223 protein-coding genes and 2 pseudogenes (2 of these 225 running past the window's edge) are annotated in these 230,686 nt (G+C 39.6%); 158 read left to right on the top strand and 67 right to left on the bottom strand.

The window, feature by feature from the left end:
• From E0E32_RS19665 to E0E32_RS19640, 6 genes are all read left to right on the top strand, one after another.
• Positions 1-72: the final stretch of an ABC transporter ATP-binding protein gene (locus E0E32_RS19665; RefSeq protein ID WP_130860585.1), read on the top strand. 840 nt of this gene lie to the left of the window's left edge; 72 of the gene's 912 nt are visible here — the last part of the coding sequence; its start codon lies off the left edge, out of view; it ends in the stop codon at positions 70-72.
• Entirely contained in the window at positions 69-779 is a 711-nt protein-coding gene (locus E0E32_RS19660; RefSeq protein ID WP_130860584.1) for an ABC transporter permease, read from the top strand. The genes E0E32_RS19665 and E0E32_RS19660 overlap by 4 nt, the downstream gene beginning before the upstream one ends.
• Positions 780-1,508 (top strand): ABC transporter permease, encoded by a 729-nt coding sequence (locus tag E0E32_RS19655; RefSeq protein WP_130860583.1) that lies wholly within the window; start codon positions 780-782, stop codon positions 1,506-1,508.
• A gap of 334 nt (positions 1,509-1,842) precedes the next feature.
• Positions 1,843-2,718, top strand: a complete 876-nt coding sequence (gene erm / locus E0E32_RS19650) for a 23S ribosomal RNA methyltransferase Erm (RefSeq protein ID WP_434059222.1) — start codon at positions 1,843-1,845, stop codon at positions 2,716-2,718.
• A 64-nt stretch (positions 2,719-2,782) separates the two neighbouring features.
• Positions 2,783-3,709, top strand: coding sequence for a zinc-dependent alcohol dehydrogenase family protein (locus E0E32_RS19645; RefSeq protein ID WP_286172007.1), 927 nt, complete (start codon positions 2,783-2,785; stop codon positions 3,707-3,709).
• An 87-nt stretch (positions 3,710-3,796) separates the two neighbouring features.
• Positions 3,797-4,675, top strand: a complete 879-nt coding sequence (locus E0E32_RS19640; protein WP_066190155.1) for an AraC family transcriptional regulator — start codon at positions 3,797-3,799, stop codon at positions 4,673-4,675.
• A 110-nt stretch (positions 4,676-4,785) separates the two neighbouring features.
• Here E0E32_RS19640 and E0E32_RS22740 read toward each other — a convergent pair whose 3' ends face one another.
• Positions 4,786-4,953 (bottom strand): zinc-binding dehydrogenase, encoded by a 168-nt coding sequence (locus E0E32_RS22740; protein ID WP_262361301.1) that lies wholly within the window; start codon positions 4,951-4,953, stop codon positions 4,786-4,788.
• Between the two features lie 146 nt (positions 4,954-5,099).
• Here E0E32_RS22740 and E0E32_RS19630 point away from each other — a divergent pair, with 146 nt between their 5' ends.
• Positions 5,100-5,678, top strand: coding sequence for a sugar O-acetyltransferase (locus E0E32_RS19630; RefSeq protein ID WP_130860581.1), 579 nt, complete (start codon positions 5,100-5,102; stop codon positions 5,676-5,678).
• Positions 5,679-5,762: 84 nt separating this feature from the next.
• Here E0E32_RS19630 and E0E32_RS19625 read toward each other — a convergent pair whose 3' ends face one another.
• Positions 5,763-6,446, bottom strand: coding sequence for a FadR/GntR family transcriptional regulator (locus E0E32_RS19625; protein WP_066190159.1), 684 nt, complete (start codon positions 6,444-6,446; stop codon positions 5,763-5,765).
• A gap of 537 nt (positions 6,447-6,983) precedes the next feature.
• Here E0E32_RS19625 and E0E32_RS19620 point away from each other — a divergent pair.
• Together E0E32_RS19620 and nhaC are read left to right on the top strand one after the other, a co-directional pair.
• Entirely contained in the window at positions 6,984-8,144 is a 1,161-nt protein-coding gene (locus E0E32_RS19620) for a trans-sulfuration enzyme family protein (RefSeq protein ID WP_130860580.1), read from the top strand.
• A gap of 29 nt (positions 8,145-8,173) precedes the next feature.
• Positions 8,174-9,619, top strand: a complete 1,446-nt coding sequence (gene nhaC / locus E0E32_RS19615; protein WP_066190165.1) for a Na+/H+ antiporter NhaC — start codon at positions 8,174-8,176, stop codon at positions 9,617-9,619.
• Positions 9,620-9,750: 131 nt separating this feature from the next.
• Here the strand turns inward: nhaC and E0E32_RS19610 are convergent, their stop codons facing one another.
• From E0E32_RS19610 to E0E32_RS19600, 3 genes are all read right to left on the bottom strand, one after another.
• Positions 9,751-10,635 (bottom strand): RpnC/YadD family protein, encoded by an 885-nt coding sequence (locus E0E32_RS19610; RefSeq protein WP_130860579.1) that lies wholly within the window; start codon positions 10,633-10,635, stop codon positions 9,751-9,753.
• 71 nt (positions 10,636-10,706) lie between these two features.
• The gene (locus E0E32_RS19605; RefSeq protein WP_130860578.1) at positions 10,707-11,126 is read right to left on the bottom strand and encodes a type II toxin-antitoxin system VapC family toxin; all 420 of its coding nucleotides are present in this window, start codon (positions 11,124-11,126) and stop codon (positions 10,707-10,709) included.
• Positions 11,113-11,382 carry a ribbon-helix-helix domain-containing protein gene (locus E0E32_RS19600; RefSeq protein WP_066190180.1) on the bottom strand — a complete coding sequence of 90 codons (270 nt, stop codon included), beginning with the start codon at positions 11,380-11,382 and terminating at the stop codon, positions 11,113-11,115. The genes E0E32_RS19605 and E0E32_RS19600 overlap by 14 nt, the downstream gene beginning before the upstream one ends.
• A gap of 109 nt (positions 11,383-11,491) precedes the next feature.
• Here E0E32_RS19600 and E0E32_RS19595 point away from each other — a divergent pair, with 109 nt between their 5' ends.
• The 10 genes from E0E32_RS19595 (at position 11,492) to E0E32_RS19550 (ending at position 20,951) form a co-directional block, all read left to right on the top strand.
• Positions 11,492-12,190 carry a LiaF transmembrane domain-containing protein gene (locus tag E0E32_RS19595; protein ID WP_130860577.1) on the top strand — a complete coding sequence of 233 codons (699 nt, stop codon included), beginning with the start codon at positions 11,492-11,494 and terminating at the stop codon, positions 12,188-12,190.
• Positions 12,191-12,554: 364 nt separating this feature from the next.
• On the top strand, positions 12,555-13,580 hold the full coding sequence (locus tag E0E32_RS19590; RefSeq protein ID WP_066191276.1) for a FecCD family ABC transporter permease: 1,026 nt from the start codon (positions 12,555-12,557) through the stop codon (positions 13,578-13,580).
• 3 nt (positions 13,581-13,583) lie between these two features.
• A complete protein-coding gene (locus E0E32_RS19585) occupies positions 13,584-14,345 on the top strand; it encodes an ABC transporter ATP-binding protein (protein ID WP_066190185.1) in 762 nt (253 codons plus the stop codon).
• A gap of 13 nt (positions 14,346-14,358) precedes the next feature.
• Positions 14,359-15,381 (top strand): ABC transporter substrate-binding protein, encoded by a 1,023-nt coding sequence (locus tag E0E32_RS19580; protein WP_066190187.1) that lies wholly within the window; start codon positions 14,359-14,361, stop codon positions 15,379-15,381.
• Between the two features lie 78 nt (positions 15,382-15,459).
• Positions 15,460-16,509, top strand: coding sequence for an NAD(P)/FAD-dependent oxidoreductase (locus tag E0E32_RS19575; protein WP_066190188.1), 1,050 nt, complete (start codon positions 15,460-15,462; stop codon positions 16,507-16,509).
• Between the two features lie 32 nt (positions 16,510-16,541).
• On the top strand, positions 16,542-18,257 hold the full coding sequence (locus E0E32_RS19570; protein ID WP_066190190.1) for an ABC transporter ATP-binding protein: 1,716 nt from the start codon (positions 16,542-16,544) through the stop codon (positions 18,255-18,257).
• Between the two features lie 175 nt (positions 18,258-18,432).
• Positions 18,433-18,852, top strand: coding sequence for a NusG domain II-containing protein (locus E0E32_RS19565; protein WP_066191279.1), 420 nt, complete (start codon positions 18,433-18,435; stop codon positions 18,850-18,852).
• Positions 18,853-19,055: 203 nt separating this feature from the next.
• A complete protein-coding gene (cypC, locus tag E0E32_RS19560; RefSeq protein ID WP_130860576.1) occupies positions 19,056-20,300 on the top strand; it encodes a CYP152 family fatty-acid peroxygenase CypC in 1,245 nt (414 codons plus the stop codon).
• A gap of 24 nt (positions 20,301-20,324) precedes the next feature.
• Positions 20,325-20,534: a YczO family protein gene (locus E0E32_RS19555; protein WP_066190195.1), complete on the top strand. Its 210-nt coding sequence runs from the start codon at positions 20,325-20,327 to the stop codon at positions 20,532-20,534.
• Positions 20,535-20,729: 195 nt separating this feature from the next.
• Complete coding sequence (locus tag E0E32_RS19550) at positions 20,730-20,951, top strand: hypothetical protein (protein ID WP_066190197.1); 222 nt, start codon at positions 20,730-20,732, stop codon at positions 20,949-20,951.
• A gap of 52 nt (positions 20,952-21,003) precedes the next feature.
• Here the strand turns inward: E0E32_RS19550 and E0E32_RS19545 are convergent, their stop codons facing one another.
• Positions 21,004-22,176 (bottom strand): MFS transporter, encoded by a 1,173-nt coding sequence (locus tag E0E32_RS19545; protein WP_066190199.1) that lies wholly within the window; start codon positions 22,174-22,176, stop codon positions 21,004-21,006.
• A 297-nt stretch (positions 22,177-22,473) separates the two neighbouring features.
• On the opposite strand from E0E32_RS19545, the gene rfbA reads away from it, so the two are divergent.
• The 9 genes from rfbA (at position 22,474) to E0E32_RS19500 (ending at position 30,062) form a co-directional block, all read left to right on the top strand.
• Positions 22,474-23,406 carry a glucose-1-phosphate thymidylyltransferase RfbA gene (rfbA, locus tag E0E32_RS19540; RefSeq protein WP_066190203.1) on the top strand — a complete coding sequence of 311 codons (933 nt, stop codon included), beginning with the start codon at positions 22,474-22,476 and terminating at the stop codon, positions 23,404-23,406.
• Positions 23,399-24,427, top strand: a complete 1,029-nt coding sequence (gene rfbB, locus E0E32_RS19535; protein WP_066190207.1) for a dTDP-glucose 4,6-dehydratase — start codon at positions 23,399-23,401, stop codon at positions 24,425-24,427. Before rfbA ends, rfbB begins: the two co-directional genes overlap by 8 nt.
• Positions 24,403-25,368 (top strand): glycosyltransferase family 2 protein, encoded by a 966-nt coding sequence (locus E0E32_RS19530; protein ID WP_130860574.1) that lies wholly within the window; start codon positions 24,403-24,405, stop codon positions 25,366-25,368. The genes rfbB and E0E32_RS19530 overlap by 25 nt, the downstream gene beginning before the upstream one ends.
• Positions 25,365-26,057: a GNAT family N-acetyltransferase gene (locus E0E32_RS19525; RefSeq protein ID WP_130860573.1), complete on the top strand. Its 693-nt coding sequence runs from the start codon at positions 25,365-25,367 to the stop codon at positions 26,055-26,057. Before E0E32_RS19530 ends, E0E32_RS19525 begins: the two co-directional genes overlap by 4 nt.
• A 1-nt stretch (position 26,058) precedes the next feature.
• Positions 26,059-26,415 (top strand): EamA family transporter, encoded by a 357-nt coding sequence (locus E0E32_RS19520; RefSeq protein WP_066190216.1) that lies wholly within the window; start codon positions 26,059-26,061, stop codon positions 26,413-26,415.
• A gap of 4 nt (positions 26,416-26,419) precedes the next feature.
• Complete coding sequence (gene rffA / locus E0E32_RS19515; RefSeq protein ID WP_066190219.1) at positions 26,420-27,550, top strand: dTDP-4-amino-4,6-dideoxygalactose transaminase; 1,131 nt, start codon at positions 26,420-26,422, stop codon at positions 27,548-27,550.
• Complete coding sequence (locus E0E32_RS19510) at positions 27,513-29,207, top strand: DUF6044 family protein (RefSeq protein WP_066190222.1); 1,695 nt, start codon at positions 27,513-27,515, stop codon at positions 29,205-29,207. The genes rffA and E0E32_RS19510 overlap by 38 nt, the downstream gene beginning before the upstream one ends.
• 131 nt (positions 29,208-29,338) lie before the next feature.
• Entirely contained in the window at positions 29,339-29,638 is a 300-nt protein-coding gene (locus E0E32_RS19505; protein WP_130860572.1) for a hypothetical protein, read from the top strand.
• 1 nt (position 29,639) lies between these two features.
• Positions 29,640-30,062: a hypothetical protein gene (locus E0E32_RS19500; RefSeq protein ID WP_165445094.1), complete on the top strand. Its 423-nt coding sequence runs from the start codon at positions 29,640-29,642 to the stop codon at positions 30,060-30,062.
• Positions 30,063-30,148: 86 nt separating this feature from the next.
• On the opposite strand, the pseudogene E0E32_RS22735 reads toward E0E32_RS19500, so the two are convergent.
• Together E0E32_RS22735 and dps are read right to left on the bottom strand one after the other, a co-directional pair.
• A pseudogene (locus tag E0E32_RS22735) lies at positions 30,149-30,279 on the bottom strand (NAD-dependent formate dehydrogenase); the annotation flags it as partial.
• A 189-nt stretch (positions 30,280-30,468) separates the two neighbouring features.
• Complete coding sequence (gene dps, locus E0E32_RS19490) at positions 30,469-30,954, bottom strand: DNA starvation/stationary phase protection protein Dps (RefSeq protein ID WP_066190257.1); 486 nt, start codon at positions 30,952-30,954, stop codon at positions 30,469-30,471.
• Positions 30,955-31,170: 216 nt separating this feature from the next.
• Between dps and E0E32_RS19485 the strand changes: the two genes are divergently transcribed.
• The 8 genes from E0E32_RS19485 (at position 31,171) to E0E32_RS19450 (ending at position 39,960) form a co-directional block, all read left to right on the top strand.
• Complete coding sequence (locus tag E0E32_RS19485; RefSeq protein ID WP_165445093.1) at positions 31,171-32,307, top strand: ROK family transcriptional regulator; 1,137 nt, start codon at positions 31,171-31,173, stop codon at positions 32,305-32,307.
• Between the two features lie 132 nt (positions 32,308-32,439).
• Positions 32,440-33,696, top strand: a complete 1,257-nt coding sequence (locus tag E0E32_RS19480; protein WP_165445092.1) for an ABC transporter substrate-binding protein — start codon at positions 32,440-32,442, stop codon at positions 33,694-33,696.
• A gap of 87 nt (positions 33,697-33,783) precedes the next feature.
• On the top strand, positions 33,784-34,644 hold the full coding sequence (locus E0E32_RS19475; protein WP_130860567.1) for a carbohydrate ABC transporter permease: 861 nt from the start codon (positions 33,784-33,786) through the stop codon (positions 34,642-34,644).
• A 1-nt stretch (position 34,645) separates the two neighbouring features.
• Entirely contained in the window at positions 34,646-35,470 is an 825-nt protein-coding gene (locus E0E32_RS19470) for a carbohydrate ABC transporter permease (RefSeq protein ID WP_066190270.1), read from the top strand.
• Between the two features lie 16 nt (positions 35,471-35,486).
• Positions 35,487-37,994, top strand: a complete 2,508-nt coding sequence (locus E0E32_RS19465) for a hypothetical protein (protein ID WP_130860566.1) — start codon at positions 35,487-35,489, stop codon at positions 37,992-37,994.
• Complete coding sequence (locus E0E32_RS19460; protein ID WP_161485682.1) at positions 37,991-38,740, top strand: glucosamine-6-phosphate deaminase; 750 nt, start codon at positions 37,991-37,993, stop codon at positions 38,738-38,740. Before E0E32_RS19465 ends, E0E32_RS19460 begins: the two co-directional genes overlap by 4 nt.
• Positions 38,741-39,026: 286 nt before the next feature.
• A complete protein-coding gene (locus E0E32_RS19455; protein ID WP_130860565.1) occupies positions 39,027-39,452 on the top strand; it encodes a DUF1801 domain-containing protein in 426 nt (141 codons plus the stop codon).
• 13 nt (positions 39,453-39,465) lie between these two features.
• Positions 39,466-39,960 carry a GNAT family N-acetyltransferase gene (locus E0E32_RS19450; RefSeq protein ID WP_078060018.1) on the top strand — a complete coding sequence of 165 codons (495 nt, stop codon included), beginning with the start codon at positions 39,466-39,468 and terminating at the stop codon, positions 39,958-39,960.
• A 233-nt stretch (positions 39,961-40,193) separates the two neighbouring features.
• Here E0E32_RS19450 and speB read toward each other — a convergent pair whose 3' ends face one another.
• Together speB and E0E32_RS19440 are read right to left on the bottom strand one after the other, a co-directional pair.
• The gene (gene speB, locus E0E32_RS19445) at positions 40,194-41,162 is read right to left on the bottom strand and encodes an agmatinase (RefSeq protein WP_066190280.1); all 969 of its coding nucleotides are present in this window, start codon (positions 41,160-41,162) and stop codon (positions 40,194-40,196) included.
• Between the two features lie 2 nt (positions 41,163-41,164).
• Positions 41,165-42,238, bottom strand: coding sequence for a YkvI family membrane protein (locus E0E32_RS19440; protein WP_130860564.1), 1,074 nt, complete (start codon positions 42,236-42,238; stop codon positions 41,165-41,167).
• A 239-nt stretch (positions 42,239-42,477) separates the two neighbouring features.
• Between E0E32_RS19440 and E0E32_RS19435 the strand changes: the two genes are divergently transcribed.
• The 3 genes from E0E32_RS19435 to E0E32_RS19425 all read left to right on the top strand — a co-directional run bounded on the left by E0E32_RS19435 (position 42,478) and on the right by E0E32_RS19425 (position 44,293).
• Positions 42,478-42,912 carry an Lrp/AsnC family transcriptional regulator gene (locus E0E32_RS19435; RefSeq protein WP_066190287.1) on the top strand — a complete coding sequence of 145 codons (435 nt, stop codon included), beginning with the start codon at positions 42,478-42,480 and terminating at the stop codon, positions 42,910-42,912.
• 166 nt (positions 42,913-43,078) lie between these two features.
• The gene (locus tag E0E32_RS19430; protein WP_066190290.1) at positions 43,079-43,672 is read left to right on the top strand and encodes a histidine phosphatase family protein; all 594 of its coding nucleotides are present in this window, start codon (positions 43,079-43,081) and stop codon (positions 43,670-43,672) included.
• Positions 43,673-44,293, top strand: coding sequence for a histidine phosphatase family protein (locus E0E32_RS19425; RefSeq protein WP_130860563.1), 621 nt, complete (start codon positions 43,673-43,675; stop codon positions 44,291-44,293). It abuts the gene before it with no gap.
• Between the two features lie 322 nt (positions 44,294-44,615).
• On the opposite strand, the gene E0E32_RS19420 is transcribed toward E0E32_RS19425, so the two are convergent.
• The 6 genes from E0E32_RS19420 to E0E32_RS19395 all read right to left on the bottom strand — a co-directional run bounded on the left by E0E32_RS19420 (position 44,616) and on the right by E0E32_RS19395 (position 50,540).
• Positions 44,616-45,665 (bottom strand): ABC transporter ATP-binding protein, encoded by a 1,050-nt coding sequence (locus tag E0E32_RS19420; protein WP_130860562.1) that lies wholly within the window; start codon positions 45,663-45,665, stop codon positions 44,616-44,618.
• Positions 45,666-45,679: 14 nt separating this feature from the next.
• Positions 45,680-46,501 carry a carbohydrate ABC transporter permease gene (locus E0E32_RS19415; protein WP_066190299.1) on the bottom strand — a complete coding sequence of 274 codons (822 nt, stop codon included), beginning with the start codon at positions 46,499-46,501 and terminating at the stop codon, positions 45,680-45,682.
• 15 nt (positions 46,502-46,516) lie between these two features.
• Positions 46,517-47,476 (bottom strand): carbohydrate ABC transporter permease, encoded by a 960-nt coding sequence (locus E0E32_RS19410; RefSeq protein WP_066190302.1) that lies wholly within the window; start codon positions 47,474-47,476, stop codon positions 46,517-46,519.
• Positions 47,477-47,541: 65 nt separating this feature from the next.
• Positions 47,542-48,867: an ABC transporter substrate-binding protein gene (locus tag E0E32_RS19405; RefSeq protein WP_130860561.1), complete on the bottom strand. Its 1,326-nt coding sequence runs from the start codon at positions 48,865-48,867 to the stop codon at positions 47,542-47,544.
• A 46-nt stretch (positions 48,868-48,913) separates the two neighbouring features.
• The gene (locus tag E0E32_RS19400) at positions 48,914-49,723 is read right to left on the bottom strand and encodes a metallophosphoesterase family protein (protein WP_066190306.1); all 810 of its coding nucleotides are present in this window, start codon (positions 49,721-49,723) and stop codon (positions 48,914-48,916) included.
• Positions 49,724-49,754: 31 nt separating this feature from the next.
• A complete protein-coding gene (locus E0E32_RS19395) occupies positions 49,755-50,540 on the bottom strand; it encodes a tyrosine-protein phosphatase (RefSeq protein ID WP_286172033.1) in 786 nt (261 codons plus the stop codon).
• 249 nt (positions 50,541-50,789) lie between these two features.
• On the opposite strand from E0E32_RS19395, the gene E0E32_RS19390 reads away from it, so the two are divergent.
• The 4 genes from E0E32_RS19390 (at position 50,790) to E0E32_RS22405 (ending at position 53,087) form a co-directional block, all read left to right on the top strand.
• Positions 50,790-51,536 (top strand): Fic family protein, encoded by a 747-nt coding sequence (locus tag E0E32_RS19390; RefSeq protein WP_130860559.1) that lies wholly within the window; start codon positions 50,790-50,792, stop codon positions 51,534-51,536.
• A gap of 71 nt (positions 51,537-51,607) precedes the next feature.
• Positions 51,608-52,342, top strand: a complete 735-nt coding sequence (locus tag E0E32_RS19385) for a class I SAM-dependent methyltransferase (RefSeq protein ID WP_130860558.1) — start codon at positions 51,608-51,610, stop codon at positions 52,340-52,342.
• A 120-nt stretch (positions 52,343-52,462) separates the two neighbouring features.
• On the top strand, positions 52,463-52,888 hold the full coding sequence (locus E0E32_RS19380; RefSeq protein WP_130860557.1) for a hypothetical protein: 426 nt from the start codon (positions 52,463-52,465) through the stop codon (positions 52,886-52,888).
• 58 nt (positions 52,889-52,946) lie between these two features.
• Positions 52,947-53,087, top strand: a complete 141-nt coding sequence (locus E0E32_RS22405; protein ID WP_161485683.1) for a hypothetical protein — start codon at positions 52,947-52,949, stop codon at positions 53,085-53,087.
• 16 nt (positions 53,088-53,103) lie between these two features.
• Here E0E32_RS22405 and E0E32_RS19375 read toward each other — a convergent pair whose 3' ends face one another.
• The 4 genes from E0E32_RS19375 to E0E32_RS19360 are packed head-to-tail and all read right to left on the bottom strand — an operon-like array spanning position 53,104 to position 55,511.
• Positions 53,104-53,307 (bottom strand): DUF3951 domain-containing protein, encoded by a 204-nt coding sequence (locus E0E32_RS19375; protein ID WP_066190314.1) that lies wholly within the window; start codon positions 53,305-53,307, stop codon positions 53,104-53,106.
• A gap of 43 nt (positions 53,308-53,350) precedes the next feature.
• Positions 53,351-54,070, bottom strand: a complete 720-nt coding sequence (locus E0E32_RS19370) for an AAA family ATPase (protein WP_130860912.1) — start codon at positions 54,068-54,070, stop codon at positions 53,351-53,353.
• Positions 54,071-54,121: 51 nt separating this feature from the next.
• The gene (locus tag E0E32_RS19365) at positions 54,122-54,451 is read right to left on the bottom strand and encodes a magnetosome magnetite crystal formation protein family (protein ID WP_066190317.1); all 330 of its coding nucleotides are present in this window, start codon (positions 54,449-54,451) and stop codon (positions 54,122-54,124) included.
• 19 nt (positions 54,452-54,470) lie between these two features.
• The gene (locus E0E32_RS19360) at positions 54,471-55,511 is read right to left on the bottom strand and encodes a YdcF family protein (protein ID WP_207302305.1); all 1,041 of its coding nucleotides are present in this window, start codon (positions 55,509-55,511) and stop codon (positions 54,471-54,473) included.
• Between the two features lie 471 nt (positions 55,512-55,982).
• On the opposite strand from E0E32_RS19360, the gene E0E32_RS19355 reads away from it, so the two are divergent.
• Positions 55,983-57,458, top strand: coding sequence for an Msr family ABC-F type ribosomal protection protein (locus E0E32_RS19355; RefSeq protein ID WP_130860555.1), 1,476 nt, complete (start codon positions 55,983-55,985; stop codon positions 57,456-57,458).
• Between the two features lie 203 nt (positions 57,459-57,661).
• Here E0E32_RS19355 and E0E32_RS22900 read toward each other — a convergent pair whose 3' ends face one another.
• Positions 57,662-57,808 (bottom strand): putative holin-like toxin, encoded by a 147-nt coding sequence (locus E0E32_RS22900; RefSeq protein ID WP_392388590.1) that lies wholly within the window; start codon positions 57,806-57,808, stop codon positions 57,662-57,664.
• On the opposite strand from E0E32_RS22900, the gene E0E32_RS19350 reads away from it, so the two are divergent.
• The 5 genes from E0E32_RS19350 to E0E32_RS19325 all read left to right on the top strand — a co-directional run bounded on the left by E0E32_RS19350 (position 57,790) and on the right by E0E32_RS19325 (position 63,698).
• Positions 57,790-57,978 (top strand): hypothetical protein, encoded by a 189-nt coding sequence (locus E0E32_RS19350; protein ID WP_130860554.1) that lies wholly within the window; start codon positions 57,790-57,792, stop codon positions 57,976-57,978. The genes E0E32_RS22900 and E0E32_RS19350 overlap by 19 nt on opposite strands.
• Before the next feature lie 1,892 nt (positions 57,979-59,870).
• A complete protein-coding gene (locus E0E32_RS19340; protein WP_286172006.1) occupies positions 59,871-61,130 on the top strand; it encodes an anaerobic sulfatase maturase in 1,260 nt (419 codons plus the stop codon).
• Between the two features lie 182 nt (positions 61,131-61,312).
• On the top strand, positions 61,313-62,017 hold the full coding sequence (locus tag E0E32_RS19335; RefSeq protein WP_130860552.1) for a hypothetical protein: 705 nt from the start codon (positions 61,313-61,315) through the stop codon (positions 62,015-62,017).
• 253 nt (positions 62,018-62,270) lie between these two features.
• Positions 62,271-63,128, top strand: coding sequence for a hypothetical protein (locus tag E0E32_RS19330; RefSeq protein ID WP_130860551.1), 858 nt, complete (start codon positions 62,271-62,273; stop codon positions 63,126-63,128).
• A gap of 360 nt (positions 63,129-63,488) precedes the next feature.
• A complete protein-coding gene (locus E0E32_RS19325; RefSeq protein WP_130860550.1) occupies positions 63,489-63,698 on the top strand; it encodes a hypothetical protein in 210 nt (69 codons plus the stop codon).
• Between the two features lie 76 nt (positions 63,699-63,774).
• Here the strand turns inward: E0E32_RS19325 and E0E32_RS19320 are convergent, their stop codons facing one another.
• Positions 63,775-65,130, bottom strand: coding sequence for an acetamidase/formamidase family protein (locus E0E32_RS19320; RefSeq protein WP_165445091.1), 1,356 nt, complete (start codon positions 65,128-65,130; stop codon positions 63,775-63,777).
• Between the two features lie 686 nt (positions 65,131-65,816).
• Between E0E32_RS19320 and E0E32_RS19315 the strand changes: the two genes are divergently transcribed.
• From E0E32_RS19315 to E0E32_RS22855, 4 genes are all read left to right on the top strand, one after another.
• Positions 65,817-66,152: a nucleotidyltransferase family protein gene (locus tag E0E32_RS19315; RefSeq protein ID WP_165445090.1), complete on the top strand. Its 336-nt coding sequence runs from the start codon at positions 65,817-65,819 to the stop codon at positions 66,150-66,152.
• The gene (locus E0E32_RS19310) at positions 66,140-66,448 is read left to right on the top strand and encodes a nucleotidyltransferase substrate binding protein (protein ID WP_130860548.1); all 309 of its coding nucleotides are present in this window, start codon (positions 66,140-66,142) and stop codon (positions 66,446-66,448) included. Before E0E32_RS19315 ends, E0E32_RS19310 begins: the two co-directional genes overlap by 13 nt.
• A gap of 156 nt (positions 66,449-66,604) precedes the next feature.
• Positions 66,605-68,089, top strand: coding sequence for a hypothetical protein (locus E0E32_RS19305; RefSeq protein ID WP_066188840.1), 1,485 nt, complete (start codon positions 66,605-66,607; stop codon positions 68,087-68,089).
• Between the two features lie 224 nt (positions 68,090-68,313).
• Entirely contained in the window at positions 68,314-68,493 is a 180-nt protein-coding gene (locus tag E0E32_RS22855; protein ID WP_207302304.1) for a nucleotidyltransferase substrate binding protein, read from the top strand.
• A 368-nt stretch (positions 68,494-68,861) separates the two neighbouring features.
• Here the strand turns inward: E0E32_RS22855 and E0E32_RS19295 are convergent, their stop codons facing one another.
• Positions 68,862-69,569: a MerR family transcriptional regulator gene (locus tag E0E32_RS19295; protein ID WP_130860547.1), complete on the bottom strand. Its 708-nt coding sequence runs from the start codon at positions 69,567-69,569 to the stop codon at positions 68,862-68,864.
• Positions 69,570-69,722: 153 nt separating this feature from the next.
• Between E0E32_RS19295 and uvrA the strand changes: the two genes are divergently transcribed.
• Positions 69,723-72,179: an excinuclease ABC subunit UvrA gene (gene uvrA, locus E0E32_RS19290; RefSeq protein ID WP_130860546.1), complete on the top strand. Its 2,457-nt coding sequence runs from the start codon at positions 69,723-69,725 to the stop codon at positions 72,177-72,179.
• Between the two features lie 49 nt (positions 72,180-72,228).
• On the opposite strand, the gene E0E32_RS19285 is transcribed toward uvrA, so the two are convergent.
• The 7 genes from E0E32_RS19285 to E0E32_RS22730 form a co-directional block, all read right to left on the bottom strand.
• Positions 72,229-73,956, bottom strand: coding sequence for a hydantoinase B/oxoprolinase family protein (locus tag E0E32_RS19285; protein WP_286172005.1), 1,728 nt, complete (start codon positions 73,954-73,956; stop codon positions 72,229-72,231).
• The gene (locus E0E32_RS19280) at positions 73,956-75,422 is read right to left on the bottom strand and encodes a hydantoinase B/oxoprolinase family protein (protein WP_130860544.1); all 1,467 of its coding nucleotides are present in this window, start codon (positions 75,420-75,422) and stop codon (positions 73,956-73,958) included. Before E0E32_RS19280 ends, E0E32_RS19285 begins: the two co-directional genes overlap by 1 nt.
• Positions 75,419-77,518: a hydantoinase/oxoprolinase family protein gene (locus E0E32_RS19275; RefSeq protein ID WP_066190377.1), complete on the bottom strand. Its 2,100-nt coding sequence runs from the start codon at positions 77,516-77,518 to the stop codon at positions 75,419-75,421. Before E0E32_RS19275 ends, E0E32_RS19280 begins: the two co-directional genes overlap by 4 nt.
• A gap of 32 nt (positions 77,519-77,550) precedes the next feature.
• Positions 77,551-78,885, bottom strand: coding sequence for a purine-cytosine permease family protein (locus E0E32_RS19270; protein WP_066190380.1), 1,335 nt, complete (start codon positions 78,883-78,885; stop codon positions 77,551-77,553).
• Positions 78,882-79,283 (bottom strand): OsmC family protein, encoded by a 402-nt coding sequence (locus tag E0E32_RS19265; protein ID WP_066190383.1) that lies wholly within the window; start codon positions 79,281-79,283, stop codon positions 78,882-78,884. Before E0E32_RS19265 ends, E0E32_RS19270 begins: the two co-directional genes overlap by 4 nt.
• A complete protein-coding gene (locus E0E32_RS19260) occupies positions 79,280-79,903 on the bottom strand; it encodes a TetR/AcrR family transcriptional regulator (RefSeq protein ID WP_286172004.1) in 624 nt (207 codons plus the stop codon). Before E0E32_RS19260 ends, E0E32_RS19265 begins: the two co-directional genes overlap by 4 nt.
• A 688-nt stretch (positions 79,904-80,591) precedes the next feature.
• Positions 80,592-80,723, bottom strand: a complete 132-nt coding sequence (locus tag E0E32_RS22730; RefSeq protein ID WP_286172003.1) for a hypothetical protein — start codon at positions 80,721-80,723, stop codon at positions 80,592-80,594.
• A gap of 25 nt (positions 80,724-80,748) precedes the next feature.
• Between E0E32_RS22730 and E0E32_RS19255 the strand changes: the two genes are divergently transcribed.
• From E0E32_RS19255 to E0E32_RS19175, 17 genes are all read left to right on the top strand, one after another.
• Positions 80,749-83,277, top strand: a complete 2,529-nt coding sequence (locus E0E32_RS19255) for a class I SAM-dependent methyltransferase (protein ID WP_066190396.1) — start codon at positions 80,749-80,751, stop codon at positions 83,275-83,277.
• Complete coding sequence (locus E0E32_RS19250) at positions 83,278-83,841, top strand: GNAT family N-acetyltransferase (protein ID WP_066190399.1); 564 nt, start codon at positions 83,278-83,280, stop codon at positions 83,839-83,841.
• On the top strand, positions 83,834-85,291 hold the full coding sequence (locus E0E32_RS19245; RefSeq protein WP_066190405.1) for a hypothetical protein: 1,458 nt from the start codon (positions 83,834-83,836) through the stop codon (positions 85,289-85,291). Before E0E32_RS19250 ends, E0E32_RS19245 begins: the two co-directional genes overlap by 8 nt.
• 89 nt (positions 85,292-85,380) lie before the next feature.
• On the top strand, positions 85,381-86,106 hold the full coding sequence (locus E0E32_RS19240) for a hypothetical protein (RefSeq protein ID WP_130860543.1): 726 nt from the start codon (positions 85,381-85,383) through the stop codon (positions 86,104-86,106).
• Between the two features lie 282 nt (positions 86,107-86,388).
• A complete protein-coding gene (locus tag E0E32_RS19235; RefSeq protein WP_165445089.1) occupies positions 86,389-87,039 on the top strand; it encodes a GntR family transcriptional regulator in 651 nt (216 codons plus the stop codon).
• A gap of 12 nt (positions 87,040-87,051) precedes the next feature.
• The gene (locus E0E32_RS19230) at positions 87,052-88,338 is read left to right on the top strand and encodes a cytosine permease (protein WP_130860541.1); all 1,287 of its coding nucleotides are present in this window, start codon (positions 87,052-87,054) and stop codon (positions 88,336-88,338) included.
• Between the two features lie 29 nt (positions 88,339-88,367).
• On the top strand, positions 88,368-89,066 hold the full coding sequence (gene biuH, locus E0E32_RS19225) for a biuret amidohydrolase (protein WP_130860540.1): 699 nt from the start codon (positions 88,368-88,370) through the stop codon (positions 89,064-89,066).
• A gap of 15 nt (positions 89,067-89,081) precedes the next feature.
• On the top strand, positions 89,082-90,797 hold the full coding sequence (atzF, locus tag E0E32_RS19220) for an allophanate hydrolase (RefSeq protein WP_130860539.1): 1,716 nt from the start codon (positions 89,082-89,084) through the stop codon (positions 90,795-90,797).
• Between the two features lie 179 nt (positions 90,798-90,976).
• Positions 90,977-91,645, top strand: a complete 669-nt coding sequence (locus E0E32_RS19215; RefSeq protein WP_130860538.1) for a YesL family protein — start codon at positions 90,977-90,979, stop codon at positions 91,643-91,645.
• A 36-nt stretch (positions 91,646-91,681) separates the two neighbouring features.
• Entirely contained in the window at positions 91,682-92,692 is a 1,011-nt protein-coding gene (locus tag E0E32_RS19210; RefSeq protein ID WP_130860537.1) for a LacI family DNA-binding transcriptional regulator, read from the top strand.
• A gap of 244 nt (positions 92,693-92,936) precedes the next feature.
• On the top strand, positions 92,937-94,244 hold the full coding sequence (locus E0E32_RS19205) for an ABC transporter substrate-binding protein (protein WP_066190426.1): 1,308 nt from the start codon (positions 92,937-92,939) through the stop codon (positions 94,242-94,244).
• 68 nt (positions 94,245-94,312) lie between these two features.
• Positions 94,313-95,206, top strand: a complete 894-nt coding sequence (locus E0E32_RS19200) for a carbohydrate ABC transporter permease (protein WP_066190428.1) — start codon at positions 94,313-94,315, stop codon at positions 95,204-95,206.
• Between the two features lie 14 nt (positions 95,207-95,220).
• Complete coding sequence (locus E0E32_RS19195) at positions 95,221-96,048, top strand: carbohydrate ABC transporter permease (protein WP_066190432.1); 828 nt, start codon at positions 95,221-95,223, stop codon at positions 96,046-96,048.
• Positions 96,049-96,068: 20 nt separating this feature from the next.
• The gene (locus E0E32_RS19190) at positions 96,069-97,403 is read left to right on the top strand and encodes a GH1 family beta-glucosidase (RefSeq protein WP_066190435.1); all 1,335 of its coding nucleotides are present in this window, start codon (positions 96,069-96,071) and stop codon (positions 97,401-97,403) included.
• Positions 97,404-97,961: 558 nt separating this feature from the next.
• The gene (locus E0E32_RS19185) at positions 97,962-98,291 is read left to right on the top strand and encodes a PadR family transcriptional regulator (protein ID WP_066191294.1); all 330 of its coding nucleotides are present in this window, start codon (positions 97,962-97,964) and stop codon (positions 98,289-98,291) included.
• A complete protein-coding gene (locus tag E0E32_RS19180; RefSeq protein ID WP_066190438.1) occupies positions 98,288-98,698 on the top strand; it encodes a permease prefix domain 1-containing protein in 411 nt (136 codons plus the stop codon). Before E0E32_RS19185 ends, E0E32_RS19180 begins: the two co-directional genes overlap by 4 nt.
• Before the next feature lie 12 nt (positions 98,699-98,710).
• Positions 98,711-99,358 carry a hypothetical protein gene (locus tag E0E32_RS19175; RefSeq protein WP_130860536.1) on the top strand — a complete coding sequence of 216 codons (648 nt, stop codon included), beginning with the start codon at positions 98,711-98,713 and terminating at the stop codon, positions 99,356-99,358.
• An 88-nt stretch (positions 99,359-99,446) separates the two neighbouring features.
• Here E0E32_RS19175 and E0E32_RS19170 read toward each other — a convergent pair whose 3' ends face one another.
• Positions 99,447-99,983, bottom strand: a complete 537-nt coding sequence (locus tag E0E32_RS19170) for a TetR/AcrR family transcriptional regulator (protein ID WP_165445088.1) — start codon at positions 99,981-99,983, stop codon at positions 99,447-99,449.
• A gap of 57 nt (positions 99,984-100,040) precedes the next feature.
• On the opposite strand from E0E32_RS19170, the gene E0E32_RS22725 reads away from it, so the two are divergent.
• The 6 genes from E0E32_RS22725 (at position 100,041) to E0E32_RS19145 (ending at position 102,509) form a co-directional block, all read left to right on the top strand.
• Complete coding sequence (locus E0E32_RS22725) at positions 100,041-100,175, top strand: hypothetical protein (protein WP_286172002.1); 135 nt, start codon at positions 100,041-100,043, stop codon at positions 100,173-100,175.
• Positions 100,145-100,309 (top strand): hypothetical protein, encoded by a 165-nt coding sequence (locus E0E32_RS22850; RefSeq protein WP_350308638.1) that lies wholly within the window; start codon positions 100,145-100,147, stop codon positions 100,307-100,309. The genes E0E32_RS22725 and E0E32_RS22850 overlap by 31 nt, the downstream gene beginning before the upstream one ends.
• A gap of 12 nt (positions 100,310-100,321) precedes the next feature.
• Entirely contained in the window at positions 100,322-100,936 is a 615-nt protein-coding gene (locus E0E32_RS19160) for a GNAT family N-acetyltransferase (RefSeq protein WP_130860534.1), read from the top strand.
• 189 nt (positions 100,937-101,125) lie between these two features.
• Positions 101,126-101,317: a hypothetical protein gene (locus E0E32_RS19155; protein ID WP_130860533.1), complete on the top strand. Its 192-nt coding sequence runs from the start codon at positions 101,126-101,128 to the stop codon at positions 101,315-101,317.
• 451 nt (positions 101,318-101,768) lie between these two features.
• Positions 101,769-101,999, top strand: a complete 231-nt coding sequence (locus E0E32_RS22720) for a GNAT family N-acetyltransferase (RefSeq protein ID WP_350308636.1) — start codon at positions 101,769-101,771, stop codon at positions 101,997-101,999.
• A gap of 69 nt (positions 102,000-102,068) precedes the next feature.
• Positions 102,069-102,509, top strand: a complete 441-nt coding sequence (locus E0E32_RS19145; RefSeq protein ID WP_066190451.1) for an NUDIX hydrolase — start codon at positions 102,069-102,071, stop codon at positions 102,507-102,509.
• Between the two features lie 288 nt (positions 102,510-102,797).
• Here E0E32_RS19145 and E0E32_RS19140 read toward each other — a convergent pair whose 3' ends face one another.
• Positions 102,798-103,436 (bottom strand): RpnC/YadD family protein, encoded by a 639-nt coding sequence (locus E0E32_RS19140; RefSeq protein ID WP_130860532.1) that lies wholly within the window; start codon positions 103,434-103,436, stop codon positions 102,798-102,800.
• A gap of 227 nt (positions 103,437-103,663) precedes the next feature.
• Positions 103,664-103,843: a hypothetical protein gene (locus E0E32_RS19135; protein ID WP_066190461.1), complete on the bottom strand. Its 180-nt coding sequence runs from the start codon at positions 103,841-103,843 to the stop codon at positions 103,664-103,666.
• Positions 103,844-104,159: 316 nt separating this feature from the next.
• On the opposite strand from E0E32_RS19135, the pseudogene asnB reads away from it, so the two are divergent.
• Positions 104,160-106,009: pseudogene (gene asnB / locus E0E32_RS19130) on the top strand (asparagine synthase (glutamine-hydrolyzing)).
• An 85-nt stretch (positions 106,010-106,094) separates the two neighbouring features.
• Here the strand turns inward: asnB and E0E32_RS19125 are convergent.
• The 4 genes from E0E32_RS19125 to E0E32_RS19110 form a co-directional block, all read right to left on the bottom strand.
• Positions 106,095-106,682, bottom strand: a complete 588-nt coding sequence (locus E0E32_RS19125) for an AAA family ATPase (protein ID WP_066190463.1) — start codon at positions 106,680-106,682, stop codon at positions 106,095-106,097.
• Positions 106,683-106,708: 26 nt separating this feature from the next.
• A complete protein-coding gene (locus E0E32_RS19120) occupies positions 106,709-107,383 on the bottom strand; it encodes a YdeJ family lipoprotein (RefSeq protein WP_130860531.1) in 675 nt (224 codons plus the stop codon).
• Positions 107,384-107,443: 60 nt separating this feature from the next.
• A complete protein-coding gene (locus E0E32_RS19115) occupies positions 107,444-108,097 on the bottom strand; it encodes a YdeJ family lipoprotein (RefSeq protein WP_130860530.1) in 654 nt (217 codons plus the stop codon).
• Between the two features lie 315 nt (positions 108,098-108,412).
• Positions 108,413-108,778, bottom strand: coding sequence for a DUF1093 domain-containing protein (locus E0E32_RS19110; protein WP_130860529.1), 366 nt, complete (start codon positions 108,776-108,778; stop codon positions 108,413-108,415).
• A 237-nt stretch (positions 108,779-109,015) separates the two neighbouring features.
• Here E0E32_RS19110 and E0E32_RS19105 point away from each other — a divergent pair, with 237 nt between their 5' ends.
• The 9 genes from E0E32_RS19105 (at position 109,016) to E0E32_RS19070 (ending at position 116,858) form a co-directional block, all read left to right on the top strand.
• The gene (locus tag E0E32_RS19105; RefSeq protein WP_130860528.1) at positions 109,016-109,258 is read left to right on the top strand and encodes a helix-turn-helix transcriptional regulator; all 243 of its coding nucleotides are present in this window, start codon (positions 109,016-109,018) and stop codon (positions 109,256-109,258) included.
• Positions 109,245-109,589, top strand: a complete 345-nt coding sequence (locus E0E32_RS19100) for a DUF2178 domain-containing protein (RefSeq protein WP_207302303.1) — start codon at positions 109,245-109,247, stop codon at positions 109,587-109,589. Before E0E32_RS19105 ends, E0E32_RS19100 begins: the two co-directional genes overlap by 14 nt.
• 17 nt (positions 109,590-109,606) lie before the next feature.
• On the top strand, positions 109,607-110,470 hold the full coding sequence (locus tag E0E32_RS19095) for an ABC transporter ATP-binding protein (protein ID WP_130860527.1): 864 nt from the start codon (positions 109,607-109,609) through the stop codon (positions 110,468-110,470).
• Positions 110,460-111,185: an ABC transporter permease gene (locus E0E32_RS19090; protein ID WP_130860526.1), complete on the top strand. Its 726-nt coding sequence runs from the start codon at positions 110,460-110,462 to the stop codon at positions 111,183-111,185. The genes E0E32_RS19095 and E0E32_RS19090 overlap by 11 nt, the downstream gene beginning before the upstream one ends.
• A 388-nt stretch (positions 111,186-111,573) precedes the next feature.
• The gene (locus tag E0E32_RS19085) at positions 111,574-112,281 is read left to right on the top strand and encodes a response regulator transcription factor (protein WP_066190477.1); all 708 of its coding nucleotides are present in this window, start codon (positions 111,574-111,576) and stop codon (positions 112,279-112,281) included.
• Positions 112,278-113,273: a sensor histidine kinase gene (locus tag E0E32_RS19080; RefSeq protein ID WP_066190480.1), complete on the top strand. Its 996-nt coding sequence runs from the start codon at positions 112,278-112,280 to the stop codon at positions 113,271-113,273. The genes E0E32_RS19085 and E0E32_RS19080 overlap by 4 nt, the downstream gene beginning before the upstream one ends.
• A gap of 240 nt (positions 113,274-113,513) precedes the next feature.
• Positions 113,514-113,663: a hypothetical protein gene (locus tag E0E32_RS22395; RefSeq protein WP_165445087.1), complete on the top strand. Its 150-nt coding sequence runs from the start codon at positions 113,514-113,516 to the stop codon at positions 113,661-113,663.
• 563 nt (positions 113,664-114,226) lie between these two features.
• Positions 114,227-114,991: an ABC transporter ATP-binding protein gene (locus E0E32_RS19075; RefSeq protein ID WP_130860525.1), complete on the top strand. Its 765-nt coding sequence runs from the start codon at positions 114,227-114,229 to the stop codon at positions 114,989-114,991.
• Positions 114,966-116,858 (top strand): ABC transporter permease, encoded by a 1,893-nt coding sequence (locus tag E0E32_RS19070; RefSeq protein ID WP_130860524.1) that lies wholly within the window; start codon positions 114,966-114,968, stop codon positions 116,856-116,858. Before E0E32_RS19075 ends, E0E32_RS19070 begins: the two co-directional genes overlap by 26 nt.
• Here E0E32_RS19070 and E0E32_RS19065 read toward each other — a convergent pair.
• Positions 116,825-117,034 (bottom strand): hypothetical protein, encoded by a 210-nt coding sequence (locus E0E32_RS19065; protein WP_130860523.1) that lies wholly within the window; start codon positions 117,032-117,034, stop codon positions 116,825-116,827. The genes E0E32_RS19070 and E0E32_RS19065 overlap by 34 nt on opposite strands.
• A gap of 174 nt (positions 117,035-117,208) precedes the next feature.
• Between E0E32_RS19065 and E0E32_RS19060 the strand changes: the two genes are divergently transcribed.
• Positions 117,209-119,269 (top strand): copper-translocating P-type ATPase, encoded by a 2,061-nt coding sequence (locus E0E32_RS19060; RefSeq protein ID WP_130860522.1) that lies wholly within the window; start codon positions 117,209-117,211, stop codon positions 119,267-119,269.
• Between the two features lie 30 nt (positions 119,270-119,299).
• Here E0E32_RS19060 and E0E32_RS19055 read toward each other — a convergent pair whose 3' ends face one another.
• From E0E32_RS19055 to E0E32_RS19045, 3 genes are read right to left on the bottom strand one after another with little or no spacing between them, the layout of a single operon-like run.
• Positions 119,300-119,947, bottom strand: coding sequence for a TetR/AcrR family transcriptional regulator (locus E0E32_RS19055; protein ID WP_066190499.1), 648 nt, complete (start codon positions 119,945-119,947; stop codon positions 119,300-119,302).
• Between the two features lie 9 nt (positions 119,948-119,956).
• Positions 119,957-121,120 carry an ABC transporter permease gene (locus E0E32_RS19050; RefSeq protein WP_066190503.1) on the bottom strand — a complete coding sequence of 388 codons (1,164 nt, stop codon included), beginning with the start codon at positions 121,118-121,120 and terminating at the stop codon, positions 119,957-119,959.
• Positions 121,117-121,818, bottom strand: coding sequence for an ABC transporter ATP-binding protein (locus tag E0E32_RS19045; RefSeq protein ID WP_130860521.1), 702 nt, complete (start codon positions 121,816-121,818; stop codon positions 121,117-121,119). The genes E0E32_RS19050 and E0E32_RS19045 overlap by 4 nt, the downstream gene beginning before the upstream one ends.
• A gap of 172 nt (positions 121,819-121,990) precedes the next feature.
• Between E0E32_RS19045 and E0E32_RS19040 the strand changes: the two genes are divergently transcribed.
• The 3 genes from E0E32_RS19040 to E0E32_RS19030 are packed head-to-tail and all read left to right on the top strand — an operon-like array spanning position 121,991 to position 124,324.
• Positions 121,991-123,511, top strand: a complete 1,521-nt coding sequence (locus tag E0E32_RS19040; protein ID WP_066190509.1) for a Na+/H+ antiporter NhaC family protein — start codon at positions 121,991-121,993, stop codon at positions 123,509-123,511.
• Between the two features lie 47 nt (positions 123,512-123,558).
• Positions 123,559-123,915 carry a hypothetical protein gene (locus E0E32_RS19035; RefSeq protein ID WP_130860520.1) on the top strand — a complete coding sequence of 119 codons (357 nt, stop codon included), beginning with the start codon at positions 123,559-123,561 and terminating at the stop codon, positions 123,913-123,915.
• A gap of 16 nt (positions 123,916-123,931) precedes the next feature.
• On the top strand, positions 123,932-124,324 hold the full coding sequence (locus tag E0E32_RS19030) for a hypothetical protein (protein ID WP_165445086.1): 393 nt from the start codon (positions 123,932-123,934) through the stop codon (positions 124,322-124,324).
• On the opposite strand, the gene E0E32_RS19025 is transcribed toward E0E32_RS19030, so the two are convergent.
• The 3 genes from E0E32_RS19025 to E0E32_RS19015 all read right to left on the bottom strand — a co-directional run bounded on the left by E0E32_RS19025 (position 124,321) and on the right by E0E32_RS19015 (position 126,345).
• The gene (locus E0E32_RS19025) at positions 124,321-124,944 is read right to left on the bottom strand and encodes an NUDIX hydrolase (RefSeq protein WP_130860518.1); all 624 of its coding nucleotides are present in this window, start codon (positions 124,942-124,944) and stop codon (positions 124,321-124,323) included. The two genes, E0E32_RS19030 and E0E32_RS19025, sit on opposite strands and share 4 nt — an antisense overlap.
• A gap of 98 nt (positions 124,945-125,042) precedes the next feature.
• Positions 125,043-125,852, bottom strand: a complete 810-nt coding sequence (locus E0E32_RS19020) for a hypothetical protein (RefSeq protein WP_130860517.1) — start codon at positions 125,850-125,852, stop codon at positions 125,043-125,045.
• A complete protein-coding gene (locus E0E32_RS19015) occupies positions 125,839-126,345 on the bottom strand; it encodes an RNA polymerase sigma factor (RefSeq protein WP_130860516.1) in 507 nt (168 codons plus the stop codon). Before E0E32_RS19015 ends, E0E32_RS19020 begins: the two co-directional genes overlap by 14 nt.
• A gap of 166 nt (positions 126,346-126,511) precedes the next feature.
• Here E0E32_RS19015 and E0E32_RS19010 point away from each other — a divergent pair, with 166 nt between their 5' ends.
• The 11 genes from E0E32_RS19010 (at position 126,512) to E0E32_RS18960 (ending at position 137,380) form a co-directional block, all read left to right on the top strand.
• Positions 126,512-127,207 carry a response regulator transcription factor gene (locus tag E0E32_RS19010; protein WP_066190528.1) on the top strand — a complete coding sequence of 232 codons (696 nt, stop codon included), beginning with the start codon at positions 126,512-126,514 and terminating at the stop codon, positions 127,205-127,207.
• Positions 127,200-128,201, top strand: coding sequence for a sensor histidine kinase (locus tag E0E32_RS19005; protein ID WP_130860515.1), 1,002 nt, complete (start codon positions 127,200-127,202; stop codon positions 128,199-128,201). The genes E0E32_RS19010 and E0E32_RS19005 overlap by 8 nt, the downstream gene beginning before the upstream one ends.
• Positions 128,202-128,295: 94 nt before the next feature.
• On the top strand, positions 128,296-128,979 hold the full coding sequence (locus E0E32_RS19000; protein ID WP_130860514.1) for an ABC transporter ATP-binding protein: 684 nt from the start codon (positions 128,296-128,298) through the stop codon (positions 128,977-128,979).
• The gene (locus E0E32_RS18995; RefSeq protein ID WP_130860513.1) at positions 128,976-131,552 is read left to right on the top strand and encodes an ABC transporter permease; all 2,577 of its coding nucleotides are present in this window, start codon (positions 128,976-128,978) and stop codon (positions 131,550-131,552) included. The genes E0E32_RS19000 and E0E32_RS18995 overlap by 4 nt, the downstream gene beginning before the upstream one ends.
• 95 nt (positions 131,553-131,647) lie before the next feature.
• A complete protein-coding gene (locus E0E32_RS18990; RefSeq protein ID WP_066190537.1) occupies positions 131,648-132,124 on the top strand; it encodes a GNAT family N-acetyltransferase in 477 nt (158 codons plus the stop codon).
• Positions 132,121-132,762 (top strand): endonuclease III domain-containing protein, encoded by a 642-nt coding sequence (locus E0E32_RS18985; protein WP_130860512.1) that lies wholly within the window; start codon positions 132,121-132,123, stop codon positions 132,760-132,762. Before E0E32_RS18990 ends, E0E32_RS18985 begins: the two co-directional genes overlap by 4 nt.
• A 70-nt stretch (positions 132,763-132,832) precedes the next feature.
• Positions 132,833-133,282 (top strand): hypothetical protein, encoded by a 450-nt coding sequence (locus tag E0E32_RS18980; RefSeq protein ID WP_130860511.1) that lies wholly within the window; start codon positions 132,833-132,835, stop codon positions 133,280-133,282.
• Positions 133,283-133,322: 40 nt separating this feature from the next.
• Complete coding sequence (locus E0E32_RS18975) at positions 133,323-133,754, top strand: MarR family winged helix-turn-helix transcriptional regulator (protein ID WP_130860510.1); 432 nt, start codon at positions 133,323-133,325, stop codon at positions 133,752-133,754.
• On the top strand, positions 133,747-134,943 hold the full coding sequence (locus E0E32_RS18970; RefSeq protein WP_130860509.1) for an MFS transporter: 1,197 nt from the start codon (positions 133,747-133,749) through the stop codon (positions 134,941-134,943). The genes E0E32_RS18975 and E0E32_RS18970 overlap by 8 nt, the downstream gene beginning before the upstream one ends.
• 509 nt (positions 134,944-135,452) lie before the next feature.
• Positions 135,453-136,451 carry an NAD-dependent epimerase/dehydratase family protein gene (locus E0E32_RS18965; RefSeq protein ID WP_130860508.1) on the top strand — a complete coding sequence of 333 codons (999 nt, stop codon included), beginning with the start codon at positions 135,453-135,455 and terminating at the stop codon, positions 136,449-136,451.
• Between the two features lie 80 nt (positions 136,452-136,531).
• Complete coding sequence (locus E0E32_RS18960; protein ID WP_130860507.1) at positions 136,532-137,380, top strand: SDR family oxidoreductase; 849 nt, start codon at positions 136,532-136,534, stop codon at positions 137,378-137,380.
• Between the two features lie 380 nt (positions 137,381-137,760).
• On the opposite strand, the gene E0E32_RS18955 is transcribed toward E0E32_RS18960, so the two are convergent.
• Positions 137,761-138,411, bottom strand: coding sequence for a YehR family lipoprotein (locus tag E0E32_RS18955; RefSeq protein ID WP_130860506.1), 651 nt, complete (start codon positions 138,409-138,411; stop codon positions 137,761-137,763).
• A 556-nt stretch (positions 138,412-138,967) separates the two neighbouring features.
• On the opposite strand from E0E32_RS18955, the gene E0E32_RS18950 reads away from it, so the two are divergent.
• The 3 genes from E0E32_RS18950 (at position 138,968) to E0E32_RS18940 (ending at position 142,831) form a co-directional block, all read left to right on the top strand.
• Positions 138,968-140,281: an NCS2 family permease gene (locus E0E32_RS18950; protein ID WP_130860505.1), complete on the top strand. Its 1,314-nt coding sequence runs from the start codon at positions 138,968-138,970 to the stop codon at positions 140,279-140,281.
• Positions 140,282-140,302: 21 nt separating this feature from the next.
• On the top strand, positions 140,303-142,069 hold the full coding sequence (ade, locus tag E0E32_RS18945) for an adenine deaminase (protein ID WP_130860504.1): 1,767 nt from the start codon (positions 140,303-140,305) through the stop codon (positions 142,067-142,069).
• A gap of 105 nt (positions 142,070-142,174) precedes the next feature.
• The gene (locus E0E32_RS18940; RefSeq protein ID WP_130860503.1) at positions 142,175-142,831 is read left to right on the top strand and encodes a hypothetical protein; all 657 of its coding nucleotides are present in this window, start codon (positions 142,175-142,177) and stop codon (positions 142,829-142,831) included.
• On the opposite strand, the gene E0E32_RS18935 is transcribed toward E0E32_RS18940, so the two are convergent.
• Entirely contained in the window at positions 142,775-143,683 is a 909-nt protein-coding gene (locus tag E0E32_RS18935) for a nuclease-related domain-containing protein (RefSeq protein ID WP_130860502.1), read from the bottom strand. The two genes, E0E32_RS18940 and E0E32_RS18935, sit on opposite strands and share 57 nt — an antisense overlap.
• A gap of 220 nt (positions 143,684-143,903) precedes the next feature.
• On the opposite strand from E0E32_RS18935, the gene murJ reads away from it, so the two are divergent.
• The 7 genes from murJ to E0E32_RS18900 all read left to right on the top strand — a co-directional run bounded on the left by murJ (position 143,904) and on the right by E0E32_RS18900 (position 150,852).
• Positions 143,904-145,409 (top strand): murein biosynthesis integral membrane protein MurJ, encoded by a 1,506-nt coding sequence (murJ, locus tag E0E32_RS18930; RefSeq protein WP_130860501.1) that lies wholly within the window; start codon positions 143,904-143,906, stop codon positions 145,407-145,409.
• A gap of 12 nt (positions 145,410-145,421) precedes the next feature.
• Positions 145,422-146,660, top strand: coding sequence for an O-antigen ligase family protein (locus tag E0E32_RS18925; RefSeq protein ID WP_130860500.1), 1,239 nt, complete (start codon positions 145,422-145,424; stop codon positions 146,658-146,660).
• Positions 146,657-147,739, top strand: a complete 1,083-nt coding sequence (locus E0E32_RS18920) for a glycosyltransferase (protein WP_130860499.1) — start codon at positions 146,657-146,659, stop codon at positions 147,737-147,739. Before E0E32_RS18925 ends, E0E32_RS18920 begins: the two co-directional genes overlap by 4 nt.
• Before the next feature lie 11 nt (positions 147,740-147,750).
• Positions 147,751-148,221 (top strand): PssD/Cps14F family polysaccharide biosynthesis glycosyltransferase, encoded by a 471-nt coding sequence (gene pssD, locus E0E32_RS18915; protein WP_066190578.1) that lies wholly within the window; start codon positions 147,751-147,753, stop codon positions 148,219-148,221.
• Positions 148,218-148,697 carry a PssE/Cps14G family polysaccharide biosynthesis glycosyltransferase gene (gene pssE / locus E0E32_RS18910; protein ID WP_130860498.1) on the top strand — a complete coding sequence of 160 codons (480 nt, stop codon included), beginning with the start codon at positions 148,218-148,220 and terminating at the stop codon, positions 148,695-148,697. Before pssD ends, pssE begins: the two co-directional genes overlap by 4 nt.
• An 11-nt stretch (positions 148,698-148,708) precedes the next feature.
• Complete coding sequence (locus E0E32_RS18905) at positions 148,709-149,677, top strand: GNAT family N-acetyltransferase (RefSeq protein WP_130860497.1); 969 nt, start codon at positions 148,709-148,711, stop codon at positions 149,675-149,677.
• A gap of 122 nt (positions 149,678-149,799) precedes the next feature.
• On the top strand, positions 149,800-150,852 hold the full coding sequence (locus tag E0E32_RS18900) for a glycosyltransferase family 4 protein (protein WP_066190588.1): 1,053 nt from the start codon (positions 149,800-149,802) through the stop codon (positions 150,850-150,852).
• Positions 150,853-150,864: 12 nt separating this feature from the next.
• Here E0E32_RS18900 and E0E32_RS18895 read toward each other — a convergent pair whose 3' ends face one another.
• Both E0E32_RS18895 and tagD read right to left on the bottom strand, forming a co-directional pair.
• Complete coding sequence (locus tag E0E32_RS18895; RefSeq protein ID WP_286172001.1) at positions 150,865-151,920, bottom strand: CDP-glycerol glycerophosphotransferase family protein; 1,056 nt, start codon at positions 151,918-151,920, stop codon at positions 150,865-150,867.
• 91 nt (positions 151,921-152,011) lie between these two features.
• Positions 152,012-152,410, bottom strand: coding sequence for a glycerol-3-phosphate cytidylyltransferase (gene tagD / locus E0E32_RS18890; RefSeq protein ID WP_066190592.1), 399 nt, complete (start codon positions 152,408-152,410; stop codon positions 152,012-152,014).
• 178 nt (positions 152,411-152,588) lie between these two features.
• On the opposite strand from tagD, the gene E0E32_RS18885 reads away from it, so the two are divergent.
• From E0E32_RS18885 to E0E32_RS18845, 9 genes are all read left to right on the top strand, one after another.
• On the top strand, positions 152,589-154,160 hold the full coding sequence (locus tag E0E32_RS18885; protein ID WP_130860495.1) for a glycosyltransferase: 1,572 nt from the start codon (positions 152,589-152,591) through the stop codon (positions 154,158-154,160).
• Positions 154,161-154,395: 235 nt separating this feature from the next.
• Entirely contained in the window at positions 154,396-155,439 is a 1,044-nt protein-coding gene (locus E0E32_RS18880) for an acyltransferase (protein WP_130860494.1), read from the top strand.
• A 270-nt stretch (positions 155,440-155,709) separates the two neighbouring features.
• A complete protein-coding gene (locus tag E0E32_RS18875) occupies positions 155,710-158,400 on the top strand; it encodes a CDP-glycerol glycerophosphotransferase family protein (protein ID WP_165445085.1) in 2,691 nt (896 codons plus the stop codon).
• Positions 158,357-159,556 (top strand): CDP-glycerol glycerophosphotransferase family protein, encoded by a 1,200-nt coding sequence (locus tag E0E32_RS18870; protein ID WP_130860492.1) that lies wholly within the window; start codon positions 158,357-158,359, stop codon positions 159,554-159,556. The genes E0E32_RS18875 and E0E32_RS18870 overlap by 44 nt, the downstream gene beginning before the upstream one ends.
• 84 nt (positions 159,557-159,640) lie before the next feature.
• On the top strand, positions 159,641-160,462 hold the full coding sequence (locus E0E32_RS18865) for an ABC transporter permease (protein WP_130860491.1): 822 nt from the start codon (positions 159,641-159,643) through the stop codon (positions 160,460-160,462).
• Between the two features lie 15 nt (positions 160,463-160,477).
• Complete coding sequence (gene tagH / locus E0E32_RS18860; protein ID WP_130860490.1) at positions 160,478-161,272, top strand: teichoic acids export ABC transporter ATP-binding subunit TagH; 795 nt, start codon at positions 160,478-160,480, stop codon at positions 161,270-161,272.
• A 19-nt stretch (positions 161,273-161,291) separates the two neighbouring features.
• Positions 161,292-162,167 (top strand): UTP--glucose-1-phosphate uridylyltransferase GalU, encoded by an 876-nt coding sequence (gene galU / locus E0E32_RS18855; protein ID WP_130860489.1) that lies wholly within the window; start codon positions 161,292-161,294, stop codon positions 162,165-162,167.
• A gap of 45 nt (positions 162,168-162,212) precedes the next feature.
• On the top strand, positions 162,213-162,935 hold the full coding sequence (locus E0E32_RS18850; RefSeq protein WP_286172000.1) for a WecB/TagA/CpsF family glycosyltransferase: 723 nt from the start codon (positions 162,213-162,215) through the stop codon (positions 162,933-162,935).
• Between the two features lie 338 nt (positions 162,936-163,273).
• Positions 163,274-165,568, top strand: a complete 2,295-nt coding sequence (locus E0E32_RS18845) for a CDP-glycerol:glycerophosphate glycerophosphotransferase (RefSeq protein ID WP_130860488.1) — start codon at positions 163,274-163,276, stop codon at positions 165,566-165,568.
• Positions 165,569-165,884: 316 nt separating this feature from the next.
• Here the strand turns inward: E0E32_RS18845 and E0E32_RS18840 are convergent, their stop codons facing one another.
• The 7 genes from E0E32_RS18840 to E0E32_RS18810 all read right to left on the bottom strand — a co-directional run bounded on the left by E0E32_RS18840 (position 165,885) and on the right by E0E32_RS18810 (position 173,588).
• Positions 165,885-166,697 (bottom strand): carbohydrate ABC transporter permease, encoded by an 813-nt coding sequence (locus tag E0E32_RS18840; protein WP_066190709.1) that lies wholly within the window; start codon positions 166,695-166,697, stop codon positions 165,885-165,887.
• The gene (locus tag E0E32_RS18835) at positions 166,697-167,581 is read right to left on the bottom strand and encodes a carbohydrate ABC transporter permease (protein ID WP_286172032.1); all 885 of its coding nucleotides are present in this window, start codon (positions 167,579-167,581) and stop codon (positions 166,697-166,699) included. Before E0E32_RS18835 ends, E0E32_RS18840 begins: the two co-directional genes overlap by 1 nt.
• A gap of 103 nt (positions 167,582-167,684) precedes the next feature.
• Positions 167,685-168,980: an ABC transporter substrate-binding protein gene (locus E0E32_RS18830; protein ID WP_130860486.1), complete on the bottom strand. Its 1,296-nt coding sequence runs from the start codon at positions 168,978-168,980 to the stop codon at positions 167,685-167,687.
• Positions 168,981-169,088: 108 nt separating this feature from the next.
• Positions 169,089-170,411 (bottom strand): response regulator, encoded by a 1,323-nt coding sequence (locus tag E0E32_RS18825; RefSeq protein ID WP_130860485.1) that lies wholly within the window; start codon positions 170,409-170,411, stop codon positions 169,089-169,091.
• Entirely contained in the window at positions 170,408-171,862 is a 1,455-nt protein-coding gene (locus tag E0E32_RS18820) for a sensor histidine kinase (RefSeq protein ID WP_130860484.1), read from the bottom strand. The genes E0E32_RS18825 and E0E32_RS18820 overlap by 4 nt, the downstream gene beginning before the upstream one ends.
• Positions 171,863-172,840, bottom strand: coding sequence for a substrate-binding domain-containing protein (locus tag E0E32_RS18815; protein WP_130860904.1), 978 nt, complete (start codon positions 172,838-172,840; stop codon positions 171,863-171,865).
• A 175-nt stretch (positions 172,841-173,015) separates the two neighbouring features.
• Positions 173,016-173,588, bottom strand: coding sequence for a nitroreductase family protein (locus E0E32_RS18810; RefSeq protein WP_066190696.1), 573 nt, complete (start codon positions 173,586-173,588; stop codon positions 173,016-173,018).
• Positions 173,589-174,023: 435 nt separating this feature from the next.
• Between E0E32_RS18810 and E0E32_RS18805 the strand changes: the two genes are divergently transcribed.
• Positions 174,024-175,268 (top strand): helix-turn-helix domain-containing protein, encoded by a 1,245-nt coding sequence (locus E0E32_RS18805; RefSeq protein ID WP_130860483.1) that lies wholly within the window; start codon positions 174,024-174,026, stop codon positions 175,266-175,268.
• Between the two features lie 123 nt (positions 175,269-175,391).
• On the opposite strand, the gene E0E32_RS22390 is transcribed toward E0E32_RS18805, so the two are convergent.
• On the bottom strand, positions 175,392-175,664 hold the full coding sequence (locus E0E32_RS22390) for a hypothetical protein (protein WP_165445084.1): 273 nt from the start codon (positions 175,662-175,664) through the stop codon (positions 175,392-175,394).
• Positions 175,665-175,822: 158 nt separating this feature from the next.
• Here E0E32_RS22390 and E0E32_RS18800 point away from each other — a divergent pair, with 158 nt between their 5' ends.
• Entirely contained in the window at positions 175,823-175,978 is a 156-nt protein-coding gene (locus E0E32_RS18800) for a DUF1540 domain-containing protein (protein WP_066190690.1), read from the top strand.
• Between the two features lie 84 nt (positions 175,979-176,062).
• Here the strand turns inward: E0E32_RS18800 and E0E32_RS18795 are convergent, their stop codons facing one another.
• From E0E32_RS18795 to E0E32_RS18780, 4 genes are all read right to left on the bottom strand, one after another.
• Complete coding sequence (locus tag E0E32_RS18795) at positions 176,063-176,197, bottom strand: YvrJ family protein (protein ID WP_066190688.1); 135 nt, start codon at positions 176,195-176,197, stop codon at positions 176,063-176,065.
• A 70-nt stretch (positions 176,198-176,267) separates the two neighbouring features.
• Positions 176,268-176,486 (bottom strand): DUF2922 domain-containing protein, encoded by a 219-nt coding sequence (locus E0E32_RS18790; RefSeq protein WP_130860482.1) that lies wholly within the window; start codon positions 176,484-176,486, stop codon positions 176,268-176,270.
• Between the two features lie 36 nt (positions 176,487-176,522).
• Entirely contained in the window at positions 176,523-176,747 is a 225-nt protein-coding gene (locus E0E32_RS18785) for a DUF1659 domain-containing protein (protein ID WP_066190683.1), read from the bottom strand.
• Positions 176,748-176,927: 180 nt separating this feature from the next.
• Positions 176,928-178,001, bottom strand: a complete 1,074-nt coding sequence (locus E0E32_RS18780; RefSeq protein ID WP_066190680.1) for a glycosyltransferase family 4 protein — start codon at positions 177,999-178,001, stop codon at positions 176,928-176,930.
• Between the two features lie 604 nt (positions 178,002-178,605).
• Between E0E32_RS18780 and E0E32_RS18775 the strand changes: the two genes are divergently transcribed.
• The 9 genes from E0E32_RS18775 (at position 178,606) to E0E32_RS18735 (ending at position 191,921) form a co-directional block, all read left to right on the top strand.
• Entirely contained in the window at positions 178,606-179,766 is a 1,161-nt protein-coding gene (locus E0E32_RS18775) for an LCP family protein (protein WP_066190676.1), read from the top strand.
• 121 nt (positions 179,767-179,887) lie between these two features.
• Positions 179,888-180,889 (top strand): LCP family protein, encoded by a 1,002-nt coding sequence (locus E0E32_RS18770; RefSeq protein WP_130860481.1) that lies wholly within the window; start codon positions 179,888-179,890, stop codon positions 180,887-180,889.
• A 799-nt stretch (positions 180,890-181,688) separates the two neighbouring features.
• Entirely contained in the window at positions 181,689-182,870 is a 1,182-nt protein-coding gene (locus E0E32_RS18765) for a glycosyltransferase family 4 protein (protein ID WP_130860480.1), read from the top strand.
• A 28-nt stretch (positions 182,871-182,898) separates the two neighbouring features.
• Entirely contained in the window at positions 182,899-184,185 is a 1,287-nt protein-coding gene (locus tag E0E32_RS18760) for a glycosyltransferase (protein ID WP_130860479.1), read from the top strand.
• Positions 184,186-184,209: 24 nt separating this feature from the next.
• Positions 184,210-185,478: a class I SAM-dependent methyltransferase gene (locus E0E32_RS18755; RefSeq protein ID WP_165445082.1), complete on the top strand. Its 1,269-nt coding sequence runs from the start codon at positions 184,210-184,212 to the stop codon at positions 185,476-185,478.
• Positions 185,459-188,164 (top strand): glycosyltransferase, encoded by a 2,706-nt coding sequence (locus E0E32_RS18750; protein ID WP_130860477.1) that lies wholly within the window; start codon positions 185,459-185,461, stop codon positions 188,162-188,164. The genes E0E32_RS18755 and E0E32_RS18750 overlap by 20 nt, the downstream gene beginning before the upstream one ends.
• 23 nt (positions 188,165-188,187) lie before the next feature.
• On the top strand, positions 188,188-189,465 hold the full coding sequence (locus tag E0E32_RS18745) for a nucleotide sugar dehydrogenase (protein ID WP_130860476.1): 1,278 nt from the start codon (positions 188,188-188,190) through the stop codon (positions 189,463-189,465).
• Positions 189,462-190,265: an ABC transporter permease gene (locus tag E0E32_RS18740; RefSeq protein ID WP_130860475.1), complete on the top strand. Its 804-nt coding sequence runs from the start codon at positions 189,462-189,464 to the stop codon at positions 190,263-190,265. The genes E0E32_RS18745 and E0E32_RS18740 overlap by 4 nt, the downstream gene beginning before the upstream one ends.
• Before the next feature lie 63 nt (positions 190,266-190,328).
• Positions 190,329-191,921 (top strand): ABC transporter ATP-binding protein, encoded by a 1,593-nt coding sequence (locus E0E32_RS18735; protein WP_286171999.1) that lies wholly within the window; start codon positions 190,329-190,331, stop codon positions 191,919-191,921.
• 93 nt (positions 191,922-192,014) lie between these two features.
• Here E0E32_RS18735 and E0E32_RS18730 read toward each other — a convergent pair whose 3' ends face one another.
• Positions 192,015-193,811 carry a hypothetical protein gene (locus tag E0E32_RS18730; RefSeq protein ID WP_130860473.1) on the bottom strand — a complete coding sequence of 599 codons (1,797 nt, stop codon included), beginning with the start codon at positions 193,809-193,811 and terminating at the stop codon, positions 192,015-192,017.
• Between the two features lie 100 nt (positions 193,812-193,911).
• On the opposite strand from E0E32_RS18730, the gene E0E32_RS18725 reads away from it, so the two are divergent.
• The 19 genes from E0E32_RS18725 to E0E32_RS18635 all read left to right on the top strand — a co-directional run bounded on the left by E0E32_RS18725 (position 193,912) and on the right by E0E32_RS18635 (position 217,667).
• Positions 193,912-195,624: a heparinase II/III domain-containing protein gene (locus E0E32_RS18725; RefSeq protein WP_130860472.1), complete on the top strand. Its 1,713-nt coding sequence runs from the start codon at positions 193,912-193,914 to the stop codon at positions 195,622-195,624.
• Positions 195,625-195,888: 264 nt separating this feature from the next.
• Positions 195,889-199,092 (top strand): SH3 domain-containing protein, encoded by a 3,204-nt coding sequence (locus tag E0E32_RS22715; protein ID WP_286171998.1) that lies wholly within the window; start codon positions 195,889-195,891, stop codon positions 199,090-199,092.
• A gap of 209 nt (positions 199,093-199,301) precedes the next feature.
• Positions 199,302-200,420: a non-hydrolyzing UDP-N-acetylglucosamine 2-epimerase gene (wecB, locus tag E0E32_RS18715; protein ID WP_130860471.1), complete on the top strand. Its 1,119-nt coding sequence runs from the start codon at positions 199,302-199,304 to the stop codon at positions 200,418-200,420.
• Between the two features lie 191 nt (positions 200,421-200,611).
• Positions 200,612-201,379: a YveK family protein gene (locus tag E0E32_RS18710; protein ID WP_130860470.1), complete on the top strand. Its 768-nt coding sequence runs from the start codon at positions 200,612-200,614 to the stop codon at positions 201,377-201,379.
• Positions 201,351-202,043, top strand: a complete 693-nt coding sequence (locus E0E32_RS18705) for a CpsD/CapB family tyrosine-protein kinase (RefSeq protein WP_130860469.1) — start codon at positions 201,351-201,353, stop codon at positions 202,041-202,043. The genes E0E32_RS18710 and E0E32_RS18705 overlap by 29 nt, the downstream gene beginning before the upstream one ends.
• A gap of 233 nt (positions 202,044-202,276) precedes the next feature.
• Positions 202,277-203,044 (top strand): tyrosine-protein phosphatase, encoded by a 768-nt coding sequence (locus tag E0E32_RS18700; RefSeq protein ID WP_130860468.1) that lies wholly within the window; start codon positions 202,277-202,279, stop codon positions 203,042-203,044.
• Between the two features lie 151 nt (positions 203,045-203,195).
• Complete coding sequence (galU, locus tag E0E32_RS18695; RefSeq protein ID WP_130860467.1) at positions 203,196-204,080, top strand: UTP--glucose-1-phosphate uridylyltransferase GalU; 885 nt, start codon at positions 203,196-203,198, stop codon at positions 204,078-204,080.
• A gap of 16 nt (positions 204,081-204,096) precedes the next feature.
• Positions 204,097-205,914: a polysaccharide biosynthesis protein gene (locus E0E32_RS18690; RefSeq protein ID WP_130860466.1), complete on the top strand. Its 1,818-nt coding sequence runs from the start codon at positions 204,097-204,099 to the stop codon at positions 205,912-205,914.
• Between the two features lie 29 nt (positions 205,915-205,943).
• Complete coding sequence (locus E0E32_RS18685; protein ID WP_130860465.1) at positions 205,944-206,576, top strand: sugar transferase; 633 nt, start codon at positions 205,944-205,946, stop codon at positions 206,574-206,576.
• Complete coding sequence (locus E0E32_RS18680; RefSeq protein ID WP_130860464.1) at positions 206,573-207,427, top strand: NAD-dependent epimerase/dehydratase family protein; 855 nt, start codon at positions 206,573-206,575, stop codon at positions 207,425-207,427. The genes E0E32_RS18685 and E0E32_RS18680 overlap by 4 nt, the downstream gene beginning before the upstream one ends.
• Positions 207,428-207,481: 54 nt before the next feature.
• Positions 207,482-208,381 (top strand): ATP-grasp fold amidoligase family protein, encoded by a 900-nt coding sequence (locus tag E0E32_RS18675; RefSeq protein WP_130860463.1) that lies wholly within the window; start codon positions 207,482-207,484, stop codon positions 208,379-208,381.
• Between the two features lie 91 nt (positions 208,382-208,472).
• Positions 208,473-209,288, top strand: coding sequence for a glycosyltransferase (locus E0E32_RS18670; protein ID WP_130860462.1), 816 nt, complete (start codon positions 208,473-208,475; stop codon positions 209,286-209,288).
• 96 nt (positions 209,289-209,384) lie between these two features.
• Complete coding sequence (locus E0E32_RS18665) at positions 209,385-210,320, top strand: glycosyltransferase family 2 protein (RefSeq protein ID WP_130860461.1); 936 nt, start codon at positions 209,385-209,387, stop codon at positions 210,318-210,320.
• A gap of 33 nt (positions 210,321-210,353) precedes the next feature.
• Positions 210,354-211,505 carry a glycosyltransferase family 4 protein gene (locus E0E32_RS18660; protein ID WP_130860460.1) on the top strand — a complete coding sequence of 384 codons (1,152 nt, stop codon included), beginning with the start codon at positions 210,354-210,356 and terminating at the stop codon, positions 211,503-211,505.
• A 16-nt stretch (positions 211,506-211,521) separates the two neighbouring features.
• On the top strand, positions 211,522-212,727 hold the full coding sequence (locus tag E0E32_RS18655) for an O-antigen ligase family protein (protein WP_165445081.1): 1,206 nt from the start codon (positions 211,522-211,524) through the stop codon (positions 212,725-212,727).
• Between the two features lie 47 nt (positions 212,728-212,774).
• Positions 212,775-214,187 carry a lipid II flippase MurJ gene (locus tag E0E32_RS18650; RefSeq protein ID WP_130860458.1) on the top strand — a complete coding sequence of 471 codons (1,413 nt, stop codon included), beginning with the start codon at positions 212,775-212,777 and terminating at the stop codon, positions 214,185-214,187.
• A complete protein-coding gene (locus tag E0E32_RS18645) occupies positions 214,156-215,247 on the top strand; it encodes a polysaccharide pyruvyl transferase family protein (protein ID WP_130860457.1) in 1,092 nt (363 codons plus the stop codon). The genes E0E32_RS18650 and E0E32_RS18645 overlap by 32 nt, the downstream gene beginning before the upstream one ends.
• Before the next feature lie 54 nt (positions 215,248-215,301).
• On the top strand, positions 215,302-216,654 hold the full coding sequence (locus E0E32_RS18640) for a UDP-glucose dehydrogenase family protein (protein WP_130860456.1): 1,353 nt from the start codon (positions 215,302-215,304) through the stop codon (positions 216,652-216,654).
• Positions 216,651-217,667, top strand: a complete 1,017-nt coding sequence (locus E0E32_RS18635) for a GDP-mannose 4,6-dehydratase (RefSeq protein WP_130860455.1) — start codon at positions 216,651-216,653, stop codon at positions 217,665-217,667. Before E0E32_RS18640 ends, E0E32_RS18635 begins: the two co-directional genes overlap by 4 nt.
• A gap of 1,018 nt (positions 217,668-218,685) precedes the next feature.
• Here E0E32_RS18635 and E0E32_RS18630 read toward each other — a convergent pair.
• The 3 genes from E0E32_RS18630 to E0E32_RS18620 form a co-directional block, all read right to left on the bottom strand.
• Positions 218,686-220,995: an ATP-binding protein gene (locus E0E32_RS18630; RefSeq protein ID WP_207302302.1), complete on the bottom strand. Its 2,310-nt coding sequence runs from the start codon at positions 220,993-220,995 to the stop codon at positions 218,686-218,688.
• A gap of 1 nt (position 220,996) precedes the next feature.
• Positions 220,997-222,259: a TRM11 family methyltransferase gene (locus E0E32_RS18625; protein ID WP_130860454.1), complete on the bottom strand. Its 1,263-nt coding sequence runs from the start codon at positions 222,257-222,259 to the stop codon at positions 220,997-220,999.
• Positions 222,260-222,519: 260 nt separating this feature from the next.
• On the bottom strand, positions 222,520-222,963 hold the full coding sequence (locus E0E32_RS18620; protein WP_165445080.1) for a competence protein ComK: 444 nt from the start codon (positions 222,961-222,963) through the stop codon (positions 222,520-222,522).
• A gap of 218 nt (positions 222,964-223,181) precedes the next feature.
• On the opposite strand from E0E32_RS18620, the gene E0E32_RS18615 reads away from it, so the two are divergent.
• Complete coding sequence (locus E0E32_RS18615; protein ID WP_130860452.1) at positions 223,182-223,682, top strand: sigma-70 family RNA polymerase sigma factor; 501 nt, start codon at positions 223,182-223,184, stop codon at positions 223,680-223,682.
• Between the two features lies 1 nt (position 223,683).
• Positions 223,684-224,547, top strand: a complete 864-nt coding sequence (locus E0E32_RS18610) for a peptidoglycan-binding protein (protein ID WP_130860451.1) — start codon at positions 223,684-223,686, stop codon at positions 224,545-224,547.
• Between the two features lie 112 nt (positions 224,548-224,659).
• Here the strand turns inward: E0E32_RS18610 and E0E32_RS18605 are convergent, their stop codons facing one another.
• The 3 genes from E0E32_RS18605 to E0E32_RS18595 all read right to left on the bottom strand — a co-directional run bounded on the left by E0E32_RS18605 (position 224,660) and on the right by E0E32_RS18595 (position 226,292).
• Positions 224,660-225,040, bottom strand: a complete 381-nt coding sequence (locus E0E32_RS18605; RefSeq protein WP_130860450.1) for a helix-turn-helix domain-containing protein — start codon at positions 225,038-225,040, stop codon at positions 224,660-224,662.
• 52 nt (positions 225,041-225,092) lie between these two features.
• Positions 225,093-225,488, bottom strand: a complete 396-nt coding sequence (locus tag E0E32_RS18600; RefSeq protein WP_130860449.1) for a helix-turn-helix domain-containing protein — start codon at positions 225,486-225,488, stop codon at positions 225,093-225,095.
• Between the two features lie 585 nt (positions 225,489-226,073).
• A complete protein-coding gene (locus tag E0E32_RS18595; protein ID WP_066190816.1) occupies positions 226,074-226,292 on the bottom strand; it encodes a helix-turn-helix domain-containing protein in 219 nt (72 codons plus the stop codon).
• A 303-nt stretch (positions 226,293-226,595) separates the two neighbouring features.
• Between E0E32_RS18595 and E0E32_RS18590 the strand changes: the two genes are divergently transcribed.
• The 5 genes in view from E0E32_RS18590 to E0E32_RS18570 are tightly spaced (at most 25 nt apart) and all read left to right on the top strand, a layout consistent with a single transcriptional unit that may run on beyond the window.
• Positions 226,596-227,864 carry a metal-dependent hydrolase family protein gene (locus E0E32_RS18590; protein WP_130860448.1) on the top strand — a complete coding sequence of 423 codons (1,269 nt, stop codon included), beginning with the start codon at positions 226,596-226,598 and terminating at the stop codon, positions 227,862-227,864.
• Positions 227,827-228,633, top strand: coding sequence for an ABC transporter ATP-binding protein (locus tag E0E32_RS18585; protein WP_207302301.1), 807 nt, complete (start codon positions 227,827-227,829; stop codon positions 228,631-228,633). Before E0E32_RS18590 ends, E0E32_RS18585 begins: the two co-directional genes overlap by 38 nt.
• Before the next feature lie 16 nt (positions 228,634-228,649).
• Positions 228,650-229,435: an ABC transporter permease gene (locus E0E32_RS18580; RefSeq protein ID WP_130860447.1), complete on the top strand. Its 786-nt coding sequence runs from the start codon at positions 228,650-228,652 to the stop codon at positions 229,433-229,435.
• Positions 229,436-229,453: 18 nt separating this feature from the next.
• Positions 229,454-230,575 carry an ABC transporter substrate-binding protein gene (locus E0E32_RS18575; RefSeq protein ID WP_130860446.1) on the top strand — a complete coding sequence of 374 codons (1,122 nt, stop codon included), beginning with the start codon at positions 229,454-229,456 and terminating at the stop codon, positions 230,573-230,575.
• Positions 230,576-230,600: 25 nt separating this feature from the next.
• Positions 230,601-230,686, top strand: partial view of a M24 family metallopeptidase gene (locus E0E32_RS18570; RefSeq protein ID WP_130860445.1) — the start only. Its footprint extends 1,267 nt past the window's final position; 86 of the gene's 1,353 nt are visible here — the first part of the coding sequence; its start codon is at positions 230,601-230,603; the stop codon falls past the right edge of the window.

The following is a 230,686-nucleotide window of genomic DNA, read 5'->3' as shown; positions in this document are numbered from 1 at the left end:
CGCGTGGAAGAAGAGAAACGATCGCTAGAGCATATTTTCCTTGAGATGACAAAGGAGGAGCAGGCAGGATGATCCTTCGATTACTAAAAACGGATTTTCTGAAAATTAAATATAAAGGACTTTGGTTTCTGAGTATACTTGGACCGATTGGTGTGGTTGCCCTGCAAATGGTCAATTATGGATTCCGTAAAGATTATCTATTTCAGCAAACCGATGATCACTGGCAGCAGTATATATCACTTGTCAGTTCTTTTACACCACTTGCCATCATATTAGGGATTGTTATTTTGACCTCTTTTATGGCGAGTATTGAAGATGAAACCAATGCATGGAAACAATTAATCGCCTTACCGATATCTAAGCGAGAAGTATATTTATCAAAGTTCACGGTGATAAGTTGTTTACTGCTTATTTCCTCACTGGTATTGCTGTTTTTGACGTATCTATATGGATTAACCTTAGGCTTAGGCGAGGATATTCCCTATTTGCAAATCATTCAGCATAGCCTATTGCCATTCTTTGCGTCTTTACCTGTGCTTGGCTTGCAGCTGTGGCTTGCCCTCGTTTGTAAAAATCAGGCGATTCCGACAACGATTGGTGTGATTAGTGTGATTCTTGCCTATGCTTCGATGAGTTTACCGGATTGGGTGATTTGGAAATGGCCAACCTTGGATAATGAGTGGGGTGAGCCCTATATCAATGGTTTATTAGGTATTGCGGTAGGGATTGCTATCTATGTGGTTGGCATGACAGATTTCAAAAGAAGGGACGTTAAATAGATGTTGGCTACGATGAGTTCGGAATGGTATAAATTACGCAAATCAAAGATTATGTTGCTGGTACTAACTGCCCCATTGATTGTATTAATGATCGGTATGTCCGTCACCTATGATCTGGGAGGAGCTAACCAATGGCAAAGTAAACTGGTTACCATCAATGTTAACTATGGCAGTTTGTTTCTTCCATTGATTACAGCAGTATTTGCCGGCATCATTTGTCGTTATGAACATCAAGCAGGAGGTTGGAAACAATTATTGGCCTTGCCTGTCACAAGAGGGCGCGTTTTTCTGGTGAAATATCTGCTGTTAGTATGGATTGTATTGCTGCTGCAGCTCTTATATCTGGGGGCCGTTTATCTGGTAGGCATGATCGATGGGATTACCGACCCTTTTCCTAGTGAGATTGTTTGGAAAGCAGTCTTAGGCGGCTGGGTCGCTGCTTTTCCCTTGCTCGCCTTACAACTATGGATGTCCTTGTTATTTAAAAGCTTCGCTGCTCCATTTGCAGTCAATGTGATCTTCACCCTGCCAACACTTTTAATTGTTAATTCGGAACGATTTGGTCCCTTTTACCCTTGGGCACAACCGTTTTTAATGATGAATATTGGTGGAGAGGCAGAAAACGTCTTTTTCATACCATGGGGTCAATTATTCATCGTGGTTGGCGGCAGCTTTGTCTTATTTTTTATTGGCGGTTATCTGTATTTTCAACGTAAAGCTGTATCATGAGAATAAAAAAGGCTTGCAATCAATCCCGATATTTGCCATAATACAGGTATTAACTTAAGGAGGGATTTTACCGAATGATCTTAATATTCCGTGTTTTGAACTGGTAAATGAATAGTTCATTAGCTCTGTAGTGATCAGAGCAATACGGGATACGTTTGTCCATTTTTATAATCTCTCTTCGGTATATGTAAAAGGGAAAGGTGGATGTACTGCCTTTCTCTTTTTGTATGTCCTTTTTTTGAAAAGGTTTATTAATGTAGGTGTAGACCCCTTTTTTCTGATCATATATGGGCTAGAACTGTGTCTTGATTTAGAAAAAAGGAGATGAAAAAATATGAGGAAACAAAAGAAGCATAAGAGGATCAATAGAAATATGAGTAAGGGAGGTAAAGATGGCAATATACAAAGAGGCGAGCCACCCAATTTTCCAGGGCAGCACTTATTGCACAACAAAGGAATTATCAAAGATATCGTGAAGCAAGCTTCGATACAGCGAGAGGAAACCGTGATTGATTTTGGTGCAGGTAAAGGTGTGATGATAGAAGCGATTGCCCAGAAATCTAATCAAGTGCTGGCAGTGGAGAAGGATGTAAATTTCTTGACCGTTTTAGAACGGAAATTTGCTGAAAATCATTGTGTCAAAGTGATCGATCAGGATATTTTAAGGTTTGCCTTACCGAAAAAAGCGTTTGTGGTGGTATCTAATATTCCTTATGCTATTACGACACCGATTATGAAGACATTGCTAGGTAATCCGTATAATCATCTGTCCCGAGCCTTGATCGTGATGGAAAAGGGTGCAGCCAAACGCTTCACATCTCAGCGGATAAAGGATGACTATGTATTGCAATGGAGAATGTATTTTGATATAAGAATAGCAAGGTATATATCCAAATCCAACTTCGCCCCGCCACCTAAGGTTGATTCTGCATTGGTAATCATTACGAGGAAAAAACAACCATGTATTGCTTGCCAGCATGCAAATGCATTTAGAAAAGTAGTAAAGCCGTTGTTAAAAAAGCCGGATATGCCTATTGGAATCGCCCTTGCTCAGCTATTTACACACAAACAATTAAAAATAGTCAGGAAAAAATTAGGAGTTGATAATCAGTTCCCGATAGGTTATCTTTCAGAGAGACAGTGGGGAATGATTTTTGAGACTATTGTTCATCATGTTCCTAGGTATATAAAGAACAACAGCAGAAGGTAAGAAAGGACATCTCCATCATGCGCGAACCATTTGTTGCTATGAATTTGGCAAGGCTGATGAGGTCTTGCAGCTAGAATATCAGGATATTGAGCCGCCAAAGGCTTCGGAGGTGCTGGTCCGTATGATCGCACGGCCCATCAATCCATCCGACATTCTTCCCGTAAATGGTAGCTATGCCAATCGGATTTCATTGCCTTACACCCCTGGCTATGAAGGAGTTGGCATAGTGGAGGATGTTGGATCATCAGTGAGACAATCGATACTAGGAAAACGAGTACTGTCATTACGCGGGGAAGGTACGTGGCAGGATTTTGTCAAAGTCCCGGCACCCTTTGCGATACCTGTTCCTAATTCGATTTCGGATGCTACTGCCGCTCAGCTCTATATCAATCCGGTGACGGCTTTGGTAACGATCATGGAAAAATTGCAGTTAAATGCAGGTCAGACACTGCTGGTGAATGCCTGTGGCTCAATGATTGGTCATCTGTACGCCCAACTAGCGAATGTTGTGGGTTTTCGCCTCATTGCTGTGACGAGAAATCTGAAACATTCACAAGACTTGTTGGAACTTGGTGCAACAGCGGTAATCGACACCTCTAGATATCCGCTGTATGAAACGGTAATGGATCTCACCAATGGTTTGAGAGCAGACGCCGCTATCGATTCGATTGGTGGACAGGAGGCAGTGGACTTAGCAGGCTGCTTACAATCGAATGGTTCTTTTATTAGTATCGGTTTATTATCGGGCATACCAATTGATTGGCAAGCATTACGGCGAGACATACGGGCTGACCTTTTCCATCTGAGACATTGGAATCAGCAGGTAACGGATCATAGGTGGCACGATACACTGCAGCAAATCGTACAATTAACAGCGAAAAAACGGCTGCAATTATTGCCAGTGAAGGCTTCCTTTCCTTTGAAATCTATCGATAAAGCCCTTCTCGCTGCCTTGGATGGTCGAAAAGGAAAAGTCTTACTAACAAGTTAAAAATCCGATAAAAGTCGTTACATTTTTGTCGGGTGACGATTGTCTCTTTTCGCTATACTAGAAAGCAATGGAAGGGAGGGAAAAGGTATGTTGAAAAGCATGAATCAGGCTATGCAATATATCGAAGAGCACTTGGATCAGACCATAGACGAACAGGAAATCGAGAGGATCGCGGGCACATCGATTTATCATTTCCGTCGAATGTTCGCTTATTTAGCTGGAATGTCATTAACAGCTTATATCCGTCAACGTAGGCTATCCGATGCAACATTTGATTTATTAAGAAAAGACGTCCGGGTGACTGATCTGGCGTTTAAATATGGCTATGATTCGGTGGATGGCTTTTCGCGAGCCTTTCGTGAGTGGGCAGGTTTTAGTCCTTCTGAGATAAGCAAGCAACACAGGCAATCATTAAAAACATTCCCGAAGCTCTCCTTCCAATTAACCATTCAAGGAGGAGTAAATATGGATTATAAAATCGTTGAGAAAGAGGCATTTAACGTGATTGGTGTTCAACGCCGTGTTCCGATGCAGTTTGAAGGTGTGAACCGCGAAATCGAGCAATTGGCTAGCAGTATTACCGATAAACAGCGAAAAACGATGCACCAATATGCAAATATGGAGCCAAAAAAGGTGATGAATGCTTCCTATCATTTTGATGAAGGTAGGATGAAGGAGGAAGGGTTTCTGGATCATATGATAGGAATGCTTACAACAGAGACTGGTCATTTTGAAGGCTTGGACGTATTAGAGGTCCCAAGTCTTACATGGGCCATCTTCTCTTCTAAGGGTGCATTTCCTAAAGTAATGCAGGATACCTGGGCTAAAATCGTCTCCGAATGGTTGCCATCTTCCGATTATGAGCTGGTCGAGGCGCCAGAGCTTTCATTTGTAGAAGATTATACCAATCTGGATGATGTATATAGTGAGATCTGGATAGCGGTGAAGAGAAAAGAACAGAACTAGGAGGAGTATACAAACAATAGAAGAGAGGCCTGCTAATGGAGTGAAATGCAGGTTTCTTTCTAATTTAGTGACTGTTTGTTACTACAGCGTTAAGTACCCCAATGACAATTTCACTTTATTTTGATAATAATTTTCCCTTTGGCCCTGCCAGATTCAGAATATTCCATTGCTTGTTGGGTGTCTTCAAACGGAATGCCCGGGGTTACCAATAGTGTGCTCTTTTTCGTCTCCATTAGTTTTCCGTTTTTTCTACAAACTAGGAAGCCATCTAGTAATATTTAACAGCTTAGCAGTAGCAATAACAAGTGTAGAAATGTTAGTATATGATTAGTGGGCAATTGCCATGGGATAGGGGAAAGTCATGTTTCAAAAGATGATCCAAATGGTAAATGATAAGCACAATCGATAGAAGGGAAACGATAACATGGATATGCAGGAGTTTATTGACTATTGTAAGGCAGGAAATCCAATTAGCGGAGAAGATAAAGAACTGCACTCTATGCTTACCCAGTGTAGTTATGAGGCGCAAAGAATAACGATGGAATTGAATACATCCTATCACTCGAAGGCAGAAATTGTTGAGATTTTTCGAAGATTAACGGATAGTGATGTCGATGATTCGTTTATGTGTTTTCCTCCATTTTATACGGATTTTGGGAAGAACATTGATATTGGTAAGAATGTATTTTTTAATACGGGTTGTTCTTTTCAAGATCGAGGAGGCATTTATATTGGGGATGGAGCCTTAATTGGTATGAATGTCAATATCGCAACGTTAAATCATGGCTTTACTCCGGAAACAAGAAGTACGACCTATGCTGCCCCAGTGCATATTGGGCAACATGCTTGGATTGGAACGGCAGCAACTATTCTGCCGGGTGTGACGATTGGTGATCACGCAGTAGTTGGAGCTGGTGCGGTGGTTACGAAGGATGTCCCTGAAAACACCGTAGTTGCAGGTGTACCGGCAAAAGTCGTTAAAGAAATCAATGAAGATTCGTAAAATAGAAGTCGACAGCATAGCGAAACGCTCATCAATGGAACACTCCAGGATGGGTATTTCGCTATTTTTTGACCGAAACTAGATTTAATAATCCTCGATCGAATGTCTAACGGATGCCATCATTTTTTCAAATGCCTCTACCGCTTTTTGAGGTTGATGGGCTTTAATCGCTTCCAGCATGTCTTCATGATAAGGATAGCTTTGATCAAAAATGTCCTTTACTCCAAAAGGCTCGTTCCAAAACTGGTGAAAGGTATCCCAAACTGAGTCGATAATACTGTTTAATAGGTCATTGTCCGCCACTTCATAAATGGCTTGATGAAATAAAAAGTCAGACTGATTGGCCTTGTCTCGTTCCTGTTCATGGATACAGCGGACATATTCCTTTAAATGGGATGTCATTTTATCTGTATCTGCTGATGTTGCTTTTTGGGCAGCTAATTCAACCGCTTTTCCTTCCAGAGCAAGTCGCACCTCCAACGCTTCTAGCAAAAAATCCCGTTCATTTTCTACTTCAAAAGCGGTTTGGATGTGAAAAGGCTTTGTATTTTTTACGAACGTGCCTTTCCCGTTTAAGACTTCTAGATATCCTTGTGATTCTAGTAATTGCAGTCCTTCTCGCAATGTTGATCTACCAATGTCCAAGGATTCCATTAGTGTGACAAGCGAGGGGAGTCGATCCCCTTCCTGCAGCATTTCCGATTTTATGTAGCTTTTTATCTCTTCTGCAACTAATTCAGATAGCCGTTGTTTCTTTAATATCTTCATTTGATTCACCTCAAAAAGCATGATGTTCTGCGTGTAGTATATCTTTTATTATAACCTAACTATTGGTTACAGATAAACAGACAGGTGCAAGGATCATCAAAAGGTTTAATAAACTGGTTATGAAGGTTGTCATATTCCATCAAGTAAAATAGTTAATCGGAGGGTTTACCACTTAACAGGTAGCCTGTTAGACAAATGATAAATAAGATAAACAAGATGAGAATATCAACATGGTGGAGGTTAAACAGCGCTTCCTTATTAGTAATAGTACCAATAACTCGAATGACTATCCCCACAGTACAACTAATAAATATTATTAAGAAATAGTTTCTCCTCACTTTTAGATTTTGGATATCATCACTCCTCTATTGGCAGTATAACAGAGGAGTAAGAGAATGAATAGAGCGGGTAGTTTTTACTCGGGATGTCCATACATCAAATAGTCTGAATAATCAAACCTTTCATACAGGTTGAAAGTATGATAGAATAATAAACAAATTTTCAAGTTTCATCATAAAAGAAAGAAGGATAGCTCGTATGACATATACAGATGAAGAAATATGCACACAGTTTGGGGAAAATCCATCCCAATATGAAGGGGCAGTTTCCCCTCCGATTTATCAAACCAGTTTGTTTACGTTTAACAGCTTTAGGGAATTTACGGAAGCACAGAAGCTGGAAAGGGAAAATTATGTATACTCAAGAGGGGTAAACCCAACCGTCAACATACTGGAAAGAAAACTGGCAGCCCTGGAAAGAGGAGAAACATGTAAATGCTTTAGCTCAGGCATGGGGGCAATAAGTGCCACACTACACACCTTATTACAGAACGGTGATCATGTGCTGTTGATTAATAACATTTATGGGCCAACCATTCAATTGGCTGAGTATTTAACGAAATTTGGTATTTCCTATAGCTTTGCAGAGGAGTCGTTCGCGAATTGGGAGGATCAGATACAAGATAATACCAAGCTGATTTATGCCGAAAGCCCGGGAACGATGTTAATGAAAACGATCGATCTTCAGGCTATCGCAGAAACAGCAAAGGCAAAAGGTATTACTACGGTAATCGATAATACGTGGTCCACACCGATTTTTCAAAAACCATTGACGCTGGGATTTGACCTGTCTATTCACTCCCTTACCAAATATATTGGTGGTCATAGCGATGTAGTTGGGGGAGCGGTAATAGGTGATCATGCCCTAGTTGATGCAATTTTCCAATATGGTTATCAGCTGAATGGTGCTGTTTTAGGGGCACATGACGCCTACTTAATTAATCGCGGCTTGCGTACCTTGCCCATTCGGCTCCGACAACATCAAGAGAATGCATTGCAGGTGATCGAGTATTTACAAACAAAAGAGGAAGTTGTTGCCATCCACCATCCGAGTTTAGAAACAGCCGATAAGCCATATATTAAAAAACAAATGAGTGGATTTTCGGGATTATTGAGCTTTGAGATCAAGCATGACGATTTTGCTATTATTTCTCGATTTATCGATGCCCTTTCTTTATTTAAAATTGGAGTAAGCTGGGGTGGTTATGAAAGTCTGGTCAGCTCGCCGTTAAAAGATGATAATAAGCAGCAACTACTTGAACAGGGTATTTCTCCTGGCTTGATCCGTCTATCGATCGGTTTAGAAGGTGCCACGTTGCAGATTAATGACTTGGAAAAGGCATTTCAACAGTTATCATGATACTTTTTAGAGAAAGGAAGAACTAATTTATGAGCGAGAAAAATGTTCGACGTCCTTCATTTGTGATGAGTTTGATTCCCATTGCACTTGCCTTAATTGTTTTTATTGGTGGAATTGGAATCCTCCAATACCCAGCTGAATTGATGTTGTTGTTTGCTGGGGTGATCTTTGCCATTTTTGCTGTTTTGTATGGGAATAAGTGGGACACGATTATTGAGACGATGGGGTCCAAAATCAAAAAGGCGTTACCAGCCATTCTCATCTTGTTTTGTATCGGGTTATTGATTGGAACGTGGATGATTTCTGGTACGATTCCATTGTTTGTATACTATGGGCTTGAATTGATAAACCCTAACTACTTGTACGTATTGGCCTTCCTAGTAACCGCGATTATTTCGACCTGTGTGGGTACCTCATGGGGAGCTGCCGGTACGATTGGGGTAGCCATCATGAGTATTGCGCAGACCATGGATTTATCGTTAGCTATTACAGCGGGTGCCGTTGTATCCGGTGCTTATTTTGGGGATAAGCTATCTCCATTGTCGGATACAACGAATATGAGTGCCATTGCTGCTGGGTCTAATTTATATGATCATATTAAGCATATGCTCTATACCGCCGTGCCATCTTCTATCTTGGCTATTATTGTCTTCTATTTTGCAGGTACTGGTACGGAGACGGATGAAGCAAGACTTTCCAGTATTCAAGAAATGGTAACGGGATTAGATGAGTTATTTCATTTGAATCTGTTACTTTTAATTCCAGCGCTTATTGTTATTACGGGATCATTAATGAAAAAGCCGCCGATTATTGTATTATTTTCTTCATCTGTGATTGCGATGATCTTAGCCTTATTTTTCCAAGGTGCTTCTTTTGCGAATATATTCAGTTCTGCGGTTTCGGGGTTTAACGCCGATATGCTGGAAGCTGGTGCAGCAGGAATCAGCGAGGACTTACAGGAGCTACTAAACCGCGGTGGACTCTATTCGATGTATAATGCGACGTTTTTTATTTTTGTTGCCTTTTTCTTTGCGTCGGCATTGGAAGTTTCACAAGCCTTAAACACGATTTTAGAAGGCATTATCAAGCATTTACGAACCATCGGAAGTTTAACGTTTTCTGCCCTTGTTACAGGGTTTGCGGTGATCAATTGTACATCCAATGCGCTTGTGTCTTATTTCTTGATTCAAGATATCTATGGCAAGGCATACAGGGAAAAGAACATGCACCCTGTCAATTTGTCCCGTAATATGGAGGATTCCATTACGATTACAGAGGTGTTAATGCCTTGGACCGTTTCCGGGGTGTTTATGGCGACAACCTTAGGGGTAGACAATTTCGAGTTTTTACCTTGGGCAATTTTTAATCTGGGTGGCTTTGTATTCTCTGCCCTTTATGGCTTTTTAGCACCGATTACCGGAGGATTTGGTATTCGGAAATTGGATGTTGATCAGACAAGTAGCACGGATAAATAAGGGTCATAAAGTTTCAAAGACCTGGTGAAAATGGTGCGACGAGGGTCTGGTGTTTATGGCATAAGAAATCCCCATCTGTTATCAGGTGGGGAGGCTATGCTGGCATTTTATCTACCAAAAAATACGTATCTTTAAGCATTTTTTCGTTGTTGTTTTTCTTCTTGCTCTTGTTTCAATTCTTTTACTTCGTCCAGGGTTAATCCTGTTTTTTTAGCGATCAGTTCTAACGATAGAACATCAAGTAGAGACTGGGCAATTTCGATTTTTAGTTCCTTGCTAGCCTTTTCAACAGCTTCCTGTTTCTCTTCTTCAAAAGCTCTGCCAACCTTTGTCATTCTCAACCACTCCTTTACTTGTTTGGCATACGTATCGTCGATAAATTTGTCTGTCGCCGTAAGGATTCCCGCAATAACTTGCACTTGATTCTGCTCATTGTCCATTCTCTTAGCTAGTTCTACGGACGCCTGGATTAATTCATTGCGTTTTCTGACACTGTGCATCAAAGGAACGAGGCTAAACTGGAATAATTCTTCGTGCGTTAACGGTTTTCCTGCTTCCATTTTTTCTCCGATCTGTTCCATAATAGTGTCTCCATTATAGTCGGATAAGAGGATCGGTGTGGAGGAAATGGAGACATCGCCAATATCTAAGCCATCGCTAACTTTTTCCACATCGCTCGTATAAACAACGACAACATGTAAATGCCGGATCTGTTTTTCTTTTTGTAGAAATCTTTGCGACATCCTGTGTGCATATCGCATGTACTTCAAATGATTCTCTACAAAACGAGTGTTGCTTTCGTATTCCAACATGAGGATAGAACTGTCGTCTAGCTCAAAAAAAGTATCCGATCGTGCATCGTCTGCTGTAATCTCTGGGAAGTCATTGGGCAGCAGCCCCTTAATTTTTGGCATATCTTCTAGACCGAAAACATCAAGCGTCACATCTTTATAAAAATCACTTAAGAACCTCAGTAGAATATCTTTATTCTGATAAGCTATTCCCTCTCCCATTATTGCACTCTCCCTGTATATATTTAGTATACCACATTCCTACCTTTTGATAAATTTGCACTTTCTAGCCTCAGCTACGGAACGATCTCCATTTCCGTATGGTAAAAAGATTGATCAAAACCAAAAACTTGGTGAATTTGCTCCTTTTTCATTATGGCTAAGTTAACAGCATCTGTATAAGACAAACGCTGGTCCGCCAAATCCAACAAAATCTGTTCAGCTAATTCACGCGTGTCTGTATCTACATCTATGACATCCAAGGCTCTGTTTGCTTTAGAGTGGTTAATGATGTCAAGAAAGCGCTGGGCATAGATAGCCCCTTCTCGATACCGAAGCCATGTATAAGTCTCTGCAATGACGCAACTTGAAGTGATGCGAGTAATGGAAAAATCAAGCTGCTCAAAAAAATGACGTGCTTTTTTGTGATGTTGGTCAGACGTTGACATTAAAGCAATCCATGCCCCTGTATCAATGAATAATTTACTCCTTTTCATTGGTTTCACGCTCCTCGCTTAGATAAACAGTAGAATCATGGTGAGTGGAGCCTTTGCTGTCACCATCTTTTACCATGCCAATAAGCTGGGCTAAGGGATCTTTACTTGTCTCCCTCTTCACCAGATAATCATCCACAGCCTCTCTAATTATCTCGGCTTCCGTTTTTCGTTCGCGTGCAGAGAGTTGTTTAATTTGTTTGTTTTGACTAGGTTCTAGGTAAACTTGTTTTCTGACTTTATGTGTATCATCGTTCATTGTTTATCACCTCATATACATTATATAATGTATAGATGATGTATACAATTGAAAAGGCTTACCTAATTACGGCGGGTTTGCATTGACAACATATATTATTAAGTAAATAATGAAGGCAGTAAGACAAATTGCAACGTTAGGGGAGATGTTAATGGCTGGAAGAGTATGGATTGGTCTATGCTTTCTTTTGTTTGGTATTGGTTTTCTTTTACATCAAGTGGATATCATTAACTTCGGACAATTACTATCTACCTGGTGGCCGCTTATTTTAATCATGATTGGTATTATTCAGTTATTCTATCGTCATCAGGCTTCTAAAGTATCTGGTTTCATGTTTTTATTTGTTGGGGTCTTCTTTTTGGTAAATCAAGTGTTTAACTTAAATGTGGGTCCTTATTTGGTGCCTTTTCTTCTGATCATTATCGGTATTATCATTATCTTCCATCGATTTAATCGTGGAAAAAGAGCGCATACGGACACAGATTTAAACACATTTGCACTATTTTCGGGTGCAGAGATCCAGAGTCAATCGCAGAATTTTCGTGGTGGTAGTGTCACAACGATCGTGGGAGGAGCGGAAATTGATCTTCGCGACGCACATATTGTTGATGGAGCTATGCTTTATGTAACGTCTGTATTAGGTGGGGCTAGCGTTATGGTTCCAGAAAACGTTCAAGTCGAAGTGACGGGTATTCCCATATTAGGAGGATGGGAAGATAGCACAAGACGGTCTAATGGAGAGGGAGAAGTTATTCGACTAAAGCTTCACTGTCTGACCATTCTTGGCGGGGCAGAGATTAAGAATTAATCATCATTTGTAATCCTCGCTGTTAAACATCTTAGTGATATAAAATCATCAACCCACACACATCGAGTAGTGTGGGTTTTTGAGTTGCATGAATAAAGGATATTGTGAGCACGCTCTTGTCTAATGGCCTTTTTTCGGTAACCAATTCTCTACTTTTATCAAAAAATCCTCAGCATACATTGGTTCATTTCCATAAAAAATCACAACTCCTCCAATTTAATTCAAAAACAGATTGCAAAAATAACGACCTTCCTCTATAATGAAAATGATTCTCATTATCATTTAAGAAAAGTGAGGAGGTGAATATTTGCGTAGTGAACAAGTAAGCAATGCAGGACTCAAGCAAACCTATTATCTGTTTGCCATGGTCTTCCTTATTTGCGCAATTGCAATTACTGCTGTTTATTCCGTCTCTATCGGTCAGGTCCCTATCCCGTTTCAACAGTCGATGCAAGTGGTGCTACATACCATCACCAGTGGTCACCTTGGATCCTTAGATCAGATAGAGAGTGATTCATATACCAATATTATCATGCAAGTTCGTATGCCGCGTGTCCTATTTGCTTTATTGATAGGTATGGGCCTTGCGCTATGTGGTGTAGTGATGCAGGCCATCGTACAAAATCCACTAGCCGACCCATACATACTTGGTATTTCGTCAGGTGGTTCATTAGGGGCTACCTTTGCTATTCTTGTGGGATTTGGCAGTGGAACGGTATTGGCCCAGTTTGGAGTCGCATTTGGTGCATTCATGGGTGCAATGATTACCTCCGTTCTCGTTCTTGGTATATCAAGCATTGGGGGAAAGGTAACGTCGATTAAATTGGTGTTGTCTGGTGTCGTGATCGGCGCCTTATGCAGTTCATTATCTAGTCTGGTCATTTTCTTTGCGAATGATGCGGAGGGAATCAAGAGTGTCACTTTTTGGACCATGGGAAGTTTGGCGTCAGCGAGTTGGAGCAAATTACCTATTATGACTATTATTGTACTGGCAGGATGTTTTCTCTTTCTTTTTCAGCATCGCGTGTTAAATACCATGTTATTAGGCGATGAATCGGCCATCACCTTAGGCATTAATCTCAGTGTGTTCCGAAAACTATACATGATCATCGCGGCATTGATTACCGGCACCATGGTTGCTTATTCAGGAATGATTGGCTTTGTTGGTCTGATTATCCCACACATATGCAGGGGGTTAGTTGGTTCCGATCATAAACGATTAATGCCAACATCCTTGCTCTTAGGAGGCCTCTTCTTGATGTGGGCAGACGTGTTGTCGCGGATACTGGTAGAGAACGTGGAGCTTCCGATCGGTATTCTTACTTCTGTGATCGGCTCTCCATTGTTCATCTATATGATTGTGAAAAAAGGCTATAATTTTGGAGGGTAAGCGATGCAGCTAGTAGTGGATCAATTGAAGACAAAATTGGGAAAAAAGGAAATTGTGAAGAATATTTCATTGCAAGTCAACAATCAAAAGTTTGTCGGCGTGATCGGACCGAATGGCTGTGGAAAATCCACGTTATTAAAGAGTATTTATAAAAGCATTCCTCCACATAACGGTAAGGTTGTTTTGGGGGATATCGATGTCCTAAACACATCACAAAAGAAGATTTCACAGCAATTAGGCGTCGTCGGGCAGTTTAATGAAATGCATTTTGATTTAACGGTGGAACAAATGGTGCTGTTAGGCAGAACGCCGCATAAGAAGTTGTTAGAAGTAGATAATCAAGAGGATATTGATATCGTGGAAGAGGCATTAAGACAAACGAATTTATTAGATTACAAGAACAGAAGTTATTTATCCCTATCAGGTGGTGAGAAACAACGGACCATTTTGGCACGAACCATTGCGCAACAGCCGCAATTTATGATTTTAGATGAGCCAACCAATCATTTAGACATTCGTTATCAACTGGAAATTTTACAATGTGTCAGAGATTTAAAGATTGGTGTCTTGGCGGCACTACATGATTTAGAGATGGCTGCTCATTATTGTGACTATCTTTATGCAATGCAGAATGGGAAGGTATATGCGTCCGGGACACCGGAAGAGGTGTTAACCCCGGATATTATTGGTGAATTATATCAAATCAAATGTGAAACATACACAAATCCAGTAACGAATCAACTAGGATTTGTTTACAACATATAACAGGAGGATGAATATGAAAAAATATTTATATATATGTATGGTTGTTACGATGATAAGCCTACTAGCAGCTTGTGGAAATGAAACAGAGAGTAATGCAACAGCAGAAGAGGGGACAGCCGAAGAATATCCCGTAACGATTACCAACTATACCAAAGCAGAGGGTGGCGCGGAATGGGAAGAAAAGGATCAAGAGTTTGATCAAGCTCCTGAACGAATCATGGCTAATACAAGACCAGCTGCCGAATTATTATTGCATTTAGACTTGAAAGATAAGATTGCGGGTGTTGGAGCTAGTTTCGGTGCTCCAGATTCAACCGTTGAAACGGACTATAATGATTTAAACATCCTAAGTGATTCTTATGTAGGCAAAGAAGTAGCTTTAGGCACTGATCCCGATTTAATCTTTGGCAGAGGCGGCTTATTTACGAATGATGAGTGGGGTGTCGGGACAGTAGACTCCTTAAATGAGATGGATGTGAATACTTACGTGCTGGAATCCTCGATACCTGGTGCAACCTATGAATCGATCTACAAAGATATCGAACAGGTTGGTGCTATTTTTAACGTGCAAGATAAAGCAGAAGCGTTTATTTCACAATTAAAAGAGCAAGAACAAGCCATTATCGATAATTTATCAAGTATTGAGGAGAATAAGACATTTGTCTATTTACACATGACCGATCCGAATGAGGTATCAGTGTACGCTTCTGGAGAGGAAAGCTTTTTTAATGATGTATTTAGTAAAGTGAAACTCACCAATGCTTTTGAAGGGGAAACAGGCGAGGTAAGCTTAGAAACGTTAATCGAAACAGACCCGGATGTACTAATTATTCCGACTTGGATAGATAATGATCCTGAGAATGCAGAAAAGGTAAAAGAAGGCTTATACAGTAATCCAAAGTTATCTAGTATGAAGGCGATTCAGAACGAGCAAGTGTATGCGGTGGATTACAATTACATGTTTGGCTACAGCTACAATGCCTTAGATGGTATGGAAATCTTGGCGAAAGAAATGTATCCAGAATTATTCGAGTAAACTAGAAGGAGGAGTTCCTTCTCCTTCTCTTGTTTGCTGATCACAGAAGTTGTTATAAAAAACCGAGGAGGTTATCAAATGAGAAATCCAGAGATTTACGATGTGACCATTATTGGAGCAGGGCCGGCGGGTCTTTTCTCTGCCTTTTATAGTGGATTGCGTGAAATGAAAACAAAGGTGATTGAGTACCAAGACCGCTTGGGTGGTAAGGTACATGTCTATCCGGAAAAAATGATTTGGGATATTGGCGCTTTAACACCGGTGTCTGGTGAACAGTTGATTGAACAAATGATAGAACAGGCAAAAACCTTCGACCCAACAATTGTCTGTAAGGAAAAGGTAACCACGATTGCTCAGGATGAACAAGGGATATTTATTCTTCATACAGCCTCAGGTGAAAAGCATTATTCTAGGACAATTATTCTGGCAATCGGCGGTGGTATTCTCAACCCGCAAAAGCTGGAAATAGACGGGGCAGAAAAATATGAGGTTGCTAACCTTAGCTATACGATTAAGTCACTCCAACGATTTAAAGATAAAACCGTGCTTATTTCTGGTGGTGGTCATACCGCAGTCGATTGGGCGAATGAATTAGAGCCGATCGCGCGAAAAGTCTATTTGGTTTATCGTAAAGATGCACTTAATGCTCATGAAGCGCAGGTAACCCAGTTGATGAATAGTTCCGTCGAATGTCACTTTGATACCGATATAAAACGTTTGATTGCTAACGATTCAGGAGAATATATCGAGCAAGTTGAGCTAAGTCATTGCCAAACAAACCAAAAATCCCATATAATGATTGATGAATTAGTGGTAAACCATGGTTTTGTTCGCGAGAAGAAATTATTGGAAGAAAGTGACCTGCCCATTGAGATGGCAAACGAGTATTTTATTGCAAGCAGCCCATTTAGTGAGACATCGGTGGCGGGCTTATATGGAGCTGGAGATGTGATTAAATACGATGGCAAGGTTCATTTAATTGCTGGTGCTTTTCAAGATGCAGTGAATGCTGTCAATAAAGCGAAGCAGTTTATTGAGCCCGACGCATTGGCCTCTGGAATGGTATCTTCCCACAATGACCTCTTCAAAAAACGCAATAAAAAATTGGTTGCCCAGCTCGTGAATTAAGTAAAAAAAGGTCATAAATAGGGGGGTATCTCATGGATTACTTGAAGCGTTTCTTTTCTTATTATAGTCCTTACAAGGGGCTTTTTCTTTTAGATTTCATCTGTGCTATTTTTGTAGGAATCTTAGAATTAGCCTTTCCGCTTGCGGTTAATCAGGTGATTGATCGTCTCTTGCCACAAGGAAATTGGACACTGATCATTTGGGCGTGTGTCGCCTTATTGTTGATCTATGCTTTGAATACCTTACTGCAATATATCGTCACTTACTGGGGGCATAGATTAGGTATCAATATCGAGACAGATATGCGTCAAAAGTTGTTTACTCATATGCAGAAGCTATCGTTTGGCCATTATGATAATAACAAAACCGGTCACTCCATCTCGAGGTTAACCAAAGATTTGGAAGAGATCGGGGAAATGGCACATCATGGCCCAGAAGACGCCTTTGTTGCCTTGATGACGCTAGCTGGTGCCTTTGCGATTATGCTTGGCATCAATTGGCCACTTGCCGTGATTTCTTTTATCGTCATTCCTTTGCTAATGGTCTTTGCCATTTACTTTAACAAGCTGATGACTAGAACCTTTCGCAGGATGTTCCATGATATTGCCGATATCAATTCTAGAGTTGAGGACAGTATTGGTGGTATTCGTGTTGTACAGGCATTTGCTAATGAAAAATATGAACAGGATAAATTTGCTGAGAATAATGAACGGTATCGTCAAACCAAACTGGCCTCGTACAAGATCATGGCAAAAAATATTATGTCCAATTATTTTTTGATGCGCATTGTTACTTTGTTCACCCTATTTTTCGGAACTTGGTTTGTGATCAACGGTTCCATGACTTATGGTGAATTTGTTGCCTTTTTGCTTTTGTCGAATATTTTGCTGGCACCTATTCAGAAAATCAATGCGATTATCGAGAGTTATCCAAAAGGAATTGCTGGGTTTAAGCGGTATACAGAGGTGCTGGATACTAATCCTGATATTGCTGACAGTCCGCAAGCACGGGATATTCCGATTCACGGAGAAATACGTTATCAGGATGTCTCCTTTGGTTACAGCCCAACAGAGAGTATTCTTGAACAGCTTAGTTTCGAGGTTAATGCAGGAGAAACTGTCGCATTCGTTGGTCCTTCCGGTGCTGGGAAAACAACTGTATGTAGTCTGCTGCCTCGTTTTTACGAGACGATGTCAGGTGATATTTATATCGATGGTCATTCCATTCAGGATTTCACGCTTCGTTCATTGCGGAATCAGATTGGCATCGTGCAGCAGGATGTGTTTTTATTCTCAGGTACAATTCGAGAAAATGTAGCCTACGGTAAATTGGAGGCCTCCGATGAAGAGATTATGGAAGCTGCTGAAAAAGCCCAACTGAAGACATTTATTGAGGCGCAACCAGATGGTCTGGATACCGTAATTGGCGAACGTGGCGTTAAGCTTTCTGGTGGTCAAAAACAACGCTTGTCAATCGCTCGTATGTTTTTGAAAAACCCGCCTATTTTAATCTTAGACGAGGCCACTTCAGCTTTAGATACAGAAACTGAGTTGGCCATACAACAGTCACTTGCTGAGCTATCAAAAGGTCGAACGACATTAGTGATTGCTCACCGCTTGGCGACGATTAAGAATGCGGATCGAATTATTGTATTAACCAAGGATGGCATCGCCGAACAAGGATCTCATCAAGAATTGCTGCAACGGACGGGAACTTATAGTCGTCTGCATCAGGCACAATTTGGCTAAATCAAATAACTGGACGGAAGAGATGGAATCGATGGCAGATTCCGTCTTTTCTTATGATGATAACCATACAAATCAAGCTGGAAGGAACAAGCCTTTATATGATAAAATAGACTTATAAGGTTTACTGACGAGAATCCTTATTATGGACTCCTTTAATCAGAAAGGAACGATTCCCATGCGAAACTTTATGAAAATGTTAAAACCCTTTGATATTGTCATTATTGTTGTACTTATATTTATATCCCTTATTCCGCTTACTTATTTTTCTATTATGCAGGCACAACAAAAGGGAGATACCGTTGTGGCTGAGATTTCCCGAGATGGTGAAGTGTTACGCGAGATTACCTTGACAGGAAATGAAGGAAATGAAGAATTTACGATTGAAGGAGAAGGCGACCAATATAACCGCATCGAAGTAGATGGAGAGAGAATTAGGATCAAAGAAGACAACAGTCCAGATCAAGTGGGAGTACGAATGGGCTGGAAAGATAAACCTGGCGAGACCATTGTCTGCCTGCCGCATAAGTTACTGATTGAATTATCCTCGGAAAACGAAGATAACGGCGGGGAAGAAGATGTAATTATTTCTCACTAGGAACTAGAGGCGATACCAATTAGTGCTAATCGTCTCATAACAAGTAAAAGAGCTTATTAATAAAATGTATACAGACTGAATCCACAACGGGTTCAGTCTTATTTTGCGTCGAAGGAAAGTAACCTTTTTTCTTGTTGTTTTAATAGATCACAAAAAAGGGAATAATTCGTTCAAGAAGCTTTTTTATCAAGGAGGTATGGAAGATGACGGATACACATATGCCGAGGGATAAAGGATTGGACCACACATTACAGCTGTTGCATGAGGGATATCATTACGTAATGAATCGTTCAGATAAATTCGATTCCCGGCTATTTGAAACGAAGCTGTTAGGGGAAAAGGTCATCTGTATGGTCGGTCAAGAAGAGGCAGCACTCTTTTACGATAATGCGAAATTTTCTCGGAAGGACGCCTCTCCGAGCAGAATTCAGAAAACGTTATTTGGCGAAGGTGGCGTGCAAGGTTTAGATGGGCAGGAGCATCACCATCGCAAGGAGATGTTTATGTCGTTAATGTCGCAGGATGGCTTGGCAAGAATGGCGTCTTTCATTCAAGAAGAGTGGGAGCAAGAAATGGATCAATACCAAGACGAAAAGGTGATTATCTATTCATTAGCCAAGCGGGTTTTAACCAGAGCTGCTTTAAGATGGACAGGGGTTCCTTATCAAGAGGATCAGATAGAAACGTGGAGCGATCACTTAGGTGATATGTTTGAAGACGCTGGAGCAGTTGGACTGAAACATTGGCAGGCAAGAAGGTCCAGAAACAAGGCAGAGGATTGGATCAAGGAATTAGTCGGTAAAGTACGTGAAAAAGAGATTGAAGTCGGCGAAGACAGCCCACTTTACCATTTTGTCTGGCATCGCGATTGGAATGGAGAATTGCTGGACAAGTCGATTGTGGCCGTCGAATTATTGAATTTATTACGTCCGATTGTGGCGATTGCTGTCTATATTGATTTTCTTGCCTTAGCGATCCATGATTATCCAGAAGCGGTTCGTCAATTGGAAACGGAACAGGAAAGGGAGCATTTCATTCAAGAAGTAAGACGGTTTTATCCGTTCTTTCCCGTAGCTCCTGCACGTGTAAAAATGGATTTTGAATGGGAAGGATATCGTTTTAAAGAAGGAACATTAGTCCTGTTAGATTTATATGGCACCAACCATGACCCAGCTATTTGGGATCACCCGGATACTTTTCAGCCAGAGAGGTTTAAGGAATGGAGCGGTTCTCCATTTGATTTTATTCCTCAAGGAGGAGGCGAATTTGATATTGGTCATCGCTGCGCCGGTGAATGGCTTACGCTCGAAGTGTTGAAAGTGACGTTAGATTTTTTCGTTAACCAAATCACGTATACCTTTCCAGAGCAGGACCTGACGTATAAAATGAATGATATTCCACCATTGCCGAAAAGTCGTGTGGTTATGGAGCAGGTACACATGAAGTAAACAAGGAGAAGGGAGGGGCAAATGATGAACGATGAAATAAACAGGAAAGAAAGGGAAAAGAACAAGCGGAAAACCATTCATGAGGAAAAACGTAGCAAATTGGATCAATTCAAAGAACAACAGTTTGTCGATGAAACGCCATTAGAAGATCAGAAAATTGACAGACAGAATGAGAAGGATAAGAAAAACAGTCAAAGCACTTCTCAATCAGAGAAAAAGTATAAAGAGAATTAAGAACCATAAAGGCTGTGCATTTTATGACTGCACAGTCTTTATTTGTAGGATAGGGGATCTAGTCAACAACTAACGATTCTGGTAAAATGATGGGGATTACTCAAGAAAACGATCGACATTGGAAATGTTCGTGTCCCCCATTATCCATGTCAAGTTTTCGCCATCGTTATGGAAATGAGCTTGAGGAGAGAAAATATGGCTTTTATTCTCAGTTTAGTCTTATATCTGCTTATTCTGTTAGTATTATCGCTCGGCTTGTTTGTGCTAATGGTGTCCATTTTTTGGACAAATGAACCAGCTATTCTTTTCTTAGTATCCGTGATCACCGTGCACTTGCTTTTACAAACGGCGGGAAGTATCCGAAAGCGCAAACGTTGGACAGATATTTATAAGCAAAAAGGTAGTGCGGAAGAATGACTCTCTGCACTACCTTTTTTAAACATGGATAAGGACTCACTGTTATCCAAACTCATATCTGTGCCGGTCGCTGACGACGCAAGAAAAATAAATAAATATATAACAAGATCGATAAGCTAACAGAGATGGCGGCAGTTAGATAAATATAGCTGTAGCCAAAACTATTCGCTATTTGACCAAATACCATTGCGCCCGTGCCGACTCCTAAGTCAAAAAAGGAGAAGAAGGTAGCATTGGCCATTCCTTTCCGGTGATTGGCTGCACTATTGACTGCCCATGCCTGTAATGCCGGCTGTACAGAGCCAAAACCAAGCCCGTATAAAGAGGCCGCGATAAATAAGACAACGGCGTTAGGCATCCAAACCAGTAAACACATGGCAATGATAATCGAAGCGGCGCCGGGTAGAAAGACAGCGACATGCCCGTATCTATCATATAAACGACCAGAGAATGTTCGAGAAACCATCAAAAATAAGGCATAAAGCAAGAAATAGATTTCAATGCCTGCAATATTCTCTTCTGCTGTATACAATGGCAAGAAGGAGGCAATCCCTCCAAAAGTCGTTGTAATAAAGAACAGTAATATCGCTGGTGTAAGTGCCGATTTTTCCACCACATCAAATCTCGATGTTTTTTCCTCAGAAAGAGGGGGTTCTACCTTTTTATAAGTGATCTGAGTAGCCAGAATAAAGGCCATCAAACCAAGGCTGGCGGCGATAATAAATAACCACGTAAATGACAGATAACCATATAGAGTCAAGCCCAATGTTGGTCCAAAAGCCAGCGCTAAGTTACCTGACAGGCCGAAGTAGCCCATTCCTTCACCACGTCTGCTTTGTGGAATCAAGTCCGTGGCGATGGTACCGGTAGCGGTTGTAGAGTAGCCCCAGCCAAGCCCCTGCACGACACGCATAAGCAAGAGGAAGACAATACTCGTTATAAAAGCAAATGACCCAACTGAAATAACAAAAATAGACAATCCGATTAAATAAACAAATTGTCTACCCTTTGATTCTAAGGCGTGTCCGGCATTAGGCCGAATAAGTAAAGCCGAAAAGGTGAAAATACCAGTAATAATTCCGATCATTTGATTACTGCCACCTAATTCCTGCACTAGTAAAGGAACGGTAGGCAGTGTCATTTGAAAGCCAAGAAAAATAAAGAAGTTGGCGACACAAATAGAAATAAAATCCTTCGTCCAAATCCTTTCTTTTGTTTGTTGCATATATACTAACTCCTTTAATTATTTCGGTAATCGAAATTTAATTATACCGCAGTTTCCTATGACAAAAAAGAAAAGTGTCTTGATTAAGTAAAAAGTAAGAAAAAAATATTTCAATTTGAAACATATTTGACATCATAATGTAAGTTTATAATGGTCAAGAAAAAGGAATAATGAGTTAACAACTATAAGTATGCGTTTAAAAAGAACCAAGCGTCATTTTTATTGGGCTTTTTGAACAACCTCTATAATAAGTACTAAAAAATGTGAAATTATAATATGGGAAGGTGTGTGAAAAGGATGAAGGGTGTTATTCTTGCCGGAGGAAGCGGCACACGGTTATCACCAAGTACGGATAGCTTAAATAAGCACCTATTACCTGTTTTTGATAAACCGATGATCTATTACCCGCTGTCTGTCTTAATGTTAGGTGGACTGAAAGAGATCATGATTATCAGTACACCAGAAGATACTGAACGATTTGAACGATTATTAGGAGATGGTTCCTCGCTGGGCCTTAGCCTAACGTATCGTGTACAAGAAGAGCCAAAAGGAATCCCAGAGGCCCTCGTGATTGCAGAAGGCTTTATTGGAAAAGATGATGTGACCTTAATTCTTGCTGACAATATCTTCTTTGGGCAGGGCTTTACTACACTATTAAGGAAAGCGATCAAAGAGCATAAGCATGCAACGATCTTTGGTTATCGTGTCAAGGATCCTGAACGATTTGGAGTAGTTGAATTTGATCATCAACAACGCGCTATTTCACTCGAAGAAAAACCAGAAGATCCCAAATCTGATTTTGCGGTTACCGGCCTATATATGTATGACCATCGCGCTGTCCAACTAGCAAAAAAATTAAAGCCATCCGATCGTGGTGAATTGGAGATTACCGACTTGAATAAGGAGTATTTAAAATTTGGGCAGTTACATGTGGAACTGTTAGGCCGCGGCTTTGCCTGGATGGATGCCGGCACACAGGAATCATTATTTGAAGCAGGTGAGTTTATCAAGACCACCCAGCAGCGTCAAGGCTTCAAGATTGCTTGTTTAGAAGAGATCGCCTTCTATATGGGCTATATTTCTAAAGACGCATTATACGAAAAAGGAAAGGCGATGGAGAAAAACGACTATGGACAATATTTAATGGAAATAGCAGGTCGCAAACACCATCAACAATATTGGGATTCCATTGATCATCATCCCATGTTAGGACTGGTGGAAAATGAATAAAACCATACTAATTACAGGTGGGGCCGGTTTTATCGGCTCCAATTTCATCCATTATTATCGGCAGCAACACCCAGAAGACAGAATTATCAATATGGATAAGTTGACGTATGCTGGCTCTCTTCAAAATCTCAGCAGTATCACAGAGGATTCCTATTATACTTTTGTGGAAGGAGATATCGCTGATCTGAAGCTTATCGAGGACATTTTTAATCAAGAGGATATTGATGGGGTGATTCATTTTGCTGCAGAATCCCATGTGGATCGTTCAATTGCCGACTCCATTCCTTTTATTCATACCAATGTGGTAGGGACCATGAATATCCTGCAAACGGCGTATAAGAATTGGGAAGAAAAAGGGGAACTAAAATCCCGTCGTTTTCACCAGATATCCACGGACGAAATCTATGGCTCATTAGGTGAAGAAGGTCAATTTACCGAAGACACCCCGTATGACCCGCGAAATCCTTATAGTGCCTCCAAGGCTAGTGCCAATCTGTTGGTAAAGAGCTTTGGCTATACCTATGGGATGAATATTGTGATTTCCTCTTGTTCGAATAATTATGGTCCGAGACAACATGAAGAAAAGCTGCTTCCTACTATTATTCGGCATGCGCTTGCCAATGAGTCCATTCCTATTTACGGAGATGGTCAAAATATTCGAGATTGGCTCTATGTTCATGATCATTGTGAGGCGATTGATTTGATCTATCATCAAGGTAGACCAATGGAAACTTATAATGTTGGCGGGGAAAATGAGCAGACCAATATCACGATAACCAAACAAGTTTGTCAGCTTTTAGATCAAGTGTGTCCCGAACTTCTGCGGCAATATCGCTTAGAACGTTTTGAACAGCTGATGACCTTTGTGGAAGATCGAAAGGGGCATGATCGCCGTTATGCCGTAAATGCAAGTAAAACAAAGAGAGAGTTAGGCTGGCAACCAGTGACATCATTGACGAATGGACTGAAACAAACGGTAGATTGGTACGTGGAGAAATGGAAAAGAACAACCAACCGCTGATCTCTGTCGTTGTCCCGGTTTATGGCTGTAAGACTTGCTTAGCAGAATTATGTGATCGCGTCAAACAAACGATTCAGTCCATTCCAGCTCGCTACGAAATTCTGCTTGTTAATGATGCAAGTCCTGATCATGCTTGGGAAGTAATTACAAATCTGCATACCCAAGATCCACAGGTGAAGGGGATTGATTTAACGCGTAATTTTGGTCAGCATCATGCCATTACTGCTGGACTTGATTTTACTGCCGGAGATTGGGTGGTGGTGATGGACTGTGACTTGCAGGATCGACCAGAGGAAATCATATCCTTATACTACAAGGCGTTGGAAGGTTACGATGTTGTATTTGCTCAGCGCATGGTACGACAGGATCGATCGATGAAAAAACTATCCTCGAAATTATTTTACAGAATATATGACTACTTCAGTGGTCAAAAAAGTGATGCAACGATTGCCAATTACAGTATTGTATCCCGCAAAGTTGTTGAAAGTTATCGCGAATTACGAGAACAGAATCGCTATTTTCCGCTTTTTATCAAGTGGATTGGTTATAAGCAAACCAAGCTTCCCGTTCAGCATGATGCAAGGAAAGAAGGTAAATCCTCGTACCATTTTCGCAAACTAGTGGTACTTGCTACGGACGCTATCGTATCACAGTCTAATAAGCCACTACGGCTTTCGATTACCGTCGGCTTCTTGATGGCTACACTTTCGTTTATCTATGCACTATATTTATTTACTCGCTACTTTTTTTTGGCAGAACCTGTGCAAGGATGGACCAGTGTGATGGTCTCGCTTTTCTTTATTGGCGGGCTGATTTTTTTTCAGTTTGGCATTATTGGCTTGTATTTGGGGAAAATTTTCAACGAAACGAAAAATCGGCCCATCTACTTAATTAGGGATGTGACCGATGCTAATGCGGAAAAGAAAGGAGATAGGCAATGAGCAACAATACCTTTTTAGAAGCAACACCATGGGACCGGCGTAATTTTGCTATCGCTACTTATCAACTAACGGAATATAGGGAGGAAGCCTTGCAAGAAACCAACAAAGTCGAAGGTCATTTTACAATAAAGGTGGATCCGTTTGCTGATAAGTCCATATTGCAGCAATATGGCTTCTACTATGTGGATACCTTATCAGAACCCTTTTGCAAGCGAGAGCACTTCTTGGCTGATCGTGCTGGTGATATCACCTTTACCAAAGATTATGACAACGATCAGGTGCTGACTATTGCAGAAGGAGCGTTTCAAGGCGGACGCTATCATCGTGATTTTAATGTCCCTAATGATTTAGCCGATTTACGTTATCGTAATTGGGTGAAAGATTTAATCGATCAAGATTTGATTCTTGCTTATGTACAGCAAGGAAATGTGGATGGTTTTTTTGCCTATCAAGAGGAACATGTTCTCCTGATGGCGATGCACAAAAGGGTTCGGGGCAAGGGCTTTGCCACACCGTTTGCAGCGGCTTGTTTACAGGAACAATGGGAACGAACCGATGCTGACAAACTGATTACATCGATTTCTCCCAGTAACCCTGCCTCGTTGAATGTGTTCCTTGGCGTAGGCTTTCGGATGGGTCCTTGTAAGGATATTTATCATAAAGTAAATGGCTCGGTTGGGGGAGATTAAATTGGGATATTTATATATTGCAGCAACGATTATCTTTACCGTATATGGACAGTTAATTATTAAATGGACGATGGATCGCCAAGGGGAATTACCGGAAGGGCTTTTCGATAAATTTATTTTCTTAGTGCAAATGATTGGGAATCCATGGATATTGTCTGGTTTTTTTGCTGCCTTTCTAGCGGCTTTAAGCTGGATGGCTGCCATGACGAAATTCGATATTAGCTATGCCTATCCATTTATGAGTCTTTCCTTTGTCTTAGTATTTATCCTGTCAGCGATTCTATTTGCCGAGCCAGTCAATCCACAAAAAATGATTGGCTTTGCCTTAATTATCATTGGGATTATCGTAATGAGGTGAGCAGATGATACCTTTTAACAAACCATGTTATATCGGAGAAGAAGAGCAAGCAATCGCTCAAGCTATTGCCAATCGGAAAATGTCCGGCAATGGTGTTTTCGGTAAGCAGTGTGCGGCATGGTTAGAGCAACAATTACATACCAAAAAAGCACTGCTGACCCCTTCTTGTACAGCGGCATTGGAGATGTGTGCCTTGCTGATTGATATTCAGTCGGGAGACGAGGTGATTATGCCTTCTTACACCTTTGTCTCAACTGCCAATGCATTTGCCTTAAGGGGAGCGCAAATCGTGTTTGTCGATGTAGATCCAGCCACGATGAATATCGATCCGGAACAAGTGAGAGCAGCAGTAACCGAACGAACAAAGGCCATTATGGTAGTACATTACGCAGGTGTGGCCTGTGATATGGACCGTATAATGGCGATTGCAAATCAGCATAAGTTATGGGTGATGGAAGACGCTGCACAAGCATTGATGAGCCAGTACAATGGACAGCCGCTTGGTACGATTGGTCACTTAGGAACCATTAGTTTTCATGAAACGAAGAATTATGGTTGTGGAGAGGGTGGTGCCTTGCTGGTCAACGACAAAACCCTGATCACCCGTGCAGAAATCATCCAGGAAAAAGGAACAGACCGCTCCCAGTTTATTAGAGGAGAGGTTGATAAATACAGCTGGCGTGATATTGGCTCTTCTTATCTATTGAGCGAGCTGAATGCTGCCTATTTATCGGTTCAGCTGGACCATGCTGAAGCCATTAATCAGGATCGATTGTCAAGCTGGTATGCTTATGAAGAAGGATTACGTGCTTTGGCGACAAGCGGTATGCTAGAGGTTCCATATATCCCCGCGTATGCCAAGCATAATGCCCATCTCTTTTTCATCAAAACGGTCCATCCAACGAGTAGACCACGATTGATGGAATGGCTAACAGCGCAAGATATTATGACCGTTACCCATTATGTGCCATTGCACACTTCAACCGCTGGTAAGAAATATGGCAGATTTCACGGGATTGATCGTTATACGACCAATGAAAGCAATAAATTACTGCGTTTACCACTTTATTATGGAATGAGTAAAAGGGATGTAGCTTATGTGGTGGAAAAGATTCAACAATTTTATGAAGGCTAAATGGATTTGGATAGGGTGTCTGGTTATCCTGGCTTACCTATCCCCTTATCTAATATTCGGTGAAGCTACTCATATTCGTGTCCATGACAATATGGATTCCAATATTGTCTGGTATAAGGTGTTAGCTGAAAGTGGTCATATTTTCACCTTGCAAGATATTCAGCTTCCATATGCCGTGAATGGGTTACCACGAAGTGCTCTACCGTCAGCTTTCGATGCCGTGGTTTGGTTATATGTCCTTTTTGAACCGATGGCCGCCTATACGATTAGTGAAACAGTGATGCGCTTTGCCGCTTTCTTTGGGATGTATTTATTATTAACGAGGTTTATATTAAAAGAAGAAACCAGTCCGTGGATAAAAGTAGGCGTACCGTTGGCGTTTGCCTTGCTTCCCTACTGGCCTTCGGGTGCTTTATCGATTGCAGGGATACCGCTGGCTTTGTATGGCTTTTTAATGATACGTAAATACCGTAAACAGGCGCCAAGGCACGTATGGCTGCTCTTATTTTTGATCCCGTTTTTCTCGAATTTTATCTTGAGCTTTGTATTCTTTTTGGCAATTATGGGGATATGGTGGTTCGTTGATCGTATCCGTTTTGGTAATTGGAACTGGGCGTTTTTTACTGCTATAGCAGGAATGACGAGTATCTATCTGCTGAAAAATTATTTGCTGATTACCTCGATGTTTTTTAGTTCTGATTTCACTTCCCATCGAGCAGAACTGGAGTTAGGAGAAAATACCTTTCAACGAAGTTATGAATTGGGATGGGAGAATTTTCTGTATGGACATACCCATGACGAGGCCCATCAAGCCTATATTATTGTTCCTTTTATGCTTCTTGCTCTTTTGACAGCCATTCTGAAAAATCGTCAGCCTAAATTATTAATGATCTTATTCTTAGCCAATCTGGTATTGTCGTTCTGGTATGCCTTCTGGTATTGGGAAGGCTGGCGTCTGATTAAGGATCATATCTCGATTGTTAATGAGTTTAATTTTGCTCGGATCCACTTTTTAGACCCGCCAATTTGGTATATTATTTTTGCGCTTGCCCTGCTGATTATGTGGAAACACCTTAAATTCGGAAAGTATTTAGCGATGTTGGCTGTCGTTGGGCAGTGCATGTTTTTATTTGTTTTAACAGAGGATATAAAATATAGGGAAGTTGGTACGCCAAGCTTTGAAGAATTTTATTCGGAAGATCTATTTGCAGATATTCAGGAGTATATTGGCGAAGATCCCAGCAGTTACCGCGTAGTTAGTATTGGAATGCACCCGACAATTGCCCAATTCAATGGTTTTTACACCCTGGATACGTATAATAATAGTTTTTCTTTAGCGTATAAGCATGCGTTTCGTGAGATTATTTCCGGAGAATTGGAAAAAAATCCTCACTTGAAAAATTATTTCGATAACTGGGGGGGCAGATTGTATATGTATGTAGCCGAACATGGGGAAAATTATATGTATACCAAGGATAAAAACGAGCCGATCGAACAATTGGATATTAACACAGACGCCCTTCAAGCGCTTGGGGGCGAGTATATCTTGTCTGCAATGGAGATTGGCAATGCCGAATCGTTAAGTTTAGATTTGGAGGAAGTTTTTACGGATAAAGAATCTCCATGGGAAATTTATTTGTATAGGGCGAATGGATAGTCTGGCATTCATTCCATAGATGAAAGTAAAGACAGAACCTGTACCCGTGAGAAGGTGCAGGCTTGTTTTATCACAATGCGAGGAACCTGTTAGCTAACCTCATTCATCCATGTTAAAATGAGAAGATAAAGATGTTCGGTTATCTAAGGAGAGATATTATTTTTCATAAAATCAATGGCTTTAAGGATACGCCTCTACCCATTCTGAGTGTAAAGCTGATGTTGATGGCAGGAGTGGTTGTATTTGCTTTTCTTTCTATTGGCTTGGAGGAAGTTTGGCTAGGGTATGGAATGATTGGCATGGGCTTATTGATGATGACGCTGGGAGTGGAAAAGAAGCTCGTGGATCAGGAACATATCACGTTAACCTTCAGTATCGTGGTAGCGATTGTCTTTTTTGCTATTTCTAGTTATATTTTTAGCAATCATTAGTGTGGAGCACGTGGTGCATGACCAAATCGAATCGGATGAAAGGGAAAGGGGCGTGGACATTATTGGGCTTTCTTTGCTATTTATGCTGCTGATGGGCTTTATCTTGATGGTGACTTGTCTCGTTTCTATTTTTCTGGTGGTGGAGATATACAAACAAAAGAAAGCTCCCCGAAAGATTTCCTATGGTGTCTTAGGGTTGCTGCTTACTCATTGGGTCTTTTTCCTTGTTGGTGGTTATGCCCTATTTCCAGTAAATATTGCTGATGCTATTTTTCTGCCTGTCTGGCTGATAATATCTCTAGCAGGTGCATGTATTACGATTTATGAAATGAAAAATTTTCGACTTTTTGCCATCACAATGGCTGGTTTAACGGTGATAAGCTTATTATTTAGTCTTTTTATTAATGGGATTGGGAAAATGTAGATGGAGCTTACCAGCGAATCAAAAACTGTAAAAAGGTAGTTAATGCAAACAAAAACGCAAAAGTTCATCCCTTGCGTTTTCCTATATTACTCAGCTGTATAGCTGCTGTTTTCAATGCCCCTATCATCGACAATCACGTCTTTTTCCTGGAGAAGTGGTTTAAAATATCTTTGACACCGTCCTCAATACGTGCCTGTGCTTCCAAGGTCATCCCAGAGCTACAATCTTCATTTGCATTCTCTCCCTTATTGAGGCTTGAGAATATCCTCTATTTTAGAAAAAAGTGTACAAAAAAACCCGTTGCTATCACATATATCACTCTTTTTAATTATTCCTAAAAAGTGATTTGTAACAGCAACGGGTATACTACAACATTCATCCAACGATTAATTTAATCAATAATTAATTAATCGGAACTACCATCAGACAAGTGTGACTCTAAGAACCAGAGATCTTTATCAAGCTGACGGGATACTTCGGTAAATAAATCTGCTGTATTCGCGTCAATTCCTTCAGCAACATCAATTGCTTCGCGGAGACTGTTAGCAACAATAGCCCAGCGTTCAGTTAATGCCTCTATCACCACGATGTCTTTACTGTCTTCTAATCGCCATGCTGGAACGGATGTCTCCTGTGCCATGAATTGAATTGGTTTACCAGCTGTTCCTCCCAAGGTACCGACTTGTTCTGCGAGCATGTCAATGGCTTCTGGCAGGCGTCCTGCTAAGTCATCAAAGAACTCGTGATAAGCAATAAACCGAGGACCGCGTACATTCCAATGTGCTAGTTTTGTCTGAATAAAGAGATCCGTTAAATTAGTTACATGTTTATTCAGTAACTCCATTAATTCTTTTCTGCCTTGTTCGGATTTTGTTTCTCTAAATTGCATCATATTGATTACCTCCTGAAGAAAAATCATTAATTATCTCATCATTATTGTTATTCCCATGCCTTGTCCAAATGAAACGCAATTTATTGAAAAAAAGCCAGTTTATATCGTTTTCTAAAAATAAAGGTTGCATTTTTAGAAAATGGTGTTATTATTTAGTTAGTTAGATTTTAAAACAAACTAACATTGCCATAAAAATTTATGTTAGGAGTTTATCCCATGCATCAGACAGAGGCGAGCAAATTCGATATTATCAAACGAATCAATCGATCCATGGTACTGGATAAGATCAAGTCAAGTGAAGAAATAAGCAGGACAGAGATTGCCAAAGATTTAAAGTTAAGTAAGGCAACGGTTTCTTCCATTATTGAAGAATTAGTAAGCAGAAAGTTAGTGGAGGAAATGGGGAAGGGTAAGTCCACCGAACGAGGTGGTCGAAAAAGATCGATGCTACGATTTAATCCTAGTTCTAAAATAGGAATTGGCGTGGATATTGGTGGAACCAAGATTCAAATGATTATGACAGATTTAATTGGGAACAAGGTGTATGAACGACGTATTGCATCGACCAATAAAATGAGCGAATTGATTGATTTTATTGAGGAGGCAATCAATGACTCCCAAGTAGCAAGAGACAGTATTGTTTCATTAGGAGTAGGAGTTCCTGGTTTTACCAATCCAGAAACAGGGATGGTATTTGAATCACCAGCGCTGCAATGGAGAGATGTTCCTTTAAGAGAACAGTTGCAAGAAGCCTTTTCATTCCCTGTGTTTATTAATAACGATGTGAACTGTGCAGCTCTTGGGGAGAGGTGGCTTGGTTCTGGGGATAATCGTGATCATATTTTCTTTATTGCGATTGGGACGGGAATTGGTAGCGCTATTATTTCAGAAGGTAAACTTATCTATGGTGCAGATTTTATGAGTGGAGAAATTGGCTATCAGATTTCGCGTGAAGATATTAGAAATAAGCGATTTAATCAATTAAAGAAATTTGGTGTATTTGAAAGTAAAGCCTCCGGTGAAGGGATCAGAACCGAACAGTATTCTGCCGAAGAAGTATTCGAACAATATCGTCAAGGCAAGGAAGAAGCTGTCCTGATTATTAATGAATTTATGGAAGAGTTAGCGGTGGTTATTGTAAATAGTATTAATTTGCTTAATCCGGAAAAAGTCGTAATAGGTGGAGGGGTTTCAGAATCTATGGCTGTTGTACTTCCAAAGCTTCAAGCCAGAGTGGATGAATTAACACCGATCAAAACAGAGATTGAATTAGCGACTTTAAGCAGTATGGCTGGAGCGATTGGAGCGGTCAATTATTCCTTTCAAGAAGTAGAAGAAAACAATTTGTTGTGAAAGATGAAATCATCTCCTGTCAGTAAACAGGAGTATGTTTTGCAGGGTAATGAAAGCGATTCATTATAAAACGAAGCAAACGTTATGTTTGTTTTGACATATAAAACATTCCTAAAAGGGGAGGAAGTTATAATGAAAAAGTTATTTGCTATAAGTGTCTTGTTGTTGTCTTTTAGTTTATTACTCGCCGGCTGTTCCGATAATGGGGAGGAATCTTCTGGAGAGGAAAATGCAGATCAGATAACACTTGATGTCATTTGGTTTAGTGATGGTAATGAAGGAGACGTGTTTAAAGAAATAACCGATCAATATACAGAAGAGAATCCAGACGTTACTTTTAATATTATTGATACACCCTATGATGATTTACTAACTCGAATTAGAACGCGGGTGTCTGGCGGAGATGCGCCAGACTTGGCCAGAATATCAGGGATTAATCACGTTCAGGATGCCCTTTTAGATTTAACCCCGTATCTAGATGACAAAGATGCGTTTCTCGATCAATTTTCAGATGTTGCCATTCCAACTGTTGTAAGGGACGATGCCGTTTATGGCATACCGACTGACTTAACAGCACATGGATTATTTTATAATAAAGAATATTTTGAGCAAGCCGGTGTGGAGGTGCCTGCCTCACCAGATGATGTCTGGGATTGGGCCGAATTTGAAGCTGCCCTGCAACAAGTAAGTGATAATAGTGATGCCAGATTTGGCTTGGCGTATGATCTATCACCATCCAGATATTCTACTTTGATTTATCAAAATGGAGGAAGCATATTTAGTGAAGATCAAACATCATTAACCGTAAATGAACCAGCATCCGTTGAGGCCTTAGAATACTTTCAAGAATTACATGAGAAAGAGTTAATTCCTAGCTCGATTTGGTTAGGTGGAGAAAATCCGAACTCGTTATTCAGGTCTGGCCAAGCCGCTATGCATCTATCAGGTAATTGGAATGTGCAAAATTATGAAGAAAATGCGGACTTTGATTGGGGTGTCACGTATATGCCAGAAGGAACACAGCGATCCTCAGTGGCAGGTGGCAAGCAAATGGTAGGCTTTGAAGATTCTGAGCATAAAGAGGCGGTAGCGGACTTCTTACTTTATTTTGCTTCTCAAGAGGTGAATGAGCAATTTGTTTCCGAATCATCCTTTTTAAGTACACGAAAAGATAACGCAGAGATTGAATATGATGTAAGAAGCGAAGAAATGCAGGTATTTGCCGACGAACTTAGTGTAACATCACAGATTCCGACATTGGATTGGGAGAATCCAAATATGCCAGCTGTGGAAACGCTTTTAACAGAAAATGTTCAAAAGACGTTATCAGGTGAATTAAATGCGCAAGAGGCAATGGATCAAATTGTCGAAAACGCAGAGATCGAATAATCTAAGAAAATTTGTACCTGTCCTTCGGCAAAAGGGAGGGCAGGTATTACAAAACAGTAAAAGTAGGTAACAGGGAGGACAACATAGATGAGAACTCGTTCATGGGTGCCGTATGCATTTTTATTGCCAAACATGATTATTTTTGGTGTGTTTGTGGGACTGCCGGCGATTTTTGGTGTATATTACGCCTTTACAGAGTGGAATGGAATTTCTGATCCGATATTTGTAGGACTAGATAATTTTATCAAGATATTCTCAGATGAAGGTTTTTGGGATATGCTGACAAGGACGTTTATCTATGTCATCGTCGTTGTACCTTGTACGGTGATTAGCGCCTTGGGGCTAGCTTGGTTGTTAACGAGAAAATTAAGGTTTGCCAACATGTTTCGCACTATCTTTTATTTACCGGTAATGATTTCGTTTATTGTCGCGGGTTTAATGTGGAATTGGATTCTGCAAAAAGATACAGGGCTGCTTAACTATATACTGACTTCCCTATCACTGGATGCAGTGGATTGGCTGCTTGATCCAATTATGGCCAATATATCGGTGATTATGGTAACGATCTGGGCCAGAGTTGGCTTTTTTATGGTGATCTTTATCGCCGGATTACAGGGTATTTCACCATCATTATATGAGGCTGCTGATATAGATGGGGCAACAGGGTGGACGAAATTTACAAAAATTACCCTTCCGATGTTAAAGCCGATTACTCTATTGGTAGTTATTCTAAGTTTTATTGAGTTTTTCAAGACATTCGCCTTAGTCGTTTCGTTAACAGGCGGTGGACCTATTGATGCAACGAAATATTATGTTCAATATACCTATGAAACAGGTTTTGATCAAGGTAACTTAGGAATGGGAAGTGCCCTTTCTCTTGTCTTATTCATCATCATGGCGATTATCACCTTTGTTCAATGGAAAGTAAGCGATGGGGGGCGTGTGTAATATGGAGACAGCAAAAAAATATCAATGGGTGTACTATGTAATTCTGATTTTATTGTCCGTGATCATGTTGTTTCCAATCTTATGGGTAGTCAGTTCTTCTTTGAAGACAGGTTCTGAATTATTTGCCTGGCCGCCGACGATTTTTCCTGCGGAGGTGACGTTTGAAAATTATTTTAGTGCATTTCGTGAAGCCAATTTTGGTCGGTATTTCTTTAATACTGTGTTTGTTACGGTCATTGCCACATTGATCACCCTGCTAATCAATACGATGGCAGGTTATGCACTGGCGAAGTTCAAGTTCCGTGGCAGTACGATTATTTTAATTCTATTCTTATCGACGTTAATGATTCCACTAGAGGCATTAATGATTCCTATGTTTCTGGTATTGAAGACATTAGGTTTATATAATTCCATTTGGGGCATTATTATTCCGCCAGCTGCTACACCAACAGGGGTGTTTTTAATCAGGCAGTATATTTTGTCTCTACCAGATGAAATGATTGAAGCGGCAAAAATAGATGGAGCAAATGAATGGCAGATTTTCACACGAATTATTATACCTTTGGCCAAGCCAGTTATAGCCACATTGACGATTTTCTCTGTGATGTGGCGGTGGCAGGATTATATCTGGCCATTGATTGCTATTTCAGATACCAGGCTGTATACCTTGGAACTAGCGTTAGCCAATTTTGTCGGAGAATATTCGGTTGACTGGGGACCACTTTTGGCGATGGCGGTAGTTACGATGGTACCAATGATTATCATATTCCTATTTTTCCAACGATTCTTTGTACAAGGAATTATGGTCGCAGGGCTAAAGGATTAAGAAAGGGTGAATAAGGGTGCAAAAACTCCATTACACAATTCAACAGGGAGAAGCCGTTAATAGATGGCTGACTTTAGGCGTATTTCAGACACCCAAAATATTTGAGGAATTTGTCCAAGAGGGCGGGATCAATGATTGGCTGTTGGAAGGCTTCGCTATCCATGAGTACCCTGGCAGAAAACAATTTTTAAAAGAAAGAAAACCAGCTAGTCCGTTGATCCTGTTTCCACAGGACGAAGTATATGCGGGTTTATCTCAACTGGAGCAATCATGGCAACTGCACACTCCCTTTGGCAATCCATTAGTAGAAAAGGAAGGATTTTGGGATACCCCTACGCACATAGAAGCCAGGGCCTATGCAGAATGGTATGCAGAAAAGGAAAAGGATTATTCTTTCCAAGTGTATACGTGTGGCGGGATCCAGATATGGGTGAATGGTGAGCTATCGACTAGTTTTGCACCGTTTACTAGAAATGAACTTTCTTCCACGACCATGACGTGCCGACTTCAGAAAGGGCGGAACAGAGTGGAGATCTATTATGATGATTTGGCAGAGAGAGATACAAAATTTTCTTTTCGTTTGGACTATCAAGACAAAACACCGCTTCAAGTGGTACTGCCTATAGGGGAACATCATGCAGATGAAATGAAACACATCGAAGCGTTACTGACGCAGGCTTATTTCCCAAGAGATACTTTTACAAGTGAAGATATCTATCTGCAATGGGATTCGGAAGCAGAGACGTCTTTTACTATGTCTATAGCAATGCAAGTAGAAAGATGTCAGCAGCAATATCGAAGTTATTTGATTAACCAAGGAGATACGGAGGTCAGGCTTGGTAAAGTAGAAGACTTCCAGATGGGATATACAGCCATTGAAGTAAGGGCAGTCAAGGGAGCTATTGCAATTAGCAAGCCGTTTGGTATAGAAATATTCCCTATTCATCTTTCCCCATCTCCGGCTGATTCGGTGCAGGAGCGGAAAAAGCAAGCCTTGGCATTCACATCCAAGTATGGTGAACCTAATATTCACAAACTCGCTGCTATGCTAAGTCAAACGCCAGAGGAACAGCAGCAGGATCTATTGGAATCGATCATGCAATTAGAAATGGACCTCATTAATAATAGAGGAGATTGCAGTGATTTTAGCTTGGTGATGTTCTTAAAGATGTTATACCATTATCCAGATCACCCAATGATGACGGAAGAACGGAAGGCAAACATAAAACAAATGGTACTTAACTTTCGATACTGGATGGATGAACCTGGGAATGATGTGATGTGGTTTTATAGTGAAAATCATGCCCTGATGTTTCACACCTGCGAGCTATTGGCGGGACAGTTATGGGGAAATGAGTGGTTCGTTAATGCTGGTATTCAAGGGGAGGAACATTATAACAGAGCGGAAGAACGTTTGAATAAGTGGTTTGATCGTTTTTTCAGTGAAGGGTTATTAGAATGGAATTCTGCACCGTATATGCCGATTAATGTCATCGGTTTGATCACGTTGTATGATTTGGCTGCAGCTAGTCATATACGAGTAAAGGCCAAAACGGCTTTGGATAGAATCTTTAGATGGCTGGCATTGAATAGCTATCATGGTTTTCTTACCTGTTCACAAGGAAGGGTATATGAAAAAGAGCTTAAAGGCAATTACAATACCCAAACCACCAATCTATCATGGATTGCCTGGGGACAAGGAGTGTTGAATTACGCAACATTTGGCTCGGTATCTCTATCTTTATCCTCTTACAGACCACCTGAAACTTTTGCTGCATATATGAGACTGCCGGCTGGTCAGTCCCTCTTGTACAGGAATAGCCAAGGACAGGATGGTTATGTGAATTTATATACGTATAAAGAGGCGACTGGTATGCTGTCTTCAGCTCTCCAGTTTAAAGAGGGAGAGGCAGGATATCAAGAGCATGTAATACAAGCAAGCATGGGGCCGGAGGCGAATGTATGGATCAATCATCCCGGCGAAATAAGTGTACAAGGTAACGGCAGGCCGAGCTATTGGGCAGGTAACGGGGTGCTGCCCAAAGTAGCACAGCATGAATCCTTGGCGATTGTTCTTTTTAACATCGACCATCATGAGGTGGATTTCACCCATGCTTATGTCCCGACATTTGCTTTTGATGAAGTGGTGCAAGAGAATAGCTGGTTTTTCTTGAGAAAAGAGAATCATTTTCTGGCTGTATATGCTAATAACGGCTTCACGTTAACGAAGGAAGGTATTAATAGACAACGAGAGCTTATTTCCCCAGGGCGTAAGAATGTCTGGATTTTAAGAATGGGATCCGCGGCAACATTTGCAAGCTTTGCAGAATTTCAGACATATATACAGTCGGCAAGGGTACAGGTCAATCAACATAACTTGGAAATAAGCTATCAAGAAGATCATATCGGGAATTGCCGCTTTGGCTGGTCCGACCCGTTAACGATTCAATGTATCCAGTCCGACCAAGAATTAATGACAATAGATGGAGAAATAACGATAAAAAATAGAGGAGAATGCATGTGATATCCAAACAAACACTGCTGAATGTAGTGGCAGATTATGAGGCATTATCCAGTCTTGCTGCAGCTGAAGTGATTCGTCAAGTGAAACAAAAACCAAATGCTTGTTTTTGTCTGGCAGCTGGTGACACGCCAAAAGGAATGATGCGTTATTTGGTGGAGGCACAAAGGAGAAACGAAGCCGATTTTAGTCAGTCCCATTTTGTCCTGTTAGATGAATGGGTGGGGCTGGATAAGCAGGATGAAGGAAGTTGTCAACATTTTTTATATACCAATTTGTTTGAACCATTACAGATCGCTGAAAGTCAGATTCATGGGTTTGATGCAAAAGCGGATGATGTAGAGGAGGAATGCCGTCAAATTAATACAACGATTAAAGAACTGGGAGGGATTGATCTGACGGTTTTGGGCATTGGTGTTAATGGACATATTGGTTTTAATGAACCAGGAGTAGATTTCACCAAAGAGGCCCATGTAGTGCACTTAGAGGAAACCACCACGTCGGTTGGCGCTAAGTACTTTGCAGATCAACAGCAAGCGCCTGAACAGGGATTGACTTTGGGAGTGTCTCAGATCATGGAGGCAGACAAGGCGGTCATTATTGCATCAGGAGCGAATAAACGCCCCGCTGTCTACGCTTTGCTTTATGAACAAGTTTCTTCTCAATGTCCAGCTAGCATCTTGCGTACGCATCACCATTTTCAGCTATTATGTACAGAAGATAGCTATCCTAACTATGAAGCAATGTAGTCAACCTTTCGCATTCAGCATTTATCCCGAGGTGAATTTCTGGATTTGAAGAGAAGCATCCGGGATAAATGTGGATGGCGGGGATATTACGATATATTATTTGTTTTCTCCTCAACTATTTCCTTCCTTTATTTTTCACCTATTATATAACATAATGTTAATCAACACTGCTTCTTTGACAATACCACAAACTACTGTTTTCCGTTATAATAGGAAGCATGAAACAATATAACGGTTTAGCATGGTAGTTGTCCAAATGAGTATGTACAAAAAGGAGCTGAATCAAATGGCATATGAACTAAAAACAAAAGAAACCGACAACAGTGTGATTGAATTTATTGAAAAAGTAGAGAGCGAGCGCAAACGTGAGGATGCCTATCGTTTATTAGATATTTTTACAGAGACAACCGGAAAGGAAGCAAAAATGTGGGGGACTAGTATTATCGGATTTGGTCGTTATCATTATAAATATGATACTGGTCATGAAGGAGACGCTCCACTTGTTGGCTTTTCGCCTCGTAAGGCAAAGTTCAGCCTTTATATTGCAACTGGAGATGACAGTCGCGCGCCATTACTGGAGAAGTTCGGTAAGCATAAGGCGGGTAAAGGCTGTGTTTATGTGAATAAGCTGGCTGATATAGATGAAGATGTATTGCGGGAATTAATCATGCAATCCGTTCAGTTTCTGCAAGCTCACTATCCCGACGAATAAGGAGGTATACAGCATGTTTGAAATCAGAGCCTATACCGGAACGAAGGCGGATTATGACTTTTTAACCGATATGTTATACGAATCGATCTACATCTCGGAGAATAAGCCTGCAAAACATGTACTGCTTCAATCAGAGCATCTGCGCAAATATCATCAAGATTGGGGAAGGCAGGGGGATACGGCATTTATTGCGTACCAGCAAGAGGATAAGGCCATCGGTGCCGCATGGTATCGTTTGTTTGATGAGCGGAATCCGGGCTATGGCTTTGTTCGTCATGATATTCCAGAGCTAGGCATTGCGATTACTTCTGGTGCAAGAGGGAGAGGACTGGGACGAGAGCTGATGAACAAATTGTTGCAGGTGGCTAAGACATCCCCTTATCCGGGTTTGTCGTTAAGTGTAGATCCTGAGAATACCAGTGCGGTAAAGCTTTATCAATCATTAGGTTTTGTCAAAGTGGGGGAAGAAGGAACGTCGATTACGATGCTTATTTTGTTTGCGGAGTGAAAAGGAACATGAAGCTGCTACACGATTTATTCCCTGTGCAGCAAGCTTTATGTATTGTTTATCACAGCGTTAAGAGTCCGTAAGTTTTCCTGCAATAAAAAGAGCTAACCTAACCCATGACAGGAATGGAAAACAACGGTCTCTAAACCTCCTGATAAGTCTCACTATCGTTCAGGGGTAATAATGCTGCCCACTGAACGAATTCTCGCTTTATCACTGTCTGCAGTATCATATTATTGGTTTAGTTGCTTTTCTTTAATAATATAATTAATAAAATCAATGATTAGTCTAGCCGAGATTTGCGATGTCACATGTGTTGGGTCATATAGCGGATTGACTTCTACTAAGTCAAAACCAATCACATTCCCTTTTTTTGCAATAGCTTCTAATATATCGCTGACTTCTTCATAAAATAAACCGCCAGGAGAAGGAGAGCCTGCACCTGGAGCGATGGAGGCATCTAAACCATCAATATCAATCGTTACATAATATTTTTCACCTTCAGGCATATGTTCTAGCGCTTGAGCAATCCCTTGTTTTCTTAACTGTCTAGGTGAGATGATCTTACTTCCGTAGTTTCTTGCATCATCAAAATCTTCCTTTTGACTGCTGCCAACACCTCTAATACCAATCTGAGCCATTTTATGGATATGATTCATTTCAGACATCCTGCGCATCGGGTTGCTTAAGGTAAAGCGCTGCCCTGAGGCTTCTTTTAACCAGTCCAAATGAGCATCAATTTGTACCACATTCACTTTTTCATGACTTTCTAAAGCGAAAGCAACAGGATTGGTGACGGAATGATCTCCACCTAACACAATGGGAATGGCTCCTTTTGCAATAATCTTTCTGACTGCTTCTTCTGTATTTTCATGGCTTTGTTCCACATCACCATTAATGATCGATACATCTCCACAATCAAAGATCTTCACATCTTTCTCATCATAGATAATATCTTTTTCGTGGTCATAGCTTGCTCCAAATGCATAAAGGGAAGATTGCTCGCGAATGGATCGTGGTCCCATCCGAGCTCCTGAACGCCAAGCAGTGGTCATATCGTTTGGTACACCAATAATGGCAAAATCAGCATCTAGGTCGTCTAGATTTGTACAAATAGGATATTTCTTAAAAGAAGTAATCCCTGTAAAAGGCATATCTAATTTCTCTCTGATATAATTTTCTTTTTTTTCATATTTACTCATGATTAAATTCCCTCTTTTCCTAATGAACCTTTGTTAATAAATTGGCGATAAAGCATGCAAGCCATTAAAATTAAGCCAATGTATCCTACAATGGGATAGACAAGATCAATAATTGTAGCAAATGGTAAGGCTCCACCGAAGAATCCAATGATAGTTAAGGCAATGGTAATGATTTTATAAATAGTAGGATTCCCTCCTGAAAATTGAAGTGATACGGTCCAAAGCATTCCCACAGCAGTTGTATAAATAGCAATTAAAAGAATAATAGAGAAACACAAGGCTAATATAGAACTGATTTGATCGGCTAGAAAAAGCGTAGGAATCCCTTTGTCTTGTACATCGTCAATATGGGAAAGAATGCCTGTATAAATAGCAAAAACACCTAACAGCATAATAAAACCGCCTACTATTCCAGCAAATATAACGGTGCGTCTATTTGTTTCATTTTTCCCTAGGTTAGCAAGAAAAGGTACAGCAATTAAAAGAACAAATGATGAATAGATAAACCCTGATTGCCACCAACTGTTGGTAGCCTGCAGTAGTTGTAGTTCGCTAATTAGTTCATTAGAATGGCGAATGCCTTCACTATCGAAGTTCCCAATCCCAACAATGACAGCAAATAGTATAATAATAGGGCCGGCAATACCTAATATCTTTATAATAGTGTTTAATCGAGCTAAGGCAGTGATTAAAACTGCAGCAGCCATAATGATTCGTCCTAGGATGTCTCCTGTACCAAAATGTTCGCTGACTGTGGCGCCAGCTCCTGAAATCATGACAACAAAAACGACTAACATAAATAATTGGGCAAACCAATAAAAAAAGAACCCTAGATATTTTCCGCAAAAATAGTTAAAAACATCTTTGGCATCCGTTGCTTGCAAACGTGAGCCTACATCCATCGTATAAGCACCAAACCACATATGCAAAATAGCTGCTATCACAATAGCTCCGGTCCCAATATAACCAAATGGAACAAAGAATTGCATAATCTCTTGCCCTGTTGCAGTTCCAGCACCTAGTATAAAAGATACAAACGCACCTGCCAAAATAATGATCTTGGATAAATGGCTCATGATGGTTCCCTCCTTTTTAAAATGACGAAGAAGCGCTGCGATGTACAGTATGCACTAACCTCATTCCTTCATTTTTTATTTTGTGAATTTTCAAATAATTGAAGATTGGTTATAATGTTAGTACAAATAAATTGCAATGTATATACGAAAACGAAGCAGTTTGTGGCTTTTTCTTGGCAATCTGCAGTTATTTAAGCGAAATAGTTAACATTATGAAAATATAACCTGGAGTGAGTGACATGGATCAATTGGATATTGAAATAATTAAGTTGTTACAGCAGGATGGTCGAATGTCAATCAGTGAATTATCAAAACATTTGGCATTGAGCAGACCGAGTGTGACGGAACGATTGAAAAGGTTGCAAGAAAATGGTGTAATTGGACGATTCTCTGCGATCGTTTCTCCTCTTTCAGTAGGGAAAAAGTTATTGATTATGATCGAATTAAGTGAATTGTCTATTTCTCACAATGAGTTTGAAAAGGTAATCCAGAAGGAGAAAAGTATTATCGAATGTTACCGAGCCACTGGACATGTCCACTACTATATGAAAGCAGCATTAAAGGAAATGGATGAGTTAACACAATTGATTGAGAAATTAATTCCATATGGCAATACAAAAACATCGATTTTATGGGATAAACCGGTTGTCAACCGTATCATTTTACCTGATTAGATTTGTGGTTTTGACACAATGACTAGTCAGCAGTATTTTTTTCAATTCATCTTATTGCTCTGCTTTGGATATTCCAATCAGTTGGATGATATATTCTGATAGCAGTTCCCCCCTTTTTTCTAGTATAATAAACAACAAGTACATAAGCTGATGAGGGGGAAGGGATATGACACGCATTTGTATTGTCAGACATGGAGAAACCGATTGGAATAAGACAGGTCAAATACAAGGAAAAACGGATATTGAACTCAATCAAACCGGTATACAGCAAGCCCGGGAATGCAGGGATTATTTAAGTCAATACGATTGGGATGTCATGGTCACTAGTCCGTTGTCCCGCGCGGCCCGCACGGCAGAGATAATGAATGAGAGGCTGGATATTCCATTGATAAAAATGGAAGAATTTGTAGAAAGAGATTTTGGTATGGCGGAAGGTTTATCCAAAGAGGAGCGCATGTCCCGATATCCCGATAAAATTTATCCAGATCAGGAAACAAGGGAAAGTGTTGTACATAGGGTTTCTCATGGGTTGGAGCGGATTTTAACTGATTATCCCCAACAGCGTGTCCTTTTGGTGGCCCATGGAGCGGTGATTAATGTCATTCTGTCGCTCTTCTCTAATCATGAATTAGGAACGGGAAAAACAAGATTAGTCAATGCCGGTTTGTCGGAGCTGGAACATATCGATGGCAAATGGCAGATTAATTATGCCAATGAATCGAGTCACCTATCCCAATTTAGTGAGAAAGGGAAGATGTAGATGGCTGTTTATCTGGTGCGTCATGGTCGAGATGAGGAAGGGTATCGCGGTGGATGGAGTCAGAAAGGATTGATAGAAGAGGGCAGACAGCAGGCTAAGCAATTGGCTGCTTATTTGGTACAGCATCAAGATCAATTTTCTATTGTGAAGATTATCTCCAGTGATTTGAACAGGGCCTCGCAAACTGCGTCTTACATAAGTGAGGCGCTTGATCTACCAATGATAACATCCACGGATTGGCGGGAAACGAATAACGGTGTATTAGCAGGGATGCCTAATGAAGAAGCAAACAGGCGATATCCTGGTCTATACTTCAATCGCTTGAAGATGGAAGAAAGATATCCGGGCGGAGAAAGCCCTCAGGAATTTTTTACAAGGATTAAAAAAGCATTTCAAAAGATCTGTCAAACGCCGTTAGCGAAGAGCAATCAGGAGAATGTGCTGATTGTCACCCATGGCGGGGTGATTAATATCATTTATCATTTGTTAAAGGGAAAAGAATGGAGTAATCACCAAGCTGTTTTCCCGGTTGGTTATACAAGCTTGCATGGTATGACCTATCAGAACGGGAACTGGGCATTGACGCAGGAGAATGGGATGGAGTATTGGACAAAAGAGTAGTAGAACGAAAAGCGCAGGAGCGCCCTCTTAAAAACGTAGAGACTTGCGCGTTGCAGCTGAGATAAAGGAAACACGGCGACGTGAGGAGTCGATGTTGACTTTCACCCGCAGGGCATAAGTGCGACTTTAGCTCTGTCTGCGCCTGTTGGCTTGCCAGTCGCTAAGTCTTCTTTATCGTAGGGCGTGTCGTGAAATCTCTAAAGTTTGGCGCTTGGAGCTGGACACGGCTGTTCCTGAATAAGAATTTATTCATGCAAAATGATATACGCTTATCTTACAAAAAAAGGATTCCACCCCACACAAGCAGGAATCCTTTTTTAAATTATGCAAAATGAAGCTGTGGTTCCTCTCGCAAGTCTTTTAATAAGGTATAATCCGGTGCGGTACGTTCACCGTCATTGTCGAAAAAGAAGACATCCTCTTTTTTGAAAGAAAGCTTTATCTTATTATCCACAGCCTCCCATTGACTTGGCGTTTTAACATGGAGTTTACCGTATGCCGTCTTGACACGGTAGATCGTTTCCCCGCCAAGTTGTTCGGTCGAAAGAAGTTCACCTTCAAGCCGGTAATCACCTGCTGCTGTATCAAAAGGTGTGATAAGCTGCATTTTTTCAGGTCGTATCCCGATCGAATAATCGCCTTGCTCGATAATATTAACGGCCGGAGAACCAATGAATTGGGCCACAAACAGGTTCTCGGGATTTGTATAAATCTCCTTAGGTGTACCTTGCTGCATGACCTTTCCTTGATTCAGGATAATGATATGGGTTCCCATCGACATCGCCTCGACCTGATCGTGGGTGACATACAAAAACGTGGTTTGGAGTTGCTGCTGCAGTTCGATTAATTCCTGGCGCATATGATTTCGTAATTTGGCGTCCAGATTGGATAATGGTTCATCCATAAAGAAAGCACCAGGTCGTTTGACAATGGCACGAGCCAAGGCCACGCGTTGACGCTGCCCGCCTGACAGTTTATTCGGTCTTTTTTGGGCATGATCGGTTAATTCGACCATTTCCAGTACATCCGCTACCATTCGTTTCCGTTCATCTTTTGGAATTTTCTTGATTTTTAGACCATACTCGATATTTTGATAGACGGTCATATGCGGGTATAAGGCATAATTCTGGAACACCATCGCGACATCGCGATCTTTTGGTTCGTTATAGGTAATCTCTTTTGTGTCCATATAGATATGACCTGCACTTTCCTCCTCTAAACCTGCTAGAATCCTTAGTAAGGTTGATTTACCACAACCAGAAGGACCAAGCAATATGGTGAAAGATCCATCTTGAATCTCTAGGTTAATATCCTTTAAGACATCCGCTTTACCGAACGATTTTTTGACATGTTGTAAGGTGATTTGTGCCATTTGATACTCCTCCTTTATTTAATTCCATAACGTACAAAGGATTCGATAATGTGTTTTCGCAGTAGTAAATAAATAATCAAGATAGGCAGACAAGATATTGTTGTTGCCGCCATCAGCGATCCCCACATGTTCACATCCGAATTCACAAAGGAACGCAAGCCGATTTGAATCGGGGCATTCTCCATTTCTGTCGTAATCAACATGGGCCAAAGGTATTCATTCCAGCCATTGATAAATAATAGAATACCAAGCGAAGCAATCGTTGACTTCAAATTGGGTAAGATGATCTTGACGAGGATAAAGAAATCCTTTTCGCCGTCTAGTCTGGCTGAATCGATCAAAGCCTTAGGGAAGGAACGAAAGCCTTGATAGAGCGATAAAATCGCAAAGGTAGAAACAGATAAGGGAACGACAATCCCCAAGATCGTCTCATTTAACCCGATTTGATTGACTAATACATAGTTAGGGATCATGATCACTTGCATCGGAATTAGCCAAGATAGGCTGATAATCGTATAAATAAAAAGACTTCCCCTCACTTGCCAGCGCACCAGAGCATAGCTTGTGAGAATGCTCGTAATCAGTTGAATAGCCGTTAATAGGATTGCCATCACAAATGAGTTGAGCATCATGCGTAAAATCGGCATTTCTTGAAAGGCATAGACATAATTAGAAAATGTTGCGTTCCATGGTATAAAACTGGAACTAAAAATATCAGCTTCATTTTTTAACGATGAGATCACCATCCAATATAAAGGGAATATAGCGATCAGGCTTAGTAAAATCAATAGTGTATGCTGTATAATGGTGCTTGCGGAAAGTTTTCGTTGTCTCATAGCTGCACTCCCTCCCTAATTATCATAAAAGGCATATTTTTTGGTGATCGTATTTAACACAAAGGCAATGATGCCAAAGACAATAAAGAACAACATGGCGGCGGCTGCACTTAATCCGACATCCATATTCGAGAAGCCGTATTTATACATTTCATAATAAATATTCGTCGATGTACCAAACGGACCACCCTGGGTTAGGATATCGATATAGGCAAACGTCCATTGACTAGAGAATAACAAGCTCATCATTAAGACAAGGAAAATCATTGGTGACAACAAAGGAAGTGTTAAATCACGAAACTGCTGAAAACGGTTGGCTCCTTCCAAGGAAATTGCCTCATAATAATCTTTGCTAATCCCGGTTAAGGCGGCCGAGAACAAAATCGTTCCAAACCCGATCATTTTCCAGCCGGTAATCAAAAGAATCAGCCATTTGGCAAAGACAGGGTCTGAGAAAAAAGCAATCGGTGCATCGATCAAGCTAAATCGCAGTAACAGATCATTCACCAATCCATTGGTAGGGTGAAACAACCAGCGCCAAATGGCCCCCACCGATACTGGCGCCAAAATCAGTGGTATAAAGAACATGGCGCGATAGACATTTTTCATTTTCCCTTCCATTTTGTGAGTGGCTACAGCCAGAAATAAGGGAATCACAATCGAGAATGGAAGCAGGCCCACGGTATAGAAGATCGTATTAATAATGGAAATACCAAAGTCTTTACTGGCCAATAAACGTACAAAGTTATCCAGGCCTGCGGGAGAAGGTGACGTTCCCGGCACCATTCCCCAGTTCTGAAAGGCAAGTATGAACGTGGATAACATCGGATAATACATCCAAATCCATAATAAAACGAGAGCTGGAGCCAGGTACATATATGGTTTTGTAAGTAAGCGCCACTTTCTGGCACGCTTTGACTTTGCTGATACAGGCTCCAGTGTGGAAATATCAATCGAATGGCTCTGGTTAGACATATACCTCATCCTTTACTCCAAATGGTATGGTTGCTTTCACGCTCAAAAGCAATCATACCAAGTGATCATTCTAGCGCGTTATTAATCGCTTTTTCGGCGTTTTTTAACGATTCTGCTACGTCTGCATCGGTGGAAATAGATTCCACAATGGTATCACTAAAGATGGCGCTGGTTTCGGTGGCACTGTCTCCAGGCCAGATGGTTGCCGGCCGAATATGTTCCAGTTGTTTCAAGTTAATCTTATATAGAGGATTCTCAGCCACAAAATCTTTTAAATAATCTGGGTCCTCCGCTAAGCCGGTACGAAGAGGTAAATAGCCGATTTGTTCGGTGATCGTTGTGTACCCCTCAGGTCCTGTTACATATTTGATGAATTCCCATGTCGCTGCTTTCTTTTCAGGCGATTCCGGGCGTACAGCAAGGACACTACCGGAGTTAACCGGTATGCTAGGTTTGTCACCAAACTGTGGCAGGGCAGCGCCATATAAATCCCAACCGCCAGCCTCAGAAGCTGCTTTAAATCCGCTGTGCATAGCAGTTGAGGTGATATACATTCCTAAGTTACCTGCCATGAATTGCTCGGGCACATCGGAGGTAGAGCCGATGGCATGAGCACCACTATTGTAGATATCCTTCCATGTTTCCATCGCTTCCATGCCTTCTTCGCTAGCAAAAACGGCTTCAGAACGATCTTCTGTTAAGATGTCCGCCCCATTACTGAAAAAGACGCTATCGGTAACCCAGCCATTGTCTGGTTCCAATCCAAATCCGTCCTTCCCGGTTGCTTCTTTGATTTGCAGGGCATAGTCTTTGATATCTGCCCAGGTTTCCGGCGGATCATTGGGATCTAATCCGGCTTCTTCAAACAGTCCGCCATTTATAAAGACAATCGGTGTACTAAAGGTAAAGGCCAACCCGTACATTTTTTCATCGATTACCCCTAGTTGTAAGGCATTTTCCGAGATACCTTCTAAGTGAGCGTTTAACTCTTCTTCTGGAAATACATCTTCATAAGCCTCGAAGCCCAAATTCATTCTGGAGGCGTCTAAGGTGCCAAACACGTGCTGGACAACATCCACCTCTTTCCCAGCCGTGATATCCGCTTGGTATTGTTGAAAATTAGGGTCGGCTACTGCTTCGACAATGACGCCTTTCTCTTTACCAACCGTATCATTAAAGTCTTGAATTAATTGCTCCATCCCATCCTTCATGCTGGGGATTGCCAAACTATAGGTATAAAAGTTGATTGGTGTAGGATTGTCTGGATCAAGTTCGACCAAATCGGTTGACGTGCTTTCGCTAGCAGTTGATGTCTGCTGTCCCCAAATGCCGCAGCCAGCCAGAAATAACAACAGTAAACCAAATGTTAGAAATATACTTATTTTTTTCATCGTTTTGATAGCTCCTCTTTTAAAAAATAGCTAAACTACGGTCTCTTTAAGCAAGATTTAATTCATAGCTAAAGAGTACTTGATTGTTTTCTGGTACACGAGTCACTTCAATCTGCAGCTGGCCATTTTCAATGGTGCAAATATTAAACGCACTGTTATCAGTGAAATCCGCCTTTTCGCCATCAAATTCTACACCGAAGCAGGTCCCTTCTGCCGCTGATAACAGAAAATGAGGGTAGCTTTTAATCCAGTTTTTATGGATATGTCCGCTTAAAACGGCAATGATTTCTTCATTATCTAGTACTTTCAACAATTCTTCAGAATTAACCAGGCTATGATCACCAAAAGACATATCTTCATCAATCGGATGGTGAACCGTAACCAGGCTTCCAAATTGGGAAGGAACAGCTAGGACATCTTTCAACCATGCTAGCTGTTCTTCGCTGACCCGCCCAGTTCCGCTCTTATCATAACTGGAGTCTAAAACGATGAGACGGAAACCATCGATATCAACGGTATAAAATAATTCGTCTTCACAATTTAACTTCTGATGGAAGGCTTCCCAATAAGCAGGGGTGACATCGTGATTGCCAAGGTTTAGATGGATAGGAAGGCTGGTATGTTCCTCTAGCAGGGATTTTAAGTGCTGATAGTCCTCCACATCCCCTTCATGCACTAAATCACCGGTAACAAGCAAGAAGTCAAGCTTATTCTTGCGGGCTTCGGCAAACTGAAGGATTTTGATTAATTGATCACTAGGATTAGAACTGTTCTTGTCCAGTCCTTCTAGGAAACTTCCTTGATAGTCTTTCAACACATGTGTATCGGTTAAATGGATAAATGATAGTTTGTTCATTGGAACACTCCTCTTTAATAAAATGAATGATTTATTCTAGACAATAGTCTTGTAAGGTCATGCGAATGTCTGCTGTGATACCATATTCTTGGGTTAAAAATTCTTCTATGGTGGCATAATGTGCGAGAATGGCTTGATAAGATAAGGTTAAGTATTGTTCTTGCAACAGGAATCCCTTTTTGAATGGCTCCAACTGTGACGGCGGTATCTTGTCTTCTAGTTGTGTAAAGATTTGCTGGTGATAGTCTTCTAACAAAACATTAGAGTAGAGAAAGTCTTCGACAATATCCTCCCAAGCAACCCCTAAAGCTAATAAAATAATCATCGTACCAATCCCCGTACGATCTCGACCTCCTGCACAGTGTTGAATCAAAGGCAGGTTGTCCGCTGGCTGTTTGACATGTGCCATTAGCTGCTGGAAGGAATAGTTTCCAATTGGTAAGTTGTGATATAATGCCACTAAGAGGTCCGTACCGAAGCTATCTGGCTGTTCTTTAGCAAATAAATCTTCAAGCGATTGACAGCTTGCTTCACCCGTTTCCTTATTGACCGCAACGCGATGATAGTTCACGTTAGGGAGTTGTGGGTCTGGACGATCATTTGCCTCTTGCGCTGTACGATAATCAAAAATGGTGCGAATGCCAAGATCTTGGAATAATTGCTTATCTTCCGTCGTAGCGTCTGTCAGGTCAGCCGAACGAAAGAGTAATCCATGCTTGATCGTGCGACCATTTGTTGTCTTCATACCGCCAAGATCACGGAAGTTGTGCACACCGGCAAGGTTCAAAGCTTGACTTGTTTGCATTACGTTGCTCACGCTCAATTCACATTCTCCTTTACTTTTTGAATAAGGTCAGAGGGGAGGTCCCTACAGTTATCAATCATAGCAGTCGATTGTTAAAGATAGATAAAGCTACTGTAAAATAAACATCAAGATATGGTTAAGTTGTATAAATAGAAGATAGCGTTCATAATGAAATTATATGCATGCCGTTAGATGAGGAGCTATATGAAAGTTTAGGCAAAGCAAAAGCCGAGAAAACAAAGCCAAGAATGGAGGGAAATGATGGGGCCATTTGAAAAATTGGAAGTATATCAGCATTGTATTAATGAACTAAGGCCATTTGAAGGGGAAATGTTAAAGCAGATAAGAGATTTTTATCGGGTCGGATTAACCTGGACATCTAATGCGCTAGAGGGTAATTCCTTAACGGAGAGCGAAACAAAAGTCATCATAGAAGATGGACTAACTGTTGGAGGAAGACCTCTGAGAGATATGTATGAAGCCGTCGACCATGCGAAGGCATATAACCAGATGTTTACACTACTTGATCATAAAGAGATCGTAGAAAACGATATCCTCTATCTGCATCAATTATTTTATCAAAATATTGATATGGATTTTGCAGGTAAATATCGAAATATTCCCGTGTTTATATCGGGTTCTGATTATCCAGTTAGTAAGGTTGAGGAGATACCTTATGAAATAGAAGCTCTATGTAAATGGATCAAAACAGAACGAAATAAGTATCATCCAGTAGAATTCGCAGCCATTCTTCACAAGAAGTTTGTGTTTATACATCCTTTCAAAGATGGCAATGGCAGGGTTGCCAGACTATTAATGAATACCGCCCTTATTCAGGATGGCTATCTTCCTGCACTGATCCCTCCCATTTTGCGAGCGGAATATATTGCTTTACTTGAAAAGGCACATCGAGATGATGAAGCGTTTATTGACTTTATTGCGTCTAGAGAATTGGAATCGCAAAAGGATTTTTTAAGACTGTTACAAGTTCCTTTGCCAAAGGTATAGTGCATGGACTGGCGTAGTATGAATATATCATGATAGAAAGAAAAATCAGTAATATACGAGGAGAATCGACAATGAAACAAAATAAATATGATAACCAAGCATTTTTTGAAGCATACAAAGAGATGCCTAGATCGGTCAAAGGGTTAGAGGCTGCTGGGGAGTGGCATATTGTCAAAGAAATGCTTCCAGATTTGCAAGGAAAGGCCGTATTGGATTTAGGCTGTGGATTTGGCTGGCACTGCCGTTATGTCAAAGAACAGGGAGCTCAATCTGTGATTGGCGTTGACATATCAGAAAATATGATCATCCAGGCCCAAGCAATGACCGATGATCCGGAAATCTTTTATATCAAGGCACCGTTGGAAGAGGTGAGTTTTGATGACGAGCAATTTGACGTGGTATTCAGCTCCTTAGCTTTTCACTATGTCGAAGATTTTTCTGCTATATGTCGGCAAGTATATCCGTATCTAAAGCCAGGTGGTATGTTTGTCTTTTCCGTAGAACATCCCATTTTTACAGCAAGGGCGGAACAGGATTGGCATAATGATAAGGAAGGCAATCACCTGCATTGGCCGGTTGACCATTATCACACAGAGGGATTACGGGAAACGAGCTTTTTAGCGGATAATGTGCAGAAGTATCATCGTACCGTAGCAAGTTATATGAACGATGTCATCCAAGCCGGGTTCAGGATTCAAGAAGTAGAAGAATCCACACCATCGGCAGAAGCACTCGAGGAAATCCCTGAAATGAAAGATGAATTACGAAGACCGATGTTTTTAATGATCGCAGCGGATAAGAGATAAGTGCTGATATCTATACACACGTGTGAGCGCTGTGCTGCAGATAATGCATGAACCCTGGGAGATCCGCCGGTAAAAGGAATAGAAGGATGAGAGATTTAGTACCAACTCGTCATTCCGAAAATGACGTCCAAAATCTCGGTAGAAGCAGTAAAAATGGCCGTCATTCCAAAAATGACGTCCAAAATCTCGGTAGAAGCGTCAAAAATGGCCGTCATTCCGAAAATGACGTCCAAAATCTTGGTAGAAGCAGTAAAAATGGGCGTCATTCCGAAAATGACGTCCAAAATCTTAGTAGAAGCAGTAAAAATGGCCGTCATTCCAAAAATGACGTCCAAAATCTCGGTAGAAGCGTCAAAAATGGCCGTCATTCCGAAAATGACGTCCAAAATCTTAGTAGAAGCAGCAAAAATAGGCGTCATTCCGAAAATGACGTCCAAAATCTCGGTAGAAGCAGCAAAAATGGGCGTCATTCTAAAAATGACGTCCAAAATCTCGGTAGAAGCAATAAAAACGGCCGTCATCATTGGCCAACGAAGACTTGAATAAAAGCTACAATCTCAGATCGTGACGGAGCTCAAATACCGGTGATATGGTTCTAATGAGTATGGCGACTGATGAAAAAACTTTAGCAAAATTGGAGTTATACGAGAAATTAGCCCAAGCAGAAAAACAAAGGAAAGAAGGAGAAAGTTTTTTAGAAGCTGAACAGGTATTTGAAAAGTTGAAAGAGAAGTATGGAGAATAATTTATAAGCACCATTACTATTTATCCTTATCATCATCCTGCCGCTCATCTTCCTTTTGTACGTACTCTTCACGTTCTTCATGGAATTCGCTATGTTCCTGACCTGTAATAGCATCAAATGGAGTATAAGAGTTAGTGGGTCTTTTTTTCTTTACCAATACCTTAATGATCACTACTATTATAAGAATAAAAATAATTCCTGCTATGATAAAAGCAATCAAGATATACAATCCTCCTTATTATACTCATGACTAACACACCACTTCATCGAAACAAATGATAAAACAACCGCCCCCTATCCTCAAAAAACTGTTTCATCACTGTATAGTGACTCGTCTCTTCCAGCGCTTTCTCCTGTAGCCCGTCCTCTGATAGTTCAAGAATCCTGGCATGAGGATAGGCCATTAACATGGGAGAATGGGTAGCAATCACAAATTGAGAGCCCTGGTGCACCAGCTCATCCAGCCGGCTTAACAGTGATAATTGGCGCAGTGGGGACAGAGCAGCTTCGGGCTCATCAAGGACATACAAGCCATTACCGCGAAATCGTTCATTAAAGGCGGCGAAGAACGATTCACCGTGCGATTGTTGGTGCAAGGAAGTACCTCCAAACGAGTCGACTACTCTGCCCCCGCCTGATGGATCTTGATCAATATCTTCCACATACGTGGCTACATTATAGAAGCTTTCCGCCCGTAAAAAGAAATGGTCTTTCGGACGATAGGGTCCCTTGGCGATGCGCAAGTACGCATCCAAATTGGTGTGGGAATCATAGCTGGAGAAGTTAAAATTTTTCGACCCGCCTTCTGGATTGAAGCCTAGTGACACAGCAATTCCCTCTAACAATGTCGATTTTCCCATACCGTTTTCTCCGATAATCATCGTGACATTCGGATGGAAAACGATATCCTGAAAATGTTGTATGACAGGCAGGGTGAAAGGGAACACTTCGAAAGACTCGATAAGCTCCCTTTTCAACTGCATAAATTTGAGGTACTGTGTATCTGTGTTTAATTTCTTCAATTTGATTTCTCCTTACTTAGCACTAAGGATTTTAACGCCTTGTACGATATTCCAGATAAAATAGAAAACACTGACTAAGAAGCAGACAAATCCTGCAACCATCATTGTAATAATGAAAGCAGTTCCCTGATCATATTGAATAAATTGAGTGAATCCAACGGCACTCACCACAAAAAAAGCGAGAATGACAGTCAGTACGGGGATAATATGCGACCAAAACGCTTTTTGGGCATGTCGTTTGCTTTCTTCATCACCAACAATCCAGACCACAATCGGTAAGATGATCGGCGCAAAGAAGATGCTGAAATAACAAAGCGCTGACAATATTTTATTCGTTTCCACTCCAAACACCTCCTTCAGGTTAATAAACAAAGAACCAGTTAATAATCGATAAGCAAATCGAAATAAAAAGAATACTGCCTACCACAGCAAGATGTCGCTTGCGTTGCAGAACAACGATTGCGATATATTCTCTTACCATGGCATTAGGCCAATAGTAAAAGGCTGTTTTGGCACCAATGCCTTGACTGTTCAGTCCTGCCTTACGGGCATAAATACCAGCACGAAACAGATGAAAATTATTGGTGGTAAAAATGCTGTGATAATCTCCGTCTGGTTTGCGATCATCCAGGATTTTTTTAGAGAAAACCATGTTCTCATAAGTATTAACGGATTGATTTTCTTGGATCGTATCCTCGGCAGGAATCCCTTGCTGAATGGCGTACTCCTGCATCGCCTCTGCTTCCGGCCGTTCCTCGTCCGGTCCCTGTCCACCAGAAAGGATAATTTTAGGCGGGGCAGTGACCTTTTTCTGTTTCTGATAAAAGGCGACTGCCTTATTGATCCGATTGGCTAGGAGCGGAGGGACCTTGTTATTAATCAATCCGCTACCTAGTACGATCACAAAATTTTGATCTCTTTTGGGCCGGTTAAATTGATACAATGTATATGCAGTTAAGAAGTTGAACATGTGCAAAAAGAAATACATCGTGATCAGCCCCGCCCCTCCAAATAATGGCTGCAGGTTGTTGGATACCAATTGGGACAGATCCAACATTCTTACCACCAAGAGAAACAACATGCCAAGCCCCAGTAACAGCGTGAGCGAATTGGCTAGTTTTCTTCCTTCCCTGCGCATTAAGGTTCTTGCATTGAGAAACAACCCAACAATCAGGACAACGAAGGCAAATGGAATAAGAATAAGTATGGCTACAATAGGGAATATAATCCAAGCACTCCATTGTGTCGTATCTGTTTGAAAGGTATACATCAGACAAGTAACCAAAAAAGCGAGAATAAAGCTATTAAATAAAAATCCATTAATAATTTTTCGCGGGTCTCGTAGATAAGAAATCAAAAAGATTACAAATAAGCTCAAGGTTAAAAGGGCGATCCAAAGCAATAGATAGTCACCTCTAAACAAATAGGATATGTACAACCTGCATTGTATCATATTTCTCTAAGAGCGCATAGGAAAGGCTTGCCGCTGTTGACAAGAATCAAAGAAATTTATATAATGAAGTGGAAACATACGAGAAGGAGGATTATTAAAAAATGACACACGCGATGCGACTTCGTTTCCCCACTTTGAACTAAGTAATTGAATAGGTCCAAAGGCTCTGTTTGGATAACAGAGTGAACGGGATAAGTCTGTCCTTTTTTAATAATCTTCTTGAACAAGATATGGTACTGGAGAAGAAAGGTGGATACGTCTATCTTTCTTTATTTGTGTAGTCATCGAATGCTGCAGCATAGCTGTATGCTTATTTCGGTATGTTTGATGGATCGGATAGGCACAAAACTCCCTTCACTTGTTATCACAGACAGACCGTCTGTGATTTTTTGTATTTTAAAAAAAGTGGAGGTATGCAATATGGAATTATTATCCTATGAATTAAATAACGTACGAATGACGTATTTAGATAAAGATATTTTGACGATAGAAAGACTGGCAGTGCACCAGTTTGATCGGATTGGGATTGTCGGTAAGAATGGGGAAGGCAAGTCTACCTTATTAAAAATACTGGCAGGTCAAATCGAGCCAACTTATGGTAAAGTTCATCGTCATGTGACAAGTGGTTACTTTGAACAAATAGAGGCTCCAAGCAATGATCCAGCAGATCCAGCCTTATTAGGGAAACTGGCCGTTCCGGAGTCGGACGATCGACTTAGTGGCGGTGAGCAAACGAGGAAAAAGCTGGCGCAATTGTTTAGTGATTATTATGAGGCATTATTGATCGATGAGCCAACCACTCATTTAGATCAAGATGGAATTACCTTTTTATTAGATCAATTGCGCTATTATTATGGAGCGCTTGTCCTGATTAGTCATGATCGAGCCGTTTTGGATGAATTGGTGACTACGATCTGGGAAGTGGACCAAGGTCAGATACGCGTATATGCCGGGAATTACAGTCAATATATCGAACAGAAGCAACAGGAAATCGAACAGCAACAGCAGGCCCATGAACAATTTGTAAAGGAAAAACAACGATTAGAACAAGCGGCGGCAGAAAAAATGAAGAAGGCACAAAAGGTGGCTCAAGCAGGTCGTATGTCGAAAAAAGAGGCCAATGCCAAACCGGATAAATCGTTTATGACGAAATCAAAAGGGTCGAGTCAGAAGGCGATGCAAAAGGCATCCAAGGCGATCGAACAACGAATGAATCAATTGGAAGAAGTCCAGGCAGTGACCGACAAACGACCGATTGTGTTCCATCAGGCGAAGTCCTTAGAACTGCACAATAAATTTCCAATAATGGCCGAGCGCTACACCCTTGATGGCCCGGATCATGTATTGCTTGATCAAACTAGTTTTCAATTGCCACTGGGTGAGGTAATTGCTCTTACAGGGGCAAATGGCAGTGGTAAAAGTACCTTGCTGCAGCAAATAGCGGCACACAACCCGGAGCTAACCATCTCTCCCAAAGCTGAGATTGGTTACTTTCGGCAAATGAGCTATCAGTTTACTAGTGAATCTAGCCTGTTAGATTATGTAAAGGCTCGTTCCGATTTTAAAGAATCGTTCTTACGAAGTGTTTTGCACGCGATGCGGTTTGAGGGCACGGATCTGGCCAAGAATGTTCAATTTTTAAGCGGTGGGGAAGCCGTTCGTCTCCAGTTAAGCTTACTGTTTTTAGGAAGGTACAATATCTTGCTTTTAGATGAACCAACCAATTTCTTGGATATCGATGCCATAGAAGCGCTGGAACGTTTTATTGTTGGTTATCAAGGCACGATCGTGCTGGTTTCTCATGATCAACGTTTTATCGAGCAAACCGCCGATTCTGTTTACCGAATCGAGGATCAGCAGTTAATTAGGCAGGAGGGCAAAAACAGCGTGTATTGAATATTAATACTCCATACAAGCATTAGATGTTTTCTTTTTTACGCAAAAAGGGTATACTAATGTTAGAAACTGAATAAATTAAAAAAGACTAAAGGTGCGCTAACACCTTCAGTCCTACACAATAGCCTAGTTCCCTACAAGGGGGCTGGCACTGTTAAGAGTATTTCCACCCTATTAATGAGCCACTAACTCAAGGGTGGATTTTATTTATGGTTTTTATCTGACATAATCGCAACTATTAACGCTCCGAAACTAATCATTAGCTGCAATATGTGGTAGTGCTGGAGTAATAGGTTGTTTCGCTTCAGTATAAGGAGAGGGAGGTGATGGAATGAATAACGTTTTAGCATTTTGTATTTTAGGGATGGGATTAACTGGTGCCGTTCTAATCTTTTCGGTTGCTCTGTTATTCAACCCTCCGATAGGAAATGTATTGATAATGGTTACTTCTGGTGCATTAACAGCCTTCGTTATATTCGCTATTTCGGCTCTAAAGCTTCGTCGGCGATTAGACGTGTAAGCAAAGAAGAGTATTTAATGAAATGCATAAAGCTAGCATGAAGGGGGTGTTGCATATCAATTATTTAGTTGTGCAACAGTCCCATTTTATTACTCTACCGTTAACAAATGCAATTGCTGGCAGTATGGTTACAGGAAGGTGTGTAGCGATATCAATAAAAAAACAATCAGCTCCACATTATTAATAATAGGTTATATTATCTTAATACTAGTTTATTGGACCATTTATACCGATATACAAGAACCAAATGAAGAGGGGGTTGATCCAGTCGGATTTTTGTTTCGATTTGGTATAGAACTCAAAGAAGCTGTTTTTGCAGGCACTTTCCTGTATGCCGTCGTAATTTTTTTGAGTCGAAAAAATTTCTTAGTGTTAACATAATTTTTGCTATAGTGGGCTTAATCATTTTATTATTTCCCGTCTTATTACATGAATATCTAGAATTTCTCCGTCTTTTTAGAAGAATGAGAGGAGAATATGCCTAAATAGAGAACCGATTTCATTTTAGTTGGTTCTCTATTTTTGTAATTAATTATTCATTATCTACTGATTCTAAGACAATATCTCTAAATGCTGCAGCTATCTGTTCTCCTTGCTCTTGTGTCCGTCCAGGTACATCTTATGTAGTTACAAGAGATCTTCTCAATGCTACAATTGCCGTGTTATTTCCGTTGATATATTCTACAGCCTGTGGATATAGAAAATCTTCATCAGAACCGAATCTATTACCATAAAACTTGGTCTTACACATTTATCGTAACGTGGTTAAGCCATCTAAAAATGAAGGAAATATCCACAAAAATCCTTAAATTCTTCTTTATAACTTGATCTTAAAAAATTCCAGCAAAGGTTGTTTTTTAGTTATCTTTTTATTCTTTATCAAACTCCGACAGAAGACTCCCACCTCAAGGAATGTGAAGGGCATAGCCCAATGAGTAGGTGGGAGATGAATGTCGGTAGTATCCTAAATAGTTGAAAACAGCGAACATTTGTGCTATAATATAATTGTAAGTTGCTCTTTGAAAACTGAAGATAGGAGGTTGTTGCAGGAAAATCGTCTGCAACGTAAAATCTTCAACGTTCAGTCGCCCCACACGACCCGAAGTTGCGAAAATCAAGCTAAAGTAGGACGTGTGGCGAGTCGGGCGTACAAGATATAAAGCACGAACCGTTGGGATGACGGGGTTAGCCTGCTAAAAAACTGGTGGATGCACCGGTGTTCGCAGGAATCTCCCACTTCAAATTTTCATTAGAAAATGAAGTGGGGGTAGTTCAATGCATGGAATCTCAAGATATTATTTGTTCGAATATAGCAAGGTTGTTAGAATTGATTTCACTGGCTTAGAATATGCAGTGGTGTATGCCCACAATAAAGTGAGGGAGATATCATGACCTTTTTCATTTTATTAGCAGGATTGTTTATATTGATTCATATGAAGAAACCTGTAATGTTCAGTAAAACAATATATGAGCCTATTTTTTTACTTGCTTATCTGACAATTCTAACTGTTTATATTATTAATGATACATTTTATTATATGGTACCCGAGAAGGTATTATTATTTGTGACAGTCATTGTTATGCTACCAACTTTCATTAGATTTGTGAGTTATAAAAAAGATGGTAATAAGAAAGTAAATTAAAATATTAAGCGAGCATTTTTATTCATATTTTACCAGAAAATATTTTAGAGTATAGAAACTAAGTCATTTACAGTAGATGAGAACTACAGGAGTGCTATTTAACCTCTAAATGTAGTTTCGCATCGTATACTTCTTCATTGTTAGCTCCATACTGAAGCTGTAAGTGAACAATATATGAATTAATACCCAATGTTATTGAAGGCGCTATCTTAATTGGGATACAATAATAGGGAGAGGAGGAATGTCGAAATGGTAGAGATTGAAACGCCTGTCATCAACAGGAAGCAACCAATGATTTCCGGTGTGATGTGGAAGACGGTGTCAGGGGCTTGTAATCTTGCTTGTGATTATTGCTATTATAGTCGTTGTGGCGGCAGAGCAGGGCATATCGAACGAATTAAGGACGAGGTGTTAGAAAAGTTTATTAAGGAATATATGGCAGCATCTAATGGTGTCGTCAGCTTTGCCTGGCAAGGGGGAGAACCGCTGCTTGCAGGGTTGCCTTTTTTTGAAAAGGTTGTGGCATTGCAGGCCAAGCATGCCCCAAAACGGACAATGATCAGTAACAGTATTCAGACCAATGGAACCATGATTAATGAGAAATGGGCGGCGTTTTTCAAGAAATATAACTTTTTGGTCGGGGTAAGTATCGATGGCCCGGAGGAAATCAATGACCAACGTCGCGTAACCAGTACCGGTAAAGGTAGCTATCAGGCGATTATGAAGGGGATCCAGCATCTACGAGATTACGAAGTGGATTTTAATGTATTGACCGTTATTCATGAAAATAATGTCCACCATGCCAAGGCATTAATGGATTTTTATCAACGGGAACAGTTTGACTTTGTCCAATTTATTCCGTGCATGGACTTTCAATCACAGCATGTGGATCAGCCCGGTGTATTTCACATCACGCCGAGGGAATATGGCGACTTTTTATGTGAATCATTTCACTATTGGTACAATGACGGCGATCCGAAGCTATCGATTCGCTTCTTTGATAACATCTTAGCGGTATTACTGCATCAGCAGGCCGAACTGTGTGTGCACCAAGAAATGTGTCCTAAGATGCTGGTATTGGAACAAAATGGGGATGCATATCCCTGTGATTTTTTTATTCACGAAGATTATCGTTTAGGCAACGTGGGACAAGATACCTTGTCGGAAATAGCCCACCATGAAAAATGGGATGACTTTCTTGCCATGAAACCAAATCTCCCTGACCAATGCAAACAGTGTGAATTTCTCTCCTTGTGTCATGGTGGATGTCCAAGAAACCGAGTAAGCGATCAGACGACGACCGGCGTTGATTATTTTTGTGAAAGCTATCAGCAGGTCTATCGTTATGCCAACAAAAAAATAACAAAGGTTGCCCAGAAAATCAGGAAGACGAATATTAATCACTATTATCGGTCAGGAGAACCCTTGCCAGGGCGAAATGAGTTATGCCTCTGCGGCAGTAATAAGAAATTCAAGAAATGTTGTGAGCCTTTATTAGATAGAGTTTAGTCTTTTTAGCGGATAGCGGGATGGGAACTGCTTTATCGTTTGGAGTGGAAGGTTGACTATTGCGAGAAGTGCATTTCATGACCCTGTATACTTCATAGAATATATATAGTCTTTTGCTGTTGTTTACACTCATCATGGAACATGGTAGGATAAAAACAGAAAACGAAATGAGGGGGGAAAGGATGCTAAAAAAACGATTCTTGATTACATTGGTGATAGCGCTTGCTTTAAGTATAGGCGTTTTTGCTTTGTTTCAAGGGAATGACCAAACAGTTAAGGCAAACGGAAACGATGCGCAACATAGAGAAATGGACAGGAAAACGAAGGAAGAGGAACAAGCGGAGCAACCAAATAGCGAAGCCAGAGAAAAATTAGATGAAATGACAGACGAGGAAATCAAGGACTTATTACATAAAGGTGATCAAGCAAACAAGGGTGAGGCCGAAGTAACAGATGAAGAAGTGGATATGTTGAAATCCATTACACCGGATAAATATTACAATCTAATGGGTATGACGGATGACGAGGTGTTAAATTATATTGATGGCTATCACGCATATATTAATACAACGATCATGCTTTTTCATGAAGAAGCGGAAGAGTATAGCGAGGAATTCTTGCCGGGTAGAGCTGAATTTGAATGGATAAAGGAAAATTATCCGTTCGAAAAGGAATATGACAAAGAATTAATCAATGAAATATTGAATTTAAGAGATGAATTTATGGAAGGTAACCAAGATGCACTGTTCTCATTGAAATATGCCCTTTATGAATTAAATGCTGCAATTAATCCGGAATCTATAGAAGAATCTAGAGCGTACGATCTTTCATTATCCAATGCCGTTAGAATACAAAACGGACGAGAGCCTATAGATGAAGATGAATAAAGAGCGTGGGAATGCCACTTTCTTCTATTCTGACAAGGAAATTAATATCGCTTTCCTACGTAAATCGGGAAAACGAATGAAAAGAGTCAATCCCAAAAAGGGTTGGTTCTTTTTTATGGCTAGCATTAGAAAGTAAGACAATTTGCGTAAATGTCTATGAGAAAAACAATCTAATATATTCTCCTTAACCTATGGTATGTTACTTCCGTTAATGGTACAATTTAACCACACATTTAATCTGGAGGGATATTTCATGAAGCATATCTATATAGTAGGGATTAGTTCTTTGCTAGTTCTTGCTGCTTGTAGTGAACAGCCCACCGAACAAGACGTTCATGTTTCAGGTGAGAGTCAAGAGGAAGATAGCAATAATAACCAAGAAGGGATCACGATTGGATATGAATACAACTGGGAGGATAAACAAAGAGATTTATCTAGTCTAGATTCTCAACTTAATGAAGAAGATTACGAAAACATAAAAACGTTTTTCAGTACATTTTCGCTTCCAGAGGAAGGCCGCTTAAGTCCAGAGGAAGCAGAGAATTATTTTTCAGAAGATGCTGAACTAGACTCGTCAGTTAGCTTTTCAGAAGATAAAATATATTACAAGAATTACTTAATTTTTGATGCCGATACGAATATGACCGTGAGTACAAATATTTGGGGATATGATCCTAATACCTACGACCCGATAGAGCCTTTTGAGACACAGGCTATTGGTTTTTTTATGAGTAAGATTGAAGAAATATATAACAGGGGTTACCTGTCACCAACAGGTGAGAGTGTTCAAGAGTATACACAGCTGTCTGAGGAAGAACAAGAATATCTAGAAGATGAATCGTTTCATGATATCGATCAAGGAGATAACACAAGACCACCTAAAGGTTGGGGTGCATTTCAAAGTGTAATTAACAGTATTCAATCGGAACTAGAATATATCGAACCGTATTTGAAAGAGTACCAAGAATTACACACTTGGTCAGCTGAAACTCGGCAATATTTACAGGTTGCAGATGCTATTGGTTATGATGACTATGAAGAGGCTTATCAATACATTGTAGCAGCAACCATTAATATGGAACGTATGTATCAAATACTTCCGGAGAAGTGAACTGATTTTTTAAATACACTCTTTATTATTCAGAAAGAAATAGCTCTTCTGATAATTTGTATTTTTGTTTATGAATATGGTCTGCTTTAAAGGATCCAGCATTCAAAAAGGTAACCACTCCTTTTTCTTCAGGATGGTAATAAACCGTTTACATAAAAAGGGAAGGCGTAATCTACAAACCGATTGAAAATGAGAAAGTTGCGAAGTTCATAGCGGAATAATTAGATAGTTTTTCGGAACCATCCCTCGATCCAAGGTTAAAAGAAACAAACAATTCTATCATGAGTTAGCCCTTTTACAGTTGGAAAACTTACGATCCCTTAGCGCTGTGGTAAAGAGTAACGAGGAAGGACTACAATTATGTTATTACAAAAAATATCAGAAATAGGTTGGAAGAAATTACTGCTATATATAGTGATTACTATCTTTTTGCTTTGTGCGCTAAGTCTAATTGCTATATTAGGTTCATTACTTTTAATGGATAAATACGATGATCGGTATCAAGAACCAGAAGCACTTGGCATGTATCATGATGAGATTGTAACAAAAAATATAGATTTTGATAGATGAAGCGCTGCAATCATAGTAAATAATCATTCTACACACAAAAAAAGCAGCCACCTTATGTGACAGCTTTTTTGTTAAATTATGCCTGTTTACGTCGTTTCCAAACAATAAGTACCATCCCACCAGCTACTAAAGCGAGAGTTCCTGCTAGAAGTAGATGAGGGGCAGAGGTGGCTGTGTCAGGTAATCGTTCGCCGGCTTCTTCTCCATTGGCGGCTAGTTTATCTTGAAAATCCGCTTTGTTTATCATTCCATGAATCCCCTTTGTCTGATCGACGACCTGGGAGACCTCATAATCTGTGGATGCGCTAAGGTAGGCCAATGCGTTGGCACGATCCATTCCTAATTGATCGGAAAGAAAATCGATCGAATGGCGAGTCGCTTCTTTCATGGCTTCATCCAAATCTTCATTTAAACCTATGGGAATCCAGTAATCCTCTGTTTCCCCAAATAGATGATCAAAATTCATTGGATCACCTGGAATCGCTTCGTCTCCTTGTTTTAAGACGGTAAGTCGGAAGGTTGCTCGGAGGGAACCTTCTAAAGCAGATAAGGCTACTTCACCATCTCCTTGACTAAAGTGAGGATCTCCCGTATAGAATAATCCGCCATCCACTTCAATAGGCAGATAAAGCGTAGATCCTTCCCCCAAATCATTAATATCAATATTACCTCCTGTATGTGTTGGAGGAACAGAATGAATTTCTTCGTCTGTATCCGTAGCAACACCCATCATCCCGACAAAAGGTTGGATGGGAAAGAAGACATCTTCTCCAGGAATTTCACCATACCATTGGTCGCCTCTTTTTTCGATCGGAGTAAAAACAGAAACATTGTTGTAAAGTTCGGGTTGCTCTGTGCTTGCGCCTTCTTGTGGTCCTTCATTCTCTGGAAACTCTCCAGGTAGGGCTCCTTTACCATGTCTGTTGGAGATGACTCCATAAGGAACGCGCGGGATAAGAGAAAGCACTTCTACTTTTAATACATCACCAGGTTCTGCCCCTTCGATTGCAACAGGACCGGTTACGATGTGCGGCCCATCCTCCGCGAAGTCGTGTTCGGTATCTGAACCAGCCAGCTCTTTGGCGTCTTCCAGTACCCCGTCTGGTGCTACGTCAAATGAACCGAAATATGTCTCAGGATCTCTTCCTTGGTCTTCCAGGATCCCCTCGGCGGAAATCGTGTCAAACGTGACGGTATCACCGGAGATAATCTGTAAAACGGCTTCACTGTTCCGATTAGGAATATTCCCCCATTCGATATTTTCAAGTGAGGAAGGAACATAATGATTGCCATCCTTGCCCCATTCCTCATCGGCGTTTAATGGGAATGGCGGAGTTGATGAAGTAGCCTGTAAATCGGTTCCTAGCATGGTACTAGCTAGAGTGATAACACCTACTAAAGACAGTATAATTGTAGTTTTTAATTTTTGCATATGACTCCTCCTGTAAATGGTTATGTATGTATGCTTTCACCATCATAACAAGTACAGCAGGGAAGTTCCTTTCTTGTGTTAGGTTTTCTGACAAACATTTTTTGGTTGTTTACAAGGGAAGGATGTTATTATTGGAAAGTTTGAAAAAAGGCATGATAAGGATAGATTGTAATAAAAGTATCAATAGATGAATTTTATATGAGGGAGGCGCACCTTTTTTTACCTTCTTTGGATCTTCCAACAGAAGGGAGGTGAGCCTATGGACACTAATGATCGCTTTCGGAGCTCTAGTGGCTTTGATCATGTCCGGTAAAAATGCCAAAAAATAACCCCTCATATGCTTGCAGGCGATTGGGGGTTATTTTACTCTAAACAGCGCCACCCCTCTAATGGGGTTACGTTTATTGTGACCGTTCCATGTGATAGTGTGGGCGGTCTTTATTATGATATGTGTTTGTATCGTTTTATACCCTATTTTTCGATCTGAAAACAATCATCAATGATTTGTTATCTATACATCTAAATCGAAATAAATTTGGTAAGGGTAGTGGAAGAAAGTTACTTCCTCCTTTTTATCAGGCTTCAACTTCTCTATTGATAGCAACTCACTATATAGTGGCAAGTGTAGCAAAGTTGAAATTATGTTAAAATAAAAAGTAACAATTTCTATTCACATGAGGTGTTGTATGATAAATAATGATCTATCGCAACCAGATTTGGTATCAACTGATCGTGAGGACATATTGAATTATTTGAAATTTATGGTTAAGGACGTTTTAAAAGAAAGTCCATGTAAAGTCTATCTGTTCGGATCGTGGGCACTTAATGAAGAGAAACATTCATCAGATATTGATATCGCAATGGATGCTCCTGCCGATCTCTCAGAAAAATCATGGGTTGCATTACGTGAACGAATAGAAGAATCTCAACTTCCATATCGCGTAGATCTCATCGATTTACCAAAAGCAAGCATAGAGATAAAAAATAAAATTCGAAAAGAGGGTATATTATGGAAAGACTAATTGAAAGAGTTCAGATGGCTAAAAAGGCATTAGCTTCACTCCAAGAGATTATCTCTCATCATGAAGTGACCGACATAATAAAGGATGCAGCCATTCAAAGGTTTGAATTTACGTTTGAAGCTACTTGGAAAGCTGCTAAGCAATATTTATATGATGTAGAAGGGCTAGATATCGGATCACCAAAGGGAGTTATTCGCAGCTGTCGTGAGGTAGGTCTATTTACGGATCTTCCGAACGAGAAAGCCCACTCCTTTAGGCGTGGGATGAGAGTGAGGTCGGGTACGGGATGTCAATGAAATCAGAATTTTTGTGGCACTTCAAGTATCCAAAAGTTTCTTTCTTTTAAATGATATATTTGTTGAATTTTATAACGGAAATTGATACAATTTGGATAAGAGCGAATATATGTTCCTGATTTTTGTCCTCCGTAGTAAATAGAAGGAGTGAAACCTATGCCAAGAAAGCGTACACCGACTTATACCATCGAATTTCCTCTGCATATCCCTATTTGGCAACAACACCGACTGGAAAAGAAATTCCATATCGCCCGCATGGTCTACAATGCTTGTCTGGGTGAAGCACTCAAAAGGCATAAAACGGTGAAGGCGGATAAACGGTACCGCACATTGCTGCATGAACCCAAATCTAAAGAACGTAGCAAGGAGTTAATGGCTATTCGAACCAATCACGGCTTTTCCGAATATGGAATCCATCAGTTTGTCAAGGCAGTCCAACACAAATTCAAAGAACATATTGGCAGTTTTGAAGCTCAAAAACTGGCAACAAGGGCTTTTCAAACCGTGGAAAAGCTGCATTATGGAAAATCAAAAAGAGTACATTTCAAAAAATACAATGATGATATATCCGTAGAAAACAAATCAAATAAAACGGGCTTGAGATACATAGAAGGGACTATTATTTGGGGTGATAAACCAACCAAGAAAAATCCTAAACCGAAAAATCGGTTGTGCATGCCGATATCTCCTAAACCCGATGATGAATATGCACATGTGGCTTTATTGGACAAGACAAAATATGTACGCATTTTAAAACGGGAGATTAGAGGGAAAATCCGTTATTTTGTTCAACTTATTCAGGAAGGCTATCCGCCTGAAAAAAGAAATCGCAACGTTGCTGATGAAGAAACAAAACGTATCGGATTAGACATAGGTACATCGACGATTGCGATCAGCAGTGAAAGTAAAGTGGAACTTCGTGAACTTGCCCCGGCGTGTCACCATGATGAAAAGGAAATAAGAAGCATTCAACGCAAAATGAACAGGTCTAAACGAAGTACCAACCCTACCAACTTTAAATCAAATGGAACCATCAAAAAAGGAAGATTAACTTGGAAATACTCCAAAAGATATGAAAGGCTGCGTCAAAAACGTAAAGAGCTCTACCGCAAAGTTGCTGTCGGGAGGAAAATGGCACATGAGAAACTAGCCAATGATATTCTTGCCCTGGGTTCCGATATACGAGTGGAAACGATGCGATTTCAATCGCTGCAAAAACGTGCAAAAAATACGAACCGAAACCATACCAACGGTAAAATCAATCGGAAAAAACGGTTTGGAAAATCAATCGCCAATCGAGCTCCCGCAATACTACTCACAATTATAGAGCGAAAACTGAATTATCAAGGCAAATCGATAAAGAAGATAGATACCTATGCCACAAAAGCTAGTCAGTTTAACCATATAACAGGAAAATACCATAAGAAACAGCTTTCAGAACGGTGGAATGATTTTGGGGAGTTTCGTATCCAACGTGATTTATATAGTGCCTTTTTAATAGCGAACACCAATGAAACCCTTAATTCTGTTGATATAGATTTATGCCATGCGAAATGGAATGACTTTATAGAACTGCACCATTGTGAAATTGCACGATTGAAACAGTCAACAAGTAAAACATTGCGTTGGTTTGTCGCGTGAAAACAAACCTGATTGGTCTTGATAACGCCCAAGAGAAGCGGAACGACAAGCACACAAGAGGTTCTTCAAGGGCTGGCTTGGAGAAGTGCCTTGCGATACGCAATACGTCCGTTAATGTTTTAAGAGAATATACACCAGTGTTTCAGTGGAAACTCTTTCTTCATAGAAAGATAAGGGCACTGTTAAGAAGTGTATGAGTACCTTGGAACCCCATTGCTTTAGCTGTGGGAGTTGTCAGGGATCAAGAAGCGGTGCACGCACTTAAAATGGTAGATGCTCGGAATTTAACTGTTCACACTTACAATGAAGCTTTGTCACTCGAAATATTTAAAAATATCCCCAATTATTATAGACTTATGGAAAGATGGCTAGATCGAATTAACGAAGGAATAATTAGTGTGTGAACTACTTGCTGCTTAATTTTTTTGTAAAATTAGAAGTGAGGGTATTAATATTTCCATGGCAAAGTAACTTTTCAAATTACTTTGCGAAACTCCTGGCTTAGAGGTCCAATGTTATGGTTTTTTTTCCGTATCTTGAATATCCTACGTATGTAATGATTGAGCTGGATTTTTGCATGATTTATTTCTCTGTACAACTAATATCCAATAATTAGAGAATATTTTATAACAAATCGGAACTCACATTCGATACATTTGTATGTCTAAAAAGCACATTTATCTTAATTATTAGGCTAAATCTCTTTGATGGGTGGTTGCTGGGGTGCGATTTGTTAAAAAAGTAAACTCCATTTCTTTAGCCATACTATTCCTCATCCTTCCCTATTTTTCAACACCTCCACCAACCGAAACAGATAATGCGCCCCTCGTAACTGCTGTTCAATCTGATAATCCATATACGTCAACGCCTCTTTCACCATTTTTCGTGCGTCGGTTAAATCTCTGTGGTGAAGCTTGTCAAGAATATCTCGAACGATATCTAACAAATAAACCGAAGATTGCACGGTGCGAATGATTAATAGACGCTGCATGTCTTGCCGGGTATATAAACGATAGCCATTCTCGGGATTTCGTTGGGGAGTGATGAGTTCTTCCTTTTCCCAATGTCGTAAAGTGGTGGCTGGTATATCTAACTCTGCTTCCACTTCTCCAATTGTATAATGGGCCTGTTTTTTGCTAGCCATAAACTGCTGCATCTGATCAGGACGGAGGATACGAAGTGCTTCATCAGCCCGTTGTTTGCGTTCGAACAACTCGGCTTGGACGGCATTCACATCCCATAGGGCCTCGATATACTTTTCTTCTTGTAATAAACGCATGACGCGACGAACAGTGGACATTCCATAGCCGGGATACATTGCTCGTATACATTGGAAATAGGCTTCATGTACCTCGCTGTAGACGCGATACCCATTTTCCTTGCGATGTGCCTTGGGGACAATGCCCCAGTTTTCATAGTGTCTCAGTGCGCTCGTTCCTACATCTAATTTCTTGGCAATATCAATAGGTCTAAGTTCCATCCTCTACCTCCTAAAGATTCCATTAAAACATTCTAGTACCATGACGAAATTTTCTCTATTATTCCTTTATTTATCCTATCATCTTTTCGCAAAGTTTGCACTTGCATGAATGTTATATGATGAACTAGGAAGATAAAAAGGAGGAATGCGACAATGAGGGATGTCATGAACGTACAAGGAGCGCGGGAACATAATTTGCAGTCGCTTTCGGTAACCATTCCGAAGAATCAACTGATCGTTATTACCGGGCCATCTGGCTCTGGTAAGTCTTCGCTGGCATTGGACACCTTGTTTAATGAATGTCAACGGCAATACCTAGAATCGATGGGGATGCAAGGAATTAATAAGCCTAAAGTAGACAGTATCAGCGGGCTGTCACCGGCGATAAGTATTAATCAGCATATTACCAATCGAAATCCACGCTCCACGGTTGGAACGATGACGGATATGTATACGAGCTTGCGCATGGTGTTTGAGAAACTGGGTAAGCGGCCATGTCCGCATTGTCGGTATACCATCGATCCTGCTACTTATGATGGAAAAGTAGAGCGGGAAGAAGGCGGATTTACGGAATATATTTTCTGTCCGCATTGTCAGGAGCGGATGGAGAATCTTACTCGCACTCACTTTTCCTATAATACGACGGAAGGGGCTTGTCCTACCTGTAAAGGACTGGGGAAAACGATGGATATCCACTTGCCGACAGTTTTTCATGAGGAACGGTCTTTACAAGAAGGAGCAGTCGATATTTTTAAAGGAAGATATGGGGAATACCAGATAGCGGTACTGCTGGAGGCTTTTCGTTATTATCAGCTGCCGGCAGATGGTAATGTGCCGCTCCACACATTGAATGACGCTCAACGGACGATCCTTTATTATGGGGTGGAAAGTGAACAGGTCAAGGCGATATTTCCTGATATCAAACCACCTAAAACCGTGGAAAAAGGAAAATTTCCAGGTGTGTTGACAGCGATGTGGCGCAGATTCGCCGAAAATGCCGGTTCATCGGCAGAGGCGGAGACCTACTTTTATTCGCAAGTTTGCCCGGATTGTCATGGCGAACGCTTGAATCAAGAGAGCAGAGCAGTGACGGTAGGAGGGAGAACGATTCCGCAGCTAGTCGTGGATTCATTAGAAGAAATGACACAATGGATCGATCAAGTAGAACAATCTTTGCCAGCCGATCATTATTCATTAGTGGAAACCTTTCTGCGCGATATTCAGACTAAATTGGCACGGATTAGCAAGATAGGTTTGGGTTATTTAACACTGGATCGGCAAGTGGTCACGTTGTCAGGAGGGGAGGCCCAGCGGATTCGCCTCTCTGCCTTGTTGGACTCTGCACTGACGGGTGTATTATATATCATGGACGAGCCGACGGTTGGATTGCACCCGAAGGATACGATGGGATTATTAGATGTGTTAAAGCGACTGCGGGACCTTGGCAATACCGTTTTGTTAATTGAGCATGATGTCGAAGTGATGAAGCAGGCGGACCATATTATTGACATTGGGCCAGGAGCGGGTAAGCTGGGTGGAACCGTTGTGGGTCAAGGGAAGCTGCCAGAGCTGGTCAAGCAGCCAAATTCCGTAACAGGGAACTATTTGCGACAAGAGCAGTCAGACCGTACCACTTATCGAAAAGGGTCCGGCGCAGGTATTACGGTTCAGCATGCCACCGTCCATAACCTGAAGGACGTGACAGTTACCTTTCCAATCGGTTGTTTAACGGCAGTGACCGGTGTCTCGGGATCAGGTAAATCCTCTCTGTTGTTTGAAGTCGTAGCGAAGGCCAATGAAGTCTTTTCCGAAGGTTTTGAAAAGGTGACCGGATTGGAAGACTTTGATCAAGTGATCTCTGTTGGGCAGTCTCCGCTTAGTCGTATGAAACGATCCAATATCGCCACATACATCGATCTATTCACACCGATTCGGACTCTTTTTGCCAATTTGTCGGAAGCGAAAGAACGAAAATTCACCGCCAAGCATTTTTCCTTTAATACGGCAGGTGGTCGTTGTGAGCATTGCCAAGGGCTTGGCTATGTCACCACCAATATGCTTTTCTTTCCTGATTTAGAAGTGGTCTGTCCTGAATGCCAGGGCAGAAGGTTTAAGCAAGAGATCCTAGCGGTGAATTTTCAAGGCTATTCGATCAATGATATTTTAGAGTGTTCGATAGATGAGTGCTTGTCGCTGTTTGTTGGGGAGAGAAAGGTCATCAAGTCCCTCGCGCTTCTGGTAGAAATTGGTCTGGGTTATCTCAAAATGGGTCAAACGTTAACCACGCTATCAGGGGGAGAGGGACAACGACTTAAACTGGCTAAGGAACTGCTCAAGCAAGGTAATAAACGATCACTTTATTTGTTGGACGAGCCGACCACAGGATTGCACCCCAATGATACCACGCAATTGTTGAAGCTGTTGCATCGTTTAGTGGACGCTGGCCATACCGTGATGATGGTCGAGCATAATAGCCAGGTCATTCGAGAGGCGGACTGGGTGGTCGATCTTGGCCCTGAAGGCGGAGATAAGGGAGGTCAAGTGATCGCAGCAGGTACGCCGCGAGATATTCGCAAGTCACCCATTTCCTATACGGCAAATTATTTGTAAAAAAGAAGCGGCCTTTTCCTTGTGATTCTCAGGAAAAGGCCGCTTCTTTTTATTGCTTTCTTAATTGCTTCGTTTTTTCATCATCTATCGTCAGGTCTTCTGCAGAGATGGCGACACCATAAGTTTTAGCGGCAGCGGTAATGGATACCAGACCATTTTTTACATCTTCTAGTACCAGCTCTGGATCCCGCTCCAATGGGTCACCCCAGCCTCCGCCGCCTGCGCGGTGAAATTGAATAATCCCGCCCGGTGGCATTTTCAGAGCAAAGGCCGTTTCTTCTACATCCTGTGCCTCGTCAGTTCCATAGTTGACAATCACGTGGTTGCTAGGTGCGTCTTGACCAGAGGCAAAGCCTTTTGTCGTGTTGCGTACTCCTGCCATCATCACGCTAGTAGAACTATCAGCGAGGTGTTGGATTTGAACGTCTAAACCAGGGGTTCCACGCCATTTTCCAGCACCAGTGAAATCTGCCACATATTCATGACGCAATACCCTGCTTGGATATTGAATCTCGTTCATCTCAATCGAAGGCAGGGTCACCCCTGTCATCACGGCCGGGTATAAACCCCAGCCGTCCGTTTCATAAGCGGCTCCGGCCCCGCCGGTATAGCCGAAGAAATTAAGATTCACCCATTGATTGCCGTCCTCGTCTGTCCCATTGGTATAGGCTAACGGTAATTTATGGGCATTGACGCCAACCCGTTTGGGAGCACATTCGGAAATGGCTAACAAAACGGCCTCAGCAATCTCCGCCCCCACACAAGCCGTGGCATGTCCACATGGTGCAGGCAATTCAGGATTAACAACTGTGCCAAGCGGTGCCGTCACCTTGACAGGATTCATATAGCCCTCATTAATCGGAATATCCTCGTCACAACAAGTAGAAATGCCGACAAAGGCAAAAGATGTTGTGTTGGATAAGGGACTGTTAATAAAGCCTTCTGCTTGTGGTGATGAATCGCTGAAATCAATATGCAAATCACTGCCCGACACAGTAACCGAGGCCTTCACCTTGATGTCTCTATTTCCTTGGAAGTCATGGTCGGCAAAGGTTTCTGCGCTGTAGGTACCATCCGGCCAGCTGGCGATCTCATCACGCACCCTGCGTTCGGTATAGGTAATGCGTTCATCCATGGCACCAACCATTTCTTCCGCACCATATTGGTCTAACATATTTTGAATACGGCTGGCGGCAAGCTTACAGGCACCAATCATCGCATCCAAATCGCCTTCCAACCAGTGGGATAAACGATTGTTAGCCACGATTAAATCAAATACATCTTGTCGTTTTTCACCACGTTCGTAAATTTTGAGTGGGGGGATACGCAGTCCGTCTTGCCAAATATCCTTTGAATTGGGGTTATATCCCCCGGCAACCGGTCCGCCATTGTCTCCCATATGACTCCTTACCGCTGGCAGCAGAATCGGCTTGCGATTGTAAAAGACTGGCATAACAATCGTCCAATCTAGGCTGTGCGAACCACCATGGTAAGGATCGTTAACCAGCAGGATGTCACCAGGATGGAGATCATATCGAAAGGTGTCGATCAGGTGATCTACTGCCCCTACAATCGCATAAAGGTGTAAGGTACAACCAGGTGCTTGCGCTACCAAACGGGATTTTCGGCCTGATAAATCAAAAATCCCAGTGGTAAAATCATGGGCTTCATTAAATAACGGGGATCTAGCCGTCCGCGTAACGGTGGCGCTCATTTCCCGTGCAACGGCGTCCAGCGACCCACCAATCACTTGAGATGCAATCATTTTTTGATCCATTATTCTTGACCTCCTTGCTCATAGACAAAGGTAATTTTATCCCCGTGATTCAGTTGTGTCCCAACGGTGCTTTGCGAAAATGTCTGACTTGCTTCCTTCGTATTTAGCTTAATTCCGCCATAGGATCTGCCTTCTTTTTCCGGAATAATCGTAATGACATCATAGCTTGCTCCTTCATTGATGATGGTAATCACCATTTGTCTCTCCTGTTTTTCGCGCTCGACCATTTTAAATTGGTAGTTAAATTCTAATTCTTCGGCTGATACTAGCTTGCGATTGCCAAATAAAGCCGATGGTCCCCAGCCTTGCTGTGACTCTGGGAAACCAGGCGTTAAGAAAAGCGGTTCGGTTTCTTTTGCTTTTCCAAATGGCGGGAACAAAATCGCCTGTGGTCCTGGGCCGTAAATGTCTTGGTAAAGTTCTTCCGATGTCTGCTGATTCTTTAATGCTTTGCTGATCACTTCTGCAATATAGTGTCCGGTAATATCTGTGCTTAATCCTACGGCCGCTGGAAAACGCGGATGAAGCACACTTCCTGAAGGTACTGCAATATCGAATGCCCGCAGCAACCCTTCATTGACCGCAACTTCATCGGCTATCGGTGCGAGAATCGGCCATGCCGCATAAGCTTTGCTTGTCGATAGGGCGGCATTGACAGGAGAAGCTACTTGATCGGTTGTTCCTACAAAATCAATTTTCAACCGGTCTTCCATCGCAGTAATCGCCGTATGCAGACGGATCACATCGGTATTACTGTTAAAGGTAAGTTCAGCTTTCATTTCTTGTCTTGGTAATTGCTTCATTTGCTCCATGACACGGCGATGACTGTAATCAGACATCGTCGAAATGGCATGATCAAGCCGTTGTTTATGTTGCTTGATTAAGGATAACAGTTCGGTTTGGGCTGCACGCAAACAGGCATATATCGCATTCAATTCTGCTTCATACAGGCTTTTTACCCGGCTGTTTGCCAATAAGAATTGCAGGACATCACGCTGCAGCAGCCCTTGTTTATAAAGTTTGATCGGTGTAATACGCATACTTTCCTGCCATACTTCAAAAGCGTTTGGGTTGAATCCTCCGGGGAACTCACCGGCAAGATCGGTCATTTGGACCCGGATTACCGGAAAGAGCACAAGCTCCCCTTGGTGAAACAATGGAGCTGCCATAGTTAACGATTGTCCTTTTGTTCCACCGTTATAGGAATCTGCCACAAGCAACATATCGCCATCAGAAATATCAAAGGAGAAATAATCAAACAGTTGTGTGACACTTTCTTTGATCGCAAAAAGATGTTCTGGTTCATATTGGTGCTGAACGGCAAGCTCTAATTCATCGGTGAATATCGCCGTCGCAAATGCTCGATCCTGAGAGACCAGTGGAGAACGAGAAATTCGTTGGAGGCTTTCTCCCATTTGCTGGCTGATGGCCTGAAGTTTGGAATACTGAATTTGTTCTTCAATCATTGTAGACCACCTCTAGCTTGCTGTACCTCAATGACACAATTGCCATTCGCATCGATTAGTGCCTCTTGTCGTGGATAAACCACGATCGTTGTTCCCCATTGCTCGATAATCGCTGGTCCGCCGATTAAATTACCTGAAGTGAGCAGATCGCCATTATAAACGGGAACAGTGACCGGATCTTGTTCAAAGTGAACGACTCTTTCCTCTGTTTTTGCATCGATCGGATCTTCTTTACCAAAAGGTTCATCGACCATCTTTAGTTTTTCACGAACGCCGATCAAATCTAAGCGCAGGTTCAATATTTCAATGGTTTGCTCTGTATCTTGATGGGCATAAAGACGCTCGTGCATTTCATGGAAATCCTTTACGGTCGCTTCCAAGTTTAATCTGGTTATTCTTTTGGTGCGTGAACGAACGGGAACCGTGACCTCATGGACTTCTCCTTTATAGCGCATATCAATATAACGCTGCGTGGTAAAATGGTCCACGATGTTTTCTCCGCCTAGCTTTTCTCGAGCAGTAGCTTCCATTTGTTCGAAATCCTGGTTCATTTCATCTAAGTTTAAGGAATGAAGATCCTCAAATCGTGTTTTCAGTTCGGTTACTTTTAAATTGGCAGCAACATCACCAAAGGCAGAGAATACAGGTGCTAAGGCAGGTACGATTACGGTGTTAATACCTAAGTCCTCTGCTTGTCTGCCGGCATGAATCGCCCCGGCGCCTCCGACAGCCATTAGGGCAAATTCACGCGGATCATAGCCTCGCTGGGAGGATACATATTGCACGGCATTCGACATATCACTGTTGACAATTTGAGAAATAGCTAGTGCCGCCTCGATGGTTGTCATGCCTAATGGTTCAGCGATATGCTGTTGTACGGCCTGTTCGGCTAAGGCACGATCTAACTTCATTTCTCCACCAAGGAAGTTATCGGGGTTAATATATCCTAATAGCACATTCACATCGGTGATTGTCGGCTCTGTTCCGCCTCTGCCATAACAGGCTGGTCCTGGGAAGGATCCCGCACTTTTGGGTCCGACACGTAAGGCACCGCCACTGTCAATCCAAGCAATACTTCCACCGCCGGAGCCGATTGTATGGATATCCATCATCGGTAAGGCAACCCGGTACCTGCTGATCCAGCTTTCGGTCGTGATCGTTGGCTCAAGCTGTTCGATAACAGAGACATCATAGCTTGTTCCGCCCATATCCACTGTAATAATATTTTCATTACCCGATTTTTCTCCGATAAAAGCACCTGCAGAAACGCCGCCTGCTGGTCCTGATAAGAGACTGCCAGCTGCGAGCTTCCCGGTTTGTTCGACATTCTGCACCCCGCCGTTCGATTGCATTACAAATAATTCACCGAGGAATCCCTTTTGCTGTAGTTTCTCTTCTAAATGGTTTAAATAGGATTGTAGGCTTGGCCCGGTATAGGCATTTACAATCGTTGTCGAGACACGCTCGAACTCTCGTATTTGCGGCAATATCTCATTGGATAAAGAGACGAACATATCCGGTGCTTCTTCTGCAATAATTTCTTTCACCCTTATCTCATGGCTTGGGTTCACAAAGCTAAATAAGAAACAAACGGCGATGGCTTCTATTCCTTCGTCTTTTAATTGGCGGACTGCATTTCTAACTGCTTGCTCGTTTAGTGCTTCAATGACTGATCCTTCTTTATCTAACCTTTCTGGTATACCGATCCGATACCTTCTCGGGACAATTTGATGTGGAGCCTGTAATCGAACAGAGAATACACTTTCTTTATAAGCACGACGAAACTCGATCTCATCACGGAATCCTTCGGTGGTGAGTAAACCAACCTTGGCACCGTCATACTCCAACAAGGTATTGGTAGCTGCCGTTGTCCCATGAACGATTAAAGGACAATTCGCTAAAAAGGTCTCGAGTTCTACTCCCAGTATGCCGGCGACTTTTTCAATGCCGTTCATGACGCCTTCCGATTGATCGGGAGTAGATGGTGTTTTGGTGGAAAGTAGTCTCCCTTGTTCGGTCGTGACGACTAAGTCGGTGAAAGTCCCACCAACATCGACCCCCAATACCCAATTATTTGTGTGGATTGCTTGTTCCATCTGTAGTCCTCCTTATTGACAATGGGATGGTATTAAAAACCATCCGCTTCTTCTGATTTTCTTCCCCATTCAAAGGATATGTTTAATTTTGTTAAGACAAACGCCAGCACGATATATAGAGCAAAACTCAAGATAACCGCATTAATGGCGGTAATACCCCAAGCGATTTGAGAACTGATCCAACCCGCAAGTACAGCGGAAAGAATCGCTGCAATGTTCCATTTCGCATAGGTGGTGCCAGAACCGAATTGATAGGATTTTTGTAAGATCTTAGGTTTTACCAGCCAATGATCGGCAATCATTACACCAGCAATTGGCGGCACATAGGTACCTAATGCGTTTAGGAATGGAACAAAGAAGTCTTCAATCCCGATTAAGGCAATCACCAATCCAAGTACCCCCAACACCATAACAATAACCGATTTCGGTGCATTGACCACATTTCGGAGGCCAAGTGAACCAGTATATAGATTATTATCATTGGTCGTCCACTGCGCAAATACCAAGATTAAAAAGGCAAAAAAGCCTAATCCGATTTGACTCATAGCGGCTGGAATATTTGGTGTGGAACCAACTGATGGAACCTGAGCGGCTAATGCCATCGAAGCGCCGGCTATAATACAAAATGAACCGCCTAGAAAATAACCAATCGCTGCACCAAATCCACCTTTTTTAGCTGTTTTACCATAACGTGTCACATCGGCAAAAACGATCGCCCCTGCTGCGGCATTACCCACTACAATTGTAATCCCAGCAAATAAGGAAATTGGATCTCCAGTCGGTTCGGCGGTAAATAAAGTGTCCCAGCTGCCTAAATGATCAATCGCAGCAATTAGCCCCCAAATGGATAAAATGGCAACTAGTGGAACCGCAATCATACTCAATGCTGCCAAACCACGATAGCCAATTAACGCTGTTAATATCATTAAAATGCCACCCCAAATCATAGCGATTTTTGGCTCGGCAAACCATTGACCTGGAAACATTTCAGAGATGGTCATGCCAAAGAAGGCAATCTGCCAGCCAAACCAGCCAACTCCCATCGTTAATGCCAATAAAATCCCAAACAAATTGGCGCCATATCGCCCAAAGGCCTGACGGGTAAGCATAGTGGTGGATACACCATACTTAGCACCCATAAAGCCTTGAAAGAAACCGATCACGGCAAGGATAAGCATGCCAAAAATTCCGGCAAGTACCGCCGTTTGAAAATTCATACCAGCTACTAATGCCCCTCCAGTAAAAATCGTGGATAATGAGATAATCCAGGCACAACTGGTAATGGAAACATTAAACGTGTTTTTCCTTTTATCAGCTGGTACAGGGCTAATCGAATAATCCTCTAAATTAGTTGGTTTTGTTGTCATTTGTCATCTCCTCCATCATGGTAGGTGATTTCTGCTCCAGACTTTAAGGTATTACCAATCGTGCAAGCCCGCTGCGCAGATTTAATCAGTCTTTTGCGGTATTTTTCATCAAGGTCAAGCGCAAGTTGAATATCCACTGTAAATCGTTCGACCCTGGATGGACCTTTTTCTGCCTTATGTGCTTGTACAGTGACTTGTAAATCCTTTTCTTCGAATGATACATCATCCCTTTTTAATAATCGGGAAAGGGAGATGACGATACACTCACCCAAGGAGCTAGTCAACAGTTCAATGGGGGTGAATCCCTGATCATCAGCATTTTCCGTACCAACAATCTGTCCTCCTGTAGTATTCCTTATTTCCAAATCGTTATTAGACCATGTTACTATTGTTTTCATATTTTACCTCCTGAACCAATTAGTCCAAAGAATTCGTAACGGACAATTTCTTCGGCGATGTCGTCTATAGAAGTATTTGGAGTATGATCTAATTTATTCAATGGTCCAAATAACCATCTAGACAATATCCCAGTAAAAAAGCTCGTGAGAATCTGCGCCTGTAGATCGACACTATCCCGATTGGCGAGCATGTTCAAATCAATTGCCCGTTGGATATTGTTGGCGAATTCGGCTTCGATCGCCATGATCGTCTCCGAGACAGCCTTTCGCAGTGGCTCATCACCGCCATGCCCTTTTTGAAAAAGCAGTATCATTAAATACCGGTTGTGATTCGCATAGGTAAAGAGATGCCGGACTAAATTTTTGGATGATTGCAACATATCAGAAACATTCCCGATGTCTCTACGATATCCTTCGCGAATCACATCTAGCAGTTTCGCTTTCCCGTCTTCCATAATGGTAACGGCAATTTCACTCTTCGATTGGAAGTGCCAATAAAAGGTCCCTTGTGCCACGCCAGCCTGTTTCACAATATTGGAAACTTTGGTCGCGTGGTAACCTTTGGTGGCGAATAACTCTAGAGCCACCTCCAACAGAAGCTCTCTTGTATCATTTCGCAAAGCATTACTCCTTTCCCACTTGATTGACAAGTCAGTCAGTTTAATCCGATAAGTTTACTATAGATTCAATGCGCAAAAATGTCAATTAACTAAATCGAAGGCTGCCATCAAGCCTTGTTCTGTCGCTTATGTTTGAAGGGGAGGATGCTGTAACTTTACGGACTGTATAGGAGGGAGGGGGGCGAACTTTGTTTGTAAGAAAAATCTTACGGACAAAAAAAGAGTGAATCGCAAAATGTTGTCCGTAAGAACGAATCTAACAGACAAAAAATTGATGAATCGCTGAACTTTGTCCGTAAGAACGAATCTAACAGACAAAAAAACGATGAATCGCAAAATGTTGTCCGTAAGAACGAATCTAACAGACAAAAAATTGATGAATCGCTGAACTTTGTCCGTAAGAACGAATCTAACAGACAAAAAATTGATGAATCGCTGAACTTTGTCCGTAAGAACGAATCTAACAGACAAAAAATTGATGAATCGCTGAACTTTGTCCGTAAGAATGAATCTAACAGACAAAAAATTGATGAATCGTTGAACTTTGTCCGTAAGAATCTCGCGGACTGGAGAACGCCAACCTCGCTCCCCAGCCCGCAAGAATAACCAACTCTAACCAACGGAAGAAAGAGCACACCACAACCACACCACACCACACCATATCCCGACCTCTACAACAGCTTCACTATCACAAAATCGCACACCTCACCCCTTCATTAACAGCTAAAACCAACCGATAATATAAAAAGGAATCTAGTTCGCTTGGCAAGAACCAATCTTCCCCAGCTAAATGACTTGTACCATCGATTCCATCTATCATATACTTAACAAAAGGAGGAATTCATGTGGCTACACATTTATTAGGTGAAGATGCATTAATTCGTGATATCGGCGAGGTAATAACCAATAATCCATCCTTTCTTATTAATATTTTTGGAGAAGAAGGAACGGGTAAAACGGCTCTATTAGACGATTTAATGCAAGGGAACTGGTTAGATATCCCAGTTGAAAAAGTGAATATGGATCAAATAGATGAAACATTATTTGATATAACTGATGAGAAGATTTTGCTGTTAGATAATGCTGATCAACATTATGCGAGGGAACCACTGAAATCATTGTTAGAAAAAAGCTTTTCTCAGCATGCCAATAAAAAGATTCTGATCACAAGCAGGTCCAAATTCTTTTTAGAAGCATTGCCTGGCATTAATCATTTTCAATTTGAAATTGGTAATCGTTTTTTTGATGTGGAAGATTTTAAACAGGCGTTGCGCTCCCCTTCCTTAAAAGAGTGGATTGGTGAGCAGTCTGCTCCAGATATTATAATCAAAAACCTATTCTTATTTACTACATATTGCCGTAACTTTAACTATGTCCATGAGGTATTAGATGAAGTTCGGCTTCACATGGAAAGAAACAAAGAAATTAGTCCAAGTGATTTGATTAATATGCTGACAGAATCAGCCTTATTTAAGAAAATTAAGCAAGATATGGTGATTGATACGAAAAATGTCGAAACGAATGATTTCTTATTTTATGTTCGTCCGAAAGATAAAATTGAAAAGCTGGCTGATCTCATTCTCAAATATTACCCAGATGAACATGTATTAATCGAGGTGATTAGCAATCAATTCAACTCATCGTTTATTGAAGACAACTTTAGCCGAGCCGTTACATATGAAGAAAAAGTACTTAACTTTTGCCTGACCCATGATCCAGTCGAGCTGCTGGTCAAAATCCTGGGTCCGCGGGATATTATCATGGAGCTTCATCATAAAAACATTGCAGAATCGGTTTTTACCTATTCAATGGAGGCAAAAGCTAAGCTGCTGTTAAAACAAATCGGCATGAATATCGTGGAAAAACCAAAAGGATTAGACTATTTCATCAATCAATTCCAAACAAATAAGCAAAAGTTGAAAAGTGATGTGTACAATAAAACGAATAAAGAGTACATGATGGGCTTAGGTATCTCCTGTTTTCAAGACTTGGAGCATGTATTTTATGAGATGCTCAATTTCTACGCCACCTATCTATTCGGTTCGCTGGATTCCTTTATGAAACGGTACAATGAAGATAATCCTTCGAATAGGATTATTGATAATCGCATTACCTTTGGACAGTATATCGGGCTGTTTTCCTATCTGAATAAATTGGCGAAGTTAGATCAATATCAGTTGAAAATGGTGAATTTGAATATTCAAACAATGTTACCGAAACAAATCGTCCAAAAACTAGAACATATTGCTTCGATGCGGACGTTCTTTTCCCATTTTCAGAAGGTGCAGAATGTCCAAGTTCCTTATCATACCTATCAAAAGAAGACGATTGCTCTGTTTGACGCGTCAATAGAGGCCTTGCAAGAGTTAAAATCATTTAACGTTTTTCCGGAGATTATTAAGATTAAAGAAATCAAGTTTGATGAATTTGGCCGAAAATTGTTTACGGCAATTGATTGGGACAACAATGAATTACGGTTCAGCTTGTCTGATAATTTTAAAAATATTGATATCTATTCGCATTATTACATTTTGCGCCATAACCAAAAATTTATGATTAACCCGATCTTAACACCGAGAATGATTGAAAAATCGCAACAGCAATTCAGTGGGGAGCATTATCAACAATCATCGCAAACGCAATCAAAACAAGGAAATGCCCTGATTAGAGAGTTAGCGGTTGAAGATGGAGCGAAGGTTTTAGATATTGGCTGTGGAAATGGCTCTACCACCATTGAACTATGGGAAAAAGGTAAGGATCTCGCTGTCGATGCCTTTGATTTATCGGATAGCATGATTGAAACAGCGATCGCCAATCGTGATCAGGCAGGTATATCGAAACAGCAGCTGCATTTCTTTGTGATGACTGCCTTGGATCTGAACAGCCAGCAAGCGTACGATCTGGTCTTTAGTAATGCCGCCTTGCACTGGGTTACCGACTATGAAACGATGTATAAAAAAATCTATGATTCTCTCAAACCAAATGGCAGAATCGCCATCCATCAGGGAGGCTATGATTCGTATAAAGGATTACATGAAAAAGTGCAAACAGCTATTTCTAGGTTGGATTTAGAAATGTACTATCAAAACTGGACATATCCGATTTATTATCCGACAAAAGAAAGCTACGAAGATGTATTGACGAGTATTGGCTTTAAAGATATATCGATCAAAAGCGTTGAATCCGATGGGAAGGAATATCCGAATTTGGCGGAGAACTTCGCCAATGCCAGTTTGATTCCTTATTATGCGCCATTACCGGATGAGAAGTTACACAAAAAACTGAAGCGGGAATTTCTGCATTTATGTAAAACAGAGGGCTATGATGGTTATTCGCACCGATTATATGCCTTTGCTAGCAAAGGAAGTGAATAAATGTCTATTACATACAAATTCTCGGATTCTATCGAGCAAGACCATTACACAGAAGCTGTTTGGCAGATACTTTGTGAATGTGATCAAGAGTTTATACCTGCGTTGTCTTCGCGGGAAAGCTCGTATCAAGCCGATTTAGGCGGGGCGGTTTCATCACAGCATGTCCAGCCCCATGCCTATTTTGACGAGATGAAAAAACAGGTATTTCTTGTAGCGATAGATCAAGATTCGGATCAGGTGGTAGGGTTTATGACATTTAAACATGGTTATCAAAGTGATCCATTGAAGAATTTTTCGCCAAGTAATTATATTACAACGATTTGTATCACGAAGCAGGCTCGCAATCAGGGGATTACTAAGGGTTTCTATCAAGCTCTGATCCAACAGCAAATTCCGTCCGCATATCAGCTGAACTTTATTTCTACAAGGACCTGGTCAACCAATGCTGCCCATATTCATGTGTTGCAGAAGCTAGGATTTGTTGAGAGTGCGGTATTACCGGATCATCGCGGTGCAGGGATTGACACTATTTATTTTGCCAAGCAGGTGGATGACAATGGCTGATCTTTCACCTGCGCAAACACCTATCTTAAGCTCCAAAAGTAAGACATCCTTGGTGATCCCGTTTGTTTTTTCGCAAAAAAGTGTGGACACATCCATCTGGGAAAATGTGCAACTGCAATGGAGCAGTTCATTATTAGATCATATTAATCAACTATTTGCTACAGAAGAACACCCAGCAGGCAATGGTATCATTTGTGATGTGTACCGTTTACACAAGCAGAAGCGTGATTCGTTCGGTCTGCCGAAAAATGAATCGAATACGTTTCACCTGCTGAATGATAAAGGAATGGAATGGACGTTTAAGGTAGAGGATATTCAATTGTTTTTGTTTGAAAGCTATGTAGGTTTTTTGGTTTATGATATAATCCATACCCAGTCTCAGATGGAAGAGATCGTTACATTGAATTATCAGTTGAAGCACCTGCAACATTTTGATAAGGGCCGGCTAATCACGCAAAAGGAAAAATTTACGGGTGCAGAAGCAGAACCGCGAAACTTTGCTTCTATCACCGTTCAATTATTAACAGATTTTGCGGTAGAGCATTACTTCTCTTCCTTGCAGCATGAGCCAAAGGTTGCGACGGTATTTAATTTTGTGTTAATCGATAAGGGCTTTAAACAGGAAGCAGATCATCACCAAAAATTACACTACCATTTATTCCAATTAACGCATTCCTATAAGACATCCTATCGACCTGCTGCAGATAAACTCAATGCCGATCGGAACGACAGTCATATCGAGCTGTTTGAAAATTCCTATTGGGGTGTCTCCTTTGAGGGTATGACGAATCTTGCCTTTTTGACAGAGGATAAACAGAATAATGCCTTTTTTCTTGGAAACTATCGTCATAATATGAAAACGTATTTTCATTTATATATATTAGCCCTGCATCAACGGTTTGGCTTGCTCCATTTTAACTCATTAGCAAGTCAATTGCCTTATTCCGATGAAATATTATTAGACGGGGAACATGATCGTAAGGTGACGATTCCGAAATTGCGTAAACGGATCAACTTTTTTATTTTGAGGTGCTACTTTTTGCATGTCTCTAATATCACGCATCAACAGCAGTTATATAATAAACTGGCAACGACCTTGAATATTCCAGAATTAAAGAGTGACTTGGCAGTTGAATTAGACGCTTTATTTTCGATTGCCGAGATTGAAAAGCAGTTTGTCCAAGAAAAAGAAAAGGAGCAGGAGCAAAAACGAGAGAAACAGGAGCAGCTGCGCCGAGAAAAGAATGCCGATACGGTATTGCTTTATTCTACGGTTTTTGTTATTATTTCCGGGATATCTGGGGCATGGGCGATTATTGCTGATCTCTTTATTTGGAACAATGAGCCGGTTGTCCAGTTTCCAGCTGTGTATGTACTGGTAATTTTATCGGTTATCAGTATTATTCTCGGGATGGCGACTTACTATTTTATTAAAAATAAATGGCGTTAACTTGATCAACTCCTGCATAACCTATACTTTTTCACCAAAATGTGGTATAATGCAACACACTTCTACATGGACGTGAGGAGGAGAAAGGTTTGAGACGAAATCGTGATTCGAAAGCGATCTATATCACCATCGCCTTTGGTTTAACCGTTCTGGTTGGTGGGGCGTGGATCGGTAAAAGTTACTTAGATGGCAATACTATTTTTAATAATACCTCTATTCGTTTACTTAACGCTGACTTACACCAATCTCGGACGGTAGTCAGCCACTTGGATATGGTGGCAAACGTAAATCAGGATTGGTTTGCAGACGATTTGGAACTGGAGAAAGAAGAGGAGGAAACAGAGCCGATCGAGGAAGAGATCGAAGAAGAACCTGTTTTGACAGAGACGGAACCGGTGTATGAGGAAGAAACAGAGCAAGTGCAGGAATCGACAGGCGGACAAGGATGGCAGCCGTCGCCCGAACGAGAAACCACTACCAGTTCTTCGCCAAGTTCCACGATACCTGAGGGATCCAGTGGAAAGCAGCCATCCACTCCATCGTCAGAAGAACCTTCGGATGAAGAGCCAGCTTCGTCAGAGGAACCCGAAGGTGATGAGGCAACAGGCGATGGTGAGGAAACAGATGCTAATGAAGAAAATTCTCAGCCAAGTGATCCGGAAACAGAGCCGGATGAACCTGTTGAATCACCAAAAGAACCAGAAAATCCGGAAGAACCAAAAGACCCTGAAAACCCTAAAGAACCACAAGAACCACAAGAACCAAATGAAGAGGAAGAATCAACAGATAAAGAACCAACAAACAATCAACAATAATAAAAAAGCTTCCAATTAGGCTTAAAGCCACGAACACTGCGGCCAAATTGGAGGCTTTTTTTCATGGAGCGATATTTTGGGATAAATATCAAGGCGAACAGCACTAGCAAATATAGTGCTGTTTTTTATTGCTCATTTGAACGGAAACAATAAATCGATATTCAGAAAAACCATGTCACATAATCTAACATCATCCTAGCAACTGCCTCTTTTAACGATTAAGATAAGATACATCGTCAGATTTGTGATCACAAATCAATGGAGTTATGAGGGGTTATGTATATGGACAATCAAACGATACAAGTATCTACAGTCAGTGAAGAAGTGTATAAGCAGTTAAAAGAACGAATCATTACAGGTGTTTTGGCACCTGGGCAACGTGTAACGGTAAGAGATTTGGCACAATCCATGGGAGTAAGCACCATGCCAGTCAGGGAATCGCTAAGAAAACTGGAAGTAGAAGGCTTTATTATCTATCAAAGGCGGAGCGTTTCCGTTGCTCGACTATCCGCACAAGAGGTCGCAGAAATATTTGAAATTAGAAAACAGTTAGAAGGTACGGCTATCCGCTGGTCAATTGGCCATGTAACCAAGGAACGAATCAATAAATTGGAGATCATTCTGGAGCAAATGGATGACTGTTTAGCAGATGAGACAGCTTGGGAACGACTGAATAAATTATTCCATTTAACACTATATGGTTACGCCGATTCGCAGCCTTTACATGATACATTACGTCAAATATGGCAGCGCGTAGAGCCATATATGCACTTATACGCCTTGACGACTCGAGAATACTCTCTGGAAAAGGCACAAGAAGATCACTATCAAATGATTCATTTATGGAAAAATAAAGAGGAAGCAGCGTTAGTCGCATTAATAGAAGAACATTTGGCAAAGACCTGTAAGGATATTTTGCTACAGTTCAACTAAAGGAGGACAAAAATGAGTTCAGAACATACAAAATCAGATTTAATGCAAGAAGAATATGAAACAACCCCGGTACCAAAGAATAAACGAAAATCATTGTTTTCCGTCACGATGGTATGGGCAGGTTTCCCAATGATCATCACTTCTGCCGTTACGGGAGCTACACTCGTTCATTCGATGGGCTTTGTGCAAGGAATGTTAGCTGTATTATTAGGAAATCTATTATTGTTCGGTTATGTCGGGTTATTAAGTATTTTAGGAGCAAAATATGGTATGAATTTTGGGATGTTAGCTTCCCGGACGTTTGGAAGAAAAGGTTATATGATCGCAACAGGGTTGCTGTCTACACTTGTGATCGGCTGGTTTGCCGTACAGACTAGTTTAACGGGAGAAAGTATGGCAGCGGCATATGATGTGAATCTTTTTGTAGTTACGTTGATTGCTGGTGTCCTGTTCCTTGCAGCCACTTTGATTGGGATCAAGGCCCTTACCATTGTAGGTGCTATTTCCGTACCGTTGTTTTTACTGATGGGTATATACTCTGTGGTGGATGTATGGCAGTCGGGAAGTAATATCTGGTCTTACCAGGGTACAACAGAAGTAGTCATTCCAATGGGAGTTGCCGTCACGATGGTTTTTGCCTTGTTTGTCGATTCAGGAACGATGACGGCTGACTTTACGCGTTGGGCGAAAAACAGAAAGCATGCCGTGCTTGCGACCTTATCTGCTTTTCCAATTGGAAATATGATTGCAATGGCAATCGGCGGGATTATCGCTGCATCAGTAGCCGGAAGCTCAGGAGATGTCTTTGGGATTGTGGCTAATAAAGGTGGACTGCTCACCTTGCTGGCAGTTATCTTTCTATTTGCAAACCTAGGATCAGTATGTATGCATTGTCTATATAATGGTGCTGTAGGATGGTCCTTTATTACAGGCAAAAAGATGAGAACATTGACGCTTATTTTAGGGCTGGTTGGTATTGTTCTTGCTGTAGCAGGTGCTTACAATTACTTTATCAATTGGCTCGAATTATTAGGTGTGATTGTACCGCCAATTGGTGCGATTCTTATCGTGGATCAGCTTATCATTCGCCGTCAAATGAGTCAGCAAGTCGAATCATTACGATATACGCCATTTATTGCTTGGGGAGTAGGTTCATTAACGGCATTGATTGCACACTATCAGTTTACTAGTCTATCAACAGCGGTAGTCGGCATTGTGTTTGCCGCAGCATCTTATTTGGTGGTCAGTGTCCTTTTTAAAAATCATAAAAAAATTGGCGAGATGAACGAAGCAGCCTAAAAAATAATAAACAAGAGAGGAGAACAGTCATGAGAGTAGAAGCAAACCCATATCAATGGCCATATAATGGAGATTTGGATCCGAAGAAAACCGCATTGGTAATCATTGATATGCAGACAGATTTTTGTGGGGAAGGTGGCTATGTAGCGCAAATGGGGTATGATATTTCATTAACGGCTCGAGCGATTCAGCCTATCAAACACTTATTGGAATATGTGCGAGGTATCGAAGGGTTTCATGTAATTCATACAAGAGAAGGGCACACGCCGGATTTAGCTGATCTTCCAGAGAATAAGCGTTGGCGAAGTAAGCAAATCGGAGCTGAGATTGGAATGGCAGGTCCATCTGGCAGCAGAATATTAGTACAAGGAGAGCCTGGCTGGGATATTATCGAAGAATTAAAGCCGCAACAAGGTGAGATTATTATTGACAAACCGGGTAAGGGTAGCTTTTACGCTACTAATTTAGATCTTATTTTGCGAAATAAAGGAATTACTAATTTGATTTTAGCAGGTATTACAACAGATGTTTGTGTGAGTACAACGATGCGTGAGGCGAATGATCGTGGATACGAATGTTTAATTTTAGAGGACTGCACTGGTGCAACCGATGAAAATAATCATAAGGCAGCCTTGAATATGGTGAAAATGCAAGGTGGGGTATTCGGAAGTGTTTCTGATTCTGAACAAGTCATCACGGCATTAGAAGCAATGAAAACAAAGGTGTAGGAGAGGAGCGAGCAGATGAAGTCATGGACGATCACTGCCTTGCAGAAGGGCTATCAAACAGGTGAATCTCACCCAAGGCAGGTAATGGAAGCAATTATTAAACAAGCAGAAGCAGAAAAGGATAAGAATATCTGGATTACTGCACCAGACATATCCTTCATTGAGCCATACCTGAGTAATTTAGAGAACATCGATCAAGACACAGCTCCATTATGGGGTATTCCATTTTCCGTAAAGGATAATATCGATGTAGCTGGTTTGCCGACAACCGCGGGTTGCCAGGGATATGCGTACACACCCGAAACGCATGCGACCGTTGTGCAAAGACTGGTCGATGCAGGTGCCGTCCCAGTTGGTAAAACCAATTTAGATCAATTCGCTACCGGATTAGTAGGAACAAGAAGCCCTTATGGTGCTACACATAATGGTCTGAAATCAGAACTTATCAGTGGTGGTTCTAGTTCTGGTTCAGCGGTTTCTGTAGCACGGGGACAGGCGGTCTTTTCCTTAGGGACAGACACAGCGGGTTCGGGCCGAGTTCCTGCTGCATTAAATGGAGTGATTGGGTTTAAGCCTAGTCTCGGAGCCTGGCCAGTCAAGGGAGTAGTTCCCGCATGTGTCAGCTTGGACTGTGTAGCCGTTTTTGCCCATCAGCTTAGTGATGTTCAGTTGATTCATGAGATCATCCAAGGTGAAGACAAACAGGACCCATGGTCGAAGTCTTATGCTAAAAAAGCATCAGGTTTACCGAAAAAAATAGTGCTACCTAAACAGCCGTTCACCTTTTATGGTCCATATCAAGAAGAGTATCAAACGGCATGGGAGAAAAACGTCAGACAATGGGAAGCGCTCCCGTTTGCTAAGGAATATGTAGAGTTGGATCTGTTTCTTGAAGCTGCTGCTATTTTATACGATGGTCCTTGGATTGCGGAGAGGTGGGCGGCGGTTGGTGATTTTGTCACCAATCATACGGAGGAAGTCTTACCAGAAACGAAACAAGTATTGACTAATGGTAAACCTGAAAACTATTCAGCAGCTGCCTTGTTTCAAGCAATGCATCGATTAAAAGAGCTGCAATTAGAAGTGCGAAAAATATTGAAGGATGCCGTTCTTGTATTGCCTACTTGTGGTGGGACGTGGACAAGAGAGCAAGTAGCCAAGGATCCAATCGAAACGAATAGTAAGATGGGACTCTACACCAATCATTGTAATCTATTGGATTTATGTGCGATTGCCGTCCCAGCAGGTGAAGCAGCGGATACTGTCCCGTTTGGTTTAACGATATTTGGATTAGCGGGGCAGGATGCCGTTATCCAGGGAGCGGCTGATTTATTCCAGCAACAACAGTCCGAATTTGTGGAGGTTGCTGTTTGTGGGTTGCATATGAGAGGCTTTCCTTTTGAAAAACAAATGAAGGAGCACCTAGCTATTTTTTCTGAAGAAGCAACGACTGCTCCTGTCTATCGAATGGTCAGATTATCAGGAAATGTAGAGAAACCTGGCTTAATAAGAGTCCGTGAGAATGGAGAATCGATCGAATTGGAAGTATGGAAAATGCCTGTGGATCAGCTAGGCGCTTTTGCTAATTCGATTCCAGCTCCATTAGGACTTGGCAAAGTCGAATTAGCGGATGGAAGAGAAGTCTTAGGCTTCTTGTGTGAGGCATATGTACAGGAGCTTTCTGATGTGGAAGATATTACTCAATATAAAAGCTGGCGAAGTATAAGCTGATAAGTCCATCTGATTGATGCAGGAAGCTAAAGGACAACGAGGGATACACGGTTAAAAGGCGATAGGCAAAAGCCTTCTAACAGGTGTGTCCCTTTTTACCTTTTCTAGTTGCGCAAACCTCAACAAAGTGGTACGGTTAAGGCACTTAATACACTTGTTAGAAAAAAGGGGGGAGTCTTATGAATAGCCAGCATTCCAATGGATTTCAGTATTTTTTTGAGTGGGCGGCAAAGTTAGCCTATCTGAATATATTGTGGATTTTGTATTCCTTGGCCGGTTTATTTGTTCTCGGGATAGGGCCAGCAACCGCTAGTTTGTTTACTATTATGAGAGATAAGCTAAAAGGAAATGATGATTACATTATTTGGAGGCGTTTTCATGATGTGTACCGCCAATCTTTTTGGCGGTTGAACCAATTAATGATTCCTATTTATGTAGTAGGGGCTTTTATTTATTTGGATTTTTTATTTGTTCAGGCATTACCGTCTAGTTTTGTTATCGATTACGTCGTATTCCCGGCTTTACTGTTGTTGACTACCTTGTTTATATTAGGGTCAAGTTATGTATTTGCACTATATGTGTATGTTGAATATCCTTATGGCCGCCACATCAAAAATGCTTTCCTGATGGTTGGACTATATCCACTATCATCCATCTTCATTTTTGCAGGGCTCAGTGTGTTCAGTGTCATTTTGTTTATTTTTCCTGCTATTTTCCCTTTTTACGGGATAAGTATTCCGGCACTTATCGTTATAAGCTGTGCCAATCGGGCGTTTGACGCATTCACTGCTGCGAAAAATTTACAATTAGAAAAAGAAGCTATTGACAAACCGAATAACCCTGTCTAAAATAAAAGTGTAAAGCGCTTTCGATAGGAGTATGACATGGCTACGATATACGATATTGCAAAAAAATCAGGTTATTCTATTACAACCGTTTCTAAAGTACTCAATGAATCTGCCAATGTAAGTGAGAAGGCAAAACGCAAAGTATTAGCCGCTGTGGAAGAACTCAAGTATACACCCAATTCTTCCGCCCGGACACTTGCTACCAATAAGTCATGGATGATTGGAGTGGTGTTTGCCGAGCATTTAGGAGTGGGCTTGGCTCATCCTTTTTTCAGTGAAGTAATTGAGAGTTTCAAGAAGCAAATTGAGTTGTACAACTATGACTTATTATTTATTTCTCGGAAAATGGGCTTGAAAGAGGAGACCTATAAACACTTGAGACATCGTGGTGTGGATGGAGTGGTGGTTATCCAATCACTAGGTGATGATGCGTTGGATTTCACGGAATTCAATATGCCGACTGTTTTTATTGATATGCCGGAAAAAGGGGCAAAGGCGGTTTATAGTGATAATCGTCAAGGTAGCAAGCTCGCGGTCGATTATTTATATGAGCTGGGGCACCGCAAAATTGCCCATATTACTGGTACTCAAAGCATGTATACGGCAATCGAGCGTACTGAAGCTTATAAAGCTGCGATGGAGAGTCGCGGACTTGTTGTACCAGATAGTTATATTGTAAATGGCGGCTATTATTCTTATGAAGGCGGACGAGAGGCGATGCTAAAGTTATTGTTATTACGCAATAGACCAACGGCCGTCTATGTTTCAGGAGATGTCATGGCCTTGGGCGCCATCAAAGTGATTAGAGAGGCGGGATTGCGCGTTCCAGAAGATATTTCTGTGATAGGTTTTGATGATATTCCCGTCACCGGCCACATTGATCCACCATTAACGACGATTAGACAAAATACCGAAGTCATTGGCAAACAGTCGGCGATTGTTCTCTTAGACGAGATTAATCACTTAAGTAAAGGCCGGGAAAATCATGTAATCCCCGTCCAATTAGTAAAAAGAGGCACATGTCAGGTAGTGGATGCGAAAAAATAGGTATTGCTTATTTTTTCTATCATAATGTAAAGCGCTTTACTAATTATATTAGATAAAAAAAAGGCTTCTATTCTATTTATTGTATAAAAAAGCGCTTATTTTATGACTAAAATTTAAATTTACAGCTATTTTAAGTAATATTTTCATATTATTAGTCATATTTATTTTATAAAGCGCTTTACTATATGGATTGAAGTTCTGAGGTTCCTTTATCACGATAAAAGATTTCCAGGAGGGAAAGAAAATGAAGAGATTACTGTACTTAGCAGCAGTTGCAATGGTTCTCGTATTATTAGGGGCTTGCTCATCAGGAAGTAATGCAGATTTGGTTGTGACATCCTTTACCGATGAATTACAAGAACCGATTGATCGATTTGAAGAGTTACATGACGTCACGGTAGATTTGCAGATTATACCGACAGAAAACTATACGACCACGTTACGACCAGCACTAGAGAGTGGAAAAGGAGCGCCAGATGTATTTACGGGTGAAATAGTTTACTTGAAAGATTGGATTGAACAAGATTATTGGGCAAACCTCTCTGCCGATCCCTACAATGTTGACGAGTGGGAAGATGATTATATGGAATATGTCTGGGATTTAGGTAAGAACGATGCGGGCGAAGTAAGAGCGGTTTCGTGGCAAACTACACCAGGGGGGATTTACTACCGACGCAGTATTGCTGAAGAGGTGCTTGGAACCGATGATCCAGATGAGGTAGGAGAAATGTTTGCTACAATGGATGGCTTAATGGATGTCGGAGAGCAAATGAAAGAACACAATTATCGTTTATTCCCAGATGAAGGTTCGATTCAGCCGTTTACCAACGGGCAAGATCCACAGCCATGGGTCAATGAAAATAACGAGTTGGTAATGACCGATGCCCGTTTATCCTATTTCGACTATGCAAAAGAGTTGCGCGATAAACAATATACGGCATTAGCACCTGCATGGTCTCCAGCATGGTATGAATCATTTGTCGGACCGATTAGCTATAACGTTGGTTGGGATGAGTTGGAAGATGTAGAAGACGACAGTGATCAGACCGAGGTATTTGCCGTATCCCTGCCAACTTGGGCTTTGAATTCTGTACTAAAGACAGAGGCGGAGGAAACAGCAGGAGATTGGGCGGTTACTAGTGGTCCTACACCATATTTTTCAGGTGGAACGTGGATTGGAATGTATAAAGACTCCGAAAATAAAGATCTGGCGTGGGAGTTTATCCAAATGCTAGTGCATGATGAGGAGTTTTTAACCGAATGGGTAACGGAAACAACAGGTGATGTTTTGTCTTATCTTCCAGTCACGAACAAAATCGGTGAGGACTACTCAGAAGAATATTTAGGCGGACAGAATCATTATAAGTTCTTCCTGGAAGAAGCCCAAAAGATTGATTCCAGCACGATCACGAAGTATGACCAGCAGATAGGCGATCTATTTGGCACCGAAGTTGGTAATTATGTAGAGGGCAATGTTACCAAGGAAGAGGCTTTACAAGAATTCTATAATCAAGTTGAAAATGCCTATCCTGATCTCATTGTTCCAGAGTAAAATGTGGGGGATGCATCCGTTCGTGTGTCCCCTTTCCATAGAAGATTTTAGGAGGGGAGGAAGCAGCATTGTCCAAAACAAACAAAAAAGCTTACCTATTCATTGCGCCGTTTGTCATTGTTTTTTTGGTATTTAACATCTATCCGATTTTTCTTACCTTTTATTATAGCTTAACAAATTACAGCGGAATGGGCGGAATAGCCAATGCAGAATTTATCGGCTTGAGCAATTATCTTCGTTTGATCACCGATACTTATTTTTATGAGGCCTTTCTGAATACGATTAAGATCTGGGGTTTTAACTTTATTGTTCAGATGTTAATTGCGCTTGGACTAGCTTTGTTATTTTCGGATATTCGTTTGAAGTTAAAAGGGGTAGGCGTATTCCGGGCATTATTTTACCTGCCAAATATTATTACGATTGCCTCTGTAGCTATTTTGTTCAATATTTTATTAGATTGGAATCATGGGGCTTTGAACCAGCTATTACTTAGCCTAGGTATGATTGATAGTCCGATTAATTGGCTGAACAGCCCGACCTATGCGCAGTCAGCTGTGGCGTTGATTGGAGCCTGGATGTGGTTTGGAAATTCTTTTATTATTTTATTAGCTGGCATAGGAGGTATATCAAGGGATTATTATGAGGCGGCGCTGATCGATGGTGCAAATTGGTGGAAGTCCTTTACGAATATCACCTTGCCGCAATTAAAACCAATTTTATTGTATGTGTTAATTACCTCAATTATCGGTGGTCTGCAGTTGTTTGATCTGCCGATGTTATTAACGGATACACGCGGAGCACCGCAAGGCTCGTTAAATACGATGGTGCTATATCTCTATAATCAAGCGTTCAAATACAACAACTTCGGATACGGTGCAACTTTGGCATACGGCCTGTTTATTATTACCGTGTTATTCTCGGCCATTACCTTCCGTACCATGTACCGAAAAGAAGTAAGATAGGAGGTAGCGTGCATATGAAAAAAATTCAATTAGCCAAATTGTTTATTTATATTGCGTTGATTGTGCTGGTGATTATCTGTTTTATCCCTTTTTACATGATGATTATTAATGCGACCAGATCCAATTCAGAGATATTACAAGGCTTTTCCTTAATTCCCGGAGCGGCGATTATGGAGAATTACACTACATTAATCAGTTATATGGATGTTTGGCGTGGCTTCTTAAATAGTTCGATCGTTTCCGTTTCTGTCACCATATTGAATGCCTATTTTTCCGCGCTGACGGCATTTGCTCTGGTAGTTTATCATTTTAAATGGAAAAACGTGATCTTTGTCACTTTTATTGTGATGATGATGGTGCCTGGTCAATTAGGATTAATAGGACTCTATGATTTAAGCGAGGCGTTAGGGATGTTGGATACGTACTGGCCGTTAATTATCCCGGCAGTGGCTGCTCCTTTTACCGTGTTTTTCTTTCGGCAGTATTTAATTACGACGATGCCGATGTCTTTACTGGAGGCAGGGCGTATCGATGGGGCTTCTGAAATGCATATGTTTCATCGCATTGTCATTCCGATATTAATGCCAGCCATTGCGACAATGGGAATATTCACCTTTATTGGCTCATGGAATAACTATATTACACCATTGGTCATCTTGCGTACACCAGAACTCTTCACATTGCCGGTAATGATGGGGGCTTTACGAGGTTCGCCGGTTGCTACGAATTTAGGGGCAATGTATTTAGGAATTGCCATTTCTGTCGTACCAATCATGATTGCATTCTTATTTTTATCCAAGTATATCATCAATAGTATTTCTGCTGGAGCAGTGAAGGGTTGACCGAGAGGAGGAAACAGACAGTGAAGAAATTTGATACAGCATTTACGTTTGGTACGGCAACATCCTCTTACCAAATCGAGGGTGGAGCTGACAAAGGCGGGAGAAGTGATTCGATTTGGGATACCTTTGCGACGATTCCTGGTAAGGTGTTTCAAGGAGATGATGGTAAGGTAGCGTGCGACCACTATCATCGCTATAAGGAAGATGTTCAGACGATTAAGCAGCTTGGTGTAGAGAGCTATCGCTTTTCCATTGCTTGGCCACGGATTTTTCCGCAAGAGGGTGTTTATAATGAAGAGGGCATGGCGTTCTATAAGGCATTAATGGAGGAGCTAAGGACAAATGATATCAAACCAGTCGTGACCTTATATCACTGGGATCTACCGCAATGGGCGCAGGATCAAGGGGGCTGGGTTTCTCGTAAATCAATACAATGGTTTGCGGAGTATGCAGGAAAGGTATTTGAAGAGCTCGATGGTTTAGTCGATAGCTGGATTACACAAAATGAACCGTGGTGTGCAGCCTTTCTTGGGTATCACCAAGGGATTCATGCCCCAGGACATCGCAATATGGAAGAGGCCTTAAAGGCGGCCCATCATATCTTATTGTCGCACGGACAAACGGTGAAGCTGTTGAAAGAGACCTTTCAGTCGGATACGCCAATCGGAATAACCTTGAATTTGAGTCCGATTTATGCAGCGAGTAATCGTTTGAATGACCAAATTGCTCGAAATAATGCAGACGGCTATAGCAATCGCTGGTTTTTGGATCCGATTTTCAAAGGCAGCTATCCACTTGATATGATTAACCTGTTTTCGAAGTATGTGCATGACTTTTCTTTTGTTCAGGATGGTGATCTAGAGGTGATTGCTGCATCATGTGATTTCTTTGGTATTAATTATTACAGCAGGGGAATCGTTGAGTTTAACGGCGCAAATGATTTTATGCAGGCACCTGCTTATTCTGACTATGAGAAGACAGGGATGGGCTGGGATATCTCACCAAGGGAGTTTCAAGATCTGATTCGACGTTTACGTGAGGAATATACCGATTTGCCGATTATTATAACAGAAAATGGCGCCTCCTATCCCGATCAATTGACCGAAGATAAACAGGTCCATGATGTGGAAAGAACCGAATATATAGAACAGCATTTACAAGCCATCGCTGAACTAAATGAAGAAGGAATGAACATTTCCGCCTATTTCCTCTGGTCTCTGTTTGATAATTTTGAATGGGCCTTTGGTTACGATAAACGATTCGGCATTGTTTATGTCGACTTTGAGACGCAGGAACGTTATTGGAAGGATAGTGCCCATTACTATCGGGGCGTGGTCAGGGAGCGACAAGTATAATAGTGCACGATCAGCCATCACTATTGCCTCCATGGATGGAGCAAGGTGGTGGCTTTTTTTGATGCTGGTTTGATAGAAGCAGGTCGATCAAAAAAAGAACGCCGGTATTCTTGAAAAAGGGGATCTTGCGGACTGAAGAGAGGAAATCTCGTTCTACAGTCCATAAGAATGAATCTCGTGAACTGAATAGAGGAAGCCGAGTTCCTGAGTCCATAAGAATCAATCTAACGGATCAAAATAGAACAAAACTTTCATTTTCGCATGCTTATCTCAAACCTAGATAATTACATGACTGAAATATTTACAGAAAAACGATCTCAACTCCATGTCACCCCATTTTCTATCTTGGAGCTTATCCCTAACAACAAATAATTACTTATTTAGATAGAGTAATATTCAATGATTTTACTCTAATAAACAAAAAAATTATGTAATTTAATAAATAAACCTTTATAATGTATAGGTTAAAACAATTTTTAAATTACTTTGACAGACAGAGTAATAAGTGCTAATATTACTCTATCAGATAGAATTAATAAAAAGCGAGGTCGGGTCATGATGATTAGAAGTGATATTATTCGTGGTCATCTGGAGTCGATTATCTTGCGATTGATTTATGAAAAGGATCAATATGGTTACGAAATATCGAAACAAATTAGCCTGCGCACCGATAATCGATTTCAGATCAAAGAAGCAACCTTATATGCCGTTTTTCAGCGCCTAGAAAAAAAAGATTTAATTGAATCCTATTATGGCAATGTTACACATGGAAGAAAACGGAAGTATTATCGTATCACCACGTTAGGAAAGGCATATTTAAAAGAAACGGCCGAAGAATGGAAAGAAACCAAGGAAATTATTGATTTGTTTATGGAGGGATTACATTGATAAAGATAAAAGATCATGTAGAGGAATTGTTCAAAAATGTGCCAGATAGCGAAGAGAAAAATACACTTAAACAAGAAATTTTTCAAAACCTGGAGGAGAAAGTCTACGATCTAATGGAACAAGGCAAGGAAGAAGAAGATGCTATCAATAAGGCGATTGTCGAATTTGGAAACATCGAGGAATTAACCAGTGAATTGGGTATTAGTAAGCCGAAAAATAAAGACAAGAAAAAGGCCAAAGCAAAAAATAATTTAAGTTTTTCGATATGGGGAAGCTTGTTAATCATTGGATTGATGATTTTTATTAATTTTTATCATTCACCGTCTACGATTTGGTTTGTATATCCGACGTTTGCTGTTTTATGGTGGCCGTTAGCACTGTTTTATCAATGGCTAAAATGGAAATAGGAGGTGATGAATATGAAACAGCATCATGTGGTTTTCGCAGCAATTGGAAGTGTAATGACCATACTATTTCTTATCTTGGTCAACTATTTAACCAGTCCTAGTTATATTTGGTTTATCTATCCCGCTTTTCCGCTTTTACTATGGCTTGTCAGTGTATATTTATTAAGCAAAGGTCGCTATAAAATCTTCGTGCTTGTGGCTAGTTTGTTAACACTTTTGTACTTATCAGCTATTAATTATATCCACACCCCGGAACATCCGTGGATTTTATATGCTCTATGGCCGATTATGTTGTTAGTAGTTCTCACGTTTTTAGGTAAGTACAGCTGGAAATTATCGATGGCATGGATTGGGACAGTGCTCACTATTGTGTATTACAGTGGCTTGAATTATTATCTGTCACCAGGTTACCCGTGGGCGATCTATCCAACCTATGTCGTATTGTGGTGGCCAATGCTTGTTTATTGTATAAAAGCAAAGAAATATTTTGGCTTGTCTGTCCTTGCTACCTTAGTAACTGCCATCTTTTTTGTGATGGTTAGAGTGGTCTCCTCGCCACATGTCATCTGGGATATTTATCCAATATTCGCCATGATCTGGTGGCCATTGAGTATGTATTTTTATGGATCTGGCAGGAGAAAGCATAGTACGATAAAATAGGGAGTAAGACGCTAATGTGCTTCGATTATACGCCGTTTTAATCTCAACAGGGGATGGGGATAATTTCCGTCCCCTTTTTATAGCCTGTTCATTTACAAAGAGAACGAAAATGATAGTTTAACGTCTGCATCATGCTTTCATGTGAAAATTGTTCTGGATTTAATAAGTGGTGCATAGCCATTCCATCCACGATGGCATGGAGTCTGTTTACTTCCATATCCAGATCAAGTTCATCTTTAGCCATGTCTAATAACTGCAATGCCATAACCACATTTTTTAAACCATCGTGCATATCAAGATAGACCTTATTGCTCAGCTCCCGAAGCGTTTGATCGACAAGCACTTTGGCAGAAAAAGCTAACCATACCTCCATTTCTATTTTTCGCTCGTCATCGATGGGGAGCACTTCACAGACCCCTTCTGTCACAAATTCTAGTGGCTCCTGATTTTCTTTCATTTTCCTTGTCATGGCTCGTTGCATGACCCGATCGGATACAAGCTCCATTGAAAAGTGCAGCAATTCGGACTGTGAGGCAAAATAGTGCCTTACCGCACCAACTGAGAATCCAGCAACTTGAGCGATTTTCCTAACGCTTGCTTGTTCTATTCCCTCTTCCACAATCACTTTCCATTTATATAGCAGTAAGTATTGTTTTTGGACATCAAATGATTCAATAGGCAGATGGGCATTTTCGTTATCGATTCGGAGATGGCGAGAAGTCAGTCAAAATCAAATACGGAAAAGCACGTGCAAGAAAAGAACGGAAAAAGTGGTATCGTCATTTACTGTCCTGGTTCATTGGCGGAGGAATATTAGGAAGTATGATACGTTATATGAACCATTATTCACAGACCGAGGCATTAGTGCAGATATTATTTCTTTGGTCTTTCATTCTGGTAATCGATTTTGTGGTAAGCTTTAGTTATACCCTTTTTCCGAAAAAAGCGTGAGGAGTGAGCCAAATGCAATCAGGGAAGCGGACGTTTACTGTGGTAAAAGCAGATCAAGTAGATATGGATGTACGCATGCAGATGTCAATTATTTTTGCGGAAGGATTTTCACAATGGTTGGGCTATTTTTCCAAGGATCAACATAAAATCGCACAAGCTTTTGCCCATATGTTTATTTTAGAGCAATTTTATCTAGTGATAGCAAATGACAAAGTTGCTGGTATGACAGCATGCACGGATGGAAAAACATTATCCGTCAGATTAAACAAAAAAGAGTTGCGAAAACACTTAGGATTTTTCAAAGGAAGCATGGCGGGACTCTTTTTGAAAAAAGAATTTGAAACCCTTGATGAGAGCTTTCCCGATAACACCGGTTCCATTGAATTTGTTGGCACAGCTTCCGAATTCAGAGGGCAAGGGGCAGCTTCTCAAATGATTCAGTATATCTTGGAGAACACATCCTATCATGATTATGTCATTGAAGAAGTGGCTGATACCAATGTTCCTGCGATGAAATTATATAAGAAGTTAGGCTTTGAAGAATATAAAAGAAAGCCTTTTTCGGACAAGATGGCGAAGAAGAATGGTATTAACAACCTGTTGTCTTTAAGATATATGAAAAAATAAGGGGACGGGGAATCCGTGTGAACGGGGGATATTTCAAAATGGTTACGTCATAGCTGTATCATTGGCGAAAAAAGTTGCACTAATCTATCCCTTTGTCTATCATTAGCGAAAGGGATATTTTTTATTTTACAAAGAACAGTTGGCTATCAGGTTCGCCATATAAGTCACTGTCAAATGGGAGGCCCAATAATGAACGATAAATTCCTATTTTTTTGTATCTATTTTGTATCTGTTGCGATTATAAGTCTAACGATTCTCTACTTTGCTGGATATCTTTCTGTTGTGACTGGATTTGTAGATCTTCTCTTAACGGCTATTGCAGGATTAGGTATTATCAAATTATTGGAATTAGAAGCAGAGGCCAAAAAGAGAAATCATTAAAAAGCAAGTTTATTCGTTGATTATTTTTGTCTGCACGAAAAGAATATGTTTAAAATTTGAAGATACATCTATATTCAAACGATCATTTCTTATCTTAGTTCTTACTTTATGAAAGAGTCTTGGATAAAATAGATTACAGTAACTATTTTTGGCAAGATGATAAAATTAGATTGTGAGCCATAGAACGTGAAGATGGGGAAACGGATTATATTAGTAAATTTGATACTTCTTTACGTAGACTGTTGGAGTGCTCTACTGAATTACCACCTACAATGACAAATTCCAAAGATTCTGCAGTGGGAAATGCTAATTCTTCTCAGATAAATGGAAGAATCATGTTTATTATTGAAAATTTAAAAGGAATAAGTGTCGGGGGGTATCAATTTAAATAGTATTGATGAAAGAAATGGTACCTTCAGTATTGGAATTGTGATTAATAAGTACTATCAATATGGGTTATGGTACAAGAGCAATGAGAATTCTCTTGAAGTATGCATTTCTGGAACGTAGACTTAATAAATTCAATGACTATGTTCTCATAGGAAATGAAGCTTCTGCTAAGATGATGAAAAAATTTGGTTGTGTGCAAGAAAGAATACGAAGACAAGTAGTTTATATAAATGGTAAATATATGGATTGCATATTGTTTGGATTAACGAAAGATGAATTCATTGAAAATTGAATTCCCATAAGTCAAGTATGGGTTTTGAGGGAATGAAGGGATTACATCAATTTAAATGGAGGGATTTTATTGAAAAAAAGAGTCATTAGACCATTGGTTATTTGTTTATTTAGTAACAATGATTCTATTTTAGTAGCTGAAGGTTACGACACCGTAATGAAAGAATACTATTATCGCCCAATCGGCGGTGGGATTGAATATGGAGAATTAAGTTCTGAAGCATTAAAAAGAGAGGTTCAAGAAGAGATAAAAGCAAGCATAACTAATATGGAATATTTGGGTGCGATTGAGAACATTTTCACTTACAACGGTGAGATAGGGCATGAAATAGTAATGGTATACGATGCAATATTTAATGACTCTTCATTATATATAACCAGTTGCTTTAATGGTGAAGAAGATGACGGAACTACATTTAAGTTATTATGGAAGCCTATAAGTGAATTTCAAAGTGGTAATCTACAGTTAGTTCCAGAAAAATTATTAGAAATTATTCGAGAGAGAAGATAGAGAAAATAACTAGCTAAACAGTGATTTGATTTAATTGATCATCATAAAAGAATTGGTCCAATTGTCTTTTTTTAATGCTTGTGAGTAGTTTAACCTTTTTCTAACGAATGACCAGTACGCCTTCTGCAAGATATAGATCACAAACCAATAATGATATCATCAGCGTAGTTGCACAATTAGCTCATTAATTGTGCAACAGTCCTTATACATCAATGTTCCAGCGATTTTCGCAGCTTCGTTACTTCTTTAAGCTCAAGGCCGGTTAGTTCTGATATTTCTTTATCAGAACTAACCCCGGTCTAACAGCTTTTTTGCAACATTACGTTCTGCTTTTTCCATCCCACGCTCCATCCCTTGTTCCAATCCTTGTTTTGTAGCTGCTTCTTCAATCTCTCTAATCAGTCGGCCAAACGTCGGGGTGTCTCTTAATTTTTCCATTCCCATAATGTTTTTGCCCTCCTTCTCGTTTTGGATGATGGGTAATGATTCGTAAAATTGTTCCTGTAATTCGTCTGGTAGCTTCATGATGTAATCAATAAAATACAATAAGGCAGAAAGATACTTGGGGCGGTGTCGATATTTTTCGTAGACTAAGTCGACCAGTATCTTCTTATGATCAAACTTGGTTTCCTCGCGCTTTTGCTTCTTTTGTTCCTCACTCATTCTTTTATCATCTTTCCCAGTGGTTTTTTTACTGGCATAGATACCGGCAAGCACCACTAAGGCGAAGGGGTTCGGCGATTGTTTCAGTGCTTCTTCGTCTTTCCCGTAAAAGTGATAGGTGTTGTAACGATACGTGATTTCCGTGCCATAAAAGGCATCATGAAACTGATCTTCATAGTTTGCTTCGCTGGCATCCGTTAACAGCGCGATCGCATAAATCGGTTCTGTATGGTTTTCGTAGAGGCGGTAAAAATATGGAAACATGCACCGGGCAAATTTTTTATTCCCAACTGCCTGCACTTCAATATGGATATGGACGTATTGATTTTCCCCGTTTTTTAGTGTTACTTTGGCTAGTTTGTCACAGCGTTAAGAGACCGTAAGTTTTCTGACTGTATGAGAGGTACCTCAAAGTGGTAATGGAAAACAACGGTCTCTAAACCTCCTGATAAGTCTCGCTTTATCCGTATATCTTTTCCCTTTTGCCTGTCTCAAAATATGCGGGAGAAGCTCTGTACCTTCAAAGTCGATGCCTTTGTCAAAATCAATGTCCGGGTACAAATCGGGCGCAAAAAGGCCATAAATTCTTGAATAATGTTTTTCCATAGGCCATCATAATCGGGAGGTGCCGAGCGATAATCATGCGTATCTTCTTTTACTGCGGTTAACATTAGTATACCACATCCTTTCGTTAGAATGAATTTGTGTTCATCTTATCGCTTTTGTACGATAAAGGCAAAGCCGTAAAAGTGAATTTTCATAGGGTGCAGAGGAGAGATAATCGGAATAGTGCTTAGTTATTTGATGATTTTTGATAAGGAAAATACCTTCAAAATGGAAAATTAATGTTTTTCAATGAAACGAATCAGTAGAAAAATATTATAGTCGTAAACATTTTTTTGAATCTGTTGTAACAAACTCTTCCCTAATGCGTCTATTAAGTAACGTATAGAAAAAAGTCAGATATAAAAAGAGGAGTTTTCACAGATGTGTGGTTTTATAGGAGTAATCGATAGGCAAGATTACTCGTTTTCAGAAAAAGAAATGACAGCTTGGCAGGAGAAAACAGACCTGATCAGGCATCGTGGTCCAGACGATGAGGGGTACTATGCCGAAAATGGTATATTCCTAGGTTTTCGCAGACTGAGTATTATTGACATAGAATCAGGGGAGCAGCCATTAAGCTATCAGGAAAATCGAATATGGATGGTTTTTAATGGGGAAATTTATAATTATAGAGAACTTCGAGCGGAACTGATGGAAGAGGGATATTCTTTCCAAACGGAATCAGATACAGAAGTAATTGCCGCTCTGTTCGCTAAGTATAAGCAAGATGCTTTTTCTTACTTACGTGGTATGTTTGCCATCATGATTTGGGATAAGCAGGAGGAAACGTTGTATGGTGCGCGCGATCCATTTGGCATCAAGCCTTTCTATTATGAAGAAACAGAGGATCGGTTGATCTGCGCTTCCGAACGAAAAAGCATTAGCCTGTTTCAAAATAAGTCTGAATTAGATGAGCCTGCCTTGCAGCAATATTTTAGTTTTCAATTTGTACCAGAGCCAGACACGCTTATACCAGGCATTAAAAAATTGACACCTGGACATTACTTTGTCAAGAAAAGGAGGATATGATGCAGACTACTTGTTATTGGAAGCCAGCATTTCATCCCGTTCCAAGAGAAAAAGATCAATGGGTAAAGCGGATACAGCAGGCCTTATTTGATTCAGTGGAAAAACATATGCGCAGTGATGTCCCAGTTGGTTCGTTTCTTTCGGGTGGGATCGATTCTTCGATCATCGTATCAATCGCCAAGCAAGTGAATCCAGCGATTCAAACTTTTTCAGTAGGATTTGACCGGACAGGTTATTCGGAAATAGATGTTGCTCAAGAAACGGCCGAGAAACTGGATGTGAACAATACCTCCTATCTCGTAACACCAGAGGAATATATTGAAAAATTGCCAAAAATCATTTGGCACATGGATGACCCATTAGCCGATCCATCCTGTGTGCCACTTTATTTTGTAGCTAGAGAGGCAAGAAAGCAAGTGAAAGTAGTGTTATCAGGAGAAGGAGCAGATGAGCTTTTTGGTGGCTATAATATTTACGGTGAACCGGAATCATTGAAGATCTTTCAATCCATACCTGGCCCAGCTCAGCAATTGCTCAAGAAGGTGGCCCATGTCTTACCGGAAGGGGTAAAAGGGAAAAGTTTCTTAGAGCGGGGTACCACACCATTAGCGGAACGGTATATCGGCAATGCCAAAATGTTTGAGGGCGAAGAATTACAGCAACTTCTGCAAAACTATGATTCTACCCTTTCCTATCAGGATGTTACTCGGCCGTTGTTTAGAGATGCTGCCAGTTATTCACTTGTCAATCAAATGCAGTATGTCGATATGTATACCTGGCTGCGCGGAGATATTTTATTAAAGGCAGATCGGATGACCATGGCTCATTCCCTTGAATTACGGGTCCCCTTTTTGGATAAAGAAGTGTTTCGCGTGGCCAGTGAATTGCCAGAAGAGTGGAAAGTGACAAATGGCACAACGAAATATATCCTGCGAGAGGCAGTAAGAGGGATTGTGCCTGATCACGTCTTACAGCGAAAGAAGCTAGGATTTCCGGTGCCCATCCGACATTGGCTAAGACAAGAGTTGTACGATTGGGCTGTACGTGTGATCAAGGAAAGTCCAATTGAGCAATGGATAAAAAAAGAATATGTGCTTGAATTGTTGGACAAACATGCTCAAGGCAAAGTCGATTACAGTCGGAAGATTTGGACAGTACTTGTTTTTGCGATATGGTATCAAGTGCATAGAGGAAATGAATAGGTTATTATCAGCGCAAAAAGCCTGCCATCACTAGCGATGGAGGGCTTTTTAGGCAACTGTTTACAAAAAATGACTTGTGCTACGATCATCTGATATGTTTGATTAATACCATCATCCGATCGAACCATTTTTTAAAGGACGTTCTGTTATCTGGTAAAAGCCTTACATCACTTCTAGCTGCGATTTCTTCCACAATCTCGTCAATACGTTGGTTATCGGTTATGATTTTTTCTTCCGTAATGTCGGTATTAAACGCATGGATACAATGGTCAACTTGCGCCTTTGTCCAGGTATCACCCCGTTCCAGCCGCTTATTCAACCGTTTTAACAGCGTATTTTTATCAGCATACAAGATATAATGCCGTAACGGAATACCTTCATCGATCAGCTTTTGAACGATTTCTTCATAATATTGGCGATTAAAAAGGGTCATCGGTACAATAATGGTTCCTTCATAGGTATTCGAAAGATACGTTAACATGTCATAATTAAAGGTTCTCCATTGCTCATGGTCTTGAAAATTGGATTCATGCAATTGCTTTGGGATATTCTCACGAATGAAATATCCGATATTTTCCGGATCATAAATAAACGAGTTGGGCAGTCTTCGTTTTAATTCGAATGCACTCGTTGTTTTACCAGATCCAAATGCACCGTTCAACCAAATAATCATATCGAGCCTCCCCGCACCATTGTTGATTACTGCATATAGAGTTTATCAATAATATTTATAACCTCTTCATCGTTACCTGGATCAATTTCGACTAACTCTGTATTTTCAATGATCTCTTCTCTTTCTTGCTGGATATCATCCGCTGTTACATTATCAGGACGGTAAAGCCCACCGTACCAACGATATGGAATGTTATAGACATTGATGGTACCATCTCCATTGCTGCTATAGGTTATCATGCCATCTACTATTCGAGAACCTCGCAGTTGAATCACATCTTCCGGATAGCTGACATCAATATCTTCTTCGCCAGGATTCAATGAAGTACCAGCTGGAATGTGTGTCACATCCACAGCTTCTATATCTTGATTGTCTCCAAGTTGTAGCCAAACACGGGCATATTCGATTTCCTCTGAAGAATAGTTGCTCAATGCGTTATCGTCTGTGCTTTCATTTGTGTTGTTCGGTTCTTCATTTTCCGTATTATTGTCGGGTGTGGATTCTGTAGCAGTATCCGTTCTATCATTTTCGGAACGATCGGCTGTAGATGATTCGTCATTCTGTTCGTCTTGTGGATCTGTCTCTTCTTCAAGAGCGGGCTCCTCTTCTGGATTAGAATTGGTCTCGTCTGGATCACTAGTACATCCAACTAGCAATAGAGTAAAGATAAATAGAGATAGAAACGTTGTGATTTTTTTCAAGATTCCTTACTTCCTTTCGTTGATTGTAGGAATGATAACTATGAACATAACAACCATTGATTAGTGAGTAGACAGCTTATCAATGATAGGTATAATTTCTTCCTCGTTACCTGTATCGATGGAAATGAGTTCTGTATTATTAATGATATTCTCTGTATATTCCTCCATCGATTCATCTATCTGTTCATCACTAGGCCAGTGCGAGGGAACATCGTATAAGTTAATGGATCCATCTCCATTACCGCTATAGGTAACTATGCCCTCAGCCATGAATTCCCCATATAGTGTAATAATATCTTCTGGATAATTTACACTATTATCATCATAAGGATTCACTGGTTCTCCAGCCGAAGTGCGAGAAACGTTCAATTCTGTTACATCTTGATTACCTATAATTTGCAACCAAACACGGGCATATTCGATTTCTTCTGAAGAATAGGCAGATAATGCGTTATCCTCAGCGTTGTTTGGTTCTTCATTTTTCGTAGCTTCAGTAGGCGTGGATTCTTCCGTAGTATCGATGTCATCCCCAGCATCATTTTCGGAAAGATCGGCTGTAGGTGATTCGTCATTCTGCTCTTCTTGAGGAGTTGTTTCTTTTTCAAGAGCGGGCTCCTCTTCTGGAGCGGCATCGGATTCTTCTGGATCGTTAGCACACCCAACAAACAATATAGTAAAGATTAATAGAGATAGAAACGTTGTGATTTTTTTCAAGATTCCATACTTCCTTTTCGATAAGAGTAAAAACCATATAGATTTAAATATACTAGAAAACGCTAGTCAACACAATATCTCGAAGCGTTTTAAACAGATGATGATAGCCGATAGTTTTCATTTTATGGCAACAGCAAATACACTGGTGAAAACTAAATCTTCAGCTTAAACAACAAATTAAATTTGACATATGGTAGCACATTCGTAGCCAGAAAAGAGGGGTTTTATGAAAGTAATTGCATATGAACAAAAAAATAACCACCAGAGCCTATACGGTGATTATTCTTCATGGACATTAAAAGTCTCTTTAAAAAATTACCGATTCAACTGCATCAAAGCACCCTCAGGCACCGCCTCTTGCGGAACCTCCACCCATCCCTTGCCAAAACGGCCAGCTGTATAGATTTCTAAATAGGCGTTTGGCTGTAGTTCTCTATCCATCACCCTTACAATACGCTGCTTATTTCCTTCCTGATCAAATCCAGTAAACTCGTAACGATAGTTGCCATTCCACAACTCCTCATAGTCTGTTGTCGTTTCCACGTAATAAAGACTTTCTTCATTATTGTGCAACATCCAGTCGCTTAAAGGGATAATACCAGCAGTTGTTTGCTGGATGCCTACGAACAAGATAGCGAGAAATGCCAGTAAGCCAACACAGGTAATCGCGATTTTCTTCATATGATTCTGCTCCTTTCTGTGAATGGTTATCTGAATCCGATGATATCAAGGACGTGATAGCTTAGAAATGTATTTTCCTTTCAACAACCTTACAGTGTTGTAAGCTTGTATGGCTTTTCTGCATGCCTATAAAATCAAAACAAACTAATCCATAATATAAGTTTTTATATCTTTTCTATAAGTTTACTTTACTTTTGTAATAAAATAGTTTACACTCTTTTGTAAGAGGTGATGGTGATGAAAAAGAAGTCTGATGATTCGATATCTAATAAGGTCTATGAATACCGCGTACTTGCCAGGCTGTCGCAAAAAGAATTAGCAGAGAAAGTCGGGGTTTCCAAACAAACTATCTTCGTAATGGAAAAAGGAAATTATGTGCCGACATTGCTATTGGCTTATCGCATTGCTGATTTTTTTAATGTCGATGTAAACGAAATTTTTACTTATGAGAAAGGAAATGATACAAATGAACACAACTGATGAAATAACAGATACCATCTTTAAACCATTAAATGACTGGGCCCAGGCCGCGCCTGGCAACTGGAATACGCTTCTTGGCAGTGGTTTTGTAGTGCTCTTAGCTGGATTAATTCTGCTGTTCGGATTATTAAGAAAAATCGGTAAACCCGATGAACGAACTAATCAAATACATTTAAAAAGTGCCTACATCGTATTATTGGGAGTCGTTGTATGTGACATCATTTTCCCAAAGGAATACATGTGGGAAATTTTCTTCTTATTTAAATATGGTCTTGCGTTCGTCGCTGCAGGAATCTATCTAGCAGTTCGATATAAAAAAGATTTTACGTAATGAAAGGGGAAGAGAGAATGTTTATCGATTCCGTAACCAAGAAGTACCATGGATCAGCCGTCTTAAAAGACCTTTCGTTTGATTTCAAACAAGGAGAAATCATTGGTTTAATTGGAAGCAATGGTGCTGGAAAAAGCACGTTGATGAAGATTATCACTCAAACCATTCCAACCTATGACGGATCGGTTGAAGGCAATCATCAAGTCGGATACTTGATTGAGGAACCCAAACTGTTCCAACATAAGACAGGGTTAGCCCATTTGGTTTATTTTTCGAAAATTTTTGGGCATACTTTTCAACTTAGTGAATTTGAGCAGCTTTTAAAAAACCTGCAATTATATGATGTATTGCATAAAAAAGTGAAGCAATACTCGTTGGGAATGCGGCAAAAATTGGCGATTGTGATCAGTTTATTGAATAAGCCCAGCTATGTTGTATTAGATGAACCAACCAACAGTATGGATATTGAGACTTCCCTTGAAGTGTTGCAACAATTGAAGAAAATGGCCCATGAGTGGCAGGTGGGTATCTTGATTTCTAGTCATAAATTGGAAGATATTGAAACGATCTGTGACCGCGTCTTGTTTTTGGAGAAAGGCACTATATTCGAAGATCAACGATTTAATCGAGGAGATCAGTATAGGCTAAAGCTGGTTTTTAAGCATCCAGCTGATGTAGCGATATTCAGTGATCATCAAGAGCTCGGAACGATCATCTATTCAAGCGAAAGAACCATTGAAATGGAAACAACAGCAGAGAATGCGGAGGTTTTTCGGCTTGTAAATCAATTGGGGATCCAGTTAATTGATTTTACTGCTGAGGAGAAGACGCTTCGTCATGTTTATATGGACAAATTTAGAGGTGAACACCATGATATTTAGTATTAAAGATTATGCAAGTTACAATCTAAAAGAATTATTAAGGAACGGTCACTTGATGGCGGGATTGCTGGGAGCCCTGGTGCCAGCGTTACTGGTAACGTACTATATTTTAACAAATAGTACGCCATTTTACATAAAATATATCTCCAATTTTTATTGTATGTTGGGGATGCTCGCGGCGGTATTGCACCCACTCTACCTTGTCAACCGAGACTATTCCTTTAAGACGATTTCATTGATTAATAACTCCAGACAAAATCGAAAAAACTATGTATTCGCGAATATTGTTGTGGCGCTATATGTCAGTTTATTTTATGCAGCACTGGGTGTCGGCTTGCTTCTAGTCACCCATCAACTGGGAGTGCCTGGAGAATTGAAGGCTTCTTTCCTGTTAGGATTTTCAGCGAATGTCTTTCTGCTAGTGTTAACCTTTTTCTTATTCGGCTATGTTTTATTATTATACGGTCTTCGGAGTGGGGCTGTTTATGGGATTTTGACGGCATTACTGCTTTTTGTTCATAATATTTTAGCCAATGTATTGGAGAGTATCAACAACGGCTTGCTTTCAAGCTTCATCGAGCATTTTCCTTTTTATTTCTATCCAGTGATGGTGGGATCCAATCCACTTTCGCCATTGCAATATGCTATTGGCTGCCTGACCCTTATTGTTTTGTTGGTGATGACCCTCAAAAAGAGTGAAAAAATGGAAGTGTAGGAGGGAGGTGAGTGAAGAATATTAGTTAGTTTATTAGATGAAAAAGTCGCCAATCGCCATGTTTGACTGTTGATCGGGGCTTTTTGTATCTTTTTATTAAATTTTCGTCTACAAGAAAGAATCTTACGGACTGTAGAACGAGAATCGCTCTTTTTCAGTCCGCGAGATTCGTTCTTATGGACGGAGGAACGAGAATCGCTCCCCTCATTCTGCGATAACAAACTCTCGTGACTCGGGCCTGCTAAGTACCAACCATTCTTACAAACTCAAGACCGGCGACCAGAGACGACACCTTTCGCTAACCTTACAAAGTTGTAAGAAAACGCACTTGCCCTTTGTAGTCTCCCATCATCTATGCCATAATAATGGAAAATAAGGAGTGAACAGCATGCAAACGATGATGATTGTCGAGGATGACCCCAAGATTGCCGAGCATTTACAAACCTATATTGAAAAATATGGCTATCACGTGGAGAAGGTGGAAGTTTTTGATCAGGTTATGGATGTATTTCAAAAAATCGAGCCGGATTTGGTGTTACTGGATATCAACCTGCCCAGCTATGATGGGTATTATTGGTGTCGGCAAATTCGGCAAGTATCGACCTGTCCAGTGATCTTTATCTCGGCACGGGTCGGGGAAATGGATCAGGTGATGGCTCTGGAAAATGGTGGTGATGATTTTATCACCAAACCGTTCAGTGCCGAAATTGTCATGGCCAAAATACGCAGTCAGCTGCGCCGGGCATATGGTGCGTACGCTCAGGATGTGAAAGAACGTTTCTTGGAAATAGAAGGTTTGAAACTTTTGCCGGAACGCCTGGAATTAACCTTTAATGGGCAAGAAATCTATTTATCGAAAAAGGAAGCAGATATCATCGAAACGTTAATGAATCGTTATCCGCGAGTTGCCGGCAGGGAGGACTTATTAGAAAAATTGTGGGATGACCAAACCTATGTCGATGAAAATACCTTAAATGTCAATATCACAAGAGTGCGGAAAAAGTTGCAGTCTGTCGGGATAGATAATGGTGTGGAAACGGTTCGAGGCGTTGGTTACCGGCTGCACGCACCCTTGGCACAAGGAGAAGACAAATGAAGTTATTTTGGAAAGAACACAGCTTATTAATTGCTCTTAATATCGTGCAATTTGTGGCTATTCTGCTAATCTATTGGCTAGACGGTTACCGAAATCTGCTGCCAGCATTCTACGCGATTTTTATCGGATTCTTTTTTCTTACCTGTTATCTTTTTTATCAATATGTCAGTCGCCGTGCGTTTTATCAACGTTTGAGTGAGCCGCTGAAGTCACTGGATGAATCATTGCAAAAAAGCAGTCAACATCCTGTTTCCGAGGCATTAAATGAACTGTTGCGCAGCCAGTATAAACATTATCAAGAGCAGATACATACCATCGACAAAGAGAAGGAAGAACATCTGAAGCTGATGGATCAATGGGTACATCAGATGAAAACACCAATCTCGGTCATCGAACTCACCGCACAGAACTTGGATGAACCAGATTCGTCGAGTATTCGAGAAGAAACGGAGCGCATGAAATCGGGCCTAAACACGATTCTTTATATGGCCAGATTGCGGACAATAGAGCAGGATTTTCATATCAAACCGATCCAGCTGGCCTCATTGGTACATGAGGTGAATGGGGAAAATAAACGATTCTACATACGTAATAAAGTTTATCCAAAAGTGGAAGAATTAACGGCAAGAGTGACCGTACAGACCGATGAAAAGTGGTTATTCTTTATACTGACGCAGCTTGTTTTAAATGCCGTGAAGTATTCTGCTGGAAAAAGCCAATCGATCATCATCTCGATTTATGAAAGGGAGAGAGAAGCCATATTGGAAGTGAAAGATTTTGGAGTAGGCATTCCCGAAACGGATAAAAAGCGGATTTTTGATGCATTTTACACCGGAGAAAACGGCAGGGAATTTCGAGAATCCACCGGGATGGGGCTGTATCTAGTGAAAGAGGCAGCAGAATACCTGCAACATCAGATCGAATGGGAGTCACAAGTCGGTGAAGGCTCCACCTTTCGGATTATCTTCTCGGAAACGCAAAAGGTTTTTTAGGAATTAGAAGATGGAGTATGTGCAAAAAAAGATGAGAGAAACGTATGGAACAGGGCATTGATTTGATAATTTACTTGTAAGTAAAATGACCTTTTGTGAATAACTGTTAATAATAAGAGTGCTTTAAAAGCTCTACAACTATATGGTCAATGTATTGTCATATCTCTTGTTTTTGTGTATAATTTTGTTATAAGCAACATATACTATTACTATTTCTTTGATGAGAGAGGTGGTAACTGTATGTGTTATGAGGATGGTGAAGAAGAAATGTCTGTAGAAACGCCTCTTAAAACACCAGCAGAATCGTTAGAAAAGTCTATCCAAGAAGTGAAAGACATGAGAGATGGGAAATTAAGAAAAAAACATGGGACGAACTTTACAATGAAATAAAAGAAGATAATGATTGAGGTTAAAACATGTATTCTGTCATTCCTACACCAGAATTTGAAAAAAGAATAAAGTATTTAATAAGGAAAAAACGCTATAAAAAAGTGGGGAATGACGTACATAAGATTGACTAGAAACAGGGAATTTTATAGGTGATGAAATCCCTAATGTAGGTTTGAAAATGCAACAGTCTATTTACAAAGTGAGGGCTGTAAATACAAGTGCAAATGTGGGCAAGTCAGGTGGATTTAGAATAATATATTTGGTAACTGAAGACCACTTTGAAATATACTTGTTAGATATATATTCTAAAAAAGACAAAGAAAATATAACGAATGAACAAATAAAGCTAATTTTAAAAAACAATCAACTATAAAAAATGTGTAGGAGAGGGGATTATTTCTTCTCTTTTTTTATGGGCATTTTTAACCATGATTAGGTCTTTCATGTTTGTGTTATAACAAACCTTACATTAATGTAAGACAAATGAAATAAAAATCAATCGTCCGTTACCACCATCAGCGATATACTAGGCATTAATCAAGTACAAGAAAGGAAGTATACGCATGTTAAATGTAAACCAAGTAAGCAAGATATATGAAGGGAAAGTCGCCTATCGTGCGCTGACGGATATTGATTTAAACGTGGAGGACAATGAATTTGTGGGAATCATGGGTCCGTCCGGGAGTGGCAAAACGACGCTGTTAAATATTATTGCCACGATCGATGAACCAACCACAGGAAATATTACCATCAATGGCGACAATCCACATCTTTTGAAAAAAGACAAGCTGGCCAAGTTCCGCCGCCGAGAATTAGGGTTTGTTTTTCAAGATTTTAATTTATTGCATACCCTCACTGTAGAGGAAAACATGGTACTGCCGCTCACGCTGGATGGCAAGAAGGTCAAAGAGATGAAGGAGAAGGCCCACCAGTTTGCGGAGAAGCTGGGGATTAGCGAGATTATGAAAAAAAGAATCTATGAAATCTCTGGTGGGCAAGCGCAACGAGCAGCTGTAGCAAGGGCGATGATCCACTCGCCTAAATTGCTTTTGGCTGATGAACCAACCGGTAATCTGGATTCTCGTTCTTCGAAGGACGTAATGGAAATGCTGTCTACGTTGAACCAAAAGGAACAAACAACGATGCTTTTGGTTACCCATGATCCGCAGGCAGCAAGCTATTGTAATCGGGTTGTTTTTATTCGAGATGGCCGATTTTATTCGGAAATTCATCGTGGCGATAACCGTCAAGCCTTTTTCCAAAAAATTATCGATACACTCTCGTTAATGGGAGGGGATGCTAATGACTTTTCGTCAGTTCGCGTTTAATAATGTCATTCGCAATAAAAGGCTGTATGCCGCCTATTTCTTAACAAGTCTGTTTACAGTGATGGTCTTTTTTACCTTTGCGATTTTTGCCTTTCACCCGTCCTTATCAGGGGGGAGCATGAATCAATATGTGTCGATCGGGATGAATGTGGCTTCGGGAATTATCTACGTGTTCTCTTTTTTCTTTGTCTTGTATTCCATGAGCTCTTTTTTGCAATCTCGTAAGAAAGAGTTTGGCTTGTTAATGATGCAAGGAATGAGCATGAGACAGATTCGGCTGATGGTTTTTCTTGAAAATATGTTGATTGGGTTTGTTGCTACGATTGGTGGTATTGGTGGAGGGTTAGTATTCGCCAAGGCGATTCTGTTGATTGCGGAAAATGTCTTGATTATTGAGGATGAATTGCCTTTCTATCTTCCTACACAAGCCATTTTGTTAACGTTTGTCTGTTTTATTGTGCTGTTTTTCTTCATTTCCTTGTTTGTTTCTTATATATTGAGAAGCCGGAAATTAATTGATTTGATCAAAGGGGATCAGCAGTCAAAAGGGGAGCCCAAGGCCAATCTGTGGCTAACGTTACTGGCGGTGCTCTTACTTGGTACAGGGTATTCCATTGCCTTAATGGTAGAGGGTCTCGAGGTAGTTGCAGCACTACTGCCAGTTGTTCTGCTTGTTATCTTAGGAACCTATTTATTGTTTACCCAGTTAAGTGTCTTTCTGATCCGACGTTTGAAAAAGCAGAAGCGTTTCTTCTGGCATAAGACCAATATGATTTTATTATCGGACCTTTCTTTTCGTATGAAGGATAATGCCAGAACCTTTTTCTTAGTGGCGATTATTTCAACGGTTGCCTTTTCGGCGATCGGTACATTGTATGGTTTTCAGTCGTTTTTATCCGCCGGAACGCAGCAGCAAGGTCCCTATACGATCAGCTATAGAGCGGATGACACCGGCGGGGAAGAAGCTGCTGCCGTGATTGAGGAAAGTTTGCAAGCAGATCAGTTAGAGACAGATGGCGAACGTCTTCAACTGCGGTATTATGAAGCGGGTGAACAATCGGTTGTTATCGTGAAAGCATCTGACTATAATCGCTTTGCGAGTTTATTAGACGAAGAAACACTAAACATTTCAGATGGCTCCCCTGGGCTGGTGCGGAAGGAAATACCTTTATTAATGATCGGAACTCCTGGAGATACAGAGGAAGAAGTGTTGGCGAATGCCGGACTCGAGCTGGAAAATGGTTCTACAATAGAGCCGAAACAGCTGATCGAATCGGAGGTGTTGCCTGCCACTGCGGGGAATGAGTATTATGTGGTATCTGATCATGACTTTGAAAGTTTACCAGAACCTTCTTCTGAGCAAAGTTATTTTGCTTGGCAGGAACGCAATGGTGAGGATATCTCAATCGCAGTATCCGAGCAATTGGATCAAGAGATAAGCGATGGATTTATTAGTAATCCGACTTATGAAGAATATCTTTTGAATAAGGTGTATGGCCCCATCCTCTTTGTTGGTTTATTTATTGGTATTGTCTTTTTTGTCTCGGCAGGTAGTTTCCTTTATTTCCGTTTGTATGCAGACGTTGATGCAGATAAGCGCAAGTTTCAGGCAATTACCAAGATGGGGCTGACCGATAAGGAATTGAAACAGGTACTGAACAGGCAGACGCTGATCCTCTTTTTTGCACCGATTGTAGTGGCCTTGATCCATGGTGCAGTAGCATTAACGGCATTGTCAAATTTGTTCTTCTATAATTTGGTTCAAGAGGCAGCCAGTGTGTTAGGTCTGTTCTTGACGATTCAGATTCTTTATTTCTTTATCGTGAGGTTTTATTATACTCGGCAGATAAAGGCATCGCTTCGATAATGCTTGGTTGTTTGGAGTATAGTAAAATTCATCGATCCATTGCTCCAAGTTAGTTTTGGGTGTATAGGAGAATCCCCGATAATGACGGCCAAAATCTGAGGGAAAAGCGCTGAAATGGCCGTCATCTTGAAAATGACGGCCAAAATCCGAGGTAAAAGCGCTGAAATGGCCGTCATCCCTCTGTCTTTCTAATAGAAACGATGGTGTCGAACAGCCATCACATTTCTTTTTTCAAAAAAACGTTTGTATTTCCTCTTCTAATCACGTTATCCATCAAGAATCGAGAGTCATATGTTTATATTATACCTCCATAGGGTATAATATAATCGAAAGAGAGGAGTGAATGACAAATGAATCACAATCACCATAATCATGAATCGGATGAACACCATCATGACCGCCAGCACAATCACCATCATGACCATGGTTCACATGATGATCACGACCACGGTTCGCATGATCATCAACACCACCATGAGCACATGATAGAAGATTTCAAAAAGAGGTTTTATATCTCTATTATACTGGCAATACCCGTGATCATACTCTCGGACATGATTCAGTCGTTTTTTAATTATTCCCTATCCTTTCCGGGAGATCAATGGCTCAGCTTGCTTATTGCTACGATCATCTTTTTTTATGGAGGTTGGCCATTTCTGAGCGGGGCAATTGATGAAATCAAACAGAAGTCACCTGGAATGATGACATTAATTGGCTTTGCCATTGCGGTTGCCTACTTTTACAGCGCAGCTACGGTATTTGGTCTGGCGGGGCACGACTTGTTTTGGGAATTAGCCACGCTGATTGTCATCATGCTGCTAGGGCATTGGATCGAAATGAAATCTGTCAGCAAGGCGTCCGATTCGATGGAATCTCTGGTAGCCTTAATGCCAAATGAGGCGACGAAAATCGATGAAGAAGGTCAGACAGAAGTTGTTAAGGTAGGAGATTTAGTCAAAGGAGACCATCTCTTGATTAAACCAGGCGAAAAAATACCAGCAGACGGTATTATTATCAAAGGGCAATCTTCGGTTGACGAGTCGATGCTTACCGGTGAATCTGTGCCAGTTGAGAAACAAGTCGACGAAGAAGTGATCGGTGGGTCGATGAATACCTCTGGCTCCTTAACGATAGAGGTATCGAAAACAAGTGAAGAAGGCTATCTATCGCAAGTCGTCCAATTGGTAAAAGAGGCACAGGAAAGCAAATCCAAAACACAAATGTTATCCGATCGAGCCGCCAAATGGTTGTTTTACATTGCGATTGCAGCTGGGCTTATCACGTTTGTGGTTTGGCTGTTGTTAGGATATGGAATCGAAGAGGCAATGACGAGAATGGTAACTGTTTTAGTTATTTCTTGTCCCCATGCGCTTGGATTAGCAATTCCGTTAGTCGTAGCGCGTTCGACGTATTTATCTGCACAAAAAGGCTTATTTATTCGTAATCGGATTGGCTTTGAGGATGCTCGGAAGGTAACTACGGTTGTCTATGATAAGACAGGTACCTTAACGAAGGGAGAATTTGCCGTCACCGATATCCTGCCGCAAGGAAATATACCGGAAGAGACGCTGCTGCAAAAGGCGGCTTCGATTGAATCACAATCTGAGCATCCTATTGCTGCGGGAATTGTTGACTCGGCAAAAGAACGAAACCTGCAGATTACACAACCAGATCGTTTTGATTCGATTACAGGTGCCGGTATTACGGCCAAAATTGGTGAAGATCACTTGTTGGCGGTTAGTCCAGGCTATGTCCAAAAACAACGTATTGCTTATGATCAAGCAACCTTTAATCAATTATCGGAAGCAGGTAAAACCGTGATATTTGTGATCGAAAATGAACAGCTGCTGGGAATGATTGCACTAGCCGATCAAGTGAAGGATTCCTCGAAAGAAGCGGTTCAACGTCTGCATGAGCTAGGCATCGAAGCGCAAATGCTGACTGGTGATAATCAAAAAGTGGCCAATGGTGTCGCAAAAGAGGTAGGTATCGATCAAGTCATGGCAGAGGTGCTTCCTGATCAAAAGGCCGACCAGATCAAACAATTAAAAGCTAATCAGAAAAAAGTGGCCATGACAGGAGATGGGATTAACGATTCCCCTGCCTTAGCCACGGCCGATTTAGGTGTGGCAATTGGTGCAGGTACAGATGTGGCGATGGAAACAGCCGATGTTGTATTGGTCAATAGTAATCCAAAAGACGTTGTATCCATTATCGATCTGTCGCGACTTACTTATCGTAAAATGGTGCAAAATCTGTGGTGGGCGGCTGGTTATAATATCCTTGCGATTCCACTAGCGGCAGGGGTGTTGGCTCCATGGGGTATTGTCCTTGATCCAGCAGTCGGTGCCGTGTTGATGTCACTAAGTACGGTAATTGTCGCCTTTAACGCCCGATTGTTGAAAGCATAAGCAAGGAGGGGGGAATTATCCCCCCTTTGCTTACTGCTGATCGGGGCGTAAGCCATCATAGATTAATTGGATCAACTGGTTTATTTCCTGTTCAGTGATGTCTCGGTTGACTAATAATGCAGGCAGGGCGGTGCTAAAGATATTGGTGAAAATAAAATACATGATTCGCGTTGCGGCCATATCTTTTATTTCGCCTCGCTGCATATACATAGCTAATACTGGCTGGAACACACTTCCGACCTGTTTCGGTATAAAATCCTTAATCATCGTTTTAAACTCTTCGCGAAAGACAATCTCTCTTGCGAATATAATAATCGCTTCCTTATTTTGCTGAGCAAAGGCAAGGCGATTGCGTACTACCTTTTCTAAAAAATGATAAAAGGGCTTTGCTTCCTCGGATTGAACTGCTTGATATAACTCATGTAAGACAACTGGAAAAACAAATTCTTTATATAAAGGTAGTATCACACTGAATAATAAATTCTCTTTGTTTTGAAAATGTTTATAGACCGTCCCCTCTGACACTTGTGCATGATGGGCGATATCCTTGGTCGATGTCTGGTGGAACCCCTTCTCACTAAACAGGCTTAGGGCAGACTTGGCGACGGCTTGTTGTTTGTCGGATAACTCATCAATATTAGGTAATGTTTCTTCCAGCATTTCAAAAATAGATTTCATTTCTCTCACCTAAACCTTTCGATATCTTCTCATACCAAGGATATTAAGCAGTGTGAACAAGATAATCAATGCTGCTAAGAAGGATAAAGGCCAGATCAAATCGGTTAGCCCCACCCCTTTTAACACAATATCAATCATTGCATTACCTGCATGATATAACGGCATGATAGGTGCAATCCACTGCAGCCAAGGCTCCATCGTCTCTACCTTCAACATCCCGGAGAAAAAGATTTGCGGGATGATAATCAATGGGATAAACTGCATCATTTGAAATTCACTTTTGACAAAGGTGGATAGCAGTAAGCCAAGTCCTAAGGCGACCAAACTAAGTAAAATATTAATAATAAACATGTTGACTAGCGATCCAGCGATATCCATATCCAGAATATAGACGGAAAAGAGGATAATCACGGCGGTCTGAAGCACAGCAAAAATACCATAGCCGAATAGATAACCAAAGACAATTTCGGATTTCTTAATCGGGGTGGATAATAACTTTTCCAACGTACCGCTGCTTCTTTCCTTTAACATCGCCATTCCTGAAATAAGAAAGACGAAAAAGAAGACAAAGAAACTTACCAATACAGGATTAATAATATCAAAAAACGTTTGGTCTTCATCACCGTAAATATAGTTCACAGTCAAAGCTTCCTCATCCATATCAATGTCTGTATCGATTTCCGTATCCGGTGTTATCTCCGAATCGATGTTTTGCTGAATTTCTGGTGGCATTTGTTCGAGAGCTTGGGTCATTTCCTCCATATTACTAACTAATTCTTCGATATTGTCAGCCAGATTTGTGATATTTCGTTCCATGACAGCCTGTGAACTCTGTTGAATCGCTGGACCTTCATCGATTGGATTATCATTGAGAATGGTTAATGTCCATTCCTCGTCCGTTTCTTCAAGCACTCCGTTGGCATGGCCGTTTTGTAAATAGGATTTCGGATCGATATCCTGTTCTTCTTTCACATGGACATCTTCCTCTTCTAGTATATCGATAATCTCCGTATCCACGTTGATAGTTGCAATCGTAATTTCATCATCCGGATCGGGAAAAATATAGTTGAGTAACGAAATAACTAGGATCGGTGCAATAAATAATAAGGCCAGGGTGCGTTTGTCACGAAGGACTTGTTTGCAAATGCGTTTGATCAAGGATAATATTTTCATTCTTTTTCCTCCAATCTTAGGAAGACTTGATCGATATTATCGACGTTAAATTTGCTTAAAATCTCCTGCGGTGTGCCACTGGCGGAAATACCTTTATTTTTCATTAATAACAGCTGATCACATTTCATCGCTTCGTCCATGATATGGGTGGTGATCAAGATCGTACTTTCTTCCTTTAATGCGTGTAGCCGGTCCCAAATGTCCAGCTTTAGAACAGGATCAATTCCTACAGTAGGTTCATCCAGTATGAGAAATTCTGGTCGATTGATCAGGGCGATAGCAAGAGAAAGCCGACGTTTCATCCCACCCGAATAATGTTCCACTAGTTTGTGCTGTTCTTTATCGAGCTGCACGAGGTTTAACATTTCCCTTAAACGCCTTTTGGCAATTTTCTTCCCATACATATTAGCAAAAAATTGAATATTCTCTAGCCCGGTCAAATCATGATAAAGGGAGTCGCTTTGGGCCATATAGCCGATGCGATTCAACAGCTTGCGGTTAGGCACTTGGATATTATTCATCGAGATGGAGCCAGAATCCGACCGCTCCATGCCCATTAAGCATTTAATCAGTGTGGTCTTCCCGGCACCAGAAGGACCGATTAATCCAGTAATTTGCCGATTATAGATCGGAACAGAGATATTGTGTAATACGGACTGTTTGCCGTAATTTTTGGAGATATTCTGAATTTGTATCATGTCAATCCACCTCTTTTTTTAATGAGTGAGTGCTTACTCATTTATTGTAATTGATTTCTTTGGATAATGCAAGGGGATGGATAGAATCAGCAAGAAAGGCTTGTATTTGCGGGGGTTTTTCCCTATACTAAATAAAATAAGCTTGATTGTAGTTGATTGAAGGAGAGATCGTATGGAACATATGGGATGGCTTTCTATTATCCCGCCGATTTTAGCAGTAGTGTTAGCTATTATAACGAAAAATGTCATCATATCCCTGTTTCTAGGTGTGTATGCAGGCGTGTTGATTATGGTGGGGGGAAACCCTTTAACAGCAACGACAGAAACAATTGGGAGTTTTCTTTTCCCGCAAGTAGCGGACAGTTATAATGCTGCCGTACTTGTGCTGTTATTTTTTATTGGAGGTTTTGTCGCATTAATGGAAAAATCGGGAGGCGGTGCTGCCTTGGCTAATCGCACAGCTCGGTTTATTAATACGCGGGTCAAAGCACAGTTATCGGCATGGTTTGGCGGTATTATCATTTTCTTCTCGGACATAGGAACACCATTAATTGTTGGTCCTGTATTTGAAAAAATTTTTGATAAGGCTAAGTTATCGCGCGAAAAACTGGCGTGGGTGATTGATTCAACCTCCTCACCGGTGGCGGTCTTGATTCCGTTTATTGGCTGGGGTGTATATATCATGGGGTTGATCAAGAGTGAATTTGATACATTAAATATTCAGGCCTCGGAGTTTGATACCCTGATTCAAGTGATTCCTTTTCAATTCTATCCGATTTTAGCGATTTTGATGGTGCCTTTCGTTGCACTGTCGAGATTGGATTTTGGGCCAATGGCGAAGGCGGAAAGAAGGGTAAGGGAAACCGGTCAATTATATTGGAAGGATGCAAAGCCCTTAAGGAGAACAGAACAACAATCAGAGGCAACGACAACAGAGAGCCGAGCAATTTTGGTCTGGCTGCCTTTGTTAGTCTTATTTATTACTTTATTTGGCTTATTGTTAACCCATGGCTTTCCTTTTGAACCGGTCGATGGTAATGATTTTCGTATCGCATTGACAACAGCTTATTTGTTTGCGGCTCTGTCGATTATTATTTTGTTAATCAGCTATCGGCTGAAAAAGTTTGCGGAAATATTTGAAATCTATACATCTGGTATGCAGAAAATGGCCTATGTGAGCGTGACGCTTGTGTTGGCGTGGGCGCTCGGTACGGTGATTGGTGAAATGGGAACGGCTAATTATATCGTCGAAGTGATGCAAGGCAGGGTGCCGGCCTTTATTATCCCGGCGATTCTCTTTGTCGTTGGGGCCATTGTTTCGATAGCTTCCGGCTCCTCATGGGGTACCTTTGCTATTATGTTGCCACTGGCAATCCCGATGGCCGTTTCCTTAGACGCCCCGTTGTTGGTATGTATTGCTGCGGTGTTATCTGGCGGAATCTTTGGTGATCACTGTTCCCCCATTTCCGATACAACGATCCTATCTTCCACTGGTGCAGGGGCGGATCATATCGACCACGTCAAGACACAAATCTCGTATGCGCTGGTGAACGGAGTGATCGCCTTTATCGGTTTTATCGTGGCCGGTGTGACTGGCAGTGCGTTCACGGTTGTTTTAACGATTGTATTGCTGGTGCTGGCGGTGTTTGTGCTGTCGAAAGTGCGTCGTAGTGGGGAGGCAGCTAGTCATTAGCGAGTGCAAGCAGAAATCTTACGGACAAAAAATTCCGTGATCGCAGAATGTTGTCCGTAAGAACGAATCTAACAGACAAAAAATCGGTAAATCGTAAAATGTTGTCCGTAAGAATGAATCTAACAGACAAAAAATCGATGAATCGTAAAATGTTGTCCGTAAGAATGAATCTAACAGACAAAAAATTCCGTGATCGCGAAATGTTGTCCGTAAGAACGAATCTAACAGACAAAAAATCGGTAAATCGTAAAATGTTGTCCGTAAGAACGAATCTAACAGACAAAAAATCGGTAAATCGTAAAATGTTGTCCGTAAGAATGAATCTAACAGACAAAAAATCGGTAAATCGTAAAATGTTGTCCGTAAGAATGAATCTAACAGACAAAAAATTCCGTAAATCGTAAAATATTGTCCGTAAGAATGAATCTAACAGACAAAAAATCGGTAAATCGTAAAATGTTGTCCGTAAGAACGAATCTAACAGACAAAAAATCGATGAATCACAAAATGTTGTCCGTAAGAACGAATCTAACAGACAAAAAATTCCGTGATCGCGAAATGTTGTCCGTAAGAACGAATCTAACAGACAAAAAATTCCGTGATCGCGAAATGTTGTCCGTAAGAACGAATCTAACAGACAAAAAATCGATGAATCGCAAAATGTTGTCCGTAAGAATGAATCTAACAGACAAAAAATTGATGAATCGCGAAATGTTGTCCGTAAGAATCTCGCGGACTGAAGAGCACCAATCTCGTTCTACAGTCCATAAGAGAAAATCTCGCAAACTAGAGAGCGCCCACCCCACCACCTAATCAAAATAAGCCGGCCGTTCAGGATCTCGCCAATAGTCAAATATCATCCGTAATTGCGATTCCGTATTACGCCCAACCGACAAAGGCGGCAGCTGTTCTTCCGCGAAAAAGCCGACATCGCTGGTTTCTAATCCTTGTTTGGTTTCGCCCCCAACCACGTCACATTGAATTAGTATCTTGTAGGTGTGAAAGGCAGATGGCGGGTGGGGGTGGCATTTTTTATCGATAACTCCTAACAACCTCGTCGCCTTCACTTCTAATCCCGCTTCTTCTTCTACCTCTTTTACTGCCACTTCTGCCGGAGTAAGCCCAATGTCGCCCCAGCCGCCTGGCAATGCCCAGTTCCCGTCTGCCTTTTCTTGCACCATCAACAACTGATCATCTTGGAAAACAATCGCTCGTACATCGACTTTAGGTGTGGCATACCCCGTTTCACTAGCGAATAAATCGTGGATCGTTGTTTGATCCAAGTCAGCGGTATGCTGCGTGAGCATCTCCACACTAATCGCTCGAATCCGCTCAAATCGTTCAATGTCATAATCATCTTGGCTGTAGGCTAGTCCTGATTGTGCCAATGCCTGAAGCTCTTTTGCCCATGTCAGCCATGTTGGTTCTGTCATCTATATCACCTCTAGTACCATTGTATCGATTATTTCGTTTTTTGTATAATGAAGAAAAATGCCCGTTTCCAAACAAGGAAACAGGCATTAATCAAACATTATTCAATCGAATTCAACAATACTTCCCAAGCTGCTGCCATGCCGTCTGCTGCTGCAATGCCATATTCGTATTGAATCACAAGCACATTATCATCGATTTGATACAAGTAATAACCTTGTGGTGGATCCGAAATAGACTGTGTCACGCCCTCATAAGGATTATCATCGGTTGTTGCCTCAGGCTCTTCGGCATTATCAAACGTCTCACCAAACCTTTGCTGCACTTCTGGTATCATCTCATCAATCGTAGTAGATTCAGCGACCCATAAACGTATGTCTACTGACACATAATCTACATCATTGGAAAAGACCACTTCCTCACCCTCCACAGTATAGTTCGCCAAAAACTCTCTCATTTGAAAATCAATACCATATGGCTCAATCGTATAATTATACAGGGTTTCTTCTTGCTCGGAACCTTCTAACATAATAGTACCAATCTCCGTTCCTTGTTCCTCTATCGAAAAAGCAGCCTCATTTTCGTCCGTAGTCTCTTCCTCTTCTGGCATAGTCAAGTCTTCTTGGTACATTTCATTTTCCCTGCTTGATTCCTGGTCATTACTCGGCATGGGGAGTTGATCATTACTGACAAAATAGTATACAAATACACCAAAAATCAGAATAGCAGCCGCCGTCGAAAATCGCATAAAAGTTTGTTTGACCTTGACTTTGCGCCTTTGCTGCTTTTGCTTTTTCGCCGCATGTTCCTGTAACGCCATTCTCATGCCTTCTTTTTTCTCAGTATCTAGTGAACGATTCGTTTTCAATGTCTTTAACTCCTTTATCAAATCATCTTCATGGCGACTCATAATAACCCCCCTTTATTTGTGTCTTCAAGGCCTTTAGTGCCCTGTGAAAGGTGACCCGCACCTTAGCCTCCGTCCACGTTAGTGCTTGTGCCGTTTCCGTAACGGATAATTCTTCAATCCCTCGTAGAATGACGACAGAACGGTAATCATCTTTCAATTTTTCAATGGCTTGATGTAAGGCAAGTTTTCTTTCCTCTGTGATTTGAAGATCCTCCGGAGATAGCTCTGTTTGATGTTCATAGGTTTTAATCAGCTTGCGCCAGTCTTTGCGTTTTTTGCGGCGCGCCTCATCAATGGCTAAATTTCGTGCAATGGAGATAAGCCAAGTCTTTGGGCTGGAATCTCCTTTAAAAGATGGATAGCGGTCGATTGCTCTCATAAATACTTCCTGGACGAGGTCTTCTACATCGGGCGTTGACATATAATAAATCAAAAAACGATACACATCATCGGCATAATGATCAAACCAGTCCGAAATCAATTCTTTATCCATCCGTTAACCTCCTCCATACTCTGACATTGATTTACCTATTAGACGATACGAATACAAAAATGTTACAGTAAAAAATCTGTATCCATTTTCCATTTGTATCTAGCTTCTACCTGTCTGTATAATAGCAATAGATGATTCGCACGAAAAAAAGGTGGAGGTTCTTTCCATGCAATTATTAATCGTAGAAGATGATCATACCATCGCCTCTGGATTAGAGTATTCCTTAATCCAAGAAGGCTATCAAGTGATCTTATGTCATAGTGTACAAGAAGCAAACCAACAAATCGAGCAACAACTGGATTCGATTGCCTTATGTTTATTTGATTTATCCCTACCAGACGGCAGCGGCTATGATCTATGTCGTCGTGTCAAAAAGGAGGCCGATCTGCCGGTTATTTTCCTAACCGTCGTTGATGACGAGGGGAATGTGGTCATGGGACTGGAAATGGGAGCGGATGACTATATTACCAAGCCGTTTCGTATCCGTGAATTGAGCGCCCGGATTAAGACGGTATTAAGGCGTTATCAAAAGGATAAGCCTCATGCGAGTGATGAAATCACCATTGGCTCGATAACGGTGCACCCATTAGCAGGTAAAGTATATAAACAGCAAGAAGAGCTTGCCTTGACCGCCCTGGAATATCGTTTGTTGATGATATTTATCAATCACCGCGGACAGGTTCTTTCTCGGGAACAGCTGCTGGAAATGATCTGGGACGTAGCGGGTGATTTTGTGAATGATAATACGTTGACGGTGTATATTAAACGCCTCCGTCAGAAGATCGAAGACAACCCGCAACAGCCTGACATCATTGAGACGGTACGGGGATTAGGCTACAGGATGGCTGGCAATCATGCTTAGGAATAAGGAAATCTATTTATTTATCGTGACTTCGGTGTTGATTGTCGTTATCGGGATCTTGATAGGCTGGCGTATCTCTCCGGCAACAGCAATGCTGGTAGCGGGCACGGGAATACTGCTAGCCGTCAGTTATTTGTTGCTGCTGTTTTGGCGTTACCACAGGCTGCAACAGCTGACCCAATACCTGCGCCGCATTATGGCAGGAGATACATCCCTAGATGTGCGTGATAATAGAGAAGGCGATCTTAGTATTGTCAAAAATGAACTATATAAAATGACACGTATGCTTTCGGAGCAGCAAGAGATGTTGCAAGAGGATAAAGACCAGTTGACAGACGCCATTTCAGACATTTCCCATCAATTGAAGACCCCATTAACATCTATGACGGTGATGGCAGATTTATTAAGTGATGCCACACTGCCTGATCCGAAACGACAAGAATTCACTCGCCATTTGCAAAAACAGCTGGAGCGGATGGAATGGCTGGTGTCTTCTCTGTTAACATTATCCAAACTGGACGCAGGTACGGTGCAGTTTGCTAAGGAAAAAGTGCAGGTGCAAGACCTGATCGCAGAAGTGATAGCGCCCATGGAAATACCGATGGAACTGAAGGAATTACACTGGAACATTCAAGGAGACGAACAAACTTCTTTTACCGGGGATAAAAACTGGACCAAAGAGGCCTGTATCAACCTCCTGAAAAATGCGATCGAGCATACTCCAACAGCAGGAAAGATCGATATCCATTTTAAAGAAAACACCCTTTATACAGAAATCATTATTCAAGATACGGGAAAAGGCATCAGTAAAGAGGATCTGCCCCATATTTTTAAACGGTTCTACAAAGGAAGTCATGCGGCCAATGGCAGTGTAGGCATCGGATTGGCGATGGCGCATTCGATTATTACCAGTCAACAGGGCGATATTGAGGTGATGAGTCGGCTGGGAGAGGGAACGTCCTTCATAGTGAAGTTTTATAAACAGATTATTTAAATCTACATGACAAAATTGTCACCTTCATGGTCACGGAAGCGTCATATTAGATAGGTATGCTAAAAGTAACGGACCAAAGAAGGAGGACGATGTCATGGACATATTAAAGATTGAACATTTATCAAAAATCTATGGAAAAGGCGATACGTCAGTTAAGGCATTGGACGAGGTATCCTTTTCGATTAAGCAAGGGGAGTTTGTGGCGATTATCGGACCATCAGGATCGGGGAAATCCACGTTGTTACACTTGTTAGGCGGGGTAGACCGACCTTCTGATGGAAAAGTATATGTCGAGAATACCGACATATACGATCTTAACGAGACACAGCTTGCCATTTTTCGGCGCCGGCAAATTGGTTTGATTTATCAATTTTATAATCTGCTTCCGATTTTAACGGTAGAGGAAAATATGACGCTGCCAGTGTTATTGGATGCGCACAAAGTGGATCAAAAGCATTTAGATGAGGTAGTGAATATTCTTGGTTTGCAGGAACGATTATCCTATTTACCCAACCAATTATCAGGCGGACAGCAACAGCGAGTGTCGATTGGCCGAGCATTAATTAACAATCCATCGATTATTTTAGCAGATGAGCCAACCGGTAATCTCGATAGTAAAAACAGTAAAGAAATCATTGATCTATTGAAATTATTTAATAAAACGTATAATCAAACGTTAGTGGTAATCACCCACGATGATCGTATTGCCCTGCAGGCGGATCGGGTGATCTCGATTGAGGATGGCAGAATCGCCAAAGACGAGGTGGTTCGGCCATGAATATCGTCAATAAAGTTACGATCAGGCACTTAAAAGAGAATAAACGTCGCACACTAGTGACGATTTTTGGTGTGATTATCTCGGTAGCGATGATTACCGCCGTGGCTGCCTTAGGCATGTCGTTTATCGATATGCAGCAGCGTGATGTCATTTCTGATCAAGGGGACTGGCATTACAGTATGGCGGGCCCACTTGATCAAGACCAGCTCGAGGCAATTCAGTCAGACGACAATACCGATACCATTGGACTAACCAACGAGATCGGTTTCGCGCCACAAAACGATGATGCGGTGCAGTCGTATATTCATGTGAGCGCCATGAATGAGACGGCGATGGAACAAATGCAGGTCGAACTGATCGATGGCCAGCTCCCGGCTAACGAGAACGAGGTTGTGATGTCTGAAGCTTTAGAAAGCCAATATCAGGTTGGCGATACGATTGAATTAGAGCTAGGGGAACGTTATGCATTGGATGAAGAAAGGTATGGCGGTCAGTCGCTATCGCAAGATCACGCCTTGCAAATGGAAGATGATGAGGTAGCAGAAGAGCTGCGAAATCAACAAACACAGACCTATACCATTGTTGGAGAAATCGAAGAACCATTCTGGGATCGTCCATGGTCACCAGGTGTCAGTCTCGTATCGTATACCGATGATCAATCCTTAGCTGCGGTTGATACGGCGACTATCAAAGTAAAAAATGTTAAGCAGTCGATTTTTGAGGATGTGGATGCTTTAGCGAATGAAAATGGTCTTACGGCGGGATTTAATACTAGTTTATTAGACGCCCATTTAGTGTCTATAAATGCCGGCATGGTCGCCTTTTTGACAGGTGTGATCTCGATTATTATGGCCATCGTTATGATTGGTGCTGTCGCGCTCATCTATAATGCCTTTGCCATCTCGGTATCTGAGCGGTCCCGTTATTTAGGAATGCTCTCCAGTATTGGCGCCACCAAAAGTCAAAAGAGAAATTCCGTTCTGTTTGAGGGTGTGATTATAGCCGTAATTAGTATTCCGATCGGCATAGCAGCAGGCTTGTTAGGTATTGGCATTACGATTCATTACGTCAGCCCCATGTTAGAAGCGTCCGGCATGGAAGAAGGGCTGCGTTTAGTAGTAACACTGCCATCGATGGCCATCGCCGTGGTGCTTTCGTTTCTAACGATTATGATCTCTGCTTTTATCCCAGCTTTGCGCGCTTCGCGAATAACAGCAATTGACGCAATCCGCCAAGCTAAAGACGTGAAACTGACTAAGAAAAAGATTAAAACCAATCGCTTGGTGCAAAAGCTATTTGGCTATGAAGCAGATATCGCTTTGAAAAATTTAAAACGCAACAAAAAACGTTATCAGATCACCGTCTTTTCCTTAATGATCAGCATCATTCTGTTCTTATCGGTCGGCTTTTTTACCAATACCTTATTGAAGTCATTTGAACTGCAATCCGACCAGCAAAATTATGATATTTCGATTCGTTCCCAAGGTACGGAAACCGGGACACTGCAACAGCTAAAGGATGATCTGGCGGATATCGATGATGTCACAGATTCCGTTATGTATAACCAGCGCTATGTGCAGGTTCGTCTGCCTGAATCGATAGCGGGGGATACGATGGGAGAAGACTGGGCCAATGAGATAAATGAAGATGGTTATCCCTATATGATTCAGATGATTGGGATGGAAGCATCTGATTGGCAAAATTATCTCAGCGAGCATGATATTCCCAACCCAGCAGATGGGGAAATAGAAGGAGTACTCGTGAATACCGTTACCTTTATGAATAGCGACAATAAATATGAAGAGACCGCCATGTTGGACGTGGAAGTAGGGGATCAACTGCCACTTCAGGTCGAGCAATATCAAGAAGATACCGAAGCATTTGAAGTGCACGATGCCGGTGAGGTGGGGCTGATTGGCCTAACAGATGATTTTCCGATGGGAGATTTTTATCCTTCACCCAATACATTGTTTCTTTTATTCGATCAATCCACATTGGAGCAGCTGGATGAATCCTTAGCAGATGGTCGCGAATTTGATTCGCAAATCTATCTTTCTTCTGAAGACCCTGAGCAGACGGTAACCGATATCGAATCACTTGAGGGCGGAGATCAAGTAGACATTACCAATCTTCAACAATATCAACAACAGGATCAACAGCTTGCTTTGGCATTATCTGTCTTTATTTACGGGTTTATCACGCTGATAACCTTGATATCGATTGCCAATATTTTTAATACGATTTCTACCAGTGTGGCCTTGCGAAAACGGGAATTTGCCACGATGAAATCAATTGGTATGACCCCAAAGGCCTTTCGCAAGATGATTCGCTTTGAAAGTATTTTCTATGGGGTGAAATCGCTGCTCTACGGGCTGCCGGTTAGTGTGGCAATAATGTACCTGATTCACATGCAGACACAGAATGCTTACGATTACGGCTTCCGCTTGCCGTGGCTATATATTGGCATTGTGATACTAGCTGTCTTTTTGATTGTTGCTGCGGCCATGCTTTACTCTATTTCCAAAATCAAAGATGATAATGTGATAGAGACGTTGAGACAAGAGAATATTTAAAGTGAAAGGCAGGTTAGCTTGATACAAGGCATCCTGCTTTTCCTTTGACAAAAGAACAAGAGTTCGCTAAGATAGAGGTAAAGGAGTTCCATGATATGATCACATTAATAGAAAATGGAGAAGACCTACCCATGCATTTATTGCTGTTAGCCGATCCATCCGAGCGTTTAGTCGATCAATACGTTAGACGGGGCGAATGCTATGTGCTGGAAGAAAACCGTCAAACGATAGGTGTCTACATCCTGCTGCCTACCCGCCCCGATACCGTAGAAATTGTTAATGTGGCGGTAGATCCAGCTTATCAAGGACAAGGCCGAGGTAAAAAATTGGTCCTGCACGCCATCGAAACAGCGCGACAACAGGGTTACCATACGGTGGAGATAGGAACGGGAAATTCAGGTGTGCAGCAGCTAGCTCTTTATCAAAAATGTGGTTTTCGAATGACGTCAATTGACCGAGACTTTTTCTTGCGCCATTACGATGAACCGATTATGGAAAATGGCATTCAAGTAGTAGATATGGTACGGCTTTCTCTGGATTTATCGCAAACAAGTAAAGAAGGTGAAAAATGACACCCCCTTATCCGCTGATTTACCACCGATTATTGGACGCTTATGGACCGCAGCATTGGTGGCCGGCAGAAAGCCGATTCGAAATGATGATGGGGGCCATTCTCGTTCAAAATACCAACTGGCTCAACGTAGAAAAGGCCTTACATACCTTCCGACCAAAAATGACGCCGGAAGTGATTGATCAAATGACCGCAGAAGAGCTGGCGCCGTTGATCAAATCCAGTGGTTTTTATAATCTGAAAGCGAAACGAATCAAGGCGTTCATCGACTGGTTTCAAACATACCATTTTTCGATTGATTTGCTAAAAAAGCAGAAGAAAAACAGATTGCGCAGTGAATTAATCGAGGTTTATGGTATTGGCCGGGAGACGGCCGATTCGATCTTGCTCTATGCTTTAGAAAAGCCAGTGTTTGTGGTCGACGCCTACACCCGTCGGATTTTCGAGCGAATGGGTTATGATATGCCCAAAGCTTACGATCTCTTCCAACAAGAAGTGGAGCAATCGTTTACTGACGATGTGTCTACCTATAATGAATTCCACGCCCTATTAGTGGAACACGCAAAACGCCATTGCCGCGCGAAACCATTATGCAGCGGCTGTCCCCTCTCCGACATCTGCCAGCAAAGAATCAGTTAAACAAGGAGTACTAGCACTTACATCACATATGTGCTAGGCTTTTTTTGTCTGCAAACGGTGACTGATGAAAATGACGGCCAAAGTCCGCGGGGAAAGCGTCGAAATGGCCGTCATTCCGAAAATGACGGCCAAAATCCGTGAGGAAAGCGCCGAAATGGCCGTCATTCCGGAAATGACGGCCAAAATCCACGGGGAAAGCGCCAAAATGGCCGTCATTCTGGAAATGACGGCCAAAATCCGCGGGGAAAGCACCAAAATGGCCGTCATTCTGGAAATGACGGCCAAAATCCACGGGGAAAGCACCGAAATGGCCGTCATTCCGAAAATGACGGCCAAAATCCGTGAGGAAAGCGCCGAAATGGCCGTCATTCCGAAAATGACGGCCAAAATCCACGGGGAAAGCGCCGAAATGGTCGTCATTCCCCATAACGAGCCCGCCTACCATCCATCCACCCACCAGATAGATCTATCAACCTCCAAAACATTGACAAAAACAAAAAAATCATGTATGGTTACCTAGAGTAATAGTTAACCAAGATAACAAAAGAAGGTGAAGAAAAGTGGAAGGGTTCTTTCGTACGTTTATGCAGGTGTATCGCCCGATGGTGACACAGTTAAATGATGTATTAGCCGATTATCAGCTCTCGTATTCTTTATGGCAGGTAATCGTTTATTTGCACAGAGAAGGACATTCGACATTGGTGGAGATTTCTTCTCATTACCATGTGGAAAAACCGTCGATTACGAGGCGGGTGCATCGCTTAGAGGAGTTAAATCTGATTCAAGTCATGCCTAGCGAGAATCGCCGGGAAAAGGTGATTCAGCTGACAGACCATGGTGCAGCGATTTATCAGGAATGTCGGACGAAGATAACTGAGCTGGAACATCACGTCTTAACAGGATTAACCGAGCAAGAAAAAAAGGTTATTTTTCAAGCATTGAACAAGATTCAAAAGAATATGATCAGCAAAGAAGGGAACGTACGTGAGTAAAGAAAAATTATGGACAAAAGATTTTCTAATCGTATCAACGATTAACTTTTTCCTAACATTGGTATTTTATTTATTAGTCGTTATTATCGGTGTGTTTGCAGTAGAGGAATATGGAGCAACACCCAGTCAATCAGGCCTGGTGGTTGGGTTATTTATCGTAGGCGCCTTAATTGGCCGTTTATTTACAGGGCGCAGTATTGATTCGATGGGACGCAGGCGAACCTTGTTTATTGGAGTCATTGCCTTTATTTTGGCAACAACGCTTTATTTCGTGGATATTGGTTTGCCGTTTTTATATATAAATCGCCTCTTGCATGGATTGGCATATGGTATCGCAAGTACGGCAACTGGAACGATTGTTGCACAGGTGATTCCAGTCTCCAGAAAAGGCGAAGGGATTGGTTATTATAGTATGAGCGCCACCTTGGCAACGGCGATTGGACCATTTGTTGGGTTATACCTCAGCCAGCATACGGGCATGAATGTGATTTTTAGTATCTGTCTGGCCTTAGGTATTTTAAGCCTGATAACTGCTTTTGCGGTCAAACTGCCTTCATTACCAGCAGAGGAAGAGACAGCTGAGAAAAAAGGCTTTCACATCTCCCATTTTGTCGAACCAAGGGCGATACCGATTGCTATTATTACGTTAGTAGCGGCCTTGTGTTATTCTAGTGTGTTATCCTATATCAATTTTTACGCGATTGAACTAAACCTAGTCAGTGTCGCCAGCTTTTTCTTTTTGGTATATTCGATAGCTGTGCTCGTGTCGCGTCCTTTCACCGGACGATTAATGGATGCCAGAGGGGCCAATTATGTGATGTATCCAGCGTTCCTTTTATTTATGATCGGAATGTTATTGCTAGGTACGACTCATAATGGTTTTATCTTCTTATTTGCCGGTGTGTTAATTGGACTAGGCTTTGGTAACATCCAATCCTGTACACAGGCAATCGCGGTCAAGTTAACGCCGCCGCACCGAATGGGGTTGGCAACGTCTACTTTCTTCATTTTTCTAGATGGCGGGCTTGGTTTCGGACCTTATTTGTTAGGCTTGATTGTTCCGATTACTGGATACAGTATGCTCTATACCATTTTAGGATTGGTGGTTATTGTGGCTGCCGGTCTCTACTTCTTATTACATGGTAAAAAAGGTAAAGTGGTGACTGCTCAAAGTTTCGCTCATGAATAGACAGAAAGAAGGATTTCTCCAAAAAAAGGGAAATCCTTCTTTTCTTATAAAAAGTATAACATTCTAGATTTCATAGGGTGTGGAACAGTGATGATATAGACGTTATCGTGATCTTCCTGGCTGTTTTTTATCGTATGCTTAATCCCACTGCCTGTGTATGAAGAAATTTCTTGTATTGCCGAACAATGACCATCAAAAGACGATTTATCGAGATAACAGCTGCCTATCAAGTAACGAGTGACGATCATGCTACAAAATAAGCGAGACTGGCAGCGAATGATTAACCAGTCGTGAAGGTGGGTATTAAAACCAGTATACTCTCGTTTTTCTACACGAGTGCCAACATGTCGTATCAGAAGATTATAGGACAACTAAAAGAGGCTGGCAGGATCCGTTTCCTTTTTTATTAACAGGTGTGTACTTTGGAGTGCGTACCGTCGCAGTAGAAAACAACAGATATCTTTAATGGAAGCAACAACATTCGATATAGAATGGAATGGTGAAAATAGATGATAAACATTGTGGTAACAGGAGCAACAGGGTTTCTTGGCAAGCGAGTAGTTCGTCAATTGTATGAAAATGGCTATCAGGTGACCGCCACTGGTCGGAATATAGCGATTGGCGAACAACTGAAAGCGTTAGGTATTCCTTTTCATCCAGTTGATTTATTACATAAAGAACAGGTAACTGCTATCTGTAAAGGGCAAGATCTGGTCATCCATTGTGCAGCTCTTTCTAGCAGTTGGGGGCGGCGGCAAGATTTTTATCAGCATAATGTCACAGCGACTCACCATGTTGTGCAAGCTTGTATCGAACAGCAGGTGGAGCGTTTGCTTTTTGTTTCAACACCGAGTGTCTATAGTAATGGGCAGGATCAGTTACTCGTACCAGAAAGTCAACTTCTTCCCACGAGCTATACCAATCATTTCGCAGCAACGAAACGGCAGGCAGAAGAAATAGTTACCCAGGCATTCCATCAAGGATTGGCAACGATTACGCTTCGTCCGCGTGCCATTTTTGGTCCAGGTGATCCGAACATTATGCCGCGAATCATTGAGGCAAATCGCCAAGGCAGACTACCGTTTATTGATGGAGGGCAGGCCTGTATCGATTTAACCTATGTCGATAATGTGATTCAAGCGATTATGCAGGCTATTCATGCAGACGCTGCTAGTTTTGGAAAAATATACAATATCTCCAATGGGGAACAGAAGACATTACGAGAATTAGTCACACCTTTTTTCGCCAAGCTTGATCAGCCGGTGCGTTCGAAAGAAGTGTCTTATTCACTAGCGTATAAATTGGCAACCGCGATGGAGTGGAAGGCACGGCTGCTTCATCCTAAGAAAGAGCCATTGTTGACCCGTATGACGGTAGAAATGTTAGGGAGAAGTCTGACATTGGATATTACAGCGGCGCAACAAGAGTTGCATTATCAGCCCTTAGTCAGCGTGGAGGAGGGAATGGACCGCTATGTCGATTGGTACCAAACACAATCAGCCCGTTAGGACCAAGGTAAAAAAGAATATCCAGGCTTTTATAGTGCGTATTCTGATAAAAAGACTACTTATAGCGAGGGGGAAGGCGGATGCAGAGATCTGTAGCTTTAGTAACCGGCGCTTCGAGCGGTTTTGGCCTGCTGACCGTTGTTGAATTAGCGAAAGCGGGCTATCACGTGATTGCCACTATGCGCGATAGCCGTAAACAGGGAGCCTTATTAACGTTAGCCGCAAAGCAGCAAGTGAGTGAGCAGATCGAGGTTTGGTCCTTAGATGTTACGAATCGAACAGAAATCATCGAAGTTTCCGCAAAGCTCACAGAAACATACCAGCGCCTCGATCTCCTCATCCATAATGCAGGGATATCGATTGGCGGTTTTAATGAGGAAATCAGCGAACAAGACTGGCGCCGAAGTATGGAAACCAATTTTTTTGGCGTGGTTTTTTTGACACAGGCACTCCTGCCACTCATGCGTCAGCAACAAAGCGGAAAGATTATTAATGTGAGTAGTGTGGGCGGGCGCATAGCCTTTCCAGGATATGGTCCGTATTCCGCTTCCAAATTTGCCTTAGAGGGTTTTAGTGAATCCTTACGGCTGGAGCTTTCCCTGTATGGTATAGATGTAATTTTGGTCGAGCCCGGAGCCTACCAAACCGATATCTGGGCGAAAGGTTTTACCCATATCGAGGACACAAGTTCCACCCATTCCTCTTATCAACAACCGATGAAACAAGTATTGTCGGTTGGGAAACGGTTAACGAAACATGCCGGACAGCCAATGGATGTGGCCAAAAAAATCGTCAACATCGCCGCCAAACGTAAGCCGCGGCTGCGTTATGCCATGGGCAGAGGTTCTACTTTAGCAGTTATGGCAAAAGGTTTGCTTCCCTGGCGATGGTTGGAAGCATTGATTAAGTGGCAATTGAGAAAAAAATAGGGATTCAAAAAAAGGATTCGTTTTAAGGTATTGGTGGCCAATTTTATATTCTTCAAGAAAAACGAGCAAATCACCACGCCCGTTCTTTTATCATTATACAAGTTGAACGTATAAATATAACAAAAACGTGTGGCAGCAAGGATTTACTCGCATAGCTTCTAATATAAAAATATACGATGACGGCAGTTTTCCAGTATCTAGAACACCTCATCCTTGCAGTGATAACCATTTCTCATCACTCAAGAAAGTAAACTACTTAACATCTTATCCAGGATTTTATGCTTTCCTATCATAAAAAAAGAGATACTGCAGTTACGCAATATCTCTTTTGGATACATGTTAATGGAATCTGGCAATTAGCTTAATAGGCAAGCAACTGCTTATTCAACAAGTTGGTATCCTTGATTTAGCAGCATTTCAACGGATCTCTGCAGGCTGATACCATTTTCTACATTTCCTTCAAAGCTTGAACCAGTCAATTGAGCAAGCTGTTCGAAATCAACGGCTTGATAATCAACGGTTACCTCTTCAATAAGCTTATCGTCTTGGTACTCAATTTCGTGAGTCACACCTTCTGTTGACTGATAAGCTTCTACATCAGCTTGTAATGCCGCTTCTGCTTCTTCTTTGTCCGCTACACCCAACGCACTATAAGGTGTTTCGTTATATGCGGTTTGTTCGGTTACCATGTCACCATCTGCTAAATAAGTAACAGTAGATACAGCGCCACCTTGCTCCATTTCAATTGTTACCTCATTTTGCCCATTCGGATCAATATCTAATTCAGAAGAAGCAGGCTCTTCATTAGCATCAGCCGCCGGTTCCTCGTCTGTTGCAGGCTCCTCTTCTGTAGTAGTATCATCAGCTGCTTCGTCTGTGTCACCAGCTGCATCCTCTTCGTTATTCGCCGCGTCTTCTGTTGTCTCATTATCACTACCGGTATCCGCATCGCTATCTGCGTCGTCAGAACCACAAGCAACTAACGCAACACTAAGCAATAATGTTAGACAAAACATTAACCATTTGTTCATGTGTGATCTCCCTCTCTATTGAAGTTTAAGTAGTATGGTTTTTCATACAAACATATCAATAACAATAAATAAAGATGCCATATTTAGCAATAGGCTGAAGGATGGGATTTTATTTGCTTATTTATGTAGTTAATTTCTGATATTGCGAAGATAATTAAGCCTATTAATCTATTTTTTATTTGGAATGGCGCATGCGTGTCTATATGTTCAGGACTAATTGAATGAATAGCTTTTCCTAATGGTTTTTGGAAAATGTCAAACAGCGATCATTAGCCCCCTTTTTTCACAATAAATGATAGAATTCTTGGTATGATAAGAAAAGGAATGATTTTAACCTGGAATGAACCGGGCTGACATTAGAGTAGTTTGATCAGCACAGAAAAAAATGGAGCAGTTTTGCATCATCCCCCATATCGCCCTTGTGTCGGTATGTGTCGATTTGCAACTTGACAATTAGGACGGAAATTGATAAGTTTACTATTATCAAATTCGAATAAAAAACAATTAAAATAGAAAAATGTTCGTATTTTTCATTAAAAAAAGAGGAGCAATGAAAATGAAGGGAAAATGGACGGAAAGATTATTTCGATTGAAGTCCAATCATACCAATGTACAAACAGAGCTCATCGCCGGTTTAACGATTTTTATGACGATGTTGTATGTCTTAATTGTAGTGCCAGGCATGCTGGAGGAAGCGGGTATGCCAAAAGGACCGGTAACCGTCGCTGTGATTCTTATGACCGCGGTTGTTACGATTGTGATGGGGCTGTATAGTAATCGTCCCTTCGCTCTAGCGCCCGGGCTTGGTTCTGTTGGTTTTTTGGCGATCACATTGGTCGTCTCAGAAGGTATCCCATGGCAAGTAGGTATGGGGATGGTCTTTATTTCAGGGGTCTTGTTTATTTTATTTACCGTGCTTGGTCTGCGTCAGCTGATTGTCAAGCTAATGCCTCCAGCGATCAAGCTTTCCATTGGCGCCGGTGTCGGGTTGTTTATTGCCCTGATCGGCTTTCGAAATGCGGGATTAGTGGTAGCTAGCGAAGACTCCAATTCGCTGCAATTAGGTGATATTGGTTCACCTAATGCCGTGCTGGCCTTGATTGGCTTTTTCATTATGAGTATATTATTGGCAAGAAATGTGCGAGGGCATTTATTAATTGGCATTATCATTGTTACGATCATTGGTATACCAATGGGAATCACCACTCTCCCAGATAAGATATTTTCGGTGCCACAAAGTATTGCACCAGTTGCTTTTGAGTTAGATATTATCGAAGCTTTAAAAATCACGTATTTTCCTTTCTTACTAGCCTTTTTCATCCCGGATTTCTTTTCCAGTTTGGGAACGATGTTGGGTGTGGCAGGTAAAGGGAATATGCTGGATAAAGACGGAAACCTGCCGAAAATCGATAAGCCGTTTTCCGTCGATGCAGGTGGAACAATACTTGGTTCTTTTTTCTCGGTGCCAGTCATGACGACCTATGTAGAGTCTGCGGCAGGTGTAGAGGCTGGTGGGCGAACAGGGTTAACAGCAGTATCTGCAGGTATTCTATTTTTACTAACTTTGTTTATTACACCGTTAATTTTTATTATCCCTACCGAGGCCACAGCGCCAGCGTTGATATTAGTAGGGCTAACCATGCTCTCTGCCGTTCGGAATATCAATTTTAATGATGTGACAGAATCTCTGCCAGCATTTATGACGATCGTGATCACGATTTTTACCTTTAACTTTGGGAATGGGATCGCAGCAGGTATCATTATTTATGTCGTCGTTAAATTATTTTCCGGTAGATATAAGGAACTGCACTGGGGCTTATATGTGTTATTGATTCCATTAATTATTTATTTTGTGTCATTAGCTCATTAATGAAAAGGGGGAAGTAAAACGATGTACTCACGAAAGCATATGGTAGCCGCTGCACGTGGCGACGAGCCGATGGATTGGCTGATCCGTGGTGTTAATCTGGTCAATGTCTTTACCGCAGAGGTATACAAGGCTGACATTGGGGTGAAAGATGATCGCTTTGCGGCGGTTGCCGCCTATCGAGATGGCGCTCCTACTTTTTCCATGTCAGGAAAGCAAGAGATCAACGGGGAAGGGAAATATGCCGTGCCAGGTCTGATCGACTGCCATGTTCATATTGAAAGCACGATGATTCCCCCGGATATGTTTGCAAGGGCGGTGCTTCGTCATGGTACAACGGTCGCAGTGATCGATCCCCATGAAATCGGCAATGTCATGGGGACAGAGGGTGTCGAATACATGGTACGTGCCAGCGAGGATTTACCAGTGGAGATATTAACCACCATCCCCTCTTGTGTACCGGCCGTACCAGGTATGGAAACAGCGGGAGCGGAATTCCATCCAGAAGATATCGAGAAAATGTTAAAACTCCCGAACGTAGTAGGGATTGCAGAAGTCATGGATTATGTCGGTGTGATTAAGCAAAACCCGCGAATGGCAGGCATTGTGGAGAAGGGACTGCAAGCTGGAGTCAGAAATGAAGGGCACTTACCAAGAGTATATGGCTCGGATTTGGCTGCCTATTTAACAGCAGGCGTGGATACCGATCATGAAAGCCGCAGCACGGATGAGATTTTAGAAAAATTACGTGCCGGCATGCTGGTTTATATTCGTGAATCCAGCATCAGTCAATTCGCCGATATTGCAGCCGAGGCTTGGCAAGAGGTGCCGCATGCCACGAATATTGCGATGTGTACCGATGATGTAGAACCAAGTGATATGCTGAAAAATGGTCAGATGAATCGCGTCGTGCGTCGTTGTATTGAAGAGGGGATACCAGCACCTTTGGCGATTCGTTATGCCTCGCTTAATGGAGCAATACGCTTTGGATTGCGTGATCGCGGTGCCATTGCAGCCGGATTCCGTGCTGACTTTTCATTAGTCGATTCATTAGAAACGATGGAAGTGCAGGATGTGTTTGTTGCGGGTAAACAACAAGTCAAAAGTGGCATCCTGCAAGCAGACATCACCAGCAACGTACCACCATTATTGAGAAATACAGTAGATATTCCAGCGTTAACGGAGACGGATATGATTATTCAGGCGCCTGTTCCAACTGGGCAAGTGAAACTGCAAACAATGGAGTTCCTCAAAAATGGCACAACCGCAAAAGGGGAATTAACAGTCGAGGTCGAAAATGGGCAGATTGCCTCTCTGCCGGATGATTACGCCTTTACTTCGGTTATCGGCAGGCATGGCCAAGGCAGACAACCTTTTGTCGGTGTATTGAAGAATTCAGGACTTCGTAAAGGGGCATACGCAACCACGGTGGCCCATGATAGCCACAACTTGGTAGTGACAGGAACCAATACGACAGATATGCTGCTCGCCGTGGAACAAATACAGCAAGCAGGCGGCGGTCTCTGCTTAGTGGAAAACGGAGAGGTTCGCGAACTATTGGAATTACCGCTAGCCGGGCTGATGTCCCCCGAACCAATAGAATCAATGGCAAAAAAAGTGGAGCAATACAGCACAACCGCCAGATCCATGGGAGTGCAAGTAGGTAGGCGTTCACCAGCCATGGCCTTTTCCTCCTTAACCTTAACCGTCATCCCAGAAATACGCATTTCAGATCTCGGCCTAGTGGATGTAGCCACCCAAGCGTTTCTGCCGTTATTTATCGAAGCTTAAAAAAGATTCATCCGTAGCGCTTGTTACAGCGTCGCGGATGAATCTTTTTTCAAGCTTAGGCTCTTACGGAAAAAAACGCCGAATCGCAAAATTCTGTCCGTAAGAATGAATCTAACAGACAGAAAATCGCTCACAGGTAAAATTTTGTCCGTAAGAACGAATCTAACAGACAAAAAATCGCTCACAGGCGAAATTCTGTCCGTAAGAATGAATCTAACAGACAGAAAATCGCTCACAGGCGAAATTTTGTCCGTAAGAACGAATCTAACAGACAAAAAATCGCTCACAGGCGAAATTTTGTCCGTAAGAATGAATCTAACAGACAGAAAATCGCTCACAGGTAAAATTTTGTCCGTAAGAATGAATCTAACAGACAGAAAATCGCTCACAGGTAAAATTTTGTCCGTAAGAACGAATCTAACAGACAAAAAATCGCTCACAGGCGAAATTTTGTCCGTAAGAATGAATCTAACAGACAGAAAATCGCTCACAGGCGAAATTTTGTCCGTAAGAATGAATCTAACAGACAAAAAATCGCTCACAGGCGAAATTCTGTCCGTAACAATGAATCTAACAGACAGAAAATCGCTCACAGGCGAAATTTTGTCCGTAAGAACCCTCCAACAGCCGAAACTCATCCCCCAAAAACATCATTTAACAAAACCTATCTACAAAACCCACCATTTTACCTCCAAGCTATTACCATTAATCTATATAGTAGGTCCACTTATGCTTCCCAACTGGTGTGAAGTGTTTTTCTAATAATCTCTTTATACTTTTCATCGAATAAATACCCTCGCTCCACCCATAAACCAACTGCGACGTCAACTTCTCCCCAGGAAACAACAAGCGCAATTCCCCGATATGACGCAGCAAGCCTTCCTCCATGCTTTCCACCGCACCGCAGCGGGAGCAGGTCAACTTCCTACCGGTTGAAACGACCGTCAATCGCGCGCAAGATCTACAGCGAATCCCCTTCCGCAACCTATCATAGGAATAGGCGGGTAACGATGGATGTGGATAAGCGCCCAAATCCGCGTCTATCAGTTGTTGAGCGATACGTTGTTCCTTCATTTCTGCTGGTGCTTGTTGATTAATCGAACGGATAAATCGCAATAATTGCGTGGAAAATACGAAATGCTTGCTAACAGGGGCTTGATAGAGAAAAAATTGATCATGGGTAAACAGTATGCGAGCTTCAAGCGGAGTAGTTACGTGGTGGGCATGCAGCCATCTGCGTAATAAGGATTCGCTGCGTTGTAATTGCAGCATCGGATTGCTGATTTCATGATCAGGGATTTTATACCATATCTTGTTATCATACTTGTAATCCCCGGTATAATGCTTCACTTCGAGCAAATAAATGGTTGCACCCGTAAAAATAAGGGCGTCGATTTGGAAGGTGGTTGTGCCAATCTGGAGGCGAAGGTCATGCACGATCAAAAAGGATTCCATAACGCTTTCTGACAATAACGTTGCTAATCGTGATTCCCCGAGGTAGCCTTGCTGGAGGTTTTGGAAGGCCAGCTTTTCTTCAGAGGAAAACGGCTGTCGTTCATGCAGTGCTTGGTACACACTTAATTCATCTGGTTTCTGTAATGTTTTCATTATCATTCATATATCCAACTCCTTTCCATCCCATCATATAACAACCGCACCACAATCGCAATCCTAAACCTGAGTATAGCCCCAACCCCATCTGGAGAACCTATTACAAACACGTAAACGAATATGAAGCCCGTGTAAAGATTATGTAAATAATTCCAAAACCTATAGAAGTAGAAAAAAAGCTTTGTTATAGTGAAAAAAATGAGAGATATAGAGAGGTTATCATGTGAGAAAAAAAATCGGCATCTCCGCGATGATTATGTTCATCAGCACCATATTATTGAAAATATCTGGCTTAGCTCGCGATATCTTGATTGCCAACTATTTTGGTGATAGTTATCTAGCCGAGGCCTACCTAGCCGCCTTTATTATTCCCAATATGATGATTCTATTCATGCAAAACGGGATGAAAGAGGTATTTGTACCCCAGTATTTTCAATATAAAAAAAAGCAAGCGGAAGTCGCCTTTTTGAGCCATATCTTCCAATCAAGCTTTGTCATCGGCATACTGTTAGCCATTCTTGGGATGATCCTGGCACCCTTTTTAATAGATTTGCTTTATCCCGCTTTTAACGAAGAAACAGCGACAGTTGCCACTCGAATAATGCGGATTCTGATGATCGCCGTATGTATCGTCTGTATCAATGCCGTCCTGGAAAGCTATCTGGACGCGACCTATCGTTACCATCTCTCGGCTCTCTCCCAGATGTTTGTCTGGGTTACCATGATAGGTTTTACGATACTCTTTGTCACACAATTAGGCGTCTATGTCCTGGCATGGGGCTATTTACTAGGAAGCCTCATTTCCTTTCTGTTTAAAAAGTTGTTCATCAGACGGCTCCAGCTGACGAAACATAAGCTCCATATTCGCTTAGCCGGCCGTTATTACCTGGAGTTACTTCCAGTGGGTATCACCATCATGATTGGGCAGTTGAATCTGATGGTAGACAACGTCTATGCCAGTTACTTTCGAGAAGGGGTGATCACCTATGTTAATTACGCCAAGAATCTTGTGCATCTGCCGCAGACGGTTATTGCGGCGGTGGTCGGAGCGGTCCTTTTCGCTCATATCTCGGAAAGCTATGCCAAACAGAACCTAACCGCCTTTCAACAATCCTTGTCACGGGCGAGCCAGGTTACCTTTTTCTTAACATTACCGGCAGTAGCAGGCCTAACACTAATCCTGCCCGCCGTTATCGAGATGTTGTTTGAACGAGGAGCATTCAGCGCAAACGCCACACTGGAAACGGCGAGGGTAGGTTATTTCTATGCCGGATCCGCCTTTTTCTTCAGCATCAACGTCGTTTGGAACAAGGCGCTTTACACCATGGGAAAAGGCACGGCGATATTCAAGATCGGTCTGATTTCCATCGGGCTTAACATACTCTTAAATCAGCTGCTGACAGGTTGGATCAGCTATTACGGCATTCCACTTGCCTCGTCCTTAGTAGGTGCTTATTACTCGATTAGCACCTATCTGGTTTACCTGAAAATCAATCAGGCAAAAACGCCGACAAAGGCAGAAAGGCAGTATTCTGAATTTATCAAAATCGTCTTAGCTGCCATTGCCATGGCTTCCGTTATCTTATGGATGCAGCAAGCCATCGAGCCATTACACACCATCGTGCAGGTCGTCTTATTGGTAGCAGCAGGGGTCATCATTTATTTTGGCTGCTGTCAGTTATTCCGCGTCAAAGCCTTGACCTTTTTAATAAGACGATTACGAGATTAACGGAGGATTTATATGAATACGTACCAGAAAAAAATAGAGCAGCTTTTTATTTATTATATTCTACTGCAACCAATACTAGATCTGATCGCCTACACCGGCATACCGCTGTCAGAACCAGTTAGAGGCTTGGCCCTTCTGCTTGGCGGCTGTTATATCTTGATGGCTAGTAAGCATCGAATCTATTTTCTAACCATCGCCGCCTTCTTGTTCGGTAATCTGGTGATGAATTATTTTCTGAAACCAAGCTTCGATCTCGTCACAGAAGTGAATTTTCTGATCAAAACCGCATACTTTTTCGTCATGCTAGGCGTATATGGCGAGATATTAAGCCAATCGAAATGGCGAAAAAAAGTGAGCAGCTTCTTCGTCATCAATCTCGGAATCATTGCCGTAGTGATGATCCTGGCCGAACTTACCTCCAGCGGACAACGAAGCTACGGTATGCTGGCCAAAGAAGGGCACACCGGCTGGTTTTTCTCTGGGAATGAACTAAGCGCCATTACCGCCATGGGAATCGTCTTTTTATTCCTTGGTTTTATCCAACAAACCAAATGGCAGCTCCAGCTCTTTTACCTAGTCTTGATTGCTGCCACTGGCTGGTCGATGATGACGATTGGAACGAAAGTCAGCTTTGGTGCGCTCATCCTTGCCTGTGTAGCGATGATCACCTGGTTGTTCATTGAATCCTTCAAGAAGAAGAGTTATCAGAAAAAAATCACGCCATTGCTGTTATTGCTTGTAGGTATGGTACTATTCACGCCGCTGTCAGCCATTGGTCATAACCTGAATATCAGTTATCCAACGTTAGAAAGCAAAAGGAATCCGTCCATCGGTCAAGAGGAGGAACCACCCGATCGTGTCCCGGTCCAGGCGCTCAACGGAAGAGAAGCCTTCTTCCAGGAAAGCCTGCAGCAATACCAAGAAGCACCCCTGTTGCAACAGCTATTTGGTCTTGGTTACGCCGGCAATTATCAGGACGAACCGAAGTTGATTGAGATGGACTTTATCGACTGGTTTATTGCCTATGGAATCATTGGTTTTCTCATCCTGCTGATCCCAATCATCTATAGCTTCTACCGGATCCTAAGCATAGATATTTTGCGCAAGGTACAGCCGTTTATGCTGTTTATCGCCATCGGACTGGGATTAGGAAGTGCCGCATTAGCTGGCCATGTGCTTTCCTCCCCAGCAGCAAGCATTTATCTCGCCGCATTATTCGGACTTGCGGCAACGAGAGGAGGGAGGCGATGAAAAAACGCATTCTCATTATCAGCACCATGTATCCATCCCAAAAATATCCGTCTTTCGGCATTTTTGTCGAAAATCAGGTGAAAAGAATCCGTCAAAACGGTTATTCCGTTGATTTATTAGTCATAAAAAACCCGAAGATGGGAAAAGCTAACCTTATTATCAAATACGGCGTCTGGTTTTTGAAATGGCTTGACCTCGTCGTCAGAAAGCGACAGCGATACGACGTGATCCATGCCCACTATGCGTTTCCCAGCGGCTTATTAGGACTCTGGCTCAAACGCATGATCAAGGTACCACTGATTATCACCGTGCATGGCGGCGATCTCGATAAGATGGCCAACATTAACCAGCGCATCAAGCGTTATACGACAGACATCCTGCAAGCAGCTGATCACGTCATCGCAGTCGGCAGCCGATTAGAGAAACAGCTCATGCAGGAGTACCAAATCGACGCAGCCAAGATTTCCCTACTCAACATGGGGGTAAATCGCTCGATTTTCTATCCGATGTCCAAAACCGACCTGAGAAAAGGGCAACAGCTTAACGAAGAGAGGCCGATTATCCTATTTGTCGGCAATATTATCGAGAACAAAGGCGTACGTGAACTGTTGCAAGCCTTTGAACAGCTTGAGATGTCGCAAGCAGCTTTATATATCATTGGTGCCATAAAAGAGCCCGCATATTACCAAGTATTACAGCAATATATTGCCGACCATGCGATTGAAAATGTTCACTTCCTGCCGGCAGCCGATCAACAGACGGTGGCCCGCTGGATGAATATCGCCGACGTCCAGGTGGTTCCCTCTTATATCGAAGGCTTCGGTTTGGTTGCATTAGAGGCGATGTCTTGTCACACGCCGGTGGTAGGCTCTCATGTGGGTGGGCTGCAATATTTATTGGCAGATCAAGCCGGTCTCAGCGTCGAACCAAAAGATCCGTCCGCTCTCAAGCAAGCGATCGAGCAGGTGCTCCACGATCCAGAGCTAAGAGAAAACATGATTTTAAATGGAGAGGCAAAGGCAGACAACAATGATCAAGAAAAATTAATCCAATCATTATTTACAATCTATGATCGATAGGAGAATAGCTGATGAAACAAAAGAAATTACTTCTCATTTCGTCTATTGGCGGTCATTTAACCCAGTTACTCCAGTTAGAATCGTTATTTAAAAATTATCAGTACCATATCGTCACCGAGAAGTCTGAAATCACCGAGGAGCTGAAAAAGAAATACCCAGTATCCTTCTTGATGTACGGTGGGAGAAACTATCCGTTCCGGTATATCTTTAAATTTTCATTTAACGTGATCAAATCACTCTACCTTTTTCTAAGATACCGACCCGACGTGATTATCTCAACCGGCGCTCATACCGCCGTACCGATGTGCTATCTGGCCAAATTATTCCGACGTAAGGTCGTCTTTATTGAAAGCTTTTCGAAATCGACGAGCCCGACCTTATCAGGAAGATTGGTCTATCCGATCTCTGATTTGTTTATTGTCCAATGGGAAAGCATGAAAAAGATTTATCCAAAAGCGGTATACGGGGGGTCTATCTATTGATTTTCGTTACCTTAGGCACACATGAATTACCTTTTACAAGATTGTTACAAGAGGTAGAACGATGTAAAAGAACCGTTATACCAGACGAAGAGATCATTGTCCAGGCAGGGCACACCGCGTATCACAGTAATGATATGCACATGCATCGCTTTTTCCAATTTGAAGAGATGGAGGCGTTGTATGAACAGGCCGATCTGTTAATCACCCATGCAGGTACCGGTTCTGTCATATCCGGATTGCGGAAGAACAAGGTCGTTATCGCCGCACCAAGATTAAGTAAATTTGGCGAGCACAATGACGACCACCAGCTCCAGCTCGTTGACGTATTTGAAGCAGCAGGGCATATCCTAGCGCTAAGAGAAGGAGATAGGTTGGAGAATGTCCTTGAGCAAGCTTATCAGTTTCAGCCAACCGTGTTCCATTCCGGAAGAGAGAAGATGTTTGGGTTACTTCATGAATTTATTAATGAGGCATAGGAGATGATTAGATGGGGATAAGACGATATCAAATAGCAGATGAACCCTATATTAATCAATTGTTCTATAAAGTCGTTCCACGTAAAAAAAGAAAACCAAGAGTCATGGGGGAAGAATGGCGTTCCTGTACCTTCGTTTATGAAAAAGACGGGCAGATTATCGGCCATATGTCGCTATCCATCAGACGGACCTATATCCATGGCGAAGAACAGCTAATCGGTGTGATCAGCGACAAAATGATCGATCCCGACGCGAGTCAGACAACGATATACCAGCAACTCAAAGAGCACCTGGCCGAGGAAGCCCAGCAATTTGGCGTTACCTGTATCGTTGATATCTATACAGACCCTAAACAGGCGACAGACTCTGACAAGGAAGTGATCAAACCATTACAGCGATATATGAAGATCAATCGCCCGATGTCGATTTGCAAGCATTTATGTTATCACTCACCCTTGTCCCAAGACGATTATATTAAGGATCTCCGTCAGGTCGTCACCAAAAAGAATCGAAGTTTGCCTAAAGGTTGGCAGCTCGAAGAATGGGAGGACACCAATCCAGAACTTGTTCGCTTTATTGCAATGAAATCACATGGCAAGGCTGTACACACCAATCAAAGAGAACAAGAAGCTCTGTATCTTACGTTAGTTTTAACCTATTATGGGGAAATAAAAGGTTATGTCGTTTTTCAATTGTCGATGAAGGGCAGGCTAACAAAGGCTTGTATCGTGGATTTGCTTGCTATTGACGAGCCGTTCACATGGAAATTGCTATTACAAGCAGTCAAACAAATCATTAAAAAAATGCACATTGTCGAGTTATCCATGCTTCCTGACGCAACGATTGATCACTACCTAAGGGGAATCGGTATGAGGCGGTGGTTTAAACCACTATCCATTTCTGTTCATCCATTACAGGATTCCTACCGTCATATACCGAAGAAGAGATGGTGGCTGATTTGGGCTGACATGTATAAGTAAAAAAAATTACACACTTTTGTTATGTTCATTTGCCTGAAAAAGTGGTATAGTAGCCTAAGTGGGAAAATGGATAAGCGTCTAATCGGCGTGTGTGCATGATTTCATTCCAGGAGGAACCAATTATGATGTTAATTTCCTTTTTTATATGCTTGATTATCGCGTTAATTGCAACACCATATATTAAAAAACTTGCCTTGAAATTAAATGTAACCGATCAACCCAATTACCGAAAAGTTCATGATAAGGTCATGCCCAGATTAGGTGGATTAGCTATTATTATTAGTTTTTTCGCCGGTTTTATTATCTTCAATCCGGACAGCCCTTATTTTTGGCCGATCTTTATTGGCGCATTAGTGATCACGATCACCGGTATTTTGGATGATATGTATGAACTTTCTGCAAAAATTAAATTACTGAACCAATTCATCGCAGCAAGTATTGTCGTATTAGGTGGAGCACAGATTACGGTCGTTAACTTGCCATTTGATTATACTGTGGAGTTTGCTTATTTGAGTATTCCAGTCACGATTCTTTGGATTGTTGGGGTAACCAATGCCATTAATTTAATTGATGGGCTAGATGGTCTGGCAGCAGGTGTGTCATCTATCGCATTAATTACTATTTCTGGTTTGGCGATCACACTCGGCGATACCTTCGCCGCCTTTATTGGCTTTATGTTACTAGGCAGTACACTCGGGTTTTTATTCTACAACTTTTACCCGGCCAAGATATTTATGGGGGATACCGGCGCCTTATTCTTAGGCTACATGATCGGGGTTGTGTCGGTATTAGGCTTCAAGAATGCGACATTATTCACCTTGATTATCCCAATTGTCATCCTAGGGGTGCCATTACTAGATACGGGCCTTGCGATTATTAGAAGAATCCGCAACAAGCAGCCTTGGCATAAACCGGATAAGCTCCATTTACATCACTGCTTAATCAATTTTGGTTTTAGCCACCGGCAAGCGGTAATTATGATTTATATGCTTAGCGCCTTGTTTAGCTTAGCAGCAATCATCTTTACCAAGTCGACCATGTGGGGCAGTATGATCACTTTAATCGCCATGATCCTCTTGATCGAAATAGTCGTGGAGATAACCGGGATTATCGGCAAGAACTACCGCCCGATCTTGAACTTGATTGAAGCGAGTAACCAGAAGGATAAGAAATAAAAAAAGCGCCAATTACGGCGCTTTTTCTATGGAATCAGTTAATCTGTCCGCAGCCATCCCATCGGTATATGGATTCCACTCCTGGCAAAAACGACGAACCTGTTCTAAATCAAAGTCCTGTTCTTGAATCACTTGCATCAGTTCATCGCTCGTAAACACCACTGGCCCAGGCATCTGCTCGATATATGGCTCCCAAAACCCCCGCTCTCGCTCATAAGTTTCCAAGTCATAAGGAAAGAAAATCATCGGGCGTTCCAGTAAGGCAAATTCAAACGGAATCGAAGAATAATCCGTAATCAGAATATCCGTGACCGTCAGTAAATGATTCACATTAGGATACGCTGAGACATCCAACACAAAATCTCCGGCCGAAATAGCTGTTTGCTGGGAAACAGCTGGATGAAGCCGTACAAGCAAGACGTATTCCTCGCTAAGCGTCTTCGCCATTCTATCAACATCCAATGCCAGATCCGGCGCGTGCAATTGGTCTTCACGAAAGGTAGGGGCATATAAGATAACCTTCCGGCCATTTATCATCGGATACTGCCGCAGTAACTCCGCTTGTCGCTGGTCGATTTCCTGTTGATCAAAGAAAAAATCCGTCCGCGGAATCCCTGTTTTCAAAAAATGGGACGACTCCAAACCAAAGCTTTCTTGAAAAATTGCCATCATTTTATCGGAACCAACCACAACCTGATCAAATCGATCATAGACACGCTGAAATCTTTTTCGCGCCTTGGAGCTACGTCGTGCAATCGCAGGATCCTGCAACCCAAACTTCTTAATCGCACCATTCGCATGCCATAGCTGTACCACCCGCGCACCTGCTTTAAAATTTGTCACAGACAAAAACCCAAAGTAATTATCGATTATAATGACTTTGGATGTCGCCAAATGATATAACGATTGAATAAATTGCAACGGTCGCTTCGGCTGCAATCGAAATAAATGAAAGCCTGTCTCCTCGCGTGGATAATCAATCGGCCGTTCATTTTCAATGATAATCTTGGTGTAACGCTCATCCAGCTTGTCCCAAACCCGATCCGCCGTATCATTAAAGGAGAGCACAAAGCAAACCTTCTCCGCACGCAATGGCCATAAGCGGAAGAGGTGAAACAGACACCAGATTCCCGCTAAATAGCAGGAAATAAGAAACTCCCTAGCCATCCTTCGCCGTACCTAGATCCTTTTTGATTTGCGTGGTAGAGATCCCAACGGTTCTAGGCAAATAAATCACATCACAATAGTCCTTTAAGAAGTCAAACTTGCCTTCCCAGTCATCCCCCATCACAAATACATCGATATCATGCTTTTGCACGTCGTCAATCTTTTGTTCCCACTCATGCTCTGGAATCACCTCATCCACGTAGCGGATCGCCTCCAAGATCAATTTGCGATGTTCAAAATCATGGTAAGCCTTTTTCCCCTTAATCGCATTAAATTCATCTGAAGAAATAGCGACTGTCAAATGGTCCCCATATTCCTTTGCGCGTTTTAATATATTGATATGACCCCGATGGATCAAGTCGAATGTTCCATAAGTAATTACTTTTTTCATGATAAACCTCCCGGGAGTGTTAAGTTTTTGTAAAATATAATCATTATATCATATTTTGTAGGTGAGTGAAGGATGATTTTGTTAAAAAAGATGAGAATATTAGTGTTAATATTTGGATCGATTTTTTAAATGGTGTATAATGTCATTACCTAATTAAAGGTAGTAAGAGTTCCGCTCTTTGAATTTTGAAGATTTTTTAACAGCCAGAGTAAACATACTTGATAGTAATGAAGGAGAGCTAAGATTGAACAAAAAAAATGTCGTATATGTATTTAAATCATTGGATGTAGTTAGAGGTGGGTTAACAAGAGCAGTGATGGATAGAGCTAACATGTTGGTTAATTCCAATATTGATGTCACTATTCTTACCGTTGCGTTTCAACCTCAATTCAAAACTATCGTAAATAAACTATACGAAATTGGAAGTTTGGATAAAAAAGTTAAGGTGATGAATTTTTTTCATGATATGCTTGAAATAGGATCAAGTGAAAGAGAAAAAGTAAATGATGAAATATACGAAGAAGATTTTTATGTGTTTAAAGATAAAAGAAAGAATGTTACTGCTTATAGATATTATAAGGACGGTTTTTATGTTAAGTACAAAAAGTATAGTGAATCGGATAAGTTGTTGTTTATTGATTATATGAGTGAAGCTAGACATCGTTATCAGAAGGATGAATATAATGAAGAAGGCGAAGTTGTTCGATCTCGTCAAATGGATCAAGTAACAAATACTCCGCGCTTAGATAGGTATTATAATACGACTGGACATTGTGCGATTTCTGTCTGGTTGGACGCAAATGGAGATCAAAAAAGGACGCTCTTTTTTGATAGAGAACATCCTAAGGAATATTCTCAATTAGAGGATTTTTATAAAGTGTGGGTGGAGCAGAAACTTTCTGTATTATCGTCTCCTATTGTCATGTCTGATGGTAGGTATATGGATAGTCTGGTTGCGAGAGTGAAAGCTGATAATATTAGAAAAGTTGCTGTATTACACAATAATCACTATAAGAGTCCCTATGATAATACCGCCGAGGTTAGAGAAGGATGGTTACCATTTTTGAATAATCTTGATAAATTTGATCGGATTGTCTTTTTAACGAAGGAACAAAAAGAAGATATTGAACAAAGATTTGGAATACTAGAAAAAGCATTGGTCATTCCCCATGCTGTGCCACAAATCGATAAGAATAAATATGAGAATATAGACAAAAATCCACATCTCGCTGTAACCATAGCGAGATATAAAAAACAAAAGAAAATAAATGAAGCTATTAAAGCGTTTAGTTATGTAGTGAAAGAAATACCAGATGCTCAATATCACATTTATGGATTCGGAGACTTACAGAAAGATTTAGAGGCATTGATAAAAAAATTGAAACTAACTAATAATGTAAAACTTCTTGGCTTTACTAGTGATCCTATTAAAAATTATAGAGAGGCAGCTTGCTCAATCTTAACATCAGATTGTGAAGGTTTTGGTTTAGTGTTAACAGAAAGTCTGGCAATAGGCACACCGACTATTTCCTATGATTGTAAATACGGACCAAAAGATATCATCAGAGATGGAGTAGATGGTTATATAGTTCCAAAAGGTAATAAAAAAGAATTGGCAGAGAAAATTATTTCTGTAATGAAAGATAACGAACTAAGAGAGAAATTGTCCAAAAATGCATTGCAAGCTTCAGAACGATTTAGTATTGACAGATATGAAAAAAATTGGTTGGATTTAATTGAAACCATATAATGTAAGTATATGGATTTGACACAATAATTCGTTGAAATTAGGAAATCTCTTGTTGAAAAAATAAGAGATTTCTTTTAGTACCTTTAATCCATGTTTAGTCCTATATCTTCTTCACTCGCAATTAGTAAATTGAAAGTAAATTCTATGTTAAGAAACCGTAAAAACTCTTGGATAAGCTTTCCTCATCCCATAAAATAGTTCATGTCTTAACCATATCCTGATGAAGGAGTAAGCCATGAATAAATACTATGATGAAATTCCCTATATTCGTGCTATAGCTTGTATGATGGTCGTTTTAGTGCATGTATCAGGTAATTCCTATGAAGGGCCGTATTTTGCTGATAATTGGAGTTTGTATATCAATCAATTCAGTCGATTGGGCACCCCGGTGTTTGCGGTTGTCAGTGGTTTTTTACTGTTCCATTCGGTAAACGGCAGGTTCTTCCAGTTCGGCAGGTTTCTTCGTTCCAGAACGACGAAGATTGTGATTCCATTTGTGATCTGGTCGTTTGTCTATCTCGGAGTAAGAGCCTATCTTGGTGAAGATGTATTTCCTAATGTCAGGCAATCGATGAAGTACTTTCTGTTAGGAACGGCACAATATCATTTATATTTTATCGTAACCGTGATCCAGTTCTATCTCCTTTTTCCGCTGCTGCAGTTAATCAAAAACAGGCGAATCATGTTAGGTGTACTTGTTGTCAGTCTGTCGATTAATTATTGGTGGTTTCAAAAAGGGGATATCTCACTCTTTTCTGATCCTGTGAACACCATCTTTAATCATCAATCCTTTATCTTCTATTGGATTGCTTATTTCATGATGGGGTCGGTGTTACAACTTTATTATCCTGAAATTAAAGCGGTCTGTTCCAAGTATAAGTATTGGATTGCGATTGCTTTTATAGGTATGATCACTTTAGCTTTTTATGAAATCGAACAGGGCAAGCTCTTTGCCTCCTCCAGAGTAGAAAATTTGCTGTATATTCCAATTTGGCTGTTATTTTTACTTATGGTCTTTCCTTTTGTTAATAAGAATACCACAGTAACTACGACCTTGCGTGTTATTGGCAACTATTCCATGGGAATCTATTTAGTGCACCCGCTTGTCATTACCATTATTGATCAATGGTATACCTTGCGTCCGCTGGTGTCTTATCAACTCGTCGTTGTCTTCTTGTTGGTGATGATACTGTCTATGCTACTGATTCGCGTTATTTTATGGCTGCCTTTTTCCTCGTATATGATTCCTGTAGGTAAAAATAAATCGAAGGGAGGGTGATTGGAAAAATCATCCTCGTTTTGGTTTATCCTCTTACAAAAAAGTGAACAATAAAGGTAGAATCAAAATTATTCTACAAACCACCGTCAGATAATCCGCAATGAATATAAATTCTATTTATAGGGAAGTTAACAATAATAAAACCCACTCACCAAAAAGTAGGAGAATGGTTCGCTTGTAGCATCCAAGATATATCTTTTTGCAGGAATTTGATATATAATAAAAGGTGGGTTTTATTGAATGATCATTCATTAACTAGGAGAGATGATGATGGGTTTCAATAAAGCAATATTAATAAAAAAAGTAAAGAAATACATTGTCAAAAGAACAATGGTTGTTGGTTCTTATTTAAACGAAGACAACGAATTAAAAATAGAAGTGCAAGCTAAGAACTTCTTAACCTATAACCACATACGGGCAACCATTAGTGATGGGACACATGCTGAAGAGTTGGAATGGCAGCGAGAGAAAAATCTTATCACGATCACGGTTCCTCTTCAGCTATTATCTGATACGAATAATAACGTGATCCGTTTAATGAATCATAACCAAACCTTTTGGCTGAAAATGGATGAAGAAGCGGAAGGTAGTCAGCAGTTTCAAATGTATCAAGGCAAATACTATCGATTATCCGTTCATAAAACCATTTCAATCAAGCGTTTGCTCCCGGAAATTAATTTTTCGGAGGAGAGATGGAGCTTAACAAATATTCAAACCGACTTTAATCATTTTTCTGGTGAATTAGCAATGGAACATCCCATTCAAGGCCATACATGGAAGGTGTTTGCTGTAAAAAATGGTGCGATCAAGCCCTTGGAGGCAGAAATATACAAAGAGGACTCTAGACTAGAGATTAGTGATCTACAAGACTTATCCAATGGCAGGTGGCAGCTGCTACTCTCCATTGATGAGAAAGCCTATTTCCTTAAAACAGACGGGGAACAGCTGTCTTCGTTTGATACGCCGAATCATCAAGTGACACTTTTCACCAGCGAAGAGTTATTACAACTGGAGTTGCAAAGTCACCGTTTACCGGTACAAAATGTGGATGTGGAGGAAGAAGGTCAGACGGTTCAGTTGAATCTAACAATGGACAATCTTTCGAAAGGGCGATCCTACACCTTTATTGTAGAAGATACTAGGTTTTTTAGGGAGAGTCATTATGATGTTCACCCAACCAGCACAGGGCTGGTTATTTCTATCAACCATGAAGATTTGCTCGAAGGTGGGACGTTCAAGCGCTTTTTTCTTATGTCTCAGGGAGAGAAATCCTATAAATATCAATTCTTCATCGATAGTGCCAAAGTATTTAAAAAACGCAGTCTAAAAGTAGACTATCATTCCCAAGAATTTCTGCTACGTATTTATCGCAGAAAGGATCGGTCGATTGGCAGTATGATCGTGCGTCGCCCGAAATTAAAAAGGTTAATCAAGCAAGTGGAAAATTTTAATTTTTCCGGTTATATTGGTAACTTGCGTGTCTTTAAGGAGTGCACGTTTTATTTGACGGTAGAAGACCGCAATACCTTTGATATCAAAGAGTATCCTATTGCAGAAGATTTTGATATTCCATTAAGAGCCAACGACTTAATCTCTGTAAAAGGAAAAGAAAAGAGTGTGCTGGACTTTTTTATTGTCGTGAAAGATGTGGATGGAAATCAGGTCAGAAAAGAAAAAATCAAGTATGAGTTAGCCGACTATCGCAAGGATAATTATTATGAATCACTGCAAGGCGAGGATGAATCTGGCAACCAACATTATTTTCTTGTGACGACCACTCCATTTGGAAACTTGAAAATAGAGACGTTTATGGTCCCGTTTGACGTGGAGATGCAACAGAATACATCAGAAAAGGACGATAATATTTGGTTGATCGGAGAACGCTATAATACAGCGCAAGATAATGGGATTGCCTTATTTCGCTGGTTGCGGGCGAATACCAATATCCAGGCCTATTATGTTATCGAAGCGGACGCAGAAGACTATCAGGCATTACCCGATAAAGAACACGTGCTGACCTTTGGCAGTAAGGTGCATTTTGAGATAGCCAGCCGTGCCAAGGTTTTGCTTGGTACCCATGATTTAGAAAATTTACTACCATATAAACCTGCCAAAGGCTTTTTTGGTTATGAAGATACCGTAAAGGTCTTTCTGCAGCATGGTGTCTTAGGCAGAAAACCGGTGGAATATGATAAAAAAAACTATGAATTACCATTTGATCTGTTTATTGTCAGCAGTGATCCGGAGAAATATGATGTAGTAATGGACAAGATGGGCTATGAGGAAGAAGAGGTGGCAGTGACTGGTTTGGCACGATTCGATCATTTGACGACTACCAACCAACCGCGAGATATCCTGTTGATGCCAACATGGCGTGATTGGATTCATACCGATGAACAATTTCTCAAAAGCCAGTATTATAACTATTATTACAGTCTGATTCACAACGAAAAATTATTGGAGCTACTAGAGGAATATGATGTGAACCTGCATTTTTATCCGCATTACCGGGCGCAGGATTTCTTTGCGCAAGATATTGCCGAGGCGAATAGCCGTGTGAAGTTTATCCGCTTAGGATCGAAGACGGTTCAGCAGTTGTTAATTGATCATGCCTTGTTGGTGACGGATTACAGTAGTGTCAGCTTTGACTTCACCTTGATGAACAAGCCAGTGATCTATTATCATTTTGACGTGCAGCGATTTTTCAAGAGAGGCATACTAAGGCCAGTGGAAGAAACGTTCTTGGGCAAAATCGCCAAAAACGAGACCGAGATGGTCGATCTGTTAACAGAAAGTATCGAAAATCATTTCAAGAATTTTGACATCGAGCTAGATAATATTATCAAGTATCAGGATCATCGGAACTGTGAAAGAACGTATCAAGCAGTAATGCGCAAGCTTAGCAAGGAGTTGGATCATGAACAAACTGAAAGCATTGATTATAAAGATAAGGCGGAGTAAACTTCTGTTGCTCGTATATAAATTGGCCTTTCTTGTGATTTCACTACTTCCAAAAGCAAAAAAAACCGTAGTATTTGAAAGTTTTTATGGCAAACAATATAGTGATAACCCTCGCGCTATTTATGAGTATATGGAAAAACATTATCCTTCCTATCGATTATATTGGAGCGTAGATAAACGATTTTATTCAATGTTTCAAGGGAAACAACTTGAGGTATTACCACGTTTTTCGTGGAAATGGCTGTGGATATTACCGAGAACAGAGTATTTAGTGAATAATAGCCGCCTGCCTAATTGGATTCCTAAGTCAGTAAAAACAAAGTATCTGCAAACTTGGCATGGCACGCCTTTGAAGAAATTAGGAATGGACTTAGAAGATATCCATATGCCTGGAACTAACCTCAAACAATATAAGCTTAATTTTAAACAAGAGTCACTGAAATGGGATTACTTAATATCACCTAATCGTTATTCAAGCGATATTTTTACTAGGGCATTTGGTTTCGAAGGAAAGATGTTGGAAACTGGTTATCCCAGAAATGATTTCATTATAAACTACCAGCATGACAATAAGATGAGGAATAACATTAAACAGAGCTTAAGTATTCCTTTAAATAAAAAGGTGATACTATATGCACCTACATGGCGGGATAATCAGTATTTTAACAAAGGCAAATATAAATATCAGGAAGAATTAGACATGGAAATGCTTCAAAAGGAACTTGGTGAAGATTACGTAATTATTTTACGAATGCACTATTTAGTAGCCGACCATATTGATTTAACAGGGCTGGAAGATTTCGTGGTGGATGCGTCCAAGTATGAGGATATCCGAGAACTATATCTTATTTCCGATATTTTGATCACGGATTATTCGTCAGTATTCTTTGATTATGCCAATCTTAAACGACCGATTATTTTCTTTGTCTATGATTTGGAGGAATATCGGGATATGTTAAGAGGATTTTATTTTGATTTTGAAAATGAAGCACCGGGCCCTTTGGTAAAAACTAATCAACAGTTGTTGACGGAAATCAAAAAACTAGAACAAAGAGAATGGCAGCCATCTCAAAAAGAATTGGCATTTTACCAGAAGTTCTGTTATTTAGAAGATGGAGAGGCTTCGAAGAAAGTAATCGAGGATGTATTTCGTTAGCTAGAAATAGTGTTCACAAGAAGAAATGTATAGTATAATTTCTTAGGTACAATCATGCCTAAGAAACAGGAAGGTAATCTATAGATGAAATCTGTTATAACCGTAATTCAAGAACAAATTCAATATTTTTATTTAGTCAGACGGCTTTCTTTATATGAATTAAAGAGTAAGAATAAGAATAACTACTTAGGAATGCTCTGGGAGATTCTAACTCCCTCGATCCAGATATTGATTTACTGGTTTGTCTTTGGGACATTATTGCGTCGCGATCCAATCACGATAGGTGGAGAGGTAGTGCCATTTGTTTTTTGGCTGATGCCTGCATTCTTCCTATGGACATTCTTTTATCAATCAATGATTCAAGGGTCCAAGTCGATTTATTCACGACTGAAAATGTTGTCCAAAATGAATTTTCCGATGAGTGTAATTCCGAGTTACGTGATTTTTTCGCAGTTATATGTCCACTTTGTAATGCTGGCGATTACGATCGTTATCTTTCAATTCGGTGGATATTATGCTAATATTTATTACTTGCAAATTTTTTATTTTCTATTTGCTACTATAGCCTTGGTTTTTGCGATATCACTCGTTACTTCAACCTTGTCTACAATTATCAGAGATGTTCATATGTTGTTGAATTCGATACTACGTATGTTCTTATATCTATCAGGGGTATTATGGCCGATTTCCAAACTGGCTGATTTCCCCACAATTATGAATATCATGAAACTAAATCCACTGTATTATTTAATGTCTGGGTACCGAGCGTCTATTTTTGGGTCGGAATGGTATATAGTGACACAGTGGCAGTATACTTTATGGTTTTGGGCAATTGTATTAATTTTATTAATTATTGGCTCTACCATTCATGTTCGGTTTAGAAGACACTTTATCGATTATTTATAAAGGCATGTGAATAAAATGCAAAAATCTATTGTAGTGAGAAATATAACTAAAAAATACAAGCTATATAGCGGCACAAAAGAACGATTTCTAGATTTATTAACACCAAAAAGCTTTGGTGAAGATTTTTATGCCTTGCGAAACGTTTCCTTTGACGTAGAGAAAGGTGACATACTTGGATTGATAGGAACTAATGGATCTGGGAAATCTACTTTGTCCAGTATTATGGCGGGTATCGTTCCAGAAACATCTGGAACGATAGAGATCAATGGTCAAACCTCCTTGATTGCTATATCGTCTGGCTTAAAAAATGATTTAACAGGTAGAGATAATATTGAGCTGAAGTTATTAATGCTAGGGTTTGATAAATACGAAATCGACGAATTAGAACCGGAAATCATTGAATTCTCGGAGTTGGATAAATTTATTGATCAGCCGGTGAAATCCTATTCGAGTGGGATGAAATCAAGGTTAGGCTTTGCCATTTCCGTCAATATTGACCCGGATATTTTGATTATTGATGAAGCTCTATCTGTTGGGGATCGGGCTTTCGCCGAGAAAAGTTTAAATAAGATGATGGAATTTAAAGAGAAAGGGAAGACGATGATTTTTGTCAGCCACTCACTTGGTCAAATGCGCAAGTTTTGTGAGAAAATTCTCTGGCTTGAGTTCGGTACAGTGAGGGAACATGGATCTGTTAATGAAGTAATTGACAACTATGAGAATTATTTAAACGACTGGAAAAAGATGAGTAAGCGTGAGAAAGAAGCTTATAAGCAGCAGGTTATAGCGAACAGTATTTCAGAAAATTAATAGAAAAGGTCGTGAAGCCATGCAAATAAAAAAAGCAATCATTCCAGCAGCTGGCCTAGGCACTAGATTTTTACCGGCGACCAAGGCGATGCCGAAAGAAATGCTTCCAATTGTCGATCGCCCGACGATTGAATATATCGTCAAAGAAGCCGTCGATTCAGGTATTGAAGACATCATTATTGTGACCGGAAAAGGGAAACGGGCGATTGAAGATCATTTTGACTATTCGTTTGAGCTAGAGGAAAATCTGAAACGCAAAGGGAAATATGACCTGTTAGACGAAATTCATAAATCATCAAATGTGGATATCCATTATATTAGACAGAAAGAAGCAAAAGGGTTAGGGCATGCCATTTGGTCGGCTCGGAAATTTATTGGTAATGAACCATTCGCCGTGCTGTTAGGTGATGATATCATTAAGAATGAAACACCTTGCCTCAGACAATTGATGGATCGTTTCGATGAAGTGGAGCAGTCAGTCATTGGTGTGCAGCAGGTTCCAGAGTCTGAAACGCATCGCTATGGTGTAATCTCTCCATTAACAGAGGAGAATAAATTATATCAAGTAGAACGTTTTGTTGAGAAACCACCACAAGGTACAGCACCTTCTAACCTGGCTATTATCGGAAGATATTTATTAACTCCGCAAATCTTTGACTTTTTGGCAGAACAGCAAATCGGTGCGGGTGGGGAAATCCAGCTAACCGATGCCATCGAGAAATTAAACAAAGTCCAAAAGGTATATGCCTTTGAATTTGAAGGAAAACGATATGATGTAGGGGAGAAATTCGATTTTATTAAAACCACGGTCGAATTTGCCTTGCAAAGAGATGATTTACGAGATCAGTTAATGGATTATTTAGTAGAACTTCATCAAAAAGATTATCGCCTTTAAGGCAGGGAAGTGCTGTCCAGCCAGCACCATATTGGAGAGGTTACCGTGAAAGATACAGTAAAAATTATGGGGATTGACTTCCTAAATACAAATAAAAAAGCCTTGCTCGAGGAAATAATAACAAGGACCGAGCAGGGCAAGAAGTCGTTTATTGTCACGGCTAATCCGGAAATCGTGATGCTTGCACGGGAAAATAAGGCATATGGAAAGGCGATTCACAAGGCTGATTATATGATTGCAGACGGAAGCGGCGTCGTATTAGCTTCTAAAATGCAAAAGGAGCCATTGGAAGAACGCATCCCCGGTTTTGAAGTAATGACAGATTTAATTGATTATGCAGCAGGTCATCAATTAAGCTGTTATTTTCTTGGAGCAAGTAAAGATGTGAACGATAGAATGATAGATAAATTAAAAGAATTACATCCCGAATTACGAATTGCCGGTCATCATCATGGCTTCTTCGATCTGGAGGATCAGGAAATCGTAGCAGACGTCATCCAATCAAAAGCAGATTTTGTCTTTGTTGCTTTAGGTGTACCCAGACAGGAGTTTTGGATTACCAAGTATTTATCGTCATTTGATAAAGGTATGTTTATTGGTATTGGAGGCAGTTTTGATATTATTGCTGGAGAAGTGAAACGGGCCCCTGATATCTGGATCAAACTAAATTTAGAATGGCTCTATCGTCTTATTAAGCAGCCATTTCGCTGGAAGAGAATTCTGAAGGTGTTTGAGTTTATTTTGCGTATCATAAGTAAAAGGTATTAAGTTAAACGATATAGTGTGATAATGCTACTTTTTTTATAATCCAAGCTTAGGAGAATACTTCCACCCGTGTTGAGGGATATTACGGATACGTGAATAATTCCAAAGATATCACTGATTAGTTCAAATGATTTATCAAAAAGGCTTTAAATATCGTATGGATTAGGATAAAATATAGTAATAGATTGTAAACAAAGTACAATAAAAATGACAAGACAAATGGCATCTTTAATAATAATGGTGCTTTTTGTGCTTATTTTCACATTGCAATTTATCTACTACATGATTTCCATATTATACTTATAGCTATAAGATTAAAACAGAGAAGCGAGGAGCGTTTAATGTTATTTAGTATTGTCATACCATTCAAAGAAACAAATATCGAATATACAAAAAATTGTTTAAAAAGTTTGGAAGAGCAGCATTTTAAAGACTTTGAGGTTTTATTTGTCTATCATGATCCAACTCAAATAAACTACTTGTTTGAGGAGACCATTTTGAATTATCAATTGATTCAAATCGACACAGCTTCGAATGTCAGTGTATTTAGGAATAAAGGATTAGCTGAAGCGAGAGGAGAATATGTATTATTCCTAGATTCTGATGATTTTTTACATCCTAACACCTTAATATATACAAAGAAGATGATTGATAATGAGTATTCAGAGGTCATTAGGTTAAAAGTAAAAGGAACACGCTTTGACAAAAAAACTACCTTAAATAAAAACAATCAAGCATTTTATAAAGATGATACATCAGCAAAGTTAGATCGAATATTTGATAGATTAGATATTAATATAGAAGGTGAAAAACAAACCAAACTAATAAATGAATTATTCGAAGAGGACCTTTTAAATGCTAATTATAAATTAAAAACGCAAAATAAATTTATGAGAACCCTTAGTCGGTCGCTAAAAGTACACGGTTTTATTTTTCAGCGTCAATTTTTAGTGGAAAATGAGCTGTTATTTGACGAATCTAACGACCTTTACGGAGAAATCCCTTTTTTACTTCAGACTTATAATGAAGTATTGTCGATTCAAGAGACAACAGTAAGTTTGTACTATAAATTACTACACAATGATTCTATTAATTATCCTTCACTATCTCAAGAAATACGTGAGGATCGTTTTTTGCAATTTTATAGAGCTTTAAAAGTTGGACTGTTGGCAGTAGATAATTTAACCATCGCTAAGCAAGTAAAGAGAAAAGCAATTAATTATTATCTTTATACGATAGCGAAAAGTAACTCGTTTTCTGCTGAGTTTAATAAATTAATTCCATTGTATCAGGAATTGCAGGAGATTTTGAACATCGATTCAGAACCAATTAAGCTGGCAAGACGCCACAATGTAGAAATTGCGTCTATTAAACGAGGTAAGTTTAAGAGAGCGTACTTTTTCAGTAAAGCTAGAGTAACCCTTTATCAAATAGCTCGTTTTTTGAAGCCTAAAAACAAAAAATCAAGACGAAGAGCAGTTCAACGATTTATAATTTCAAAATTACCAATTCGTCAAAATACAGTTTTATACGAGAGTTTTCTAGGTAAGAATTATTCAGACAGTCCTAAGGCAATTTTTAAGTACTTATTAGCTAATCAATCAGGTGAATGGAGGCATATTTGGGTAATAAATGATAAAGATTTGATCAATGAAGAGAAAGAGTTTCAACAAGGGGAGCATGTGAAAGTAATTAAGCGTTTTAGCTGGAAGTATTTCTATTATGTGACCGTTTCTAAGTATTTTGTGTTGAACATGAGGCAGCCCCCTACACTTTATAAGAAAGATGAACAAATTATTTTATCAACATGGCATGGTACGCCATTAAAAAGACTAGTGTTCGATATGGAAAATGTTGCTTCGGCAAATCCTAAATATAAATCAGATTTTTATCAACAGTCACGAGATTGGGATTATTTAATTGCTGCCAACAAATATTCTGAATCAATATTTGAAAGTGCATTTATGTATCCTCGCGAACAAATATTAACATATGGATATCCTCGTAATGATGTATTGATGAACTTTTCGGATACGTATAAGGAGCAAATAAAAACAACATTAGGCATTCCTTTGGAAAAGAAAGTTATTTTATATGCACCAACCTGGAGAGATGATGAATATCATAAGGTGGGAAAATATAAGTTTAATTTAACATTAGACTTAAATAGGCTAGAAGAAGAATTAGGAGACGAATATGTAATTATTTTGCGGATGCATTATTTTATCTCTGACAATATTGATTTAAGTGAATTTGAAGGATTTGCTTATGACTATTCAAAATATAATGATATCAACGATTTATATATTGCAAGTGACTTATTGATCACTGATTATTCCTCTGTATTTTTTGACTTTGCTAATCTGAGGAAACCTATTTTATTCTTTACTTATGATATTGATAAATATCGAGATATGTTAAGAGGTTTTTATATAGACATGGAAAAAGATTTACCTGGTCCATTACTATATACATCAGAAGAAGTAGTTAACTCCATTAAGAATATTGATCAATTGGAACAGGAATATGCCGATAAATATAATGATTTCTATAATATTTACTGTTCGTTAGACGATGGCTATGCTACGGAAAGAGTAGTGAAACAAGTTTTTGATAGTAGTAAGAGTGGAAAATAAATAATTTGAAAGTATAGAAAATCCTCAACGCTTCATAGACCTTTTTTAAAGGATAAATAGAATCGTTGGGGATTTTTAATCGTTATTTCTTATTATGTGTTTTTGGTATTACTTTTTTTGTCCATGTGATTGTGCGATGTAATGCCAAGATAAATGACATTCGTATAGGTTAAGAATGCAAGTTTCTTTCCCCATTCTAATTCCCGTTAATAGTATAGGCTATTCTGATGACTTCTCACAATACTAAAAATTTTTCATCATACAGAAGCCACCAGCATAACATGCGTATCTACTTTTGGCAGTAGTTATACAATCTCTACCCCTTCACCGACCCAGCCAAAAGCCCACGCACAAAATATTTCCCCAACAAAATATACACCAACAAAGTCGGCAGCGCCGCAAGGAGGGCTCCGGCCATTTGCACATTCCACTGGACGATTTGACTGCCGGAGAGGTTCTGCAGGGCAACCATCACTGGTTGGGCATTGTTATTGGTAATCGTCACAGCAAAAAGAAATTCATTCCAGATATTGGTGAATTGCCAAATCGCCACGACAACAAATCCAGTGATCGACAATGGAATGATAATCCGCCGAAAAATCCCTAAAAAGCTAGCGCCATCTACTTGGGCTGCTTCGATCATGGTATCCGGAATATTGGCATAAAAATTACGGAACATTAGCGTCGTAATCGGCAAACCATAGACAACATGAGTAAAGATAAGACCGCCAATCGAATTATATAACCCGATTTCATTAAGAAATTGGATTAACGGGATCAGAATACTCTGATAAGGAATAAACATTCCAAAAAGAATCATGGTAAAAACGATTTCCGATCCTTTAAAACGCCACTTCGACAATACATAACCATTCATTGCTCCGAGAATGGCTGATAGGAATGTGGCCGGGATCACCAAGTAAAAGCTGTTCATTAAATTCGGTGCCAATTCGGAAAAGGCATGGGTATAGCTGGATATATCTATCGCGGTGGGCAAGGTCCACATCTGAGCAAGGGATACTTCATCCAATGGTTTCACACTGGTAATCAACATAACATACACCGGTGTGAGAAAGAATAGGGCAACTAGTGTTAAGACAATGTATTTGATACTTCTTCTGATTACCATTAGGATGCCCCCCTTCGACTATTAATGAGATAAGGTACAATAAAGATGGCGACAAGCAGCAGCATAATAATGGCAATCGCTGCACCGTTGGCATAATAATTGCCGCGGAAGGTCGTTTCAAACATATACACCCCAGGCACATCGGTGACAAAATTGGCACCCGGGCCTGTCATCGCATAGATAAGATCAAATATTTTCAATGAAATATGAGCCATGATAATGACCACACTCATCGTAATCGGCGTCAGTATTGGTAAAATCACCTTGCGATAGATCTGCCATTCCGATGCCCCATCTATTCGAGCCGCTTCCCTTAATTCATCTGGTATCCCTGTCAAACCAGCTACATACATTGCCAGCGAAAAACCAGTCATCTGCCAGACAGCCGCAATGACGACGGCAATAATCGCCACTGGCAAACCGAATTCAATACTACCCCATTGGAAACCGGCTAAGATATTGGTGTCGGTATACCATTTTGGCTCGATTCCAAAAATACCAAGAAATTGGTTGAAGCCTGTAGACGGGTTCAGTAACCATTGCCAGACTACCCCGGTGACAACAAACGATAACGCCATCGGAAATAAGAAGATATTCCGGAAAAAGGCATTGGCCCTTTTCGTTTGGTCGAGTAAAATGGCGAGGCTGAGACCAAGCACAATCACACCACCAATAAAGAAAATCGTGAAAAAGATAGTGTTGCGCAAGTCAGATTGAAATCGATAATCGGCGAATAAGTACAGATAATTCTTTAATCCGGCAAAGGACATATCGGGAACCAGAGAGTTCCAGTTACTCATGGAAACCCAGCCAGTCCAACCAATAAATCCATAAACAAAGATAATGATTAACAAGAAAGAAGGGGCCAGAAATAAACCAGCCATTAGTCTATCTTTCGTTATTTTCACGATGGGGTCCTCCTCTCTTTTTTTCTTTATTATCCTTCTTAGCAGAATGACCCGCACAACGCGGGCCATTCTTTATTATTTACAGCTCGCCTTCTGCTTGTTTTAATTTCTCAATAAATTGGTCCACGTCTTGCTGGGTGACAAAAATATTCACCTCTTGGTTTATTTTGGTCAGGAAACCTTCCGATGCTGCTGAGCCATGGGCAAGACTTGGCGTCAGGTTACTATTCTGGAAATCTTCCATCGTATCCGTGCCATACTCATCATATTTGGAAGTGTCGGCGTCTACGCGTGCCGGTATCGACCCTTTTAGTGGATTAAAGGCGTCTTGACCCTCCACAGAGGCAAGTACGGATAAGAATTCCTTGACCGTATCAGGATTCTCTACGCCGTCCGGCAAACCAAACGTATCGGTAATGACCATAAAGTCTTCCGTTGTACCTGGAAAGGCAAAATAACCGAAGTCTTGATTGGTTTCCAGGCTTAAGTCATTGGAGAAATAACCTTTGGCCCAATCCCCCATATTAGTCATGGCTGCTTCCTTGCCACCAACCAATTGGGCAGCATCTTGCCAGTTTCTGGAGGCATGATCCTCGTTTACATAGCCGATGATCGTTTGGAAATGTTCTGCTGCTTCTACCACACGAGGATCATCAAAGCTAACATCTCCCGCCCATAAGCCTCGATAATCATCCGGTCCTAGTGTCGCCAATAGCAGATTCTCAAAGATTTGTGTTGCTGGCCATGATTCTTTATCACCTAAGGCCAATGGCACCACACCAGCACTATCCAACTGTTCCAATACATTGACAAACTCATCTAACGTCGTAGGTACCTCGATATCATTTTCTTCGAATAGTTCCATGTTATAAAACAAGACATTACCACGGTGAATATTGACTGGAACGGAGTAAATATCGCCATCCTTACTGACCATGTCAAGCAATTCTTCTGGGAATTTATCTGTCAGTTCATTTTCTTCATAGAAATCGTTCAATGGCGTCATTTTATCGGCTGCTACCCAACTTTCATTTAATTCTGCCCCACCATGTACCTGGAAGGTAGAAGGTGGATCATTCCCTTGCATCCGTGTGGCAAGAACGGCCTTGGCATTCGTACCTGCTCCACCGGCTACCGCTGCATTCTCCACCGTAATATCAGGGTGCTTTTCCTCGAAGAGATCAATCAGTGCCAGCAAACCATCTTCTTCCCCAGCACCAGTCCACCAGCTAAAGATTTCAACGGTATCTTCTCCACCACCGTCTGAATCGCCTCCATCATCGCTTTTTCCGCCTGTATCTTGATCATCTCCACCACATGCCGCTAACAGTAACAACATGAATAAAAAGAGAAGTGCCAGACTTTTTTTCCACATTCCTAATACCCCCTATATAAATAATATGAGCGCTTTCATTTATGATTATATAAGGAAAGCGCTCTCTTGATCGGTCTTGTTTTCTGTATATTTTTACGAAAATCTTCACTATTTTACGATCTGCTGCTGATATTGCTTAGGTGACATGCCGACATGCTTTTTAAAGACACGACTGAAATAATTGGGATCTTTATAACCGATATCAATACTGATTTCCTTCAAACTGGCGGAATGTTTCTGTAGTCGTTCCTTTGCTTGTTGAATGCGGATTTCGGTCAGATAATCAATAAAGGTGTGTCCGGTCACCTCATGAAACAAATTGGAAAAATAATTGGTGCTTAGTTCGGCATAAACTGCCATATCCACTAGGCTGAGTGACTGATGGTAATGTCCGTCGATATACTGCCTTGCTTTCTCGATTTTTTCCTGTGATTGAAAATAAGATTTCATCTCTTGAACGACCCACTGGATAAAGTCTCGCCAATCCGCTTCAGTAAGCAGATCTTCTCGCCTAATAGGCAGCTGGATACCTTTTGCTTCAGTAATTTGTTTGACCTGTACGAAGAGTTCGACATCGGCAACTGGAAGAATAGCCTCAATCTGCAATTGCATCCGCTGTTCGTCCCCATCGCGTATGGCCTCTAAAAAAGCAGGCACGGGCGACGTCTCTTCTGCTATTCTGCTAGCAAAACCATAATGTCTTGCCCCTGCAGTGATCAGTTGTCGCAGGGCTTGCTTCGCTTGATGATATGATTGTGTTAATGAAGAAAGTACGTGATACTGCTTGCCAATTCCAATATAATAACGATCTCCCAAGCTTAATTGCAGCTGTCGTACCTGTGTTAAGATAGCCGCATTGGTTATCTCCTGATGGCCGATATATAATCCGACCTGACCTTGTATGACATAACCAGATAGTGGCGGTAAGGGATGATTAGATTGGATGAAATAACCCATTGCCATCTGTGGAAATAGTTCTCGTTGCAAGGCTGTTGCGTCTTCGCCTTTGATAGCTTTAGCAAGGAATAATTCTTGTTGGCTTTGCCTAATATGGCGGGCTTGTGCTATTTCCTCTTTTACATGTTGAATGGCTTGAAGTATCTCTTTCTTTTGGCCAGGCTTTAAGATGTACTCCCGCACCCCGAACTTCATCGCCTGTTTGGCATAGTCAAAGGTATCATAGGCCGTCACCATAATAAACTTTGTCTGCGGTAGTTCATGGTGTATGGCTGCAATGGCCTCCAGTCCATTGATACCAGGCATCTTGATATCCATCAGAATTAAATCTGGTTCTAGCTGCTGAGCTAATTCAATCGCCATTCGACCGTTTGGCGCTTCCTCGATCGGATGCATATCAGGAAAATGATCTTCCAAAAACTTTCTCATCGCCTTTCTTTCGAGATATTCATCTTCTGCAATAAGCACCTTCATGCTAATGCCCCTTTCTGGTCTGCCGCTTGCAAGTACAAACGAATCACGGTTCCTTTATTTATCGCTGTATCAATCTCTAAGACATGATCGGTTTGATAGAAATAGCGCAGTCGTTTAATCACATTGACTAAGCCAATCCCTGTCAGGTGCCCGACATGCTCATCGCTTTCTTCTGTTGATTGGATAATTTGCTGCTGTAGCTCCTGTGACATACCTATTCCATTATCGGTTATTTCTACCATCATTCCATGGGAAAAAGGCTTGAGATAGATCGCCATTTCTCCGTTTTCTTCCAGTGATTCCAAGCCATGAATAAAGGCATTTTCCACTAATGGCTGTAAAATCAATCGCGGCATGGATAGATTAAACTTGTCTGGTAACGGATCCACATGAAAATCGATTCGATCCATAAAACGAGTTTGCTGAATCGCGATATAATTCTCCGCCATTCTAAGTTCCTCTTTTAAGGTCGTCACTTTACTTAAGTCACCCAAGCTGTGACGCAACATAGCTGCCAAGGCATCGATTAATTGCGAAGTGGAACGCGCTTCTTCTAAATAAGCCATCTTAGAAACAGTATTGAGCGTGTTAAACAAAAAGTGTGGTTGGATCTGATTTTGCAAATGTTTTAATTCTAATTCCCTCATTAACTTCTCCTGTTCCGACTGATCCTTGATTTCCTTGATAAGATGACGAATATTGCCACGCATTTGATTAAAGGAATCTCCCAGTAATTTCAGTTCATCCGGCGACTGGATAGCAACTGGCTGACCGTCTAAATCGCCAGCCGCTACCTCCTTGGCAGCCTCAGAAAGTTTCTGCACTGGACGATGAATCCCGCGGGAAAAACGAATCGTAATATAGGCCCCAAGTATAACGGAGGTAATTAACAAATAGATGGTAAAATATTTAAATGCCTCATTACGCTCTCTAATATCGGTATATAAGGTTTGATATTCACTTAAGGAACTATCCAATAATTCCAGAGTTGCTTCTTGAATATAGGAGGTGGTTTGCTGTACTTCTTTAAGGTGCATCGTATAATATTCCATATCGTCACGTAAGACAAACCCTGCCGTCATATCGGTTTGATAGTTTAGTGTTTCAATCAAGTTAATATAATTTTTGTACCGTATGGCATGCTTTTCTTCTAGAATGGGTGCTGTTTCTTGTTTGAAATGGGTTCTAGCTTGATAAAAGGCATTCAAATCTTGTTCTTCACCACTCAAAACATAGGTCTTGGTCTGATCCGACAATTGCTGAGCCGCTTGAGAAATCGAATTAAGGCTTAACAGGTTTTCAAATTCCTGATGGTATTCCTCCATTAATTTGGTTGAACTAACATAAATCGATATCGTAACTACATTAAAGAGAATAATAATTCCAGTAAAAAGCAGCGTCAATTTGGAGGGAATTGTCTGACCTTTCAATAAATGCTTGATCCGTTTCATCTACTGCTCCTCCTTTGGAATAATTTCCCCATTCAGGATATCTTCCTGCTTGATAATGCCTGTCTCGGTATGTTGAATGCTGTCTGGCTGTTGATTTTGATACCATTGGACCATTTGTTCAACAGCTTGCTGGCCCATTTCTTGTGGATACTGGGCAACGGTTGCCTGAATCTTATCATTCTCTATAAGGGAAAGTGTTTCTGGCAGGAGGTCAAAGGCTAACACATACGGTCGACTGGTCGGATTTATCTCTTCAATGGCTTGCACAATGCCAATACCATCTAATGCACTAACCCCAAAGAAGACGGTAATATTCCCATGATTTTTTAAAAGCTGATACGTGCCGTCCGCAGCACCTACTTCGGTAATGCGAGATTCCGATACACCGATTAATTCCATTCGATCCACATCCTCGATGGCCTTCTCAAATCCGGCCAAGCGATCTAGCTGATTCTGCGCCTCTTTCAGTCCAATAATAACGGCAATCTTCTGCTTTCCTTCTGTCTCCTTGATTAATGTCCGACCAGCTAAATAACCGGCTTGGAAATTATCGGTGCCCACGTAGAAGTCACGATTGCTGGTTGGATTGTCCGTATCAATCGTCGCAACGGGAATCTTGCGGTCCTTTGCTTTCTTGACCAGTTGAGGAAAGCGTTCATCATTCATCCCTTTGACAATAATACCGTCCACATCAGCAGCGATCATACGGTCGAAAGTCTCCAGCCTTTCTTCATCGTCAGCAAGCTTAGGGCCAACATACTCTAAATAAACATCGTTCTCCTCTGCTGCTTGCTTTGCCCCTTTTTCAATCAAGCGCCAATATTCATTGCCCACTTCTTCGGTAATTAATGCAAAATGATAATCATGACTCATCTCTGTAGAAGCCTTTTGATCAATATAAAACGTTTCTTTACCATAATAGATCATGAAACTAAATGATATTATAAATAAAACGAGAAAGCCTATTTTACGCAACATCATAGCACCCCTCTTCATTTGAGTTGTTTATCCATTTTGATTGTAAGCGTTAACTTTTGATTTGTCTATGGGGGAGGAGGGAGTGATAGATGTCTATTTTTGCGAGAAGTAATAAAAGAAGAGGGAAATCATTGCAAACAAAAAGAAACCTAGGGAATCCCCTAAGTTTCTCCTCTTACCCTCTATATTCTCCTTCAAAAACTGTTTCTGCTAATGGACGACGTGGAGAAGGTGCTTCACGTTGTTGCAGCTTCTCTGCTAATTTTTCTTTGGCATCCTGATAACCAATCGCAATCACGGCATGAGGTTGGAACTGCTCTGGAATATTTAAGGCTTCACGAGCTTTGTCTTTATAGAATCCACCCATCGCATGGGTTACTAAGCCTTTTTGCATCGCTTGCAGGGCTAAATATCCCCAAGAAGTACCTGCGTCAAAGGCATGAGAACCATTTGCCTCAGCGTCTGAAACGATTAAGGCTAAGACCGGCGCCTTCTTACACCAAGCAAGATTGGTATCCTTAATAAAAGAATAAAATTTCTCTTTATCCACTTCTGAACGGGCAATAATATAACGCCAAGGCTGCTTATTGCTACCTGATGGCGCCCATCGTGCTGCCTCAAATAAACTCATTAAGTCCGACTCTTCTATCTGTTTATCCGAAAACGAACGCGGCGACCAACGCTTCAAGAAAAGCTCATCTATCGGATGATCCGCTATTCGATAATCCTTGATATTAACATCTACCATACGTATCTTCCTCCTTTGTTTCCTTCATCATTATAGAACAAAATCCTCTCCTTCTCAAAAATCACGCTTGAACGGCGTCGGCATATCTTATAAAGAGATGGGCGAACGAATCAGAGGCATGTCTCCAAACACCATGCTTGCATTCCATGAAGGTAAAACCATCGATTCGGATTCCAAACGACGAAAAGAGGAAATCTAATGAAGACATTTGTGTATTTTCAGCTTTTTATGATCTTTGCTTTTCTCTTATTTATTCCTATTTTATTGTTAGTTATTCCACTAATAGGGATAAAAACATTTGTCATTATTATACTTATCCTCATCATCGGATATCTAATTGAGCTATTTTTGTGTAAATAATTTGCTTAATCATCATTTTCTATAGTATTATATACTTAGTTACAAATAATCATATAAAGGAAGTGTGAGGAATTAATGTATGAAGTAGGAAAAATTATTAAGATACACCGTAATAAAAAGAAATGGTCACAGAAGCAATTGGCCCACTTAGCTAAGTGCAGTATTTCCACTATAAGCAAGTTGGAACAAGGAAAACAAGAACCTTCTCCTGAATTGCTGTTGCGGATTTTTCAAGCGTTAGAATTGGAAGCGCTAGCAAAAGAAAATAAACCGATTCGTTTTCAACAATTGAGTAATTGGCTGAAAAGTATCGCACATCGCCAATATGAATCTGCTGATAGCCATTATCAACACTTAAAGGATTTTCCGATTGCTTGCTTTGGTAATCAAAAAGAACAACGTCATTTATGTCATTTTCGCTATGCTTTGCTATATTGTGATCTGGAAAAGGCAGAAAGATACTTACCCCACGTGATTAGCTATACAGAAGTATTAGCTTCCCCCGTTAGCTACCCTTATTTAAAAGCGGTTGGTTACTATTTCATGTTAAAGCGACATTTCATCCATGCCCTTACCTACTTAAATAAAGCCGCTGAATCATACCCAAAACAATTAGAACATGATGGGGAACTTCATTTGTACTATGCAAATACATATTATCACATGAAAAAACATGCCCGTACTCATGAACATGCTGCAAAAGCGTTTCAATTATTTCAAAATTCATGGAATACCGCCAATATGGTATTATCACGCCTATTGCTGATGATCAATTCCTTTGTAGATCGCACGCTGGCTCATCATCATTTGACCAGTGAATTACAAACTATGCTAGACAATGACGGGAAGTCGAATCATTATTTTATTTATTATGTATTAGGTATGGTGCACGCTGACAAGAAAGATTATGAGAGTGCACTGAAATATAGCAAATTAAATCTGCGTCAATCAGCACAGGGATTGACACTTAAACTGAATGCCATGTTGTTCGCTGCCTATATTTATCTGCTTCGAAAAGAAAGGGATAAGGCCATTCACGTCATTCAAACAGCGGAGAAGTCCAAGCTTTCGAAGGCTTTTGAATATCAATTTTTCATTTTAAAAGGGATCGCCAAGCGTACCTATCATTCGGAATTATTTCTGCAGCGCTTAAAGGACAAAGTCTTGCCTTTTTTTGAGAGGACGGGAGATTGGATGTCGATTGATTATTGTCATGATATCTTGGGATATGTTACTTACCATAAGCATAATTACAAAGCAGCAGCCAATCATTATTTTGTTCACCGACGTGATGTTGTTATCAATCATTTGTTGACGTGAGATGTTTGAAAGATAGTGCAGTGGATTGGGGGGCTGCGCGTTTGGGTCTTAGCGCCTAGGAACGGGAATGGCTACTACCAGTCCGCGTGATTCTTATGGACTTAGGAACGCGATTTGTTTTCCTCAGTCCGCGAGATTCATTCTTACGGACAAAACTTTGCGGGTTGGCGTTTTTTTGTCCGTGAGATCCATTCTTACGGACAAAACTTTGCGGTTCGACGGTTTTTTGTCCGTTAGATTCATTCTTACGGACAAAACTTCGGGATTCGGCGGTTTTTTGTCCGTGAGATCCATTCTTACGGACAAAGCTTTGCGGGTTGGCGGTTTTTTGTCCGTTAGATTCATTCTTACGGACAAAACTTCGGGATTCGGCGGTTTTTTGTCCGTGAGATCCATTCTTACGGACAAAACTTTGCGGTTCGACGGTTTTTTGTCTGTGAGATCAAATTCTCACGATAAAATTTTACAATCCAGTCAGCTTCCTAAGGCAAAGGAAAAATTACCATGCATGATTAGCGGACAGCTCTGCAAACTATCACTAGGAGGTGTGCCAGATGGCGAAGGATGTTAAATGTGAAGTGAACAATTGTATGTTTTGGACGGAAGGCAACAAATGTAATGCAGACGTCATTTATGTAGTAAGTCACACGGGCCACAGTGCGGCTTCGAAAAAAGAAACCGATTGTACAACATTTCAGCCTAGCATCTAATTCCCTTCTCGGTTGGAACATGTCACCCCTAGCATCAATGAAAGAACCTCTGCCTGTTCAACAAGCGGAGGTTCTTTCGATTCACTACATCTTATCGGGCAGGGCGACAATGGATTCGATCAGCATATTGAGTTTTGTTTCAATGCGATGCAACAAGTAGAATGTCACAATAACTGGAAAACCAACGTCTGTTAGCATGGAAATCCATGTATCTTCCATTTTATATTCCCCCTTTTTTCGTATGATAAAAAATAGAAAAGGAGAGCACGGTGGCCCTCCTTTTTTCTGCTTAAACGCCGATGTCAATCTCTTCCACATTTCGTTCCACAACGCGGGCGCTTTTTTTAGCAATCAAGTCCCCGCCGGAAGAAAAAATCGCATTCTCTGCAATAATCGTGTCCATTGCTGCTGAAACCGCTGATTCATCCACTGGCTCGACAGGTTGATCCAAAGAGATCGTCGTTGTTTTACCCTCTTCGTTTTCGAATTTGAGTTCCAATTTTTTCATTGCTTTCACCTCCTTTTTTTCTAACGTGGGTGTTCGTTACTCTGCCATCAACAATTCGGTGTCATTACGTTTCACAGATGATAAGGTTAACTGCTGTAATGGCGCAAGTGCTGAGGCGATTGCAAATAACTGATCCGCTGTTGCCGCCGTCTTTACATTGTTGAAAGACTTGGTCTTATACAACTCCCTTCCAGAGATCGGGTCAAGTCCGTTCTGGAAGGTTAACTTCAGTCTTGAATCGAGATGTTCTGCTACTGCCATGTCGCTCACCTCCTTTCACTTCTATAATCAATCGGCAGGAGAAAAAGGTGTCAAACCGATTTAATTTTTTCGTGAAAAGGGTGAAAGTATAGCTTTTGCGCATTTTCTGGATACTTTTGTAAGCTGTCAGCTAATAGTAACCAAACAAAAACCAGTATCTCCGTAGAAATACTGGCTCGTTTATATCTTTTGATTTTTTCCAAATAGCTTGCGGATACTGCTAATCAAAGGTTGCTGCCCGTTGAAAACAATGCCAGACAATTCGGCGATTAACTGGATCGCTAAAGTGATAATCCCTAAAATAATAAGTGATGTCAGCATAGTGGCGCTGTTAAAGATAATCGCCATCAGGCCAAAGAAAAAGCTAAACGCATAGATGATCAATACCGCCGTTTGATGGCTGTAGCCCATCTCAATCAATTGATAATGGACATGTTTGCGATCGGCTGCACCTATACTCTGCTTATTGATAAGACGGCGGATAATCGCAAAAATGGTATCAAATATCGGCACCGCAATAATAATGATCGGAATAATAAAACTAAATAAAGCGACGTTTTTAAACAAACCGAGCATGGAAATAACCGAGATCGAATAACCTAAGAACATCGCTCCCGTGTCGCCCATAAAGACTTTGGCTGGATAGAAATTGTGATATAAAAAACCCAAACAACTGCCCACCAATACCATTCCTAAATAAACAACCACCACTTGATAATCCATAATCGCAATAATCAAGATACTGGTTAAACCAATGGCCGAGACACCAGCAGCCAGTCCATCTAGCCCATCGATTAAATTAATCGCGTTGGTGACACCAACCACCCAGAATACCGTTAAGATCAATCCGGCTTGTGATATGTCCACCGTTCCCAAAAAAGGCATCGTTACTTTATCAATAATAAGGCCAGATGAAACAAGCACCAGTGCTGCAGAAACTTGTCCAATTAATTTTTGGTAAGGCTTGAGTCCAATAATATCGTCTAATATACCAGTAATAACGATGATAATACCGCCAATAATTATTTCCATCATATGCGGATGTTCTGGGTGCTCATACAAGAGACCAGCCACAACCCCAAGCACAATGGCCAATCCACCTAGCCTTGCTTTAACTCCTTCATGCTTTTTACGACCCGTCGGATAATCTACTGCACCGATCTTGATCGCCAGCTTCTTAATGAAAGGAGTCGAGGCAAAAGCTACCGCGGCAGAAATCAAAAAGGCCACAATTAACTCCATAATATTATACATACACACACCTACTTGTTTTAGTTACCGTTTCTCGCTTTGCCTCATTATAGCACGAGTGTTGTGGAAGAATACAGCACTGTCTAGCATTTTATAAAAAAAGAATGTGAACTGTAACTTTTTACGCTTTTTATCGTCCATTACAGTAACAGATTTTTTAGGAAGGAGGAGTCGATTGATACGAGCAATACAGTGTTATAGTATTGGAATTTATAAAAATAGAAGCAAACGGATTAAAAACCTTGAATATCATGACGAACGATTATGGCTATACCTTATCAACGTATCAATTATCAGAAGAGCAGCTGCTCCAACTGGGTGCTTCTATTGATTTTGCAGGATAGCGGTAGCGCGTTGTATCAAGCCCTAGCAGGGGTGAAACGGCTTTAAATTCTTGTGTTTTGATCGATTTTACAGTAAGATGATAGAACAAGTATCTGTTGTGAAGGTTTTTGAACGAGTGTAACAAAAATTTAATCTATTTGACATGGAATGACTAGTGACTATTTACCCTATCCATTGTACAATGAAGGTTGATGTTTTTTATAAATGATCGATCATGCACATATAATAATGATGACTTAACAATCAAGGGAGATCTCATACAATGAAAAATAAAAACAAGAAGTCAAGAGTGGTAAGACGAAAAACGAAAAAAAGAAATAAATGGGCCCTTATTTTAATCCCTTTACTAGTGATTGCGGTAGGGATCGGTATTTATGCCATGCAGATTATTAATCAAGCCGAAGAAATTATGGATTCTTCTTATGAAGATGACGGCCGAGAAAAATCGGATCTACGTGAAGAGCGAGTAGACCCCAATGTGGATGATGTTTCGATTCTTTTTATTGGTGTGGATGAAAGCGAGAAACGAGGCACCGACACCAACGGACGCTCTGATGCCCTGATCCTTGCAACATTAAACAAGGATGAGAATAGTGTCGACCTGTTAAGTATCCCGCGTGATTCTTATGTGTTTGTCCCTGAGATAGCGACAGAAGATGGCTATAAGGGCGGTTATGAAACAAAGATTAATCACGCACATGCCTTAGGAGGTCCTCAAGCAAGCATTCAAACCGTCGAGAACCTATTTGATATTCCGGTCGATTATTTTGTGAAAGTGAACTTTGACGCCTTTGTTGATGTCGTCGATACATTGAATGGTATCGATGTAGAAGTTCCTTATGAAATGACCGAACAGGATTCCGATGATCAGGCAGGCGCGATTCACCTTATGCCTGGTGAACAAACACTGGATGGCGAAGAAGCATTGGCACTTGCCCGAACCAGAAAACAAGACAATGATATTGAGCGTGGTAAACGACAGCAAGAAATCATTAAGGCGATTGTAAATAAGGCAGTATCCTTTAACTCTGTCTTAAAAGTAGATGACTTAATGACAGCCGTTGGTGACAATATGAGTACAAACATGTCCTTCGATGAACTAAAAAGTTTTATCTCTTATGGATCGACCGGGAATTTAGATCTCGAATCGCATAACCTAGCAGGAGTGGACCGCTGGGGAGAGGCTTATTATTATGATATTGACCCAACCGACTTAGAAGAGAAACAACAAATGCTGAAAGAACAATTGGGTTTATCCTCCTCTGACAGTAGTGAGGAAAGCAACACAGATGAGCCAACGCAGGAAGAACAAGGCGAATCAGAATCGGATGTAACAGAAGAAGATTCTTGGGAAACCAACCCTGAAGAAAATGGACAAAGTGAGACTTGGACCCCGGAAGAGGACAGGAATTCAGCTTATTAAATTTAAAAAGAAGCACAGATCGGTTTTGTGCTTCTTTTTTGTGGTTGCCTCCTCTTTATTAAGGTAATGACAACAATTACATAGTTTTGAAACAAAGCAACAAGATTAAAATGCAAGGTAGGTGTTAACCATTCGTTCCCGATTAGAAAAAAAGCAGAAAAGTAAGAAAAAACGTATTATTCTATACTCCCTGTTATTTATCGTACTAGTCCTTTTAGCAGGTGTTGCTTATATTGTTAAACAATCAGCCGACGCCTTTGATAGTTCTTACCATGAGTTAGAAAGACCAGATGACAAATCTCCATTTCGAGAAGAGGGCGTAACGATTAGTGATGACCCTATATCGGTACTATTGCTTGGATTGGAGGATTATGCTACGAACGGAGAAGGTGGTCGAACAGATACGATGATCTTGGTAACTTTAAATCCAAAGACTGAGCAACTAACAACCACCCTTATCCCTCGTGATACAAGAGTAGATTATACCGCAGAAGAAGCAGGAAGCTATGCAGGCACGCACAAGATAAATGGCGCTTATAACTATGGATCACTATCGGGATACGGGGCAACAGAGTTGACAGTGAGTAAGGTGGAAGAATTTTTGGATGTTCCCATTGATGAATATGTCACTGTTAATTTTACAGGATTCCGTGATATTGTCGATGTATTAGGCGGAGTAGAAATTGATGTCAAAGAAGGTTTTTGGGAAGATAATATCTTCAACAACGAAAGAATTGACTTTACAGAAGGGGTTCAGGAGTTAGACGGTGAAGAGGCATTGGCATTTGTGCGCATGCGTAAACGTGAAGTGAATAATATCTATTCCAGAGAAGAAAGACAGGTACAGTTTATTCAAGCGTCCATGAAGGAAATACTATCGGCTTCAACTTTGTTTAAGGCAAATGAAATTAGTGATGTGATCGGTGAGAATGTCATGACTAGCCTTAATGCTACGGAGATCTATAATCTTCAGCGAGCTTATTCCGATATGGATTCTTCAAAGATTGAAAAATTAAACGTAGCTGGCGAAGATCAACAAGTTGATGGGGTCTGGTATTTCACTCCAGATGAACAGCAGCTAGTAGAAACGATTGATGAAATTAAGGCTAATTTAGAAATCTGAAGAAGAATGATTAGTTTATAGCAGCAAAGACATATCAATGTTACAGAAACTATCTGTGGGATTCATTCTTATGGATGGTTTCCGTTTGTTGTTTGTAGAAAAGGGCTTGTTCTTCGCCTGCCTCTTTCAGTTACATAACACGCGTGCATATACTCCGGACAGTTGATCCCCCACTGTTTCTAGGATAGCCCCTAGATAGCCCCTAGATTTTTCAATATTATTACAAACAGAATGCAATCACAACCTGGCAAAACCAAGTGTTTTTAGGAGTTTTGAGTAATATTATTCACTTTAAATGACATTAAGTAAGTATAAATACCTAAAAAATGTTGCGAAATTTAAAAGAATTGCAAAACTCTATAACAAATTCGTCGAAAATTATGTTATACTTCATGGAGATAAACGGTAAAAAAACAGTTCATTTTATAGTAAATCAACTAATTTTGCTTGGAACATCAAGGAACAGCTCATGAGAAATAAATAAAAAAATAAAATAGTAACTATGAAGAGAAGTCTTGAATGAAACAATAATCGACGAATGAAGTTGCAAATAAGTTGTAACAGATTTGTAGCAATTTACGCTATTTCCTTTTTAGGAAGATCAGAGAGATTATCATGTTACTTCTCTTGTTTTAATGTGCGCTTGTTTTTGAGGGTCACCAACACCCATCCTCTTGTTCTAAAATTATAATAGTTTTACTTAATAAATGTCTATACGCGCCATGGTATGCTATAAATACTTATGGGAACTAGCTAGGATATAAAATGAACTAAATACTTTTGTTAGGAAGTTAATGGAATGAAGAAAATATTGATGATTTCGCAAAACTTCTATCCGGAAATAGGCAGTGCGGGGAATAGAATGAAAAATATTTATCTGCTATTAAAGGAACGGGGCTTTGATATTAATGTTCTTACGACAGATCCCACATACCCTAATAGGAATATTTATAGTGAAGACTCTTTTTGGGATCATGAAGAACTAAATGAAGACCATAATATTCATCGCGTAAGGATCACGAATAAAAAATACTCTAGAAATATTTTCAACCGATTATTATACTATTTAGAGATGGCCTGGAACATGGTTTTTTTTGTTCTTTTTAATCGAAGTAAATATGATACGGTTATCGTAACTTCCCCGCCTATATTTGTTGCGATAGTAGGAGTAATCGCAAAGTTTCGTTTTCGAGCAAAATTAATTTTAGATATACGGGACTTGTGGCCAGAATCTCTAAGGGGTGTTGGCGTCTTTAACTATCCGTTTATCATCAATCTTTTTAAAAAAGTAGAGAAGATCATCTACAGTAAAGCAGATCATATTGTTGTAAATAGTAAGGGATTTATCGATTATATTATTGCTAATTCTAAAAGAGGTGAGGATAAACTCGTTTATCTTCCGAATGGAGCAAGAAACAATGAAATTATTGCCCCTGAAACCACCAGTGACCATTTTAAAGTGATTTATGCTGGAAATATCGGCTTAGCTCAAGATTATAAAGTAATCATGAATCTAGCCAGAGAATTAAATCAAAAAAATATCGAGCTAACGATTATTGGTTATGGAATGCGCCGTCATAGTTTAATAGATTATATCGAAGAAAATGATTTGGATAATGTGACCTTTATTAATCCTACGACGAGAGAGGAGTGTTTAAAGCTTATCTCGGACCATCAAGTAGGCATTGTTACGTTGGAAAAAGAAGACGTCTTTAAAACGGTATTACCAGGTAAGATCATTGACTATATGACGCGTGGTGTCCCAATGGTAGCTTCGGTATCTGGTTACTCAAAAGAAATACTAGTTAAGGAAGAGACAGGCTTTGTTTCCCAAAATCTCAATGAATTAGTAGCGTATATCGAAGAACTGAAGTCAAATAAGGATCTTTATGATAGAATAAGTAAAAAAGGTCGTCAATATGTAAATGATCATTTCCTTTGGGAGAACAATATTGAAACATTGGTTAGAATTATCAATTAATCAGTGTGATAGAATGTAAGGTGAATAAATGATGAATAAGACTATTTGTATGTTTGTATGGAATCACTTTACAAATGATGCAAGGGTTCTTCGTGAGTGTACAGCTCTATCAGAAGAAGGATATCAGGTAGACTTGGTATGTATACATGACCCAGACGAGAAAGGTCTGCCTAAGTTTGAACAGCGTAATACAAACTTTGCGGTGTATCGTGTCCGCAGATACCCATTGCTTTTAGAGATGATGCAGATTTTATATAGAAAATGCACCCAAAATAAATGGATAGGATTACTTGTACTGATACTATGGTTAGGTGCAATGTACCTTCAGCCATGGATTATGGGGCTATTAACTGTACTAGCCTTTGTTTTCCTGAAGACAAAGGTCAAAGTTGTTTGGGTGCGTGGAAGCATTATATTAAGGATGATAGCTAAGGGAATACGGGACGATTATGACATATATCATGCTAACGATCTTAACACATTGCCACAAGCCTACATAAGTTCCAAGCTTCGATTCAAAAAAAGAAAATTAGTATACGACTCGCATGAAGTCCAGACAAGCAGAACTGGTTATGATAGTAAGGCTTATAACAAATCGGAACTTTTTTTTATAAATAAGATAGATACCATGATTGTCGAAAACCATACCAGAGCAAAATATAATGAAGAACTTTACGGTTTTTATCCGAATGTGGTATACAACTACCCTTTCAAACAAAAAAATAAACTTAAAAAAAACATTTCATTTCGAGACATGTTGGACATTTCACCCGATGAAAAAATTTTACTGTATCAAGGCGGAATACAGGAAGGCAGAGGATTAGATAAATTGATTCAAGCTGTGCCATTGTTTAATGAGGGAATACTCGTATTGATTGGGGATGGCAGAATAAAACCTGAACTGGAAAAAACGGTTAACAAAATGGAGTTGCAGCACAAGGTGAAGTTTTTATCTAAAGTTCCCGTTGAAGACCTCCCAGCCTATACCAAAAACGGGTATTTAGGTTTTCAAGTGTTAAATAATATTAATTATAATCATTATTCTGCTTCTTCTAATAAACTGTTTGAATATATCATGAGTAATGTACCAGTTATTGCATGCAGCTTCCCGGAGATTCAAAAAGTAGTGGAAGGTGAGCGAGTAGGGGTTTGTGTTGATTCACATGATTATAAATCCATCGCTACCGGGGTGAATCATCTATTAGAAAACCCGGAAATAAGAGAAGAAATGGCTGAGAACTGTAATAAAGCCAAAGAGAAATATAATTGGGAAGAAGAAAAGAAAAACTTTTTAGCTGTATACGAGGCTATGTAAATACGAAATATGAGGTGTTTGTCAGTGAAAAAACCAATAGACCGGGTAGCGGAAGCCTATTATGACCAGGTTGGTGCGAATTTTGGTGAAAAAGTGAGAAAAAGAATTCATTGGATTTGTGGACAGGCAAAAGGAGAAAAAATCCTTGATGTAGGCTGTTCTCAAGGGATTACATCTATTTTGCTAGGAAGAGAGAGTAAGCAAGTCCTAGCTATAGACTTGTGGCAGGAAACAATTGATTATGCTAAGGACATGTTAAGCATTGAAGCTGAAGATACAAAGCAATCGGTGGAATTTAAAGTTGCTAATTTTATTGCCTATGACTTCGGCGATCAAAAATTTGACAGTATTATTTTTGGAGAAGTTCTAGAGCATGTTGCGGATCCAGAACGTTTTATTAATAAAGCTACTGAGCTGTTATCAGACGACGGGCAGATGATTGTTACGGTGCCTTTTGGAATTAATGACTATTTTGACCATAAAAAAACGTACTATATGCAAGGGTTACTAGATTTGCAGAATAGCGACATTCATATAGATTCAATGGAAATAATGGGGAAATGGATAGGAGCTGTGTTTGTTAAAGGTCAAATTAATACAACCACCCCAGACAAAGCACTTAGTGTAAAATTGGAAGATGGTTTGTATGAACTGGAAAGAGACCTGTTGAATCAGTTGGCTAGTAGCAAAAAGCAACGAGCTAAATGGGAGCAGGCCAACAGTGACACACAAGAAGAATTAGCAAACACAATAAATAAACTAAAGCATACGGAAGAGCTAAACAATCATTTAAAATTATCCCTTAACCGAACAGAAGATGACTTTAACGAAGTCAAAGCCGAACTGAGGAAAGAAAAAGAATATAGAGAAGACCAAGAGCGCTTAGTAAGAGATTTAACAGATAAAATGCAAAGATTAGAACAGCAACATGAAAATCTTAAGCAAAACAATGCAGAAATAAGCCAAAGAAACAATTTTTTAGAAAAAAAAGTGACAGACTTAAGAGAATCAGAAAGGCAAATTAAAAAGAAAAGCCAGACACAAAATAATAACCAAGCTCAAATTGACGAGTTGCAACGAGAAGTATTAAGAGAAAAGAAAAAGAAACTTCAATCCGATGAATTATTATTAGAGGCGTATAATAAAGAAGAAAGATTATTAAAAAAACATGCACAAATATTAAAACGATACGACAATTTAAAAAGTTCCAAATTAGGCAGGGTGACAACTAGCTATTGGAGATGGCGCAAGAATCGATTTGGAGGTAAATCAAGTGGATCAAAAAGCAATTAAACAGCGACTAGAAACCCTAAGCAAATTAAAGGCTAAATTGGAAAGTAACATAAACGATGATATCAAAGAGATTAATAAAAAACAGCGAGAGTTGGGGATAAACTCCACTATTCAATCTAATACTCCATCCGTAAGCGGCGAAGAAGTGCAGAAAGGTGATGTAGAGAAAAAACTTGCATATTTGGCATATAGAGATAAACATGCCGATGTAAATTACCTTTCTACCATCAAACCACTTATCGACCAAATTCCAGAAAGCAATGGAAGCAGGTTTTATAAGAAGCTCGATATTAATATTGGGATTGTGGCAGATGAATTTCTTTATAATTCCTTTGATGGCGTAGCAAACTTTCATTACATTACGAGAGAGAACTATAAGGAATATGCCGATAAGATGGATATCTTTCTTTTGGTTACCACCTGGAAAGGTCTTGATATGGGGTGGAAAGGTCTAGGCAATCCAAAGATTAGAAAGCATAGAAGAGATATGTTTAATATTCTCTCTTACTACCAGTCAAAAGGAATAAAAACAATCTTCTATTCTAAGGAAGATCCTGTGAATTATGATATTTTCTTAGAATTAGCGCAAAAGTGTGATTATGTCTTCACGACAGCAGAAGAAATGGTTCCAAACTATAAGCGTGATTGTAATAGTGATAAGGTGGATGTGTTAAATTTCGGGATTAATCCTTTATATCATAATCCTATAGGAATGAGGAAGTTTGACAAGAAAAAAGAGATTTTGTTTTCTGGTTCCTGGTATGTGAAATATCCACATCGAATCGATGACACGCAAAGAATTTTTGATGGTGTAATAGATAATCATGATAAATTGAAAATAATTGACCGTAATTATGAATTAAAATTAGAAAGACACTTCTTTCCTAAAAAATACGTGCAATACACATCACCAGCTGTTGATCATGGTACCTTGCAGAAGTTGCATAAACTTTATGATTGGGCAATTAACTTAAACTCCGTAAAGTATAGCAATACGATGTTTGCTAATCGGATTTATGAACTGCAGGCATTAGGCAATATTCTACTTTCTAACTACAGTTTAGGGGTCAATAATAAATTCCCTAATGTTTTCCTGATCAACAATAGAAGTGAAGTAATGGATATTCTAAATGGATTTACTGAAGAAGAGAAATATCAGCATCAAGTGTATGGAATTCGCAGAGTAATGTCTCATGAAACTACTTATAAGCGAATTATTGAAATTTTAGAGGCTACGAATACTCCGTATCCAAAGGAGAGGAAATCAGTTGCTGTATTGGTTCCTCATAAATCGAAAGCTGTTCAAGCTATGTTTGATAAGCAATCCTATCCACATAAAGAATTGTTTGAAGTAGGAAAATTCACGGAAGAACTGAAAGAACAATTTGATATGATCACATTCTTTGATGAAGGCAAAGAGTACAAAGAATTTTACTTAGAGGATATGATTAACGGGTTTAAATTTACAGATAGTGATTATATAACTAAGGATGCTTATTATGATGGTGATGAATTAATTTCGGGTATTGAACATGATTATGTGGATGTTATCGGTGATAAAACAAGGACCATTTTTTGGAGTGAGTCATTTACACTAGATGAACTGCTTAACATGAATGAATCCCAGCAAAGATCAAATGGTTACAGTATTGATCATTTTGAATTTAATAATAAGTCTCTGGAAAAGGAAACGGTGAAGACTGATTACAAGCTGTCTGTGATTATCCCAACATATAACAATGGGGATCACTTGTTGAATAAGTGCTTTAACAGCCTAAAGAGAAGCAGTATTTTCGATCAAATGGAACTAATTATTGTTGATGATGGTTCAACGGATGAACATACACCAACTATTATTGATCATCTTTCTGATCAATATGCTAATATTAAAACATATTTTTATCATGATAGTGGAAGCGGAAGTGCTTCGCGTCCAAGAAATAAAGGGATTGAAATCGCAAGTGCTCCATACATTACCTACCTTGATCCAGATAACGAAGCAATTAATGATGGATACCGCTACCTGTTAGAAGAAATAGATAATGGAAACCATGATTTTGTGGTAGGGAATATGTTGAAAGTGGCTGATGAAGTTTTAAACTTTAACTATTACAAGACAGCCATGCAATATAATAATGGAGATGTTATTCGTAAGAAAAATGTTAAACAGTATATGCTCAACACATCATTTAAAGCGATGAGTATTCAAGCATTAGTTTTAAAAAAAGAGCTAGTCACGGATAACAATTTAAGAATGGTTGAAGGTGCTATCGGACAAGATACATTGTTTTTTCAAGAGCTGCTGATGAATGCCAAGCAAGTTAAAGCAATTGATTTAGATATTCATATCTATTATGCTGCAGTATCCGGTTCTGTCACAAATGTTATCACTAAGAAATTCTTTGAGAGGTATTTGTTAATGGAACAAGCAAGAAACCAGTTTTTGCGGAAGCAAGACCTCTTAGCCGGTTACATGGAAGAGAAATTCTACACTTACTTTAAAAATTGGTACCTGAAACGGTTAAGTAAAGTAAAAGATGATGATTTAGCTCCTGCTATTGACACTTTATATAAAATTTATGAATTATATAAAGACCATATAAAATCAGAAGAGAATGATTTAGCACTATTTGAACAACTATACCAACAGCACGACTACCGCAAAATAGTAAATACTTTTAAATAAATACAATCAAGGAGGAATTAGTAATGAAAATAAACACCATGGGATTAGGGTATATCGGACTACCGACATCTATTATGTTTGCCAAGCATGACGTAGAGGTTGTGGGTGTAGATGTGAAGAAAGAGGTCATTGATTCACTAAATGCAGGACAAATTCATATTGAAGAACCAGGGTTGCAGGAAGCTTTGGAAGAAGTGGTTGAGAAGGGAACATTTAGGGCTTCTTTAACTCCAGAAAAGGCGGATGCCTTTATCGTGTCTGTACCAACTCCAAATAATGATGATGAACATAAATCAATGGATCCAGCTTATGTATTAAGTGCTGTAAATACCATTTTGCCATATATCGAAAAAGGTAATGTTGTTATTGTAGAATCTACCATTGCTCCAAGAACAACGGAAGATTTGGTGAAGCCATTAATAGAAGAGGCAGGATTTACTATTGGACAGGATATATTCTTAGTGCACTGTCCGGAACGAGTATTGCCGGGGCAAATCATGCATGAACTAATCTATAATAACCGTATTGTAGGCGGTGTAACACCTGAATGTACAGAAGAAGGTGCAAAGGTGTATGGTGCATTTGTTCAAGGCGAAATTATTAAAACCAATGCGAAAACCGCAGAAATGTCCAAATTAATGGAGAATACATTTAGAGATGTAAACATTGCACTGGCTAACGAACTAACAAAAGTATGTACAGAGTTGGATATTAACGCCTTAGATGTAATCGATATGGCAAATAAGCATCCAAGGGTAAATCTGCATACACCAGGGCCTGGAGTGGGTGGACATTGTTTAGCTGTGGATCCATATTTCATTATTTCAAAAGCTCCAGAAACAGCTAAATTGATTGAGTTATCCAGAACAATTAATACGTCCATGCCGGAATATGTAGTGGACCACGTTAATAAGCTAATGCAACAAGTAGATGGTAAAACATTAACTGTATTCGGTTTGGCTTATAAAGGAAATGTAGACGATATTCGTGAAAGCCCTGCGATGGATATATTCGAAATGCTTAGAGCACAAGGGAATTTTAATGTAAAAGCTTTTGATCCTCATGTTGATAATGAGATGGTAGAAAAAGATATGGAAAGAGCGGTTGTGGAATCTGATTTAGTGGTTATTCTAACTGATCACCAAGAATTTAAAGTATTAGACAGTGATGTACTTCAGTTAATGAAAACAAAAAGGGTTCTTGATACTAAAAATATTGTGACAAATACCAATGACAGTTTTGAGTATATTAACTTTGGCAATTTATATCAGTTTATTAATAAAGAGAAAGTTTTCGGATGAGATCGATTGTAACTATTTTGCGAGATCTGGTATTACACTTACCATTAATCTTCCGGCTTGCTGTATATGAGGTAAAAAGCAAGTATCAAATGCACTATTTGGGGATCTTCTGGCAGTTTTTAAGTCCTGCTATTCAAGTATTCGTCTATTGGTTTGTATTTGGTGTAGGATTACGGAGTGGTGCACCAGTTGGCGATACGCCTTTCTTACTCTATTTATTAATGGGATTGATACCATGGATGTTTATCAGTCCTACGATTACTCAAGGATCTAATAGTATTTATCAAAAAGTGAATTTGGTATCAAAAATGAAATTCCCAGTAAGTATATTGCCGTCGATAACGATCGTCAGTAATTCGTTTAATTTTTTAATCATGATGATCTTACTTTTTATTGTTTCTTTATTCTATCGAATTGATTTCAGTATTTCGATTATTCAATTACCTTATTATTTATTTTGTATGTATGCGTTGCTGTTTTCTATCACGATACTGTTTGCGACCATTTCTGCATTAGTACGTGACTTTCAATTGATACTTCAGTCTAGCATCCGGTTGTTTTTCTTTTTAACACCAATATTCTGGAGTGTTGATAACTTTTCCGAACAATATCGTTCATTCATTAATTTGAATCCTTTTGCCTATATTGTGACAGGGATAAGAAACTCTTTTTTATCAGGAGAATGGTTTTATGAAGATTGGCGACTAATGTTTTATTTTTGGTCATTAACCTTATTCATCTTGTTTATAGGTTGTGTCGTTCATAGTAATTTTAAGAACAAGTTTGTCGATTATTTGTAATAATGGAGGCTTTGCATGGACAAGCCAGTAGTTAAGTTTACTAATGTAACAAAGACGTATAGTATGTTTAAGAAAAAATCGGATAAATTATTAGAATTATTTTCGCTAAAACAAGGAGAAAAAAACTTTGCCGCTTTATCCGATGTTTCATTTGAAGTATACAAGGGTGAAACAATTGGAATTATTGGCATTAATGGATCGGGAAAATCGACTCTTTCCAGTCTGCTTGCGCAAGTTACCCCACCAACTTCAGGGGATGTAACCATTGAAGGAGAAACATCCTTAGTTGCGATTTCAGCGGGGTTAAATAACCATCTCTCTGGTAGAGAAAATATCGAATTAAAATGTATGATGCACGGTCTGGTAAAAGAAGAAATTAAAGAAATAACTCCTGATATTATTGAATTCGCAGATATAGGTGAGTTTATCGATCAACCCATTAAGAGCTATTCCAGCGGGATGAAATCGAGATTGGGTTTTGCCATTTCAGCGCATATCCAACCTGATATACTAGTAATTGATGAGGCATTGTCAGTAGGGGATTCGACATTTTATAAAAAATGTTTAGATAAATTTGATGAGTATAAAGAACAGGGGAAGACTATCTTTTTTATAAGTCATTCCCTTTCCCAAGTTAAAACAATCTCTGATCGGATTTTGTGGCTGAATTTCGGACGAATTAAAATGTTTGGAGATGAAGACGAGGTTTCAAAAGAATATAATAATTTTATAAAATGGTTTAATAATCTGAATAAGAACGAACAAAAGCAATATCGAAAAGAAATGCTTACGTCGCAGAAGGATGTAGATCATTCAAATGATTTTCCAACAAGAACAAGAACCAGAGCTACATCAAGGCAGCAAGAGAAGAATAAGAATCGCCCAATTTTCACCCAATTTGGTCTTTTATGTACCATGCTTGTTGTTAGTATAGTACTTCTTTTTGTAGATAGTCCAATTGCAGCGATAAACAACACACCAGAAGAATCTCAAGAAGTAGCAGGTGATGACGAAAATGATCATTCGCCCTTTGAATCGAATGAATCTACGACGATCGAAATCAATGAAAATGGCTTGGTAACCGAGAGAGAGATACCAATATATCAAGAACCAGAATTAGAAAATACAGAGATCGAACTCTCTTTTGCTACAGAAGTGTTGGTTGAAGAAGAGTTGAATGGTTCGATTTATAAAATCAGCATAGATGGTGAAGTGGAAGGGTACACCGAGTCAGATTATGTAGAAATAGGAGCAAAAGAAGAGATATCAGCTTCGTCATTCACAATAGAAGATTTTCTTCCGGTTCTGCCAGAAAGAATTAGTGAATCCTATGCTTTCTTCTTTGTATTTTTGAATTCAGATATCGAAAATGTTAGAAGCAAATTGCAAGGATTAACCGATGAATACACAGATCCACTTGGTAATACGGTGCTTGAGTATGAGAATGGTACGTATTCGTATCACTTTAATGAGGAGAATATCGCTGAGGCTATTGAGATGACTGAATTAGATTTAGATGAGTCATTTAGAACAAATATATTGGCAGAAGCTGCATTGGTTTCAGGTCAAGAGAATATGGCTTATTTGGTTGGAGATATGTATAATATAGTGGTGGATTTTGAAGGTTCACAGGTTGTGTTTAAGTTGAGGGGATGAGGATTAATAAAACCTGGACTATTCATGATTTTAAGCAGGGGATATTAGTAGTCCAGGTTATTTATATTGTAATAAAATATAATTTCGATTATCTTATTTAAGAAGTTTTAAATTGTTCTTTATTACTTTAACAGTCTCTCTTGTGTTAAGGAGACTTTGTCCTTTCTCGTGATTCATATACATTAACGTTCTAAGACGCCTATTTCCTATATAGTTCGGTTTTATTTTACTTAGTTCATCAATAAATGGTGTAAAATGGGCAACCATATCATGTTCAGAAGCCATATTTTGTATGTACATGATAGCAGGTACATAATTATTTTTTTCAAAATAATTAGTAACAACAGATCTTTCTGGATCAAGTGAATCTCCTCTTAAACAATTTAGAAGGTTTCTTACACTGCTCACATAATAATTACCTATTATTGTTTGTGGATTATTAACTACCACCAAACCTTTTAATTTTGATCCAAGCATTAAACTTTGAAATCCGCCAGCTGATGATCCGAAATATAAAACGTGCTTAGGATGCACATTAATTCTTTTATATAGTATCTCTAATATATCTGCGATTTCTTCAATATAATGCTTTTTATTTGTTCCATACCCCCAGCCAATAGTTAATTCTTCACTCAAGTATAGAGTTGGATCATTATAGTATATACACGTTTCATCAAAGTAATCACACCATGAGAGTCTATTAAATATTGGAGGAGCAACTTTTTCGGGATTATATGCTCCTGAACCAAAGACAACCGCTTTTTTACTATTTTCTCTTATGTGCAACAAAAACTCATAGGTGATATTATCTTTGACAACATTTAAGGCAATTTTTTTATTTTTCTCAAATGTAATTGTTTTTAAGGCGTTAAAGTCAGCAGTTATGTTTTCATAATCCTTTAGTATTAAGTTTTTCTGGGGGGTATTTGTTATATTCAATACCGCTTTTTGTAATATATTAGGAAAAAATTTTGCTAATTCATTATGAGTATCATAAGTTCCTAAATCAGTAGTAATGTTTTTTAACTGTAATGATTTAACTTTATCTAAGAAAGGGAGAACATGTTTTTTATAATGAGGTTCGCCCTCTCCAACATGAATAAAGACATTTGGATCACAATTACTCTGTTCAATTAAATCTAAAAGTATGTTGTCTAGCCTCTTTATTTTTTTATCCGTTACTTTACCAACAAGGTATTCAAGTATTTTAGGCATAAATGAATTTTCATCAAGATTATCTGCATTTTTCCCATGCGATAAATATGTCCCCAACTTAATTTGGGGACCGCCAACAATAGCATGTCCATATTGTCCTCTATAAGAAAAGTACAGAGCTGCGAATCCACCTTTGCTTGAACCAATACAAATAACATTTTCTCGGGCGATGCCAAATTTATTACGAATGTATTCGATTAATTCGTATGTAGCATCTGCAATAATCGTCGTCTCTTCTGGTCCTAAATAGTAAGAAGAATTTGTATCATCAGTCCCATAATCATCTTTAATATAAAGTTGTACTGCTCTAGCTGATTTTAAAGACCTCACATAGTTATAACTAGGAGTTTTACTTATACCTTGGAAACCAACGATTAAAAAATCACTTTGCTGCTCTGGATATAAAATATATTTAATTCCTTTATCCGTTATTTTTTCAAATCTTAATGCTTTGAAACTAGTTTTGTCGACCCAGTTATCGTTTTCTATTATTTGATATTTGTAGATGTACTTCAAATGCTCATCTAAAGTAGATTCATCAATGGAGTATGTATCGCCTTGTTCAATTTCTTTTTCTAAAAATACTTTTTTGTATTTTTCATCATAGATAATTAACTTTGCTCTTTCTTGAATATCTACTTTTTTAGGGTCTAATTTAATTTTTTGTCTTTGCATATACTCGCCTCCATTAAGATATTACTAATAAAATATTACTACTTCTTGTTAGCATCATACAAATAGTTTACAATATAAATTAAGTTAGGGGGAGAATATTTTGATATTTAAAAATAAAAGTAGTAAAAAATCTATAGAACAAGCGAAACAAATTGTTAATGATCAACTAATTGTTCATCCATTATGGGAAGCTGTGTCGACTAAACATGAGATTGATTGGAATCAAGATCCCTTTAATAATCGAACTTGGTGTTATTATTTACACAGTTTATCTCCTGTTAACTATTTAATGAATGCGTATGAATATGAAAAACAAACGATATATATAGACAAAGCAAAAGAGATTATTAATAGTTGGGAAGAAAATAATTCCATTAACTCCCAATTTGTGAGTGAATATGCTTGGAAAGATCATAGTACTGCAAATCGAGTTGTTGCAATAATCTATTTTTGGTCTAATTATATCCATACAAATCTATACGAGAAGAAATTTGAGAAACGGTTGATGTCATTATTAGAGAGACATGGAGAATTTCTTTATGATAATGATAATTATAATTTTAGAAATAATCATGGTGTATACCAAGATCGTGCCCTAATTGAATTAGCAACAATTTTTCCAGAATTACATAATAGTAAGTTATGGTATGAAAGAGCGATAGATAGACTTATGAATTATGTTGAAAAATTTGTATCTAATGAAGGAGTACATAAAGAACATAGTGCCGCGTACCATATTCTAATGTTGAGATTACTAGGAGAAATTGATGAATTTCTTTCATATTATAATAGGGGAGTGCCTGAGTTACATAAGATTATACATAAAATGGAAGAATATCTTGCTTATGTTGTAAAACCAAATGGGATTATCCCAATGACAGGAGACTCAGGCCCTGATTCTATCTTTTCTATTAAAGGTTTTAATTTTAATAATCCTAAATTACTTTATGTTAGATCAAATGGTTCTAAAGGTGAAAAAACAGAAAATGAAATTGTGTATAGAGAAGATGGAGTTGCAATTTTCAGAAATGAATGGGGGAAAAACATTCCATTATATATCAATTTCACAGCAGCTTTTCATTCCTTAGCTCATAAACATGCTGATGATTTATCTGTTTTACTTACTATAGGTAAGACTGATTTTTTTGTTGATTCAGGTAAATATAATTATCAAGAAAAAGATGAGTTTCGTAAGTATTTTAGAAGTACGCTTGCGCATAATGTTGTTACTATGAATAGAAAATCATATGAGCTTAAACCTAGTCAAGCAGGAAAATCAAGAATCACTAAATATGGTATAAAAAATGAATATAGCTTTGTTGTAGGAACTCATGAATTATATCCTGGAGTGAAAATGAAAAGAACACTAATTCATTTGAAAAACTTTTCTTCAGTCCTGGTTCATGATGAATTAGAATCACCAAAAATGCACACGTATAGCCAAATATTTAACATCGGCAAGGACGTTGAAGTGACCCCAGTTACTAAGAAGAAAATATTACTGAAGAGCACCATTGAAAATAATCAAATAGAGTTGTTACAGGTTAACCATGTAACAGAATTTAAAAACTATAAAGGTGAAACGGATCCAATTGCAGGATGGCAGTCAACTGCTTTTAATGAGAAACATGCTATTACTCAGTTACAATTTTCAAATAAAGGCGATAATATAGAGTATAAGTCAATAATTAATTTGGATACCAGTTCTAATAATGGTGTTAAGAATTATACTCTCAAAAGAGCACAAAATGATGAATATACTATTATATGTAAAGATAATAGTCGCTTTTCTTTTAAGCTCAAAGATAATTAATATGTAAAAATGGTATGGGTTATTTCCTTTTTCTATTACCACTACAAAGTTCAGAAGGATTGAAGGAGAATTTTCAAATTAAAAAAATGGAGATAATCTGTGTTCATTTCAGTATGGTAAAATATTTGCTGAATAATGACTGAAAAAATCAAATTCATAAAATTATCGATTGTTTCTTTAAATTGAAAGTACTATAATAGATCTATCATCCTAATTAAAATAGGTGATAGATCTATTATTTTTTAACAAGATAGGAGGGAATGGATGATAAAAAAACGTAATTTATTTTACTTGTCTGTACTATCATTCTTATTGCTAATAGTTTCACAAATTGTTACACCTCTGGAATCAAATGCAGAAGTACTACAAAAAGTAGAAGAGAACAGCGTTACAGAGTTACATAGTAACAAGGAAGGATCAGCAGAAGAGATCGAGTCCGGGGAACCTGCAAAGAAGGATGAATCGGTTCAAGGTGAATCAGAATCTGAAGAATCAATAGAGGAAGAAAAAACCACTCAAGGTGACTCCAAATCTGAGGAATCATTAAAAGGAGAGGAACTTACTCAAGAAGAATCCGAATCCGAGGAACCTGCAAAGAAGGATGAATCGGTTCAAGGTGAATCAGAATCTGAAGAATCAATAGAGGAAGAAAAAACCACTCAAGGTGACTCCAAATCTGAGGAATCATTAAAAGGAGAGGAACTTACTCAAGAAGAATCCGAATCCGAGGAATCTGCAAAGAAGGATGAATCGGCTCAAGGTGAATCAGAATCTGAAGAATCAATAGAGGAAGAAAAAACCACTCAAGGTGACTCCAAATCTGAGGAATCATTAAAAGGAGAGGAATCTACTCAAGAAGAATCCGAGGAATCTGCAAAGAAGGATGAATCGGCTCAAGATGAACCAGAATCTGAAGAATCAACAGAGAAAGAAAAAACCACTCAAGGTGACTCCAAATCTGAGGAATCATTAAAAGGAGAGGAATCTACTCAAGAAGAATCCGAGGAATCTGCAAAGAAAGATGAATCGACTCAAGATGAAGCAGAATCTGAAGAATCAACAGAGAAAGAAGAATCTACTCAGTACGAAGAGCGTTGTGAAAAATCAACAGCGGAAGAGGAATCTACTCTAGATCAAATAGACTCTGATCAATCATTAGAGAAGGAAGAATCAATTGAAGAGGAAACAGATTGTGGGAATTCATCGGAAGAAGAATCCGTTTACGAGGAAACAGAGTCTGAGGAATCAACTATTCAAGAAGAAGAGCAACGTGCTGTTCAAGCATTTCAAGAAACTCAGTCTTTAACTAGTTCTTCACCCAAACATTTTAAAGCAAAAACCAATATAGCAGTATATGACAATCGCGGTGATGGACCTCTAAAACCAGTAGGAAAACTTAAGAAAGATCAAGTATACTCCATCGTCAGAGATTATGGTAACTGGTGGCGGGTGCAATTTGGCGATATTTATGGTTATGTAAGAAAATCTGATACAACCTTAGGAAATAAATCAGAAGTTAAAAATTGGAATAAATCCCATTCGAATACAGAGCATAAATATAAAGCGAATCAAAATGTAACGATATACGATAACACATCAGGTAGTCTTGTTTCTTTTGGGGAGCTAGATGAAAATACGATTTTTCCTATAGCTAGTGATTATGGTGATTGGTGGCGTGTTATTTATTTAGATCGCGTTGGTTATATTCACAAAAGTGAAGGCGATATTAAATATGCAACATTCGGAGATTATTTTAAGGCAGAAAAGAATCTAGCAATTTATGATAACCGTGGTAATGGCCCTTTAAAGAAAATAGGCGAAGTGAAACAGGGTCAAACATACAAAAGAGTTAGCGACTATGGTAACTGGCATCGCATTCAATTCGGAGATATTTATGGTTATATAAGAAAATTTGATACTTCTACAAGCAATGGGAAGTCTATCAAAAATGAAAACAAAAACTATCAGTCTACTGATCGAGAAATGAAAGCACAGAAAAAAACAACAGTATACGACAATTCATCAGGAAATCTGGTGCCATTTGCAAGTATTGAAAAAGACGCAACAATCTCAATGGCCACCGACTACGGCAACTGGTGGCGTATAGTATTGGCTGATCGCGTAGGTTATGTTAATAAAGACGATATGCAAGCAGAGTTCAAAAACGGAGATGACCATTTCCGAGTACACCAGAATAACCTGCCAGTCTATGATAATCGGGGTTCAGGAGCCCTAGAGAAAGTAGGGTCTTTACAAAAAGGACAAGCCTATTCGATAGTAAGTGATTATGGTAACTGGTGGAGAGTGCAATTCGGTGATTTTTACGGATACGTTAGGAAATCGGGAACAGGTTATGCAACAGCGAGTGAAATACCGAATCCAAACAAGTCTTATAGAAACACTGATCAGAAATTAGTTCCTACAAAGAATGTAGCAGTATATGATAATACTTCTGGTAGTTTAGTTTCGATGGGGAACATAGATGAAGGAGTTACTTATTCCATTGCATCTGATTATGGAAATTGGTGGCGTGTTATCTATTTAGATCGTGTAGGTTATGTAAATAAGGCGGATGTGGATATTTCCGGAGTTGTTAATACACTTTACAATTTAACCTTAGACGAAGCATTAAATATGCAAATGAACGCTTCCCCACAAACTGATCAGGCCTATGCCTACGTTTCTAAGACATATATTGAGAATAATCGTGTAACTGCAAGTGCCTTAAACGTGCGCGGTGGTCCATCTGCTGCAAACAAAATGGTTGGTCAGTTACAAAATGGTGCACGGGTTAATATACTAGGAGAAACAAATGGCTGGTATCAAATCGAGTTTAATCACAGAACATGGGTTAATGCGGTCGAGGAAGATGTACGATACTACTTAGATCCAAACAATTTTATTAATGATTCGAGACAAAGATTTCAATTCTTGGATCTTTCTAAATCAAGTAATGCTGCTACCACCGCATTAAACCAATATCTTTCTGGAAAAGGAACACTTTCTGGACAAGGAAAGGCATTTATTGACGCGGGTAAAAAACATGGAGTGAACGACGTTTATTTAATGTCGCATGCTATTCTAGAAACCGGTCATGGCACGTCGACTTTAGCTGACGGTGTTATGTATAATGGTGTAAAAGTGTATAATATGTTTGGTGTAGGAGCCTATGATGAATGTCCAGTCGAATGTGGAGCTAAATTCGCCTATGAGCAAGGATGGACAACACCATATGATGCCATTGTAGGTGGAGCAACATTTATCGGTAATAATTATGTAAAACCTGGACAAAACACATTGTATAAAATGCGTTGGAACCCAGAAGGTATGGATGATTATGGTTATGCAACTCACCAATATGCAACTGATATTGGCTGGGCATCAAAACAAGTATCGACCATGTATAATCTTTATCAATCTTTAAACTTGCTTCATTTACAGTTAGACATACCAAACTTTAAGAGATAAGAGATAAGAGATAAGAGATAAGAGATAAGAGATAAGAGGCCTATTCTATCTAAAATGGGTCTCTTTTTCTGTACAATAGACAGTGTTTGTTTTCAATTTCACAAATAAAGTGCTTTTAGATATTTAATATTACGTAAAAGATTGCTATAATCATATAAAGACATTCTTGAGCACGAAAGAATAAGAATATCAAATTTGGAGTGATAGACTTGGCAAAACGGATTAAAGTAATGACCATTTTTGGAACAAGACCAGAAGCGATAAAGATGGCACCACTTGTCTTAGAATTAAATAAACGTACAGAAGAGTTTGAATCGATTGTTACAGTAACAGCCCAACATAGAGAAATGCTGGATCAGGTTATGAACATATTTGGAGTAACACCAGATTATGATTTAAACATTATGAAAAAACAGCAATCCCTTACGCAAATTACAACACGTGTTCTAGAAGGTTTGGACGAGGTGATGAAAGAAACACAGCCGGATATTGTTTTAGTCCACGGTGATACGACAACAACCTTCGCTGCATCCATTGCTGCTTATTACAATCAGATTGCAGTGGGTCATGTCGAAGCAGGATTGCGTACTTGGGATAAATACTCACCATTCCCTGAGGAAATGAACCGCCAGCTTACGGGTACCATAGCGGATTTGCATTTTACGCCAACTGAAAAATCCAAGCAAAACTTATTGAATGAGAACAAACCTGATGAACGTATTTTTGTTACAGGGAACACAGCGATCGATGCATTGAAAACAACGGTTGATGATACTTATTCTAGTGCGATACTTGACGAAATTGGTAATAAAAGACTTGTTTTGATGACAGCACATCGAAGGGAGAACTTAGGTAACAATATGCAGCAAATGTTCCGCGCCATTAAACGTTTAGTGGAAAAGCATGATGATATTCACGTTATATATCCAGTGCATTTAAATCCTGTTGTACAGGAAACGGCTAATGAAATCTTAGGAAATGATGATCGTATTCAGTTAATCGAGCCATTGGGGGTAGTTGATTTTCATAATTTCGCCTCTCGCGCTCACTTAATATTAACGGACTCAGGTGGTGTTCAAGAAGAAGCCCCATCTTTAGGAGTTCCAGTATTGGTACTAAGAAATACCACAGAACGACCTGAAGGAATTGATGCGGGTACATTGAAGTTAGCTGGAACAGATGAGGAAAATATTTTTAACATGGCTGATGAAATATTAAGCGACCAGCATAAACACGAACAAATGGCAAAAGCCTCGAATCCTTATGGCGATGGGGAAGCTTCTAGTAGAATAGCAAACGCCATTGTCCATTTTTTTAATAATAAATAATAAATTCCAAATTATTCTGTAGATATTACCCGAAATTAACAAATATAAACGTAATTCCCGTAAAAAATTCTAAAATCTACAAAATTGGCTAACAATTCGAAAAATAGTGTGTTATAATATTTGGCATGGTATGGACAATTCCCATATCATGCTATTTTTTATGATTACAAATATGCGGAGGTAACTATAGAATGGAAGAAACGATATCACTGAAAGAGATCTTCGAGGTTATCAAAAAGCGATTTCTATTAATTCTATTATTAGTCGTTGGTGCTGCTGCGATTAGCGCCATTATTAGTATCTTTATCTTAACACCAACCTATGAATCTAGCACACAATTTATTGTCAGCCAAGAAACGAATGAAGAAAACAACAACATTGAATTAAATGATATTCGATCCAATGTGGAGATTATCAATACATACAATGATGTTATTACGAGTAATCGTATTCTAAACCAAGTAATTGAGGAAATGAATCTAACCATCTCACCAGGAGCATTGGCAGAGAAATTATCAGTTTCTAGCTCTGAAAATTCACAAGTGGTTACCTTAACGGTCACCGACTATGATCCGCAAGTTGCTACCGATATTGCCAATTCAACGGTGAATATCTTCCAAGAAGAATTGCCAGGCCTAATGAATGTGAATAATGTCAATGTCTTGACAGAGGCCGAAGTGGGCGAGAACCCATCGCCTGTAAGTCCGAATGTCATGTTGAATATCGCTATTGCCATCGTGCTTGGTGGTATGATAGGTGTAGGGTTAGCCTTCTTACTAGAATATTTAGATAATACCGTTAAGACGGAACAAGATGTGGAAAACAAGCTTGGTTTACCGATCCTTGGTGCTGTATCTCATATAGAAGAAAAAGATGTATTGATGGGCCAAGCGGCCAACCAGAACAGACAGCAGAAGGGAGGAGCATCTCATGCGCAGAGGAAAAAAACAGCTCAATAATAAGAATGTACGGCATTTGATTACGAAACTGAACCCGCGTTCTCCGATTTCGGAACAGTTCAAGACGATTCGAACCAATTTGCAGTTCTCGTCGGTGGATACCGAATTGAAAAGCATGTTAGTCACTTCCTCCGGTCCGTCTGAGGGGAAATCGTCAACCACTGCCAACTTGGCGATTGTGTTTGCCCAACAAGGAAAGAAAGTGCTGCTGGTCGACGCCGATATGCGTAAGCCTACTTTACATTACACTTTCCGTGCTGATAACCGCCGTGGGTTAAGTAGCGTGTTAGTGGCGGAAACGAGTTTAAAGGATGCCGTTACCAGCAGTGACGTGGGTGGTTTAGATTTATTAACGTGTGGTCCAATTCCTCCTAATCCGTCTGAGTTATTAGGATCCAAGGCAATGGAAACAATGATTGCCAATGCTCAGCTGGAATATGACATTGTCCTATTCGACACCCCGCCAGTATTAGCCGTGACCGATGCGCAAATCCTTGCCAATATGTGTGATGGTGCGATTATGGTGGTGCGCAGTAAACAAACCGAGTACGACGCTGCACAAAAGGCAAAGGAATTATTAGAAGTGGGTAACGCTAAGTTATTAGGTGTAGTCTTGAATGATCGCGAACAGAAAAAGGGACATTATTATTATTATGGTACGTAGTCAGTCGAAAAAAAGTCTTTTGGTGATAAGTAATTGGAGCTAAAAGGCTTTTTTCTGCATGTAGGCTAAATCACACAGGAAATATAGACGAATTGGTTACTGAAGACACAGGTGGTTGTACACCTATGACCTATTGTTGTCAACACTTTGCCTTGTTATAATTAGTTTTAATAGACGGTCTAAAAGCAGCAAGATAAACAGAACAGTCTATATAGAAAGGAAGGTGTCGCAGTATGATTGATATTCATTGTCACATTCTACCAGGTATCGATGATGGAGCTAAGCATATGGCTGATAGCATAAGCATGGCCCAGAGTGCGGTGGCGCAAGGTATTAATACCATTATTGCTACACCACATCATATGAATGGTGCCTATAATAATTATAAAACCGATATTATCGCAGGGGTACAGCAGTTAAATGATACCTTACAAGCAGAAAATATTCCCCTCACCATTCTTCCCGGGCAAGAGACGCGTATTTATGGAGACATGGTAACCGACTTAGAAAATGGTGACCTTCTGCCTTTGAATGAAACAAGTGGTTATTTATTCGTGGAGCTTCCATCCGGCCAGGTACCGCGTTATACCGAGCAACTACTATTTGATTTACAAATGAAGGATATTAAGCCGATTATTGTACATCCCGAGCGTAACCGCGAATTAATCGAAAATCCGAATATTTTGTATGATTTAGTCAGTAATGGCACCTTGACACAGGTGACGGCTGCAAGCGTAAATGGAAACTTCGGTAAAAAAATTAAGAAATTCAGCCTTCAGCTTATTGAGGCAAATCTTACCCATTTTATTGCTTCTGATGCCCATAATATTACATCAAGAGGTTTTGTGATGCAGGAAGCTTACAGTGTAATTAAGCATAAATATGGCGCCTCCGCCGTATATTGGTTTATGGAGAATGCCCAGTATATGATGGATGGAGATCTTGTGATCGGCGAACCGCCTGAACGAATCAGAACAAAGAAGAAATTCGGTATCTTCTAGTTATAAAGAACTACGTCTGTTGATACAATATATTGTTGGATTGGAAATGTAAATAAAACATGTAGCAAATAACCCTTTTTTAATAAAAAGGGATTTGCGCATGTGGTATATATTTGGAATAAAAACATCATGTGAAGATTGGAGTTTTACGATGAAACGAGTAAGGAAGGCCATCATACCTGCTGCTGGATTGGGAACGAGGTTTTTACCCGTAACCAAGGCGATGCCAAAGGAAATGCTTCCGATTGTCGATAAGCCGACTATTCAATATATCGTCGAAGAAGCCATCGATTCAGGTATTGAGGACATTATTATTGTTACTGGTAAAGGGAAACGAGCAATAGAGGATCATTTCGATCACAATTTTGAATTAGAAGACAATCTAATGAAAAAAGGTAAATTTGAGCTGTTAGAGAAGACGAAGCAATCGTCAAAGGTAACCCTTCATTACATACGTCAGAAAGAACCACTCGGATTAGGTCACGCTGTTTGGTGTGCCCGCAAATTTATTGGAGAAGAGCCGTTCGCTGTTCTTTTGGGAGACGACATTGTCCAAGCGGAAAAACCGTGTCTCAAGCAATTAATCGATCATTATGAAGAGACAGGTGGTTCCGTAATTGGTGTTCAACAGGTTCCTTACGACCAAACCCATCGTTACGGTATTGTCGATCCAGATGAGCAGAATGGTAACAGCTATTCTGTGAAGCAATTTGTTGAAAAACCAGAAGCTGGTACAGCGCCATCTAACTTAGCTATTATGGGTCGTTATGTCTTATCACCAAAGATATTTCCTTATTTAGAGGACCAAGAGTTAGGCGCTGGTGGTGAAATTCAATTAACGGATGCGATTCAACGTTTAAATGAAACACAAAGCGTATTTGCTTATGACTTTGAAGGCAAACGATACGATGTTGGCGAGAAAATTGGCTTTATACAGACAACGATTGAATTCGCCTTAGAAAATGAAGAAATCGGCCCAGACGTGCAAGCGATTATCACAAAACTGGCAGAAGACTTGAAACAAAGACAACAATAAGAGAGGGATGGCCCAGATGGGATATAAACAACGAATAGGCTTGCTAGTATTACTAGATTCAGTGATCGTGAGTACAGCCATCTTTATCGCTACTTGGATCGTCTATCCCAATTATGATAGTGATTCGGTGATGATCATCACAGCGATTGCCCTGCTCCTGTTTCATCATCTCTTTGCCTTTATTTATAGGCTGTATCACAAAGTATGGTCCTATGCAAGCATTGGGGAACTGATGGCGATTGTCAAGGCGATTACACTGACGATTATTGCTACCGCCGTCGTGCAATTCTTTGTTAATGACTTTTCCTTATTACGGCGTGCGTTACTAGTGACTTGGCTTTTACATATTATTTTAATCGGCGGATCTCGCTTTGTCTGGCGAATTTATCGTGATCAATATATGCATGATAACCAAGAGAAAAAACGCACTTTAATCGTAGGTGCAGGAGCGGCAGGTGCCATGATTGCCCGCCAACTAAAAAATGAACACAGCCAGACGGATTTACTTCCTGTAGCTTTCGCCGATGATGATATGGCTAAACATAAAATGCAGTTATATGATTTACCTGTAGCCGGAAATATTAAACATATACCCGAATTGGTCAAGGATATGGAAATTGAACATATTGTAATAGCGATTCCGTCCTTATCCAACAGCGAACTATCTGAAATCGTTGCGATCTGCAATAGCACCAATGTCAAAGTACAGATGGTGCCAAAGATTGAGGATATTGTCTCCGGAAAAATATCCGTGAGTAACTTGAAAAATGTAGATGTAGAGGACGTGCTAGGACGTGATCCAGTTGAATTAGACATCAACTCTATTTCTGAGTATGTCACTGGCAACGCCGTTATGGTAACTGGAGCAGGTGGATCAATAGGTTCGGAAATTTGCCGTCAGTTAATGAGATTTACGCCGTCTAAGATTCTCTTAGTTGGACATGGGGAATTTAGCATTTATTCGATTGATATGGAATTACGAAAGATTGTGGATTCAGAAACAGAAATTATCCCGATTATCGCCGATGTGCAGGATCGAGAACGAATATTTGAAATTGTTCAGCAGCACCAGCCAAGAATTATCTATCATGCAGCAGCTCATAAACATGTACCATTGATGGAATATAACCCACATGAAGCAGTGAAGAACAACGTTATTGGCACCCGTAACGTAGCTGAAGCAGCCGATGCATATGGCATTCATACCTTTGTCTTAGTTTCTACTGATAAGGCTGTGAACCCTACGAACGTTATGGGAGCAACCAAACGAATTGCTGAGATGGTGATTCAAGATTTGGCAAAACAAAGCAAAACAAAATTTGTAGCTGTACGCTTTGGCAATGTGCTAGGAAGCCGTGGGAGTGTGATTCCATTATTTCGAAAACAAATTGAAGATGGTGGTCCAGTCACGGTTACTCATCCGGATATGACCAGATATTTTATGACGATTCCGGAGGCTTCCCGATTGGTTATTCAAGCTGGAACGCTAGCAAGAGGCGGCGAAATCTTTGTCTTGGACATGGGAGAACCCGTGAGAATTGTCGATTTAGCAAGAAACCTAATCAAACTATCCGGTTTCACTGAAGAAGAAATCCCGATTGAATTTTCCGGTATCCGACCTGGGGAAAAGATGTATGAAGAATTGCTTGGGGAGGATGAGGTACACCCGGAAGCTATTTTTGAGAAGATTTATATTGGGAAGACGGTGGATGTGGATCGATTAGCTTTCGTAGATTTAATTGATCATTTCCATGATTACGATGTCGATGAACTAAAGAGCAATGTGATGGAGATTGTCTTTAAAGAACGTAGAATGGACAGACAGCCATCCTAGATTACTTCAACAAGAGGTGGTAAGACAAAATGATCTATATAAAATGTAAAAGAGTGATAGACTTCTTCTTATCGTTGATAGGTTTGATTGTCTTATCACCTATTATATTAATCTTAATTATTGCGATTAAAGTAGATTCTAAAGGCCCTATTTTATTTAAACAAAAGCGAGTAGGTATTGATAAAAAACATTTTCATATATTGAAGTTCCGAACCATGCGTATTGATACACCCAAGGATACACCAACCCATCTGCTGGATAACCCCGCTGCGTATATTACTAGAGTAGGTAAATTTTTAAGAAAAACCAGCTTGGATGAATTGCCGCAGATTTTTAATATTCTGGCAGGCCAAATGGCAATTATCGGTCCTCGCCCAGCCTTATGGAATCAATATGATTTAATTGAAGAAAGAGATAAATACGGGGCAAATGATATTTTACCAGGACTAACTGGTTGGGCTCAGATTAATGGCAGAGATGAGCTACCAATTGATGTGAAGGCAAATCTGGATGGTGAATATGTAGATCGTCTAGGTCCTGCTATGGATATAAAGTGTTTCTTTGGCACATTAGTCAGTGTCGTTAAAAGTGATGGGGTTGTGGAAGGTAAGTCCTCACAAAGTAATAGTGGACAGAATGATAAGGAGTACATGTCAAAATGAAGCGAGTATTAATCACTGGTCAGAATAGTTATGTTGGCAATTCTTTTGCAGAATGGGTGAAAGATGACGAAAACTTTGATATAACGAAGATTAGTTTGCGTGATGACTCGTGGGAAGGCATGGATTTTTCTCAGTTTGATGTGGTGTTACATGTGGCAGGGATAGCACATGTTTCTACAGATACTAAACAAGAGGAATTATATTATCGTGTGAATAGAGATTTAACAATTGGAGTTGCTGAGAAGGCTAAACAAGATGGTATAAGCCAGTTTGTCTTTATGAGTAGTATTATTGTGTATGGTGATAAAATTGAGGGTGGGGTAATAACAAGAGGTACAGTTCCTAACCCGGCTAATTTTTATGGAAAAAGTAAACTAGAAGCAGAAAAAGGAATTTTGCCACTTCAAAACGATCCATTCAATATAGCAATTGTTCGGCCGCCTATGATTTATGGGAAGAATTCGAAAGGGAATTATCCGAAGCTTGCGAAGTTAGCTAAGATATCTCCTGTTTTTCCTGATATAGAGAATAAAAGAAGTATGTTGCATATAGATAATTTATCCGAATTTATTAAGCTTTTAATTAATAATGATGATAGAGGGTTATTCTTTCCGCAAAATGAAGAATATGTAAAGACCAGTGAAATGGTAAGACTGATTGGTGAAGTACACGGGAAGAGAATTAGATTAACTAAAGCTGGTAACCTTCCCCTCAATTACTTGGTTAATAAAGTAAATATTATAAATAAAGTATTTGGGGATTTATTTTATAGTAAGAACTTAAGTAATTATAAAAGCAAATATCAATTAAAAAGCTTAAAAGAGTCAATTATTTCTACTGAAAGTTCTTGAATTCCCTTTTATATAATAACAAAAAGTGCACACTTATGTTTTTTGGAGGATCTTATGACATTAAAAAAAATTGTTAATAATTCTTTGATTAAAGGAATAATGAATTTTATTTTTAAGTTTTTATCAGATAAGCAAATAATAAAAATTCAATATATTGCTACTTTAAAAAGAAAGCCCAATCTAAAAGAACCAAAAAGATTTACAGAAAAAATTCAGTGGTATAAATTAAACTATAGAAATAGTCTGATGACTATTTGCGCTGACAAACATCTAGTTAAAGATTATATGAAAAGAAAAGGCTATGAAAATATTCTAGTTAAATCATACCAAGTTTGTGACTCTTTTAACGAAATAGATTTCGATAAATTACCAGATAGCTTTGTTGTTAAATCAAATAAAGGTTCTGGAACTAATATGTTTGTCAAGGACAAACATAAAGTGAATAAACAAATCTTGAAAAAAGAAGTGGAAAAATGGAACAACGTAAATACGGTATTAATGGGAAGAGAGTGGGCATATAAAAATATTAAGCCTAAAATAGTTGTAGAAGAGCTATTAGTGGATAACACAAATAAAACAGGGGAACTCAATGATTATAAATTCATGTGTTTTAATGGGAAAGTTAAAGTGGTTTGGTGTGATGTAGATAGATATTCAGGACATAGGCGTAATTTCTATGATTCAAATTGGGAACTGTTGGAGGTTCGGGCGGATTGTCCGAATATGGATATGAAAATACCAAAGCCAAAAGAATTTAAATATATGAAAGAAGTAGCTGAAGCGATTGCTGCTGATTTTCCATTTGTAAGAGTGGATTTTTATGAAATCGAAGGTAAGGTGTATTTTGGAGAAATAACTTTCTACCCATGGAGTGGTTGCATGCAGTTTACTCCAGATGGTTTTGATTATGACTTAGGTGGAATGCTAATTCTTCCAGACACAGTGAATAATTAAAATTAATCTACAGTGTTTGTTTGACTTTATAGTAACGCAGCAACTAAATTTTAACATAGAAAAGGTAATAAACTCATGAGGAGAATTAGCAATGTCCCAAAACATAACAGTATTAATGAGTGTATATAATGATGAGAAATACCTAGCTGAGAGTATAGAAAGTGTTTTAAATCAAACTTTCGAAGACTTTGAATTTTTAATTATTGATGATGCCTCTACGGATAATACCAGTAAAATAATAGCAGATTATGAAAAACGAGATAGTCGTATCAGAGTAATATCAAACAAAGAAAATAAAGGATTAAGCTATAATTTAGCAGAAGGTATAAATATTGCTAAAACTGAATTGATTGCACGAATGGACGCAGACGATATATCAAAAGTTAATCGGTTAGAGAAACAGTATAATTATATAAAAGAAAATACAGACACTGATATTGTTGGGTCTTTTGTAACTGATATAAATGAAGATGGACAAGAATTAGAATTAAGAAAGGTTCCCGTTACACATGAGGAAATAGCAAAACTTATCTGGACTTGTCCATTTATACACCCAACAGTCTTGTTTAAAAAAGAAGCAATACAAAAAGCAGGATCATACGATAGAAAATTAAGGCGACGTCAAGATTATGATTTATGGTTTCGATGCCAAGAAATAGGTTTGAGATTTGCTAATCTTTCCGAATCACTGTTACTTTATAGAGTTACTGATGAATATTTCAAAAAAAATAATATTAAAGTTCAATTTCAACAGGCGAAAATGGGTTTTAAAGGTGCTAAAAAAATTAACGCCTCCTTGATCGCATATATAGGAATTATTATTGCTTTTTTAAAAGGCATATTGCCATATAGGATTCGAAAGCCAATAAATAATTTATTAAAAAATGTTGACCCTAGAAGAAGTTAACTACAATTTATATTTTTAATAGCTATACGTAATTCTATTTGATTTTTTTATTGTTAATAATTGATCGAGCGAAAAAATGAAAAATGAGGAATTGATATGAATACACAAAGTAAAGGTTTAGTGAGTGTAGTAACTCCAACGTATAGAAGAGCAGAGAAGTTAAAAGATGCTATTGACAGTGTGTTAGCTCAAACTTATAAAAAAATAGAGCTGTTAGTAGTTAACGATAATGAACCAAATGATGAGTATTCTAAAGAACTAGCAAAATTAATATCGACCTATGATGACAACCGCTTACACTTAATAAATCAAAAAAAACATATAAATGGTAATGTTGCAAGGAACTTCGGAATTAAAAATGCCAAAGGAGAGTATGTTGCTTTTTTAGATGATGATGATCAGTGGTTAGAAGAAAAAATCGAATTACAAATGGAAGAATTCAACAAAAATAAGGATGTTGGGTTAGTTTATACAGGTGCGGAAATTATATATATTGATAAGAACATTGTCTATAATACGAATGCGAATAAATCAGGTGATCTATCACAAGAAATATTGGTTTCCAATTGTATTGGATCTACTTCAAGTGTAATGGTAAAGAAAAACATACTAAATTTAAGTGGATATTTTGACGAGACTTTACGTGCTCAACAAGATTATGATTTGTGGATACGGATTTGCCAACAAACTAAAATAGGTGTTGTTTCAAAGCCACTATTAAAATATTTTAACTTTAGTTCAACTAACCAAATTTCAGATGATATTAATAAATATATTGAAGCAGTTAAACATATCAATGAAAAGTATAGTGAATTATACAAATTGTCCGGAGATAGTATAAGATTCAAACATCGTCAATCAAATATAATGTTTCTCGCAAACCAAAGTTTACGTAATGGAAATTCTAAGCAGGCAAGAGTTTATTTGAAACAGCATTGGGAAAATAAAGCAACAATGCGTGCCTTGATAACTTATTTCCTTTCTTTTTTAAATTATGACATGATGCTGAAACTCAGGTCACTAAAAAAGTAATATTAATAAATTTGACGCATAAGGAGTATTTTAGTGAAAAAAAATATCGTGATTATTTGTTATAAGTATCCTCCACAATATTCTGGATATGGTAAGCAGTTAAAGTCAATTTTAGATAAAATAGATGCTAAGAGTTTACATATAACTCTTTTAACGATGCACCCATCATCAATTGTAGAAAAACAGGAAAATTTAGATATAATACCGTTGAACAAAAATCATAAAGGCATTTCTATTTATCTTTTTAGTTTAAGAGTATGCTTTTGGTTACTGAAGAATAAAAAAAAATATTCAATAATTCATTGTATTAAAGCAGGCCCTGAAGCAATATCAGCAAATATTGTAAGTAAAATTTTCTCAAAAAAATTAATTGTAAAAGTAGCTCAAGATGAACTGAGTAAAAGAGAGTTAGGAAATTCAAAAGGGTTAATCAGACTAAATAGAAAACTCCGACATCTATTACTTTCTAATGTAGACAACTTTGTAGCAATAAGTGAAGAAATTTCAAATAATTTAAAGAAAATAGCATCTAAAAAAACAAAAATATTACGAATTCCTAATGGAGTCGATACAGAGAAGTTCAAACCACTTGTTGAACACAGTAAAGCAAGCTTAAAATTGCAATTAGGTATAGAAACTGATAACAAACCTATTTTATTATTTGCTGGAGCAATTAATAAAAGAAAAGGTATTCACAACTTATTGGAGGCCTTAGAAAATTCAAGTGACAATGACAATATGAGTTACACATTTATTTTTTGTGGACCAATTTTAGAAAATATTAATTTTGAAGAAAGAATTGAACAATTGAATATGAACCCTAATATTGATATATACTTTATGGGGAATGTAGAAAATATTAATGAATATATGAAAATATCGAATATATTTGTATTACCTTCATATTCTGAAGGTTTGCCTAATGTACTATTAGAGGCAGCAGCATCTGGTTTAGCATTAATTTCTACAGATATTGGTGGTTCAAGAGATATCGTGGATGATAACAAGAATGGGTTCTTGGTACAAAAAAATAACCCTCATGAATTAGCTGAAAAAATTCATTTATTAGTTAACGACTTTAACAAAATAAATAAATTCGCGAATCATTCTCGAAGAGTTGCTGTTGAGAAATTCGCGTTGAATGCTATCGCTAAAGAATATAATGATCTTTACGAGGATTTGTAATAGAGAAGGTGTTGCTATGAAAAAAAGTAGTTTTTTATCAAGGATAAGTAATATGGTAATTAGTTTATATTTATTTACCATTCCTTTAGATTTTATCACTGGAAGATATTTAATGGGGCTAGGTCTTTCTACAATATTATCAGTGATAATTGTTATTTTATTCCTATTTGTGCTGTTATTAAAAAAAGAGCTCTTTATACCTAAAGAAATTATGCTGCTTGTATTACTATGTTTAATTGGGCTACTTCCTTTGATATTTACATATCAAATACCAATAAATCGTATAATTACATTCGTGTATTATATTTTAGTGATATTGTCACTAATTAACATTTTGAAGTTTTGTGATTTGAAAGTATCTTTTTTCATTAAAGCTTCCTATTTTGGTATTGCAATAATGTGTTTATATTTACTGTTTAATGGAACTATGGGATATGGAGGTACAAGATTAACTACTATTGAGAGAGATATGAATCCGAATGTTATAGGCGGTTTTTTTTTTGTAGGGATTGCATTTACCTTCTCTTTGTTTAACGAGAAAAAGGGAAGAATAATTTATACTGTTATCTCTAGTTTATTTTTTGTTACTTTGCTATTAATTCAAAGTAAAACAGCGTTTATTTGTGTTTTTGTTGCTTTAGTGGCTGTTTTAATATTTGGTATAAAGACTAATAAAGTTTCAATTATTGAGAAAACCAAGAAAACTTTAAAATTAAGTTCAATTGCTTTGTTGTTGGCTATTATCGTATTTTTTAGTTTGAAGATTTTTTTAGATGATTTTAATGTTGATTTTGCCGATATTAGTAGGTTGGATCAATTGTTAGATGATAATATAAACGATGTAACGACGGGACGAATGGATATTTGGATTGAAGGTATAGAAAGTGCACCGATGTTGTGGGGAACAGGATTCATGACTTATCGAGATATAGTTGGAAGACCGGCACACAATACATATGTAGCCAGCTTTGTAGAGGGTGGTATTTTAGGATTAGTTGTATTATTATTATTTTTTATTTATTTATTTATTAGGGTTAAAAAAATTATTAATATAAATTATTTTTATACTGGTATTTTTCTGGCGATTTGTATTTTGTTATTTAGCGGAGGCAATGACATAATGGAATATAAATTTTTCTGGCTAGGACTTATAATGATATTCACCATATATATTGGTTCTGATAAAACCCAATTAAAGAAGACCGATAGTTTATTATTATGAGAGCAAAAAATATCGAATTATATAGTTTCGAGGAGTTTTGTTAAGTAATGCTAAAAAATATATTACATTTATTTGTTAGTAATTTTGGTTTGAAAATTAATGCTCTCTTATTTTCTTTTATTATTGCTCATTGGCAGGGAGCTAGTTTCCTTGGAGCAATGTATCTTTTTATCTCCATACAAGCTTTTGGTTTAGTGTTAGCTAAATTAGGTTTGTTTTTCACATTAGAGAAAAAGTTGAGTGAAAAAGGAATCAATAAAGGTGTTTACTTATCTTCTGCGCTGATAATAAATCTTGGGTTATTAACTATTGTTATATTAATTTTGGTAATATTCTCAGAATGGATAAATGATTACATAGGGATAGATCATTCAAATAGTGCTTTGATTTTTTCAATAGCTTTTGGAAATTTAATAAATTTCACTTACCCAATAATAAAGTCAAATTTGAATTTTAGCCTTTTTTCAAAATTACAATTTCAAAGAGATTTTTTATTTAGAATTTTAACAATTATTTTATTGTTTTTTGTTGACTCTATAGAAGTAGTCTTAGTAGCTAAAGTGGTAGTGGAACTACTGATTGCAGTAGTTAGTTTGAAAAAAGTATTGAATATAAAAATTGTTTGGTGTAAACCTTCGATGGTTATAACTAAAGAACTTATAAGGTTGCTACGTTATAATAGTATTTTAGAGTTAAGAGCAATAACTTTTAGCTATATCGATATATGGATGATTAATTATTTCTTAGGTGATTATTTTGTTGGTTTGTATCAATTAGCATGGCAAATTTCTACAGCTCTTCTGATGATTGGTAAATCAATAATCAATGTTTTGTTTCCTTATTTTAGCAAATGGGCTTCGATTAAAGACTTTAATAAAATAGAAAAATTCAGTAATATAACCATTGCAGTTTCGTTGCTAATTCCGATTCCAGCCTTTGTTTTAACTTTAATGTATTCAGAGTATATATTATCCTTTTTTGGAGAAGAATTTCAAGAGGCTTCTTATGTTCTAGTAATTCTATTAGCAGGGTCAATATTCAGACCCTTACAAGAAATCACAAGTAAATTATTGGTCTCGATAAGTATGGAAAATATATCATATTGGATTTCAGTCTTTTCAGGGTTTTTAAATATAGTATTGAACTTTATTTGTATACCTCAATATGGAATAGAAGGTGCAGCATTTGCCACAACTCTAAGTAATGTAGTTATTGCTTTAGTAGGGATTATATATATTCAAACAAAAAGTAAATTGAAGCTGAGTATAATAAAATCTATAAAATCCAATATAATTGCTACAATAATAATGTTATTAGTTATAAGTATTATACCGGATATAATACCGATATACGGTTTGATGTTATCTATTTTTATTTGGATCGTGATAATTACATTCATAGAATATAAGGAAAGGCGTGTGTTAATTAGTGATTTCATTACACGGAGCTTACGAAAATGAAAATTTTGGAGATGAACTACTAATAGCAATTCAAGCAAAATGGTTACAAAATGAGGGTTTTGAAGTTGCTTTACCCTTTGCTGTAAATGTTTATAGAGAGCAGATTAACTCTTCGTCTGATAAGGGTATTAACGCTTTACAAAATAGTGAAAAACTCATTTATACTGGCGGCGGGTATTTTGGAGAGCCAAACCATAAAACGATAAAATGGGGTATTAATTTTTTTCGAAAAAAACATCATATACCTGCTAAAATATTCAATAAAAAAGGAAAAGAATATTTAATATGTGGTATAGGGGCAGGACCTATTACAAATCTTTTTACAAGAATAAAAGTTGTTCAAATTTGTAATACTGCTAAAAAAACAATTGTAAGAGATATAGAGTCATATAATTATTTACTTAAGTATGGAGTTAAGGAGGAAAAGTTAAGTATAGCTGCAGATGTAGTATTAAGCTTAAGGAACGATGATTTAAATGAAGATGTTATAAAAAAAGTAAAAAAATATATTAATCGAGATGAAAATAAATTTTATTTAGGTATTCATGTAGGTGTTTCACCAAATGATAGTAATTATTCTACTCAAATCAATTGTATTATTGAATCTTTGGCAAAAATCGTCAATAAAAAATCAGTAATACCTGTTCTTATAGCTGATAAACGAAATTCAAAGGTACAAGAAGAAGCTTTAAATAAACTAGTTAGTCTATTTAAAGAGAGTCCCTTGATTTATCGTCACAAAAATATTTGGGAAACAAGTGCGTTATTAAGTATGCTAGATGCTGTAATAACAACAAAATTGCATGTTGGTATTACAGCATATACTATGGGCACAAAAGCTTTTGGGATTGCAGCTCACCAAAAAACAAAAAGGTTTTATAAACAAATCAACAAAGAGGAATTTTTTTGTGAGTTAAGTGAAGTGGATAATACAATTGAAGCTCGAATTGAAAAGTTTATTAAAGATGAATACTGGGATGAGGATACACTAACTATAAAAGAAAAACTTAATCAAGAAGCTTTAAAATGTAAAGAGGAAATTTTAAATTTTATAAATTAAAATAATTACAATTGTTATTTTTAATATCAATTATATTTGAGAGGAGAATATCAAATGAAAAAAATATCAGTAGCCGGCACAGGCTACGTCGGCCTAGTCACCGGCGTATGTATGGCAGAAAACGGACATGATGTTACATGTGTAGACATAGATGAAGCCAAAGTAGAAACTATGCGCAAAGGCATTTCACCCATCTATGAAGCAGGTTTAGAAGAATTAATGCAAAAAAATATCGCTGCAGGGAGGTTGCATTTCACTACTGATTATCAAGCAGCTTACAAAAATGCAGAAGCGGTATTTATCGGTGTTGGGACACCAGAACGAGCGGATGGCTCAGCAGATATGTCTTTTATCGCTACGGTAGCAAGGCAAGTAGCAGAATCCATTGAACAGGATTGTCTAGTGGTCGTTAAATCAACTGTTCCAGTGGGGACAAATGATAAAGTAGAGCAATTTATCAATGACTTTCTGATTAATGCGGTAAGAGTAGAAGTAGCGTCTAATCCAGAATTTCTTGCTCAGGGGTCAGCGGTGAAGAATACATTGGAAGCAGACCGTATTGTAATTGGAACAGAAAGCGAATGGGCAGAAAAGGTACTAACAGAAATCTATCAGCCATTTGGTATTCCGATTGTCTCTGTTAATCGCAGATCGGCAGAAATGATCAAATATGCCTCTAATGATTTTCTAGCCTTAAAGATTTCCTATATGAATGATATTGCGAATCTATGTGAAAAAGTAGGAGCAGATATTCAAGATGTCGCAGAGGGTATGAGTTATGATGATCGAATTGGCAGTAAGTTCTTAAATGCAGGTATCGGCTATGGTGGATCTTGTTTTCCAAAGGACACCAAGGCATTAGAATATATTGCTAAGCAAAATGGTTATGAATTACGTACTGTAAAAGCTGCTATTGACGTCAATAATGCACAGAAAACACGATTGTTTCATAAAGCGAGCGACCGCCTAATCACTTTTAACGGACTGAAAGTGGCAGTGCTTGGATTAACCTTCAAACCAGGTACAGATGATTTACGTGAAGCTCCTTCTTTAGAAAATATCCCATTACTGCTTGACGAAGGTGCCGATATTTATGCCTACGACCCAGTAGGAGCAGATAACTTTGCTAAATTGCATCCTAAAGGAGCACATGGACAAGGGAACATTACCTATGTATCTAAACCTGAAGAGGCGTTACAAGATGCCAATGTATGCTTTGTCTTTACCGAATGGGGAGAGATAAAAGCTATTTCACCGAAGCAATTTACAGAACTTATGCGTACACCATTAGTTTATGATGGTCGGAATCTATATGATGTAGATACGATGACGAATGAACGAGTGGAGTACTACTCTGTAGGGCGGTCAGTAAGTGCCGGGACGAAAAAAGGAGTGGAAAGTGTTTGAGTAATCAAGAGCAAGTACATCTAATCACCGGCGCAGCAGGATTTATCGGATACTATCTTTCTAAGAAACTGTTGGATCAAGGCAAAACCGTTATAGGTCTTGATAATATGAATGATTATTATGATGTCAAACTAAAAGAAACTCGTTTAGAATTACTAGAGCCATATGAACAATTTACTTTTATAAAGGCCGATTTAGCAGACAAAGAAAAGATCTTTGACCTATTTGAGACATATAAGCCAACAGTTGTCGTAAATCTTGCTGCACAGGCTGGTGTACGGTATTCCATTGAGAACCCAGACGTCTACATCCAAAGCAACATAAACGGTTTCTACAACATCTTAGAAGCATGCCGACATTATCCAGTAGAGCACCTAATTTATGCCTCTTCCAGCTCAGTGTATGGGGCTAATAAGAAGGTACCATTTGAAGAAACGGATTTTGTGGACAACCCAGTATCCTTATATGCGTCCACCAAGAAATCGAATGAATTAATGGCCCATACCTATAGCCATCTATATGATATTCCGGCAACCGGCTTGCGTTTTTTCACCGTCTATGGTCCAATGGGTAGACCAGACATGGCCTATTATGGTTTCACCAATAAATTTGTGAATAATGAGCCAATCCAAATCTATAATAATGGTGACTTCGATAATGATCTCTATCGTGATTTCACCTATATTGACGATATCGTTGAAGGAATCGAGCGTTTAATCTCGCATCTCCCAACCGGAAATGTGAAACACGAGGTATACAACATCGGCAATAACCAACCAGAGAAATTAATGACCTTTATCGAAACATTAGAGAAATGCATGAGTAACTCATTAGGAAAAGAAATGACCTTCGAAAAACAATTCGAACCCATTAAACCAGGTGATGTACCGGCAACCTATGCTTCTACTGATAAGCTGCAGGCAGCTATTGGCTTTAAGCCGCAGACTTCGATTCAGGAAGGATTGCAGCGGTTTACGGATTGGTATGTGAGGTATTATGGGGTGGAGGAGTAGAAAAGGAAGCAGTCGAATATTTGGGTTCGGCTGCTTTTTCAGAAACCAACATGAATACATGATCATGTGTATTTTTAATAGAGATGGTTAAATGATTTTTATTTTGAATCAACCTACAATAGACGGTATATTTCGTGTCATTAGGTAGTAAATAATATGTTGTTAGAGGTGTTGATTATTTCTCATAAAGAAGTAGTCTGAATACGGCATTAAATACGCACCAGCCTTACAATTTTTTTACCACTAAATGCGGAGAGTTTTACCACCTGTTGCGGAAGCCTTTACCACTGAAGAATAAGCACTTACCAACCACAGTGTTAACTGCTTGCCCTTGATCGTCGTGCTACTTCTTAGTGATCACTGAACTCTGTCAGCGGAACTTAGAAGTGATTGTCCGTGGTACGCTATTTGAGCGGATGAAGCCCTAAAGGCTGCTTTTTTTCCATCCGGCATTAAATCACTACCACGGACACAAACAAGGTCAAGGGTGGTGGAATCGCTGCTATATCATGAATGAACAGCTGGTTCTACTGTATTGGCTTGTCTCTTTATATATGGTAAAGAACTTTGCAATAAGTGGTAAAAAAGATTGCACAAGTGGTAAAAATCGTCCGCCGTACTCAGTAGTCATTGTAGAACAAAGAGAAAAGCAAAGAATTAGAGAAATTATATAGCTAATCAATTCAATGAAAATAAAGACGATATATTCAAAATTGAAGAGTGAGTTCAGTCTTATTTTGAATATGCTTCAGCTTAATGACTTTGAGCAGGACTTCGGCCTGAAAAGCGATTTTAGTCACCGACATTTATGTCCAAACCCACCTGCTTTAGCAGGTGTTCGTTTAAGTCTGTTAATGAATTATAAAAATACCTTCCTGTATAATAAATGCTATGCAATAGGCGTGCTTGATTAATTATACAGAAGGTAATAATGCTAAGTGGTACATTTTAGTGACCGTAATCATCTTCCGCCGTACTCACAGAATCAATAGCTCAATCATTTCATTTAGACTACTAACTAGCTCTTATTAAGAAAATTCAAAAATTCAAGTAAGGCTCCAATTTCCCTTGTTTTAGTTTTTACTGCATTCTTAGGAATAATTCTGCTACTTCCATGAGTACTTAAATTTAAAAATGCTAAGAAGCTATCTATTTCTTCATTTGAAGAAATAGAATTATAAATGTTTCTTATAACTTGTTGTTCTTGTTTATCAGTTATATGTTCTATAAAACTATCATAAAAATTTAAAACTAGTTTATAATTTTGAGCTAATGACTCCTTCTTCTCTTTTTCTTTAAGGTTTAAGATATCTATAACACAAAGTTCTATAAGAGTTCTAACTGAGGAAACAAATGTATAAGTATAACGTTCATCCTCAGAAAGTTTGTTAAGCTCTATAATAAAAGCTTTAATATCTTGAGGTAGGTGATTAGCTATAGAAACGGGCATTCGGATAAAAGTCTCTTGGGAATAATCGTGACTAATTTCTTTAGAAGGATCTAATACTCTAAAGTATGCTTCTATCTCATGAGACAAACTAGTTTTTTTATCTGTAACTTTTACTTTGATAGTTACTTCTTTAACTTTACCAAAGCTTATTTTTCCATCTCTTTTTTGATTATTTATATCAGGTTGATTATCCGTAAATAAGTCAAATCTTATTCCTTGATCTTCTTTACCAAAACTATTTACTACTGAAAACAGTTCATCGTAACCATAAGTGCGATGTAACTGGATATCTTGAATTTTAACAGAAATTTTAGGCTGTTCAGGCTGTAAAACAATGATATTTGTTATATTTATTTGATTATCATCTTCGTTTCTAATAGTCCACTCACCAGGTATTTTTTGATTAAAATAATCTTTTTTTTCAGAATCTAAACTTATATATTGAGGATTTTTAATGATATTATTAAATTCAACTATTACATCGTCAATATTTTGACCTATATAATAAGTCCATGTGTTTTTCGATTCTTTCTTTTGTTTAGGTATAATTTGTATAAAGCTGCTGTTATCAAACAGTTTATAAATTATCTTATCTTTAGTTAATTCAATATTAATTAAGTCTGACAGTATAAGTCCTTTTTTTATAAAATTTTTAGGGTTGAAATTAGAAGTTAACCTCATTTCTTCTGCATTAATAATTTTACGAATAAGAAATTCTTCCTTAAGTTCTTGTTTTATTTTGGATCCAGTTTTTTGAATCGTTTTATTTAATTTTTCAATAAATGAAACGATTTCATCTGTTAGTTCATTTTGAGCAAATTGTGTTCTATCAGAATTAAATCTAACATGTTCATCAGAACTTTTTACAGAGACATAACCAATCATTTGAGATAATACTTGTGTATTTTTAATAGGTTTCATTACCCCAGTATTAAAAATACTATAATTATTAAAAAGATTATTATTTATAAACAATAAGGGAGTTAGCTCCTCATTACTTGGATTATAAAAAAGCGAGTTGACATTCTCTTTTCCACGTGGTTTTAAAATATAAGATTGAATATCTAAATTTAATGAGAATTTTGTTGAATTGAATTCAAATTTTTTACTGTAAGCTAGATGTTTTTTATAGAAAAATTTTATCATTTCCTCCTTAGAATTATACTGTATTCTTAAGAATTGTGCTTCTTTATGTATGTCCTCCAGGTCTAAATTTGTATCTGTAGAATAGTTAGCTCCATCAATAGTTAGGTTGATGGTGAATTGTATATCAGTTTTTATTATCGTTTTACCTTTCTCATCATATTCATTTATAAAAGAATTAAGAACCTTTTTTAAATTTTTCTTGTCTGAAAAATAATCTTTCAAAGAAGACATATTATACTCATCTACGCTAATTCGAATCTCTGTACCTTGCTCCTTATCTTTTGACTCATTATGTGTTACATCTAAAACGTGATCAGTAATATTATATTCTGACTTTATATTATCAAAATTCACTTCGAATTTTAGAGTCTCAGTTTTTGTTGTTCTCCAACATACTACTTTACCAAATTTAAAAACTGATAAAAAACCTAGCCCTTTAGAACCTTGTACTATTCTTTCAAAGTTGTTTACTTTGACTTTTTTTCCGTACTTTTTTTCGCTTGCAGATATATGAAAGAGTTTATTGATATCTTTAATATCCATTCCTGTTCCATAATCACGAATTATTAATAGATTCTTAGAAGAATCCAAAATAATGTTGACTGAAGAAGAACCAGCATCATAGGCATTCTTTATTAATTCATTTAAAGCAACGATATTATTGGGGATTTTCTCCGATAATTCACTAATTATATTACCACTTACAGATATTTTAGATTTTGTTGTAACCAAATCAATTCCTCTCCTTTTTAAAAATTAATATATACTCAGTATTCATTGAATTTACTGATTGATTATTTACATTGGAGACCTTTCTTGGCATTTTTTTCAAAGGAATATTTCTAGACAATTCTATTTCTAAAATAAAATTGTGCTCTAATAAAAATTCTTTGGTAATTTCTGTTAGAGGAAGTATGTGATTATCCACTCTTCTATTACCCAGTGTAAAAATCATATACTTATTTGGTTTTAACACCTCCTTCATCTGGTTTAAAATTACTAGATAATCAGTAATAAATTTATTTATTTTCTTTTGCTTATTTAAATTTATATGAATTAAGTATTGATTAAGTATAGTAGATTCAAAATTAAATTTTGAAGTTCCACTTTTAGATCCGCCCAAACTGGCAGAATCTATACTTGAATAATTATCTAATAAACTATTGTCAAATCTTCCTATATCCTGTTTATCAATCCAATATAACGGCAACATTGAATACTGTCCGTATGTAACGGTTGTAGCATTATCACCATATGGAGGGGAAGTACAAATGAAATCAACATTTTCTCTTAATTCATGTGTTAACAATTCTCTAGTGTTACCTATTGATAATTTGAATTCACTGCTTTCTGAATATTCAGGTAAATACATGTAATTAATATCGATATTATGAAAGAAATCATTTATTGCATTATTTTTAAACGCATTAATCTCATGATCTTCTTTAATATGTAGTTTAAAGGTAGAACTTCTTGTATTACTATATTTCTTAATAATATTGATTAAACATACCCAATAGTATTGGCGTATATGTTTATATTTTTCTGTTTGAATAGCAGATCTTATTTTACTTAAAGTAGCGATCATATCTTTTCTAAACCATTTATTTATCTTATTAAAATTATGAATTTCATATTGATGATTTTCATTTGAAATTATATTTTTTATTCTTTTATTTGATATTATCACTCTTTTTTTGTTAACGCCTTGTAACTTCACTTTAGTAATAAGGTGAGCCATTGGGTTTATATCAAATCCTTTTGGTATTAAACCTAAGCTAGCGCCTTCTACAAGTGTTACTCCAGAACCGTGAAAAGGATCTAACATATTCTTTACAGATCTATCTTCTTCCATAATTGTTTTAATTAACTCTTTTTGCATATCAGGAACCATTGTTGCTGGATAAGAACTAATTTTATGGATACCACTACTTTTAGAACTAGAAAAATCCCAATACCCTATTGATTTTTCTTCCAATTTTTCTTTGATAGACACTCTATCACCTTCTTCTCATAGAAATACATAGTTCTAATTATAACATATGTATATTTACCTAACTACAAATTCGTGTATACATAACTTATTTATTATAACTTCGAAAATATATTATGTAATTCTATTGAATTGTATAAGGTGCAGAAATGAGGATTAAGGATAGAAATAGGTTGACTAAATTAATACTGATTTAATATCTATAGATATTATAGAAAATGAGATTGTCAAGCACTATTGACTTATTCCATGTGCGACGGGTTTCAACCCAACACCATTCTACAAGCTCCAGCCTTCCTCATCTGCTCCTCCAACACATACCTCGACACATCACTAACCAGCCGCTCCCCATTAACCAACCGAACCACCACCTCATTATCCACCACTTCCACCGCAATAATCGCATGCAAAAACAACCAACAACACCCCTCTGCCGTAGCTGATTTTGTCGGAAAAGCATAGATCCCACGCTCTGGGCTAATCGGAATAGGTACCTTTTGCTTATAGCCCAGTCGATAGGTCACAGCCTCTTTTCTCCCTTGATAACTTGCTCCATAATGCAGGCAATTCTCTTTGATAATATCCAGTGGCTTCTCTTGTCGGTCAACATGCCCATTTTGTTCAATGATCGTCGTCGAATACTCCATATCATACTTTGGTTTGATAGCCAATGTTTCCTTGGTAATTCGATAATTTCGCTTTGTCATGTTCCTTTCACGCTCCGTTTCAAAAAATAGATGTAAACTTCTTTCAGGTAGGTCTATTTTCTGATTTTCTAAGGAACAAAAGCAAAAAAATTGAACCGAAAATCTTGTTTTCATGGGCGTGCCACGAAATACGGCGATGTGCGGAGGCTGCATGAATGATCTATGCTGTAATCACCGCGGAATAATCGATAAGCGCTTATCTTCAGGAGCTAGGCAACATGCAATATGAAGAAGCATTAATAGAACATGGACGTATCATTCACCACTTGATTCACAAGTACCAGATTCGGGATGTGGAAGGGGAGTTTTATCAGGAAGGACTAATTGCTCTCTGGCATGCCGTCCAAAGTTATGACGAAACCAAATCCAAATTTTCCACCTATGCCTATAGCTGTGTGTCCCGTCGGCTGATCAATAAGATGAAAAAAGAAAACCGGGAGCGGGAGCAGCTGGAAAATTGGCAGCAGCAAACAACCATGGCAGACGTGACGACGCAAGATGATGAGCCATTGGATCAGGCGCTACTTAGGGAGGCCCGCCGACGTTTATCTGAAAAGCAATGGTGGTGGTTTGTCGGCTATATTTGTCAAGATCGCTCCGTCAAGGATATTGCCGAGGAGCACCAAGTCAGTGAGAATGCTGTCAAGAATTGGGGCAAGAATGCACGACCGAAACTGCAGCAGCTCTGGCAGGAAGCTGTAATCGAAGGAGGACGATAACATGAATTTATCATTACAAACATTGCTCAAGCAGGCGAAGGAAAAAATGGGAAGTCGCACACATCCTATGGTGAGGGGTCAGGCGTTAGAGACGATTCGCCGGGCGTATGCAGAAGGAATTTTTGTACGAATCACTGAGGGATACCGCAGTCATGCCCGACAAAATGAATTGTATGCGCAAGGGAGGACCAAACCGGGTAAGATCGTTACCAATGCCAAGGGTGGTCAATCCTATCATAATTATGGACTGGCCGTGGATTATGTGTTGTTGAGTCCAGATGGTAAGAAGGCGTTATGGCAAGTTAACAGCGATTGGCGGCGTGTCGCAGCGATCGCGAAATCACTTGGTTTTGAATGGGGTGGCGACTGGCAGACCTTTAAGGATTATCCTCATCTGCAAATGACAGACGGATTAAGCTTGGCACAACTGCAAAATGGAGCGAAGCCTAATTTGGGTGGAAGTGCTGCCAGTAAGAAAGGTCCTATTGCGGACATTCAATCCACACTGGTGAGCCGCTATGGGTTTTCGCTGAAAGTAGATGATTTGTTTGGTCCGGAGACGAAACAGGCGCTGCTGAAAGCTTATCAAACGGAATTGAACAAGCAATTTGGTGCAAACCTTGTCGTAGATGGTGTGTGGGGATCGAAGACCAGTGCTGCTTCTGTTACCTTACATCCTGGTGCCAAAGGGAACCTAACATGGATTTTGCAGGCGCTGCTTTATTGTAGCGGGTTTGATCCTCAAGGTATGGATGGAATATTGGGGGAGAAGACAGTGACTGCTTTGCGGAGTTTTCAGCGGGAGAGTGGTTTGAAAGTGGATGGTTTGGCTGGTGTGGCGACATTTCGGGAGTTGTTTAAATGAAGAGCAATAGCAGGTGAAAATATCATAGATGCGAAAAACGAGATGGAATTATTTTCATCTCGTTTTCATTATGCTTCGATGTTAATTTAATTGTTCTTTGGTCTTAATGAACTCAATCATCCCCATGCTGTGCCGTATCCGTAATATATTTAAAGTAATGCTCAAGCTCTTTCCATTCTTTCTCGCCCATTCTTTTCCATCGTTCTATATCTAGTAAACTTGATTGCGTCAAACCATATTGCTTCAATCGTTTGTTCATTTCGGTAGTAAGGTCTGCATTTTCCTGTTGGAATGAATCTCTCCCTAATAACCAATCAATCGATACCTCATATAACTCAGCAAGTTCAAATAAAGTCTGTGTATCAGGATCTCTATAGTTCCTTTCATATCCAGATATAGTACCGTTGGCTAAACCTACTACGTCACCAGCTTGTTCTTGCGATAGTCCAGTCGATTTTCTCGCTTGTTTTAATCTTTTAGCTAATGTTTCCATCTATGCACCTCTGATGTGATTCCTCGACAGGTATTTGCAGACGAAACTTAGTTCATCTTTCTCTCGATTTCGCATTATCGACCATCCATTCAAAATGACTTTCCAGTGTTTGAATCTCTTGGTTATTTAATATAGCCCATTTGTCAGGTTGAAGAATATAAGGATTACTAATTTCCTTTTCGGTAAAGACTTGGATAACCTCACGTAAGATTTCTTCATTTGCCTGCTCTTGATTATTGGAATGGAATGCTTCGCCGCGTAAAAGGTAATCGAGTGAAACATGATAGATATCTGATAGTTTAATCATTGTTTCTAGCGAAGGTCTTCTAGTTCCCCTCTCATAAGATCCGTAAACATTTTCTGTAAAGCCAAGCATGATACTTAATTCCCTTTTAGTATAGCCATGTTTATCTCTTAGGTTTTCTAGACGTAATCCAAAACCTTGCATAGTCAACACCTCTTCTCAGTTGGGTAAAAAATAACACAAAGTGAGTGTTATTTTATAAAAACAAACAAATCGTGTTGACAATTGTAATTCAATTGGTTATGATGGACTACAAACACACGAATTGTGTGTTTAAAACTAAAAGAGTCTGTTTATCTAAAAGCTGGATGAGTACTTCTAAGGATGAAGTAATTAAACATGTAAGGGCAGCTGAAGTGAAATTAACAATGGATTCAAACAGGCTAAATATCGGGAAAAAGGGGGGGGGCATATAAGTAAGGAATGTTAGAAATACATTAGATAGAAGCGTGTGATGTGTGAAATAAAGTAAGGAAATGGTGATCACAATGAAGGCGTCGCTGAATTAAAAAAAATAGAGTTCTTAGTGATACGATGAGTGTTCATTATCTATAGTTCATCTATTTTATTTTTAAAAGAATAGATGGGGAGGATAGTCCGTCGGTAAAGGATCCAATAAGTCAAATATTAGCACAAATATCTGATTAACTGTTGGGATCAAAGAATGGAGTAATGTATAGGGGTTATATAACATCAAGAACAAGCCGATAGAGTTTTTTGCTAATCGACTTATTCCTTATCCTTCAAATCAATAATCTCGCGAATATCTGATATGTCAAAAGCTTCGGCGATTCTGATAATATGACCAAAGTTAATATTCTGACGTTTGCGGTTGGCCAGTTCGCTAAGAGCAGCATGACGAATATCAGTTAAGCGTGATAACTCTCGTAAAGAAATATTATGTTGATCGATCAGGTCATTGATTTTTACTTCGATATATTTATCCATAGGTCACCTTTAAAATGGGTTTGACTTTAAGGGAAATATATCATATACTATTTTCATTAGTGGTACGTAATTACGTACCAAGAAAAGGAGGATAGACGCATACATAATCAGACCTTAGAAAGGAAGATGTGATGTAGTAACCATTTCCTATCAAATGGAAGAAAGAGAAGCAATCTCTATGATTATTCTTTGAAAACGGCATACCGATTGAAATGAATGCTCTGAAGAGAATAGTGATGGAGGTGTTTATTCAAAAACGTGACACAACAAAGCGACTCAGTAGAAGAAAAGGGGGTAATAAGCATGACTGTTCACAAAGTAATTAAGACAAAAGGACTTATAGATGGGACGGGAGCCCCAAAAAAAGAATATATGGCAATCGTCATTCAAGATCATACCATTATCGAAATCGGAACATTAACAAGTGTCCATATACCAGATCATGCAGAAATCATTGATTTAGGAGATAAAACAGTCCTTCCGGGATTAGTAGATGCGCATATGCATTTCTTTGCCATACCTAGTCATGAATTATATAAAATGCATACCGAATCTACAGAATATCGAGCGATTCGAGGAGCGGAAGAAGCAGGAAAGATGTTGCAGGCAGGGATTACAGCGGCAAGATGCCTTGGTTCTAATGTCACACCAACCATACGGAGAGCTATTAATGAAGGATTGATTCCCGGTCCGCGAATGGTGGCAGCTGGAAATTTTATTATTTCCACTAGTGGGACGTGGGATGATATTACACCGGCGCATGAATTTGCTGATGGAAAAGAAGAAGTACGAAAACGAGTGAGACAACGAATCAGCCAAGGAGCAGATGTGATAAAGATAGGATTATCCAAAGGAGCTTTAGGTGACCTGAATGTCTCATGGGGAGATGATCCTTATACAAACTTACCAGCATATAGTTTGGAGGAGACAAAGGCTATAACGGAGGAAGCGCATTTTAATCACGTGAAGGTAAGTGCACATTGTATTGGAGAAGACGCAGTGAACTTAGCGATAGATGGAAATGTAGATGTTATTGAACACGGATACGCTATCAGTCAAGAGACTAGAATGCGATTAGTAGAAACGCAAATCCCTGTTGTTACCACCATGTCTCAATTGTATTTCCATGAGCAAGCTTTTGAGCCTTTTCATTATTCGCAACAAGAAAAGGAGTTATTCACCAAACATTATCAAGCCATGAAAGAAAGTTTTTGTAAAGGATTGGAAGCAGGCGTTCATTTTGTGTTAGGAACGGATTTAATTGGTTATCCTACGCATCCGCAAGATCAAGCGGCGAAGGAATGGGAGTTGGTTGTAGAACTGGGTATGACACCTGAGCAGGCCATTGTAGCAGGAACGAAATTAGCTGCTGATGTGATTGGTTTAGGAGATAAGGTAGGAACCATTGAAAAAGGAAAATATGCGGATATTATTGCTGTGGAAGGAGATCCCATCGAAGATATTTCAAGGTTACAGTTTGTTGATTTTGTGATGAAAGATGGTGAAGTAGTTAAAAAAGATAGGGGGAATAAGCGTGCAATCTATTCAAGCGATAACGAATCACAATCTTGAAGAAAGCTTGGAAACACTGATTTCACTAGAGGATGTTTCCCTTGAATTTCATACGAAAATGAAAACGGTTAAAGCATTGCATGAAGTGAATTTAGAGGTGGAAAAAAATGAATTTCTTTGTGTCATGGGGCCATCAGGGTGTGGAAAAACGACACTGCTGAATGCAATTGCTGGTATGCTGCACCCAACATCAGGAAAGATAGAAGTAGAAGGAAAGGTCATAAATAAACCAAGTCCAGAACGAGCGGTAGTGTTTCAAGATGACGCTGTCTTTCCTTGGATGACGGTGGAAGATAACATTGGCTTTAGTCTGGCCATGCAAAATAAATCAAAACAGGAGATTAAGCAAAAAGCAGAATACTATATGGATCTAGTAGGCTTAACAGATTTTCGTCATGCCTGGCCAAAACAACTTTCAGGCGGTATGAAAAAAAGAGTCGATATCGCTCGCGCTTATGCCGCTAACCCAAAAGTATTATTGTTAGATGAACCATTTGGGCCTTTAGATATTATGACGAAGGAATACTTACAAGAAGAACTGAGGAAGTTGTGGTTGAAAGCACCACGAACGATCATTTTTATTACGCATGATTTAGAAGAGGCGCTGTATTTAGGTGATCGAGTAGTAGTGATGACACCTAGACCAGGTAAAATTCACTCTGTATACACACCTGATTTTGCAAAAGATCGAGATTTATCTATTAAAACTTCTCCTTCCTTTATCGAATACCGAAAACAAATTCGAGCCATTTTAAAACAAGAAGCATAGAAAGCAGGTGTAAGCAGTGTCAAAAAAGCTAGAAGATAAGAGGTTAGTATTTTCTCAAGGTGGTTATTTAAGTATTTTGTCTGTATTGCTAGTATTCATTGCCTGGTTTACGGTGACAGAGGATGGTTTGGGACTCGTTCGACCAGTGATTTTTCCATCACCAAGTATGGTTTTTGAGGCAGCTTTATCGACAAGTGCATTAATAGGAAATGATGTACTTTATACGATGTTTCGTGTGGTGACGGGGTTAGTGACAGGTGTTGTCTTAGGGATAGTTGTAGGAGTGCTGGTTTGTTTCAGCGAGAAGATTTATTACTTTCTCAACCCATTAATTGAAAGTGGGCGCCCCGTTCCAGTCATTGCGATGATTCCTTTCTTCTTAATGTGGTTTGGAATCGGTGAATTGGGCAAATTTCTTTTAGTAACACTAGGCGTTTTCTTTATTATCGTGATTAATACGATAGAATCCATTCGTAATGTTCCACCTATTTACGTGAAGGCAGGGCAAACGCTTGGGGCAAATAAGGCAAATATTTTCCGAAAAATTATTTTGCCTAGTATTATCCCATCGTTAATAGGACCTATTCGGGTGTGTATTGCGATTTCATTTACATTGGTAGTGGCAGCAGAGTTTATGGGAGCTCAGGCTGGAATGGGGTATCGAATATTGCAGGCTCGTAAGATGTTTAACACCGATGTGATATTTCTTGGAGTCGTCATGTTTGGGTTGTTATCTGCATTAGTAGATGCTGCGATTCGAAAGTCTTTAAATTATATTACACGCTGGACGGAAAGAGCTTAAGAGGGAGGAGAGCATGTAATGAATAAAATGAAAATAGTGGAAATGTTAATGGTGCCAATTTTGTTAATTATATTAGCAGCATGTGGGAGTGAAGCTAATAATGACGATACAGGTGGACAAGCGACGACAGAGAATGGAGGGAAACAATCAGATGAGTTAGAAACAATTAGTGTAGCATTAAGTCCTTTCCAGGATGTTTATTCGATTCATGTGGGCATAGAGCAGGGATTTTTTGAAGAAGAAGGTATTGAGCTTGAGATTCAAGAAACAGATTGGGCAGGAGGAAATGATTTATTAGTAGGGGAGCAAGTAGATGTTGCTACAGCAGGTGATTCCGATGTAGTGTTACAGAATTCTAATGGAGTAGAAACGACGCTTGCTTTTCCGATATTCTATTTTGCAGGTGCAGGGCTCATGTACGATGATGATAGGTACGATTGGCAGACGTATGATCAATTCCTTGAGGAAGGGCTAGATCAAGAGGAAGCGATGCGAGAGACTTTAGAGCAAGTGAAAGGAATGAGGATTGGATTAAACACAAGTGTAAGCGAATACACCAGTTTCATATCCATGTTAGATTATGTTGGATTAGAGTCAGATGATTATGAAATTATTGATATGTCGCAAGAAGATTTGCCACCAGCATTATTATCTGAATCTATTGATGTCATGATTAGCGGTATTCCACAACGTTTAGCTGTGCAAAAAGAGGGATATGCTACTTTAATTGACCAGACTACGTTACCATATACCATTTCTCATAATGGCTTTGCCGCCCACCAATCATGGGTAGAAAATAATCATGATTTATCACTGCGTTTTCTTCAGGCCATTTTTAAGACCTTTCACTATATTGAGGAAAATCCGAATGAGGCCTTTCCAATTATTGTAGAGCGTATGAAGGATGTTGGTACAGAGATAACGGTGGAAGAACTAAAGGATGTTTGGAATAACATGGAGTATTTTCCAAGCAGCAAAGAGTTTTATCAAAACGAAGTCCTAGATGAAAATGGTGATTTTTATTGGCGAGATCGTTTTGAACGAGTTGTAGGTATTATGGAAGCGGAAGGAAGAGTAGAGGAAGGAAGTATCACGAATTTAGAATCATTGCATTATACGGTCGAGTTACTATCAGAATAAAATTAATAGAAAGGGAGACAAACATATGCAAATAGAGTTAAAAGAAGTGAATCTACCTGAATTTGGTTTAGAAGAGGTATTACCAGATGTACCATCAGAAATCTATGAGAC

Source organism: Gracilibacillus phocaeensis (assembly GCF_900626275.1).
Taxonomy (GTDB): Bacteria; Bacillota; Bacilli; order Bacillales; family Amphibacillaceae; genus Gracilibacillus; species Gracilibacillus timonensis.
This window is presented reverse-complemented; position numbering and strand designations above follow the sequence as displayed.

What these genes read in the sequence shown, in the direction of transcription:
- E0E32_RS18925 (WP_130860500.1), top strand. Translation starts at nt 145,422, where the DNA reads ATGAATACGTACCAGAAAAAAATAGAGCAGCTTTTTATTTATTATATT.
- E0E32_RS19110 (WP_130860529.1), bottom strand. Translation starts at nt 108,778, where the DNA reads ATGAAGAAAATCGCGATTACCTGTGTTGGCTTACTGGCATTTCTCGCT.
- E0E32_RS19210 (WP_130860537.1), top strand. Translation starts at nt 91,682, where the DNA reads ATGGCTACGATATACGATATTGCAAAAAAATCAGGTTATTCTATTACA.
- E0E32_RS19370 (WP_130860912.1), bottom strand. Translation starts at nt 54,070, where the DNA reads ATGCAGTTGAAAAGGGAGCTTATCGAGTCTTTCGAAGTGTTCCCTTTC.
- E0E32_RS19455 (WP_130860565.1), top strand. Translation starts at nt 39,027, where the DNA reads ATGGCATATGAACTAAAAACAAAAGAAACCGACAACAGTGTGATTGAA.
- E0E32_RS18670 (WP_130860462.1), top strand. Translation starts at nt 208,473, where the DNA reads ATGTCCCAAAACATAACAGTATTAATGAGTGTATATAATGATGAGAAA.
- E0E32_RS19025 (WP_130860518.1), bottom strand. Translation starts at nt 124,944, where the DNA reads ATGACAGAACCAACATGGCTGACATGGGCAAAAGAGCTTCAGGCATTG.
- E0E32_RS18990 (WP_066190537.1), top strand. Translation starts at nt 131,648, where the DNA reads ATGATCACATTAATAGAAAATGGAGAAGACCTACCCATGCATTTATTG.
- E0E32_RS18965 (WP_130860508.1), top strand. Translation starts at nt 135,453, where the DNA reads ATGATAAACATTGTGGTAACAGGAGCAACAGGGTTTCTTGGCAAGCGA.
- E0E32_RS22720 (WP_350308636.1), top strand. Translation starts at nt 101,769, where the DNA reads ATGGGTTATGGTACAAGAGCAATGAGAATTCTCTTGAAGTATGCATTT.
- E0E32_RS19405 (WP_130860561.1), bottom strand. Translation starts at nt 48,867, where the DNA reads ATGAAAAAAATAAGTATATTTCTAACATTTGGTTTACTGTTGTTATTT.
- E0E32_RS19005 (WP_130860515.1), top strand. Translation starts at nt 127,200, where the DNA reads ATGCTTAGGAATAAGGAAATCTATTTATTTATCGTGACTTCGGTGTTG.
- E0E32_RS19040 (WP_066190509.1), top strand. Translation starts at nt 121,991, where the DNA reads ATGGAACATATGGGATGGCTTTCTATTATCCCGCCGATTTTAGCAGTA.
- E0E32_RS18800 (WP_066190690.1), top strand. Translation starts at nt 175,823, where the DNA reads ATGGCGAAGGATGTTAAATGTGAAGTGAACAATTGTATGTTTTGGACG.
- E0E32_RS19640 (WP_066190155.1), top strand. Translation starts at nt 3,797, where the DNA reads ATGTTGAAAAGCATGAATCAGGCTATGCAATATATCGAAGAGCACTTG.
- E0E32_RS22390 (WP_165445084.1), bottom strand. Translation starts at nt 175,664, where the DNA reads ATGGATCTCACGGACAAAAAACCGCCGAATCCCGAAGTTTTGTCCGTA.
- E0E32_RS18665 (WP_130860461.1), top strand. Translation starts at nt 209,385, where the DNA reads ATGAATACACAAAGTAAAGGTTTAGTGAGTGTAGTAACTCCAACGTAT.
- E0E32_RS18765 (WP_130860480.1), top strand. Translation starts at nt 181,689, where the DNA reads ATGAAGAAAATATTGATGATTTCGCAAAACTTCTATCCGGAAATAGGC.
- E0E32_RS19530 (WP_130860574.1), top strand. Translation starts at nt 24,403, where the DNA reads ATGGAAAAGAACAACCAACCGCTGATCTCTGTCGTTGTCCCGGTTTAT.
- E0E32_RS19090 (WP_130860526.1), top strand. Translation starts at nt 110,460, where the DNA reads ATGATATTTAGTATTAAAGATTATGCAAGTTACAATCTAAAAGAATTA.
- E0E32_RS19330 (WP_130860551.1), top strand. Translation starts at nt 62,271, where the DNA reads ATGAAGCATATCTATATAGTAGGGATTAGTTCTTTGCTAGTTCTTGCT.
- E0E32_RS19570 (WP_066190190.1), top strand. Translation starts at nt 16,542, where the DNA reads ATGGATTACTTGAAGCGTTTCTTTTCTTATTATAGTCCTTACAAGGGG.
- E0E32_RS19035 (WP_130860520.1), top strand. Translation starts at nt 123,559, where the DNA reads ATGTTGTCCGTAAGAACGAATCTAACAGACAAAAAATCGGTAAATCGT.
- E0E32_RS19510 (WP_066190222.1), top strand. Translation starts at nt 27,513, where the DNA reads ATGTGGTGGAAAAGATTCAACAATTTTATGAAGGCTAAATGGATTTGG.
- E0E32_RS19555 (WP_066190195.1), top strand. Translation starts at nt 20,325, where the DNA reads ATGAACGATGAAATAAACAGGAAAGAAAGGGAAAAGAACAAGCGGAAA.
- E0E32_RS19470 (WP_066190270.1), top strand. Translation starts at nt 34,646, where the DNA reads ATGGAGACAGCAAAAAAATATCAATGGGTGTACTATGTAATTCTGATT.
- E0E32_RS19435 (WP_066190287.1), top strand. Translation starts at nt 42,478, where the DNA reads ATGGATCAATTGGATATTGAAATAATTAAGTTGTTACAGCAGGATGGT.
- E0E32_RS18985 (WP_130860512.1), top strand. Translation starts at nt 132,121, where the DNA reads ATGACACCCCCTTATCCGCTGATTTACCACCGATTATTGGACGCTTAT.
- E0E32_RS19485 (WP_165445093.1), top strand. Translation starts at nt 31,171, where the DNA reads ATGCATCAGACAGAGGCGAGCAAATTCGATATTATCAAACGAATCAAT.
- E0E32_RS22715 (WP_286171998.1), top strand. Translation starts at nt 195,889, where the DNA reads ATGATAAAAAAACGTAATTTATTTTACTTGTCTGTACTATCATTCTTA.
- E0E32_RS18955 (WP_130860506.1), bottom strand. Translation starts at nt 138,411, where the DNA reads ATGAACAAATGGTTAATGTTTTGTCTAACATTATTGCTTAGTGTTGCG.
- speB (WP_066190280.1), bottom strand. Translation starts at nt 41,162, where the DNA reads ATGAGTAAATATGAAAAAAAAGAAAATTATATCAGAGAGAAATTAGAT.
- E0E32_RS19340 (WP_286172006.1), top strand. Translation starts at nt 59,871, where the DNA reads ATGGTAGAGATTGAAACGCCTGTCATCAACAGGAAGCAACCAATGATT.
- E0E32_RS19655 (WP_130860583.1), top strand. Translation starts at nt 780, where the DNA reads ATGTTGGCTACGATGAGTTCGGAATGGTATAAATTACGCAAATCAAAG.
- E0E32_RS19325 (WP_130860550.1), top strand. Translation starts at nt 63,489, where the DNA reads ATGTTATTACAAAAAATATCAGAAATAGGTTGGAAGAAATTACTGCTA.
- E0E32_RS18785 (WP_066190683.1), bottom strand. Translation starts at nt 176,747, where the DNA reads ATGGCAGTAGCAGAACATCTCGATTCAAGACTGAAGTTAACCTTCCAG.
- E0E32_RS19315 (WP_165445090.1), top strand. Translation starts at nt 65,817, where the DNA reads ATGATAAATAATGATCTATCGCAACCAGATTTGGTATCAACTGATCGT.
- E0E32_RS19525 (WP_130860573.1), top strand. Translation starts at nt 25,365, where the DNA reads ATGAGCAACAATACCTTTTTAGAAGCAACACCATGGGACCGGCGTAAT.
- E0E32_RS18640 (WP_130860456.1), top strand. Translation starts at nt 215,302, where the DNA reads ATGAAAAAAATATCAGTAGCCGGCACAGGCTACGTCGGCCTAGTCACC.
- E0E32_RS18740 (WP_130860475.1), top strand. Translation starts at nt 189,462, where the DNA reads ATGAGATCGATTGTAACTATTTTGCGAGATCTGGTATTACACTTACCA.
- dps (WP_066190257.1), bottom strand. Translation starts at nt 30,954, where the DNA reads ATGATGCAATTTAGAGAAACAAAATCCGAACAAGGCAGAAAAGAATTA.
- E0E32_RS19080 (WP_066190480.1), top strand. Translation starts at nt 112,278, where the DNA reads ATGAAGTTATTTTGGAAAGAACACAGCTTATTAATTGCTCTTAATATC.
- E0E32_RS18830 (WP_130860486.1), bottom strand. Translation starts at nt 168,980, where the DNA reads ATGTGGAAAAAAAGTCTGGCACTTCTCTTTTTATTCATGTTGTTACTG.
- E0E32_RS19195 (WP_066190432.1), top strand. Translation starts at nt 95,221, where the DNA reads ATGAAAAAAATTCAATTAGCCAAATTGTTTATTTATATTGCGTTGATT.
- E0E32_RS19605 (WP_130860578.1), bottom strand. Translation starts at nt 11,126, where the DNA reads ATGAAAAGGAGTAAATTATTCATTGATACAGGGGCATGGATTGCTTTA.
- E0E32_RS18775 (WP_066190676.1), top strand. Translation starts at nt 178,606, where the DNA reads ATGAAAAATAAAAACAAGAAGTCAAGAGTGGTAAGACGAAAAACGAAA.
- E0E32_RS19280 (WP_130860544.1), bottom strand. Translation starts at nt 75,422, where the DNA reads ATGATTGAAGAACAAATTCAGTATTCCAAACTTCAGGCCATCAGCCAG.
- E0E32_RS18795 (WP_066190688.1), bottom strand. Translation starts at nt 176,197, where the DNA reads ATGGAAGATACATGGATTTCCATGCTAACAGACGTTGGTTTTCCAGTT.
- E0E32_RS19205 (WP_066190426.1), top strand. Translation starts at nt 92,937, where the DNA reads ATGAAGAGATTACTGTACTTAGCAGCAGTTGCAATGGTTCTCGTATTA.
- E0E32_RS18595 (WP_066190816.1), bottom strand. Translation starts at nt 226,292, where the DNA reads ATGGATAAATATATCGAAGTAAAAATCAATGACCTGATCGATCAACAT.
- E0E32_RS19285 (WP_286172005.1), bottom strand. Translation starts at nt 73,956, where the DNA reads ATGGATCAAAAAATGATTGCATCTCAAGTGATTGGTGGGTCGCTGGAC.
- E0E32_RS19335 (WP_130860552.1), top strand. Translation starts at nt 61,313, where the DNA reads ATGCTAAAAAAACGATTCTTGATTACATTGGTGATAGCGCTTGCTTTA.
- E0E32_RS19125 (WP_066190463.1), bottom strand. Translation starts at nt 106,682, where the DNA reads ATGATTATTTGGTTGAACGGTGCATTTGGATCTGGTAAAACAACGAGT.
- E0E32_RS19550 (WP_066190197.1), top strand. Translation starts at nt 20,730, where the DNA reads ATGGCTTTTATTCTCAGTTTAGTCTTATATCTGCTTATTCTGTTAGTA.
- E0E32_RS19020 (WP_130860517.1), bottom strand. Translation starts at nt 125,852, where the DNA reads ATGAGTCGCCATGAAGATGATTTGATAAAGGAGTTAAAGACATTGAAA.
- E0E32_RS19085 (WP_066190477.1), top strand. Translation starts at nt 111,574, where the DNA reads ATGCAAACGATGATGATTGTCGAGGATGACCCCAAGATTGCCGAGCAT.
- uvrA (WP_130860546.1), top strand. Translation starts at nt 69,723, where the DNA reads ATGAGGGATGTCATGAACGTACAAGGAGCGCGGGAACATAATTTGCAG.
- E0E32_RS18980 (WP_130860511.1), top strand. Translation starts at nt 132,833, where the DNA reads ATGACGGCCAAAGTCCGCGGGGAAAGCGTCGAAATGGCCGTCATTCCG.
- E0E32_RS18940 (WP_130860503.1), top strand. Translation starts at nt 142,175, where the DNA reads ATGAATCTAACAGACAGAAAATCGCTCACAGGTAAAATTTTGTCCGTA.
- E0E32_RS19295 (WP_130860547.1), bottom strand. Translation starts at nt 69,569, where the DNA reads ATGGAACTTAGACCTATTGATATTGCCAAGAAATTAGATGTAGGAACG.
- E0E32_RS19420 (WP_130860562.1), bottom strand. Translation starts at nt 45,665, where the DNA reads ATGGCACAAATCACCTTACAACATGTCAAAAAATCGTTCGGTAAAGCG.
- rfbB (WP_066190207.1), top strand. Translation starts at nt 23,399, where the DNA reads ATGAATAAAACCATACTAATTACAGGTGGGGCCGGTTTTATCGGCTCC.
- E0E32_RS19065 (WP_130860523.1), bottom strand. Translation starts at nt 117,034, where the DNA reads ATGACGGCCATTTCAGCGCTTTTACCTCGGATTTTGGCCGTCATTTTC.
- E0E32_RS19305 (WP_066188840.1), top strand. Translation starts at nt 66,605, where the DNA reads ATGCCAAGAAAGCGTACACCGACTTATACCATCGAATTTCCTCTGCAT.
- E0E32_RS19595 (WP_130860577.1), top strand. Translation starts at nt 11,492, where the DNA reads ATGAAGGCAGTAAGACAAATTGCAACGTTAGGGGAGATGTTAATGGCT.
- E0E32_RS19625 (WP_066190159.1), bottom strand. Translation starts at nt 6,446, where the DNA reads ATGAAGATATTAAAGAAACAACGGCTATCTGAATTAGTTGCAGAAGAG.
- E0E32_RS19580 (WP_066190187.1), top strand. Translation starts at nt 14,359, where the DNA reads ATGAAAAAATATTTATATATATGTATGGTTGTTACGATGATAAGCCTA.
- E0E32_RS22725 (WP_286172002.1), top strand. Translation starts at nt 100,041, where the DNA reads ATGGGCATTTTCGTTATCGATTCGGAGATGGCGAGAAGTCAGTCAAAA.
- E0E32_RS19135 (WP_066190461.1), bottom strand. Translation starts at nt 103,843, where the DNA reads ATGTTAACCGCAGTAAAAGAAGATACGCATGATTATCGCTCGGCACCT.
- E0E32_RS18880 (WP_130860494.1), top strand. Translation starts at nt 154,396, where the DNA reads ATGAATAAATACTATGATGAAATTCCCTATATTCGTGCTATAGCTTGT.
- E0E32_RS22900 (WP_392388590.1), bottom strand. Translation starts at nt 57,808, where the DNA reads ATGCTAAAACGTTATTCATTCCATCACCTCCCTCTCCTTATACTGAAG.
- E0E32_RS18655 (WP_165445081.1), top strand. Translation starts at nt 211,522, where the DNA reads ATGAAAAAAAGTAGTTTTTTATCAAGGATAAGTAATATGGTAATTAGT.
- E0E32_RS19430 (WP_066190290.1), top strand. Translation starts at nt 43,079, where the DNA reads ATGACACGCATTTGTATTGTCAGACATGGAGAAACCGATTGGAATAAG.
- E0E32_RS19390 (WP_130860559.1), top strand. Translation starts at nt 50,790, where the DNA reads ATGGGGCCATTTGAAAAATTGGAAGTATATCAGCATTGTATTAATGAA.
- E0E32_RS19410 (WP_066190302.1), bottom strand. Translation starts at nt 47,476, where the DNA reads ATGTCTAACCAGAGCCATTCGATTGATATTTCCACACTGGAGCCTGTA.
- E0E32_RS19450 (WP_078060018.1), top strand. Translation starts at nt 39,466, where the DNA reads ATGTTTGAAATCAGAGCCTATACCGGAACGAAGGCGGATTATGACTTT.
- E0E32_RS19070 (WP_130860524.1), top strand. Translation starts at nt 114,966, where the DNA reads ATGACTTTTCGTCAGTTCGCGTTTAATAATGTCATTCGCAATAAAAGG.
- E0E32_RS18810 (WP_066190696.1), bottom strand. Translation starts at nt 173,588, where the DNA reads ATGGTAGATGTTAATATCAAGGATTATCGAATAGCGGATCATCCGATA.
- E0E32_RS18710 (WP_130860470.1), top strand. Translation starts at nt 200,612, where the DNA reads ATGGAAGAAACGATATCACTGAAAGAGATCTTCGAGGTTATCAAAAAG.
- E0E32_RS18615 (WP_130860452.1), top strand. Translation starts at nt 223,182, where the DNA reads ATGCAATATGAAGAAGCATTAATAGAACATGGACGTATCATTCACCAC.
- E0E32_RS18900 (WP_066190588.1), top strand. Translation starts at nt 149,800, where the DNA reads ATGATGTTAATTTCCTTTTTTATATGCTTGATTATCGCGTTAATTGCA.
- ade (WP_130860504.1), top strand. Translation starts at nt 140,303, where the DNA reads ATGTACTCACGAAAGCATATGGTAGCCGCTGCACGTGGCGACGAGCCG.
- E0E32_RS18685 (WP_130860465.1), top strand. Translation starts at nt 205,944, where the DNA reads ATGATCTATATAAAATGTAAAAGAGTGATAGACTTCTTCTTATCGTTG.
- E0E32_RS19355 (WP_130860555.1), top strand. Translation starts at nt 55,983, where the DNA reads ATGGAATTATTATCCTATGAATTAAATAACGTACGAATGACGTATTTA.
- E0E32_RS19095 (WP_130860527.1), top strand. Translation starts at nt 109,607, where the DNA reads ATGTTTATCGATTCCGTAACCAAGAAGTACCATGGATCAGCCGTCTTA.
- E0E32_RS18950 (WP_130860505.1), top strand. Translation starts at nt 138,968, where the DNA reads ATGAAGGGAAAATGGACGGAAAGATTATTTCGATTGAAGTCCAATCAT.
- E0E32_RS18680 (WP_130860464.1), top strand. Translation starts at nt 206,573, where the DNA reads ATGAAGCGAGTATTAATCACTGGTCAGAATAGTTATGTTGGCAATTCT.
- E0E32_RS18600 (WP_130860449.1), bottom strand. Translation starts at nt 225,488, where the DNA reads ATGCAAGGTTTTGGATTACGTCTAGAAAACCTAAGAGATAAACATGGC.
- E0E32_RS19545 (WP_066190199.1), bottom strand. Translation starts at nt 22,176, where the DNA reads ATGCAACAAACAAAAGAAAGGATTTGGACGAAGGATTTTATTTCTATT.
- E0E32_RS19050 (WP_066190503.1), bottom strand. Translation starts at nt 121,120, where the DNA reads ATGAAAATATTATCCTTGATCAAACGCATTTGCAAACAAGTCCTTCGT.
- E0E32_RS19385 (WP_130860558.1), top strand. Translation starts at nt 51,608, where the DNA reads ATGAAACAAAATAAATATGATAACCAAGCATTTTTTGAAGCATACAAA.
- E0E32_RS18935 (WP_130860502.1), bottom strand. Translation starts at nt 143,683, where the DNA reads ATGATAATGAAAACATTACAGAAACCAGATGAATTAAGTGTGTACCAA.
- E0E32_RS19320 (WP_165445091.1), bottom strand. Translation starts at nt 65,130, where the DNA reads ATGCAAAAATTAAAAACTACAATTATACTGTCTTTAGTAGGTGTTATC.
- E0E32_RS19660 (WP_130860584.1), top strand. Translation starts at nt 69, where the DNA reads ATGATCCTTCGATTACTAAAAACGGATTTTCTGAAAATTAAATATAAA.
- galU (WP_130860489.1), top strand. Translation starts at nt 161,292, where the DNA reads ATGCAAATAAAAAAAGCAATCATTCCAGCAGCTGGCCTAGGCACTAGA.
- E0E32_RS19045 (WP_130860521.1), bottom strand. Translation starts at nt 121,818, where the DNA reads ATGATACAAATTCAGAATATCTCCAAAAATTACGGCAAACAGTCCGTA.
- cypC (WP_130860576.1), top strand. Translation starts at nt 19,056, where the DNA reads ATGACGGATACACATATGCCGAGGGATAAAGGATTGGACCACACATTA.
- tagH (WP_130860490.1), top strand. Translation starts at nt 160,478, where the DNA reads ATGCAAAAATCTATTGTAGTGAGAAATATAACTAAAAAATACAAGCTA.
- rfbA (WP_066190203.1), top strand. Translation starts at nt 22,474, where the DNA reads ATGAAGGGTGTTATTCTTGCCGGAGGAAGCGGCACACGGTTATCACCA.
- pssD (WP_066190578.1), top strand. Translation starts at nt 147,751, where the DNA reads ATGAAACAAAAGAAATTACTTCTCATTTCGTCTATTGGCGGTCATTTA.
- E0E32_RS18605 (WP_130860450.1), bottom strand. Translation starts at nt 225,040, where the DNA reads ATGGAAACATTAGCTAAAAGATTAAAACAAGCGAGAAAATCGACTGGA.
- E0E32_RS19310 (WP_130860548.1), top strand. Translation starts at nt 66,140, where the DNA reads ATGGAAAGACTAATTGAAAGAGTTCAGATGGCTAAAAAGGCATTAGCT.
- E0E32_RS22395 (WP_165445087.1), top strand. Translation starts at nt 113,514, where the DNA reads ATGTGTTATGAGGATGGTGAAGAAGAAATGTCTGTAGAAACGCCTCTT.
- biuH (WP_130860540.1), top strand. Translation starts at nt 88,368, where the DNA reads ATGAGAGTAGAAGCAAACCCATATCAATGGCCATATAATGGAGATTTG.
- E0E32_RS19105 (WP_130860528.1), top strand. Translation starts at nt 109,016, where the DNA reads ATGAAAAAGAAGTCTGATGATTCGATATCTAATAAGGTCTATGAATAC.
- E0E32_RS18995 (WP_130860513.1), top strand. Translation starts at nt 128,976, where the DNA reads ATGAATATCGTCAATAAAGTTACGATCAGGCACTTAAAAGAGAATAAA.
- E0E32_RS18865 (WP_130860491.1), top strand. Translation starts at nt 159,641, where the DNA reads ATGAAATCTGTTATAACCGTAATTCAAGAACAAATTCAATATTTTTAT.
- E0E32_RS19215 (WP_130860538.1), top strand. Translation starts at nt 90,977, where the DNA reads ATGAATAGCCAGCATTCCAATGGATTTCAGTATTTTTTTGAGTGGGCG.
- E0E32_RS19060 (WP_130860522.1), top strand. Translation starts at nt 117,209, where the DNA reads ATGAATCACAATCACCATAATCATGAATCGGATGAACACCATCATGAC.
- E0E32_RS19590 (WP_066191276.1), top strand. Translation starts at nt 12,555, where the DNA reads ATGGTCTTCCTTATTTGCGCAATTGCAATTACTGCTGTTTATTCCGTC.
- E0E32_RS18805 (WP_130860483.1), top strand. Translation starts at nt 174,024, where the DNA reads ATGTATGAAGTAGGAAAAATTATTAAGATACACCGTAATAAAAAGAAA.
- E0E32_RS18790 (WP_130860482.1), bottom strand. Translation starts at nt 176,486, where the DNA reads ATGAAAAAATTGGAACTCAAATTCGAAAACGAAGAGGGTAAAACAACG.
- atzF (WP_130860539.1), top strand. Translation starts at nt 89,082, where the DNA reads ATGAAGTCATGGACGATCACTGCCTTGCAGAAGGGCTATCAAACAGGT.
- E0E32_RS18730 (WP_130860473.1), bottom strand. Translation starts at nt 193,811, where the DNA reads ATGCAAAGACAAAAAATTAAATTAGACCCTAAAAAAGTAGATATTCAA.
- E0E32_RS19400 (WP_066190306.1), bottom strand. Translation starts at nt 49,723, where the DNA reads ATGAACAAACTATCATTTATCCATTTAACCGATACACATGTGTTGAAA.
- E0E32_RS19505 (WP_130860572.1), top strand. Translation starts at nt 29,339, where the DNA reads ATGTTCGGTTATCTAAGGAGAGATATTATTTTTCATAAAATCAATGGC.
- nhaC (WP_066190165.1), top strand. Translation starts at nt 8,174, where the DNA reads ATGAGCGAGAAAAATGTTCGACGTCCTTCATTTGTGATGAGTTTGATT.
- E0E32_RS19185 (WP_066191294.1), top strand. Translation starts at nt 97,962, where the DNA reads ATGATTAGAAGTGATATTATTCGTGGTCATCTGGAGTCGATTATCTTG.
- E0E32_RS18845 (WP_130860488.1), top strand. Translation starts at nt 163,274, where the DNA reads ATGTTATTTAGTATTGTCATACCATTCAAAGAAACAAATATCGAATAT.
- E0E32_RS18825 (WP_130860485.1), bottom strand. Translation starts at nt 170,411, where the DNA reads ATGAAGGTGCTTATTGCAGAAGATGAATATCTCGAAAGAAAGGCGATG.
- E0E32_RS18675 (WP_130860463.1), top strand. Translation starts at nt 207,482, where the DNA reads ATGACATTAAAAAAAATTGTTAATAATTCTTTGATTAAAGGAATAATG.
- tagD (WP_066190592.1), bottom strand. Translation starts at nt 152,410, where the DNA reads ATGAAAAAAGTAATTACTTATGGAACATTCGACTTGATCCATCGGGGT.
- E0E32_RS19475 (WP_130860567.1), top strand. Translation starts at nt 33,784, where the DNA reads ATGAGAACTCGTTCATGGGTGCCGTATGCATTTTTATTGCCAAACATG.
- E0E32_RS19565 (WP_066191279.1), top strand. Translation starts at nt 18,433, where the DNA reads ATGCGAAACTTTATGAAAATGTTAAAACCCTTTGATATTGTCATTATT.
- E0E32_RS19575 (WP_066190188.1), top strand. Translation starts at nt 15,460, where the DNA reads ATGAGAAATCCAGAGATTTACGATGTGACCATTATTGGAGCAGGGCCG.
- E0E32_RS18575 (WP_130860446.1), top strand. Translation starts at nt 229,454, where the DNA reads ATGAATAAAATGAAAATAGTGGAAATGTTAATGGTGCCAATTTTGTTA.
- E0E32_RS19480 (WP_165445092.1), top strand. Translation starts at nt 32,440, where the DNA reads ATGAAAAAGTTATTTGCTATAAGTGTCTTGTTGTTGTCTTTTAGTTTA.
- E0E32_RS19230 (WP_130860541.1), top strand. Translation starts at nt 87,052, where the DNA reads ATGAGTTCAGAACATACAAAATCAGATTTAATGCAAGAAGAATATGAA.
- erm (WP_434059222.1), top strand. Translation starts at nt 1,843, where the DNA reads ATGAGGAAACAAAAGAAGCATAAGAGGATCAATAGAAATATGAGTAAG.
- E0E32_RS19235 (WP_165445089.1), top strand. Translation starts at nt 86,389, where the DNA reads ATGGACAATCAAACGATACAAGTATCTACAGTCAGTGAAGAAGTGTAT.
- E0E32_RS18590 (WP_130860448.1), top strand. Translation starts at nt 226,596, where the DNA reads ATGACTGTTCACAAAGTAATTAAGACAAAAGGACTTATAGATGGGACG.
- E0E32_RS19010 (WP_066190528.1), top strand. Translation starts at nt 126,512, where the DNA reads ATGCAATTATTAATCGTAGAAGATGATCATACCATCGCCTCTGGATTA.
- E0E32_RS19265 (WP_066190383.1), bottom strand. Translation starts at nt 79,283, where the DNA reads ATGAAAACAATAGTAACATGGTCTAATAACGATTTGGAAATAAGGAAT.
- E0E32_RS18960 (WP_130860507.1), top strand. Translation starts at nt 136,532, where the DNA reads ATGCAGAGATCTGTAGCTTTAGTAACCGGCGCTTCGAGCGGTTTTGGC.
- E0E32_RS18780 (WP_066190680.1), bottom strand. Translation starts at nt 178,001, where the DNA reads ATGTATAATATTATGGAGTTAATTGTGGCCTTTTTGATTTCTGCCGCG.
- E0E32_RS18610 (WP_130860451.1), top strand. Translation starts at nt 223,684, where the DNA reads ATGAATTTATCATTACAAACATTGCTCAAGCAGGCGAAGGAAAAAATG.
- E0E32_RS18760 (WP_130860479.1), top strand. Translation starts at nt 182,899, where the DNA reads ATGATGAATAAGACTATTTGTATGTTTGTATGGAATCACTTTACAAAT.
- E0E32_RS18905 (WP_130860497.1), top strand. Translation starts at nt 148,709, where the DNA reads ATGGGGATAAGACGATATCAAATAGCAGATGAACCCTATATTAATCAA.
- E0E32_RS18690 (WP_130860466.1), top strand. Translation starts at nt 204,097, where the DNA reads ATGGGATATAAACAACGAATAGGCTTGCTAGTATTACTAGATTCAGTG.
- E0E32_RS19250 (WP_066190399.1), top strand. Translation starts at nt 83,278, where the DNA reads ATGTCTATTACATACAAATTCTCGGATTCTATCGAGCAAGACCATTAC.
- E0E32_RS19380 (WP_130860557.1), top strand. Translation starts at nt 52,463, where the DNA reads ATGACGTCCAAAATCTCGGTAGAAGCAGTAAAAATGGCCGTCATTCCA.
- E0E32_RS18820 (WP_130860484.1), bottom strand. Translation starts at nt 171,862, where the DNA reads ATGAAACGGATCAAGCATTTATTGAAAGGTCAGACAATTCCCTCCAAA.
- E0E32_RS19275 (WP_066190377.1), bottom strand. Translation starts at nt 77,518, where the DNA reads ATGGAACAAGCAATCCACACAAATAATTGGGTATTGGGGGTCGATGTT.
- E0E32_RS19175 (WP_130860536.1), top strand. Translation starts at nt 98,711, where the DNA reads ATGAAACAGCATCATGTGGTTTTCGCAGCAATTGGAAGTGTAATGACC.
- galU (WP_130860467.1), top strand. Translation starts at nt 203,196, where the DNA reads ATGAAACGAGTAAGGAAGGCCATCATACCTGCTGCTGGATTGGGAACG.
- E0E32_RS18835 (WP_286172032.1), bottom strand. Translation starts at nt 167,581, where the DNA reads ATGGCTGGTTTATTTCTGGCCCCTTCTTTCTTGTTAATCATTATCTTT.
- E0E32_RS18840 (WP_066190709.1), bottom strand. Translation starts at nt 166,697, where the DNA reads ATGGTAATCAGAAGAAGTATCAAATACATTGTCTTAACACTAGTTGCC.
- E0E32_RS19440 (WP_130860564.1), bottom strand. Translation starts at nt 42,238, where the DNA reads ATGAGCCATTTATCCAAGATCATTATTTTGGCAGGTGCGTTTGTATCT.
- E0E32_RS18870 (WP_130860492.1), top strand. Translation starts at nt 158,357, where the DNA reads ATGAACAAACTGAAAGCATTGATTATAAAGATAAGGCGGAGTAAACTT.
- E0E32_RS22405 (WP_161485683.1), top strand. Translation starts at nt 52,947, where the DNA reads ATGGCGACTGATGAAAAAACTTTAGCAAAATTGGAGTTATACGAGAAA.
- E0E32_RS19585 (WP_066190185.1), top strand. Translation starts at nt 13,584, where the DNA reads ATGCAGCTAGTAGTGGATCAATTGAAGACAAAATTGGGAAAAAAGGAA.
- E0E32_RS19350 (WP_130860554.1), top strand. Translation starts at nt 57,790, where the DNA reads ATGAATAACGTTTTAGCATTTTGTATTTTAGGGATGGGATTAACTGGT.
- E0E32_RS18650 (WP_130860458.1), top strand. Translation starts at nt 212,775, where the DNA reads ATGCTAAAAAATATATTACATTTATTTGTTAGTAATTTTGGTTTGAAA.
- E0E32_RS19015 (WP_130860516.1), bottom strand. Translation starts at nt 126,345, where the DNA reads ATGGATAAAGAATTGATTTCGGACTGGTTTGATCATTATGCCGATGAT.
- E0E32_RS19600 (WP_066190180.1), bottom strand. Translation starts at nt 11,382, where the DNA reads ATGAACGATGATACACATAAAGTCAGAAAACAAGTTTACCTAGAACCT.
- E0E32_RS19270 (WP_066190380.1), bottom strand. Translation starts at nt 78,885, where the DNA reads ATGACAACAAAACCAACTAATTTAGAGGATTATTCGATTAGCCCTGTA.
- E0E32_RS19075 (WP_130860525.1), top strand. Translation starts at nt 114,227, where the DNA reads ATGTTAAATGTAAACCAAGTAAGCAAGATATATGAAGGGAAAGTCGCC.
- E0E32_RS19000 (WP_130860514.1), top strand. Translation starts at nt 128,296, where the DNA reads ATGGACATATTAAAGATTGAACATTTATCAAAAATCTATGGAAAAGGC.
- E0E32_RS19140 (WP_130860532.1), bottom strand. Translation starts at nt 103,436, where the DNA reads ATGTTTCCATATTTTTACCGCCTCTACGAAAACCATACAGAACCGATT.
- E0E32_RS19155 (WP_130860533.1), top strand. Translation starts at nt 101,126, where the DNA reads ATGAACGATAAATTCCTATTTTTTTGTATCTATTTTGTATCTGTTGCG.
- E0E32_RS18705 (WP_130860469.1), top strand. Translation starts at nt 201,351, where the DNA reads ATGCGCAGAGGAAAAAAACAGCTCAATAATAAGAATGTACGGCATTTG.
- rffA (WP_066190219.1), top strand. Translation starts at nt 26,420, where the DNA reads ATGATACCTTTTAACAAACCATGTTATATCGGAGAAGAAGAGCAAGCA.
- E0E32_RS22730 (WP_286172003.1), bottom strand. Translation starts at nt 80,723, where the DNA reads ATGATAGATGGAATCGATGGTACAAGTCATTTAGCTGGGGAAGATTGG.
- E0E32_RS19245 (WP_066190405.1), top strand. Translation starts at nt 83,834, where the DNA reads ATGGCTGATCTTTCACCTGCGCAAACACCTATCTTAAGCTCCAAAAGT.
- E0E32_RS19160 (WP_130860534.1), top strand. Translation starts at nt 100,322, where the DNA reads ATGCAATCAGGGAAGCGGACGTTTACTGTGGTAAAAGCAGATCAAGTA.
- E0E32_RS18700 (WP_130860468.1), top strand. Translation starts at nt 202,277, where the DNA reads ATGATTGATATTCATTGTCACATTCTACCAGGTATCGATGATGGAGCT.
- E0E32_RS18620 (WP_165445080.1), bottom strand. Translation starts at nt 222,963, where the DNA reads ATGACAAAGCGAAATTATCGAATTACCAAGGAAACATTGGCTATCAAA.
- E0E32_RS19415 (WP_066190299.1), bottom strand. Translation starts at nt 46,501, where the DNA reads ATGAGACAACGAAAACTTTCCGCAAGCACCATTATACAGCATACACTA.
- E0E32_RS19425 (WP_130860563.1), top strand. Translation starts at nt 43,673, where the DNA reads ATGGCTGTTTATCTGGTGCGTCATGGTCGAGATGAGGAAGGGTATCGC.
- E0E32_RS18735 (WP_286171999.1), top strand. Translation starts at nt 190,329, where the DNA reads ATGTTTAAGAAAAAATCGGATAAATTATTAGAATTATTTTCGCTAAAA.
- E0E32_RS19100 (WP_207302303.1), top strand. Translation starts at nt 109,245, where the DNA reads ATGAACACAACTGATGAAATAACAGATACCATCTTTAAACCATTAAAT.
- E0E32_RS19055 (WP_066190499.1), bottom strand. Translation starts at nt 119,947, where the DNA reads ATGAAATCTATTTTTGAAATGCTGGAAGAAACATTACCTAATATTGAT.
- E0E32_RS19620 (WP_130860580.1), top strand. Translation starts at nt 6,984, where the DNA reads ATGACATATACAGATGAAGAAATATGCACACAGTTTGGGGAAAATCCA.
- E0E32_RS18875 (WP_165445085.1), top strand. Translation starts at nt 155,710, where the DNA reads ATGGGTTTCAATAAAGCAATATTAATAAAAAAAGTAAAGAAATACATT.
- E0E32_RS18920 (WP_130860499.1), top strand. Translation starts at nt 146,657, where the DNA reads ATGAAAAAACGCATTCTCATTATCAGCACCATGTATCCATCCCAAAAA.
- E0E32_RS19030 (WP_165445086.1), top strand. Translation starts at nt 123,932, where the DNA reads ATGAATCTAACAGACAAAAAATCGGTAAATCGTAAAATGTTGTCCGTA.
- E0E32_RS18815 (WP_130860904.1), bottom strand. Translation starts at nt 172,840, where the DNA reads ATGTTGCGTAAAATAGGCTTTCTCGTTTTATTTATAATATCATTTAGT.
- E0E32_RS18745 (WP_130860476.1), top strand. Translation starts at nt 188,188, where the DNA reads ATGAAAATAAACACCATGGGATTAGGGTATATCGGACTACCGACATCT.
- E0E32_RS19630 (WP_130860581.1), top strand. Translation starts at nt 5,100, where the DNA reads ATGGATATGCAGGAGTTTATTGACTATTGTAAGGCAGGAAATCCAATT.